212 protein-coding genes, 2 tRNA genes, 1 other RNA gene and 1 riboswitch (2 of these 216 cut by a window edge) are annotated in these 230686 nt (G+C 44.0%); of the genes, 113 read left to right on the top strand and 102 right to left on the bottom strand.

What is annotated here, in order from left to right; genetic code table 11:
- The 10 genes from ACFGVR_RS16545 to ACFGVR_RS16590 form a co-directional block, all read left to right on the top strand.
- Positions 1–311 carry the end of a Glu/Leu/Phe/Val dehydrogenase dimerization domain-containing protein gene (locus ACFGVR_RS16545; protein ID WP_448698447.1) on the top strand. The gene continues 778 nt to the left of window position 1, outside the view, so only the last 311 of its 1089 coding nucleotides appear in the window; its start codon lies beyond the left edge, outside the window; the stop codon is at positions 309–311.
- A gap of 52 nt (positions 312–363) precedes the next feature.
- Entirely contained in the window at positions 364–1311 is a 948-nt protein-coding gene (nusB, locus tag ACFGVR_RS16550; protein WP_448698449.1) for a transcription antitermination factor NusB, read from the top strand.
- Between the two features lie 7 nt (positions 1312–1318).
- On the top strand, positions 1319–1774 hold the full coding sequence (locus tag ACFGVR_RS16555) for a DUF1573 domain-containing protein (RefSeq protein ID WP_448698450.1): 456 nt from the start codon (positions 1319–1321) through the stop codon (positions 1772–1774).
- Positions 1775–1797: 23 nt separating this feature from the next.
- Positions 1798–2109, top strand: a complete 312-nt coding sequence (yajC, locus tag ACFGVR_RS16560; RefSeq protein WP_448698452.1) for a preprotein translocase subunit YajC — start codon at positions 1798–1800, stop codon at positions 2107–2109.
- A 388-nt stretch (positions 2110–2497) separates the two neighbouring features.
- Positions 2498–3445 (top strand): CdaR family protein, encoded by a 948-nt coding sequence (locus tag ACFGVR_RS16565; RefSeq protein ID WP_448698453.1) that lies wholly within the window; start codon positions 2498–2500, stop codon positions 3443–3445.
- Positions 3445–4044 (top strand): dephospho-CoA kinase, encoded by a 600-nt coding sequence (coaE, locus tag ACFGVR_RS16570; protein ID WP_448698455.1) that lies wholly within the window; start codon positions 3445–3447, stop codon positions 4042–4044. Before ACFGVR_RS16565 ends, coaE begins: the two co-directional genes overlap by 1 nt.
- Entirely contained in the window at positions 4041–4979 is a 939-nt protein-coding gene (locus ACFGVR_RS16575) for an exonuclease (RefSeq protein ID WP_448698456.1), read from the top strand. Before coaE ends, ACFGVR_RS16575 begins: the two co-directional genes overlap by 4 nt.
- Entirely contained in the window at positions 4979–5143 is a 165-nt protein-coding gene (locus tag ACFGVR_RS16580) for a DUF5522 domain-containing protein (RefSeq protein WP_448698457.1), read from the top strand. The genes ACFGVR_RS16575 and ACFGVR_RS16580 overlap by 1 nt, the downstream gene beginning before the upstream one ends.
- Positions 5144–5235: 92 nt before the next feature.
- A complete protein-coding gene (locus tag ACFGVR_RS16585; RefSeq protein ID WP_448698458.1) occupies positions 5236–5691 on the top strand; it encodes a MarR family winged helix-turn-helix transcriptional regulator in 456 nt (151 codons plus the stop codon).
- Positions 5692–5703: 12 nt separating this feature from the next.
- Complete coding sequence (locus ACFGVR_RS16590) at positions 5704–6084, top strand: hypothetical protein (protein ID WP_448698459.1); 381 nt, start codon at positions 5704–5706, stop codon at positions 6082–6084.
- Positions 6085–6098: 14 nt separating this feature from the next.
- Here ACFGVR_RS16590 and ACFGVR_RS16595 read toward each other — a convergent pair whose 3' ends face one another.
- Genes ACFGVR_RS16595 through ACFGVR_RS16605 form a run of 3 tightly spaced genes read right to left on the bottom strand, consistent with a single transcriptional unit; the run spans position 6099 to position 8113 of the window.
- Positions 6099–6821, bottom strand: a complete 723-nt coding sequence (locus ACFGVR_RS16595) for a ZIP family metal transporter (protein ID WP_448698460.1) — start codon at positions 6819–6821, stop codon at positions 6099–6101.
- Between the two features lies 1 nt (position 6822).
- The gene (locus tag ACFGVR_RS16600; protein ID WP_448698461.1) at positions 6823–7383 is read right to left on the bottom strand and encodes a phosphatase PAP2 family protein; all 561 of its coding nucleotides are present in this window, start codon (positions 7381–7383) and stop codon (positions 6823–6825) included.
- The gene (locus tag ACFGVR_RS16605; RefSeq protein ID WP_448698462.1) at positions 7376–8113 is read right to left on the bottom strand and encodes a class I SAM-dependent methyltransferase; all 738 of its coding nucleotides are present in this window, start codon (positions 8111–8113) and stop codon (positions 7376–7378) included. The genes ACFGVR_RS16600 and ACFGVR_RS16605 overlap by 8 nt, the downstream gene beginning before the upstream one ends.
- Before the next feature lie 110 nt (positions 8114–8223).
- Between ACFGVR_RS16605 and glmM the strand changes: the two genes are divergently transcribed.
- The 5 genes from glmM (at position 8224) to ACFGVR_RS16630 (ending at position 13837) form a co-directional block, all read left to right on the top strand.
- Positions 8224–9615: a phosphoglucosamine mutase gene (gene glmM / locus ACFGVR_RS16610; protein WP_448698464.1), complete on the top strand. Its 1392-nt coding sequence runs from the start codon at positions 8224–8226 to the stop codon at positions 9613–9615.
- A gap of 150 nt (positions 9616–9765) precedes the next feature.
- Complete coding sequence (locus tag ACFGVR_RS16615) at positions 9766–10902, top strand: cysteine desulfurase family protein (RefSeq protein ID WP_448698465.1); 1137 nt, start codon at positions 9766–9768, stop codon at positions 10900–10902.
- Positions 10902–11618, top strand: coding sequence for a hypothetical protein (locus ACFGVR_RS16620; protein ID WP_448698466.1), 717 nt, complete (start codon positions 10902–10904; stop codon positions 11616–11618). Before ACFGVR_RS16615 ends, ACFGVR_RS16620 begins: the two co-directional genes overlap by 1 nt.
- Positions 11619–11668: 50 nt before the next feature.
- Positions 11669–12973: an NCS2 family permease gene (locus tag ACFGVR_RS16625; protein ID WP_448698467.1), complete on the top strand. Its 1305-nt coding sequence runs from the start codon at positions 11669–11671 to the stop codon at positions 12971–12973.
- Between the two features lie 9 nt (positions 12974–12982).
- On the top strand, positions 12983–13837 hold the full coding sequence (locus tag ACFGVR_RS16630; RefSeq protein ID WP_448698468.1) for a 5'-methylthioadenosine/adenosylhomocysteine nucleosidase: 855 nt from the start codon (positions 12983–12985) through the stop codon (positions 13835–13837).
- On the opposite strand, the gene ACFGVR_RS16635 is transcribed toward ACFGVR_RS16630, so the two are convergent.
- A complete protein-coding gene (locus tag ACFGVR_RS16635) occupies positions 13838–14074 on the bottom strand; it encodes a hypothetical protein (RefSeq protein ID WP_448698469.1) in 237 nt (78 codons plus the stop codon).
- Positions 14075–14281: 207 nt separating this feature from the next.
- Between ACFGVR_RS16635 and ACFGVR_RS16640 the strand changes: the two genes are divergently transcribed.
- Positions 14282–15928 (top strand): FMN-binding glutamate synthase family protein, encoded by a 1647-nt coding sequence (locus tag ACFGVR_RS16640; RefSeq protein WP_448698470.1) that lies wholly within the window; start codon positions 14282–14284, stop codon positions 15926–15928.
- 3 nt (positions 15929–15931) lie between these two features.
- A complete protein-coding gene (locus tag ACFGVR_RS16645) occupies positions 15932–16453 on the top strand; it encodes a GNAT family N-acetyltransferase (protein ID WP_448698471.1) in 522 nt (173 codons plus the stop codon).
- Between the two features lie 51 nt (positions 16454–16504).
- Here ACFGVR_RS16645 and ACFGVR_RS16650 read toward each other — a convergent pair whose 3' ends face one another.
- From ACFGVR_RS16650 to ACFGVR_RS16675, 6 genes are all read right to left on the bottom strand, one after another.
- Positions 16505–17992: a POT family MFS transporter gene (locus ACFGVR_RS16650; RefSeq protein ID WP_448698472.1), complete on the bottom strand. Its 1488-nt coding sequence runs from the start codon at positions 17990–17992 to the stop codon at positions 16505–16507.
- Between the two features lie 126 nt (positions 17993–18118).
- The gene (locus tag ACFGVR_RS16655; RefSeq protein WP_448698473.1) at positions 18119–19036 is read right to left on the bottom strand and encodes a hypothetical protein; all 918 of its coding nucleotides are present in this window, start codon (positions 19034–19036) and stop codon (positions 18119–18121) included.
- Positions 19037–19055: 19 nt separating this feature from the next.
- A complete protein-coding gene (locus tag ACFGVR_RS16660; protein WP_448698474.1) occupies positions 19056–20234 on the bottom strand; it encodes an acetyl-CoA C-acyltransferase in 1179 nt (392 codons plus the stop codon).
- A gap of 135 nt (positions 20235–20369) precedes the next feature.
- On the bottom strand, positions 20370–20543 hold the full coding sequence (locus ACFGVR_RS16665) for a ribbon-helix-helix domain-containing protein (protein WP_448698475.1): 174 nt from the start codon (positions 20541–20543) through the stop codon (positions 20370–20372).
- A 4-nt stretch (positions 20544–20547) separates the two neighbouring features.
- Positions 20548–21060 (bottom strand): hypothetical protein, encoded by a 513-nt coding sequence (locus ACFGVR_RS16670; RefSeq protein WP_448698476.1) that lies wholly within the window; start codon positions 21058–21060, stop codon positions 20548–20550.
- 1 nt (position 21061) lies between these two features.
- Positions 21062–21919, bottom strand: a complete 858-nt coding sequence (locus ACFGVR_RS16675) for an SPFH domain-containing protein (RefSeq protein WP_448698478.1) — start codon at positions 21917–21919, stop codon at positions 21062–21064.
- A gap of 149 nt (positions 21920–22068) precedes the next feature.
- On the opposite strand from ACFGVR_RS16675, the gene ACFGVR_RS16680 reads away from it, so the two are divergent.
- Positions 22069–22971, top strand: a complete 903-nt coding sequence (locus tag ACFGVR_RS16680) for an SMP-30/gluconolactonase/LRE family protein (protein WP_448698480.1) — start codon at positions 22069–22071, stop codon at positions 22969–22971.
- Between the two features lie 110 nt (positions 22972–23081).
- On the opposite strand, the gene hscA is transcribed toward ACFGVR_RS16680, so the two are convergent.
- Positions 23082–24938, bottom strand: coding sequence for a Fe-S protein assembly chaperone HscA (hscA, locus tag ACFGVR_RS16685; RefSeq protein WP_448698481.1), 1857 nt, complete (start codon positions 24936–24938; stop codon positions 23082–23084).
- A 191-nt stretch (positions 24939–25129) separates the two neighbouring features.
- Here hscA and ACFGVR_RS16690 point away from each other — a divergent pair, with 191 nt between their 5' ends.
- Together ACFGVR_RS16690 and ACFGVR_RS16695 are read left to right on the top strand one after the other, a co-directional pair.
- Positions 25130–27985, top strand: coding sequence for a hypothetical protein (locus tag ACFGVR_RS16690; RefSeq protein ID WP_448698482.1), 2856 nt, complete (start codon positions 25130–25132; stop codon positions 27983–27985).
- A 188-nt stretch (positions 27986–28173) separates the two neighbouring features.
- The gene (locus ACFGVR_RS16695; protein ID WP_448698484.1) at positions 28174–28512 is read left to right on the top strand and encodes a helix-turn-helix domain-containing protein; all 339 of its coding nucleotides are present in this window, start codon (positions 28174–28176) and stop codon (positions 28510–28512) included.
- Here ACFGVR_RS16695 and ACFGVR_RS16700 read toward each other — a convergent pair whose 3' ends face one another.
- Positions 28513–29202 carry an arylesterase gene (locus ACFGVR_RS16700; protein ID WP_448698485.1) on the bottom strand — a complete coding sequence of 230 codons (690 nt, stop codon included), beginning with the start codon at positions 29200–29202 and terminating at the stop codon, positions 28513–28515. It abuts the gene before it with no gap.
- Between the two features lie 146 nt (positions 29203–29348).
- On the opposite strand from ACFGVR_RS16700, the gene ACFGVR_RS16705 reads away from it, so the two are divergent.
- The 5 genes from ACFGVR_RS16705 to ACFGVR_RS16725 all read left to right on the top strand — a co-directional run bounded on the left by ACFGVR_RS16705 (position 29349) and on the right by ACFGVR_RS16725 (position 34490).
- Positions 29349–30026 carry an ABC transporter ATP-binding protein gene (locus ACFGVR_RS16705; protein WP_448698486.1) on the top strand — a complete coding sequence of 226 codons (678 nt, stop codon included), beginning with the start codon at positions 29349–29351 and terminating at the stop codon, positions 30024–30026.
- 86 nt (positions 30027–30112) lie between these two features.
- Positions 30113–32677 (top strand): ABC transporter permease, encoded by a 2565-nt coding sequence (locus ACFGVR_RS16710; protein WP_448698487.1) that lies wholly within the window; start codon positions 30113–30115, stop codon positions 32675–32677.
- A gap of 495 nt (positions 32678–33172) precedes the next feature.
- The gene (locus ACFGVR_RS16715) at positions 33173–33325 is read left to right on the top strand and encodes a hypothetical protein (protein ID WP_448698488.1); all 153 of its coding nucleotides are present in this window, start codon (positions 33173–33175) and stop codon (positions 33323–33325) included.
- 38 nt (positions 33326–33363) lie between these two features.
- Complete coding sequence (locus ACFGVR_RS16720) at positions 33364–33540, top strand: hypothetical protein (RefSeq protein WP_448698489.1); 177 nt, start codon at positions 33364–33366, stop codon at positions 33538–33540.
- A gap of 170 nt (positions 33541–33710) precedes the next feature.
- The gene (locus tag ACFGVR_RS16725; protein ID WP_448698490.1) at positions 33711–34490 is read left to right on the top strand and encodes a ThuA domain-containing protein; all 780 of its coding nucleotides are present in this window, start codon (positions 33711–33713) and stop codon (positions 34488–34490) included.
- A 7-nt stretch (positions 34491–34497) separates the two neighbouring features.
- Here ACFGVR_RS16725 and ACFGVR_RS16730 read toward each other — a convergent pair whose 3' ends face one another.
- The 5 genes from ACFGVR_RS16730 to ACFGVR_RS16750 all read right to left on the bottom strand — a co-directional run bounded on the left by ACFGVR_RS16730 (position 34498) and on the right by ACFGVR_RS16750 (position 40139).
- Entirely contained in the window at positions 34498–34836 is a 339-nt protein-coding gene (locus tag ACFGVR_RS16730; RefSeq protein ID WP_448698491.1) for a hypothetical protein, read from the bottom strand.
- A gap of 61 nt (positions 34837–34897) precedes the next feature.
- Entirely contained in the window at positions 34898–37360 is a 2463-nt protein-coding gene (locus ACFGVR_RS16735; RefSeq protein WP_448698492.1) for a DUF5686 family protein, read from the bottom strand.
- A gap of 464 nt (positions 37361–37824) precedes the next feature.
- Positions 37825–38970 carry an AI-2E family transporter gene (locus tag ACFGVR_RS16740; RefSeq protein WP_448698493.1) on the bottom strand — a complete coding sequence of 382 codons (1146 nt, stop codon included), beginning with the start codon at positions 38968–38970 and terminating at the stop codon, positions 37825–37827.
- Positions 38971–39111: 141 nt separating this feature from the next.
- Positions 39112–39777, bottom strand: a complete 666-nt coding sequence (locus ACFGVR_RS16745; protein ID WP_448698494.1) for a cytochrome b/b6 domain-containing protein — start codon at positions 39775–39777, stop codon at positions 39112–39114.
- Between the two features lie 92 nt (positions 39778–39869).
- Complete coding sequence (locus ACFGVR_RS16750; RefSeq protein ID WP_448698495.1) at positions 39870–40139, bottom strand: YtxH domain-containing protein; 270 nt, start codon at positions 40137–40139, stop codon at positions 39870–39872.
- A 236-nt stretch (positions 40140–40375) separates the two neighbouring features.
- On the opposite strand from ACFGVR_RS16750, the gene ACFGVR_RS16755 reads away from it, so the two are divergent.
- Together ACFGVR_RS16755 and ACFGVR_RS16760 are read left to right on the top strand one after the other, a co-directional pair.
- Positions 40376–45832, top strand: a complete 5457-nt coding sequence (locus tag ACFGVR_RS16755; protein ID WP_448698496.1) for a PKD domain-containing protein — start codon at positions 40376–40378, stop codon at positions 45830–45832.
- 65 nt (positions 45833–45897) lie between these two features.
- Positions 45898–46794: a glycosyltransferase family 8 protein gene (locus tag ACFGVR_RS16760; RefSeq protein WP_448698497.1), complete on the top strand. Its 897-nt coding sequence runs from the start codon at positions 45898–45900 to the stop codon at positions 46792–46794.
- A gap of 59 nt (positions 46795–46853) precedes the next feature.
- Here the strand turns inward: ACFGVR_RS16760 and ACFGVR_RS16765 are convergent, their stop codons facing one another.
- The 13 genes from ACFGVR_RS16765 to ACFGVR_RS16825 all read right to left on the bottom strand — a co-directional run bounded on the left by ACFGVR_RS16765 (position 46854) and on the right by ACFGVR_RS16825 (position 55993).
- Positions 46854–47483 carry an HAD family hydrolase gene (locus tag ACFGVR_RS16765; RefSeq protein WP_448698498.1) on the bottom strand — a complete coding sequence of 210 codons (630 nt, stop codon included), beginning with the start codon at positions 47481–47483 and terminating at the stop codon, positions 46854–46856.
- Between the two features lie 141 nt (positions 47484–47624).
- Positions 47625–48647 (bottom strand): fatty acid desaturase, encoded by a 1023-nt coding sequence (locus tag ACFGVR_RS16770; protein WP_448698499.1) that lies wholly within the window; start codon positions 48645–48647, stop codon positions 47625–47627.
- Positions 48648–48999: 352 nt separating this feature from the next.
- Entirely contained in the window at positions 49000–49548 is a 549-nt protein-coding gene (locus ACFGVR_RS16775; RefSeq protein WP_448698500.1) for a phage tail protein, read from the bottom strand.
- A gap of 36 nt (positions 49549–49584) precedes the next feature.
- A complete protein-coding gene (locus ACFGVR_RS16780; protein WP_448698501.1) occupies positions 49585–50127 on the bottom strand; it encodes a phage tail protein in 543 nt (180 codons plus the stop codon).
- A gap of 31 nt (positions 50128–50158) precedes the next feature.
- Positions 50159–50749: a phage tail protein gene (locus ACFGVR_RS16785; RefSeq protein ID WP_448698503.1), complete on the bottom strand. Its 591-nt coding sequence runs from the start codon at positions 50747–50749 to the stop codon at positions 50159–50161.
- A gap of 287 nt (positions 50750–51036) precedes the next feature.
- Positions 51037–51951 carry a methionyl-tRNA formyltransferase gene (locus tag ACFGVR_RS16790; protein WP_448698504.1) on the bottom strand — a complete coding sequence of 305 codons (915 nt, stop codon included), beginning with the start codon at positions 51949–51951 and terminating at the stop codon, positions 51037–51039.
- Positions 51952–52052: 101 nt separating this feature from the next.
- Positions 52053–52283 (bottom strand): hypothetical protein, encoded by a 231-nt coding sequence (locus ACFGVR_RS16795; protein ID WP_448698505.1) that lies wholly within the window; start codon positions 52281–52283, stop codon positions 52053–52055.
- Positions 52284–52433: 150 nt separating this feature from the next.
- A complete protein-coding gene (locus tag ACFGVR_RS16800; protein WP_448698506.1) occupies positions 52434–52985 on the bottom strand; it encodes a phage tail protein in 552 nt (183 codons plus the stop codon).
- A gap of 36 nt (positions 52986–53021) precedes the next feature.
- The gene (locus ACFGVR_RS16805; RefSeq protein ID WP_448698507.1) at positions 53022–53561 is read right to left on the bottom strand and encodes a phage tail protein; all 540 of its coding nucleotides are present in this window, start codon (positions 53559–53561) and stop codon (positions 53022–53024) included.
- A gap of 46 nt (positions 53562–53607) precedes the next feature.
- Complete coding sequence (locus ACFGVR_RS16810; RefSeq protein WP_448698508.1) at positions 53608–54195, bottom strand: phage tail protein; 588 nt, start codon at positions 54193–54195, stop codon at positions 53608–53610.
- 295 nt (positions 54196–54490) lie between these two features.
- A complete protein-coding gene (locus ACFGVR_RS16815) occupies positions 54491–55195 on the bottom strand; it encodes a carbonic anhydrase (RefSeq protein ID WP_448698510.1) in 705 nt (234 codons plus the stop codon).
- 268 nt (positions 55196–55463) lie between these two features.
- Positions 55464–55537, bottom strand: a tRNA-Ile gene (locus tag ACFGVR_RS16820).
- 174 nt (positions 55538–55711) lie between these two features.
- On the bottom strand, positions 55712–55993 hold the full coding sequence (locus tag ACFGVR_RS16825) for an ArsR/SmtB family transcription factor (RefSeq protein WP_448698511.1): 282 nt from the start codon (positions 55991–55993) through the stop codon (positions 55712–55714).
- Positions 55994–56273: 280 nt separating this feature from the next.
- On the opposite strand from ACFGVR_RS16825, the gene ACFGVR_RS16830 reads away from it, so the two are divergent.
- The 3 genes from ACFGVR_RS16830 to ACFGVR_RS16840 all read left to right on the top strand — a co-directional run bounded on the left by ACFGVR_RS16830 (position 56274) and on the right by ACFGVR_RS16840 (position 57582).
- A complete protein-coding gene (locus tag ACFGVR_RS16830; protein WP_448698512.1) occupies positions 56274–56915 on the top strand; it encodes a redoxin domain-containing protein in 642 nt (213 codons plus the stop codon).
- 140 nt (positions 56916–57055) lie between these two features.
- Positions 57056–57126 (top strand) — tRNA-Cys (locus ACFGVR_RS16835).
- 9 nt (positions 57127–57135) lie between these two features.
- On the top strand, positions 57136–57582 hold the full coding sequence (locus tag ACFGVR_RS16840; RefSeq protein ID WP_448698513.1) for a DUF4395 domain-containing protein: 447 nt from the start codon (positions 57136–57138) through the stop codon (positions 57580–57582).
- 823 nt (positions 57583–58405) lie between these two features.
- Here ACFGVR_RS16840 and ACFGVR_RS16845 read toward each other — a convergent pair.
- Positions 58406–60274, bottom strand: coding sequence for a chloride channel protein (locus ACFGVR_RS16845; RefSeq protein ID WP_448698514.1), 1869 nt, complete (start codon positions 60272–60274; stop codon positions 58406–58408).
- 168 nt (positions 60275–60442) lie between these two features.
- On the opposite strand from ACFGVR_RS16845, the gene ACFGVR_RS16850 reads away from it, so the two are divergent.
- The gene (locus tag ACFGVR_RS16850; RefSeq protein ID WP_448698515.1) at positions 60443–61129 is read left to right on the top strand and encodes a Crp/Fnr family transcriptional regulator; all 687 of its coding nucleotides are present in this window, start codon (positions 60443–60445) and stop codon (positions 61127–61129) included.
- Positions 61130–61299: 170 nt separating this feature from the next.
- Here ACFGVR_RS16850 and ACFGVR_RS16855 read toward each other — a convergent pair whose 3' ends face one another.
- From ACFGVR_RS16855 to ACFGVR_RS16905, 11 genes are all read right to left on the bottom strand, one after another.
- Positions 61300–62913, bottom strand: a complete 1614-nt coding sequence (locus ACFGVR_RS16855; RefSeq protein WP_448698516.1) for a fucose isomerase — start codon at positions 62911–62913, stop codon at positions 61300–61302.
- A 109-nt stretch (positions 62914–63022) separates the two neighbouring features.
- Complete coding sequence (locus tag ACFGVR_RS16860; RefSeq protein ID WP_448698517.1) at positions 63023–63517, bottom strand: DinB family protein; 495 nt, start codon at positions 63515–63517, stop codon at positions 63023–63025.
- A 404-nt stretch (positions 63518–63921) separates the two neighbouring features.
- Positions 63922–65244, bottom strand: a complete 1323-nt coding sequence (locus ACFGVR_RS16865; RefSeq protein ID WP_448698518.1) for an amidohydrolase family protein — start codon at positions 65242–65244, stop codon at positions 63922–63924.
- 203 nt (positions 65245–65447) lie between these two features.
- A complete protein-coding gene (locus ACFGVR_RS16870; protein WP_448698519.1) occupies positions 65448–65939 on the bottom strand; it encodes an isoprenylcysteine carboxyl methyltransferase family protein in 492 nt (163 codons plus the stop codon).
- A 3-nt stretch (positions 65940–65942) separates the two neighbouring features.
- Positions 65943–66998 carry a type III polyketide synthase gene (locus ACFGVR_RS16875; protein ID WP_448698520.1) on the bottom strand — a complete coding sequence of 352 codons (1056 nt, stop codon included), beginning with the start codon at positions 66996–66998 and terminating at the stop codon, positions 65943–65945.
- A 142-nt stretch (positions 66999–67140) separates the two neighbouring features.
- Positions 67141–67713, bottom strand: coding sequence for a nucleotidyltransferase family protein (locus tag ACFGVR_RS16880; RefSeq protein WP_448698521.1), 573 nt, complete (start codon positions 67711–67713; stop codon positions 67141–67143).
- A 108-nt stretch (positions 67714–67821) separates the two neighbouring features.
- A complete protein-coding gene (locus tag ACFGVR_RS16885; RefSeq protein ID WP_448698522.1) occupies positions 67822–68961 on the bottom strand; it encodes an XdhC family protein in 1140 nt (379 codons plus the stop codon).
- Complete coding sequence (locus ACFGVR_RS16890; RefSeq protein WP_448698523.1) at positions 68961–71090, bottom strand: xanthine dehydrogenase family protein molybdopterin-binding subunit; 2130 nt, start codon at positions 71088–71090, stop codon at positions 68961–68963. The genes ACFGVR_RS16885 and ACFGVR_RS16890 overlap by 1 nt, the downstream gene beginning before the upstream one ends.
- A 13-nt stretch (positions 71091–71103) precedes the next feature.
- Positions 71104–72087 carry an FAD binding domain-containing protein gene (locus tag ACFGVR_RS16895; protein WP_448698524.1) on the bottom strand — a complete coding sequence of 328 codons (984 nt, stop codon included), beginning with the start codon at positions 72085–72087 and terminating at the stop codon, positions 71104–71106.
- Complete coding sequence (locus ACFGVR_RS16900; protein WP_448698525.1) at positions 72084–72725, bottom strand: (2Fe-2S)-binding protein; 642 nt, start codon at positions 72723–72725, stop codon at positions 72084–72086. The genes ACFGVR_RS16895 and ACFGVR_RS16900 overlap by 4 nt, the downstream gene beginning before the upstream one ends.
- A 186-nt stretch (positions 72726–72911) precedes the next feature.
- Positions 72912–74249 (bottom strand): dihydroorotase, encoded by a 1338-nt coding sequence (locus tag ACFGVR_RS16905; RefSeq protein ID WP_448698526.1) that lies wholly within the window; start codon positions 74247–74249, stop codon positions 72912–72914.
- Positions 74250–74383: 134 nt separating this feature from the next.
- On the opposite strand from ACFGVR_RS16905, the gene ACFGVR_RS16910 reads away from it, so the two are divergent.
- From ACFGVR_RS16910 to ACFGVR_RS16945, 8 genes are all read left to right on the top strand, one after another.
- Positions 74384–75745 carry a DEAD/DEAH box helicase gene (locus ACFGVR_RS16910; RefSeq protein ID WP_448703043.1) on the top strand — a complete coding sequence of 454 codons (1362 nt, stop codon included), beginning with the start codon at positions 74384–74386 and terminating at the stop codon, positions 75743–75745.
- Positions 75746–75755: 10 nt separating this feature from the next.
- A complete protein-coding gene (locus ACFGVR_RS16915; protein ID WP_448698527.1) occupies positions 75756–76034 on the top strand; it encodes a hypothetical protein in 279 nt (92 codons plus the stop codon).
- An 18-nt stretch (positions 76035–76052) separates the two neighbouring features.
- On the top strand, positions 76053–76382 hold the full coding sequence (gldC, locus tag ACFGVR_RS16920) for a gliding motility protein GldC (protein ID WP_448698528.1): 330 nt from the start codon (positions 76053–76055) through the stop codon (positions 76380–76382).
- 15 nt (positions 76383–76397) lie between these two features.
- Positions 76398–76817, top strand: coding sequence for a hypothetical protein (locus ACFGVR_RS16925; RefSeq protein WP_448698529.1), 420 nt, complete (start codon positions 76398–76400; stop codon positions 76815–76817).
- A gap of 140 nt (positions 76818–76957) precedes the next feature.
- Complete coding sequence (locus ACFGVR_RS16930) at positions 76958–80401, top strand: response regulator (RefSeq protein ID WP_448698530.1); 3444 nt, start codon at positions 76958–76960, stop codon at positions 80399–80401.
- Positions 80402–80403: 2 nt separating this feature from the next.
- Positions 80404–81231 (top strand): CheR family methyltransferase, encoded by an 828-nt coding sequence (locus ACFGVR_RS16935; protein ID WP_448698531.1) that lies wholly within the window; start codon positions 80404–80406, stop codon positions 81229–81231.
- The gene (locus tag ACFGVR_RS16940; protein WP_448698532.1) at positions 81224–81826 is read left to right on the top strand and encodes a chemotaxis protein CheB; all 603 of its coding nucleotides are present in this window, start codon (positions 81224–81226) and stop codon (positions 81824–81826) included. The genes ACFGVR_RS16935 and ACFGVR_RS16940 overlap by 8 nt, the downstream gene beginning before the upstream one ends.
- A 28-nt stretch (positions 81827–81854) precedes the next feature.
- The gene (locus tag ACFGVR_RS16945; RefSeq protein ID WP_448698533.1) at positions 81855–83798 is read left to right on the top strand and encodes a response regulator; all 1944 of its coding nucleotides are present in this window, start codon (positions 81855–81857) and stop codon (positions 83796–83798) included.
- On the opposite strand, the gene ACFGVR_RS16950 is transcribed toward ACFGVR_RS16945, so the two are convergent.
- Positions 83787–84272: a methylated-DNA--[protein]-cysteine S-methyltransferase gene (locus ACFGVR_RS16950; RefSeq protein ID WP_448698534.1), complete on the bottom strand. Its 486-nt coding sequence runs from the start codon at positions 84270–84272 to the stop codon at positions 83787–83789. The two genes, ACFGVR_RS16945 and ACFGVR_RS16950, sit on opposite strands and share 12 nt — an antisense overlap.
- A gap of 108 nt (positions 84273–84380) precedes the next feature.
- Between ACFGVR_RS16950 and ACFGVR_RS16955 the strand changes: the two genes are divergently transcribed.
- The gene (locus ACFGVR_RS16955) at positions 84381–86834 is read left to right on the top strand and encodes a TonB-dependent receptor (RefSeq protein WP_448698535.1); all 2454 of its coding nucleotides are present in this window, start codon (positions 84381–84383) and stop codon (positions 86832–86834) included.
- 10 nt (positions 86835–86844) lie between these two features.
- Here the strand turns inward: ACFGVR_RS16955 and ACFGVR_RS16960 are convergent, their stop codons facing one another.
- Positions 86845–87057 (bottom strand): hypothetical protein, encoded by a 213-nt coding sequence (locus ACFGVR_RS16960; protein ID WP_448698536.1) that lies wholly within the window; start codon positions 87055–87057, stop codon positions 86845–86847.
- Positions 87058–87198: 141 nt separating this feature from the next.
- On the opposite strand from ACFGVR_RS16960, the gene ACFGVR_RS16965 reads away from it, so the two are divergent.
- The 12 genes from ACFGVR_RS16965 to ACFGVR_RS17020 all read left to right on the top strand — a co-directional run bounded on the left by ACFGVR_RS16965 (position 87199) and on the right by ACFGVR_RS17020 (position 98328).
- Positions 87199–87882 (top strand): heme exporter protein CcmB, encoded by a 684-nt coding sequence (locus ACFGVR_RS16965; RefSeq protein ID WP_448698537.1) that lies wholly within the window; start codon positions 87199–87201, stop codon positions 87880–87882.
- 65 nt (positions 87883–87947) lie between these two features.
- The gene (locus ACFGVR_RS16970) at positions 87948–89132 is read left to right on the top strand and encodes a carboxypeptidase-like regulatory domain-containing protein (RefSeq protein ID WP_448698538.1); all 1185 of its coding nucleotides are present in this window, start codon (positions 87948–87950) and stop codon (positions 89130–89132) included.
- A gap of 123 nt (positions 89133–89255) precedes the next feature.
- The gene (locus ACFGVR_RS16975; RefSeq protein WP_448698539.1) at positions 89256–89948 is read left to right on the top strand and encodes a cytochrome c biogenesis protein; all 693 of its coding nucleotides are present in this window, start codon (positions 89256–89258) and stop codon (positions 89946–89948) included.
- Positions 89948–90151 carry a CcmD family protein gene (locus tag ACFGVR_RS16980; protein ID WP_448698540.1) on the top strand — a complete coding sequence of 68 codons (204 nt, stop codon included), beginning with the start codon at positions 89948–89950 and terminating at the stop codon, positions 90149–90151. Before ACFGVR_RS16975 ends, ACFGVR_RS16980 begins: the two co-directional genes overlap by 1 nt.
- A 244-nt stretch (positions 90152–90395) precedes the next feature.
- Positions 90396–91832, top strand: a complete 1437-nt coding sequence (locus tag ACFGVR_RS16985; protein ID WP_448698541.1) for a Glu/Leu/Phe/Val family dehydrogenase — start codon at positions 90396–90398, stop codon at positions 91830–91832.
- A 259-nt stretch (positions 91833–92091) separates the two neighbouring features.
- Positions 92092–92607, top strand: coding sequence for a hypothetical protein (locus ACFGVR_RS16990; protein WP_448698542.1), 516 nt, complete (start codon positions 92092–92094; stop codon positions 92605–92607).
- A gap of 221 nt (positions 92608–92828) precedes the next feature.
- The gene (locus ACFGVR_RS16995; protein ID WP_448698543.1) at positions 92829–93239 is read left to right on the top strand and encodes a cytochrome c maturation protein CcmE domain-containing protein; all 411 of its coding nucleotides are present in this window, start codon (positions 92829–92831) and stop codon (positions 93237–93239) included.
- A 5-nt stretch (positions 93240–93244) separates the two neighbouring features.
- The gene (ccsA, locus tag ACFGVR_RS17000) at positions 93245–95734 is read left to right on the top strand and encodes a cytochrome c biogenesis protein CcsA (protein WP_448698544.1); all 2490 of its coding nucleotides are present in this window, start codon (positions 93245–93247) and stop codon (positions 95732–95734) included.
- Between the two features lie 71 nt (positions 95735–95805).
- Positions 95806–96240, top strand: a complete 435-nt coding sequence (locus ACFGVR_RS17005) for an SPW repeat domain-containing protein (RefSeq protein ID WP_448698545.1) — start codon at positions 95806–95808, stop codon at positions 96238–96240.
- A 71-nt stretch (positions 96241–96311) separates the two neighbouring features.
- On the top strand, positions 96312–97202 hold the full coding sequence (locus ACFGVR_RS17010) for a helix-turn-helix domain-containing protein (RefSeq protein WP_448698547.1): 891 nt from the start codon (positions 96312–96314) through the stop codon (positions 97200–97202).
- 50 nt (positions 97203–97252) lie between these two features.
- Positions 97253–97975 (top strand): SDR family oxidoreductase, encoded by a 723-nt coding sequence (locus ACFGVR_RS17015; RefSeq protein ID WP_448698548.1) that lies wholly within the window; start codon positions 97253–97255, stop codon positions 97973–97975.
- Positions 97976–97983: 8 nt separating this feature from the next.
- Positions 97984–98328: a YciI family protein gene (locus ACFGVR_RS17020; RefSeq protein ID WP_448698549.1), complete on the top strand. Its 345-nt coding sequence runs from the start codon at positions 97984–97986 to the stop codon at positions 98326–98328.
- A gap of 27 nt (positions 98329–98355) precedes the next feature.
- Here the strand turns inward: ACFGVR_RS17020 and ACFGVR_RS17025 are convergent, their stop codons facing one another.
- Together ACFGVR_RS17025 and porN are read right to left on the bottom strand one after the other, a co-directional pair.
- Positions 98356–99498: a putative sensor domain DACNV-containing protein gene (locus ACFGVR_RS17025; protein WP_448698550.1), complete on the bottom strand. Its 1143-nt coding sequence runs from the start codon at positions 99496–99498 to the stop codon at positions 98356–98358.
- Between the two features lie 157 nt (positions 99499–99655).
- Positions 99656–100627 carry a type IX secretion system ring protein PorN/GldN gene (porN, locus tag ACFGVR_RS17030; RefSeq protein WP_448698551.1) on the bottom strand — a complete coding sequence of 324 codons (972 nt, stop codon included), beginning with the start codon at positions 100625–100627 and terminating at the stop codon, positions 99656–99658.
- A 401-nt stretch (positions 100628–101028) separates the two neighbouring features.
- On the opposite strand from porN, the gene ACFGVR_RS17035 reads away from it, so the two are divergent.
- The 3 genes from ACFGVR_RS17035 to ACFGVR_RS17045 are packed head-to-tail and all read left to right on the top strand — an operon-like array spanning position 101029 to position 103379.
- Complete coding sequence (locus ACFGVR_RS17035; protein WP_448698552.1) at positions 101029–101265, top strand: hypothetical protein; 237 nt, start codon at positions 101029–101031, stop codon at positions 101263–101265.
- A gap of 55 nt (positions 101266–101320) precedes the next feature.
- The gene (locus ACFGVR_RS17040; RefSeq protein ID WP_448698553.1) at positions 101321–102640 is read left to right on the top strand and encodes an MFS transporter; all 1320 of its coding nucleotides are present in this window, start codon (positions 101321–101323) and stop codon (positions 102638–102640) included.
- A 10-nt stretch (positions 102641–102650) separates the two neighbouring features.
- A complete protein-coding gene (locus ACFGVR_RS17045; RefSeq protein ID WP_448698554.1) occupies positions 102651–103379 on the top strand; it encodes a (Fe-S)-binding protein in 729 nt (242 codons plus the stop codon).
- 241 nt (positions 103380–103620) lie between these two features.
- On the opposite strand, the gene ACFGVR_RS17050 is transcribed toward ACFGVR_RS17045, so the two are convergent.
- A complete protein-coding gene (locus ACFGVR_RS17050; protein WP_448698555.1) occupies positions 103621–104088 on the bottom strand; it encodes a DinB family protein in 468 nt (155 codons plus the stop codon).
- Positions 104089–104567: 479 nt separating this feature from the next.
- On the opposite strand from ACFGVR_RS17050, the gene thrS reads away from it, so the two are divergent.
- The 4 genes from thrS (at position 104568) to rplT (ending at position 107774) form a co-directional block, all read left to right on the top strand.
- Positions 104568–106493: a threonine--tRNA ligase gene (thrS, locus tag ACFGVR_RS17055; RefSeq protein ID WP_448698556.1), complete on the top strand. Its 1926-nt coding sequence runs from the start codon at positions 104568–104570 to the stop codon at positions 106491–106493.
- Position 106494: 1 nt separating this feature from the next.
- Complete coding sequence (gene infC / locus ACFGVR_RS17060) at positions 106495–107064, top strand: translation initiation factor IF-3 (RefSeq protein ID WP_448698557.1); 570 nt, start codon at positions 106495–106497, stop codon at positions 107062–107064.
- 82 nt (positions 107065–107146) lie between these two features.
- Positions 107147–107347 (top strand): 50S ribosomal protein L35, encoded by a 201-nt coding sequence (rpmI, locus tag ACFGVR_RS17065; protein WP_302866404.1) that lies wholly within the window; start codon positions 107147–107149, stop codon positions 107345–107347.
- 82 nt (positions 107348–107429) lie between these two features.
- Complete coding sequence (gene rplT / locus ACFGVR_RS17070) at positions 107430–107774, top strand: 50S ribosomal protein L20 (protein WP_448698558.1); 345 nt, start codon at positions 107430–107432, stop codon at positions 107772–107774.
- 149 nt (positions 107775–107923) lie between these two features.
- On the opposite strand, the gene ACFGVR_RS17075 is transcribed toward rplT, so the two are convergent.
- Both ACFGVR_RS17075 and ACFGVR_RS17080 read right to left on the bottom strand, forming a co-directional pair.
- Positions 107924–110806, bottom strand: a complete 2883-nt coding sequence (locus ACFGVR_RS17075) for an outer membrane beta-barrel protein (RefSeq protein WP_448698559.1) — start codon at positions 110804–110806, stop codon at positions 107924–107926.
- A gap of 124 nt (positions 110807–110930) precedes the next feature.
- The gene (locus ACFGVR_RS17080; RefSeq protein ID WP_448698560.1) at positions 110931–111869 is read right to left on the bottom strand and encodes a hypothetical protein; all 939 of its coding nucleotides are present in this window, start codon (positions 111867–111869) and stop codon (positions 110931–110933) included.
- A 292-nt stretch (positions 111870–112161) separates the two neighbouring features.
- On the opposite strand from ACFGVR_RS17080, the gene ACFGVR_RS17085 reads away from it, so the two are divergent.
- The 3 genes from ACFGVR_RS17085 (at position 112162) to ACFGVR_RS17095 (ending at position 115192) form a co-directional block, all read left to right on the top strand.
- On the top strand, positions 112162–112536 hold the full coding sequence (locus ACFGVR_RS17085) for a VOC family protein (RefSeq protein ID WP_448698561.1): 375 nt from the start codon (positions 112162–112164) through the stop codon (positions 112534–112536).
- Between the two features lie 71 nt (positions 112537–112607).
- Entirely contained in the window at positions 112608–113195 is a 588-nt protein-coding gene (locus ACFGVR_RS17090; RefSeq protein ID WP_448698562.1) for an acyl-CoA thioesterase, read from the top strand.
- Between the two features lie 74 nt (positions 113196–113269).
- Positions 113270–115192 carry an ATP-binding protein gene (locus ACFGVR_RS17095; protein ID WP_448698563.1) on the top strand — a complete coding sequence of 641 codons (1923 nt, stop codon included), beginning with the start codon at positions 113270–113272 and terminating at the stop codon, positions 115190–115192.
- Here ACFGVR_RS17095 and ACFGVR_RS17100 read toward each other — a convergent pair.
- A complete protein-coding gene (locus ACFGVR_RS17100; protein WP_448698564.1) occupies positions 115187–116350 on the bottom strand; it encodes a DUF1624 domain-containing protein in 1164 nt (387 codons plus the stop codon). The genes ACFGVR_RS17095 and ACFGVR_RS17100 overlap by 6 nt on opposite strands.
- A gap of 420 nt (positions 116351–116770) precedes the next feature.
- Positions 116771–117178 carry a hypothetical protein gene (locus tag ACFGVR_RS17105; protein ID WP_448698565.1) on the bottom strand — a complete coding sequence of 136 codons (408 nt, stop codon included), beginning with the start codon at positions 117176–117178 and terminating at the stop codon, positions 116771–116773.
- A gap of 175 nt (positions 117179–117353) precedes the next feature.
- On the opposite strand from ACFGVR_RS17105, the gene ACFGVR_RS17110 reads away from it, so the two are divergent.
- The 7 genes from ACFGVR_RS17110 to ACFGVR_RS17140 all read left to right on the top strand — a co-directional run bounded on the left by ACFGVR_RS17110 (position 117354) and on the right by ACFGVR_RS17140 (position 123926).
- Positions 117354–118091, top strand: coding sequence for a (Fe-S)-binding protein (locus tag ACFGVR_RS17110; protein WP_448698566.1), 738 nt, complete (start codon positions 117354–117356; stop codon positions 118089–118091).
- 49 nt (positions 118092–118140) lie between these two features.
- Complete coding sequence (locus ACFGVR_RS17115) at positions 118141–119520, top strand: LutB/LldF family L-lactate oxidation iron-sulfur protein (RefSeq protein ID WP_448698567.1); 1380 nt, start codon at positions 118141–118143, stop codon at positions 119518–119520.
- Positions 119521–119613: 93 nt separating this feature from the next.
- A complete protein-coding gene (locus ACFGVR_RS17120) occupies positions 119614–120201 on the top strand; it encodes a LutC/YkgG family protein (protein WP_448698568.1) in 588 nt (195 codons plus the stop codon).
- A 2-nt stretch (positions 120202–120203) separates the two neighbouring features.
- Entirely contained in the window at positions 120204–120974 is a 771-nt protein-coding gene (locus ACFGVR_RS17125; RefSeq protein WP_448698569.1) for an enoyl-CoA hydratase/isomerase family protein, read from the top strand.
- 74 nt (positions 120975–121048) lie between these two features.
- Complete coding sequence (locus ACFGVR_RS17130; protein WP_448698570.1) at positions 121049–121465, top strand: BLUF domain-containing protein; 417 nt, start codon at positions 121049–121051, stop codon at positions 121463–121465.
- 75 nt (positions 121466–121540) lie between these two features.
- Positions 121541–122836, top strand: a complete 1296-nt coding sequence (locus ACFGVR_RS17135) for an MFS transporter (RefSeq protein ID WP_448698571.1) — start codon at positions 121541–121543, stop codon at positions 122834–122836.
- A 172-nt stretch (positions 122837–123008) separates the two neighbouring features.
- A complete protein-coding gene (locus ACFGVR_RS17140; RefSeq protein WP_448698572.1) occupies positions 123009–123926 on the top strand; it encodes a DUF72 domain-containing protein in 918 nt (305 codons plus the stop codon).
- A gap of 72 nt (positions 123927–123998) precedes the next feature.
- Here ACFGVR_RS17140 and ACFGVR_RS17145 read toward each other — a convergent pair whose 3' ends face one another.
- The 3 genes from ACFGVR_RS17145 to argH form a co-directional block, all read right to left on the bottom strand.
- Entirely contained in the window at positions 123999–124706 is a 708-nt protein-coding gene (locus ACFGVR_RS17145) for a DUF1345 domain-containing protein (RefSeq protein ID WP_448698574.1), read from the bottom strand.
- Positions 124706–124906, bottom strand: a complete 201-nt coding sequence (locus ACFGVR_RS17150) for a YwbE family protein (protein WP_448698575.1) — start codon at positions 124904–124906, stop codon at positions 124706–124708. The genes ACFGVR_RS17145 and ACFGVR_RS17150 overlap by 1 nt, the downstream gene beginning before the upstream one ends.
- 142 nt (positions 124907–125048) lie before the next feature.
- On the bottom strand, positions 125049–126383 hold the full coding sequence (gene argH, locus ACFGVR_RS17155; RefSeq protein ID WP_448698576.1) for an argininosuccinate lyase: 1335 nt from the start codon (positions 126381–126383) through the stop codon (positions 125049–125051).
- A 174-nt stretch (positions 126384–126557) separates the two neighbouring features.
- Here argH and ACFGVR_RS17160 point away from each other — a divergent pair, with 174 nt between their 5' ends.
- The 10 genes from ACFGVR_RS17160 (at position 126558) to pgl (ending at position 140552) form a co-directional block, all read left to right on the top strand.
- A complete protein-coding gene (locus ACFGVR_RS17160; RefSeq protein ID WP_448698577.1) occupies positions 126558–127844 on the top strand; it encodes a C10 family peptidase in 1287 nt (428 codons plus the stop codon).
- Between the two features lie 142 nt (positions 127845–127986).
- The gene (locus tag ACFGVR_RS17165) at positions 127987–130920 is read left to right on the top strand and encodes a M16 family metallopeptidase (protein WP_448698578.1); all 2934 of its coding nucleotides are present in this window, start codon (positions 127987–127989) and stop codon (positions 130918–130920) included.
- A 377-nt stretch (positions 130921–131297) separates the two neighbouring features.
- Positions 131298–132047: an ROK family protein gene (locus ACFGVR_RS17170; protein ID WP_448698580.1), complete on the top strand. Its 750-nt coding sequence runs from the start codon at positions 131298–131300 to the stop codon at positions 132045–132047.
- A gap of 18 nt (positions 132048–132065) precedes the next feature.
- Positions 132066–134069, top strand: a complete 2004-nt coding sequence (tkt, locus tag ACFGVR_RS17175) for a transketolase (protein ID WP_448698581.1) — start codon at positions 132066–132068, stop codon at positions 134067–134069.
- Positions 134070–134147: 78 nt separating this feature from the next.
- The gene (gene rpiA / locus ACFGVR_RS17180) at positions 134148–134852 is read left to right on the top strand and encodes a ribose 5-phosphate isomerase A (RefSeq protein WP_448698582.1); all 705 of its coding nucleotides are present in this window, start codon (positions 134148–134150) and stop codon (positions 134850–134852) included.
- A gap of 117 nt (positions 134853–134969) precedes the next feature.
- Positions 134970–136064, top strand: a complete 1095-nt coding sequence (gene tal / locus ACFGVR_RS17185; RefSeq protein ID WP_448698583.1) for a transaldolase — start codon at positions 134970–134972, stop codon at positions 136062–136064.
- 5 nt (positions 136065–136069) lie between these two features.
- Positions 136070–136693, top strand: a complete 624-nt coding sequence (locus ACFGVR_RS17190; RefSeq protein ID WP_448698584.1) for an HAD family hydrolase — start codon at positions 136070–136072, stop codon at positions 136691–136693.
- A 109-nt stretch (positions 136694–136802) separates the two neighbouring features.
- Positions 136803–138209, top strand: coding sequence for an NADP-dependent phosphogluconate dehydrogenase (gene gndA, locus ACFGVR_RS17195; protein ID WP_448698585.1), 1407 nt, complete (start codon positions 136803–136805; stop codon positions 138207–138209).
- A gap of 112 nt (positions 138210–138321) precedes the next feature.
- Positions 138322–139845 (top strand): glucose-6-phosphate dehydrogenase, encoded by a 1524-nt coding sequence (gene zwf, locus ACFGVR_RS17200; protein WP_448698586.1) that lies wholly within the window; start codon positions 138322–138324, stop codon positions 139843–139845.
- Positions 139845–140552, top strand: a complete 708-nt coding sequence (pgl, locus tag ACFGVR_RS17205; RefSeq protein ID WP_448698587.1) for a 6-phosphogluconolactonase — start codon at positions 139845–139847, stop codon at positions 140550–140552. Before zwf ends, pgl begins: the two co-directional genes overlap by 1 nt.
- Before the next feature lie 12 nt (positions 140553–140564).
- On the opposite strand, the gene ACFGVR_RS17210 is transcribed toward pgl, so the two are convergent.
- The 4 genes from ACFGVR_RS17210 to ACFGVR_RS17225 all read right to left on the bottom strand — a co-directional run bounded on the left by ACFGVR_RS17210 (position 140565) and on the right by ACFGVR_RS17225 (position 144052).
- Positions 140565–141020 carry a hypothetical protein gene (locus ACFGVR_RS17210; RefSeq protein ID WP_448698588.1) on the bottom strand — a complete coding sequence of 152 codons (456 nt, stop codon included), beginning with the start codon at positions 141018–141020 and terminating at the stop codon, positions 140565–140567.
- 37 nt (positions 141021–141057) lie between these two features.
- Positions 141058–141426 (bottom strand): response regulator, encoded by a 369-nt coding sequence (locus ACFGVR_RS17215; RefSeq protein ID WP_448698589.1) that lies wholly within the window; start codon positions 141424–141426, stop codon positions 141058–141060.
- A gap of 243 nt (positions 141427–141669) precedes the next feature.
- A complete protein-coding gene (locus tag ACFGVR_RS17220) occupies positions 141670–143409 on the bottom strand; it encodes a hypothetical protein (protein WP_448698590.1) in 1740 nt (579 codons plus the stop codon).
- 241 nt (positions 143410–143650) lie between these two features.
- Entirely contained in the window at positions 143651–144052 is a 402-nt protein-coding gene (locus ACFGVR_RS17225; RefSeq protein WP_448698591.1) for a hypothetical protein, read from the bottom strand.
- A 1813-nt stretch (positions 144053–145865) separates the two neighbouring features.
- Between ACFGVR_RS17225 and ACFGVR_RS17230 the strand changes: the two genes are divergently transcribed.
- The 5 genes from ACFGVR_RS17230 to ACFGVR_RS17250 all read left to right on the top strand — a co-directional run bounded on the left by ACFGVR_RS17230 (position 145866) and on the right by ACFGVR_RS17250 (position 152076).
- Positions 145866–146918, top strand: coding sequence for a terminase small subunit (locus ACFGVR_RS17230; protein WP_448698592.1), 1053 nt, complete (start codon positions 145866–145868; stop codon positions 146916–146918).
- 321 nt (positions 146919–147239) lie between these two features.
- Complete coding sequence (gene mutS, locus ACFGVR_RS17235; protein ID WP_448703044.1) at positions 147240–149849, top strand: DNA mismatch repair protein MutS; 2610 nt, start codon at positions 147240–147242, stop codon at positions 149847–149849.
- 157 nt (positions 149850–150006) lie between these two features.
- Entirely contained in the window at positions 150007–150558 is a 552-nt protein-coding gene (locus ACFGVR_RS17240; RefSeq protein ID WP_448698593.1) for a C40 family peptidase, read from the top strand.
- Positions 150559–150647: 89 nt separating this feature from the next.
- Entirely contained in the window at positions 150648–150770 is a 123-nt protein-coding gene (locus ACFGVR_RS17245; RefSeq protein WP_448698594.1) for a hypothetical protein, read from the top strand.
- 268 nt (positions 150771–151038) lie between these two features.
- Entirely contained in the window at positions 151039–152076 is a 1038-nt protein-coding gene (locus ACFGVR_RS17250) for an exonuclease domain-containing protein (protein ID WP_448698595.1), read from the top strand.
- A 41-nt stretch (positions 152077–152117) separates the two neighbouring features.
- Here the strand turns inward: ACFGVR_RS17250 and queG are convergent, their stop codons facing one another.
- From queG to ACFGVR_RS17265, 3 genes are all read right to left on the bottom strand, one after another.
- Positions 152118–153047, bottom strand: a complete 930-nt coding sequence (gene queG / locus ACFGVR_RS17255; RefSeq protein WP_448698596.1) for a tRNA epoxyqueuosine(34) reductase QueG — start codon at positions 153045–153047, stop codon at positions 152118–152120.
- Between the two features lie 36 nt (positions 153048–153083).
- Entirely contained in the window at positions 153084–153791 is a 708-nt protein-coding gene (locus ACFGVR_RS17260) for a hypothetical protein (protein ID WP_448698597.1), read from the bottom strand.
- 72 nt (positions 153792–153863) lie between these two features.
- Positions 153864–154295, bottom strand: coding sequence for a cupin domain-containing protein (locus ACFGVR_RS17265; protein WP_448698598.1), 432 nt, complete (start codon positions 154293–154295; stop codon positions 153864–153866).
- 99 nt (positions 154296–154394) lie between these two features.
- Here ACFGVR_RS17265 and ACFGVR_RS17270 point away from each other — a divergent pair, with 99 nt between their 5' ends.
- Positions 154395–155405, top strand: coding sequence for a threonine aldolase family protein (locus tag ACFGVR_RS17270; protein WP_448698599.1), 1011 nt, complete (start codon positions 154395–154397; stop codon positions 155403–155405).
- A gap of 86 nt (positions 155406–155491) precedes the next feature.
- On the opposite strand, the gene ACFGVR_RS17275 is transcribed toward ACFGVR_RS17270, so the two are convergent.
- Positions 155492–156511, bottom strand: coding sequence for an aldo/keto reductase (locus ACFGVR_RS17275; RefSeq protein ID WP_448698600.1), 1020 nt, complete (start codon positions 156509–156511; stop codon positions 155492–155494).
- Between the two features lie 190 nt (positions 156512–156701).
- Here ACFGVR_RS17275 and ACFGVR_RS17280 point away from each other — a divergent pair, with 190 nt between their 5' ends.
- Positions 156702–157583, top strand: a complete 882-nt coding sequence (locus ACFGVR_RS17280; RefSeq protein ID WP_448698601.1) for a helix-turn-helix domain-containing protein — start codon at positions 156702–156704, stop codon at positions 157581–157583.
- A complete protein-coding gene (locus ACFGVR_RS17285) occupies positions 157580–157984 on the top strand; it encodes a DUF983 domain-containing protein (RefSeq protein ID WP_448698602.1) in 405 nt (134 codons plus the stop codon). The genes ACFGVR_RS17280 and ACFGVR_RS17285 overlap by 4 nt, the downstream gene beginning before the upstream one ends.
- 66 nt (positions 157985–158050) lie before the next feature.
- Here ACFGVR_RS17285 and ACFGVR_RS17290 read toward each other — a convergent pair whose 3' ends face one another.
- The 3 genes from ACFGVR_RS17290 to ACFGVR_RS17300 form a co-directional block, all read right to left on the bottom strand.
- Positions 158051–159424 carry a sigma-54-dependent transcriptional regulator gene (locus tag ACFGVR_RS17290; protein WP_448698603.1) on the bottom strand — a complete coding sequence of 458 codons (1374 nt, stop codon included), beginning with the start codon at positions 159422–159424 and terminating at the stop codon, positions 158051–158053.
- A 174-nt stretch (positions 159425–159598) separates the two neighbouring features.
- An RNA gene (gene rnpB, locus ACFGVR_RS17295) (RNase P RNA component class A) lies at positions 159599–159981 on the bottom strand.
- Between the two features lie 95 nt (positions 159982–160076).
- Positions 160077–161225, bottom strand: a complete 1149-nt coding sequence (locus ACFGVR_RS17300; RefSeq protein WP_448698605.1) for a hypothetical protein — start codon at positions 161223–161225, stop codon at positions 160077–160079.
- 666 nt (positions 161226–161891) lie between these two features.
- Between ACFGVR_RS17300 and ACFGVR_RS17305 the strand changes: the two genes are divergently transcribed.
- Positions 161892–163325, top strand: coding sequence for an SEFIR domain-containing protein (locus ACFGVR_RS17305; RefSeq protein WP_448698606.1), 1434 nt, complete (start codon positions 161892–161894; stop codon positions 163323–163325).
- A gap of 290 nt (positions 163326–163615) precedes the next feature.
- On the opposite strand, the gene ACFGVR_RS17310 is transcribed toward ACFGVR_RS17305, so the two are convergent.
- The 11 genes from ACFGVR_RS17310 to ACFGVR_RS17360 all read right to left on the bottom strand — a co-directional run bounded on the left by ACFGVR_RS17310 (position 163616) and on the right by ACFGVR_RS17360 (position 175329).
- Positions 163616–165352 (bottom strand): phospho-sugar mutase, encoded by a 1737-nt coding sequence (locus ACFGVR_RS17310; RefSeq protein ID WP_448698607.1) that lies wholly within the window; start codon positions 165350–165352, stop codon positions 163616–163618.
- Positions 165353–165746: 394 nt separating this feature from the next.
- Positions 165747–166172 (bottom strand): c-type cytochrome, encoded by a 426-nt coding sequence (locus ACFGVR_RS17315; RefSeq protein ID WP_448698609.1) that lies wholly within the window; start codon positions 166170–166172, stop codon positions 165747–165749.
- A gap of 267 nt (positions 166173–166439) precedes the next feature.
- Positions 166440–167075, bottom strand: coding sequence for an SCO family protein (locus ACFGVR_RS17320; RefSeq protein WP_448698610.1), 636 nt, complete (start codon positions 167073–167075; stop codon positions 166440–166442).
- Positions 167072–167494, bottom strand: coding sequence for a hypothetical protein (locus ACFGVR_RS17325; RefSeq protein ID WP_448698611.1), 423 nt, complete (start codon positions 167492–167494; stop codon positions 167072–167074). The genes ACFGVR_RS17320 and ACFGVR_RS17325 overlap by 4 nt, the downstream gene beginning before the upstream one ends.
- Before the next feature lie 119 nt (positions 167495–167613).
- A complete protein-coding gene (locus ACFGVR_RS17330; protein ID WP_448698612.1) occupies positions 167614–169233 on the bottom strand; it encodes a PepSY domain-containing protein in 1620 nt (539 codons plus the stop codon).
- A 2-nt stretch (positions 169234–169235) separates the two neighbouring features.
- A complete protein-coding gene (locus ACFGVR_RS17335; RefSeq protein WP_448698614.1) occupies positions 169236–171587 on the bottom strand; it encodes a TonB-dependent receptor in 2352 nt (783 codons plus the stop codon).
- A gap of 124 nt (positions 171588–171711) precedes the next feature.
- Positions 171712–172083 carry a hypothetical protein gene (locus tag ACFGVR_RS17340; RefSeq protein WP_448698615.1) on the bottom strand — a complete coding sequence of 124 codons (372 nt, stop codon included), beginning with the start codon at positions 172081–172083 and terminating at the stop codon, positions 171712–171714.
- Between the two features lie 137 nt (positions 172084–172220).
- On the bottom strand, positions 172221–172679 hold the full coding sequence (locus ACFGVR_RS17345; RefSeq protein ID WP_448698616.1) for a DinB family protein: 459 nt from the start codon (positions 172677–172679) through the stop codon (positions 172221–172223).
- A 151-nt stretch (positions 172680–172830) separates the two neighbouring features.
- Positions 172831–173268, bottom strand: coding sequence for a helix-hairpin-helix domain-containing protein (locus ACFGVR_RS17350; protein WP_448698617.1), 438 nt, complete (start codon positions 173266–173268; stop codon positions 172831–172833).
- Between the two features lie 252 nt (positions 173269–173520).
- Complete coding sequence (locus ACFGVR_RS17355; protein ID WP_448698618.1) at positions 173521–174474, bottom strand: MlaD family protein; 954 nt, start codon at positions 174472–174474, stop codon at positions 173521–173523.
- A gap of 30 nt (positions 174475–174504) precedes the next feature.
- Positions 174505–175329: an N-acetylmuramoyl-L-alanine amidase family protein gene (locus tag ACFGVR_RS17360; protein ID WP_448698619.1), complete on the bottom strand. Its 825-nt coding sequence runs from the start codon at positions 175327–175329 to the stop codon at positions 174505–174507.
- Positions 175330–175397: 68 nt separating this feature from the next.
- On the opposite strand from ACFGVR_RS17360, the gene ACFGVR_RS17365 reads away from it, so the two are divergent.
- Genes ACFGVR_RS17365 through ACFGVR_RS17375 form a run of 3 tightly spaced genes read left to right on the top strand, consistent with a single transcriptional unit; the run spans position 175398 to position 181014 of the window.
- Positions 175398–178130 (top strand): putative LPS assembly protein LptD, encoded by a 2733-nt coding sequence (locus ACFGVR_RS17365; protein ID WP_448698620.1) that lies wholly within the window; start codon positions 175398–175400, stop codon positions 178128–178130.
- A gap of 2 nt (positions 178131–178132) precedes the next feature.
- A complete protein-coding gene (locus tag ACFGVR_RS17370) occupies positions 178133–179380 on the top strand; it encodes a competence/damage-inducible protein A (protein ID WP_448698621.1) in 1248 nt (415 codons plus the stop codon).
- 44 nt (positions 179381–179424) lie between these two features.
- Positions 179425–181014, top strand: coding sequence for a dihydrolipoamide acetyltransferase family protein (locus ACFGVR_RS17375; protein ID WP_448698622.1), 1590 nt, complete (start codon positions 179425–179427; stop codon positions 181012–181014).
- A 94-nt stretch (positions 181015–181108) separates the two neighbouring features.
- Here ACFGVR_RS17375 and ACFGVR_RS17380 read toward each other — a convergent pair whose 3' ends face one another.
- The 7 genes from ACFGVR_RS17380 to ACFGVR_RS17410 all read right to left on the bottom strand — a co-directional run bounded on the left by ACFGVR_RS17380 (position 181109) and on the right by ACFGVR_RS17410 (position 189389).
- A complete protein-coding gene (locus ACFGVR_RS17380) occupies positions 181109–181900 on the bottom strand; it encodes a polysaccharide deacetylase family protein (RefSeq protein ID WP_448698623.1) in 792 nt (263 codons plus the stop codon).
- On the bottom strand, positions 181900–182841 hold the full coding sequence (locus ACFGVR_RS17385) for a glycosyltransferase family 2 protein (RefSeq protein WP_448698624.1): 942 nt from the start codon (positions 182839–182841) through the stop codon (positions 181900–181902). Before ACFGVR_RS17385 ends, ACFGVR_RS17380 begins: the two co-directional genes overlap by 1 nt.
- Positions 182838–184013: a glycosyltransferase family 87 protein gene (locus tag ACFGVR_RS17390; protein ID WP_448698625.1), complete on the bottom strand. Its 1176-nt coding sequence runs from the start codon at positions 184011–184013 to the stop codon at positions 182838–182840. Before ACFGVR_RS17390 ends, ACFGVR_RS17385 begins: the two co-directional genes overlap by 4 nt.
- Positions 184014–184163: 150 nt before the next feature.
- Entirely contained in the window at positions 184164–185372 is a 1209-nt protein-coding gene (locus tag ACFGVR_RS17395) for a homoserine dehydrogenase (protein WP_448698627.1), read from the bottom strand.
- Positions 185373–185378: 6 nt separating this feature from the next.
- Complete coding sequence (locus ACFGVR_RS17400; protein ID WP_448698629.1) at positions 185379–186431, bottom strand: homoserine O-acetyltransferase family protein; 1053 nt, start codon at positions 186429–186431, stop codon at positions 185379–185381.
- A 48-nt stretch (positions 186432–186479) separates the two neighbouring features.
- Complete coding sequence (locus ACFGVR_RS17405; RefSeq protein ID WP_448698630.1) at positions 186480–187805, bottom strand: O-acetylhomoserine aminocarboxypropyltransferase/cysteine synthase family protein; 1326 nt, start codon at positions 187803–187805, stop codon at positions 186480–186482.
- A 250-nt stretch (positions 187806–188055) separates the two neighbouring features.
- A riboswitch (SAM riboswitch) is annotated at positions 188056–188167 on the bottom strand.
- 100 nt (positions 188168–188267) lie between these two features.
- On the bottom strand, positions 188268–189389 hold the full coding sequence (locus ACFGVR_RS17410; RefSeq protein ID WP_448698631.1) for a trans-sulfuration enzyme family protein: 1122 nt from the start codon (positions 189387–189389) through the stop codon (positions 188268–188270).
- A gap of 162 nt (positions 189390–189551) precedes the next feature.
- Between ACFGVR_RS17410 and mqnE the strand changes: the two genes are divergently transcribed.
- From mqnE to ACFGVR_RS17425, 3 genes are all read left to right on the top strand, one after another.
- Positions 189552–190745 carry an aminofutalosine synthase MqnE gene (gene mqnE, locus ACFGVR_RS17415; RefSeq protein ID WP_448698632.1) on the top strand — a complete coding sequence of 398 codons (1194 nt, stop codon included), beginning with the start codon at positions 189552–189554 and terminating at the stop codon, positions 190743–190745.
- A gap of 80 nt (positions 190746–190825) precedes the next feature.
- Positions 190826–191455: a histidine phosphatase family protein gene (locus ACFGVR_RS17420; RefSeq protein WP_448698633.1), complete on the top strand. Its 630-nt coding sequence runs from the start codon at positions 190826–190828 to the stop codon at positions 191453–191455.
- Positions 191452–192195: a menaquinone biosynthetic enzyme MqnA/MqnD family protein gene (locus ACFGVR_RS17425; protein WP_448698634.1), complete on the top strand. Its 744-nt coding sequence runs from the start codon at positions 191452–191454 to the stop codon at positions 192193–192195. The genes ACFGVR_RS17420 and ACFGVR_RS17425 overlap by 4 nt, the downstream gene beginning before the upstream one ends.
- Here the strand turns inward: ACFGVR_RS17425 and ACFGVR_RS17430 are convergent.
- A complete protein-coding gene (locus ACFGVR_RS17430) occupies positions 192192–192554 on the bottom strand; it encodes a response regulator transcription factor (protein WP_448698635.1) in 363 nt (120 codons plus the stop codon). The two genes, ACFGVR_RS17425 and ACFGVR_RS17430, sit on opposite strands and share 4 nt — an antisense overlap.
- A gap of 365 nt (positions 192555–192919) precedes the next feature.
- Between ACFGVR_RS17430 and ACFGVR_RS17435 the strand changes: the two genes are divergently transcribed.
- Entirely contained in the window at positions 192920–193429 is a 510-nt protein-coding gene (locus tag ACFGVR_RS17435) for a hypothetical protein (protein WP_448698636.1), read from the top strand.
- A gap of 59 nt (positions 193430–193488) precedes the next feature.
- On the opposite strand, the gene ACFGVR_RS17440 is transcribed toward ACFGVR_RS17435, so the two are convergent.
- From ACFGVR_RS17440 to ACFGVR_RS17460, 5 genes are all read right to left on the bottom strand, one after another.
- Complete coding sequence (locus tag ACFGVR_RS17440; RefSeq protein WP_448698637.1) at positions 193489–194106, bottom strand: ATP-binding cassette domain-containing protein; 618 nt, start codon at positions 194104–194106, stop codon at positions 193489–193491.
- Positions 194103–194774, bottom strand: coding sequence for a molybdate ABC transporter permease subunit (gene modB, locus ACFGVR_RS17445; protein WP_448698638.1), 672 nt, complete (start codon positions 194772–194774; stop codon positions 194103–194105). Before modB ends, ACFGVR_RS17440 begins: the two co-directional genes overlap by 4 nt.
- A 120-nt stretch (positions 194775–194894) precedes the next feature.
- On the bottom strand, positions 194895–195644 hold the full coding sequence (modA, locus tag ACFGVR_RS17450) for a molybdate ABC transporter substrate-binding protein (RefSeq protein WP_448698639.1): 750 nt from the start codon (positions 195642–195644) through the stop codon (positions 194895–194897).
- A gap of 60 nt (positions 195645–195704) precedes the next feature.
- Complete coding sequence (locus tag ACFGVR_RS17455) at positions 195705–196712, bottom strand: hypothetical protein (protein ID WP_448698640.1); 1008 nt, start codon at positions 196710–196712, stop codon at positions 195705–195707.
- A gap of 58 nt (positions 196713–196770) precedes the next feature.
- Positions 196771–197403 carry an NADPH-dependent F420 reductase gene (locus ACFGVR_RS17460; protein WP_448698641.1) on the bottom strand — a complete coding sequence of 211 codons (633 nt, stop codon included), beginning with the start codon at positions 197401–197403 and terminating at the stop codon, positions 196771–196773.
- A 279-nt stretch (positions 197404–197682) separates the two neighbouring features.
- On the opposite strand from ACFGVR_RS17460, the gene gltB reads away from it, so the two are divergent.
- The 3 genes from gltB to ACFGVR_RS17475 all read left to right on the top strand — a co-directional run bounded on the left by gltB (position 197683) and on the right by ACFGVR_RS17475 (position 204376).
- The gene (gene gltB / locus ACFGVR_RS17465; protein ID WP_448698642.1) at positions 197683–202209 is read left to right on the top strand and encodes a glutamate synthase large subunit; all 4527 of its coding nucleotides are present in this window, start codon (positions 197683–197685) and stop codon (positions 202207–202209) included.
- An 8-nt stretch (positions 202210–202217) separates the two neighbouring features.
- Complete coding sequence (locus ACFGVR_RS17470; protein ID WP_448698643.1) at positions 202218–203696, top strand: glutamate synthase subunit beta; 1479 nt, start codon at positions 202218–202220, stop codon at positions 203694–203696.
- Positions 203697–203797: 101 nt separating this feature from the next.
- Positions 203798–204376, top strand: a complete 579-nt coding sequence (locus ACFGVR_RS17475) for a redoxin domain-containing protein (protein WP_448698644.1) — start codon at positions 203798–203800, stop codon at positions 204374–204376.
- On the opposite strand, the gene ACFGVR_RS17480 is transcribed toward ACFGVR_RS17475, so the two are convergent.
- The 3 genes from ACFGVR_RS17480 to ACFGVR_RS17490 are packed head-to-tail and all read right to left on the bottom strand — an operon-like array spanning position 204371 to position 206777.
- Positions 204371–205330 carry a molybdopterin-dependent oxidoreductase gene (locus tag ACFGVR_RS17480; RefSeq protein WP_448698645.1) on the bottom strand — a complete coding sequence of 320 codons (960 nt, stop codon included), beginning with the start codon at positions 205328–205330 and terminating at the stop codon, positions 204371–204373. The two genes, ACFGVR_RS17475 and ACFGVR_RS17480, sit on opposite strands and share 6 nt — an antisense overlap.
- Positions 205314–206021 (bottom strand): cytochrome b/b6 domain-containing protein, encoded by a 708-nt coding sequence (locus tag ACFGVR_RS17485; RefSeq protein ID WP_448698646.1) that lies wholly within the window; start codon positions 206019–206021, stop codon positions 205314–205316. Before ACFGVR_RS17485 ends, ACFGVR_RS17480 begins: the two co-directional genes overlap by 17 nt.
- Before the next feature lie 6 nt (positions 206022–206027).
- A complete protein-coding gene (locus tag ACFGVR_RS17490; RefSeq protein ID WP_448698648.1) occupies positions 206028–206777 on the bottom strand; it encodes a DUF1223 domain-containing protein in 750 nt (249 codons plus the stop codon).
- A gap of 165 nt (positions 206778–206942) precedes the next feature.
- On the opposite strand from ACFGVR_RS17490, the gene ACFGVR_RS17495 reads away from it, so the two are divergent.
- Positions 206943–207458 carry an ester cyclase gene (locus tag ACFGVR_RS17495; protein WP_448698649.1) on the top strand — a complete coding sequence of 172 codons (516 nt, stop codon included), beginning with the start codon at positions 206943–206945 and terminating at the stop codon, positions 207456–207458.
- A 25-nt stretch (positions 207459–207483) separates the two neighbouring features.
- Here ACFGVR_RS17495 and ACFGVR_RS17500 read toward each other — a convergent pair whose 3' ends face one another.
- Positions 207484–207816: an ArsR/SmtB family transcription factor gene (locus ACFGVR_RS17500; RefSeq protein WP_448698650.1), complete on the bottom strand. Its 333-nt coding sequence runs from the start codon at positions 207814–207816 to the stop codon at positions 207484–207486.
- Complete coding sequence (locus tag ACFGVR_RS17505) at positions 207803–208246, bottom strand: SRPBCC family protein (RefSeq protein ID WP_448698652.1); 444 nt, start codon at positions 208244–208246, stop codon at positions 207803–207805. Before ACFGVR_RS17505 ends, ACFGVR_RS17500 begins: the two co-directional genes overlap by 14 nt.
- Before the next feature lie 246 nt (positions 208247–208492).
- Between ACFGVR_RS17505 and ACFGVR_RS17510 the strand changes: the two genes are divergently transcribed.
- Together ACFGVR_RS17510 and ACFGVR_RS17515 are read left to right on the top strand one after the other, a co-directional pair.
- Positions 208493–209104, top strand: coding sequence for a hypothetical protein (locus ACFGVR_RS17510; RefSeq protein ID WP_448698654.1), 612 nt, complete (start codon positions 208493–208495; stop codon positions 209102–209104).
- A gap of 123 nt (positions 209105–209227) precedes the next feature.
- On the top strand, positions 209228–209767 hold the full coding sequence (locus ACFGVR_RS17515; RefSeq protein WP_448698655.1) for an ester cyclase: 540 nt from the start codon (positions 209228–209230) through the stop codon (positions 209765–209767).
- A gap of 63 nt (positions 209768–209830) precedes the next feature.
- Here the strand turns inward: ACFGVR_RS17515 and ACFGVR_RS17520 are convergent, their stop codons facing one another.
- Together ACFGVR_RS17520 and ACFGVR_RS17525 are read right to left on the bottom strand one after the other, a co-directional pair.
- Positions 209831–210358, bottom strand: a complete 528-nt coding sequence (locus tag ACFGVR_RS17520; protein WP_448698656.1) for a collagen-like triple helix repeat-containing protein — start codon at positions 210356–210358, stop codon at positions 209831–209833.
- 76 nt (positions 210359–210434) lie between these two features.
- The gene (locus ACFGVR_RS17525) at positions 210435–210893 is read right to left on the bottom strand and encodes a hypothetical protein (RefSeq protein WP_448698657.1); all 459 of its coding nucleotides are present in this window, start codon (positions 210891–210893) and stop codon (positions 210435–210437) included.
- Between the two features lie 230 nt (positions 210894–211123).
- Between ACFGVR_RS17525 and ACFGVR_RS17530 the strand changes: the two genes are divergently transcribed.
- Positions 211124–211327 carry a hypothetical protein gene (locus ACFGVR_RS17530; RefSeq protein WP_448698658.1) on the top strand — a complete coding sequence of 68 codons (204 nt, stop codon included), beginning with the start codon at positions 211124–211126 and terminating at the stop codon, positions 211325–211327.
- Positions 211328–211487: 160 nt separating this feature from the next.
- A complete protein-coding gene (locus ACFGVR_RS17535; protein ID WP_448698660.1) occupies positions 211488–211820 on the top strand; it encodes a hypothetical protein in 333 nt (110 codons plus the stop codon).
- A gap of 287 nt (positions 211821–212107) precedes the next feature.
- Here the strand turns inward: ACFGVR_RS17535 and ACFGVR_RS17540 are convergent, their stop codons facing one another.
- Complete coding sequence (locus ACFGVR_RS17540) at positions 212108–212500, bottom strand: hypothetical protein (RefSeq protein WP_448698661.1); 393 nt, start codon at positions 212498–212500, stop codon at positions 212108–212110.
- Between the two features lie 339 nt (positions 212501–212839).
- Here ACFGVR_RS17540 and ACFGVR_RS17545 point away from each other — a divergent pair, with 339 nt between their 5' ends.
- The 8 genes from ACFGVR_RS17545 to ACFGVR_RS17580 all read left to right on the top strand — a co-directional run bounded on the left by ACFGVR_RS17545 (position 212840) and on the right by ACFGVR_RS17580 (position 221342).
- On the top strand, positions 212840–213889 hold the full coding sequence (locus ACFGVR_RS17545) for an AAA family ATPase (RefSeq protein ID WP_448698662.1): 1050 nt from the start codon (positions 212840–212842) through the stop codon (positions 213887–213889).
- Between the two features lie 215 nt (positions 213890–214104).
- A complete protein-coding gene (locus ACFGVR_RS17550; protein WP_448698664.1) occupies positions 214105–214986 on the top strand; it encodes a DUF58 domain-containing protein in 882 nt (293 codons plus the stop codon).
- 5 nt (positions 214987–214991) lie between these two features.
- Positions 214992–215969: a hypothetical protein gene (locus ACFGVR_RS17555; RefSeq protein ID WP_448698665.1), complete on the top strand. Its 978-nt coding sequence runs from the start codon at positions 214992–214994 to the stop codon at positions 215967–215969.
- Positions 215956–216960, top strand: coding sequence for a vWA domain-containing protein (locus tag ACFGVR_RS17560; protein ID WP_448698666.1), 1005 nt, complete (start codon positions 215956–215958; stop codon positions 216958–216960). Before ACFGVR_RS17555 ends, ACFGVR_RS17560 begins: the two co-directional genes overlap by 14 nt.
- The gene (locus ACFGVR_RS17565; RefSeq protein ID WP_448698668.1) at positions 216960–218000 is read left to right on the top strand and encodes a vWA domain-containing protein; all 1041 of its coding nucleotides are present in this window, start codon (positions 216960–216962) and stop codon (positions 217998–218000) included. The genes ACFGVR_RS17560 and ACFGVR_RS17565 overlap by 1 nt, the downstream gene beginning before the upstream one ends.
- Complete coding sequence (locus ACFGVR_RS17570; RefSeq protein ID WP_448698669.1) at positions 217997–218743, top strand: tetratricopeptide repeat protein; 747 nt, start codon at positions 217997–217999, stop codon at positions 218741–218743. Before ACFGVR_RS17565 ends, ACFGVR_RS17570 begins: the two co-directional genes overlap by 4 nt.
- A gap of 21 nt (positions 218744–218764) precedes the next feature.
- Positions 218765–220579, top strand: a complete 1815-nt coding sequence (locus ACFGVR_RS17575; RefSeq protein WP_448698670.1) for a BatD family protein — start codon at positions 218765–218767, stop codon at positions 220577–220579.
- Between the two features lies 1 nt (position 220580).
- The gene (locus ACFGVR_RS17580) at positions 220581–221342 is read left to right on the top strand and encodes a tetratricopeptide repeat protein (protein ID WP_448698671.1); all 762 of its coding nucleotides are present in this window, start codon (positions 220581–220583) and stop codon (positions 221340–221342) included.
- A 24-nt stretch (positions 221343–221366) separates the two neighbouring features.
- Here the strand turns inward: ACFGVR_RS17580 and ACFGVR_RS17585 are convergent, their stop codons facing one another.
- From ACFGVR_RS17585 to ACFGVR_RS17600, 4 genes are all read right to left on the bottom strand, one after another.
- The gene (locus ACFGVR_RS17585) at positions 221367–222092 is read right to left on the bottom strand and encodes a YoaK family protein (RefSeq protein WP_448698672.1); all 726 of its coding nucleotides are present in this window, start codon (positions 222090–222092) and stop codon (positions 221367–221369) included.
- A 65-nt stretch (positions 222093–222157) separates the two neighbouring features.
- Positions 222158–223624 (bottom strand): cardiolipin synthase, encoded by a 1467-nt coding sequence (gene cls / locus ACFGVR_RS17590; protein WP_448698673.1) that lies wholly within the window; start codon positions 223622–223624, stop codon positions 222158–222160.
- 115 nt (positions 223625–223739) lie between these two features.
- Positions 223740–225209 carry a tetratricopeptide repeat protein gene (locus tag ACFGVR_RS17595; protein ID WP_448698674.1) on the bottom strand — a complete coding sequence of 490 codons (1470 nt, stop codon included), beginning with the start codon at positions 225207–225209 and terminating at the stop codon, positions 223740–223742.
- Positions 225210–225424: 215 nt separating this feature from the next.
- Positions 225425–228541: an AsmA family protein gene (locus ACFGVR_RS17600; protein WP_448698675.1), complete on the bottom strand. Its 3117-nt coding sequence runs from the start codon at positions 228539–228541 to the stop codon at positions 225425–225427.
- Between the two features lie 236 nt (positions 228542–228777).
- Between ACFGVR_RS17600 and ACFGVR_RS17605 the strand changes: the two genes are divergently transcribed.
- On the top strand, positions 228778–229317 hold the full coding sequence (locus ACFGVR_RS17605) for a carboxymuconolactone decarboxylase family protein (RefSeq protein WP_448698676.1): 540 nt from the start codon (positions 228778–228780) through the stop codon (positions 229315–229317).
- A 12-nt stretch (positions 229318–229329) separates the two neighbouring features.
- A complete protein-coding gene (locus ACFGVR_RS17610) occupies positions 229330–229695 on the top strand; it encodes an iron chaperone (protein WP_448698677.1) in 366 nt (121 codons plus the stop codon).
- An 82-nt stretch (positions 229696–229777) separates the two neighbouring features.
- Here ACFGVR_RS17610 and ACFGVR_RS17615 read toward each other — a convergent pair whose 3' ends face one another.
- Positions 229778–230686, bottom strand: the 3' portion of a protein-coding gene (locus ACFGVR_RS17615; protein WP_448698678.1) for a polysaccharide lyase family protein. It continues 1242 nt past the right edge of the window; 909 of the gene's 2151 nt are visible here — the last part of the coding sequence; its start codon lies off the right edge, out of view; its stop codon occupies positions 229778–229780.

Below are 230686 nucleotides of genomic sequence, written 5' to 3' on the forward strand. Positions count from 1 at the left end.
AGTGTGCCATTATTGCCGGGTCGGCCAACAGCCAGTTGGAAGACGAAACCCTGCATGGCCAGATGCTGGTGGATAAGGGTATTTTATATGCGCCCGATTACCTGATCAACGCTGGCGGCGTGATCAATATGTACTCGGAGATAGCGGGTTTTAATAAAAAGCGTACCCTGCAGCTTACCGAAAATATTTACGATGCCGTGCGTAACGTATTAAAATTATCAAAAGCCGAAAGCATATCCACTATTGAGGCAGCTAATAAAATTGCCGAAAAAAGAATAGCCGATATCAAGAAAATAAAAACATCTTTCTAAACACAATTTTTAACCAGTACCGGTTTACCGGTGCAAAATCGTTCTTACAATTATGCTAAACAGAAGGCACCTCCGCGTAAAAGTATTACAGTCATTGTATGCTTACCACCAGTCCGAAAAAAAGGACATGAAGCAACACGAAAAAGGATTGATCCAAAGTGTTGAAAAAGTTCACGAAATGTACATCTGGATGCTATCGCTCATCAACGAGGTAGCGCAATACGCCGATGTAGATGCTACAACTCTGGCCAATAAATACCTGCCTACCGAGGATGACCTGAAACCCAATCTCAAGATCCTGGGCAATACTTTCATCACTTCGTTAAATAAGAACAAGGAGTACCTGGCAGCAGTAAAAAAATATAAAATAGCCTGGGATTTTGACCCCGAGTTAACCAAATCGCTGTTTGCTACCCTTAAGGTTTCCGCCGATTATAAAGAGTATCTCGAAAAAACCGACGATACCGTACATTCGGATAAAGATATCATTAAACACATCTTCAAAAAAGTAATTCTTAAATCGCTTTTAGCCGAACAGGTGTTTGAAGACAAGTTTATCTACTGGCCGGTTGACCGTGACGTTTTGCAGGCTATGATAGCCAAAACGTTTAAAAACTTTGCTTTTGACGAGCCCGAAAAAAATAAACTGGCCGAGGTAGTAGTGAACTGGGAAGACGACCAGGAGTTTATCACCAAATTGTTTCAGTACAGTATCCGTTACGATGATGATTTCCAGGTAATGATCAGTAACAAAACTCAAAACTGGGAACCCGAGCGTATTGCCATGATGGATACCTTGTTAATGAAAATGGCGCTTGCCGAGTTCATTTATTTCCCGTCCATCCCCGTAAAGGTAACCATTAACGAATACCTCGAAATATCAAAGGAATTTAGCACACCGAAGAGTAATTCATTTATAAACGGTATCTTAGACAAAATTTTAGCTGAACTGAAAGCAGAAGGAAAAATTAAAAAAACCGGCAGAGGGTTAATTGAATAACAACACAATGAAAAAGATTTTTTTTGGATTGGCAATAGCTGGCATGTTTGCAGCCTGCCATGGTAATGAAACTTATAAAGATCAAAGCACAGTAACTGCGCCAACAATGGCAACAGCCGCACCGGCTTCAAATGTCGACCCGGCAACTGCGCCCATCATGAAGTTTGATCTGGATAGCTACAACTTTGGTAAAATAATGCAGGGCGATTCGGTTGTTCACGAGTTTAAATTTACCAACATCGGTAAAACGCCCCTAATTATTACCGATGCCACAGCTACCTGCGGCTGTACCAAACCCGAGTGGCCAAAGGGCCCTATTCAGCCTAATGATAAAGGTGTGATCAAGGTTACCTTTCACAGCGCAGGTAAATCGGGCCTGCAGGATAAAATGATCACCATAAGTGGTAACACAGCGCCTGCCCAAACCATGGTACACCTGGTAGGCGAGGTGATAGTTAAGTAAATAACAATAATTTAAAAATAAAGATGACTACAGCTATTTTATTACAGGTTAGCGCGCAATACCAATCATATATTATGATGGGGTTATTAGCCCTGGTGTTTTACTTTTTTATGATCCGCCCGCAGATCAAAAAACAAAAAGACCAAAAGAAATTTGTTGAAGAGATGAAAAAGGGCGATAAGGTTGTTACAACTGCCGGTATACACGGTAAAGTTGTCGAAATTGCCGACACCACCATATTAGTTGAAGTTGATAACGGCGTTAAGATCCGTTTCGATAAATCAGCCATATCGCTTGACGCTTCAAAAGTGCTTAACGCTGAAAAAAAGGCTTAAGCAGCCAGCAGGAATACTAATAAAAGGAGCTTCACTTTGTGAGGCTTTTTTTATGAAGATAATTTTAAAGAATTGTCATCTCGACCCAAGGAGAGATCTTCTGCTTCATAAAGGTCTGCAGCATTTCTCATTCCGCACCTTGTCGGTGTTATCAGCACAGGTGTTGGGAAAATAAAAAAAGCAGAGGCTTGTGCGATTCCCCTCTTGAGAGGGGTGGAGGGGTGTGTCCTTTTATAACGCAAAATAACACATCCCCGCCACCACACTACCTTACGCACCCCTTCTCAAGAAGGGAGCTTTGATGGCAACCTGATCTTCCTAGCACCTGTGGTGTTATCACCAACAATAAAAGCCAAGCTTTTATTCCTATTTTTGGCGATCATTCATTATGGCAATAATTAAACTATCCAAAAACGAGCGCAGGCGGGCATCGGTATTTATTACCTGCCTTATTTTGGCCGTTGTTGCCTGGCTGCTCAGCAGCCTGTCCAGTCCACAGGAGTATAAAATCAAGATTGCCGTCAATTTTAGTAACCCGCCACAGCGCAGGTCATTCCGTTCATTACAGCCCGATACCATCGAAGCTAAAATAAAAGGCACCGGCTGGAATTTGCTGCTCTCGAGCATCAATGCAGATAATACCGCCATTACCGTAAGTCTTAAAGATCTCGATCAGCGTAATTATATCGTATTGAGCAACCAGTTGGCTGCTATCAACCAAAAACGCCCGGTCGACAGGGCCATCACCAAATTTAGCCCCGATACCTTGTATTTCGATTTTTCATCGCGTGCGGTAAAGCGTGTGCCGGTGCAGGTGCTCTATCGTATCGGCTTTAAAAAGCAGTTCGGCATTGCCGATCAGATCACCCTGCGGCCCAACTACGTAACGCTAAGCGGCCCTGCCGATGTATTGCAAAAAATAACCAGCTGGAAAACCGATTCGCTGGTGCTTAAAGATGTGGAAACACCCATAGATCAAACCGTACGGCTGCAGGGGGTGAGAGAGTCGAACATGACCATCTATCCTAAATCCGTACAGGTAAGGATACCCGTTGATGAGTTTACCGAAAAAACGGTTCAAATCCCTGTAAAACTCATCAACAATAAAAATTACTACAACGTAAAACTGTTTCCGCAAAAGGTAAAAGTAACTTTCCTCGTGTCGTTAGGTAAATATCCCGGTATCGATAACGGGTATTTTGAGGCTGTTGCCGATCTGGATCAGTGGCACGAAAAGGGTTACGAAGAGTTGCCGGTAAAACTCACATCCTTCCCTGATTATTGTAAAATAGTGAGCATTGAGCCACGAAACCTCGACTTTATCGTTAAAAAATAATGCTTAAAATTGGAATAACAGGCGGTATTGGCAGTGGTAAAAGTACCATCAGCAAAGTATTTGAGGTTTTGGGTATTCCGGTTTTTTATGCCGATGATGCCGCCAAACAAGTGATGACCACCGACCCGATCCTGATCGATGCACTTAAACAAACCTTTGGCAAGCAGGCTTATTTTGATGATGGCTCGTTAAACCGCAAGCACATAGCAGGTATTGTATTTAACAACACCGGCGAGTTAGCTAAACTGAACGCCATTACACACCCGGCCGTTTTCCGCGCTTTTGATCAATGGCTTACCGAAGTTAAAGATGTTCCATACGTAATGAAAGAGGCCGCCCTGATGTTCGAGAGCGGATCGGCTAAACTTTGCGATAAAAATATCCTGGTATATGCCCCGCTGCAAATGCGTATCGATAGGGTAGTTAAACGCGATGGCCTGAGCCGGGAAGAAGTAGAAAGCCGTAACGCCCGCCAGTTTACCGATGAGCAAAAACTTAAGCTCGCCGATTATGTCATCACCAACGACGACACTCAGTTGGTCATCCCGCAGGTACTTGCCTTGCACCGGCAGTTTTTAGAAATGGCGGTTACCAAATGATCCTATCCGATTTTATTGTTATCAACCAAAATGGCTTGTATTGCCGTTACGGCGATTTTTACCTCGATCCCAAATTGCCGGTAAAAAACGCGGTCATATCCCATGCTCACGGCGATCATGCTGTTAGCGGCAGCACTACGGTGTACTGCACCGAAGCCACAGCCGCTTTTATGGAAATGCGTTACGGTAAACTGGCCGCAAAACAATTTTGCCTGTTTGGCTTTCGCCGGATGTTTGCCATAGGCGAGGTGAGTATCACCCTGATATCGGCCGGCCACATGCTCGGTTCGGCACAGGTACTGATGGAATATCAGGGCATTAAATACCTGTACACCGGCGATTACAAAGTACAACCTGATGCTACCTGTGAGCCTATTGAATGGGTAAAAGCCGACGTACTCATAACCGAAACCACCTTTGCCGACCCTGCCCTGCAGCATCCCGACCCAATAGCCGAGATCAAAAAGCTCAACGATATTAAAAGCAATATCCTGTTAGGTGCGTATGCGTTGGGTAAAAGTCAGCGGCTCATTAATTTGATCAACACCTGGTGCCCGCAAAAAATAGTGCTGGTGCATCACCGTATTATGCCGGTTAATTTAATTTACGAGCGGTTTAATTTTTCGCCGGGCAAATACCAGTTGTATGGCCGCAAGCTGATGAAAGAGCAAAAAGAGTACGTTTACCTGGTGCCCCCTTTTACTTTCGACAGCTATTTTAAAGCTAAAGGCGTAAAGCGTTTATTTGCCTCAGGGTGGAAAAACCTGCAACCCAACGAGAACGACACCCTGTTTATATCCGATCACGTGGATTGGAACGATATACTTCAATGTGTTAACTTTGTCAATCCGCAACAGATATGGACATTACACGGCGACGGTAAACAACTCAAAGATCATTTTGCAGGTAACATCGAAGTTAAGCTATTAGACTAATGCTGATTGAAAACGTAGATTATTACATTAACGAGGATGGCAATTTTGTATTCACAAAAGAGTATCATTTAAAACGCGGTACCTGCTGTAAAAACAAATGCCTGCATTGCCCCTGGACCTACGGCCGGCCCAACCCTTCAGCTGAATCTGAGCCTGATAATTAGAATGTTACGGATGCAAAAGGATATATAAAAACAAGTTCCCCCCTTAGCGGGTTAGGGGGCTAAATAATTTTTACTGATATTTGCGCCACCGAATGAACATGCAAATAGACAAAGAAATACAAAGCGATAAGTTTGACGACAACTACCACAGGGCGGTGGTCAACATACTTTTCACCTACGGATGGCTTGGTAACGCTATGCGCGGCCAGTTCGAAAGGCATAATATTACCCAGCAGCAATTTAATGTGCTGCGTATTTTACGCGGGCAATACCCTAAGCCTGCAACAGTAAACCTGATCAAGGAGCGCATGCTTGATAAAATGTCCGATGCGTCGCGTATTGTTGACCGTTTGGTGCAAAAGCAACTGGTAACCCGCTGCACCAATGATAAAGACCGTCGCGCGGTTGATATCCGCATTAGCGACCAGGGCCTGGATATCCTGGCCAGGATCGATAAAGAATACAAAACCCGCGACCTGCTCCAAAATAATCTGACAGACAAAGAAGCAGGAGAACTAAGTGCCTTGCTGGATAAATTGAGGGGCTAATACCTTCCGATCATGAAATTGGAATATCTGCATTCTGGAAGTGATGATTGTCCATTAATAAGAATCTATCAAGGTACGACAGAAGAGCATCAGACCTTGCTCAACGCAATCGATCGATTACTAAATAAGGAAATAACCTCATTTTATCTTGATAAACTGCCGGATTTTGTACCAATTGATAATATTCAGTTAGAGTTTATTTTATCGATTTATCCCTTTGAAGAATATAACGTAGCAAATAAAAGTTTTTCGTACGGATTGACTAAAGAGGGGTTGCAAAAGATGAAGGAATTAATTATCCCATTTTTAACGGCATCTCCATATCAAGTATATCAATGGATATACGAAGATAGTGATATTGTTCTGTTATTGTCAGCGGACGGACAGTGGTAATAACCAATAACCAACTACATCTCCATCAAAAACCCGATCAGCGGTATACTGATACCCAATAGCACAACAATCATTTTACGCAGGTTAAATTTGTGTCCCTCGCTCGATTCGAACAGGATCGTGGTTGAAATATGCAGAAATATCCCGATCACCACGCCCATAATTCGGTTAAAATATTGTTGCAGGTTAAAGGTGGAAGCGTGGCTCAATCTATCGCTAAAAAAGTAACCGGCCGGAGCCATGATCGCGAAAAGCAGTAAAAAAAAGATCATCTTATTTTTCGGCACTTTGTTCACCATCATCACGCTGGCCAAAGCAAATGCCGCCGGGATATGGTGCAGCGCTATACCAAACACCAACTGATTTTGATATCCCTGCGCCAAAGGCATACCTTCCAAAAAAGCGTGGATACACAGGCTGATCAATATCGCGAACGGAAAAACCGGGCGATGGTCGTGCTCGTGGTGATGGATATGCCCATGTTCCACACCATCCGAAAATTGCTCCAGTATGATCTGGAATAAAAAGCCGCCCAGTATAAAAACGCCCACTAAATTATCATTGCCGTGGTAAGCATCGGGTATTAAATGCAATACTGTTATGGCAAATAAAAAGGCCCCGCTAAATGATAATACCAGTTTAAGCTTTTTGGTATGATCGCCCTTGTTGAAAAACAAAATGCTTATCCCGCCAAAAAAAGCGGCACCAAACAAAAGTAAAAGCTGCCAGATATGCATACTAAAAACGGGTGTTTAATTTTTTAAATATAAAGGCAAATAGCAAAGCTATTAAGGTGCCAAGCAGTGCCCCTGCAAAAACATCGGCAGGGTAGTGCAGGCCCACATAAACCTGCGCAAAGCAAATAGCCGCGGCCCATAGCGCGGCAGGTATCCAAAGCCATTTACGGCGTTTGTAAAATACTGCGCCTAAAAACACAGCAATGGCAAAATGGTCGCACGCGTGCGATGAGGTAAAGCTAAAGCCCGATCCGCAAGGCACGCGCGTAGTGATCAATGTGCTCATTTGCACACTATTACATGGCCGCAGCCGCTTAACCGAATGCTTAACAATGTTGCTGCTAAAATCGGCGGCGCCAACGGTAGCTATCAGCATCAGTATCAGGTACAGCCCGGTTTTTTTGTAACTGTAAATACAAAAACCAATAATGCAGATATATAGCGGTATCCAGGTTAACGGGTTACGCAGGCCAGGCATCAGCCAGTCAAAAAAGCTGTTGCCCATACCGTGGTTAACCAGGTAAAACAAATGATGGTCCAGTTGCTTCAGTTGCTCAATCATTGGTTTTTTTACAGATAAATATCAACCGGTCCGATGTTTCCAGGTCAAACTCTTCCAGCTTGTAATTGCCAAAGTTATGCACTATTTCAAAACCGCTTTTGGCAAAAAAACGTTTAAAATCAGCAACACCAAAAACCTTAACTTCTTCAACAAACGAGTATTGCTGCCCTTTATCTTCAAACTCAATATGCTTGGTTACTTTATCGCCCTCAATTTTTTTGTGAATGTTAAAGGTAATGCCATCCAACACTTTTTGCTCACTGTATTTTAACAGGTGTTTTATTTTATAGCAGTTAAAAAAATCCAACACCAGCAACCCGTTTGGCTTTAAAGCATTCCTAAAGGTTTTTAACGCTTTAATATGGTCATACTCGGTTTCAAAATAGCCAAAGCTGGTAAACAGGTTAAAGGCGATGTCAAAGTAGTTAATGTAAAACAGGTAACGCATATCGTGCACATAAAAGTGCAGATGGTGGTTTTCAAACTGTTTAGCGTATTGTATGTTGGCTATAGATAAGTCGATGCCCGTAACATCATAACCTTGTTTATTGAGGTAAATAGAGTGACGGCCTCGTCCGCAGGCAATATCCAACAGGCGCCAATTGTCATCCGGTTTTAAATATCCGCGAAGGTTATCAATAAAAAACTCGGCTTCGGCGTTGTTACGTTGCTGGTACAGAATGTGGTAATAGGGCGAGTTAAACCAGTTTTGAAACCACTTTTTGGGCATGTTGCATCAAATAAGAGGCGCAAATATAGCCATTTTGTACATGCTAAATAGCACATTTAACATTGGCTATCGGTCAAATATTGTTATTTTTGGACCTAAATATTTAAACATTGACTTTAATAAAATCTATTTCGGGGATACGGGGCACAATTGGTGGCGCCGCAGGCGATGGTTTAACGCCGGTTGACATTGTAAAATTTACTTCGGCATTTGGCACATGGGCGGTTGCAAAATCAGGTGTCCGCAAAATTGTAGTTGGCCGCGATGCCCGGTTATCCGGCAATATGGTGCTTAACCTGGTGGTGGGTACATTGCAGGGTTTGGGTATCGATGTTGTTGATCTGGGCCTTTCAACCACGCCAACTGTCGAAATAGCTGTTCCTTTAGAAAAAGCCGGTGGAGGTATCATATTAACTGCCAGCCATAACCCCAAACAATGGAATGCTTTAAAATTGCTTAACGCGAATGGTGAGTTCATCAGCGAAAGCGACGGCGCCCAGGTATTGGATATTGCCGAAAAAAGCGACTTTAAATATGCCGATGTAAACGATCTGGGTACGTTGCATGTAGACAATACCTATATGAAAAAACATATCGACCATATCCTGGCATTGCCGCTGGTTGATGTAAAAGCCATCGCGAAAGCGAACTTTAAAATAGTGATTGATTGCGTAAACTCTACAGGCGGCATATTTGTACCTGCTTTGCTGGAGGCCCTGGGTGTTAAAACCGTGCACAAATTGTTTTGCGAGCCCGATGGTAAATTTCCGCACAATCCGGAGCCGCTGCCCGAAAACCTGATCGAGCTAAGCAAAGAAGTTTTGGCTAAAAATGCCGATTTAGGTATTGCTGTCGACCCGGATGTTGACCGCCTGTGTTTTGTAAACGAAGACGGCAACATGTTTGGCGAAGAATATACTTTGGTGGCTATAGCCGATTACGTATTGAAAAATACCAAAGGTAATACGGTATCAAACCTGTCGTCAACCCGTGCTTTGCGCGATGTTACCGAAGATGCCGGTGGCGTATACAATGCTGCCGCGGTGGGCGAGGTTAACGTGGTCAATAAAATGAAAGAGACCAATGCTGTTATCGGCGGCGAAGGCAATGGCGGGGTGATCTATCCCGAATCGCATTACGGCCGTGATGCACTGGTTGGGATAGCGTTATTTTTAACTCACCTGGCTAAGTCGGGCAAAAGTATTTCGGTGCTGCGCCATGGCTACCCGTCTTACTTTATTTCAAAAAATAAGATCACTTTAACGCCCGAAATGGATATTGATGCCCTTTTGGCGAAAGTGAAAGAAAAATATAAAAAACAGCCACATTCAACCATCGACGGTTTAAAGATCGAGTTTGATAAGCAATGGGTACACCTGCGCCGCTCAAACACTGAGCCTATCATCCGTATTTACTCGGAAGGCGATTCTGAAACCGTTGCCGGGAATTTGGCCAACAAAATTATTGCGGATATTAAAGATATCCTGCAATTGAAGAATTAACATATTACCCACGTCATTGCGAGGTACGAAGCAATCTCTATGCTGTACAGAGAGAATATGCAAGTCCGCTCGTCTTACGTAGAGATTGCTTCGTGCCTCGCAATGACGTTTACAATAAAACTGACTTCTTAACAATAACAACTCACTGCTATGCGTGTTTATTTAGATAATGCTGCCACAACTCCCGTTGCCCCCGAAGTACTTAAGGCGATGTACGAAGTTATGGAAAACCACTACGGTAATCCATCATCTATCCATGCTCATGGGAGAGAAGTGCGCACATTGATCGAAAAGGCGCGTAAAACCATTGCTGCGTTGCTGCGTACGTCGCCTGCCGAGATATTCTTTACATCGGGTGGCACCGAAGCCGATAATACAGCCATCCGCTGTGGCATTATCGATCATGGTATCAAACACGCCATCACCAGCAAAACAGAGCACCATGCCGTAGTACATACCCTCGAGGCCATGCAAAAAGCCGGGATGATCGAACTTGATTTTGTTAAAACGGACAGCAAAGGCAATGCTGATCTTGAACATCTCGAAACTCTGTTGCAGCATCCCGAACGTAGTTTTGTATCCCTGATGCATGCCAATAACGAGATAGGCACCTTAACAGATATGGAACTGGTTGGTAACCTGTGCGAAAAATACAACGCCATCTATCATTGCGATACCGTGCAAACCATGGGGCATTACACGCACGATCTGAGCAAGCTAAAGGCCCACTTTATTGTTTGTGCTGCACATAAACTGCACGGGCCAAAAGGTGTTGGCTTTTTACACGTCAACCACCGCATCAAAATAAAACCAATGATCTATGGCGGTTCGCAGGAACGCAATATGCGCGGCGGTACCGAAAACGTTTACGGTATTGTTGGCATGGCCAAAGCGCTCGAAATGGCTTACGCCGAAATGCCCGAACACCAGGCCCATATACAGGAACTGAAAAGTTATATGATGGCGCAGCTGAAAGCCAGTATACCCGGTATTGAGTTTAACGGCGAAACCGATCCTGCTAAAAGCCTGTACACCGTTTTAAACGTGTCCTTCCCCGAAATGGAAATGGCCGATATGCTGTTGTTTAGTTTAGATATTGCCGGCATCTCTGCATCCGGCGGCAGCGCCTGCAGTTCGGGTACCGATATTGGCTCGCACGTGTTAACCGCCATTGGCGCTAACCCTAACCGCCCGGCCGTACGTTTCTCTTTCTCTAAATACACCACCAAAGACGAGATCGATTACGCGGTGAGTAAGGTTAAAGAAATTTGCTTGGTCAACGCCTGATGCAACAGTTTACACCAATTCCCGGTAGCTTCAAACAAATCAGGAAACAAACACTGATCAGGTCTGCTGTTGTTTTGCCGATCCTGTTAATTGCTTGTGCAATCATTTCGTTGCCTCACGATAAAACCGAGGTTAACGTAATGCCATACACAGTTGGGCTTTTGGCCGTTGTGTTGGTTTATAGTGTCTTTCGGGCTGTAAACAGGCAAAAGCTAATGTTCGAAAGCTATGTACTTAAGATTACTGATAACACGCTGATTCGGGAACAACTAAATATGCCGATCACCACTATCACTTATACCGATATCGATCAGATTTTAAAAAGTAAGAACGGAGCTATAGTTATTAAAGCTACGAGTTCAAAAAATAATATCTATATCCCAGCACAGATTGATAACTCTGCAGAACTGGAAGCCATTTTGACCCGGATTAAGGGATTTACCGTCAAAACAGGCAACACTGCTCTTAAATTGTACTTGAATTATGCCGCAGTATTAATGAGCCTGGTCGGTATGGTGTGCATTTATACGGTAGATAACAAAATTGTAGTTGGAATATCCGGCGCTATAACAATAGTGATGATGATACGGGGAATTTACGTCATTCGCACCAACAAAAATATTGATGAGAAGACCAGGCGTTCATTAGGATTGTTTATTATTGTTTTGTTATCAATTATTGCGACTGTATACTTCAAATTGTTTCCCATGAAGTAATATTTGCCACTGAACTCCTAAACTCCTATATTTAAGCTCATCCCATAAGCATGAGCGATTTTTTTCAACTGAAATCTAAGCAAACATCTGTCTCCACCGAAATCATAGCCGGTACATCATCCTTCCTGGCAACGGCTTATATTATTGTGGTTAACCCCGATGTTTTAAGTAAAACGGGCATGCCTTTTGCCGCTGTGCTTACCGCCACGGTATTGGTATCGTTCTTCAGCAGCTTAATGATGGGGCTATATGCCAGAAATCCTATCCTCGTAGCACCCGGAATGGGCCTCAATGCGTTTTTTACTTTTTCGGTAGTGTTGGGTATGCATGTGCCCTGGCAAACGGCCCTGGGCGCGGTATTTTGGTCGGGTATTGTGTTTTTGCTGCTTTCTGTTTTTAACATCCGTACCTACATTGTAAGGGCCATACCCAAACAACTACGCTATGCCATATCCGCCGGTATCGGACTGTTCATTACACTTATCGGTTTTGTTAATGCAGGGTTTTTAGTCGCCAACCGGGAAACTATCATTGGCATCGGCAAGCCTGACGTGGTAACCGTTACCTTTTTAGCCGGTTTGCTGTTGATGTCTGTCCTCATCATCAAAAAAGTTAAAGGCAGTATCCTTTTGGGGATCCTGTTTACCACGCTTGCGGCTTATCCCATTGGCCGCTGGTGGGGTATGGGGCACCCCAATATCATAACCTGGCATGGTGTATTTGCCGCACCCGATTTTTCCCTTGTCGGGAAGCTCGATTTGGTGCATTCGTTAAAATGGTCATTCGTGCCCGTTATTTTCGCTTTCGTGTTTACCGATATGTTCGATAGCCTTTCAACATTCATCGGCCTGTCCGAAGCAGCAAACCTGCTCGACGAAAACGGCGAACCCCGGCACATTAAAAAAGCCTTATTAACCGATGCCGTATCAACCACCATTGCCGGTTTGTTAGGCTCCAGTCCGGGTACGGCCTATATCGAGTCGGCAGTAGGTATCGAGTCAGGCGGGCGTACCGGTTTAACTGCCATAGTAGGCGGCTTGTGGTTCCTGCCGTTCCTTTTCCTGGCGCCGTTGTTATCCATTGTTCCATCCATTGCAACTGCACCTGCTTTGGTGCTGGTAGGGGTATTCATGATCCGCCCTATCACCAGGATCAACTGGCTGCAGCTGGATGATGCCATACCGGCTTTTTTGGCTATGGTGCTTATCCCGTTTACCTATTCTATAACCCAGGGCATTATTTGGGGTTTTTTAAGCTATACGGCTTTAAAATTGTTATCCGGCAAGGCAAAAGAGGTTAGCTTCGCGCTCATCATTATCGATGCTTTTGCCATTGCAGCCCTCATTTTAGCCTGATCCACAACGATGAAAAAACATATCCTGCTTACGCTGATCCTCATCTTAAACTTGTATACCGTATCCGCGCAAGCGCCGGTAAAGCCGGTTAATACGCCTGTAGTTAAAACCAGGGCTCAAAATATCACGGCTATCTTAGGCGCGTTCCCGCCCGAGGTAGCTTTGATCCGCGACCATATCCTGCAAAAAAAGGAATTTGTTTTTCAGAACATCCATTTTACTACCGGGCTGCTTAACGGCCGCCGTGTGGTATTGGCGCAAACAGGTATGGGTAAGGTTAATGCAGCTATTACCACCACGCTGGTATTAGAGCATTTTGCACCCCGCGAAGTATTGTTTACCGGCATTGCCGGTGGGGTTGACCCTGAGCTTTCCCCGGGCGACCTGGTTATCGGCAACCTGCTTGCCCATCACGATTATGGTACCATTACGCCCGATAGCATGCTGTTACGGCCCACACGTAACCCGGTAAATTTGCAGGATAATCCAATTTATTTCCCATCAGATGCCCGTTTGATCGGGCTGGCGCAAAGTGTGAGCCGTTTCGTGGTGTTGCAAAAGATCGGTACCCGCAATGGCAACCGCTCACCTAAAATTGTTACCGGCACCATCGTCACCGGTGATGTTTTTGTCGCTTCGCGAAAAGCAACCACGGCAATGTACCAAAAAATGCACGCCGAAGCTACCGAAATGGAAGGCGCAGCCATAGCACAAACCTGTTATCAGCAACAGGTTCCGTTCCTGGTTATCCGCAGCCTGAGCGACGATGCAGGCAGCAATGCATCCAGTGATGTGGCCAGCTTTTACAAAATAGCCGCCGAAAATTCGGCGGCCATGATTATAGCTATTGTTGCTAAGCTGTAATTATTCCTCGTCTTTAGGTGGTGCGTCCCTGTCAACATTTAAAGTATAGGCCGCTTCGCTCGCTTTGTCGGCAGCTTCTAAACCTTGCGTATCAGGTTCAATGTAAGTATCGTCGTCATCCTCATCGCTTCGTTCAATGCCATCGCTGTGGTAATCTTTCTGGCTTTCCTGGTCTTCGGCATCGTTCTCTGAGTTTTCGCCGGTCGGTATTATTTCGTCTTCGTCTGGAGTCATCATTGGCTTAAGTTTTATTTAAATATAACGCTTTCATGCCGATGTTGTTTGTATGTGCAAATAAAATAACCTTATCTTGTAACTAACAAAATTCGTAGCGCCTTTGCGCGAAAAAAATACGCGCAACGCTCCGGATAATGTTACATTGCATCCATAATCTCCCCGGGATTTTTTACCTACATTGCTTTTTTATTTCCTAAGTCGATACTCATGAGAAAGCTCTTTATTATCAGTTCCATCATCATCGTAGCCATGCTTGCTGCGTGGAGCTTAGTTTGGCCGCCTGCAGTGTTTTCGTTTGTGATAGTTGGCCCGTTTATCATTATCGGCGTATTCGATCTTTTTCAAAAGAAGCACAGTATTGTACGCAACTTCCCGGTATTTGGTCATTTACGCTTTGTGATGGAAGAGCTGCGCCCCAAAATATACCAGTATTTTGTTGAAAGTGATACCGATGGTACACCATTTAACCGCCAAAACCGCAGTGTAATTTACCAGCGTGCTAAAAAGGTTGATGATACCCGCCCCTTCGGTACCGAACTCGACGTTTACGAAACCGGCTACGAATGGCTCAATCACAGTATTTCCGCCATCGATCATAAACAACTTAATGAAGACCCGCGGGTACTGGTTGGCGGTCCGCAATGCAAGCTACCCTATAGCGCAAGCGTATTTAATATTTCGGCCATGAGTTTTGGCTCGCTCAGCGAGAACGCTATACTGGCTTTAAACGGTGGTGCCCAGTTGGGTAACTTTGCCCACAACACCGGCGAAGGCGGCCTGAGCGAGCACCATTTGCAGCCCGGCGGCGATATTTTCTGGCAGATCGGCACCGGCTATTTCAGCTGCCGCCACACCGACGGCACTTTTGATTATGATGCCTTTGCACAGCGCGCGGTATTGCCGCAGGTACGCATGATCGAGATCAAGCTATCGCAGGGCGCCAAACCTGGTCACGGCGGTATTTTGCCGGCTGCTAAGGTAACGCCCGAAATTGCGAAGATCCGTTTGGTTAACATGGGCGAAGATGTGATCTCCCCACCGGGTCACACCGCATTTACCACACCACTGGAAATGATGGCTTTCATTCAGAAACTGCGCGACCTTTCCGGCGGCAAGCCTATAGGTTTTAAATTATGCGTTGGACATAAAAGCGAGTTTTTAGCCATCTGTAAGGCAATGATCAAAACCGGTATCTACCCCGATTTTATTACCGTTGATGGGGGTGAGGGCGGTACAGGCGCCGCTCCTTTGGAGTTCTCTAACTCGGTAGGTATGCCTTTGCGCGAAGCACTGGCCTTTGTTTATGATGCCTTAACGGGATTCGATCTCAAAAAACACATCCGTATTATAGCTTCGGGTAAAGTAGCAACAGGGTTTGACCTGGTTAAAAACTTTGCTTTAGGCGCGGATATGTGCAACAGCGCCCGCGGAATGATGTTTGCCTTAGGCTGCATCCAGGCATTGGAATGTAATATGAATACCTGCCCCACAGGCGTAGCCACACAGGATAAAAGCCTGATGAGGGGCCTGGTGGTATCCGATAAAAAAGTACGTGTGGCCAGTTTCCATAAAGAAACTATCGGCAGCGCCATGCAAATGATCGGCGCGGCAGGACTACGTCACCCCGATGACTTGCACCGCTCATTTATTTACCGCCGCGTAAGCGCTAACCTTATTCAAACTTATTCGCAGTTGTTTCCTTATATTCCGAAAGGCAGCCTGCTGCAAACACCGCACCCGCTAACTTTTGAAGTGGATATGGCCATCAGTTCGGCCGAAACATTTGTACCCGATTATAGTAAAATATCACAGGTTGACCCTATAACAGGGTTAACCCTATCAATGGCTAATTGAAGTATGCTTAATCTTAATTTTAAACCATTCCCAAAAATTGAAACCGAAAGGCTAACCTTAAGGCAACTGGATATTGCCGATGCGGCCGACCTGTACCCGATCCGTACCCACCCGGTTGTATTGCGCTATACCAATATGGCGGTGCACCAAAACGTTGCGCAAACGGAAGCATTTATCAAGCTCATATTGGCAAACGAAGCCGCCGGTGAAGCGGTGCTGTGGGCCATTACGTTAAAAAATGAGCCTGCGCTTATTGGTACAATATGTTTCTGGAACATTGAACCGGAGAAAGACCGCGCCGAAATAGGTTATATTCTGCAACCCGACCTGCATGGCCGGGGCCTGATGGGAGAAGCCGTTTCCGCAGTAATAGATTATGGATTTGAGGTAATGAAATTACAGACCATCATTGCCGATCTGCACGAAGAAAATGAAACTTCGGTACGGCTATTAAAACGCCGGTATTTTGTAAAACAAAGTGATTCAGAGTACGGTACGGCGATATATATCTTGAATAGAAACTAAAAATGCCCCGGCTTTTATACCGGAGCATTTTTAGTTTAATATGATCAGATCTTATTTTTCAGGAGTTTCGCCGGCTATAGCCAACTCACCTTCTGGATTTTCTATATAATTACGTTCTTTTAAACGTGTTGATACAAACAGGAAAGCAATAATAAATACCACAACGATCGCGATAAAGAACCAGTAATAGTTAGCGCCCTGTAGGTAAGGCTCTAAAAAGCCGTGCGATGAAATATTACCATTGATCACCGCGGTAAAGGTATTACCCAAAGCAACCACCAGGAACCAGATGCCCGACATGGTACTTTTCATTGATTTTGGCGAGTTAGTGTAGGCATATTCCAAACCGGTAATCGAAACCAAAACCTCCGCTGCCGAAAGCACCACATAGGCAAATACCTGCCACCAGATTGACGGATGGCCGCCATGGTCGATGCTTTGTTGTATCATGGCAATAACTACAAATGATAAAGCAGTTAATATCAAACCAACACCTAATCTTCTTAGCGGTGTGGCTTTCAGGCCCATCCTGTCAAAGGCGGGATAAACCCAATAGTTAAATAACGGGATAAATATCAGCAGGAATACCGGGTTAAAGGTTTGTACCTGGCCCGCCAGTATTTCAAATTTGGTGAAGCCCAGGTTAATATGGCGGTCCATTTTAGCGGCCTGTATAACCCATTCCGACAGGTTTTGATCCCAAACCGCCCAAAATGCCAGTGCGAAAAAGAACACCGCCATTACACGATATACCGCTTTAATGCCCTCTACACGCTCAGGATCATATTGACCTTTGGCCACGTCCAGCCATGACTCGCCTTTTTTCTTTTTGCCGAGATTAAATAATGCGTAAAATGAGATAAAAACAAAGTTATTTCTGTTAACGCCTGATGGCGGTACACGAACGTACATTTTACGGCCCGAGAAGAAAATAATGGTAGCTAAAAGCATCAGTATCCCCGGGATACCAAACGCCCATTTAGCACCGTATTTATCATACACCCAGGGAATCAGTACGGTTGATATCATTGAGCCGGCATTGATACTGAAATAAAACCAGCCATAAACCTTATCCAATAAGCTTGCATTGGTTTTGTCAAACTGGTCGCCCACGTTAGCCGATACACACGATTTAATACCACCGGCGCCTATTGCTATCAATACCAAACCAAATGTAAACATGCTCAGGTTGGTGTCAAACAGGCCTAAACACAAATGTCCAAAACAATAAACTATCGATATGTAAAGAATGATCTTGTATTTTCCTGTAAACCAATCGGATACCACGCCACCCACAAATGGCAGGGCATAAGCTAAGGCTACAAAAAAGTGCGTGCTGGCATTAGCGTGAGCTTCTGCGGCCTGTACTACCGAAGGTACCTTGCTACCCGAAGGATTGTAAAACTGGGCAACTAAAAATGTTACCAGGATAGAGCGCATGCCATAAAAGCTGAAACGCTCGGCGGCTTCGTTGCCAATAATAAAGGGGATACTTCGCGGGTAGCGGGGTTTAACAGTTACCTCTGCAGATTCTTGCATATGTCAGTTTTTAATAAATTTTTGCTAAAATAAGATTATTCTGATAAATCAAAATTTAATCCTGAAAAGTAACCAATTAAAATTACTTTGTATGTGCTGATTGTACTAATTAAAAATCAAATTTCATCACTGGTGCGAAGCCCGTGCTGCGGCAGCGTCAATAGCGGCCTGCTTTTTAGGGTCAACATAAGGCATATTATCGCGCGCGTCGCCTAAATTTTTAAGATCCAGGTTATCTTCAAATATCCATACGCCTTGTTTTAGCCGGTAACCGCTATATGTCATATCGGGGCCGTAATTTTCGTACTTGCCTTTCAAAGTTGGTTGTGATGGGCTCAAATGGTCAAACACGATCAGGTCTGGCGACTCTGTTGCCTGCCGCAGCACCATTGACGCCTGGCTGGTGTATTCAAAAACAACACGGTCGCGGGTTTTGCCGTTGCCGGTAAATACCGGTAAGCCAAAGGCAGGCTGTCCGTTTTTAAACGATAGTACATCAATAACCTTTTTGGTTGATTTTGCCGAATTGCCTTTCCAGCCCAGCAGCACATAATAAGGGTTTGCAGCGGCCGTTACCGGGATTATCTTATAATAGCGCGCACCGTACCATTTGCGATTATCCAATACCGAATCTTCGGGGTTTTTTTGCAGTGGGGAGTAATCTTCGAGCGGGTAGAGTTTTAGCGGACCTGCGGTATTCAATTGTATGGCGCCATAAAAGCGATAGGTTCCGCCGTCTTCGGCCACGTGCCAGGTGATGAGCCTGAACTTCGAGTCGGGCGAGTTTAAAATGGTTACACTTTTAACCGAATCAAAACCATAATGAAATGAGTCATTGATCTTTAAAGCGCTTACCAGTGTCCTGATAAAGGTGTAATTGGCGTTCTTTCGTTCCTGCTCTTCAGGTTTGTTTACAACCTTATAGCCTAAGCTTTTCAGGCTGTCTTCGTATATTCTCAGTTGCTTTATGCGATCGCTGCCCACCTGGGCAAACGCTATGGCTGGCAAAACAAAAAATAGCAATAAAATTAACGGGTACTTCATGTTGTCGGCAAATCTACTATTAACGTAAATTTTCAATAACAATTGCGCTGGCGCCGCCGCCACCGTTACAAATGCCGGCAACGCCGTATTTTCCTTTATTTTGTTGTAAAACAGACAGTAAAGTTACCACAATGCGTGCGCCTGATGCACCCAGCGGGTGCCCTAAAGCAACCGCGCCGCCGTTTACGTTTACCCTGGCCGGATCAAGCTTCATCAACTGGTTATTGGCTATTGATACTACCGAAAATGCTTCATTGATCTCAAAATAATCAACATCTTCATTTTTCAAACCGGCACGGTGTATAGCTAACGGAACTGCTTTTGACGGGGCAGTAGTAAAACGCTCGGGTTCCTGCTGTGTATCCGCGTAAGCCACAACGCGCGCCAGCGGTTTAATGCCTAATTCTTCGGCTTTTTGTTTGCTCATTAATATCAAAGCAGCCGCACCGTCGTTCAATGCCGAAGCATTGGCGGCTGTAACGGTGCCTTCTTTTTTAAACACAGGTTTAAGGGTCGGGATCTTATCAAACTTAACCGCTTTAGGGTCCTCATCATCGGTAACTGTGGTTATGTTACCTTTTTTATCTTTTACCTCAACTGGGGTTATCTCATCGGCAAAGCGGTTTTCACTTTGCGCCTTTAATGCCCGGTTGTACGATTCTATGGCATAGGCATCCTGGTCTTCGCGGCTCACATGGCACTCAATGGCGCAAAGCTCGGCCGCCGACCCCATATGGAAATCATTGTAAACATCCCATAAACCGTCTTTTATTAAACCGTCTGTGATCTGCCCGTTACCCAGGCCATAACCTGTACGTGCCTTATCCAGGTAGTAGGGTACATTGCTCATGCTTTCCATACCACCGGCAATCACCACATCGTTTTGGCCTAAGGCAATGCTTTGTGCGGCCAGCATAATGGCCTTAGCGCCCGATGCGCAAACCTTGTTAATGGTGGTGGTAGGCATATCGGGTAAACCGGCAAACTTAGCAGCCTGTGTAGCCGGTGCCTGACCCAGATTGGCCGATAAGACGTTGCCCATATAAACCTCGTTGATCTGCCCGGGCTTTAGGCCCGATCTTTCAACTGCCGATTTAATGGCTATAGCACCTAATTGTGTTGCTGATAAAGAGGAAAGGCTGCCGCCAAAGCTACCGATAGGTGTCCGGGTAGCGGCAACAATATATACTTCGTTCATAAAGATGTAAATAATTTGGTCGACGCAAATTTAATTATTTGCTAACACCTTTAACGTATTTATATTACAGATGTGTTACGTACAACCCTAATTTTACACAGGTTTTATAAACCAAAAACAAAAGCGGTATTTGGCTTAGTCGTCAGTTTTACCGCTTTTTTTCTTGCTTTTTTTGCGGGCGTTTACCGCCTGTTGCAAAAGGTATTCAATTTGCCCGTTGGTGCTCCTAAACTCGTCGGCGGCCCATTGCTCCAGATCTTTTAAAATATCCGGGTTTATCCTCAACACAAATGCCTTCTTCTCTGCCATGGTTTTAACTTGCGGCTTGCCTTTGGTTTCTTCGTAATATAATTAAATGCGAACCCAAAAAGCAAAGCAGTGGAAACACGTCCAGGTTTACCGAGTTAGGATCGACAGTAATGGTCAACACCTTTTTATAAGAAAACAGCGCTTCCGTCAGCTTCATAATTTCGCCAAAACGGTTGGTGTTCCAAACGTAACCGCGTTTCCAAACCGAATCGCGCGAGAGCTCGGCTTCAAAACCATCATGCATCATTAAGCTGGCTTTACTAAACAGGCCTATTTTTAATTTACCGATCAATTCACCATTGCTGCTGATTATTAGCGTCCGCGAAAAAAAGCCTTCGTATGTAATCCGGTAATTGGTATTAGCCGTTTCAACCAGTGCGGTACGTCTAAAAAAGCCCTCGTAACTTAGTTTGCCATAAGCATACTGGCCATCGGTTAATTCGTACCACGGGCGCCAAAAGCCTTTACGCATCAGCGCAAGCTCGGTGGCTTTTAATAAGTTAAATGCTGTATACATCTTAGTGGTATAAAGTGCCTGTATTCACTACCGGCGTAACATTACGTTCGCCGCACAATACGACCAACAAATTGCTCACCATTGCCGCTTTGCGCTCTTCATCAAGGTCAACAACGTTGTTAACTGCAAGCCTTTTCAAAGCCATTTCAACTATGCCAACGGCACCTTCAACAATTAAACGGCGGGCAGCTATAATGGCCGATGCCTGTTGCCTTTGCAGCATGGCGCTTGCAATTTCGGGCGCGTAAGCCAGGTGTGATATACGTGCCTCAATAACGGTAATGCCTGCACGCTCCAAACGTTGGTTCAATTCGTTTTCCAGCATTTTGCTTACCTCGTCGGCGCCGTCACGTAAAGTAATGCGGGCTTCTTCATCCTCATAATTATCATACGGGAACGAGTTTGCCAAATGTCTTACGGCAGATTCACTTTGAATGTTGACATACTGGATATAATTTTCCACATCAAATAAAGCCTTGGCGGTATCCATTACCTGCCATACAATTACCGCGGCAATTTCGATAGGGTTACCGGCCTTGTCGTTCACTTTTAACTGCTGGCCGTTAACGTTGTAAGCTTTAAGCGACACTTTCTTTTTAACGGTGAATGGATTTACCCAAAAAAAGCCATCCTGCTTAACGGTACCCACATACTTACCAAAAAGGGTGAGTACTTTAGATTGACTGGGATTAACAATAATGATCCCCGGTAACACCAGTACCAGGTCAATAATCAATAATACTGCGCCTACGGGAATAAGCTCGACAACAAAGCTGCCTATAGATAACACCAACAATAATAAGGCAACACCAAAAGCGACAAAGCCGGATGGAGGGGTAATAATTTTTTCAGAGTTCATTGTTTTAATGATTTAAAATGATATCACAAAGATATCAGATTTAAAAAATATAAAACAAGTAAATTGCGTAAAATATTTTTTAACACTACTGATTTTCAGTGCGATTTTTAATTCGGATTCAATATCTTCGGCAACCAATTTAAATCGTCATGAAAAACTTTTTGCTTGTTTTTTTAACAGTATTTGCCGCTGTTCCGTTTATGGCCTTTGGTCAGCATAGCCAGGATGAAGATGTGGTAGACACCACCCTAAAACCCACTTTAATATCACATCAGTTTAGTTTTACCGAAGGCGCCTCTGTTGATAAGAAAGGCAATGTGTTTTTTACCGATCAGCCGAATGATAAAATTTGGGAATATAGTGCCAATGGTAAACTAACCCTTTTTATGGATAAAGCGGGCCGTTCAAATGGTACTTACTTTGATAAAAAAGGTAACCTGCTGGCTTGCGCCGATGAAAAGGATGAACTTTGGCTGATCGCTCCCGATAAAAAAGTAACCAAACTGCTCACCAATTACCAGGGCCACCGGCTCAACGGACCGAACGATGTTTGGATAGACAATAAAGGCGGTATTTACTTTACCGACCCCTATTACCAGCGCCCGTATTGGGACAGAACCGTATCAGATATGAAAGGCCAGTATGTGTTCTATCTGCCGAAAGGTAAAGCAGAACCCATTTTGGTAGCCGATGATCTGTTGCAGCCCAACGGCATAGTTGGCACGCCCGATGGTAATATTTTGTACGTTGCCGATATTAAGGCTAACAAAACTTATAAATATGTAATAGGTAAGGATGGCTTGTTAAGCGATAAGCAACTGGTTATCAAACAAGGCTCGGACGGGATGACGCTGGATGAAAAAGGAAACATTTATTTAACCGGCAACGGTGTTACAGTATATAATCCGGCAGGCAAAAAGATAGCCCACCTCGCCATCCCCGAAAAGTGGACCGCAAACCTGTGCTTCGGCGGAAAGAATAAGGATGAATTGTTTATTACAGCTTCTGAAGGGATCTATACGATTAAAATGAAGGTTAGGGGAGTAGAGTAGTAAGTGTTGTGTGTTGCGCGTTTAGTGTTGTGTGCTTTAAAATAACAACCCATAACTCAACCCGCAACTAATAGTGGTTAACCCGCAACCCGTAACACACAACCGGCAACTCACTCAACCGATTTTCCCTTCATCGCCGTACCAATGGCTTCATCCATCAGGCGCTCGGCAAACGGGCGGGTAAATTCGTTCAGTTCGTCAATGGCTTTATGTATGGTATCCTTATCGCCTTGGGTAAGCGCTTCTTTTAATTTGGCAATGTATTGGCGGGTGTCGGTTATTTCGCTTTCGTTTAAGTGCGTATGGTGTTTGGTGATAAAACCCTCTACGGTATAGATCATTTGCTCGCCCTCGGTACGTGCTTCAATCAGCATGCGTTGTGCAACATCATCCTTAGCGTGGGTAATACTGTCTAATAACATTTGTTCAACCAGGTCATCGGTAATGCCGTAAGCAGGTTTTACCTCAACCTCCTGCTTTACGCCGCTGCGCAATTCAATAGCCTGTATCTTTAAAATGCCATCCGCGTTAAGCAAAAAGTTGATATCCACTTTAGGGAAGCCTGCCGGCATTGCCGGTATGCCTTTCAAATCAAATTCGGCCAGTTTGCGATTTTCTTTGATCAGGTCGCGCTCTCCCTGGTAAACGGCTATCTTCATGTTCACCTGGCCATCTTTTGATGTAGTGTACTGTCTGCCCGCTTTGGTTGGTATTTTTGAGTTACGTGGAATGATCACGTCCATTAAACCGCCCATAGTTTCGATACCCAATGAAAGCGGTGTAACATCCAGTAATAATATATCGCTTCGGTTTCCAGCCAAAACATCAGCCTGTATGGCAGCGCCTAAAGCAACAACCTCGTCGGGATTTACCTCATCATGCAGTTTGCGCCCAAAAAACTCCGATACCATTTTTTTAACCAGCGCTGTCCGGGTTGAGCCGCCAACCATGATAACCTCATCAATCTGCTTAACATCCAGTTTGGCATCGTTCAGCGCATTGCGGCAGCTATCAATGGTCAGTTGCACTTTAGCTAATATCAGTTTTTCAAAGGTATCACGATCAATAGTGCACCATATATCGCCAACCTTCTCGTTAAATAAGCTCTGGTGACTGAATGATTTTTTAGCTTCTTCAGCCTTTAAACGCAACTCCTGCGCCAGTTCGCGGTTTTGCAATAAAGCCGCACGATCTAATTTATTATTCTCTATCCAATAATCTAAAATGGCACGGTCAAAATCATCGCCACCCAAAAAAGTATCGCCATTGGTAGCCAAAACTTCAAAAATGCCGTTTTGTATCTGCAGTATCGATACATCAAACGTGCCGCCGCCCAAATCGTAAACCGCAATGGTCTTGGTTTCTTCGGGGTTTAGGCCAATGCCGTAGGCCAGGCTTGCAGCGGTAGGCTCGTTCACAATACGTAGTACATCTAAACCGGCCAGCTTGCCCGCATCGCGTGTGGCCTGGCGCTGCGAATCGTTAAAATAAGCCGGTACGGTGATCACCGCACGGTTTACCGGAGTTTTCAGGGCGTGTTCGGCACGGTCTTTCAACTCTTTCAGTATCATGCCCGAAAGCTCAATGGGCGTGTAAAATTTATCGCCTACTTTAATCTTAACCAAGCTCTCGGTATTATCATCAATAACCTTATACGAAAAAAAATCCTGGTAATTCTCAATGTCGTGGTAGCTTCGGCCAAGCAAACGCTTAACCGAAAATATGGTGTTCTGCGGATCGGTCAACAAATAGTTTTTGGCTTCGTTACCCACGGTAACATCGCCAGCCGGGCCAAAATGCACAATAGAGGGTACTAAAACGCCTTTGCCGGTATCGTTAATTACTTTGGGTTGTTTATCAGGATCTATAAACGCCACCAGCGAATTGGTGGTGCCCAGGTCAATACCTACAATGATCTCTTCTTTTTGTAATGAACCTGTTGCCAGGTTAATGGAAATTTTAGCCATAACACAAATTAACGAGGTGCAAATGTATGGAGTTTTTGAACATGGCGTGTCATACCAGGTTCTGTTTTTAACATAGCGATAGGTTTCAAACCCATCGCTCTCTGGCTGCGTGCATATTCAGCACTGCATTTAGGGGCTTTCATGAAAATTTCACAATAATTCTCTTAAATTCACACCTAAATATCACATCAATGCGCCTAACCCTGAAAACATTTATACTTCTTGCATTAGTATCGGTTACTACTTTATCAAAAGCACAACAATTTGGCGGCAACCCGCCCGCAATCAAATGGAACCAGGTTAACACACCGGCAGCCAAAGTAATTTTTCCTTACGGGATGGATTCGGCAGCCGTCAGGGTATCCAATATCGTATCTTTCATGAATTCGCGGATACAACCTACCATCGGTTTTAAGCAACTGCAGGTAAGCGTGGTATTGCAAAACCAAACCACAATTTCAAATGCTTATGTGGGTTTGGCGCCTTTTCGCAGCGAATTTTATTTAACTCCCGAGCAAAACAGCTTTGAGTTAGGCAGCCTGCGCTGGACGGATCAACTGGCCGTGCACGAATTTCGCCACGTACAGCAATTTAATAATTTTAATGTGGGCATATCCAAAGCCCTGCATGTGCTTTTTGGCGAGGGCGGGCAGGCTGTTGGTAACGAGTTAACCGTACCCAACTGGTTTTTTGAGGGTGATGCCGTTTACAACGAAACTTATGTAACCAAGCAGGGCAGGGGGCGTTTACCTTATTTTTTTAATGGATACAGGGCATTATGGTCGGCCGGGAAAAATTATAGCTGGATGAAGCTGCGCAGCGGCTCATACCGCGACTATACGCCCGACTGGTATCCAACCGGCTATATGCTGGTAAGTTACGGCCGCGAAAAATATGGAGATGATTTCTGGAAAAAAGTAACGCATGATGCCGCTTCTTTTGATGGTTTGTTTTATCCTTTGCAAAAGGCCATAACCAAATATGCGGGGGTAGATTTTACGCAGTTTAGAACGGATGCTTTTAATCATTTTAAAAATGAATTTACGAATGATAAATATACTGGGGAACTCTTTGATCAAGATCCAACCAAACCGCTGCATATCTCAAATAAAAACCAACATTTTATTGCCGATGAAGAATACCCGGCTTATGTAAATCATAATACCTTAGTTTATGTAAAAACCACGTACAACCACGTGCCCGCCTTTGTGATCCGCACAGGTAAGGAGGAAAAAGTGATCCGCATACACGATTACTCGCTCGATAACTATTTTAACTATCATGATGGTAAGATAATTTACGCCTCATACCGTCCCGATCTGCGCTGGGGATACCGCGATTATTCAGAATTAAATATTCTGGATATCAACACCGGCGAACAAACCCGGATAACCGAAGGGAGCAAATATTTTGCACCAGCTTTCAGCGACGATGGTAAAAGCATTGTTGCCGTAAAAGTTACGCCGGATGGTAAAAGCAGGCTCAATATTTTAAACCTTGATGGTACGGTTAAAAACATTATCCCTAATAAGGATAACCTGTTTTACACCTACCCCAAGTTTTATGATGGTAAGATCCTGTCGGCTATCCGGATACCCGGCGGCGATATGACACTCGCTTTGATCAATATCACTACAGGCGAAACGGATTATCTGCTTACGCCGACCATTCAGCCCATCGTGTTCCCGGTAATACAAAACGGCAAGGTTTATTTTTCGGCTACAGCCGATAAAACGGACGGTTTATTTGCTTTAGATATAGCCGACAGAAAGCTTTACCGCCTGCAAAACGATTCGCTTAAAGCGAGTATTGGCAATTACCAGCCAACAATTGCAAGTGATAAAATTGCCTGGGTTGGTTTTACTGCTTACGGATGGCATATCAATCAATCGGCCAACAACACGGTAAAATGGGAGCCGCTTGCCAATAGCGCCGTTCCGGGTGATTTATCCGATATCGGCATCGCTGCCTTAAACAAAGGTGATGCTGCCGATCTGCTGGATAAGGTAAACAACCCGCATCCCGAAGTAACCAAATACAATAAAGCGTTCCATTTATTTAACTTCCATACCTTACAGCCATCGTTTAACGATCCTAACTATAGTATTGCTTTGGTTGGTCAAAATGTGCTCAATACTTTACAGTCGCAATTACTGTATAATTATAACCGTAACGAGGGCTACAACGAGTTTGGCTTTGGTACGGTATATGGCGCTTTATTTCCGTGGTTAACTGCAGGCGTTGACTATATTATTAACCGCGAAGCTTTCGACAATAATAATAGCCCGGTTTATTTTAACCAGCTGCAAACTTATGTGGGCTTCCAAATCCCGTTAAACTTAACGCAGGGACATCATTCAACCTCGCTCGCATTTGGTAGTAACTTGTTTTACAGCCGCAATTATTTCCCCGCTCCGTTTGATAATACTACCAATAACCGTTCGCTTTGGTACCTGGATAATTATTTAAATTTCAGTAGCCACGGCCGGCAGGCTAAAAAGAATATCTACCCCCATATAGGCGAAAATCTGAGTGTGGATTATAAAACCGCTATCAATGGTGTAGATGCCAATCAATTTTTGGCTACAGGGAATTTGTTTTTGCCAGGTATCGGTGTAAACCACAGCATTGTACTCGGCGGCGCCTACCAACAACGCGACAAAGCTAACGCGGGTCGGTTTTCTAATGATTTTCCGTTTTCGCGGGGGTATAGCTCGGTCAACTTTTACCAGGTATATAAGTTAGCGGCCAATTACCATTTGCCGCTGTTGTACCCGGATGCGGGCTTTGCCAATATCCTGTTTTTACAAAGGGTAAGGGCCAACTTATTTTATGATCACAGCCAGGCAACGTTGTTCCACAGCAATGGCAGTACGTTTGATGTTAAATTCCGTTCAACAGGTGCCGAAGTGTTTTTTGACAACCAGGTTTGGAACCAGCTGCCCTTTACTTTCGGCATAAGATACAGCCACTTGTTAGATGATGATATTTTTGGAGGAAGTGGCCATAATAGAATAGAATTAGTATTACCGTTAAGCGTATTTTAATGCTAAAAACATATCTTATCGCATAAATATTGGTCTATTTCTTAAAAATTGATTATGTTTACCGCAGTTTATACGAACACAATTTGTATGAAAGTTTTTTAATGGGCTACCTATGCTATCGGCCCGATGCTATTGACTACACCCTTTTATATCCGAAACACAATTTATTAATTAATTTATGACTAAAGATGCAAGATTTAGGAAAAAAAATTAAAATGCTGAGACAGCAGAATGGTTGGTCGCAAGGCGACGTAGCCAAAAAACTGGATATTTCGGTACCGGCTTTCTCTAAGATCGAAACAGGTGTTACCGATATCAACCTGTCGCGGTTAGAACAGATCGTTAGTATTTTTAATATCTCGGTTGTTGAACTATTAACTTCGCAAACGCCTGAGCAAAACATCGCACACATTGATGAGCTTAAACAGGCCAGGAGCAAGGTTGACGATTACGCGTCGCAAATATTAACTCTGCAGCAGCAAGTTATTTCGCTGCACGAAGAGTTACGCCGGGTAGCCAACGAGTAGTTACAATATCCCCTTTAATTTACTCCAAACATTCTGAGCCACTATTTTAGCCCCTTTAGCCGTGGGGTGTATACCATCTGCCTGATTTAACTGTTTAATTCCCGCCACATGATCAAGCAGGAAGGGTACCAGCGTCATGCTATTTTTTTGCGCTATTTGCGGGAATATAGTTTTGAATGACGCGCTGTAATCGGCACCCATATTTGGCGGCACCATCATACCTGCAAGCACAAGCTTAGCGTCGGGATATTTAGCTTTCACCTTATCAATAATTGTTTGCAGATTTTTAGCCGTTTCGGTTACCGGCAGCCCTCTCAACCCATCATTAGCGCCGAGCTCCAAAATAAACACATCAATTTTTTGTTTTAACAGCCAGTCTATACGGCTTTTTCCACCTGCCGATGTTTCGCCGCTCAAGCCACCATTGATGACTTTATAAGGCAATTTTGCCGAATCGATCTTGACCTGCAGTACCGATGGATATGAATCTGCCTGTGGATCATCCAAACCATAACCCGCTGTCAGGCTATCGCCAAAAACCAAAATGTTTTTGGTATTTGATTGCTGCGAGTTAGCTGCGTTTGCACTTGTTGTATCGCTTTTAGGCTGCTCGGTTTGCTTTTGCCCGTTACCGCAAGCAAATGACAATGTAATGATGAAGATAGTGGCTAATACCTGTAACTTTTGCATAAAATGTCTTTCTAAATTACAATAACGGTTTTAAAAAACATCACCTGGCTACTTTAGTTAAGCTATTGTGCTATTTTTAGAAATAATTAATAATTACCGGTCGGCAAAATAGAAAATGCCCGCTCATATTCCAAAATATATATTCTGTGGATAACATACTAAACATTCAAAACCTGGGCAAAACTTATCAAAGCGCAGGGCAGCCTTTAACAGTTTTAAATAACATTAACATCACCATCCCCGCAGGTTCAACAGCGGCGATAGTGGGCCCTTCGGGTAGCGGTAAAACAACCTTGTTGGGTTTGTGCGCCGGGCTTGACCGCTCCACAACCGGCTCGGTCGAACTGAACGGCATCAAACTCGATAACCTTACCGAAGACCAGCGTGCACAGGTGCGTAACCAGTACGTAGGTTTTATATTTCAAAACTTCCAGCTGTTGCCAACACTTACTGCTTTAGAGAATGTGATGGTGCCTTTGGAGCTGCGCGGCGAGAAGAACATCAAAGCCCGCTCGATGGAGCTTTTGGATAAGGTTGGCCTGGCTTCTCGCAGCCATCATTACCCAACTCAATTATCGGGCGGTGAGCAACAGCGGGTATCGCTGGCGCGGGCTTTTTCAAACCAGCCCAAAATATTATTTGCCGACGAACCCACCGGTAACCTGGATGCCGAAACCAGCGAAAAAGTAGTGAAACTGATATTCGACCTGAACCGCGAAGCAGGCACTACTTTAGTTTTGGTAACTCACGACCTTGAACTGGCATCAAAAACACAACGTATTATCCGTATTAAAGGCGGGCACATCGTATCGGATGAAGGCTAAAATTGGTGTTCATAGTAGATGGTTCACAGGTCATAGTTAAAATGATCTCTAAACGTCCACATACTATGAACCATGATCTATTAACCATGAACAATACAGAACTCAATCATAAAAAGAAACTCAACCTGCCCTGGCTATTTAAAATGGCCTGGCGCGATAGCCGCCGTAACCGGTCGCGGTTGTTTTTATTTATCTCCTCAATTATATTAGGTATAGCCGCGTTGGTAGCCATCTATTCGTTTGGTGCCAACCTGCGCCAAAATATCGACGATCAGGCTGCAACCCTGATCGGTGCCGACCTGGTGCTCAATACCAATAAGCCGGTATCGCAGCCCATGCAAAAACTCATCGATTCGCTTGGCGACAGACGGTCGCAGGAACGGAGCTTTGCATCCATGATCCTGTTCCCCAAAAGCAATAGTACACGGTTGGTACAGATCAAGGCCCTTGAGGGCGATTTTCCATACTATGGCGCTTTAGAAACCACACCCGAAGCCGCCGGTAAAGAGTTTCGCTCCGGCCCAATGGCACTTGTAGATAAAACCCTTATCCTACAGTTTAATGCTAAAGTTGGCGATTCGATCAAAGTAGGGAAGGTGAGTTTTAAAATTGCCGGGGTATTAAACAAAGCGCCAGGCCAAACCGGTATCCAATCCAGCATAGCGCCAATTGTTTATATCCCGTTTCAATATCTGCAGCAAACCGGCCTGATACAATTAGGCAGCCGTATACAATACAGTTATTATTTTAAATACGATAAGCAAGTTGATATGGAAAGCCTCACCAAGCGCATTGAACCCCGTTTGGAAAAAGAGGATATCGGTAATCAAACTATCCAATCGCAAAAAGAACAAACCGGTAAATCCTTTGAGGACCTTACGCGCTTTTTAGCGTTGGTAGGCTTTATTGCTTTGTTGCTGGGATGTGTGGGAGTGGCAAGTGCCATCAATATCTACATTCGCGAAAAAATAAGCACAGTAGCGGTATTACGCTGCCTGGGCGTAAACTCGTGGCAGGCATTTTTAATATACCTCATCCAGATAAGCGGCGTGGGCTTTATCGGTTCGGTAATCGGTGCTGTATTAGGTACTGTTATCCAGCATGTTTTGCCGTATGTGCTCAAAGATTTTTTACCTGTCGATATCGCTATCACAATCTCCTGGTACTCAATAGGGCAGGGTGTTGTTTTAGGCGTGATCATTTCTATTTTGTTTGCTTTGCTGCCACTTATTTCAGTACGTAACATATCACCGCTAAACACGCTGCGCATATCACTTGCCGATACCAGCCTAACCCGCGACCCTTTAAAATGGCTGGTATATGTACTCATCATATTATTTATAGCTTGTTTTACCTTTTTGCAGTTAAAAGAATGGCCGCAAACCATTGTATTTACTATTTGCATTTTAGTGGCCTTTTTGCTGCTTACCCTGGTGGCGCGCCTGCTCATGTGGATGGTACGTAAATTCTTTCCGTTTAGCTGGAGTTATTTATGGCGTCAGGGTTTCTCTAACCTGTACCGGCCCAATAACCAGTCGGTTATTTTAATTGTATCTATTGGTTTGGGTACAGCATTTATTTGCACTTTGTTTTTTATACAGGGTATATTGCTGCAGCGCATCACGTTGTCATCAAGCGGTAACCAGCCCAATATTATTTTATTTGATATCCAGGCCAGCCAGAAAGCCGGTATTGCCGCGCTAACAAAAAAACAAGGCTTGCCGGTAACATCGCAGGTACCCATAGTTACCATGAGCCTGCTGGAAGTAAATGGCAAAACCGAAGCACAGCTAAAGAAAGACAGTGGTAACCGCAACAATCCTCCCAAGCAGGTATTATCGCGCGAGTACCGCGTAACCTATCGGGATATCCTGATCAGCACCGAAAAAATAAGCCAGGGCGAATGGGTGGCCAAATCATCTCCCGATGGGGTTATCCCCATATCGATGGAAGAACGCTTTGCGCGTCACAACCGTTTAAAGATCGGCGATAAACTATTATTTAATGTACAGGGCGTCCAAATGCAAACGGTGATCAAAAGCCTGCGTACGGTGAACTATGCCCGTGTACAAACCAATTTCCTTGTGGTGTTCCCGGCAGGGGTGTTGGAGCAGGCACCGCAGTTTTTTGTGGAAATTACCCGCGTGCCCGATAGCAAGGCGTCGGCTAATTTTCAGCAATTAGTGGTACGTAGCTTTCCCAATGTCTCGGTGGTCGACTTAGGTCTAATCCTCAGTGTAATAGACGAGCTGTTAGGCAAAATCGGCTTTGTGATCAAATTTATGTCGGCATTCAGTATTGTTACCGGGCTGATCGTTTTGATCGCATCTGTGCGTATCAGCAAATATCAGCGGATACAGGAGAGCGTGCTGCTCCGTACCATGGGCGCCAGCCGTAGGCAGATATTAACCATTACCGCTTTAGAGTATTTCTTTTTAGGTGCCCTGGCAGCCGCAACAGGCATCGTTATTTCGTTGGCCGGAAGCTGGGCATTGGCCAGGTATACGTTTGAGGCCACGTTTTCACCCGATTGGCTGGCAATCTCGGGCATATTCGCATTGATCAGTACATTAACTATAGGCATCGGCTTATTAAACAGCCGTGGTGTTTTAAACAAACCACCATTGGAAGTTCTTCGCCGGGATGTCTGATTAAATCCCCAATATCATCCCCTGCATTAAATATGCAGGGGTTTTCCATCCGTTTACCGGACATTTCTTTTTCACCGACGATTTCTTAAACCGTTCATCGGAGTTTTACCCCGTTTTACCGAGAATTCTGCCTGCTCTACCTAATACAGATAGGCCTGCACGTTGTTTCACGATACTTTTACATCAACAAACAACAATAGTTATGATAGCTAAATTACTTATCGCATTAATTATCGCAGGCACGGTGCACCTTAAGCAGGTGGTTAACACTTTCCATAACGGCAGGCATTTAAAACCAACCACCTGTAATGTAAAATAAAACCCGGATTATATTAAAATGACCAAAATACTATACAGTTAGTACGCATTAAAAAACGGCCTTTAAACAATATAAACCATGATTATCCGCAAAATTCCAAATTTTAACACTTTTAATCACTTGGCATTATATTGGGTATAATCTTAACATAACAAAAATAATCAACCATGGAAAACATGAACGCAATACTCGAAAAACTAATGCTTAACCGCGCCGCCTTATTGATTAAAAAGTTTGATAGCGAACTGAAAGAAATTTTAGAAAATGATTTGCAGGCATACCGATCAAATAAGTTTCGCAAGGGTACTAAACGTCGCTTAGCCGCTTAATCTATTTACAACCTATAGCTACCTAAAACAAACCAACCATGGAAAATATGAACGCAATACTCGAAAAACTGATGCTTAACCGCGCCGCCTTATTGATTAAAAGGTTTGATAACGAACTGAAAGAAATTTTAGAGAACGATTTGCAGGCGTACAAATCAAATAAATTCCGCAACTCCAGCAGCAACAACAACAGCAAACGCCGTTTAGTTGCCTGATCTATCATATATCCTACATTCTACCTGTTAAACAAAAAAGAGTTTCGATTGGAAGCTCTTTTTTTGTTTATGATGATTTTTGAAACCACAATATTACCATGTTCATATTCGTTTAATGCAGAAGAAAACTATCTTTGACAAACGTTTTCTGCTTATTTATCTAAACCGGTATGACTATTAAATTAAACGCTGCTACTTTTAAATATCTCCTGTTTTCGTGCCTTATTATCGTGTTTTGTATTAATGGCGCTTTTGCAACCGCAAATCCCAAGGTGCTTATCTTTTTTAAAACTGCAGGTTTTCACCACGAATCCATCCCGGCAGGCATTAACGCTATTATTAAGTTAGGCGAAGAGAATAAATTTGATGTTGATACCACCACCAACGCCGAAAATTTTACCGATGAAAACCTCAAGCAATATGCCGCAGTGATCTTTTTAAATACGTCCGGGCATATTTTGGAAGACGAGCAGCAACTGATATTTAAAAATTACATTAACCATGGCGGGGGCTTTGTGGGTATACACTCGGCCACGGATACCGAATACGAATGGAACTGGTATGGCCGTTTAGTTGGCGCTTATTACAAAAGCCATCCGGATGTGCAGCCCGCTACCTTGAAAATAGTAAACCCTAATCACCTGGCTACCAAAGACCTGCCGCTAACCTGGAAACGCACCGACGAGTGGTTTAACTTTGGCTGGTATAATGATGATATCAAATTTTTGATCGTGGTAGAGGAAGGTAGCTATACAGGCGGCCGTAATGGCGGCGAGCACCCGCTAAGCTGGTATCATCCCTTTGATGGTGGCCGTTCTTTTTATACAGCTTTGGGTCATACTATCGAGTCGTATTCGGAGCCATTGTTTCTCAAGCATCTTTTAGGCGGCATTGAGTATGCCATGGGTAAAGACGCCAACAAACAATCGAACGCACGCGATAACCGCTGATCGGCAATTACCCTGATATTTCGCCCTCTATAGTTTCCAGATTATCCTGGCCGATATACTTTTCGATCAGGGTAAGCACAATATCTTCGAGGGCCAGATTATACACATCGTCAACGTAATGTTCTGATTTGATGAGCTGTATATCGCTGCCCTTAACGATCATCTTGTACAAAAATGATTCGTAGTATTTAGGGTGACCGATCTCAACAGTGCTGTAATCAGTTTGGGTAACCTGCATCGCCACATCCTTTTGTATTTTGGCTTCAAATAGCTCATTTAAGCGCTCGGCCATATACTGGTGTAGCGCCTGCGCGGACGGGTATATCCTGGTTTTAAATGTTTTCATGATATGATGTGCCTCTATAAGGCTTAACATCATAACAAATACAGTGCAGTTAGGTTTTTAACTACAACCTGAACTGCAAAGTAATCCTTGTGGCAAACCTGTTTGGTTTTTCACCCCTTAGGTTTAAATTATCCAAATGCGTTAAACGGTATAAAAAATCAACACGGATAATTTTCAGGATGTTTTCGAAACCATAGCCTGCTTCAACATAAGGCACGCTACCCAGACTTTTATTTACAGGGGTACGTCCGCGCCTGAAAGCCTCGTTGTTATTTGACGAAAGCGTACCGGTTAAAATATCGGCTACAGCCACTGTACGTATATTAAGCGCTTTTAACAAAGGGATACTGTTGGTTATCAAGCCCTCCATATGCTGGGTATACGAAAGGGATACATATTTATCGCTGGCAAACTCCAGGTAGCGCATGGTATTAAAACTAAAGCGGTGATTTTCAACCAGCGGGTACGGAACATCGCTCGGTATAAACCCGGCCGTTAACGAATAGTCGCCTTTGCCAAATATACCAAGATGCGGCTTTTGCTGGATGTTAACAAAGATCTTGTCATAATTAAAATCGCTTGCTATTCCTTTCTGGCCATGTATATATCTAAAGGTGATTATCGGGTTGTCATTACCATTGCCAATACTAACCCGCTTGTTTACTTTTGACGATTGTAACTGGCGTGCACCCGGGCGCCATTGTAATTCGGCGCCAATTTCTGCTGTTGCGTAATGGGTAAATACTATCTTGTCATACGGATCGTGATAAGCAAAATCAAACAACGGATCAAACGTGCTGTGTGATAAAGTAATCTTTCCGCGCAGGCTTGGTGTTAAATCAGTTTGTACATAAGTTTTAAATACATCTTGATAAAACGGGCCGCGTATGCTTATTTGGCCGTTAAGGATGGTTGCATTAAAAACATTGTTGCCGTTTATGGTAAAGCTTTCGTACTGATAGCCTGTTTGACCGATATCGTGTAAATAGGCAACCCCAACCTGCGACCACGGTTTACGCGAAAATATATAATCGATGGAGGCACTATATTTCAATTTTTCGTCGGCAAAGGCATAGGCTACATAGCCGCCTAACACAAATTTATTGCTAAAATGAGTATTGGTAATGGCGCCAATTCGTAAAACACTGCCTTCCAGGTCATTATGGCTAAAGGTGTAGGGGTAAGGGCCAAAACTAATATTGCCAACACGGTAATATCCTGTAATTAACGCTCCGGCTATATTAGCGTAGGTTTTAACAAGAGGTAAATTTTTAACCGTATCAATTACCTGGTATTCGCGTTTATCGGCTACTGTAAGCGAATCGTGGCGGTTTTTAACCCAGTAACTGTCATCCTTTTTATTCACATCGCCGGCCATAACTAAGCTTTCTTTAAACAACGTGTCGGGATAGTTTCTGTTGACCTCGAAGTTTTTGTTGGATAAATAAAATTTACCGATAAAGCCCGACGAGTTTTTAGAAAAGCTCAATATGTTTACTGTGATACGTGTTTTGGCGGGCAGCCATGCAGTAGTTTCGGCAGGTTGATACATTTCCTGTTGTATACGCACTTTATTGATAAAGTTCAGGTTGGCATCGGCCGATACACTGGCATCTACCTGGTAAAGGGCATAGCTGTCCTTAGTGATCCACATAATGCCTTCAAAAGCCAGGTCGTGCGAGCGTTTTGGTTTGAAGCTTATTTTATAATATTCCTTCCCGGCAATTTTATCGTGCTCGTCAAGCAGTTCGTAATTGTAAAACGTTTTCCAGCTATCGGTTAATGGCGATATAAAATCCTTACCGGCGAGTTTCATGTAATTGCTGTAAAAATCATACTGCAAAAATGTTGTGCCTACCAGTTGCGATATCAGCGTTTCATCTTCAATACCCACGCCGCTGGCCCTGGTGCGTTCAACATGTTCTGTTTTACGATTAGGGTCGTTTTGATAGTAATAATCTGATATCGTTTCGGACATGAAAATGGGCAGGGTAGGTACGCCATCATCACCGGCAGTCTTTTTCAGGCTATCCATTATCGGTAATATCTGCTGAATAACACGGCGACGTTTCATTTTTTCGCTGATGTTGGATAGCGACAATTCAATACGGTTATAGCTTTGGTATTGGTAAGTTTTTAGCTTTTGCAGATCGTTATCCGGTTTGTGGAGCACCATGTTGCTCATGATATCCCAGGCCGGGTTTACATACGCTTTGGGCGTGATGTTTACTGCATTAAGCAGTTTGGTGTTGGTTGATAATTGAAAGTTGACTTCGGTTGTTGCCGGCGTTAGTTTTTTTTGCGATGGGATAAAGCCGATATAGGTACAGTAAATTGAATCTTTAGCTATATTTTGCGGAACGGAAATATGATACAATCCGTCAAAATCGGTAACAGTACCACGCCTTGTACCATTATTCAGTTTTATCGAAATGGTAACGTAGGGTACGGGCTCGCCGGTTTGTGCATCGGTAACCTTCCCTGTAACCAGCCTGCCCTGGGCTTGCGCCGATACCATGAACATATTGCAGCAAACCAATAGGACAATGGCAGCAACAATGCGTAAGCAAATTAAAACTTTTTGAATAGGGGGTAGCATCTTATCAATAAAACAGCACTAAATATACTTTAATAATTAATTAGTTGTTGCTTTGTTAGGTTAGAGACAGGGCTACACCTTTTTACATAAACAGGATCGTTTATGTACAGACAAATGTCTGTTTTTTGGAAGGAATCAATCCGGGCTGAAAAGGCAATAGCTTTCTTCCCAGGCATACAATCCTTAGCTCAATTAAAAAGGGGCAGTTTTGCTCTTACGAAACAAATCTGTTACAAATGTAATGTTTTCATCCAGATTTTATTTATGTCTAAAACTTGGTCTATTAATTATTAGTAAACTTTTAAAAGTAACAAATAATTATTGAAAGATTATAGAAAAAAACAGAGTTTTTGTAATTAAAAATGCACCTAAATGGAACAATTTTTATTTTAGTCAGCTATCCTGTCGGCCACGGCAGTTTCCTGTTTACGCCGCCGCCATACGTCGCCTTTGTGTCGTGTGGGTACAATATCGCCCAATAATTTGGCCCAGGGTTTCAGGTCGTCTATCCTGTCGAATATGATCTTCAATATCGCTACGAAAGGGATAGACAAAAACATACCCGATACTCCCCATAAGGCGCCTCCCAGCAAAACCACTACAACGGTTATCAATGCATTGATCTGTACTTTTGAAGATACGACGCGTGGAATAATAATGTGGTTATCGATAAACTGAACTATAGAGAACGAAATAATAACACCGATCTGGGTACCAAATCCATCTTTGGTTACCGTGGCAATTAACAGGGGTATAGCTATGGCGATGATACCACCGATATAAGGCAGCATATTGAGTATGGCACCCATTACACCGATGAGTATGGCATAGTTCAAACCAATGATCAGCAAACCTGTAGAATTAAGTATAGCAACAATAAAAGCTTCCAGTAACAAGCCTATCATATAGTTTTGGATGGCGCTTTTGGTTTGGTTTAAAATTACCCGTACGTTTTGTGAGTTTTCTTCGGCAAAAGCCTCGAATAAAAAGTTAAGTAACAATGTTTTGTAAAACAAAAGCATAAATATATACACCGGTATAAGCACCAAAACGCTTAGTGTGGTTAATGCCGAACCCAATGTTGCGCCTATTAATGTTTTACTATTATTAAGCGCTTCGTTAATCATTTCTTTTTGTTTGGCCATGCTTAAGCCGCAACGCGCTTGTAACCACTGCTGCAAGTCGGCAAAATAGCGGGCAAATTTAAGCTGCAGGGCCGGAAAGCTATCGGTAAAATGGAGCATTTGTACCCACAGGAAATACACAATGCAACCCACAATAATATAAGCGATAAGGATAGTTAAAGTTATAGCAGCGATGCGGGGTATTTTAACCCGGTATTGCAACAGCACATACAAAGGGTTAAGCAAAATGGCGAAAATGAATGAAAATGCGAGCGGAACAATAATGCCTTGCAGCGTAAACAGGATGTAAGCAGCCAGGATCAAACCGAAAAGTATGACCGTACTTTTTAAATAAAAAGGGTATTGCTTAATCTGCATTTTTATTTTGGTAGATTGCTCTGATCTCATCATTTGCTTATTTCCGTAATTTGTATATAACGCCAACAATTAAAACCAGCACCGCTAATACAGAAAAAAAACCATAGCCCATATGTTAATTGTTATATAATAAGAGGTTAACAGGTTTATGATGACAATGTTTGGTTGACTGCTTCATCCGCCATTGATCATGTCCGATACTATGCCCCTACTGTCTTTTCGTTCAGCTAAAAACACCCCGGCAAAATGCACAACAATAAATGCTAAAATAAGGTACATGCAAAAACCGTGAAGCTCTTTAACATCGTGCCCTATCGTTTTCATAAAGGCCAGGTCATCGTTAAAAGCAAGGCAAAGGCCGGTAACTACCATAATAAGCAATAAAAGGTAAAACATGATATAGATGCTTTTTACAACCAAATCGTGTTTAACCAGCTGGCGTTGTTTTTTAATAACAAAAAATTGATGCCATGATGCTTTAAATCGGCGAATGAACTTTTGATCTGCTAACTGGAAAAATTCTGCCATTAGCCGAAACAACAAAAGCACCGCCAATCCAAAACCAAAATAAACATGAACTTCCCAAACCTTATCGCCCAGGGCGTGAACCGCTGTTTGTGCCTGTTTCAACGTAACTACGGCGCTGTCGTGCTGCATTGCCGCCAATGCAATGGGTGCGCTTTTACGCGACTTGAGTATTGTAGAATTGATCAGTACCGTAATTAAAGATCCTGATATAACAATTGCATTTAGCCAGTGCCACAGCCGTAATGATGCGCTATATTTTTTGCCTGCAGGTGGATTCCCGTGTTTTTTGTTAATGGGTTCAATTAATGCCATAGTCCGTTTTAAGAGTACGATTGAATAACGATAAAAAAATGGGCCTCCATTTTATTGAAGACCCATTTTTATGTCTTACCATGCGGTAACGTTTAGTTACCAGATATTGCGGCTTCGGTAGCTTTGTCAACTTTATTTTTGATGATCGAGCGTGCGTTTTTTACCGCATTGTCTCTGTAATCGCTCAGATCGTCGGCAGTTGATTGTACTTTGCTTTTTACCGATTTGATCAGATCTGCAAAATAATCAGATATATCTTCTTTGATCTCGTTGCCTTTTTCTGATTTTAATAAAATGCCAACTGCTGCAACAACCGCCGCACCTGCTAATAAGCCTACTATTATTTTTGTTTGATCTTTCATAATGGGTTGTGTTAAATGTTAATTATCTAATTCTTTGATTATATCAACATCGTAAACACGTTTCTGTTTAAATTAAAATCTTTTTTTTCTGACTGTGATTGCTATTATTTTCATTAAAGGCAATTAATGCATGGGTTTTTGCCAGTAAAGTAATCTGAATGTACTATTTGAACCTATTAGAAAATAATATTCCAATAATGAAACCACCTAAACTTTAACTCCGTATAACTGTCCACGTGAGAAAGGAGATGACTATGGTGGAGTACAGATATAACCCTAAATTAATTATAAAGCTATTATTTCTTTGTGTTGTTATTATCATAACAGCAGTAAGTTCCGGTAACGCACAAACTATAACCCTTCGTACAATTGACGCGGGCCCATATTCACCCGGCTCAAGCATTGCCGTACCGTTTAGCATTAACGATGCCAGCGGATGCATCAATCAGAATAATACCTTTAGCCTTTATATCTCTTCAACACCGGGCGGCGCACCCGATACTCAAATAGGCACCTTTAGTGGTTTTTACAACACATTTGTTAACGGTACATTGCCATCAACCTTAGCCGCAGGTAGTTATAATATCGAAGTAAGGGCAAGCAGTCCGGCAATTGTCACATCAAGGGCAAGTATCAATGTAATTGCAGGTACGGCACTATCAGCTAAAATAACTTCGCAAAGTATCAGCAGCAGTAGTCAGGATGTATTTGGTAATTGCAACGGCAGGGCCGGTAGCTTCGATTTTTTAAATCAATCCACACCGGGCAGCGTGGTAACCGCTGTCTTTTACAACGAATTAAGTCAGGCAACCGAAAATACCTTAACCTTAAACCCAAGCGCCAGTTTCCCAGCTGCAACATCACATTATACCATTTTAGTTAAGGCAACCAACAGCGGTATTACAGCTACCAAAGCTTACGCGCTTATCAACAACGTAGTGAACACCAGTTTTGGCGCTACCGGCAGCAACACCGTTTGTTTGATAAACGGTAAAGGTACGTTGGTTTATAATATGGATATTTCTTCGGCTAACGGTTTGCAAAAAAACTATCCGGGTAATATCTACTCTGTCGACTGGGGTGATGGCCGCAATACCAAGTATACTTATTGCCAGATCAATGCTTCGGGCGGACAGATCACTCATGATTACACAACCGCTTCGTGCGGTATTCAGAGTAACGGGCACATGAACGTGTTCCCGGTAAATATTTTAGTGACCAGCCCTTTTTGCGGCTCAGTTGGTACCCAGGTTACCAGTTATGCCAAAGTATTGCAACCGCCAACCAACAGTTTTACCGGCAACAGTGCTTATGCCTGTTTAAATGTGCCGGTAGCTTTTACTAATACCTCTTTCCCCGGCGATGATGCCACCAGTCTAACTTCTAATTGCCGTAACTCAAATGCCAAATACAGCTGGTATGTTGATGGCCAGTTGCAAGGTACCAACATGTCTTTGAGCGATAAGTTTGCTTATACTTTTACCACTACGGGTACGCATACCGTTTTACTTAAACTGCAGCAAAGCGGCGATGGCTGCGGTGCGGCCGATTATTCGGGGACGGTTTGTGTTGAGGCAGCACCAAAACCCAAGTTTAGCTTAAGCGACTCGGTTTTTTGCAGTTCGTCTGTCATCACACCAAACGATCTTTCGGTGGTTGACAACAGCTGCTCCGGCAGCATACATGGCTACACCTGGACGGTTACCGGCCCTGCACCGGTTGCTTATGCGGGTGGTACAAACGCTAACAGCAAGCAGCCTCAGTTTAAATTCAGCACAGCTGGTACTTACAAAGTGATGCTGAGCATTAACGCACCATGCGGCCCGGTTAACACGCCAACGCAAAACATCATCATCAATACCAACCCGGTTGCCAAATTAGCCGCCGATAATGAGTTTTGCGGCAAAATGCAGCTCTTTACCTTTGATGATAAGAGCCAGCTAACACAGGCAACCTTAACGGGGACAACCCTTGCACAGGCCGATACTTATACCTGGGCGGTTACAGGCGGAACTTATTCATTCCAGAACGGTACCGATGCCAACTCGAAATATCCACAAATACTATTTGCCGATTATGGTGCTTATACCGTAACCGTTACCCATAAAAATACCTGCGGGAGCGTTACTGCTACACAAAAGCTGAGCTTTAAGCAGTCGCCAACAGTAAACGCCGGGCCAAATCAAACCGGTATATGCCCGGGCAATACAGTTACCCTTGCGGGGACGATAACCGGCCCAGTGCCACAAAGCTACGGCTGGATAGGGGGTACGGGTACTTTTACACCAGACAGGAATACATTGAATGCGGTATATACCCCATCGGCAGCAGAAATAGCAGCGGGCCAGGTAAAATTGACCTTACAGGCATCAACCAATAACCCGAAACCTTGTGATGTAGTAACCAGCGACGTGCTGATCACCATCAACCCGACAAACAACATCACCAGCGCGGCCAGCAAAACCATTTGTACAGGTAACCCGGTTGCTTACCAGCCGGTGGCAACTATTGCCGGCAGTACCTTTACCTGGACGGCATCTGCCACAGCAAATGCCAGCGGCTTTATGGCAAGCGGTACAGATATGATCAATGATGTGATCACCAATACCGATGCAGTAAACAATGCCGTGGTAACTTATACCATTACGCCCGTAAGTAATGGCTGTAACGGTGTGCCTTTTACGTATAAGGTAACCGTAACACCTAATCCGGTAGTTACCGCCACGTTAACCAACGCTACCATCTGTAGCGGAATAAATGCAGGTATCGTACTAACTTCAAATTTACCCGGCACAACCTACACCTGGACGAGTACTGCAAGCACAGGTGTAACAGGCAATACCAATCAATCAACCCCGGTTTCAGTCGCTAAAATAGACGAGGTGCTCAATACAACGGCTACCACCACTGCATCAACAGTAACTTATATCATTACGCCTATAAGCGCCAACGGTTGCACAGGTACACCTGTAACAGTTACAGTAAACATTTTGCCTCCGCCGGTACAAGCTAATGCAGGCACTAACGATGTGATCTGTAATTCGCCGGTTTATGTTTTAAACGGTAATGCGCCCGCGCCGTCAACAGGTAAGTGGTCGCAGGTATCAGGCAGTTCGGCAGGGGTAACCTTTGCCGATGCCACTCAGCCCAATACTACCGTTAGCGGTTTGGTTGGCGGTCAGCAATATGTTTTCAGGTGGACAATAACCGGTGCTTCAACCTGTGCGCCAAGCACCAGCGACGTAACCATAACCGATCTGCCGGCCATTACCAGCAGCATCAGCTTTAACCAGCCCCAGGTTTGCCAGGGTCAAACTATTACTGTATTAGGTACTAACCCAACCGGTGGTAACAAAACCTATACTTACGCATGGCAAAGCAGTACCGATAACGTAAACTGGAACCCGGTTAGCGGCCAGAGCGGCATCAATCTCACCATCCTGGTAACCAATACCATCTGGTACAGGCAAATTGTAACATCGGGTCCGTGCAGCAGTATCAGCAACAACGTACAGATCAATGTACTGCCACCTATTGCCAGCAATACCATCACTGCCGACCAAACCATTTGTGCCAACAATCAACCGGCTTTGCTTACAGGCAGCCAGGCAACAGGTGGTGGCACTACCTACAGCTACCAATGGCAAAACAGCGTTGATAACGGCAAAACCTGGACAGATATACCCGGAGCCAACGCCATCAGCTATCAGCCGCCGGTGTTAGCGGTTAGCACACTTTACCGCCGTACTATCAGTACGCAGGTGTGTACCGGCCCGTTCCAAAACAGCAGTAACGCGGTTAGCATCACGGTAAATCCATCGGCTAAAGCCAATTATGTTTTCATTACCGATAAGTCATGTACCCCTTTCGTTATCGATAGCCATAACATTGCAGCTACCGATTATCCAGACAGAAACGCGCAATATACCTGGTATGCAAATAGTGTAGCTATCGGCACGGGTTTAGCCTTCCCGGGATATACGATCAATACCGATGGCCAAAGTGTAGATATTAAGCTGGTAGCCACCAATAAGTTTAACTGTGGCGATGATGTGTTTACGCACACCTTCAGCACAACTAAAGAGGTTACAGCCGCCATCACGCAAAGTGTAGCATCGGGTTGCGGACCGCTTACCGTAAACTTTACCAATGCCTCGAGCCCTATAAGCAACGCCAGTTTTGTGTGGGATTTTGGCAACGGCGCTAAATCAACAGTTATCAACCCGGGTAATGTGGTGTTCCAACCCGATCCAAGCGGAAAGGATATTACTTATACCGTTACATTAACAGCCAACACTGCCTGCGGTATCAAAACAACCACAACTAAAGTACTGGTGCACAATTCGCCAAAAACCATCATCACGCCTGATAACGTGGTGGGGTGTTCGCCATTCACTGTGAATATGATCAACCGCTCGGTAGGTGGTGGCGCAACCTATGTTTACGATTTTGGCGATGGCAGCCCGGTACAAACCGTGCCCGATACGCAAACTGTTCATCATACCTATACCAGTACTAAAAACCAAAACTTTACCATTAAGGCTACGGCACAAAGCGCGTGCGGTATCGGGATAACCCAGTCGTACACCGTTTCTGTTTCGCCAAACACAGTTGTACCGGCCCTGGTTGTTGATGCGCCGCAGTTAGCCGGATGCGCGCCATGGCAGGTTACTTTTCACAATAACACTACAGGTGCAACCAGTTACGAGTACGATTTTGGCGATGGAAGTCCGGTTATAGTAAGTAATGCTGTACCCGAGCTGATAAACCACACGTTTTTAAAGGGTGGCACTTATACCGTGCGCTTAAAGGCTACCAACAGCTGCTCAACCAACTATGCCACACAGGTTATTACGGTATATCCGCAGCCCGAACCCGAGTTTACTGCCAATATTACCCAGGCATGTACACGCGCTACAGTTACATTCACCAACAAAACGCCTGCTGCTAATACCTACATCTGGGATTTTGGCGATGGCACCACATCAACGGCGGTTAACCCAACCCATACCTTTGATTATACGCATTCGCCATATACGGTTACCTTAACGGCCATGGCAAACCTGGGCTGCCCGGGCAGTATCGTTAAAAAATCGTACATCACCATTGCGGCTCCGCCACTGGCCGAGTTTACCGCAAAGGATAGTGTGATCGCGTATCCTGATAAGAACTTTTTGTTTACCGACCGTACCAGCCGCAGCACGCCGGTAACCTGGATGTGGAGCTTTGGCGATGGGCAAACATCCAGCAAGCAAAACCCCGAACATACTTACGCCGATACCGGAGCTTACAAAGTGCGCCTGATAGTTTATAACATACATGGCTGTGCCGATACCGTTGTACACCATGTACGTATTACCGGTACCCCTGGCCAAATGTACCTGCCTAATGCCTTTATGCCAAACAGCAGTAACAGAGACCTGGCCACCTTTAAGGCAATAGGTTCGGGTATAAAAGAAATGCAGTTACGTATTTACAACACATTTGGTCAATTGGTTTGGCAAACCAATAAGTTAAATGCCCAGGGCCAGCCAACCGAAGGGTGGGATGGAACCATACGCGGCCAACTGGCGCAGCAGGGCGTTTACATTTGGGAAGCCAGCGCAACGTTTATGAACGGTTTAGAATGGCGGGGCATGAGTTATAATGGCTCGGCACCAAAACGCAGTGGTACATTAAACCTGGTGCGATGATCTGTACGGCAATTTATTACGTAATTGTCGGGTAAATATTTATTTTTGGTTCATACCACATTGTAATGAGTAGAAATCCACCGGCAAGTACCATTCCCATAGTTATTGTAACCGATGAGCATTACGTTATCCACCTGGCAGCATTGCTTAAATCCATCGAGGTAAATCATAAAAGCGGCGAGCACATTGCCGTGTATGTTATTGCCGATGGTGTAAAAAAGAGCAGCCAGAAAAAGATCCAGGCCTCGGTTGATGCAGATATGTTCAGCTTTAGCTGGATAAAAATGCAGGATACCATTCCGCCGGGAGTTAAACTTCCGCTCGATCGCACCTCATACCCGGTTACCATTTACCTGCGTCTGTTTATCCAGTACATTGTACCTGCCGATACACAGAAAGCCCTGTTTTTAGATGTGGACATGATCGTGCTTGATGATGTAAGCAACCTGTACAACCACAACCTGGGCGATAACGTGATTGCTGCCGTTCAGGATCCGCGGTTGTTGACGTTTGACAACAGTTGGGGTGGCATATTCAACTATAAGGAATTAGGCTTTGCGCCGGATACCAAATACTTCAATACCGGCCTCATTATCTTCGATATGCCTAAATGGATAGAAGGTAATTACGCGCAAAAGATCATCGATTGTATTGACGAGAATATCAAATTTGCCAATTACCCCGATCAATACGGCTTTAACGTGGTATTGGCTAACAAATGGCTCGAACTGGATACCCGCTGGAATTACTTTGCATCCGGCGATATTGAAAAACCCTTTTTGGTGCATTTTATATCGCGCAAGCCTTTTTACATATCCTATAATTATAACCCCAAATACCAGGAACTTTTTTACCAGTATTTAAAGCTAACCGAATGGCGCAACGCCAAACCAATAGGTGAGTTGAACCGTTATGCCAAAAAAATAAAGAACATCTGGATAAAGATCAGAAAGAAACTTTAGTAACTCCCTGTACAGAGGCTCTACCGAGTATAAGAATCAATTATGTTTACCGGTGCAAGCTATAATCCTTCACGTTCAATAAACGCCTGTATGGTATCGGGCGCGGTCATCAAAAAGGTTTGAATACCTAATTTCGAGGCCGTTTCCAGGTGTTGCGGACTGTCGTCAATAAACAACGTTTCTTCGGGTTTAAGGTTGCTGTCGGTTAAAATGTGTTCAAAGATCGCCGCATCGGGTTTGCGTTTGCCGATAAAATGGGAGTAGTAAACCTTCTCGAATAAATGATCATTACCCTCAAATCCGCATTCGCGTTGTAAATAATCCATCACCGCGTCATAATGGATAGCATTGATATTGCTCAATAAAAACGTACGATATTTGCCCTTCAGTCTGGCCAGTAATTCGTTATTGCCTTTGGCAATACCTAACAACATTTTGTTCCAGGCGTTATTGATCTGCTCATCGGTTAGATCAGGGTTATTTGCCTTTTCGCGGATCCTGGCCCTGAACTGATCTGCGGTTATCTCACCTTTTTCAAAAGCGTTAAAAATATCATCCTGTTTACGGTGCCCAAAAAACTCTGTAGCGTTACTGATGCCCAGATCGGCAAAAGCCTGTTGTGTTAAAGCAAAATCAATGGCAAATATAACGTTGCCATAATCGAAAATAATGTTCTTGATATTATTCATGCTGGTATTACTTCCGGAAATGGAAGCGGAATTGTTGTTGTCGATTTGATAATTTTACCTACATTCCCGTCTGTAAAACATCGGTATTTATCGGTATTTTTTAAATGATTTCTTTAAATTATTGCAAAATCAATAATGCTGCTATACAACCTCAGCTACTTCAACAGTGTCAAATTTTTTGATGTCGTCGGCAGTTGAGCCAATTTTTGCCTTGCCACCACGATTTGAACGTAGCGTACGCGAAAACAACGAAAGCTCCCTGTCAAACAAAAAACGGAACAACAAGCCCGTGTACGAAGTATGGTACCCCAGATTTTCGTAATGCTCGTTAGCCATCGTTTTTATCTTCGGCAGTTTGTTCCATGGTACCGACGGAAAATCGTGGTGCTCGTTGTGGAAACCTACATTCAGGTTAACAAAGTTTAAAACGCCGTAATAGCTTTTGGTTTCCTGCTCATCACCATGAGTAAGGTAATGCTCCTGCAGCCAGCGCGCGCCCAGCGGATGCAAACCAACCGAAAAGAAAAAGCTGAGCACCATAAATATAATTGCCTTAGCGCCAAAAAAATAAATAATACAACCCACAAAAGTAAACTCAACTATCCAGTTAACCGCCGTCCAGGCATCAAACAATTGTATCTCTTTCAAGCGAAACGGCCGCGCTGCCTGAAATATCGGAAAAAACAGCAGCCACAGTGCTTTACCATACCAGCGATTGGTTATCAGTTTGGCTTCCCAGCCAAAAGGCATATCAGCATCCAATTCGGCAACACCCTGGTAGCTATGGTGTTTAATGTGGTATTTTTGAAACGATACCGAACTTGGAAAAGTTTGTGGCAAATTAGCCAGTATCCCCGCAAGGGTATTAAGCGTACGATTTTTAAAAACCAGGTTGTGCGCGCACTCGTGAATACAAATAAACAGGGTATGGCTCGCAAAAGCGCCAATGCAATAAGCCGCTAAAACCACCAGCCACCATGGGCTGCTTTGCAAGGCCACAGCCATGCCAATTAACAAGGCAACGCAAAATAAAATCACTAAAAAGGTATACGGGTTACGACCTATCAATTCTCTGATCTCAGGATGTTGGGTGATGATCTTTTTTGTTCTTTTTTTGTGCGGCTCGCTCTCGTCAGACCAGTTAAACGTGTTAGTTTTAGACATACAGTAAAATTATGAATCTTAAAACAAGACTCTAATATCTTTCAAAAATATAAAATTGATTGGGCTTAAGGTATCAATAATTTACAATATTACAACGCTCCGGCCAATTATATATTGCCGCACCAGGTTTTGCAGTTGGCAACGGGTGGGTATTTGTGGGTGTTTTTAAATAGGTTTTCAGGCATAACCATTCTATTAGCCAACTATTTAAATTTGTTTATCGTTTACCAAACTTGTTTTAGCAATACTTTAAATATAGCTAAATTATATTTAAATGGCAAGTTTTTTTAAGCAAAAAGCACATATACCCGGCAATTGCCGCAGATATATGTGCTTTAATTAATTAATGTTGTTATTGTTGTTGAGGATATTCTCCCTGCAAAGCAATAATATAGGTGAGTGCCATAAAAGGCATTCTGTTTTCGTGTGCGTAGCCTGAGCCTACGGTACCTACAGATGAAGGATCTAAAGGTACAACGGTTTGATTTGCGGCCGTATTAGGCAGATACCATAATAGAGTGTTTGTATCATTGGTTAGGTCCACCGGTGCTGCCAGGTAATTGCCTGAGGCGGTTGCTGCATTTGCCGTGTTTGTAGCAACCGATACAGTATGCGTATGTGCAGGTAATTCGCTGGCAGCCAATGCCACACCTTCGCTGCCGCCTTTGCTGCCTAATACCCTGTTGGTTCTACCGGTGCCTTGTCCCTGGCTAATAATAAATTTGCCGCGCAGGTCGGGTATACCGAATGTAGTTACTCCATCGCCGCCATATGTGGTGCCAATAAGTGAAAATAGTGCCTGGTACGTGTTTACAGAAAGTAATGATCCGTCGCATATATGCCAGTTTACAGGGGCGTAGTTAAACGAAACTACTCTTACTTCTCCAAGTGCTGGTGTCATAGTAAATATTTTAAAATGTTATTTTTAAGTGATAAATTAATTTCGTGGAGGGAAATAGCCATTACTGCAAATACAAACATTTAATGTTTGGAAAGGCGGCATATTGTTATGTGGTTGTGATGCGCCGCCGGTAGCTAATGTACTGGGGTCCAATGTTACAAGGGTAGGAGTTGGCGTGGGAGTAACAAAAGCCTGTACAGTATCTGATCCGGATACCGGTTGCGTAATGATCTCAAAAGGCGGATTGTTATTTAAATTACCTACGGCAGTATCGGTTTGTGCGCCTATGTAATGATTGTGCGGTGGTATGGTAGCTGTTGTAAGTGCCACTGTTTCTGTTCCGGCAGCGTTACCAACCTGGTAGGTATTGCCTGCAAATGTGCCCATGTTTAACATTGCTGCGCCACGCAGATCGGGTAACATAAAGGTTGTGCTGCCATTACCTCCAAATTTGGTGCCCAATAAGGCATATAAGCCCGTGTATGCGGTAATATTTAATGTAGCTCCATTACATGCCAGCCAACCTACCGGTACAAAACCGCAGGTAAAAACTCTTAACTCTCCTAAATATGGTTCCATAATATTTTTTTTATTGGTATTAAAAACTTAATTAATCGCGGCTTGGCCATTCTCCGTCCATCACGGCTATACAATACTCGATGGTTACATAAGGGCCCATATTGTTATGTGCGCCACCGGTACCCACGGCGCTTACAGTGTTACCGGCTAATGCAACAGCCGCCGGGCTTGTATGGCTATAGCCAAATGTACCCGGCAGGCTTGCAGGTGGGACGTTGTTGTTGCGCCCGATAAAGCTCGAAAGAAATGAGCTTCCGTTAACCCCCGCTGTGTTTTTTTCGCTTACTATGGTCAATGCTGCGCCGCCACCGCTTACTGCATTAAAATTATGTGTATGTGCAGCCATTGTGCTACTTGTTATTGTAACGGTGGTTGCTCCGCCTGTTTGTCCCCATTGATAATTAGCTCCGCCCGTTAGTTGCCCTGTGCCTATCAACACCTGCCCCTGTATATTGGGTAATTGAAAGGTAGTTTTTCCGTCGCCGCCAAACCTCGTCCCAATTAATGCGGCCAATGCCTGGTATTGCGCAATATATAGCATTTGGCCGTTACACTGCATCCAACCGGCCGGGGGAAATCCAAAGGCGAAAGGCCTAATTTCTCCAATAAAAAAATCTGCCATGATTTTAAATGATTAAAAGATTAAAAAATATAGTTAATTAATAATTGATTTAATGCTGATAAAGGAGTGTATCATCACTTTTTGGCTAAAACGAATGCTTAAAAACCATAAAATAAGCGCTGATATCAGCATACTAATTTAGAATGAAATATGTATAAAGCAAGATAAAATACTTAATATCTTTTAAAGAAACTGACTATTTTTTTTTGAAAAAAAGATAATAAATAAAGAAAAAATGAGATGGAAATCAGGCGTGGAGCAGGGGACCTGATAATGCAATTGTGACGTTATGAGAATTTTTGACCTTTTACAAAACCAAAGATTTTGGCCTGGTAGCAAGGTAGATAAAAGCTTGCAAAAAATAACATGTTTACCATGATTAACTTTTCATCGCAGCATAGCACCTGCAGCCCTTGCTCATCATCTATTATAGTACCAGGTACGGCATCTTTTACAGGTACAATAGCATTAAGTATTTGCGCATCCATCAGTTTAACTTCCTGCCGGTTAAACTGGGTGGCCGCTCCCTTGTTCCAGGGGTTACAGGCGCGTATCAGGTTACAAATTTCGGCAGCGGGCATTTGCGGCCAGTTAATACTTATAGCATTAAGGTCGGGTCGTTTTTGGTATGCCTTTTTTCCTATCCCGGTTATAGCCGGGATAGGCGCTTTATTGAGTAGCAGGCTCAATAGGTAAAAAACGCCTTCTACACAGAGCTGTCCAAGCAATTGGTTAGCCAGTTCGTAATTAAAATGCGAAAGTACAGGGGTCTCTTTTAGCCAGTATATTGGTCCGTCATCAAATTTTTTGGATACTTCATGAATAGTTACGCCAATTTTATCGCCTTGTTTCAGTTGCCAAAAAACAGGTGTGGCCCCGCGGTATGCAGGTAAAGTGCCAAAATGAATATTATAGAGTTTGGTAGGGCAGGTGGTTAACTTATCTAAATTAATAAGTTGTGCATATCCCAGCATAAAACAAACCTCGTAGTTGCCTCTGTGCAGCCAGTTATAAAGGTCGGTTTCTAAATTCTTTTCTTCAACAAAGTTTAAGTTAAGCTGCTGTGCAAATGCACGTACTTTTTGATTGACAAATTCATCGCCGGATGGCGAAAAGAAAACACTTACAGGTATTTGCTGACCTGATAATGCGTAAACAAAGGGAATAAAAGTATCAGTATTGGTAATAATCCCTACGCGCATAATAATATACCCACAACCTAAAAATGATACCGGGGTGCCAAAGTAAACTAATTAAACAATATGCAGCTGAAACTGCCCTGGTTGTATTAATAAAAAGTAAACTACGAGACAAATGTATTAAGCACCTGAGATTTAGAAAAGCTGGCATGTCCACCTGGTGTTCTGTAACGATGACTACCAAAGGTGGGAGTAACGTATGGGTGTGGCAATAAAGTAGCTTCTTTATGTGCATTGTTAGTTTTATGCCCATTTACATCAGATGTGCTTATCAACATCATTGTAGGCCCTTCGCCCCATATTTTTTTTTCAGGTTTGTTATTTCCGGTTGTCATGCCTTGTTTTATTTCAATTAGGTTTTGATTGTAAAAATAATACTTTTTAATGATTTTGCAATATAATTAATAATTTCGTTAAATAATAGCAGTAATTAAAGGCATATGCCGCTTTTATACAGCAGCATATGCTTTAAACTATGATATTTCTTAATTTCCGGAAGGAAAAATTCCGAATAACGCAATAATATAACTTATTGCTACAACAGGCATAAGGTTTTGATGTGGTAAACTGCCGCCGGTTACAGTAACCGTAGTGGGGTCAAGAGGTATTATTGTTTTGGCCGTAAAACTATCAGGCAGGTAACGCAAGTCGGTATTTGTTGTTGTGGTGGTATCAACAGGTGCCGCAAAAAAGGCATTTGTAGGTGCCTGGGTATTGGCAACACTTGTACATGCCACTACCGGATGACTATGATTAGGTATGTTTTGCTGTGTAAGTGTTACAGTTTCTGTACCTGCGACCTGGCCCATTACATATCTGCTCCGGCCGAGGCCTTGTCCCTGGCTTATTACCATTCGTCCCCTAAGGTCTGGCAGGGCAAAGGTTGTTACACCATCTCCGCCGAATGTGGTTCCTAAAAGCGTATATAAAACTTCGTATTGTGATATAGGTAATAAGGTACCATCGCACAGGTGGTAATCGCGCGGGGCAAAGTTGCCCGCAAACGATCTGATTTCTCCAACATATGGTTGTGACATAATATAATGATTGTTAATTGATGATAAATGATCTGGTTAATTTCTCGACGGGAATATCCCTTGTAATGCTATACAAACATTTAATGTTAAATACGGCGGCATATTTGAATGTGGAAGATTTCCGCCGAGTGGTGAAAGTGTGGATGATATTAACGGCGTGCCATTAGCAACAGAGTTTGAATACGAAAGAACCGTATTAGTATCGGATGCAGGTTGCGCTATCAATTCATATGGCTGGGCTGCATTTAAACTAACGGTAGCTACAGCAGTTTGTGCGGCCACCATGTGGTTATGCGCCGGTAGTTGCGGGGTAAGTAAGGTAACGTTTTCAACGCCGCCAATTTCACCAAGTACATAAGTGGTACCCGATGGGGCCGTGCCCGCACCAACCATTGTGCTGCTTTGCAGATTTGGCAGTTGAAACGTGCTTACACCGTTACCGCCGTAAAAAGTGCCTAGTAATGAGAATAAAGCCTGGTTTTGAGCGATAGCTAATAGTTGACCATTGCAGGCGGCCCATCCCCTGGGGACTGTAGTGAAGCCAAACACCCTGATCTCTCCTAAATATTGTTGCATACTATTTTTTTTAATGATGAATGATGTGATGAGTTGTCTCTATAGTTTAATTCCTTACCGGAAACGTGCCTACCAGTGCTATACAATAATTGATGGTTATAAACGGAGCCCTGTTTTCATGTGGCTGGGTGCCGCCTGTAAGGCCCACCGTTTGCGCGTTTAATTGTGTATTTACCGGCGTGGTGTGCGTATAGCCAAATGTATTTGGTATATTTCCCGGCGGAACATTATTGTTATGTGCCACAAAGGCCGATAAGTGTGAAGTGCCATTTGTGGCAGGGGCATTGGTTTCGTTTGCAATTGCCACCGCTATCCCGCCGGCGCTTGCCGCATTAAACGTGTGGGTATGTCCCGGCATTTCGGTTTGTAGTACGGCTACAGTTTCCGAACCTGCTGTTTCGCCAACCACATATGGCGATAAACCCGGTCCCGTACCCTGGCTCACCAGTGTTGCACCTTGTATATTAGGTAGTGCAAAGTTGGTAGTGCCGTTGCCGCCGTACTGCGTGCCTAAAATAGCGAACAGCGAAGTGTATCGCTGTATTGGCAATATTTGCCCATTGCAAAGTGCCCAGCCGCTTGGTGCAAAAGTGCCTGCAAAAGGCCTGATCTCGCCTAATAACTGATCTGACATAATTTGGAAATTTAATAAATTGGTTAAAAAATATAGTTAATAAATAATAATTGAACCTGCTTTATAACCGGCCGCACAGAACAGTGCAATTACCTCAGGGGTAACGCGTAATGAAATTTGAAATATCCCAAAGTGGGGAAACTGTGAGTGATATTTCAGTATTCTAAATGTAAGTAAAAATATATGAGAAAAGCAAAAAATATACACTTATTTAATTAAGAAAGTAAATAAGGTTATAGTTAACAGTATGCCTGTGTCACTACATTTCAAGATTTTAATAAGAAGCCTGCAATGGCTAAAAAAACTCCACCTGCCCGTTGTTTAAGTGATACACCGCGCCGATGATCGTGATCTTTCTTTTTTGATAGGTCTCTTTTAATATCGGTTCAGAATCCTGTAGCTGCTTAACATCATGCTGTATATTGGCCTTTACAGCACGCGCAAGTAAGTCAGATCTTGTTTTTAAGGCTTCTGTTTCTTCCGGCTCGTTTTTTATTGCCTGCACAATATCCTTAATGTGGCCCGGAACATTGCTGTCATTTTCATGGTCCAGAAAAGCTTTTACAGCGCCGCATTCGTCATGCCCCAATACAATGATCAGCGTTGTACCTAAATGCTCCACGGCATATTCAATGCTTCCAAGTTCGAAATCAGAGATAACGTTACCTGCAGTGCGGATGGAAAAAACATCACCCAGCCCCTGGTCAAACACTTCCTCAGGCGGCACCCGCGAGTCCGAACAGCTAACAATAACGGCAAAAGGCTTTTGCCCGGTAACTAATTGTTTCAGATGGGTGCTGTCCTGGCGTAAGTGAACAGCTTGCCCGGTATAAAAACGTTTATTGCCTGTTTTGAGTTTGGATAGCGGGTCCAAATGTGAGTCATCAACAGTCTGGCTTTGTTTTTCTTTGTTTTCGTTTGCCGGATTTTGCTCGTTACAGGCAAACGGAATGATGGCCCACAGCGCCATCATCATAGTTAATACAACTTTCTTCTTCATTTGATTATGGTTATTAATCCGTGAACAATAGGGCTGTATAAACACTTAAACAACAGGCGTTATATAAAGGTAGCAATAGTTTTGCTTTTTGATCATAAATTGATAGCAGCATTTCTGCCCGGTTAGGCACAGAAATGGGTTTACTAAGGGATAATTAGTAAATCGGTGGTTTAAAGGATTTTTAAAGGTAGGGGTGGCCCCGTTGTGTGCTTCTCGAACCATTAAAATAAAAAAGCAGCTACATTTTAAATGTAACTGCTTTTTCCAGTGCGCCCACCTGGGCTCGAACCAGGGACCAAAAGATTATGAGTCTTCTACTCTAACCAACTGAGCTATAGGCGCGGCTGTTGGTGTTTTTATTGAGGCTGCAATTTTACGCAAAAACACCTTAATTTCAAAAACTCATTTTAATTTATTTCGAAATCGCTAAAAAGCAATCAATTAGCTTTGGCTAGGTATTCTTAAATCGTAACGTCTGGTAAAAAAAATGTCAAAGCAGGAGTAAGGCAACCGCGGCTAACCTTCAAACCGATTGAGATACCTGATATATGCACCAAAGGTTTCTTTATTGATCTGGTATTTAAAGTTGCGGCCTTCTTTTTCTGTAAGTAATAAACTGGTATCGGTTAGCTGTTTAATATGATGGGATATGGTTGACTGAGCCAGGGTAAACATATTGAGTATCACGCTATGGGCCAGCCAGTCGCCTTCGTTGTGTATGGCCTCTATTATTCGCAAGCGGTAAGGGTCGCCTAAAGCCTTTGATATTTTTTCGGCCTTCTTTAAATCCATCTTCATATCCATTAATGCAAATATATCGATTAATCAGAATAATTTTAATTGGCATATAATCAGCTATTTATGATCTTAATTAATTAAATATATTAAGTCTATAGAATTTATAGAATTTATTTGTATGTTTGTCCTAACAAAACAAGTACTCAATACCGTGAACGCGAAAAATCAATACTCACCGGCAATATTTACCTGCACCTGCGGCGGGATGGAACGAATGTGTTGTTGTTAATTAATCAAAAACAACATGCAACATATTTAATAACCATAAAATTTAATCAAAATGTCTTTCCCGATCAATCAATATCCCGACTTCGAACTTGTTGAAATACAGCCCGAACTTTTACTGCAGTTTAAAAAATACCGTAAGCTTAGTCCGCTACGTGCAGGGGCCATAGTGCCCGAGTTCACCTTTGCCAATAATTTTAACACCTGGCAGCAGTTTTTTAACGGTGCCGAAACTTATAACCATCTTGCCATACGCCAGTTGTTAAACAAACCGCTGGTCATCAGCTTTTATTCGCACCATTGGCAGCACGAGGGCTTGGATTTTATTAAAGAGCTAAACCGCATTAATACCGAAATAAGGGCAAATGGGGGCAATATGGTGGTGATTGCCGAAGGCAGAAACGCCGAATTGCAAAAGCTGGCCTGGGACAATAATCTTACGCTTAATTTTTATTTTGATACCGATCGTAAACTGGCCGAAAAATTTGGTGTGTACCATAAAAGCAGCCCGGTTTGGGAGCGCTTTTCTGGTATTGATGCCCATGTGCCATTGTTAGCTGCCTTTGTGGTGAACCCATACCGCCAGGTGCTGTTTAGCCATAGTAACTGGAATGCCGAAAGTAAACTGGATACCGATAAGCTTTTAGAAGAAGTTTACCAGGCCGGTTTGTATTTAAATACCCGCCGCTCGGCATAACTATAATTGATAACAATAAAGAGTAAATAATCGACTGACCTCATTATTTATCAGTAAGAGCAGTTACTTAAAGTAACGAGCGTTTAATTAGCAATTAAATATATCCGGATGCCTTGCATCTGGATATAAATTGCTAATATGGCCAGGTGGTCGAGTGGTTAGGCGGAGGTCTGCAAAACCTTTCACAGCGGTTCAAATCCGCTTCTGGCCTCATTTAATTATGGATAATACTCATTTAATATGCCCGGCAGACCGGGTGACGGTTGACGAGAACAGAGTACGGTTAACCGCATTTTTTGTATTGCTGTTTGCCATCGGGTTTTTGCTTACCAATTGGTGCCTGCCGGTAATTTTTTTGCTTGCCGATTTTGCGTTAAGGGTATTTAACCTCAACGCTTATAGCCCCCTGGCTTTGGCAAGCGGCTTTATAGTGAAAAGGGCTGGAGTAAAAGGTAAACCAACCGACCGTGCTCCAAAAAGATTTGCTGCCATTATCGGTTTGGTTTTCGTGGCCGGGATATTGATCGCCTGGACTTTTCAGTTATTACACACATCGCAGGTGTTGACAGGCGTGTTGATCATATTTGCTTCACTGGAATCATTTGCCGGTTTTTGTGCCGGGTGTTATGTGTACACTTTATTAAAGCGCATCAAGGTAATCAGCTAAAGCCTAACTGTTTTAAGTTTGGCATACCCTATAATTACGACCTGTTTGGTATTTTTTATCAATTATCTGATGCTTGTCAGGGTTTTGGCGGAAAAAAATCTGAATTTTTGTCAGTTAAATGCGCGTTGTCATGATTTATGACAAATTGACAAAAAAATATTTTTAGGCTTAGCAGGTGTAATCAAAAATGATTTATGAGGATTTTTTTTTGGGAAACAAGCTAATCACACCTATTTTCCGTGTCGAAAAAGACTAATTCGTCACTTTTTAAGGAGAATTTGCCTGTAAAATTGAGTTTTGCTCTGAATTTGATTTTTTTTTACCCGTTTTTAACCTATTTTTTTAAAACAGGTATTAATATTTTTTTAAAAAAGATTTTTTGACATCGCAAACTAAAAACACCGGTAATTTTTACGTGTCGAAAATATTTACAGGTAATTGTTTTAATTGAACAGATTTTAAAACCTTGCTTTTATTTGACAAACAGGGCGGCATTTATCATGGCACATTATTAGCGGCTACCCTGGCAGACAGGATAATATCTTATTCTACCATACTGCGCCGATTGAGGCATGTCTGACAGAATGAGGGTTATTCTTTAAAAGATTAAAGTTCAAATAATTAAACACAAAAAATTAAAACCATGATCACTGTATTAGAAGTTGCTGCCGTTATTGCTTGTATTTTATTACCATTGGTTCCTGCAAAAAAAGTAGCAAACCACTAAATAGCATTCAGCTGAAAAAGAATTTAAGGGATAGCATTTTGCTATCCCTTTTTTTGTTTTTGGCTGTGAATCAAATAAGTTGATTTGTTGGTGTTTTTAACTGATGAACTTTTTGCCGCGTATCAGTATTTTGATACGACGCCTGTTTAACGATATTTTAACGTGCTTGCGCCCGGTTTTATCAATATGCAGTTGATAAGCCTTGATAATATCTTTATAAGAAAGTATGCCGATCACTTTACGGTCGGGTGTTGAAGAGAATACAGGGAGTACCTCGGCTGCTGTAGCTGACATGATCTCCACCGCATGACGCAAATTGTGATCTGAATTAACAAAGCCATCTTTCCCATCCGAAACCAGATCCTGTAATAACAGATCGCCGGCTAAGCCGTTTTGATAAATGTCGGTTAGCTTTAATGTGCCCAGATAGGCGCCTTCAATATCCACAACGATCACATAATTATCTGCCGCTTTATTTTCTGCCAGCCAGGTTTTAAGTTCCTGGCAGGTAGTTTGCCCGCTAATGGCAATGGCATCATCAGTAAGCACATCGGCAACGCTCATTTTCTGAAGCACATCTGGTTCAAACGAATCGGGTGTGAATACACCACGGCGGGCTATTTTTTCGGTCATGATGGTATTTTCCATCAAAAAGAACGAGATCATATACGCAGCAGTACACGCACCAAGTAGGGGCAGCAAAGCGTGCGATTGCATAGTGGCCTCTAAAGCGAAAACAATACTGGTTAAATAAGCACGCGAAGCACCCGCAAACATAGATGCCATACCTATCAGCGCAGCCATTGGCAGCGTAATACCGGCATCAGGGAAAAATTGCAGAATAACAGTACCAATAATGGCGCCTGCAGCACCTCCGATGGTAAGTAATGGGGCCAGTGTTCCGCCGGATGTACCGCTGCCTAAAGCGATGGCCCACGAAAGAAACTTAAAGAAACACAAAGTACAGATGAGTTTTAACGACCAGGTTCCCGATAAAACACCGATAATATTATCATATCCCACACCCAAAGTATGCGGCGCAAAAAAGCCTATCGCGCCCACAACTAATCCGCCGATGGCTGGCCACCAGATCCAATGAATGGGCAGTTTCTCAAAAGCGTCCTCAATAAGGTATACAATTTTAGTAATGCCTAATGATAAAAAACCAATCACCACGCCAATAAGGCTGTATAACCCCAAAGCGATATTGTTGGGTATCGCAAGCTCCGGCATGGGAAATACCGGGCCCGACTCGAACAATAAATGATGCCCGGCAGCGCCGGTGATACACGCCAACGCTACGGGCAATATAGAACGGGGGGAAAACTCAAAAAGCAATAATTCGATAGCTAAAAATACAGCGGCGATAGGTGTGCCGAATATAGCCGACATACCCGCCGTTGCACCAGATGCCAGTATAATTTTACGCTCGTTGGCGGTAATTTTAAATATTTGTCCCAGGGTTGATCCCAGGGCGCCGCCTGTTGCAATGATAGGGCCCTCGGCGCCGAACGGGCCGCCTGTGCCTATCGCTATTGCCGACGAAATAGGTTTTAAAAAAGTAATGGATGGTTTGATATTGCTTTCGTTAACCAATATCTGTTCCATAGCCTCAGGGATGCCATGGCCACGAATGGCTTTTGAACCATACAGGGCCATTAAACCAACTAAAATACCACCTATTGCCGGTATTACAATTACCCATAATCCCAGGGTATTATTGGCCGGACTGTGAAAGGCAACGCTAAATGTACCGAAAAAGGAAAGATTGGTTACTACATTGATCAGAGATACCAGGAAACGGGCGATGAAACTAATAGCTATAGCCACTAAAATGGCATATGATGAGATGAGGAGGAGCCGGCTTTTAACCAGAAATACTTTGCGGGCCGGTTTTTCACTTGCTTCCAGGTTGTTGAGTAATGGGGAAACCGGGATACCCTCAGTGTACATAGTCTTTTTCATTTAATTGTTGTGGCAATGTATTTTAGGCAAAAATATAGATATAAATCAATAAAACATTGTTTAAGCAATATAATTTATAATTTTGTGGTGATAAACATTTAAAAATGCTGTATAACATTAAAGCGATATGGCTGATTAATGCTATTATTGTCTGACGATCGATCCTGAATGAAGAAACACGAATGTGACCTTGCCACCTGTTTAATGTGCTCTTGCTGCATAGCCGACTGGCTTCCGGCTATAGCCGCTCAAAAAAACAATATCCAGATAAAAAAGGGGCAGCAAATTTTTACCGAAGGTGAAAAGGTTAACCATATTTATTTTGTTTATTCGGGCAAGGTGAAGGTGCACAAACGCTGGGATCATGAAAAAGAGATCATTATACGTTTTGCCAAACCTGGCGATATACTGGGCCACATGGGCCTGGGTAACGATTCTGTTTACCCTGTATCAACTACAGCTATCGAGCCAACTGTAATTTGCGCCATCAGCCTCACGTTTTTTGAATCGACGCTGAATGTGAACCCCAAATTCACTTACGCTTTAATGAAACTTTTTGCCAACGAATTGCAGGAGTCGGAAAAGCGGATGCGCAACCTGGTGCACATGCCTGTAAAAGAGCGTATTGCTTTGGCTATGCTGAACCTGAAAAAACAATTCGGTACTGATGATAGCGGGGCAATTAATATTGAATTAACACGGCAGGATCTGTCATCCTTTGCTGCGGTATCCTATGAAACCTTGTTTAAAGTAACCAATGAGTTTTTAGCGGGCGGTTTGATCGCAACGATGGGAAAGAGCTTTAAATTATTGGATGAAGCTGCACTAACGGCCCTCACGATAAACACAAACTGATTTTATTTTGTAACCCTTTTTTAACAGGTTCTGTCTATGACTGTTACCGCCGAAGTGAGTTACTATTGCAGTATACACACGGTAATGAAAGGTAAAATAGAATTAGAATAGCTGACCTTTAATAAGTTATACCCGATTCCGGTTTGTCGGAGCGGGTATTTTTATTGTGATCAGATATCGCCGCAAAAATGCACCCGGATACCTAACTCATCAAAAGCGGCGGCTTTAATGCGGCAGGCTTTTGCGGCCGTAGCTACATCATCGCAATAAACTACATGGATGTGATTAGATTGATGACGTGCCATCAGCTGATCGCGCGAAACGCCTTTGAGTATACCGTGCATGATGGGCCAGGGTGGTGTGGTTTCGTTCCAGCGGCGCTGGGTTTCCGCATCAGGCAATTGGGCTACTTCGCCAACCCCTAAATCACAATGCAGGGCATCGTTCATTACATAAACCCGGCTCCAAACAATTTGCCCGGGTTTACTAACGCCTTTTAACGTACCGCCACCTTTCGGGAAGAACATAGGGGGCTGGCGCTCGCTCGATGCCCCGGCATAACCATCTTTAAAATGCGAAGCAGGTACCGCGCCCGAAATGAGGAACACCCAAACAAAATCGTCGATACCGTCGCCTTTATAATGTTCGCCCCAGCGGATATCGTGCAGCGTGTTTTCGCCGCTCATGCCCAATTGCTGCCAAAGCTTATAGGTCAGTAAGGCGTCGATGCCGGCACATTCGTCCACTTCGTTAAAGTGAGGGATAGCATGGCCTGCAAAAACTTCTTTACCGTTTTCATTATAAATAGGAGGGCGTTCAATGTTATTAAACAAACCTTCGGCCAGGTCGCTGGTGGCGGTAACATCCTTCATGCCCTGCTGGTATTGTATGCCAATGGTATCACAACCAAAATAATCGGCCATGCGGCCGGCGGCAATATACATTTTGCATTGTTCGAGCGTTTGGCTGCGGGTCAGCTCATTCTTCTCGTCGGTGCCCCAGTTAAAGTGCATACCGCGGTCAAGCATCCATTGCAGTGCGGCTTCCGCTTCTTCGTCTTTTACCAGTTGCATGGCGGCAAATAGCGCCGATTGGCTTAAACGTTCCTTAAATATCCCGGTAGGATGCAGTAAGTGATCGGGCACAATGGCATTGTACATACCCATACAACCTTCGTCGAACACACCCATAATGGCTTTGTTGGTACGGAAATTTTGCGCGAAAGTGCGGCCGGTTTGCTCTTCGCTGAACGGGATCTTAACCAGGTTATAATCTTTTACATGTGAGGTGTCATGTTTGATCCTGCCGGTAGATAACCATTCTCCCAGGGTATCTAAAAAAAACTGATCATCAAAATTTTCGCTCCAAACAGTACTGTAAATTACCCCTGCCTTGGTTAACGATCCGTTGAGGTTAAGCATCCCAACCAAACCCGGCCACATACCGCTCCAATTGGCAACCGTTAAAATAGGGCCTTTGTGCGTAGTTAGCCCCGCTAAAACGTGATGGCTATATTGCCAAACGCTTTCGGCAACAATAAGCGGCGCATCCGGGTCGATGGTTTTGAAAACTTCGATCCCCATTTTTTGCGAATCGATAAAGCCGTGCTTTTTATCTGCGTTATAAACGTGGGCGCGTTTAACGGTGTAACCTGCCTGCTCAATGGCTTTGGTTAGTAAAGCCTCCATTTCGGCTTGTGCCTGCCAGCAGTTTTGGTTGGCAGCAATGCGCGAATCGCCGCTGGCAACGAGCGTTATTTGTTTGGTGTTGTTTTTATTGGTCACGATAGGATATATTAAAATTGAAGATTTATTGACCCTCCTAATTTCAATCACAAAACCCTGCCTTTTCTGTGCTTATTTAGCAGGATTATGTACTTTCCTATCCTAATAGTTAGGGTTCCATCAGTTTGCTTTCATCCGCTGTAGCTATAACCGCGCGTTTAAGCGCCATAATGTAGCCAAAATGCAAACCTTCGTGAAACGGTAAAAAGTTAATGGCCTCGTCAAGGTTACCTATCTGTACGCCATAGCGGGTTGTCCACGGGGTATGGGTGCCAAATATTTGATGCTGATAATCAACCTCCAGCTGATCGATGGTAGAGAACATCAGCGTTTTGATCTGGTCTATCTCTTCCTGTGTAATAAAGCGCTCCGGTTTGCTTTCGGGCTTAAAGCGCATAAAAAACTCATCGGTAATATGCATCGGTGTATTGCCCGATCGCTTATAGCATACGCCTTGCTGTGCCGCCACCATGTGTCCGAGGTTCCAGGCTATGTTGTTGTTAAATCCGTCGGGGATATGGTTTAACTGTTCGATGGTCAGATCTTTAACATAATCCAGTGTAGCTTTCCTGGTTTGGCGGATGGTTTCTAAGGCTTTATTCATACCCAAATGTACGCCCGGCTAATAAATTTTCCTAATGTGAGCGTAATTATCCTGCTTTATAAATATACCCAAAACAGCGAAATAGTAAAGAACTCAACATTTACACACGCCTGAACAATTGCCTCTACCGCCTTTTTATCGGTAGGGAAGTGCTTGGGATCGCGGTCAAAAAGGTCTTTTTAGTCTGCCTGGGTTTTCATTTTTTTTGAGAGGGTAGGTTTATAAATAAATAGAAACAGAACGTATGCCGCAGCGGTAAAAACACTGCAATTAATTGGTTAATAAACTGATGGGGAATCATACCAAGCCTACATAAATATTTATAAAAACACCAGGTATTTAATAAAAAGATTAGGTTAAAAAACAGGCAAAGATCGGCCATGCTTAGCATGGCCGATCCGTTTTTACGGTTTGTCTATATTTTTGTAGATCGTGCCGTTCTTCATCACAAAGCGAACGTTCAGTATCGCATTAATATCCTTATCAATACTGTTATCAACAGCGATAATATCGGGCAGGTAATCTTTTTTCAAAATGCCAAGATATTTGCCCCAGCCCAGCACCTGCGCCGAGTTGCGTGTACCGATCTGCAGCACTTGTGTAATGGGCAAACCCGCCTCATAATATCCGATGAGCGTGTGTTTTGACGGCTCGCCGAAAGGCCTGTCAGAAGCGCCATAATCGTCGGAGCCATAGGCTATCGTTACACCATATTTAATTGCCCGTTGCAACCGCTCGATAGATCTTTTCCGGCTATTATTTACATTGATGTTCATACGGGTGGTATCTTTCATCCTGGTTTTCAGTAAATCTACCAGGCCGGCACGGTCGCCATCCGTTGGTACCAGTACTACGTGCTTTTGAGCCATCAATATTAAGGTAGAATCGGCTATATTATAACCGTGTTCAATAACATCCACGCCTGCCAGTACCGCGTTATGTGTCGATTCGAACGTAGTGGCGTGAGCAACAACGGGTATTTTATAACGATGCGCCTCATCAACCGCGGCCCGCATCTCTTCAATAGTGAGCTTGGTTCGGTTTGGGCGATTGTCACTATAGAGCTTGATAACGTTTACACCCTGGTTAATGTGCTCGCGCACAGCCTGTACCGCATCGGCCGGGCCCGATATCACCCGGTATTCGCCATCAACAAGTGACTGGTTAGCAAACAGCAGGCCGGGCAGTTGCGCTCCGGCGGCAGCCAATCCGGGCCCGGCACAGCTTATGTTGGGCCCGGGTACCAGGTTTTGGGCAATGGCCCTGCGCAAAGCTATATCGCCATACATACCCGAATTGCCCAGATCCTGTACCGACGTAATGCCGCTTTCCAGGTAGCCTTTGGCCCGGGCCGCGCCATAAAGCGCACGCCAGGCATCGCCATCCATCGTGAGGTGTTTTTCGAGCGCAAGCGTGCTGGCATTTTCAACAGCGCCAAGGTTATCCTCTTTGTATAATAAATGGGTATGTGCGTCGATCAGGCCGGGCAGCACCGTATAGGCCGAAAGATCGATCAGGGTATATTTTTTTCTTTCTTCATCAGTAACCGCGGCATCGGGTTTTACATCCTCAATATGCCCGCGGGCGATAAGGATATCCATTCCGGATTTAAATTGTGCCGACTCGCTGTCGAACAGTTTCCCGGTTTTGATCAGATAGGCTTTGTTGGGTTGTGCAAATAAAATTGCAGGCATAACACAAAGCAGGAAGAATGCTACTTTTTTCATGATTATGATATGTGAATTGATGGTTTATAAATTGAAGATAAGAATAGTTTCTTATCTTCAAAACAAACAAGTGCCAATTGATTATAACAATCTGATAATGAGTAATAAAATTATAAGAAAATTTTCTTATCTTTAATGATTTTTGTCATTTTGTTAGCAGGAAAGGAAGAATGATGTTTAATAAAAGCTTGAGTTGAAGATCGTCACATTGCCAAAACCTCGTTCTCTTTACTGATACGCACCGTAAGCATAATAGCATTAAGAATGGTGAAGATTGCGGCGGTATAATACAAGTGAAAGGTGAGCGGGATAATGGCAATTTCGCAGACTACAATAATATAATTGGGGTGCTTAACATATTTGTAAATGCCGGTGGCCACTGGCCTGCTGCCGGGTATTTTGTAAATGCGGGTGTTCCAGTAATATCCTAAAGTAGATATCACGATGATTTTAATACCGATCAGTATAAAAAATAAAATTAACAGGTAATAATTGATATCGTCAATGCCGCGCCAGATATATTCGGCGATAAGTGATGCGATAAAAAGGGTATGCATTGCTACTATAAACGGATAATGCTCGTTGCCATATTCAACGGCGCCGTTTTTGATGAGCCAGGCAGCATTGCGGCTTGATATAAATAATTCAAAAAGGCGCTGTGCTATTAAAAAGCAGATAAAAAGGGTAAATATCATGGCTTAATTTTTCATATTTAACAAAACCATCTCGCTCGAAAAGCCCGGCCCCATGGCCAGCATCAATCCGTAACCATCGGTAAAACCTTTGCGCATAAATTTTTCAAGCACATATAAAACCGTAACGCTCGACATATTGCCGTAGCTATTCATCACCTCGCGGGTATTTTTCAGGAAGTCGCCTTCAACGTCCAGTGCATCGGTATAGGCATCCAAAACCTTTTTGCCGCCGGGGTGAAAAATAAAGTTTTTGATATCGGATAGCTGAAGACCGTGTTTTGATAAGAACGCGGTAATATCGTGCAAAATATTTTCGTGAATAAAGGTTGGGATATCCTTAGAGAAAACCACCTTAAACCCTTTGTCCTGAAAGTCCCAGCCCATTACCTCGAGCGAATCGTAATACAATTTGCTGCTTGCTGCCACAAAATTTATCTGCTGTTGGGTTTTGTGGTTATCGCCTTTAATGATGCAAGCCGCAATACCATCCGAAAATAAGCTCGATCCGATAAAATTGCTTTTGCTGTAATCGCTTTTGATCAATGTTAGCGAGCATAATTCAATCGCAACCAATAGCACAACGGCATCCGGATTGGCTTTGGCTAAAGTGTTTGCCTTGGCCATGCCCGATACACCGCCTGCACAACCTAATCCCCAAATGGGCATCCGGTTAATATGTTGGTTCAGGCGTAACTGGTTAATGATCAGTGCATCAAGGCTGGGTGTAGAGAGCCCTGTAGTAGATACGAACAGGATATCGGTAATGTCGTTTTTATCTATCCCGGCATTTATTACAGCCGATTGGATCGCCTCGACAGCGTATTGTAAAGCAAGCCTTACATACTCGTTATTTCGTTCTTCAAAGGTAGTTGACTGGGTGTACCAGGGCAGCGGTTTGGCAAAATTACGCTCCACAATTTCGGTATTGTCAAAGGCATGTATCAGCCGGTCGACCTGTGGAAAATCGACAGCGAACATTTCGCGGGCCTGTTGTTTAACGCTTTGCTGATCAACTTTATAAGGCAGATCAATTTTTGATACCGTTGCTATAAAAGGCATAAAGGGATGTAAGTTACAGTTAAGTTATATAACAAATAATACCGGTAATGTTTTACGGTTTTACGCCTGCACCGATATGATTTAATTATGACAACGGTATATTATGTTATACGATTATAATAAAAATACGTTGCCCTACAAATTATAGTTTTTCATAATCCTGGGGCGTATCAATATCGACCGCACCTAATGGAAACGGAACGGTTTCAATATCAGCAGCATGAATAGCCAAAAGCTTTTTTGCGCCCTCGTGGCCGGTGAGTGTAAGTAATTCGGAAAAATATTTTTGACCGAACAATACAGGTACACCTATGGTATTGTTGTAGGCACAGGCTATGATACCTTTGTGGCTTTTGTTTTTCTTTCGCAGGATATCATTAAGCAGTTTTGAACTTACGTGCGGCTGATCGCAAAGCATAATAAGTGCGTTGCTGGTACCCGGCGTATTTTGAAGATGATCGATACCGGCGCGGATGGACGATGCCATGCCTTCTTCCCATTTGGTGTTGATAATGACCTCGATAGGTTTGGGCGCGATGCCAGGCAGGATATCATCCGCAAAAGCACCTAACACAACCACAACAGGTCGGTATGGCGATTGAAGCGCAATGTTGATACTGTGCTGTAAAAGGCTGTTGCCCTGGTACTGCAGTTGCTGCTTGGGTTTGCCCATACGGGTGGACTGGCCCGCGGCCAGGATGATGAGGCCGGTCATGGAGCGAATATATAATGTGGTGTCATCCTGAGCTTGTCGAAGGATGGTGTATAGGCCAGCCCGCTGTGGTTCGACAAGCTCACCATGACACCCTTGCTTTTAAGAAGATCAGGATATTTTTGTTGCATCTGCATGAATAGAAACCGGTTTATATTTCAGCGAATAACCTTCCCGGCCTGATAGCACGGATTTTATTTCGGCGATGATGGATAAAGCGATCTCTTCGGACCCTTCGGAGCCGATATCGAGCCCAACCGGGCCGTAAAGCTTTTCTAACTGTTTGCCGGTAATTTTAAGCCCGGTATCTTCCAGCTCGCCTAACATCCGTTCGAGCTTCTTTTTAGGGCCAAGCATACCGATATAAGAAATGTCAAGCGGTAAAACTTCACGTAATAGCGCCATTTCGTAATTGTAGTTATGTGTCATTAATACGATTACGCTACGCTCATCTAAAGTAATTTGCGATAAAACCTGCTCGGGTTTGGCACAGATCACTTGTTTTGCCGATGGGAACCTGTCTGCCTTAGCATAATTGTTACGGCCATCAACTATGGTTACATCCCAGCCTAAAATGGCTGCCATCTGCGTAAGTGGGATGGCATCGTTACCTGCGCCTATAACGATAACTGATATTGCAGGTTTAATATGCTCTACAAAACCGGTGTATTCCAACCCATCGACATAAATTTTAGTTGCCGATATACCTGTGCGCAATACATCAAGGGCATCGTTGATCAATGTGTCTTTAAGATCCGGATTTGCCAAAGAATGTTTTACAAAACCATCTTCGGTTACCATTAAACAGGTACCGGGTTGTGCGGCTTTCCTGTCCTGTAAAGAAAACAGCGTAACCAGTACCGCGTTTTGGCGTTTGTTATTGATGTTTTGCAATAGCCGGATAGGGTTATTGCTGTTTTCGGGATGGATGATAGGTTCGATCAAAATATGGATAATGCCATTGCAGCCTAAGCCAACACCAAGCCTGGCATCATCGTCATCGGTAGTATCATAAGTAACCAGCATAGGTTGCTGCTGAGCCATAGCCAGGCGGGCCTTGCGCAAAGCATCGCCTTCGAGACACCCGCCGCTGATAGCGCCGGTAAGCTCGCCGTCTTCGGTAACCAGCATACGCGCACCTGCACGTCTATAAGCCGAACCCTCTACGAGCACTACGGTTGCCAATGCAGTTTGCTTGCCCTGTTTTGCGGCGACCTGGTAAGCCCTGATGATATCTTTGATCTCCTTCATCAGATGAGTTTATCGGGAGTAATAGGCATTTCGCGCACACGCTTGCCTGTTGCATTGTAAACCGCGTTGGCAATAGCCGGGGCAAAGCCGATGATGGATATTTCGCCGATGCCCTTGGTGCCCATCGGGTTAAGCACCGGGTCGGGCTTATCAATAAATACAACCTCAATTTGTGGTACATCGGCATGTACGGGTACATGGTAATCGGCAAAGTTGCCGTTGATATAACGGCCGTAACGGTCATCAAACAAAGCTTCTTCGGTTAGTGCCATGCCGATACCGCCAACCACACCGCCGATCATCTGGCTGCCGGCTGTTTTATGATTGATGATGGTGCCCGCGTCAACAGCGGCCACCGCCTTTACCACTTTAACCTGCCCGGTTATGGGGTGTACGCGTACTTCGCAAAAATGCGCCGAAAACGAATACATGGAATATTTTGAACCTTCATCGCCTCCCTGCGACCCTTGTGTGATCTCGATATAGGGCAGGTTTTGCTGTTTTAATATATCGGTGTACTGGCCAGGCGAAAGATCGTTCTCGGTTTTGCCGGATAGCTCCATCAGTTTCTTTTTCAATGCAAGGCTGACATCGTGCACGGCTGAGCCCACCGAAGAAACGGTTGACGAACCGCCCTGCTGCCCGGCTTGCGGGAAGGAAGAGTTACCCAACTCAAAAGTGATCTTTTCGGGCGGCAAACCTAAGGCATCGGCAGCGATCAATGTCATAGACGTTGCTGTACCCGGGCCAATATCGGCGGTAGCGCATTGGATATTTACGGTGCCATCGGCCGAGATACGAATTTTAGCGGTAGCCTTGCCACGGTGCGCTCCAAATACACCGCAACCAATGCCAAAGCCCACCAGCCAGTCGCCATCCATAACCGAGCCGGGTATTTGGCTGCGTTTGCTCCAACCGATCTTTTCGGCGCCTATGCTGTAACATTCCTTTAGATACTTACTGGAGTAGGGCAGGTTCCTTTCAGGATCATTCTCTGCATAATTTTTTAAACGCAGGGCAATCGGGTCCATATTCAGCTTGTAAGATAATTCATCCAATGCCGACTCGATCGCGTAAGCGCCGGTAGCTTCGCCCGGGCCGCGCATAGGGGCGGGGACACCTACGTTAAGCGGAATTATTTTGTATCGTGTGGTTACATTCGGACTGGCATATAAAAAGCGCGATACGTTATTTGAACCTTCGGTAAACTCTTCGTACACGGCGGTTTGCGAATAAGATTCGTGAGTAATACCTATCAGCTGACCATCTGCTGCAGCGCCCAAACCTATTTTTTGAACGGTTTTTGGCCGGTAGCCAACCGATGTAAACATCTGTTCGCGCGTAAGCATCAATTTAACCGGGCGGCCTACTTTTTTTGCGGCCATTACCGTGGCAATTTCGTGCGGCCAGGTACGCAGCGACGAGCCGAAAGCCCCACCCACAAAGCGCGAATTGACCTGTACTTGTGCGTCGGTCAGTTTAAAGGTATTCATGATGCTTTGCTGGGTTGCCTTTACGCCCTGCGATTTGGTGAACACGGTAACCTTGTCACCCTCCCAAAAGGCGGTAGTGTTGTGCAGTTCCATAGGGCTGTGCACCTCGGTAGGCAGCGTATAGGTTTGCTCTATGATAACCGGTGCGGTTTTATAGGCATCAACTATACCGCGTTGATAATCTCTACCGCGGCCGGGAGCCACGGCATTAGCCATGTTATCTTCCAGGTTGGTTTTATGTTCGTCTTTTTGATAGGTAGCTTTAACCAGCGATGCCGCGTGAGTAGCGCGTTCAAAGGTATCGGCAACTATCAGCGCAATAGGCTGGCCGTTAAAAAATAGCCTATCGCTGCCAAAAACACGGTAAGTTGGTTTGCCGTTGGTATTGGTGCCGCTGGGTTGAAAACCTTGTAACTGTGGTGCATTTAAATGACTGATCACCGTTAACACACCAGGTGCAGCCTCGGCTGCTTTGGTATCCAGTGATGTAATAGTTCCGCTGGCAATGGTGCCCGGTACCAGTACCCCATATACCAGGTTGGGTATTTTGTGCTCGGCCGAGTAAGTGGCAGCGCCCGTAACTTTTAGCCTGCCATCAACGCGATCCATGGGTTCGCCGATGACGCTTTTTTTCATTCGCTCTTCCATATTATGCTATTGATGCTGCTGTTTTTAACGCCTGGACAATTGTGTTGGGGCCAAGTTTTAATTTAAACTGGTTGTATTTGTACGCTTTGGCTCCCTGCATGGCAATTTGCGATGCCTGCTTAAAGCTGTCAACATTGGCAGGTTTACCGATCAATGATCTTTCGGCATCGTGCAGGCGCCATGGTTTATGCGCCACGCCGCCCATAGCCAGTTTTGCATTTTTGATGATGCCGCCTTCTATGTTCAATACGGCTGCTACAGATATCAGTGCAAAGGCGTAAGATGTTCTGTCGCGAACCTTTAAATAGGCTACGTTTTTAGTTGGATGCGCATCCGGGATGTCGATACCTAAGATCAGTTCGCCTTTTTGCAGCGTGTTATCATGCTCCGGATGATCTCCCGGCAAACGGTGAAAATCGGCAAACGGAATATGGCGCTGACCTTTTAAACCCACTACGGTAACGGTGGCATCCAAAGCTACCAAAGCAACACACATATCGCTTGGGTGCACAGCTATACAGCTTGGGCTTGCGCCGAAGATGGCATGCATACGGTTAATACCGCCGATAGCGCCGCAGCCTGTGCCCGGCTCGCGTTTGTTGCAGGGCATGCTGGTGTCAAAAAAATAACCGCAGCGGGTGCGCTGCAACATATTACCGCCAACGGTTGCCATGTTGCGCAATTGCGGCGAAGCACCGGCATTTAACGCCAGGGCCAATACCGGATGATGTTGTAATATCAAGCTATTTTCGGCAACCTGGCTGTTAAGGGCCAGCGCGCCGATATGGATACCGGTGGGTGTTTTTTTAATGTCTTTAAGCGGGAGGCGGTTGATATCCACCAGGCGGTCGGGTTTTACCACGCCCATTTTCATCAGGTCGATGAGGTTGGTGCCGCCGGCTATAAACTGGGTATTGGCATCTTTAACAAAGGCTTTGATGGCTGCTGCTTGCTCGGCAGGGCGTACATACTGAAACTGGTTCATACTTTTTGCCCTCCTTTGCTTACTTCGAGTATGGCGTTAACGATATTGGGATAGGCACCGCAGCGGCAAATGTTACCGCTCATGTATTCACGGATATCATGTTCGTTATTGGCATGGCCCTCGCGGATGCAGGCTACGCCCGACATGATCTGCCCCGGCGTACAATAGCCGCACTGAAAGCCATCGTGTTTAATAAATGCTTCCTGTAAGGGGTGAAGATCATTGCCGTTTGCCAGGCCCTCAATGGTGGTTATTTTGTGCCCATCGTGCATGAGGGCTAAACTGAGGCACGAGTTTACCCGTTTGCCATCCACATGTACGGTGCATGCGCCGCATTGGCCACGATCGCAACCTTTTTTGGTGCCGGTAAGATGCAACTGTTCGCGCAGCAGATCAAGCAGGGTAACCCGCGGTTCAACCGAAACCTCGTGTTTTACACCATTTACAGTAATGCTGAGGGGGACTTTTTCAAAAACGGAAGCTATCTTTTCGTCGAGACCGCTTTCGGCTGCTTTAACGAGGGTTGCCGGTGTTAACGCAACGGCGGTAAGCAAAGACGACTGTTTAATAAAATCGCGCCTGGTACCGTTAAGCAAATCTTCGCTTTCGGGCAATATATCGGGCTTTTTTGAGGCCATAAGGTTAGTTTATAATATCGTGAAATTACAAAAATATTTGGCAGTAAATGGGGATGTAACTACAATATTATACAACGGTTTTGGCTATTTGTTTAGCTATTTTGGCAGGAAGGGGCTTTGATGTGCAAATGTGCAAATGTATTTAGATGTGCAAATGAATTAATAATTTCGGGTTGTTACATGCCTTTATTGAGCGTTAAATGCAAGTCGCTGTCCCATTACGTTATCAATCAACTTACCATCGGCGTAAGCTAAATTGCCCGATACGATAGTGTGTGTAATTTTTGACCGGAAGGTTTGTCCTTCGAATGGGCTCCAGCCACATTTATACAGGATGTTTTGCTTGCTCACCTGCCATGGCGAATTGAGATCAACCAGCGTTAAGTCGGCCCAGTAACCTTCGCGGATAAAACCACGTTTCTCTATTTTAAAACAAATGGCAGGGGAGTGGGCAGCTTTATCAACAATCTGCTCCAAAGTTATTTTACCCTGGTGGTGCATCTCTAAAAGCGCGGGCATAGCATGTTGCACTAATGGCCCGCCCGATGGTGCCTGCAGGTAGGGTTTATCCTTCTCTTCAATGGTATGCGGGGCATGATCGGTAGCGATGATATCGATGTGGTTATCGAGCACAGCCTTTAAAACACCGTCACGATCGGCCGCGGTTTTAACGGCCGGGTTCCATTTAATGAGATTGCCTTTGCTTGCATAATCGACATCGCTAAACCATAAATGATGTATGCAGGCTTCGGCGGTGATCTTTTTATCCTTTAGCGGGATGGTGTTATCAAACAAATGCGTTTCCCTTTCGGTGGATATATGCAGAATGTGTAAACGCGTGCTGTGTTTTTTGGCAAGCTCAACCGCCATGCTTGATGACAGATAGCAAGCCTCGGCACTGCGAATTTTAGGATGCAGCTTTACCGGGATGTTTTCGCCCAGCAGTTGCTTAAAATGTTCCAGGTTATCTTTGATGGTCTGCTCATCCTCGCAATGTGTAGCGATAAGCATGGGGCATTCGGCAAAAAGCTTCTCTAATGTGGTGGGATTGTCTACCAGCATATTACCGGTTGATGAACCCATAAATACCTTAACACCGCAAACGCTGGCTGCATCGGTACGCAAAACCTCGTCCAAATTATCGTTACTGGCGCCGATAAAAAACGAGTAGTTAGCCAACGATGTTTTGGCAGCGATATCGTATTTATCCTGCAATAGTTGTTGGGTTAACGTGTTGGGTACTGTATTGGGCATCTCCATAAAACTGGTAATACCACCGGCTACAGCGGCGCGGCTTTCGGTATGGATATTGGCCTTGTAGGTTAATCCCGGCTCACGGAAATGCACCTGGTCGTCTATCATCCCTGGCAACAGGTACAAACCTTCGGCGTTGATCACCTGATCGGCATGCTGGTCGATGTGGCTGTCGATACGTTCGATGATACCCTTTTTGATCAGTACATCGGCGATGAATTGCCGGCCTTCGTTAACTATGGTGGCTTGTTTGATGAGGATGGTGGACATAGGTGCAAATATATGCAGAGCAAGGAACAAAGAACAAAGATAAAAGAGCCATTTCGACAAATCAGTACAAAATGAAATCCTTAATCTTTGCTCCTTGCTCTTTACTCTATAATGTAAACGCTATCTTTGCCGCCATGTCTGTAACTTTTGATGATTTTGGCTTTAACCGGCAAATACTGAACGCTATTGCCGATGCCGGTTATACCGAAGCTACGCCTATACAGCAAAAAGCTATCCCGCCGATAATGAACGGGCAGGATGTGATGGGTATAGCGCAAACAGGCACCGGTAAAACGGCTGCTTATATGCTGCCCATCATTATGAAGCTTAAATACGCCCAGGGTAATGATGTACGCGCCTTAATTGTAGCGCCGACGCGTGAACTGGCCCTGCAGATAGAAGAAAACTCGCGCGAATTTTCGAAATATACCGACCTGCGTATTGTTTGCCTTTACGGCGGATTGGGCCCCAAAACGCAAAAGGAACTGATCGACAAAGGCGTGGATATCATTGTGGCAACACCCGGCCGTTTTATGGATGTTTACCTTGCTGGACATATTGTAACCAAGCTGTTGCAGGTTTTGGTGCTTGACGAGGCCGATAAAATGATGGACATGGGCTTTATGCCCCAGATAAACCGGATACTGGAAGTTGTCCCGCGGAAGAGGCAAAACCTGTTGTTTTCGGCTACCATGTCGGATAAGATCAATGAGCTGTCTTCAAACTTTTTAGAGTTCCCGACCACCATTGAAGTTACACCACAAGCTACACCGGCACAAACCGTGCAGCAGAACCTGTACTATGTGCCCAATGTAAAAACCAAAATACACCTGCTCAAATACCTGCTTGACCAGCCGGAGGATATTAAAAAACTGATCATCTTTTGTAAAACCCGTTATGCTGCCGAGGATGTATACAAGTTTTTGCTACGCAAATTTGGCGAAAAGGAGGTGAGGGTATTACATGCCAACAAAGGGCAGAACACCCGGATCAACTCCATCAACGCGTTTAAAAACGATGAGGTGAAGATACTGGTTGCTACTGATGTAGCCGCACGGGGTATTGATGTGAGCGATGTGAGCCATGTGATCAATTTTGATGTGCCGATAGTTTACGAAGATTATGTGCACCGCATCGGTCGTACGGGCAGGGCATTTCAATCGGGTACGGCGATAACTTTTTGCACCCCGGCCGAAGAATATTACATAAAAAAGATAGAAAAGCTTATTCGCCAACAAATTACTGTGATACCTTTGCCCGCCGAAGTTTTTGTGGAAGAAACACCATACCAGGAACGGCAGGAGCAGGCCATGGAAGTGGATATGCAGAAACGTAAAGAAGACCCTGAATTTAAAGGAGCCTTCCACGAAAAGAAGACGCTTAACCAGCGTAAAAAGTTTGATGCTGCCAAAGGTAAAACAAGCAAACCTGCGGCACGCAACAACAGGCCGGGTAAAAAGGCCGCGGCACAAAAAGAAAACAGGAAAAGACGATAACAAATATTAAATGAAGCTCAGAATTACACCGCTTAACTTTGCTACCGCGTTCTTTTTTGTAATGGCCGGCCTTATTTTTATAAAGGGCGCGCATGTGCTTAATATCGCTTATGCCTTGCCTCAGCAGCATTTAAAGGTTACGCTGAGCATTATATTTTTCTTTTTTGGACTGGTTGTGGCCTTTTTAGACCTGATGCTGCGCAACTTTTTCCCGGAGATCAAAAAGTTATGGATAGTTGAATCGAGCTTTATCGTTTTAACTGCCGTAATATTTCTAATAGTAAAATAACACATTCTATATATTTCGATGAAGAAAGCTGAGATCAAATTAACGATTGAACTGGACGATAATAATGTTCCTGAAAACATAACCTGGGAATCAACCGATTCAAAAACCAAAGAGGCGCTTGCGGTAAGCTCGTTTATGCTGGCCCTTTGGGATCATAACTATAAAAACACCCTGCGCATTGACCTGTGGACAAAAGAAATGCCCGTTGACGAAATGAAACGTTTTTTTTACGAAAGTCTGCAAACTATGGGCGATAGCTTTTTACGTGCCACCGGCGAAAAAAACATTATTGAAGATCTTCGTGATTATTGCGCGCACTTTGCCGATAAAATGGAATTGAAACAATAATTGTATATTTAAGCCATGCGCATCAGTTCACTCATCTCGTTTGTGGGTTTTGTATTGGTTATAGCTGGCGCCTATTGCCCTTTGCTGCGTCCGTTCCATTTGTTTAATTACAACCTGTTCGGTCTGAATAAACCTTATGGAATAGTGGTGTTGCTGATAGCCGCCGTTGGTATACTGGCCGCAGTGCTGGATAGGCGGCCGTTACTAAAAATTGCGGCCTATGTTACGCTGGCCCTGGTTGTGCTGATTTATATAGCCGCGGTTTTACAGGTAAAAAGTACGTTTAACTTTATCCCGTTTAAAGGCATGGCATCTGGCCTGTCGCGCATGATCAGATTTAAATGGGGCTGGTATCTGCTATTTGCTGGTGCCATATTAAGTGTAGGCGGTACATTCGGCGCCAAGCCAAAACCAATAAAACAGCCCGCTAATTAAATTGGCTTTTTGTACTAATTTAATTATTTTCTTGTTATAGCTATGCGGAATGAAAAACATCTTTTTATTTCGCATTTTCGTATTTATATTGTGGTCCATATATTCAACCCATAATAGCGCAATAGTATAAACTCTACCACATGTTAAAACTTTCTTTCCGGCAACAGGTACTTACCGGCTTTTTGGTATCGATCCTGTTAGTTTTCGTTGTCGCCTTTTTATCCTACAACAGCATACAAAAACTTGAAGAAGATAATAAATGGGTGAACCATACCCAAAGGGTTATCCACAGTTCGACGGATCTGCTGCAGTATATGATAGATGCCGAAACAGGTATGCGTGGTTTTGGCGCTACCAACAAACCTGTTTTCCTGGATCCTTATAAGGAAGCTTTACCGGCAATTAAATCCAGTCTTGATTCGCTTGGCAATTTGATCAGCGATAATCCGATTGAGGTAAGGCGTGTAGATTCATTAAAAAAACTGGTTTCTCATCAGCTTGAAATTTTAAAGACCAATATCGAGATACGCCCTGTGCGCGGCCTTGATTTTATGGTGCAGAACAATATGTTTTTGCGTGGTAAAGCCAATATGGATTCCATCAGGCAGATCACAGGCAATGTGATAAACGAAGAGAACCGCTTGTTGGCTGTGCGTAAAGAAAATTCGCATCAGGCAGCTACCACAGCTATTATCATTATCATAGCAGGGTCGTCGATATTTCTGATCATCGTTATCTTCCTGTTCTTTTTTATACAGCGCAGTTTTGACGATGTGGGCCGGGCAAACGCTTCTCTGGCTATCGTTTTAAAAGAAAACGAAGCTAAAAACTGGCTATTAACCGGTACCGGCAGACTCAGCGAACTGGTACAGGGAGAGCAAAGTGAAAAAGAAATGGCCCAAAAAGTTATCGCCGAAGCCTGTGAATATGCAGGCGCGCAAACCGGCACTTTCTATTTATTTAATCCCGAAGAGAACAGGCTCGAATTTACTGCGGCATACGCTTTCCACAATACCGATGCGATCAAAAAACAGGTGAGGATGGGCGAAGGCTGGCTGGGCCAGGCTGCCGAAAACGGGCGTACACAGATCATTAAAGGTAAGCTGAATGATAAGCTGGGCCTGGAATCGTCGTTATTAAGGCAAGAGGTTTACAACGCGGTTGTAGTGCCTTTCTTTTTTGATAAAAAACTGAAAGGTGCGATAGAGTTTGGTTTTGCCGGTGAATTGACATCGGGCGAGGAAGATTATCTGAAACTAACTTCGGATATTATTGGCATAGCCATTAACACTGCGCAGGCTCGCACCATAATGCACGATCTGTTCGAAGAGGTACAACAACAGGCCGAAGAACTGGAAGCGCAACAGGAAGAATTGCGCACCACTAACGAAGAGCTGTTGCGGAAAACCGAAATGCTGCAGGCATCAGAAGAAGAGTTGCGCGTACAGCAGGAAGAGCTGCGAACCACCAATGCCGAATTGGAAGAAAAAGCCAGTTTACTGGAAGAAAAGAACCAGGCTATTGAAGAGGCCCGGCGCTCAATAACCCAGCAAATGCACCAGCTGGAAACAACGGGTAAATACAAATCGGAGTTTTTGGCCAATATGAGCCACGAATTGCGCACCCCGTTAAACAGTATTTTGGTGCTTGCGCGGATATTGAAGGATAATAAACCGGCCAATTTAAGCGAAGACCAGATCAAGTATGCCAGTGTGATATTTAACGCCGGTAATGACCTGCTGACACTGATCAATGATATTCTCGATCTGTCGAAAATAGAATCGGGCAAGCTGGACCTGGTGAACGAGAAAGTGAAAGTAAGCGAAATATTGAAAGATATGGAGATGCTTTTTGCTGAGGTAGCAACAGGTAAAAAAATAAAATTTACAACACATCTGGATGCCAACGTGCCCGAATATGTGTTGACGGATAATACCCGCACACAGCAGGTGATCAAAAACCTGCTTTCGAACGCGTTTAAATTTACGCCCGAAAACGGTTCGGTAAGCATTATAGCTACTGCCGATCCGGCGCGTAAAAACTTATCGTTAACGATTAAAGATACCGGCATAGGTATACCTTATGATAAGCAAAAACTGATATTTGAAGCTTTCCAGCAGGCCGATGGTTCAACCAGTCGTAAATATGGCGGCACCGGTTTGGGTTTATCAATAAGCCGTGAGCTGGCCAGTTTATTGGGCGGGGTTATTAGCGTAAAAAGTACCCCGGGCGAAGGCAGCGAGTTTACCTTTACATTGCCTGTTGAAGGTATTGTATTTAAAACCGAAAATGAGGACCTGCCTGAAATTGGCGACTTAATAGTACATGCCGACGAAGCCGCGCCGTTTAAACTGCAAAGTCCGTTGAAAATTGACACCATCAGGAAGGGGCGTACCGAGCCGCTGGTGGTGATTGTGGAAGACGATAAAAACTTTGCCAACATATTGCAGGATTACTCGAAGGAGCATGGTTACAAATCTATCCTGGTGCATGATGGCGACCAGGCATTTATAACCATCAAAGAAAACCTGCCCGATGCCGTAATACTGGATATTATGTTGCCAGGTAAAGATGGCTGGGAAATATTAAAGGAAATCAAGGCTGATAACGAAACAGAAACTATCCCCGTGCATTTAATGTCGGCGGGGGATGCCGCTGCAAACAAGGTGCGTAAATCGGGAGCTATCAGTTTCCTTAAAAAACCGATCAATACAGATATTTTAGATAACCTGTTTAAAGATATGGCTGCCAAAAGCGGGAGTGCGTTTAAACAGATACTATTGATCGAAGATCACCAGGTGCAGAGCCATGCTCTGAAAGAGCTGATGGAAAAACAGGGCATTACCGTTGACCAGGCTTTTGATGGAGAAACCGCATTTAACATGATATTGGATAACGAGTACCAGTGCGTGATACTTGATCTGAACCTGCCCGATATTTCGGGACTTGATCTGCTGGATAAGATCAAAGAGATCGACCGTTTTGCCGAGCTGCCGGTTATCGTCAATACCGCCATGGAACTGGATAAAACTTCGGTTAACAGGCTAATGCAATATGCCAATGCAATGGTTGTTAAAAACAACAAGTCGAGTGAACGGTTAATAGACGAGGTAAATCTATTTTTAAATAAAATTAACAGTATGGCCGATCATCCTTACCAGGGTAAGGCCGCTATTAAAGTAAAATCTTATTCGGGCGACAGACAAATGTTAAAGAACAAAAAAATACTGGTAGTTGACGATGACATGCGCAACATATTCGCGTTAAGCAGCGCTTTAGAGAATTATGATATGCTGGTTGAAATAGCCAACGACGGGCAGGAAGCATTAAACAAGCTTGATGAAATAGCCGACATTGACCTGGTGCTGATGGATATTATGATGCCTGTGATGGATGGCTACGAATCAATGCGCCAGATACGTAAACAGGCTAAATACAACAAGTTGCCCGTAATTGCGCTTACCGCGAAGGCAATGAAAGAAGACAGGGAAAAATGTATTGAGGCCGGTGCAAACGATTATATAACCAAGCCTGTTGATATAGACAGATTGCTGGCATTAATGCAGGTCTGGCTTGAGCAATAAAGATGGGTAATCTTCCGGAAGAATTAGATTCGACACAGCTAAACGAACTGATAAGTCTTGTAAAGAACCTTTACGGGTTTGATTTTATGCATTATTCAAAAGCTTCGTTAAAACGAAGAGTTATGCGGATAATGCAGATGAAAAAATTTGACTTTTGGGAGCTGCGGTATGCACTGATCAACAATACTGCCTTTTTTCAGGAGTTTTTGGAAGAGATCACGGTAAACGTTACCGAAATGTTTCGCGATCCATCGTTTTACCGGGCGCTTAAAACGGAGGTAATGCCTTATCTCTCAACGTTTCAGCGGATAAAGATATGGAGTGCGGGTTGCTCATCGGGCGAAGAGCCCTACTCGCTCGCTATACTGATGCAGGAACTGGGGTACATAGACAAATCGTTTATTTACGGTACAGATATCAATACAGAGGTACTTAAGAGCGCTAAAAAAGGTATTTACAGCCTGCGGAACATTAAAGGGTATGCCGAAAACTATAACCAGGCAGGTTTACCGGGCACCCTTACCGATCATTTTACTATTATGTACGATGCGGCTACGGTACATTCGGAACTAAAAAAAAATACTTTGTTCTCTGTACACAACCTTATTTCGGATGGCGCGTTTAATGAGTTCCAGATGATATGCTGCCGCAATGTGTTTATTTATTTTGAAAGCGAGCTGCAGGATAAGGTGCTGGATGTGTTTTACAACAGCTTATGCAATTTAGGGTTTTTGTGCTTAGGGTCAAAGGAAACGATACGATCAGATTATTATAAAAAGAGATTAAAAGTTATAAATTCACGGGAGAATATCTACCAAAAAATTGGATAGCCTGCCAGATGCCATATTGCACCGTTTGCACAGCGCCGAAGTTATTTTTATTGGCGGCTCTGCGGGTTCGTTTACGCCTATTTTTGATATCATCAAATCGTTACCAGGTGATTTTAAACAAACTGTTGTGATCATTATCCACAGGGGTAAAAATAATTTTAGTGATATTGAAAATCTTTTTAACGATAATTGCCGTATATCCGTCAGCGAGATTGCGGACAAGGATAAAATAGCCGTCGGTAAGGTTTATATAGCGCCGGCAAATTACCATACCCTGATTGAAAAGAACAAGATTTTTGCGTTAGATGTATCAGAGTCTGTATGGTATTCAAAGCCTTCAATTGATGTGACTTTTGACAGCGCTGCACGCGTTTATGGTGCAAAATGCGCTGCCATGTTATTTTCGGGAGCAAACCAGGATGGGGCCGAGGGTTTGCTTAAACTGCGTAGCAATGGAGCGTTAACCATTGTGCAGGATCCGGAAGAAGCCGAAATAAGTACTATGCCGCAAGCGGCAATAGATATGAATGCCGGTGAATATATTTTAAAAACAAACCAAATATTAAACCTAATGCGAAGTAATAGTCAAACTTAAAAGCCGCTTACCTTATATATAACTACGAATGATCCCAGTCAATATACTTATAGTTGACGATAAACCAGAAAACATTATTGCACTTGAGGCCTTAATTGCGCAAAAAGGTGTTAACTTATTATCAACAACTTCGCCAAATGATGCACTGAAAATTGCCTGGGAGAACGAAATAAGCATTGCGCTTGTGGATGTGCAAATGCCCGAGATGGATGGCTTTGAATTTGCCAGCATGCTCAAATCCAATCCGCGCACCAAAGATATCCTCATCATTTTTGTAACCGCTATTTCAACCGAATCGAAATACGCGGTACAGGGTTTTGGCGCAGGTGGTATAGATTATTTGTACAAGCCGCTCGATCCGTATATTACTTCGGCCAAGGTTGATTCGTTTATCCGGATGTCGCGTAACCAGCTCGAGATCAGAAAGAAAAACGAAGAGCTGGAGAATTATGCTTTAGTGGTGAGTAATTCGGCCGATATTATCTGCTCGGTTGATGCACATACCTTTCGCATTAAGAGCATTAACCCGGCTATTGAAAAAATAATGCAGTACAAGCCTGAAGAAATTAAAGGCAAAAGCATTTTTGACCTGGCAGTTGATACTGACCAGCCGGCATTCAGAAAAAAACTCGAAGAGATCATTAAAGATAACCTGGGTTTTGCCGTTTTTGAATTTAAGTTTGAAACATTTGATAAACGGATAATATGGGTTGAATGCCGCGCCTCATATCGCAATAAGGTGATCTTTATGAACATCAGCGATATATCCCCGCAAAAAAGCTACCTGGAGCAACTCATCAAATCAAAAGAGCTGGCCGAATACGGCCGTAAGGTAAAAGAAACCTTTTTGGCTAACATGAGCCATGAGCTGCGTACGCCGGTTAACGGGATCATCGGTTTGGCCGGCTTGCTTAAAAACACCCAGCTTGACAGTCAGCAACAGGGTATGATCGAATTGCTCAACGTATCATCACAATCGTTATTAGGGGTAATAAATGATGTACTGGATATCTCAAAAATTGAAGCGGGTAAATTCAGCATTGTACGCACGGTATGCAACATTCGTGATATCGTAAACTCGGCCATGGACCTGTTGAAATACAAGGCCGATGAAAAAAATATTGAACTGATGCTCGAGGTAGCACCTACTGTACCTGAGTGTATTATGGTTGATTCGCTGCGGCTTAACCAGATTATGATGAATTTAATTGGCAACGCCATTAAGTTTACGGATAAGGGTTATGTTAAGCTTTCGGTAGGTGTGGAAAAAAGCCATAATGACAAGGTTAAGCTTAAATTTAGTGTGGAAGATACCGGCATAGGTATACCCGCCAGCAGATTGAATAAAATATTCGACTCGTTTGAGCAGGCCGAAGACGATACCACCAGCAAATATGGCGGAACCGGGTTAGGCTTAGCCATTGTTAAAAGGTTAATTGAGCTTAAGGGCGGCGACCTGACCGTAAGCAGCCAGATGGATAAAGGCAGCGTATTTACCTTTACCAATTGGTATACAATAGCCCAGGCACCCAAAGTGCAAACAGTTAAAACCATTAACATGAAGGATTTGCCACCATTTACCGATGTGAAAATATTACTGGCAGAAGATAACGTGGTAAACCAGTTTATGATGAATAAAATGCTCAAAAGCTGGGACATTGATATTGTGATGGTGGACAATGGCCGTAAGGCGATAGAGACATTGAGGGAAAAAGATTTTGACCTGATACTGCTGGATACGCACATGCCCGAAATGAACGGCTACCAAACGGCTAAAAGCATCAGGGTTGATTTTGATGAACCCAAGCGGAGCGTGCCTATTATTTCACTATCGGCAGCTACGTTTGATCATGAACAGCAACAGGCTTTGGCTGCGGGTATGAATGATGTGCTGGGTAAGCCATTCCACCCTTACGAATTGCATCAAAAAATTGCCCAACTGCTAAACGTGTCTAAACTATCAAAAGTTTAAAGCGGTTTGACCAACGCCGGCCACCTTCGCTTCGTGAGCCAATAGCCATTTTTTGCGCCACAGGCCGCCGCCATAACCGGTAAGGCTGCCATCGGCGCCGATAACCCGGTGGCAGGGCACAACCAGCCATAAATGGTTTTGGCCGTTAGCTGCAGCAATAGCGCGGATAGCCAGCGGGTTATTCATCATTTGTGATTGCTGTTTGTATGATATTGTTTTGGCGTAATCTATCTTCAGCAGCGTATCCCAAACCTGCTGCTGAAAAGCAGAGCCTTCCTGTTTCATCGGAAAATCAAAAATTGTGCGCGTACCTGCAAAATACTCGTCCAATTGTTTTACGGCAAGCTCAATTACTTCGGATGATTGCTGTTCCATTTCGGGTACATCATCTAAAATACTCACACTGCTTATAAAGCCGCCGGTATCGGTGATACGGGCGGTGCCTACAGGTGTTTGATAATAGAGTTGAGGCATACACTAAGATAAAGAAATATAGCTATGATTGAAAGATAATGGTAAATTTATGCTGTATTAATAATCACGATAAAGCTGTTGTTTATATTTGCGTCCCGGCTTAAATCAATGATCAGATCACTCTGCTTAACTCTTGTTTTTTTATTTGTTTCGATAACTTCCCGGGCACAAACTATTTCAATAAATGGCGCAGTTATCGATAAAACTACCAATCAGCCTTTAGAATATACCAATGTTGTTTTGTACAATTCTGTCGATTCATCGTTGGTAAACGGTGTAGTTACCAATAATACCGGTGCATTTGCTTTTAGCAATTTAAAAGCGGGGAACTACTATCTTAAAATTCGCTTTATAGGCTACATTACCCGGATCGTTCCGAATTTAAACCTTACCAAAAACCAGGCGGTAAAGCTGGGCAATATCGGCATAAGTCCTGATCCCAAACTGCTAAACGAGATCAATGTTACCGGGCAAAAGGCATCGGTATATAATAAAATTGATAAACAAGTTTATAAAGCCGATCAGTTTCAGGCGGCGAAAGGCAGCAACGCGATCGATGTGATCAAAAACATGCCGTCGGTTTCGGTAAACTCGCAGGGCGAGATCAGCATGCGGGGCTCTGCCGGGTTACTCGTTTTACTCAATGGTAAGCCTGTGCAGGCCGATGCCACAACTATACTGAGCCAGTTACCGGCAAACAGCATCGAAAATATTGAACTGATCACCTCGCCATCGGCTAAGTACGATGCGGATGGTAAAGCCGGCATTATTAACATTACCACAAAAAAAGGAGCGAACAATGGCTTCTCAGTAACAACTAATGTACAGGGTGGTTTACCAAGTACTTACGATTTTAATAACGTGTACGCCCCGGTACGCTTTGGCGCCGATGCCACCATAAACTACCGTGTGGATAAATGGGATATTACGGCAGGTGCAAATTATCTGCGTAATGATATTGCGGGCAGGCGCGAAGGCAATGTAAACACAACTATAGCTGATCGTTATACCACTTTTCCGTCGTTAGGCGAACGCAGCTTCAGGCGGGATAATTATTCGGTTAGGGCAAACGTGAGTTTTACTCCTGATAAAAATAATGTGTTGACCGCCGGGTTTTATCATGGCGAACGTACCCAGTACCGTATTGCCGATCTGATCTATAACAATACAAAAACCGATATTAACACAGGCAAAACCATCGGTAAAACAACCTATTATAACTCAAACCTGGTTAAACGGCAGGGCCGGTTTACTTTAAGCAACCTTGATTATAATCACACCTTCAGTAATAAATCTACACTGGCCTTATCCGGATTGGTGGAGTACGATGAATTAGATGGTTATACTAAAAATCGCAACCTTAATTACCCGGATACCAATACTTTACAGCAATATACTTTTAATAACAATACCAACCCGTTACATGGCTATCGCCTGCAGGCAGATTACGGCATTACTGTCGGCCCCGGAAAATTAGAAAGCGGGTACCTGTTTAAGTATCAGAAACAAAACGGCGATTTTACCACCCAACAGCAAACATTAAGCAGCGGCCCGCTTATTACGTTATCAGATAATGTAACCGATGTTAAAAACCTGATACAAGGTGTTTATACCCAGTATTCGGGCAAGGCGGGGCGGTTGCAGTATACCGGCGGGCTGCGGTATGAATATTCATCGCGTAATTTTTCGGCTAACCAGGCAGTTAATTTATATAGCTTGTACTTGTCAAACCTGTTTCCATCGGCCAGCATACTTTACAGCGTTAAACCCGATCTGAAACTTAAAGCAGGCTACAGCAGGCGTATACAGCGCACTAACTTTAACGAGCTTAATCCTTATCCCGAAAGGGAACACTCTGAAACGGCAGAACTGGGCGATCCTAACCTGTTGCCCGAATTTGTGGATCTGACCGAGCTGGGACTGATCAAAGATTTTAGTAAAGGGTCGGTTTTTATAACCGGATATCATCAGCAAATAAAAAATGCCATTAACCGGGTAAACCAGCCTTTAACCGACACCATATTACTACGTATCTACACTAACGCAGGCGCTGCAAGTTTATGGGGTGCCGAGTTTGGCAGCGATATTAAAATAACCGGAGTATGGCAATTTTACCTTGGTGCAAACCTGTATCATTATCAAATTAACGGTAACCTGTTTAACAACACTATACCTGTTACTAATGCAAGCTGGAATTATTTGGTTAATGTTAATACCACTGTTAAGTTTACAGCAAGCAGCAGTTTTAATTTTAACCTCAATTATTTATCAGAAAGAGTAACTGCCCAGGGTAAAGATTCGAGATTTGTAACACCTAATTCATCGTTCAAAAAAACCTTTTTTAAAGGGCGTATGGATATTATGCTATTGTGGCAAAACATGAGTTTAGGCATTATACCCACCAATCAACAGCGCATAACAACGTGGGGTACTAATTTTTATACGACCACAAACTATGTGCAGGAAACCGATATGCTGCTGCTTAACCTGAGCTTTAATTTTAACCGGTTGAATAAAAAGGCCAGGCTGCCCGTAAGCGAGTTTGGCGATAAAGAATTTTAACCGGTCAACGTTAATACGCGCTCGTTAGCACCTCGCGGATCTGGTCCTCAATATCCAGATCGATCTTTGATTTAAGCGTGCTGCCACACTTTGAACATCGCACGTTGGTGGTCATGGCCCTTTCGAGCGGCAGGTAGATTATAGCCGTTGATTTATATTTATATATGGAGTTTGTACATTGCGGGTTAAAGCAGTAACAAGCTATGGTTTCGTCGGTATTCATATCCCTTATCATTAATATTGAACGTGCTGCAACAACTATACCATTATCTGTTTTGACCACTCGCATATTAAAATAACATGCCAATGCAGGGAGACATTTACCGCTTTACCCGCCCTTTTATAAAATGTATATTTGCGCCCGATGAATTTGCTCAATCAAACTATACACCTGTTAAAAAAAGAGATACTGCTGGAGTGGAGATCTAAATACGCTTTTAATGGCGTTCTATTATACGTGGTATCAACGGTGTTTGTTTGCTATATGGCATTTAATTTAAACCAGGGTTTTATCGGCAGCCAGGGTTACCCTTTGGTGTGGAATATTTTATTCTGGATAATTATACTTTTTGCCTCGGTTAACGCCATAGCCAAGAGCTTTTTGCAGGAAAGTAAAGGTAGATTATTGTATTATTATTCTATTGCCGGGCCACACGCAATTATTTTATCTAAAATTATTTATAACGTATTATTAATGGCCCTGCTAAGCATACTGGCTTTAATAATATACAGTGTGTTCTTTAAAAACCCTACAATTGATAGTCTGTATTATTTTTTAACCGTATTGCTGGGCAGTATCAGTTTCTCAACGGTGTTTACCATGATATCGGCCATAGCCTCAAAAGCAGGCAACAACGGTACGCTGATGGCCATCCTGAGCTTCCCGGTTATTATACCGGTTATCTTACTGCTTATCCGCATGAGCAAAAGAGCTATGGACGGGCTTGACCGGGGTTTGAGCACACAGGATATTGTAACCCTGCTGGCAATAAATGTCATCGTTATTGCAACATCACTCATCCTGTTTCCGTTTTTATGGCGTGATTAACCGGTCTATTTAAATTGTTACACCTGTTTTAAGGCCGGTTTATCTTTTTACAAGTACTTTTAGCCATGCGTTTTCTGTTTTATTTACTATTGGGTGTGCTGCTGCCCGTGTTTGCGCTGGCGCAGGATGGCTCTATCACCGGTAAGGTAACCAGTGCCGACCTGCAAATGCCCCTGGCTAAGGCCAGCGTGTTTTTAAGCAACGCCACCTATGGCACCTCGACTGAAAGCGACGGTACTTTTGCTTTACGCGGATTAAAGCCCGGCCAGTATGAATTGGTGGTAAGCTATGTAGGTTACGATAGTTACCATAAAACCTTAATGGTTGGCGCCAGTCCGATCAAGCTCGATATTGAAATGCACCTGAAAAGCATCGGATTAACCGAGGTATCGGTATCGGCCCACAAATTTTCGAAAGAGAATTACGCCATGTTTTTGAAATATTTTTTAGGAACATCAAGCAATGCCAGGCAGTGTAAAATACTAAACCCCAAGGTTATCGATCTGAACTACCGCAAAAATGATAAGATACTGGAAGGCCATAGCGACGACTTTATCATTATCGAAAACCGGGCACTGGGTTACCGGCTCAAATACCTGCTGGATAAATTTAAGTTTGATGGGGTGGAGGGTATCATCTCTATCGGCGGGCAGCCTTTGTACGAAAATTTGCCGGGCAGCAAATCACAACTGGCTAAATGGAAAGCCAAACGTGAGGATACGTATTATGGTTCGAGTATGCATTTTTACCGGTCGTTGATCAGGAATGACCTTGATCAGCAGGGTTTTGTAATGTACAGGCTGCTGCGCAGGCCAAACCCCGACCGCCCACCGCAGGCGGTTATTGTTAACCGGTTAGATCATTTTGAAGCCATTCATCAATATGATTCATTACTTCGCTGGCAGCATCTGTACAACATGAAAAAGTATGATGAAAAGCTGATAGAAACGCCTATCCCGTTGAATGAAGTGTTGCACACTACCGATAGCACCGGCGTATTTGCCATAACATTTAGCAACAACCTGTACGTGGTTTACAAACGCAAGCACGATACGGTTATTGACAATCAACTGTACCGCGCGCTGGATATGGATGATTCCATGGTGAGCATTGTTACGTTTTACAAAGGTTATGCATTTTTTGATCATAATGGTATTGTACTGGGCGGTGATAATGTACTGAACGAGGGCGCCTGGGCCCGCGATAAGATCCCCGAGCTTTTGCCGGTTAACTATGAACCGGGGAATTAGTGCGTACGCCGTTGTTCATGGATCATAGTTAATAGATCATGGTTGTTTTGATGTTGATAAAAAGCTGGTTTGCCATTAACCATGAACCATCAACTATGAACTGAAAGCATTACCTTTGCGGGATTGTTATCAACACAACGCATGAAGTTTATTTATCAAACATGGTGGAAGGTATTGGCGGTAGCATTAGTGTTTTATACCCTGATAGCCGGCCTGCTTTTCCATGTACCCACCCTGCCTATCCTGCACGAAACTATACGTAACCTGTACTTTCACGTACCAATGTGGATGGCGATGTTTTCGGTGTTCAGCATATCTGTGGTTTACAGCATTATGTATTTAAACACCGGGAAGGAAGAGTACGACCTGGCATCGGTTGAATGTGTAAATGTAGGCATGTTCTTTTTTGTGCTGGGGTTAATAACCGGCATGATGTGGGCCAAATATACCTGGGGCGAGTATTGGAGCAACGATCCCAAACAAAACAGCGCGGCTATTGCCTTTTTACTGTATTGCGCCTATATGGTTTTACGCAACTCGATCGACGAGGAACAAAAGCGCGGCAAAATATCATCCATTTATAACATATTCGCCTTCCCGATAATGGTGGTACTCATCATGGTACTGCCGCGGATGACCGACTCGCTGCATCCCGGTAACGGCGGTAACCCTGCCTTTGGTAAAATGGACCTTGATAACCGTATGCGCGTAGTGCTGTACCCGGCATTTATTGGCTGGAGCCTGATAGGGGTGTGGGTAGCATCCATCCGTTACCGTATCCGTTTAATTGAATACAAAAAGAACACGATAAATTAATGAAAAAGATACCTTTTGTACTCCTGTTCCTGCTTACTTTTACTACAGCTTTTGCACAGCAAACCGCCGATGTTGAAATGGCCGATACCTTACGCAGTTCGGGTAAGATATACGTGGTAATAACCACCATCGCCATCGTGTTCATCGGCCTGGCCATCTACCTGTTTTCGATAGATCGCCGTTTGAGAAAGCTCGAAAAGTAAAACTTTATTACGAATAATGTAATTTTACTGTCGTTTTTTACTGGTTTTTTACGAATGTTGAAAAAAAATACACTTTTTCAAATCGGTTCAAAAAATAGCGCTATTTAAACTAAACATTGATTTGTTGTTGTTGTTAAAGAGTTAAGGTTTTTGCGGCAAAGTTTTCACTTGCACAATTAATAAATTTTGCTGCACATTTGTCAACTTTTTTAGAGAAACCAATTAGTTAAACAATTCTGAATTTATGTCTAACAGTATAATTATTGCTGACCAGGATACGCATTTTTTTGGTGACGTATGCCAAAACTTCGATCACGCCGCTTCATTTACCAAACACGATGCCGGCCTGCTTGACCAAATCAAATCATGTAACAGTGTGTACCGTTTCCGCTTCCCTATCCGCCGCGGTAATGGCTTCGAGGTGATAGATGCCTGGCGCGTTGAGCACTCGCAGCACCAATCGCCAACCAAGGGCGGTATCCGCTACAGCGAAATGGTTAATGAAGACGAAGTAATGGCCCTTGCCGCGCTGATGACCTACAAATGCGCCATTGTTAACGTGCCGTTTGGCGGCGCCAAAGGAGGGATAAAGCTTAACCCCAAAAACTATACCGTAACCGAGCTTGAAAATATTACCCGCCGCTATACGGTTGAGCTGATCAAAAAGAATTTTATAGGCCCCAGCATTGACGTACCCGCACCGGATTACGGAAGCGGTGAGCGCGAAATGAGCTGGATTGCTGATACCTATGCCACCATGAACCCAGGGCAGCTGGATGCCATGGGTTGTGTTACCGGTAAACCAATTGCTTTACATGGTATTGCAGGGCGCCGCGAGGCTACCGGCCGTGGCGTAGCCATTGCTGCCCGCGAGTGTGTAAGCGTTGGCGAGGACATGCAAAAGCTGGGCTTAACGCCAGGGCTTTCGGGTAAAAGGGTTATTGTACAGGGCCTGGGTAACGTGGGTTACCATTCGGCTAAGTTCCTGTCGGAGTTTGGGGCCATCATAGTTGGCCTTTGCGAATACGAAGGCGCTATTTATAATGCCGATGGTTTGGATGTGGAAACCGTATTTTTACACCGCAAAACAACCGGTTCGATATTAGGCTACCCGGGTGCTAAAAAAGAGTTTAAAAACCCGATGGAAGGTTTGGAGCAGCCCTGCGACATTTTAGTACCGGCTGCTTTAGAGAACCAGATCACCATCGAAAATATCAGCAATATACAGGCTAAAATTATTGTGGAAGGTGCTAACGGCCCTACCTCGCCAGAGGCTGAGGCTATATTTTACAAACACGGAGGTATCATTATCCCAGATATGTATGCCAATGCGGGCGGTGTAACCGTATCATATTTCGAATGGTTGAAAAACCTGTCGCACGTAGCATTTGGCCGTATGAACCGCAGGTTTGAAGAAAACTCGAACCTGAACCTGGTTAACATGGTTGAAGGCATAACCGGTGTGGCCCTGTCGCCGATGCAGCGCTCGAGCATCATTAAAGGCGCTTCGGAACTGGAACTGGTAAACTCGGGACTGGAAGATACGATGATCCGCTCGTATCACGAGATCCGCGAAACATTATTGAACAATCCTAAAGTTGGTACGCAGCGTACAGCAGCGTTTGTTGGCGCTATCAATAAAATAGCGGTATCGTACCAAAACCTGGGTGTTTGGCCGTAAGCCCCCCAGCCCCCTAAAGGGGGAGTAATAGAATCAAGAGGCAAGAATCAAGATTCAAGAAAGAAATAACGTCATTGTCTGGGATATCAAGCAACCTCTGTTACAGGAGATAACTTAGTTCCCAGGTAATGGCGTTTACCATTTTATATTGATGTAAGATTGATGAGGTAAGAAAGAATGTAAAATGGATGAGGTAAGATGGAAGATGTAGGTTTCCTGCCAGCGTAGTTTATCTGATTGATTTTTCTATTTTTAGCTGATGAATAAAATAGAAGCGCGTAAGGCAGCTGCCAGGGCTTTGGAAAGAAAAAGGGGCTGGAAGAAATATCGCCTATATGCGCTTTACGCTGTAGGGCTGGTAGGCGCAGGTTATGCCACGAGGCAATACCACGATATTTTTATCAATATGTGGCTGCTGGTATTTATCGATATCATAGCGGGCTTTTTATTGGCGATCCTCATCGAAAAAAATTATAAAAACTGGGGCTGGGCAACGGTTTGTTTTGGGGGCCTGATAGTAGGCCCGTTAGTATTGATCAACGATATTACCCATGAACCTTTGCACAACATGAAAGTTTCAGTGAAAACAGTACATACACGCAGCAGTAAGAAATATTCGCCTTATGCAGTAGTTCATTGTTTTGATATGGATAAAAACGTGCTCTTCTATGATAATGAAAGGGATCAGCTGGACACAGCAAGATATATCCGGCTGACCGTTCAAAAAGGCAATTTGGGGTATTATATTATCAGGGAGAGTAAGCTGGATAAATGAAATCTTTCGATCTGCAAAGTGTATCTGTAAGTTGGGGATTGCCACGCTATCGCTCGCAATGACGCGCGGAGATTTTTTTCTTGCTTCTTGCTTCCTGATTCTTGCTTCTTGATTCTATTTCATCAATAATAATTCTAAATAAGATATATATCTTGTAATAAACATTATTAGCTGCACGTTTTGTATTTTTGCATTTCTGAATTGAAGAAGTAAATACGCGCATGAAAAAAGGTTCAATCTTAGGTATTGTTGTTATTGCCATCGCGATAGCTGTAATTATAAGTACATATTCAAAATCAAGCACTTACGGGTCGTTCAAAGAGGCTGCGGCTACTAATGCTACCCTGCAGATAGTTGGCCACCTGGATAAGGATAAAGAATTGTATTACGATGCCACCAAAGATGCCAACTACTTTTCGTTTTATATGAAAGATAATAAGGGCGACGAACGCAAAGTGGTGTTTACAGGTACCAAACCGCAGGATTTTGAACGCTCGGAGCAGGTTGTTTTAACCGGTCAAATGAATGGTAACGAATTCCACGCATCAAAAATATTAATGAAGTGCCCATCTAAATACACCCAGGATAAGGTTGAGGTTACCGAGTACAAGGCTAAAACAGCCACTATTTAATTTTAATGAATACAGCTTTTAAGGGCGAGCACCTTCTTCCGGGCCAATTGGGCCAATTCTTTATCGTATTGGCATTCGGTTCGGCGTTGTTATCGGTAATTGGTTACTACTTCGCAACCGTCAATAAAAACCCGCTTGATCAATCGTGGCACAAAATTGCCCGTTTGGGCTTTCGCATCAACAGCCTTTCGGTAGTTGGTATCGGCGTGTGCCTTTTCTATATTATTTACAATCACTTTTTTGAGTACCATTATGCCTGGGCGCATTCGTCAAAAACGCTGCCGGTTTACTATATCATTTCGAGTTATTGGGAAGGCCAGGAGGGCAGTTTTTGGCTGTGGGCATTCTGGCAGGCCGTATTGGGTAACGTACTGATATGGAAGGCAAAATCGTGGGAAAACCCGGTAATGACTACAGTAGCCTTATCTCAAACGCTGTTATCTTCAATGCTCATCGGTGTGGAGCTGTTTGGCACACGTGTAGGCAGCTCGCCGTTTATTTTGCTCCGCGATGCTATCCAGGCGCCGATATTCAGCAGTCCCGATTATTTAGGGTATATTAAAGATGGTAATGGTTTAAACCCTTTGCTGCAAAACTACTGGATGGTGATCCACCCGCCAACCCTATTTTTGGGCTTTGCCTCCATGGTGGTGCCTTTTGCTTACGCGATAGCAGGTTTATGGCAAAAAAGATACAAAGAATGGGTTCAGCCGGCCATATCCTATGCGCTGTTTTCGGTAATGGTATTGGGTACGGGCATTATTATGGGTTCATTCTGGGCTTACGAATCACTCAACTTTAACGGTTATTGGGCCTGGGACCCGGTAGAGAATGCTTCGGTTATCCCATGGTTAACGCTTATAGCCGCCGTGCACGTATTGATCGTTTATAAAAACACCGGTCAATCGTACTTTATGGCTACTTTTTTAGTGCTGGTTAGCTTTGTGTTGGTGCTATATGCGTCGTTTTTAACCCGCAGCGGTATACTGGGCGATACATCTGTACATGCCTTTACCGATGCCGGGATGTTTTGGCATTTGGTTGCCGATGTGATCATCTTCCTGGCTATTTCGGTGGTAATGGTAGCAATACGGTGGAAAGACCTGCCGTTTAGTAAAACAGAAGAAGAAACCTACTCGCGCGAATTCTGGATGTTTGTAGGAGCCTGTTTCCTGGGCCTGTCATGTCTGCAACTGGTAGCGGTAACCTCTATCCCCGTATTTAATGCCATATTTGGCACACATGCCGCACCGCCGACTGAGCCGGTTAACTTTTATAACGTATTCCAAAGCGGGTTTGCCGTAGTTGTTACCCTGCTGGCTGGTTTTACCCAGTTTTTAAAATATAAAAACACCGATAGTACCAAATTCCTGATCACCACAGGTTTATATTTTGTGGTGTCGTTACTGATAGGCGGCGTGATCATTTATTACACCGGTATTTACCACAACCACTGGATATATAGTGTGCTGATGATTGGCGCAGTATATTCGGTAATGGCTAATGCCAAGGTATTGGGTGAAGCGTTTAAGGGTAAGATCAAACTGGCCGGGTCGGCAGTGGCGCATATTGGTTTTGGCTTATTGCTGGTTGGCGCGGTTATATCGGCCAGTACCAGCTCGGTAATATCCATTAACGACACGCAAACCTATGGCGCCGAGTTTGCCAAACAAGGCAATAACCCGCGCGAAAACATCATGCTTTATAAAAACGAACCGATACAAATGGGGCCTTACCTGGTTACCTATTTGGCTGATTCGATATCGTTGCCTAACCACTACTTTAAGGTGGATTACAAACGCATGGGCGCTGATGGTAAGGTAAAGGAAGAATTTGTTTTAAAGCCTAATGTACAGGCTAACCGCAAGATGGGTTTGGTGCCTTCGCCGGATACCAGGCATTACCTGTTTCATGACTTATATACCCACGTAAGTATGGCCAACATTAAGTTTGACGACGAGATGACCGGCGCAGAAAACACCGGCCACGATGAGGCCAGCGACGATAAGAACTATGACCCACCTATACTGCACGAAGTAGCCATAGGCGATACCATACCTTACCGCGATGGGGTGATCATTTTAAAAGCGATCAATAAAAACGCAAAGGTGCAGGATATTAAACTGGCCGATAACGATGTTTCGGTAGGGGCGCAGCTGGAGATACAAAGCCACGGGAACGTTTATAAAAGCGAGCCGGTGTATATGATCAAGGATGGCAGCAGCTTTGATTTTGCCCGCAAGGTGGTAGATGCCGGGTTAAAGCTGCGCTTTACCAAGATCATTCCGGGTAAAACGCCTGCCGACTTTAAGTTCGAGATATCAGTTTACCAACAGCCCGAAAGCAAGAAGCCTTATATTGTGATGAAGGCTATTGAGTTTCAGTATATCAACTTTTTTTGGAGCGGTACCATTATTATGGTGATCGGGTTTTTACTATCTATCTTCCGGAGGAATAAAGAGCTGAAAAACACGAAGGAACCTAAATCGGCATAACTTTCACTTTTTTTTAAAACAAACAAGCACAATCATTACTTTTGTTTCAATAATCAAACTATAAAAAATAAATGAAGCCTTTTATTTCAACTACAACCTACGGAGTTATAAATTATATCTGCGGCCTTTTATTGTTATCGTCACTCTACACGTTCGACCTGATCCATGTTGGCGGCGCAGCGATGTTTATTCCGATCTTAATGGGTGCATTTTTAACCTACATTGCTATCTTTAGTGATAATGGCGTTGGTTTTATTAAAGTATTCCCAATGCAAATGAGTTTAGTATTGGCCGCGTTTGCCTCATTTGCATTAATTGCCGGTCCGTTTTTCTATGGTTTTGCATTTGACAAAGGCGTATTTTGGCCACATGTAATTATTGGCGCGGTGCTTTTATTCTGCGCGTTGTTTACCAAAAAATCTCCGCTTACTACAAGGCCACATCAGCAACTATCAGAAGGTGGCTTAGATTCGATAGATACCATCCAAGGTCGTTTGACACACTAATTATTATATACTAACAATATTGTAAAGGCTTCCTGTTATCCGGGGAGCCTTTTTTGTTTAAACTTGTATTAATGTATCCTGAAATTGCTGAAAATATTATCCCAACTTATACCCTTAACCAGGGCGGTACCGGCAGTTCGCTGTTTGATATGGTGGAGGCTAAGGGGAAGTTCAGGCAGCAAAAGGCTAACTTTTTAACCCCGCATCGTAAAGATTATTATTTACTGGTGATGGTAAAGCAGGGCAACAGCAGGCACTGGGTGGATATTAAGCCTTATACGCTGCAACCCGATACCTTTTATTTTTCGACACCGGCACAGATCCATTTAAAAGAGCAAACCGAACCATTGATAGGTACCCTGCTATGCTTTACCGATGAGTTTTTAAACCTGGAGGATAACCACTCGCTAAAAGCATTACCCATTATTCAAAATCCGCATAACGGGCACGAACTGAAATTGACGCCACCCGATGTGTTGTTTATTGAAGATATCCTGCAAAAGATGCTGACCGAGCACAGGCAAAAAAATGGCTGGAAGGGCGGGATGCTGCAGGCATATCTACGCGTGCTGCTTATTTACCTGAGCAGGTTATATGCCGGGCAATTTGAGCACCGGGAAACATCCGCCGAAAGGCAACTGCTTGATAAATATTGTAAACTGATAGAAGAGGAACATTGCCGCTTGCACGATGTTGCCGCTTACGCTGGATTGCTGCATATAACGCCGGGGCATTTAAACGAGGTAATTAAACAGCAAAGCGGTAAAACTGCCATCATCCATATTCATGAAAGGCTGATGCTTGAAGCCAAACGCCTGCTTTTTCATACCGAGCAATCGGTAAAGGAAATAGCCTTTGGTTTGGGGTTTGAGGATGCTGCTTATTTCAACCGTTTTTTTAAGCGGTTGAGCAGGCAAACCCCACTTGCTTATCGCACCCAAATCCGCGAAATGTACCATTAATGCCTTTGTTTGTTTAACGCTATTGTTACTGGTTGTGTGTACCTTTGTGCATGAGAAAAATACTGATAACCGGAGCCAACAAAAGCATTGGTTTTGAAACCGCGCGCCAGCTGGCAAAGCTTGGCCATTTTGTTTATTTGGGCAGCCGCGATATAGTTAAGGGCCGCCAGGCTGTTGAGCAGCTTCATGCGGAAGGGTTGATAAATGTTGAAGTATTGGAGATCGATATCAGCAAGACTGAGTCGGTAACTAAAGCTGCTGCTGAACTGGCTGTTAAAACTGATGTTTTGGATACCCTGATCAATAACGCAGGCATATTGGGCGCTGTGCCGCAAATACCAACCCAGGTTAGCGTTGATGCTGTTAAAGAGGTTTTTGAAACCAATTTATTTGGCACCATCCGCACCACGCAGGCGTTTATGGGCTTGTTGAAAAAGTCGGCGCAGCCGGTAATTGTAAATGTTACTTCGGACCTGGCATCGCTTACCCAGCATAATAACCCGGCCTGGCCTTATTATAATTTTAAGGGTGCAGCTTACGGCCCATCAAAAACTGCGCTTAACGCTTATACCGTAGCCCTGGCCTTTGAGTTGAGAGATACCGCTTTTAAGGTAAATGCGGTGAATCCCGGCTATACCGCTACCGATTTTAACCAGCACCGGGGCGACAAAGCAGTAGAAGTGTCGGCAAGTTTAATTGTTGAATATGCTTTGCTTAACGCAGATGCCCCTACAGGCAAGTTTATAAGTGATGATGGTGAAACGCCCTGGTAAATTAATACATGAAGACCTATTTAGTATTGTTCCGTGAGCCGGATGGCAGACTGGACCCGCACGCACCCGAAGAAATAAAAGATCACCGCACAAAATGGGCACTTTGGCAGGGTGACCTGGTGGCTAAAGGGCTGCTGATGGGTGGTAACGCTTTAACATTGAACGGCGTGGTTATTGGCCCGCAGGCCGAGGGACTACCTGTGAGCAGCGGCCCGTATTATGTTAACCAAACCGAAATAGTGGGCGGCTACCTGATTATAAAAGCTGCAAATATTGCCGATGCTACAGTCCTAATTAAAACCTGCCCGGTGTTTGATTTTGGCGCTTTGGCCGAGATACGGGAGATGATGTGATTGATATTTGTACAAGCAGATCAGTTACTACAATAGTAAACTATCAACCCGGTGCGCGTGTACCATATCTCCGCAGGGTGACCAGGAGAAGATAGTGAAGCGGCCATCCTGCGAAGCTACCATGGCAATGGCGTCGCGCTGATCGAATACGAATTGCGCGGCGGATAAATGCCTTGTACCGCCTTCGGCGCCGGGGTGTATAATGCGGGGTTCAACGCCGAGTACAGGTTCGGTTACCAGCATACGCTCTACACGTTTTCCTTTGGCCGACCGGGTTATTTTTGCGCCAAAAGCCAGTAGTTCATGCCTGTCGTTGATCAGTGTAGCGCCATCAACGGCGGTTAATCCGGCAACGCTTTCAACGGCTTTGCTCAGTTCTTCCTGCCAAAGGATCGTGTCCTGCCTGCTTATATCTTCTTTTAACAGATCGGCAAGGCCGCAAAACAATGGGGTGAGCTGGTAATTGATAGGATGGATGATCGAATCGTTCCAGTTATTGTGTGCTGCGGGTACAACCAATAAAATGCCGCCGCGTTTATGCGCCCGCATAGATACCGCCAGTTGTACATGGATGTTGATAGAATGGCTCCATGATGCAGGGTTGTTAAAACCCAATAGCGACGAGATCATTTCGGGGCAATCGGGTATTTCGTCGCTGCGTTCGTCGATTATTTTGATCTGATCGCCTTTAAGTACGGCTACGTTTACAAACTTACCGAAACCGCTTATGCGGCGGTGTTTAATAACCAGCAGGCCGGGTTCGCTCACATCGAGCACAAAACAAAATGCAGGGATAACCCGGGTTGTACCCCAGATGTAGATGTTGTCGCCATCGTTCCAAACACCGAGATAGATGCCCGCACCTTCAATAGCGGGGGCCAGTTTGATAATGGTATCGGGTGTAAATTTTAACTTTTTTGTAAAGATGAGCGGCTGCCCGGCCTTTTCGGGCGGCAGGTAGGCTATAGATACTTTTGGTGAATGGCCTTCCTCTTTGCGCAGGCTGGTCCAGAAGGCAACATCAATAATGGCTTCAATTAGATAGGCCGGTGGCTGCGGCGCCAGTTCTTTCTCCAAGCGGCTATTGGCTGCCTGTAATTGCCGGTTAAAATGCGATTCGATGGTTTCGGCAACAATACGGGCGGCGCTGTAGGTAGGTTCGGAGATCATATTTTGTAATGGTGTATTAGCCGGTTACGGCTGCTTGATAGCTAAATTAAGCCAAAATTAATTTGGAGCAAGGGTTTGCCGAAAATATGGCGCAATAATGTTATAAACGCGGGTTGAAAACTACGGCAGGGGCTGAAACAAAGGGCCGGGAATGGATTTATGGGTTAACTGCCTGAGTGGTAGGCTTGGCTTTTTTTGCCGGTGCGTTATCGGGCACTACATCAGTCTCGCTTAAGGTATAAACAAATATGCTTTTTTTGTATGCGGCCAGTTTATCTTCAATACGTGCAGCTTCCTTGTTCTGGCTCTCGGGTGTAGCCTCGTAATCTTTAATGCGGGCGCCCAGTGGGTTTGACTCCTGAACTATAGTTGAACTAAACCTGCGCTGCAAAAATATATCATCGAGTGTTAAGCCTATTTTTTTGTTGGGATTATCGGCATCAACGGTAACCAGTACCTTGCGGCAATCTTTAAATCTTATCCAGCATAAGGGCTGGGTGCCTAAGCTATCGCCGCTGCTGAGGGTAAGTTTTTGTAAAGGCGCTATACCGATGATGCGGGTAACTACCTTGGCCCGTTGCTTATCGTAATAAACATCCTCTTTAATACGGTAACCGGATATTTTATCTGGTGTAAACGGATTGGTTTTTTGTACGCTGCCTATTTTATTTCCGTCCTTGTCAAACTGATCAACAGTAGATGTCTCGCTCAGGTGCGACATGAGCTGCTCGTAGGTCATGGGCGTAATAAAGGCATCTCCGGCAGGGCTTTCGGGCGTACCACCCATGGGATCATAGGCTGTTATTTTTCCATCTTTAATGCCTTTTACAAGTGCATCTATCATGGTGGCTCCGGGCCTGATGAGTATTTTGTTTTGAGGGTCGGTCAGGTTAATGTCGCGCCAGTAGCGGTGGTAAAATTTTATTTCTTTAATGTTAGGTTCGGGCAGGGGATATGGCCTGGCGTTGAGCAGGTACTCGCTTTTTTTGATACTATCGGCCAGCAAGGCTTCTTTGGTTGGCGCTTTCACAGTTGCCGTACTATCCGGATCAAAAATATTCTTATTCTGCGCTGATACCGCCAAGCAGCTAAAAAATATTATCACAATAACAAGGAATTGCTTTTTCATATTAAAGCTACCGCCGGCACTTTTTTTAATGATAAAAAATGTTCAATACAATAATTATTAAAAGGGGGTTACAAACTATAAAATTAGCAACAGGTATATTTTACCATATTAAGTTTAATACAATAGCTTGTTTAAGGGTAAATGTATAAAAAATTTATTTGATTAATAGAAAAAGATAGAATTATATGCAAATAATTTAAAAAAAAGCGCAAAGTGTTCGTTTTTGTTAAATTTTGAAAACATATATTAATTTTTTTTGTATTAAATTAATAAAACCAGTTGTGTACTTTGTTGTTGTTTTTTTAAATCTTAGTTGCTTAAGTATCAATAATTTATTATTTTTAGGATAAGGTTGTTTTTTGCACATAAAACTACTGCTCCTAATCCCTAATTTAACCGACATGAAAAGAATTTTATGGTTGTGCCTGCTTTTTGCATCATGTTCAACACCTCAAAAAGCGGTTGTTAATAATGATGAGATATTAAACTCGTACTCCAAACCATTTAAAATATTTAGCGTTGGCTATTGGACAGATGGTTATATGGTACTCACCCTTACCGATGCACACAATCAATACTTCACGATCAAAACATTAACAGATACTACTTTGAAAGCAGGGTTGGTTTACAATCATTAAATATTGATACAATTTATTTGCGAATGTTATTTTTTACCTACTTTTAAATCAAAGTATGGAAATTAAAAATAACAAAAAAACAATCAGGGCATGGGCCATGTTCGATTGGGCCAACTCCGCCTATAACCTCGTTATCACCTCTACTATTTTCCCGGCGTATTATGTAGCTGTTACGGCTAACCCTAAAAATGGCGACAGGGTAACTTTTTTTGGTAAAAGTTTTGTAAATACCGCTTTAAGCGATTATGCTTTGGCAACCGCCTATATGCTGATGGCGATATTATTGCCCGTCCTTTCGTCAATAGCCGATTACCGCGGAAACAAGAAGATATTTATGATGTTTTTTACGGCGCTTGGTTCAATAGCCTGTTGCGGATTGTTCTTTTTTAGTGCCGATACACTGGAGTTAAGTATTATACTTTTTGCTCTTGCTGCGATAGGCTACGCGGGTGGTTTTGTGTTTTATAACAGCTATCTGCCCGAAATAGCGACCATTGATATGCAGGATAGCGTAAGTGCCAAGGGTTTTACTTTCGGATACATCGGCAGTGTGCTGCTGCAACTCATTTGTTTTGCGTTTGTATTGTTCCCGCAAACATTCCATCTTACCAAAGCATCGGCTGCACAATTGTCATTTTTACTGGTAGGGCTGTGGTGGATGGGCTTTGCATGCATCCCTTTTACTGTTTTGCCTAAAGGTAGCCCAAATGCGGTAAGTCATACTAAAAATATCATCAAAGGTGGTTTTATTGAATTGGCCAACGTGTGGCGCCAGGTAAAGCAAATGCCTTTATTGCGACGCTTTTTACCAGCTTTCTTTTTTTACTCGATGGGGGTGCAAACCATTATGCTGGTAGCTACAGGGTTTGCCGCTAAAGAGCTGCATATGGAAACACCGGCGCTAATTTCCATTATTTTAATTATACAGTTGGTGGCTATAGCCGGTGCTACGCTGATGTCGAAACTGTCGGATAAAATAGGGAACGTAAAAGTGCTGATCATTACCGTTGTTATCTGGGTAGGGGTTTGTATCGCTGCTTATTTTACCACCACAGCTACCCAGTTTTATATTATTGCCGTTGTTGTTGGTTTGGTAATGGGGGGCATACAATCCATGTCGCGCTCAACATACTCAAAATACCTGCCGCAGGATATACCAGACACAGCATCGTTTTTTAGTTTTTATGATGTTACCGAAAAGCTGGCCATTGTAGGCGGCATGTTTAGCTTTGGGGCAATTGAAGAATTAACCGGGAGCATGCGCAATTCGGCCCTGGCATTAGGCGGTTATTTTATAATCGGATTGATCTTGTTGTTTTCTTTACTATCGGTACATAAAAAAAGCAGTAATTTTTCTGAATTTAGCGCCGCTTAACTTTGTGCTGATGAAGATCGAATTGTTTATACCGTGTTTTATCGATCAGTTGTTTCCGGATACTGCTTTTAATACCGTTAAGGTTTTAGAAAAAGCCGGGTGCGCTGTTGCCTATAACCCCAACCAAACCTGCTGTGGGCAGCCCGCCTTTAACGCCGGTTTTTGGGATGAGGCCAAAGAAATAGGGAGTAAATTTTTAAGCGATTTTAGCGAAGAGAACTTTATCGTATCGCCATCGGCATCGTGCACGGGGATGGTAAAAAATTATTATAACGATTTGTTTACCAATACGGTGGTGCACAATAAGTGCCGCGCAATACAAAGCAATATACACGAGCTTTCGGACTTTTTGGTGAACATTATTGAGTTTGACTATTTTGGCGCCGAACTGGAGGGCCGTGCTGTTTACCACGATAGCTGTGCCGGCCTGCGCGAATGCAAAATTAAAGCCGAACCAAGACAGTTGCTTAGTAAAGTATTGGGTTTAGAACTGGTTGAAATGGCCCATGGCGAAACCTGCTGCGGTTTTGGTGGTACTTTTGCCGTTAAATTTGACGCCATAAGCAGCGCCATGGCCCAACAAAAAGTAGAGAATGCCCTGGCTGTTGAAGCCGATTATATCATCAGCACCGATGCAAGCTGCCTGCTACACCTGCAGAGCTATATCGATAAAAACAACATTCCCATTAAAACCATGCACCTGGCCGATGTTTTGGCGAGCGGGTGGGGGAATGTGTGAGGAATTTCGGATTTCGGATTTCGGATTTTCGATTTCGGATTTTTTTTTGCCTGTGCTGCTTACTGGTTTCCGCTTACTGGCTTCAGTTGCGAACTGAAGCCAGTAACGTGACTATCATGAATTTTATATTTGGATGGCATTTTGGAAGTTACGAAGAAAGTTGTAAACTTTCGGTATCTGTAGGCTTCAGTTGCAAACTGAAGCCGGTAAAGGGAAAGTTTGCAACTTCAAGCTAATTAAACTAATCTACATTATTTATCAATTGAAATATCGTAAACAGATGGTGTGCTTCGTGCAAAACAAAAAACTCGGTCCATTTTAAAATATTGAGGTTGCCATATTTAAGATGGATGCCTACCCGCGATAATTCTTCTTCGGACAGACCGGTTATCAATTTAATAATTGCCTGGCGGTCGGTTTCTATCCGATCAACCAGATCATTTACCGGTAGTTTTCTCCATGTTTCAAATTCGGGATCATCATCGGCGTTATAGCGGCCGAAAGAGGGGCGGTTTGACGAAAGTATTTTGTTGATCCTTTCAATAAATACAGGTTGGTACTTTGCTAAATGTGTTATATTATCATGCACGTTCCATTTGTCCGGTGCCGGTCTTTTTAATAAACGTTCTTTATCGATCCCCGAAATAAGGGCGGCTATAGTTTGATGTTGAGATGTTAGCCTTGCTGAAAGTGAATTATACAGTTGCATTGAAGTATCTTAAACTATAATGAATTTGTTGAAACAAAGCTATAAGATTTATTTTTTACTTGTTTCGGTTGTAAGTTAAAAGAGTGTAGTTTAACCTGTTGCAAGTGGTTGAAAATTGAAACTGCTGATGAAAATACCACTAAATTTATGCTGTTAATTTGCTGATAATTTAGTATATTTATAATAGCGCGAAGCTAACGCCGGAAGCGAATGATGGAAGTTCTTACGATCTCTTCTCTTTAATACATTTTGAAATTTGTAATAGGTGTTGAAAACCTGATCAAAAAATACCGACAAATACCCCCCTTCGCTGATTTTTCGTTACGAAATTTGCAATTGAAAACCTGTCCATTTATCGGTATAATCAAATCAATAATCGGTGAAATCCTGAAAAATAATCGTAAATTTGCAGCCGAAAGATCACTCTTGTACGTGATCGTATTAACGTACTATTCAAAAACTTTAAATCATACTCGTAGATGATCAACATTACACTCCCCGATGGCTCCGTGCGTCAGTACGACAGCGGCGTAACTGCAATGCAAATTGCGTTGTCAATTTCGGAGGGCCTGGCCCGTAACGTTTTAGCCGCCGAAGTAAACGGCGAGGTTTGGGATGCCGGCCGCGCTATCGAAAAAGACTCAGCCGTAAAATTATTAACCTGGAACGATCTGCAAGGCAAAGCCACTTACTGGCACTCGAGCGCACACTTGATGGCCGAGGCTTTGGAAGCATTGTACCCGGGTACAAAGTTCGGTATCGGTCCGGCTATCGAGACCGGTTTTTATTATGATGTAGATTTTGGCGACCGCGAATTTTCTTCGGACGAGTTCAAAAAGATCGAAGATAAAATGATCGAGCTGGCTAAAACCAAAGAAGAATTTGTGCGCAAACCCGTTAGCAAAGCCGACGCTATAGCTTACTTTACCGAAAAGGGCGACGAATATAAACTCGACCTGATCAAAGATCTTCCGGATGGCGCGATCACTTTTTATACACAAGGTAACTTTACCGACCTGTGCCGCGGGCCGCATATCCCCAATACGGGTTTTATCAAAGCAGTTAAACTGATGAGCGTTGCCGGTGCTTACTGGCGCGGCGATGAAAGCCGGAAGCAGTTAACCCGGATATACGCGGTTACTTTCCCGAAAGCAAGTGAGCTGACCGAATACCTGCACGTGCTGGAAGAAGCCAAAAAACGCGATCACCGCAAGTTGGGTAAAGAACTGGAGCTGTTTGCTTTTAGCGAAAAGGTGGGTATGGGCTTACCGTTGTGGTTGCCAAAAGGTACCGCTTTGCGCGAACGCCTGGTTCAGTTTTTGACCAAAGCACAGGTTAAAGCGGGTTATGAGCAGGTAATTACCCCGCACATCGGTCATAAAAACCTGTATGTAACATCAGGACACTATGAAAAATATGGTGCTGATTCGTTTCAGCCGATCAAAACACCGCAGGAGGGAGAGGAGTTCTTTTTAAAACCAATGAACTGCCCGCACCACTGCGAGATCTATAAAACCAAACCACGTAGTTATAAAGACCTGCCGGTGCGTTTTGCCGAGTTTGGTACTGTTTACCGTTACGAGCAAAGCGGCGAGTTGCACGGCTTAACCCGTGTGCGCGGCTTTACCCAGGATGATGCGCACTTATTTTGCCGCCCCGACCAGGTGAAGGAAGAATTTAAAAAGGTGATCGACCTGGTATTGTACGTGTTTAAAGCTTTAGGTTTTGAAGATTATACTGCACAGGTATCATTACGTGATCCTAATAACAAGGCTAAATACATAGGAAGCGACGAAAACTGGGCAATATCCGAAGCGGCTATTATTGAGGCTGCTGCGGAAAAAGGGCTTCGCACTATAGAAGTTGAAGGTGAGGCCGCATTTTACGGGCCTAAATTGGACTTTATGGTGAAGGACGCCCTTGGCCGTAAATGGCAATTGGGTACCATACAGGTTGACTACAACCTGCCCGAGCGTTTTGAGCTTGAATATACCGGCAGCGATAATTTAAAGCACCGCCCTGTGATGATACACCGCGCACCTTTTGGCTCGATGGAACGCTTTGTGGCTGTGTTAATTGAGCATTGTGCAGGTAATTTTCCGCTTTGGCTTTCGCCGGAACAGTTCATTGTTTTGCCGATATCAGAGAAATATGAAGATTATGCAAAAAAACTTTCAGATTCGCTAAAAGATCACGATATTTGCGGGCTTATTGATTTCAGGGACGAGAAGATTGGTCGGAAGATCAGGGACGCGGAAGTCAAAAAAATACCATACATGCTTATTGTAGGTGAAAAAGAGGAAGCAGAAGGCATGGTTTCTGTACGGAAACATGGCGAGGGCGACTTAGGCAGTATGACAATTGAGGATTTTACACAAAAAATAAAAAAAGAAATAACAGTATAACTTGGCATTAAATAAACCCAATTTTAACAGAGGTCCGAGGCTACCTTTCAAAAAGAAAGAAGCCGAACATAATATCAATCAGTTTATCAGGGCGCAGGAAGTGCGTTTGGTAGGCGATAACGTTGAGACAGGTGTTTACTCATTAAGAGATGCTTTGGCTATTGCCGAAGAACAGGAACTCGATCTGGTTGAAATATCTCCAAACGCGGTACCTCCGGTTTGTAAAGTAGTTGACTATAACAAATTCATCTACGAGCAAAAGAAGAAGCTGAAAGAGATAAAAAGTAATGCCAAACAAACCGTTATTAAGGAGATCCGTTTCGGACCGAACACTGATGACCATGACTTTGAATTTAAATTGAAGCATGCCATTAAGTTTTTAGAAGCGGGCGAAAAGGTAAGAGCCTACGTACACTTTAAGGGCCGTGCCATTGTGTACAAAGAGCAGGGCGAAATATTGCTGCTGCGTTTTGCACAGGCTTTAGAAGAGGTGGGCAAGGTTGAGCAATTGCCAAAACTGGAAGGTAAACGTATGTTTTTAACGGTTACGCCAAAAGGGGCAAAAAAGTAGAATTTTCGAATTAATATAAATATACAACCAGTTTGCACATTTGCTGAGAAGCACGTTTGCAGATTAAAACAAAAACAGAGTTATGCCAAAAATGAAAACCAATTCCAGCGCTAAAAAACGTTTTAGCATCACTGGAACCGGTAAAATTACCAGAAAAAACGCATACAAAAGCCACATCTTAACCAAGATGTCGACCAAACGTAAGCGTAACCTGACCCACACCAGCTTAGTGTCTGATGCGGATATGGGTAACGTAAAACGTATGCTTTGTATCGGAAAGTAATTAATTAATTTTTTAACCAGGTATTAGAGTACACAAGTTCTTCTGAAACAGCGAAGGCACTCACTACCAAAAGCACAAAAAAATGCCACGTTCAGTTAACGCAGTAGCGTCGAGAAGACGCCGGAAAAAGATCATGAACCTTGCAAAAGGTTACTGGGGATCACGCAGCAAGGTTTATACCGTTGCCAAAAACACAGTTGAAAAAGGTTTGCAATATGCTTACCGCGACCGTAAAACCAAAAAACGCGAATTCCGCGGTCTTTGGATCCAACGTATCAATGCTGGTGCACGCCAGTACGGTATCTCTTACTCACAATTAATGGGTAAATTAAATGCAAAAGAAGTAGGTTTAAACCGTAAGGTATTAGCCGATTTAGCAATGAATCACCCTGATGCTTTTAAAGCAGTTGTTGATTCAGTAAAATAAAACACTTTTAAAGCACGAAAGCCTTACCCTAACCGGTGAGGCTTTTTTGTTGGCTTAGACGTCCGACAGGAAACAACCTGAGGACACACAAACAAAAAGAGCCCCGCGATTTATCGCGGGGCTCTTTTTGTTATATGGTGGTTGAGCGTTTAGTTGTAGATAAAGCTGCCATCGCCGCGGCGCATCATTTGCTTGCCGTTACGGGTAGGGGTGCCGCTCCACTTTTGCAGGTTAAGACGCAGGCCCACCAGAAAATAACGGCTCAGCGCGTTTGATTGCGTATTGATGATGGAGTTGGCGGTTACTGTTTGTTCAACAAAGTTGTTTTGGTGCAGTAAGTCGAAAATATCGAAGGTTAACACCAGGTTCTTCTTTTCGAAAAATTCTTTTTGGAAACCGGCGTTGATTACCGTTGGATTGGTTGACAGGCTGCCTAGACCCGCTACGTAGCTTTTAGTAATGCTGTAATTAACCTGCCATGTTTTGAGGAAATACATTTTACCGTCAACTGCTAAGGATGTCCTTTTAACCTCGCTGCTCGACGCGCCGTTTTGTGTAAAGAATGAACGGGTGAGATCATAACCAATGTATGGGTTGATCTCGATATTGTCATTCGGGTTAATACGCGGGCCAAAACGCTCGTCAAACCTCCAGGTAGTACTGCTGTATTTAATGTTGTTACTCATGCTCACGTTATAGCCATAAGTAATATTACCGTTTAACGACAGGTTATATTTACGGTCATCCAATTGCTTGGCTATGTTGTAACGGCCAACCACGGAGTGAGAACCATCGAGGTTTACATAATGTGTTTCGTTGATGTAAGTACCGGCCTTTGCATACGATGAATTGAGTATCTGCAGGTTGTTTGTAGTAATGGCGTTATCAATAATGGTGGTGTTAAGTCCAAACGAAAGATTCACTTTTGAGTTAGCAATGTAATTATTGTACTGCGCATTGATAGAGTGGGTAAAGGCCGGTTTTAGATCGGGATTACCAACTATGGGATTTTGCGGGTTTGACAGATCGGTAAAAGGCTGGATCTGGGTAAATGTAGGCTCGCTGTTTTGGCCCGAGTATGCCAGGCTAAAACGTTGGGTGCGGGTCCACGAATAAGAGAAACGGAACACCGGGATCACCCTGAAATCAGAACGCTCGGTTGCTACATTGCTGCTTGTTGTGCTGTTTAATTTAGTGCCTTTAAGTACTGATGGGATAAATGTAGTACCTACCGATAAGTTGTATTTAACACCATTGAACCTGTAATTGATCGTTCCGCGTGTTTCGGTAAACGAATAGTCGGAAAGGTTACTGCGGCTGGGTAAAGGTATCTCTGAATTATCGTATAATACACTATCGGTCAACGCGGAGTTGTCGTACTGACTGCTTCTTACCTGGGCGTTAAACTCAAGTTGTGAGGTGAGGTTTAAGGGCTCAACATAGGTAGCGCTTGCGCGATAGGTTTTGTTATCACTGGTACGTTTAACACGATAATGCAGCCTTAGTGAGTCGATTTGCGTGCCGCGAACTACATCGCTGTAGTATAACGTTTGGTTGTTCGATTCGCTGTTGGCCTCGTTGTTGGTGTTGTTATAACTTAACTGTAACGATACATTGCGGTGCGGTTTTTTAAATAAGTGCTGGTAAAAAGCTACAATGCCGTAATTAGGTACGCTGTTATCACTGCCCGACAAACCATTTTTGTTATAAAACTTATAATCCGGCTGCATTTCGTTGGTTATCGGATTAAGCTTGTTATAATAGTCATCGTATACGTTTTGCGAAGTGTTCACATTGTCCGAGTTTGAGTAGCTAAAGTTTGGCGTTATTTGTAAAAAGTTAGCGCTGTCAATAGTATACTCCATCTGGAAGTTTACGTTGTGGCTTTTGGCATTGTTTTGGGCCGTGCTGCTCCTGATGTAATTTTCTGTACCTAACGAGCTGAAGTTTGAGCCAAAGCTGTTGTTGATAGAATTTACATCCCTGAAACTATATGCGTAGCTGGCGGTAACCTGTATTTTTTTACCCCATTGATCGCGATAGTTAAATGATGGCGCACCCGATCTGGTTGTACCACCAGTACCACCACCGCCGCCGCCGTTACCACCACCGCCGCCATTAGTAGCGCCACCCTGTACACCGGTAGAGGCAACACCATTAACCGTGTTGCGTATGTTGGCTATTACACCTAATTGCTGGTTAGCATTGATGCGCTGAACAAACAGATTTGCACTATACCGGTCGTCACTACCGTACTGACCGGCTATACGGCCTGTAGTACCAACTGAGCGGTCGGCACGGGTGGTAATGTTCAACACCTTTTGCGGATCACCGTCTTTAATGCCGGTACGGGCAGCCTGGTCGCCATAATCATCAACTATCTGGATCTTCTCGACAATGTCCGCGGGCAGGTTTTGTATAGCCTGGGCCACATTCCCGCCGGCATAATCTTTGCCGTTCAGGCGGGCTTTTACTACTTGCTGGCCCTGGTGCGTTAGTGATCCGTCTGATCCGACTTCCATGCCCTCCATCTTTTTCAGCAACTCGTCAACCGTAGCGTTAGCGTGTACTTTATAGTCGCTGGCGCGATATTCAACGGTATCTACCTTATAAGTTATGCTGGGTACGCCATTAATTTTTACTTCGCCCATCATATGCGATGCCGAGTGCATGATAATAGGTTCTAAAACCACGCGTTTGATGGCATCGTTGTTTAAATATTTACGAACTATGGGCAGGTACCCCAATTCTCTGACCTCTAAAGTAAAAACGGCCTGTTTTACATTTTTTATAACAAAAATACCATCCGCATTGGTTGACGCACGCAAAGTATCGCTTTTAGACGTTAGTGTAATAGTGGCGCCGATGATGGTATTATCGGCAGTATCCTTTACTACGCCGCTTACCTCTCTGAATGGCAGGGCCAGTACCTGTGGCTGCTGCGGCCTGTTGCGCGCCCCGTTATTGCCTCCCTGCGCAAACAGGTCGCCTGAAAGCGTGATCACAAAAAGGATAAGTAGAATTTGTTTCATTAGGATTTGTTTTGGTCTGTGATTTAAAAATAGTATTCCAATGGTACCACAATAAGCGGCACTTTTATATGTCAATCAGGGGATTGTTAGTAAGGTCTTTCGGTCAGTTACAACCTGTACGTTATTATTTTGCCGATCTGGCCAGGGTGTATTTGCCCCAAAAATCGGTTGCTGTGGTTAACTCTTCCATGGCTGTGATGCCACTGTTGTTACCACCGCCAAAGTTACCGCCGCCTCCGCCACGGCCAGCCCGGCCTCCTCCGCCGCCGCCTCCACCAAAGTTACCACCGCCACCTGCACCGCCGCCATTACGGCCGCCACCGTTGTTGCCTCCAAAGCCGCCGTCGCCACCGTTGTCACGGTTTCTGTTGCCGGCATTAACACCATTCATTTTAAAATTGTAGGCAAATTCTTTTGGATCGTCGGCATTAAGTGCAAGTAATTTTAATGGTATGGCCAGTTCGGTAACAAAACTGTCTTCCTCATCAAAACCTGCAGCTGCTTTTATTCCGTATTCGTTATAAATAGATATGGTGCTATCGGTAATATCTTTAAAACCCAGTACGCCTATTTCTCTTATTAATCCAAGAGCGGTTTTATGGGCAACCCTGCTGGCCGAATCGATCTGGGCTGGGGTTTGAGTTTGGTTTCCGCCGCCAAAACCGCCGCGTGCACCACGCAAGGCACTACGGCCCGCGCCTCTTGGCGGCGGCATAGGGAAGGTGATCACAAAGGCATCTTTATCTTTTTTCTTATCGGCGGTGTTAATAGTAAGGCTTATGCCGCCACCCAAAGTTTTAACTATGTTTAACTTATCTTTAACTTTTACAACCAGGTATAAATTTTTATCGTCATTGGCCATGGTGTAATATGCCTTGGTAGTTTTGTTATACGCCTGGAAATCATAACCCCACTCGTTAAGTTTACCATCAATTTTTATGCCTTCGGGAGCTTTAAGGTTGGCAGCCTGGATATCTTTTTGTGCCTGTACATGCCCGCACAACGTCGTTACAAACAGTGCTATCAGTATTAGTTTAAATGAAGATGTAACCTTCGTTTTCATGTTTAATTAGTTGTATTAATTGGTTTTATCTATACCTGTTAAATTATTCCGAGGCCTATTATTTACTCAGGTTATATTGACTGTGAATTTACGGCTAAGTTTAATAGATATTTCAATGTCATATAATTGTTGCGTAAATGTCATACAATTGTTGCATAGACACTTAAAATTGCCCGGTTTGTACAAAAATAAGCCGCTTTTTTTAATTGTGAGATTAAAAAAGTATTTTTAGTATTGGTGTACGGCACTAAAGCACACTAATTAGATGTAAATTATAGATAAATGTTGCATCATGACTTATAAACTAACTGCCTTAACGCCCATGCTCGAAACTCCGGACATAGAAACTACCCTCGATTTTTATACCCGGGTGCTTGGTTTTACAATTGAAAACTATGTACCCGATATGGGTTGGGCCTCGCTTAAATGGGGCGATATCAATATCATGTTCACTTTACCTAATCAGCATCGTCATATCCCTAAACCGATCATGAGCGGATCGCTTTATTTTACTGCCGAAAATGTTGATGAGGTTTGGGAAGACGTAAAAGAGCAAAGCCCGGTTTGTTATCCAATTGAAAGTTTTGATTACGGCATGCGCGAATTTGCCATTTATGATAATAATGGTTATTTATTGCAATTTGGGCAGGAGATAGTAACCGGGTAATACGGAAATAAAAAATAACTAAGTACCCTTTATATTTACCGGAAGCTGGCCTTCCGACAAAAAATAAGATCATGACACAACCTATACCTATCGATGCTGACGATCATTTACATTATAAACCTGTGCGTTTATCCGAAACTACCATTACCGAGCTGATGATCCCATCGTACTCAAACTTTGGCGGCAAGATACATGGCGGTATTTTGCTTTCGCTGATGGATAAGGTGGCTTATGTATGCGCTGCAAAGCATGCAGGCAATTATTGTGTTACTGCTTCTATTGATACGGTGGATTTTTTAGCGCCGATAGAGGTGGGCGAACTGGTATCGCTAATGGGCTCGGTAAACTATGTGGGTAAAACATCGCTGGTAGTGGGGATACGGGTAGTATCCGAAAACGTAAAAACAAACTCGGTTAAACACACCAATACCAGTTATTTTACCATGGTTGCTAAGGATGAGCAAAACACGCCAACTGCTGTGCCGGGACTGATATTGGAAAACCCTACAGAGGTGAGGCGCTTTGTAGAAGCGATACGGCGCAAAGAGCTGAGGCAAAACTATAAACAGGAGGTTGAACAGATAAAGGCCCCGGTTAACTATGAAAAGTGCGAAGAGCTATTGATAGGACAGCGTTGCATGTTTGCCGAAAAAGTGTAATTATCTGGTATGTAAAAATGGTTTTAAAGCACAACGTTGCATTGTATGCAATTGTATAACTAATTGATTAACGCATGAGATTTTGGTGGCTGTTGTTTATTGTTGTTTTTTCTCAAAAAACATTTTCAGCCGTATCATCACCAGCCGATCTATTTTATGAAACAGGGCACCCGGATAGTATTGCAAGAGCCGACCAGTTAAATGCCAAAGCTTACGCTATATTTCTGGCAAGCCCTGCAGCCGCACGCAAGCTATCAGAAAGCGCGTTGATCTTATCGAAAGTAAACAATTATAAAAAAGGCATCGGCGAAAGCTTTTTAAATATCGGGTTAACTTACTGGGCGCAATCATACTACCAGGTAAGCTTGTTATATCTTGATACCGCCGTACATTATTTTGATAAGAATAACCATTTACGCTTGTCTGATTGCTACCGCAACATGGGGCGCAATTATGCCGACCTGAAAAACTATAAAGCGGCATTTGAATATCTGAAAAAAGCCCAATACGAGGCGGATACCAGTAAATATATGCAGGAGGAGGTGATTACCGAGCGTTCGCTGATCTATGCGCGATCGCACCAGTTTAAAAAAGCTGTTACCGCCGTTCATGAAGCTTTAAAACTATGCCGGCAAATACACAATACCGGCACCGAAGCTATTTTGTACGGGCGGCTCACCAGTATTTACAGCGAATACGACGGCAATATCAACTACAAATTAGCAGATGGATATGCCGATACGGCTATCAGCATGAGTTTTTTGAATAATAATAAGCGACTGAGAACAAGCTGTTTTGTATCAAAAGCCGAGATACTGCTTAATTTGGGTAAACCCGATGAAGCACTTAAATATGCACAGAAGGCAAACTTAATGGCCGACAGCTTAGGAATAATGGATTTTATTACTGCATCCTACCAGGCGCTTATTGATGTTTACCAACGCCAGGGTAATACCAAACAAGTACTTTATTACCAGGATAAATATAACAGCTTTTTACTGTGGCTAAACACCATCGATAAACAAAACAGCGCACAACTGATGCGGGATTACTTTTACCTGCATAACCGCCTGCAAAAAATTGACAGCGCGCAACATAACAACCAGATCAACCGGATGCTGGTTAGATCGCAGCAAAGGATCATCATTGTACTGGTTATTTCGTTAGGGCTTTTAATTGCCGGTTTATATGTTGTTTACAGGTTGTATCGCGAAAAAAAGAAGTTAGCGGTAACGCTTACCAGCCAAAATTCAGCCATCAGGCAGCAGTCGGAATTAATCCAGGCACAATCGACACACCTTAATAGTTTAAATAATTTAAAAAATAAGCTTTTGATGGTGATAGGGCATGACCTGCGCGGGCCCATAGGTAATCTGCGCAATGTAACCGACCTGTTTGAGCAGAGGGCGCTTACCGATGATGAGATACACCAGGTGATGAAAAATATGAACCCTGTTGTAAGGGGCGCAGAATTAACGCTGACCAACCTGTTGCAATGGGCAAATAACCAGATACAAGGGAGTAATGTGGCTACTACCGATGTACGGCTGATGCTGGTTGTTGACGAAATGCGCGAAACCTTTGCTTACCTGCTTTCGCAAAAAGACATTACGCTGCAAAATAATGTGGTACCGAAAGTGTTTTTATTTGTTGACGAAAACCATCTGAAAGTGATCTTCAGGAATATGATAAGCAATGCCATCAAATTTACACCTAACGGTGGCTGTATAACCGTTGATGCTGGACCTGATGCCGATAAGATTTTGATCAGTATCAGGGATACGGGGACAGGGATAAAACCGGAAGATATTGATAATTTGTGGGCCAGCCGGCCACCATTATCCAAGGTTGGCACTATGGGCGAAATAGGCACAGGTATTGGCCTGCAACTATGCCGCGAACTGATCGAGCTGAACCAGGGAGAGATCTCGGTTAGATCGACACCGGGCGAGGGCACAACGTTTTATATTAAACTGCCGGGCAGTATCCGGTTATAAATAGCTTAGCCACCATTGTTTATGCGACATTTTATAGCGCATAAACCATTTGCTCGGGAAGTACAGGATTATTACCGCCAGCAGCCAGAAAGCATACACCACAGGTAAACTAAAACCGTAACTGATATGCATAGCCGTACTGATATGGAACGTGATGAAGGCCAGTAACTGTAACAGGTAAATGTGGCACAGGTAATAAAAAAGCGGCACCCTGCCAAACACCAAAAAGATATCGGTTACCTTGTTTTTTACCTTTTCGAGATAAGCTAAAACGATGAGTACCGGGCCCAGGGTAATGAGCAGATAATCGAGTGATGGCGGGTATTTTTGAGCGTTGATAAACGAGAGCACGGTGCGGTACCAAACAGTTTGTTTGGTCCAGTTATCAGGATCGCCGTAAAGGTTAACTGAGCGGATGATGATAAATAGTGCAATAGCCGCAATGCCGATGGTGAGCAATATTTTCTTACGGCGGGCTCCATCAAGTTTATACAGGGTGCCAAAGCTGTACCCGGCCGCCATTACGCCAGCCCATGGGATGATGGGATACAGTACAAATATATGCCTTGTGCTGTTCGCGTAGTTTATCATGTTTTGTACGTGGAACAGGTCCCAGATATCGGTTTCGGCTGCGTTGAAGGATTTGGTATTGATATGATCGAACGCATTGTGGCCGAAGATCAGTATCAGCCCGATTATTGCTATCGCCTCAACCGGCAGGTAGATGAGCCCGGCTAAAATGATCATACAAATGCCGATGACCCATATCACCTGTAGAAACACAAAGCTATAGTCCATTGCAAAACGCCACTCGCCATGCTCCATCGAAAACCCCCAGTTAACCAATGTTAGTTCTAAGATAATGAGCCAGATACCCCTGCTGATCAAAAAGCGGGCAGCTTCGCCTTTGGTCTTTCCACGCGTAAGCGATAAAAAGGCACCTGTACCGGCAAGGAAAACAAAGGTAGCAGCACAAAAATGGGTTATAAACCGGGTGATGAACAACGCAGTTGATGCCTGTGTCAGATCGGTTGGGTTAAAACGGATGATGGTGAAAAAATCGCGCGTATGGTCGAGCGCCATAATTACCATAACAATTCCGCGCATGATGTCGATCGATTCGATACGTTTTTTGGGTGTGGCGAGGGTATCGTTCATTGCAATAAAGGTTTGGCAGCAACCAACTTACAAAAAAAAGTGTTAAACACCAAACCTGCTATTATCGAACAACGAATGTTTTGATTTCGGAATTCGGATTTTCGATTTCGGATTTTTTTTATTTCGAATTTTGAATTTTCAATTAGTCGTGTTCGAAAGATTAGATTTTCATCAAAACTCCTTCCTTGGGGAAGGGTGCGGATGTCTGTGAAGTGGCGGGAAGGGGTCATTTTGCGGGTGTGCATATTCGATAAACCCCTCCCTCCACCCTCCCTGGGGAGGGAATCGCGCGATGCCACTGCTTTTTAATCTTTCGAACACTCGCCATTCAGGATTCATTATTCGACATTTATAGAGGAGCCTCCTGGTAGCAGATAGATCTGAAAAGTGATTTGCCTGCTCACTAATGAATAACTTTAATTAGCTTTTTGATACATCTTTTTTGCATTTGGCTTCTTCAATTTCGGCTATTTCGGCCTCCGAACGGGTCTTTTTCAGGTCGATCCGGATCAGCGCGAAGAGGCTCATATACACATTTGCAACAAATACCAGGGCAAAGCCGCTGATGAGATAGCCCCGCCAATCGTCAAATAATAGCTTGTATCCGGTAATGATCAGCATCGCGATAGTGACATAATGACTAAAGCAATACTCGCAGGTAAACAGGTAGAAAAACTTTCGTTTAACGATGGTTTTGGCTGTTTTAGAGTGTTTTATGCAAACCTCGCGCGGCTCACGGAAAACCTCTTCGTGGGTAACTGTCCACGCAATGCAGGCTATGGGGATAGCCAGTAAAAAAAGCCAGATGATCTGTGCGCTCAAAGCCATATGATACAAATAATTAAAACGCACAAATTGTTTGCTGCTGTTTTAATACAAAATTTTAACATTAAAAGTGTTATGCAGACGGTTTTTATGTTTTGATGTTGCTTTTAGCTATTAAATTTTAATTTTGCTGAATCAGTTTTACACCTCGCCTCAAAGCGCTTTAAATAGAATATCTATGACAGTCGGACTGTTCATTCCTTGTTATGTTGATCAATTTTATCCCGGTGCCGCAATTGCCTGCCTCGAACTTTTGGAAAAGTTAGGTGTTACGGTAACTTATCCTAAAAATCAAACCTGCTGCGGCCAGCCAATGGCTAACTCGGGCTTCGAGCATTTAACGCATGGCTGTAACGAGTTGTTTATTAAAAACTTTGCCGAGTTTGATTATATCGTAGCGCCATCGGGCAGCTGTGTACTGCATATCCGCGATCATTTGCATGATGATGCCCAACCCGAAAAGGCTAAACACATCAGCGAAAAGATATATGAGTTTACTTCGTTTTTAACCGACGTACTGAAAGTGACCAGCCTGCCCGCGAAGTTTCCGCACAAGGTTGGCATGCACCAGAGCTGCCACGGGCAGCGGGGGCTGCACCTGTCATCAATGACGGAACTGGTAGCGCCCGAATTTTCGAAACCGGGAAGCCTGCTCGATATGGTTGAGGGATTGGAAATAGTGGAGCTGAGCCGTAAGGACGAATGCTGCGGTTTTGGCGGTACCTTTTGCGTTGCCGAAGAAGCGGTTTCGGTAAAGATGGGTAAAGACAGGGTGGCCGACCATTTAGCGCATGGTGCCGAATATATTACTGGTGTGGATATGAGCTGCCTGATGCACATGGAAGGTATTTTAAACCGTCAGGGCAGTAAGGTTAAGGTGCTGCATATTGCGGAGATACTGAACTCACAGATGTGAGAATTGAGATATTAGATTTGAGATATGCAATTGCATAACTAATGAACCAATGAACGAATCAACGAAAGACCACGCGGCTTTAGCCGATATATTTAATGCAGACGAAGCCCGTGTAAACTGGCACGATGAAACCTTGTGGTGGATCCGCGCCAAGCGGGATAAGGCTGTGCACCAGTTGCCTGAGTGGGAAGATTTGCGCGAAACGGCATCGCAGATCAAGCACAACGTGCTATCGAACATGAGCGCTTATTTGCAACAGTTTGAGGCTAATGCCAAAGCCAACGGCGTTACCGTGCACTGGGCGGCCGACGCCAAAGAGCATAACGAAATAGTGCTGAGCATTTTGCAAAGGCACAACGTTACCCGCATGGTAAAAAGTAAATCGATGCTGACGGAAGAATGCCATTTGAACGAGTATTTAGGTGAGCACGGCGTTGATGTGATCGATTCGGACTTAGGCGAACGTATTGTACAATTGGCGCATGAACCGCCGAGCCATATTGTGTTGCCTTGTATCCACAAAAAGAAGGAAGAAATAGGCGAGCTTTTTCACCAATACTTAGGTACACCGGCAGGTAACGCAGACCCGCAGTTTTTAACCGAAACGGCACGCCATCACTTGCGTGAGACTTTTTTAACCCGTAAAGCCGCCTTAACGGGCGTAAACTTTGCCATTGCCGAAACCGGTGAATTTGTTGTATGTACCAACGAGGGTAATGCCGATATGGGCGCGCATTTAGCCGATGTGCACATTGCCAGTATGGGTTTTGAGAAGATCATCCCCGAAAGGAAACATCTGAGCGTATTTTTACGCCTGCTTACGCGGAGCGCTACCGGGCAGCCTATTACCACTTACTCGAGCCATTTTAGCAAGCCGCGTAATGGCGAAGAGATGCACATTGTGATAGTGGATAATGGAAGGAGTATACAATTGGGGCGCGAAGAGTTTAGGAACTCGTTAAAGTGTATCCGTTGTGGTGCCTGTATGAATACCTGCCCGGTTTATCGCCGTAGCGGGGGACATAGCTATCATAACGCGATATCAGGCCCGATAGGGGCTATTTTGGCACCTAACCTGGATATGGAAAAATATGCCGACCTGCCGTTTGCGTCAACGCTCTGCGGATCGTGCTCGAACGTTTGCCCGGTTAAAATTGATATACACGATCAGTTATACAAATGGAGGCAGGTAATTGTGAAGAACGGTTATGCTACCAAAACCAAGAAAGCCGGCATGCAGGTAATGACGTTAACGCTGTCATCGCCAACTATTTACCATGTTGGAGGTAAAGCGGGCAGGTGGTTTATGAAACACGTGCCATTTGCTGTGAACAATAAACTGAACCCCTGGTACAAACAACGCGATATGCCGGAGCCGCCAAAAGAATCGTTTGGGGAATGGTACGGGAAGAATAGAGCCAAGAAGTAATAGTAAAGAAGTAAGAATCAAGAATCAAGAATCAAGATAAGAGTGTCGGTTGGCGAGATTCCAATAACCAATAACTCAATAACTCAATAACCAATGTCGAGTAGAGAGAAAATATTAGCGGCCATCGGTCAAAATCAACCGGCCTTGCTGCCTTTGCCGGATATCGGCTTTTTAAAAGGTGGTAGTGAGGACCCGGAAGAAAAATTTACCACGGTATTGACCACCATTGGCGGTAAGGTGTTGAAGGTTAAAAACTTTGACGAGATCAAAAAACTATTGCCTGAGCATTTTGATACTACCAAACGGGTTGTGACCACGCTTATCGAATTGAGTGATGCTGCCGAATTGAATACCGGCGGAGAAATGGACCCCCATACGCTGGAAGATATTGAACTGACCATTACCGGCGCGCATTTTGCCGTTGCCGAAAACGGGGCCGTTTGGGTTACCGAGGATATCATAGGCCAGCGGGTGCTGCCTTTTATTTGCCAGCATTTAGCTGTTGTGGTTGATGTAAAAAACATAGTGCCCACAATGCACGAAGCTTATCAAAAAATTGGTAACGGTGTTTACGGATTTGGTACCTTTATTGCCGGCCCGTCTAAAACTGCCGATATTGAGCAGTCGCTGGTGCTGGGCGCACATGGCCCGCGCAGCATGACGGTTTTTTTATTAGGATAACAATGGAAGTAAGCAAAGGCTATGTGAATGTTACTACGGACGAAAAGGGGATAAGTACCATCGCCTTTTTTCACCCGGCACAAAACTCGTTACCCACAGCTTTGCTTGATGAACTGGCATCGGCCATACAAAAAACCGGGAGCGACCCACAAACCCGCGTTATTATCATAAAAAGCAATGGCGACCGCACCTTTTGCGCAGGCGCTAATTTTGACGAGTTGCTGCAGATCACCAACCTTGAACAGGGTATGAAATTTTTTTCGGGCTTTGCCAAGGTGATCAATGCCTGCCGCACCTCGCAAAAAATGATCATCGGCAGGGTGCATGGCAAGGCCATTGGCGGTGGGATAGGCATTGCCTCGGCGTGCGACCATTGTTTTGCTACCGCGAATGCGTCCATTAAATTAAGTGAATTAAGTATTGGCATCGGTCCGTTTGTTATTGAGCCCGCGGTTACCCGTAAAATGGGATTAAGCGCTTTTTCGCAACTTGCCTTAACAGCAGGTGAGTTTTATACTGCACAGTGGGGAAAAGAACAAGGCCTGTTTGCCGAAGTTTTTGATACTACTGAAGAAATGGATGCTGCTATCGCGGCATCGGCTCATAAAATGGCTGGCTGGAACCCCAACGCTTTAACTGCGCTGCGCAAAACGCTGTGGCACAATACCGATAGCTGGGATACTTTGCTTATCGAACGCGCCGCTATCAGCGGCGAGCTGGTGCTTTCAAACGATGCACAAACTGCCATCAAAAACTTAAAGCCTTCCAGATAAGCGTATTTGTTACAATTGTAACTTTTAAAGCCATCCAGGCGTATAAAAACCCCGTATATTACTACATGGGGGATATGAATTATCTGATTTATGTGAGCTCGTCGTCGCGGGTGCTGGATGCAGAAGATCTGAAACAGTTGCTTGTAAATATTAAATATCAGTACACTAAAAGCGGTATAACCGGGATGATGCTGTACAGCAAGGGCACTTTTTTCCAGGCGTTGGAAGGAGAGGAAGAACAGCTTGAAAGCGCTTTTGAAAAACTGCAGTTTGACGAGATCCAGAAAGGGGTGATCCGGCTAAAAAGCGGCAGAGAAGAGAGCCGCACATTTACCGACTGGTCGATGGGTTTTAAGCCGATGTCGGAAGATGTGACCCGGATCAATGGCTTTGTAAACCCGCTGCGGTACGATTTTTTAACCGACCATGATCAGCGCCATCCGGTTATCAACCTGCTGAAAACATTTGCACAGCATAATTTACAGTACTAATTATTGCCCTCGCTTTTGTTGCAAACCACGCTCAGCATATCAAATTAAAATCCTATTTTCGGTTGTATTATTCCTATGGCCGACAACGATTCACTAACCGACGAAAAAGCAGCTTACAGGCTCAAATCCATATTTGGCGGCTCGATAGGTAATTTAGTTGAATGGTACGACTGGTATATCTATTCGGCTTTCTCACTCTATTTTGCAGGGGCTTTTTTCCCCGAAACGAACGAAGTAGCACAATTGGTTAATACCGCCGGTATTTTTGCCATCGGTTTTTTAATGCGGCCCATCGGGGGCTGGGTTATGGGCGCTTACGCGGATAAAAAAGGACGTAAAGCGGCGCTTACCTTATCGGTATTGTTAATGAGCGCAGGTTCGTTACTAATTGCCCTGGTACCAGGTTACCAAACCATTGGTGTGGCTGCCCCGGTAATATTAACGCTTGCGCGGATATTGCAGGGCCTGAGTGTTGGCGGCGAATACGGCACCAGTGCAACCTACCTGAGCGAGATGGCCACTAAAAAACACAGGGGGTATTATTCAAGTTTTCAGTATGTAACGCTAATTATGGGGCAGTTGCTGGCACTGGGTGTTTTGGTGTTATTGCAACGATGCTTTTTAACACAGGGGCAACTGCATGCCTGGGGCTGGCGCATCCCGTTTGGGATAGGGGCAGTTTTGGCTATATCGGCAATGTATTTGAGGCGAAACCTTACCGAAACTGATAACTTTAAAAAAGAAAAGGCCAATGCCGGTCGCGGAAGCATCAAAACCTTATTGCAGCATCCTAAAGCAGTGTTGCTGGTTGTGGGGCTTACCATGGGCGGTACGGTGGCTTTTTATACGTTCAGTACTTATATCCCCAAGTTTTTGGTAACGACATCGAGGTTTAGTAAAAACGAAGCGACATTGATATCGGCATTAACGCTGTTTGTGTTTATGTTGTTGCAGCCGGTATTTGGTTTGCTGTCGGATAAGATCGGGCGGAAGCCGCTGTTAATTGGTTTTGGGATATTGGGCTCGCTGGCTACTATCCCCATCATGACAACGCTTGGTAAAACGCATGATTTTTGGCTGGCGTTTGCGCTGATCATGGTGGCGCTGGTTATTACCACGTTATATACTTCCATCAACGCGGTTGTTAAGGCCGAGTTGTTCCCGGTAAATGTACGGGCACTGGGCGTGGGGTTTCCGTATGCTGTTGCGGTATCGATATTTGGCGGCAGCGCCGAGTGGCTGGCCCTGACCTTTAAACAAAACGGCCACGCTGACTGGTTTTACTGGTATGCAACAGGCTGTATTTTGATATCGCTTGTGGTATATGCATTGATGAACGATACGAAGAAGTACTCGAAGATGGAAGATTAGATGAGATGTGAGTATTGAGATATGAGTATTGAGACAGGGTAATTATTTTTGCGGTTAGCCGAATTGTATTTATCTCAAATCTAATATCTCACATCTCATATCTAAATTATACTTTCGAACTTCGGCAATAAAATTATCTCAAATCTAATATCTCACATCTCATATCTGAAAAATGGAATTTGGACGCGTTACTACCGAAGAACTGGCGATGGTTGATTTTACCTTGCCGGCTGATCCTGAACTGACTGTTGATACTTTAAAAGCAGCAGGCTTTAAAAAGCAGCTTGATGTGCATGTAGGCTGCGCCAAGTGGGGGCGTAAAGAATGGCTGGGCAAGATCTATCCTGAGAAAACCAAAGAGGCTAACTTTTTGGATGAGTATGTGAAGCATTTTGACAGCATTGAACTGAATGCCACCTTTTACAATGTGTACCCGGAAACGACCATTGAGAAGTGGAAAGAGAAGGCTTTAACCAATCCACACTTTAAGTTTTGCCCTAAGTTTTCGCAAAGCATTAGCCATATTAAGCGGTTAAAGAACGCGGAGGAGGTGACTACCCAGTTTTATAAGGGTATTATGGCCTTTGGCGAAATGCTTGGCCCGCTGTTTTTACAGCTGAGCGATAATTATACGCCTAAAAGCTTACCCGACCTGAAACTTTACCTGCAAGAGCTGCCCAGGGATGTGCCTGTTTTTGTTGAGGTGCGCCATAAAGAATGGTATGCTAACCCGGCTATACGTGATGAGCTTTTTGGCATGCTGAAAGAACTGGGCATCGGCGCGGTAATTACCGATGCTTCGGGCAGGCGGGATTGCGTGCATATGGAGCTGCCTACGCCGCATGCCTTTATCCGTTTTGTGGGTAACAGTTTGCACCCCACTGATTACGCGCGCTGTGATGAGTGGGTGCAGCGGATCAAACAATGGCATAAGCAGGGTCTGCAATCCGTGTGGTTTTTTATGCACCAGCATGATGAGCGTTACTCGCCCGAATTGGCTGATTACGTGGTTAAGGAATTAAACAGAGAGCTTGATCTGAATATTATGCGGCCGAACTTTTTGTCTAAAGATAAAGGGTTGTTTGATTGAAGAATCGCACCCGGCCTATAGCAGACTTTTATGATGGGATGCTGAAACAAGTTCAGCATGACATTTATTGTTTTACCCGATCAATCCCGAAATCACATTAATACTTAATGCCACAATAGCGGTATTAAAAGCGAATGAAATTAACGCGTGCAATAGTGCCAGCCGGCGGATGGAGCGGGAGGAGATCTCCACGTCTGATACCTGGAAGGTCATGCCGATAACGAAGGAGAAGTAAACAAAGTCGAGGTAGTCAGGATTTTTTTCATCTCCGGGGAATTGCAGGCCGCCTATCACGGTATCTTTAGGATCGTTGGTTTGGGGCGTGCTGGTATAATACATGTGCGCATAGCTCATGGTAAACACGGTATGCAGCATCCACCACGAAACCACTACCGAGCCGATAGACATCAATACATGTTTGGTTACATGTGCGTGCTGTGCGGCATCCTTACCGTGGTTGAGCAGCAAAAATATAATGGCGAATAAGCTTACGCATGAGGCGGCGATTACGAAAAGGAGAACAATAAAGCGGCTCGAATCTTTTAACCTGGCTATGCGGCGCATTTCGCGCGGGTGGGCGCTGGTGATGATCAACCAGTCTAATATAATGATGGTTAGTGCGCAACTACCCCACGACAACATAATGAGTGCCGGTACCGAAACTTTGCTCCATAATAAAGCCAGCACTACGGCTGTAACGCCTAATGATATCATTAACCGGTGATGCGCGTCTAAGCGCATCAATACGGTAGGAGCTTTGATTTGGTTTGCTTTAGCCATTAGTCTTCTTCAATAATTTCGATAACGCGGCCTACCTGCCCGTCTTCCAATCGTACCTTTATGCCACGCGAGTGGAAAGATGAACTGGTAAGCAAGTCTTTAACTATACCGCGGGTACGTTTGCCGCTTCGCTGATCTTTTTTTAAGATGATATCAACTTCCAGTCCCGGGAATATGTCGCTGCGGTTTTGTCCGTTCATCGGTTTATTATATTATTCCGTCATTGCGAGAGTATTTACTCTGGTACAGCCGCTCTGCTCCGTGCGATTGCCACGCTATCGCTCGCAATGACATTGATTTTTGGTTAATTGCTTCGTCCCTCGCAATGACGCTTGGAGTATTTTATTTAACTAATTGATCTATTGCCTGTTCAACTTTAGCAAAATTAAACTGACTTACAATTTGCTGCATTGCGGCGGTAATATGTTTGTTGCCTAAATTACCGATACTGCCTTCGTGGGTGTGGTTAATGTTATGATCAGGCTTAAACTCGCCTTTTTCTATAGCCAAACCAACCTGTTTGTATGCATCACGGAAAGGTGTGCCACTTAATACCAGGCGGTTAACTTCTTCCACACTAAACAGATACGCGTATTTAGGATCGTCTAATATATTGTTTTTTACCTCAACATGTTCCAACATAAAAGCTGCCATGTGCAGGCAGTTTTTGATATCAGCGAAAGCCGGGAAAAGCAACTCTTTTAACAACTGCAGCTCGCGGTGATAGCCCGATGGCAGGTTGGTGGTCATCATGGCTACATCGTTTGGCAAAGCCTGCAGGCGGTTGCAGCGGCCGCGCATAATCTCCCAAACATCGGGGTTCTTTTTATGCGGCATAATGCTCGAGCCTGTAGTCAGGTTTTCGGGGTAACTTACAAAAGCAAAGTTTTGGCTCAGGTACAGGCATTGGTCCATAGCCATTTTGCCCAGCGTTGCCGCGATGGATGATAATGCCTGCGCAATGATGCGCTCGGTTTTGCCGCGCCCCATTTGCGCGTACACTACGTTATAGTTGAGATGTTCAAAACCTAACAGCTTAGTGGTGAGGGTACGATCGAGCGGGAAGGAAGAACCGTAACCGGCCGCCGAGCCCAGCGGGTTTTTATTGGTGATGTGATAAGCAGCCAGTATCATTTCGAGGTCGTCAACCAAACTTTCGGCGTAAGCACCAAACCATAAACCGAATGAGGAAGGCATGGCGATCTGCAGGTGCGTGTAGCCCGGCAGTAATACGTTTTTATGTTTTTCGCTCAGGCTGATGAGCAGATCAAACAGGGTTTGCACCGATGATACCACCTCCTGCAATTGGTGGCGGAAGAACAGTTTAAGGTCGACCAGTACCTGATCGTTACGGCTGCGGCCGCTATGGATCTTTTTACCCGCTTCGCCAATGCGTCGCGTAAGCAGCAACTCCACCTGCGAGTGGATATCTTCGACCTCGGGCTCTATTTTAAAATCGCCTTTGGCTATATCGGCATAAATGTTTTTTAACTCTTTTTGTACAATATCCAGGTCGGCCTGATCCAACAGGCCAACGTGCTGCAGCATGCGGGTATGTGCCAGTGATCCCAATACATCAAACGCGGCCATTTGCTCATCAAACTCACGATCGCGGCCTACGGTAAAGCTTTCTACCAGTTGATCGACACTGGTAGTTTTTTGCCATAATTTGCTCATGTTGCAAAGATGCTATAAATAATTTATTTGGGTAAATGTTAAAGGCGTTATTAAAATGAACAACCGTGTTTGTGTTTTATAAATATGAGAAATTAGGATATTTTTTTATCTATAAGTTATATATATTAATAATTTATATTATATATATTTACATCAATCAAAACCTATTAGCTTATGAAAACTATTAACCTGTTCCGCCTATTGGTGTGTATTGTTTTATTGTTTGTGTTTTCGTGCAAAAAGCAGGGAGCAATGATAAACGACAACCCTGCATCATCCGGGGTTTCTGCGGCGTTATTGAACGATCCGAATTTTGTACCATTAGCGACGGCTTCTAAGGCGGCTGAACAAGCGCCACTTAGTCCGCTTACCTCAAAGTTAAGCAAGCAAAATACCGCTCCTTCGCCCAAAACTATCTTAAACTATATTACTGTGCCTGATAATGTGACACCATCATACTATATTTTTAATTATACGGGAGGCGGTTATGTAATTATACCTGCCGACAGCAGGGTACAACCCATTTTGGCTTATAGTGATAAAGGCAGTATCGCAAAGTCGGGAAGAATTTCATTAGGACTTGGAAACTGGTTAGAAGTTAATCATAAAAATATGGTATTACTGAGAACCAAGCCTGCATTAAAGCAGCCATCGGACATAGGAAAGTTATGGAGCGGCCTGGTAGGTACAAGTGCTGCCGGCGGTAACCAGGTAAACAGGGTGCCGATACAAGTTTGCCAGGATAGCTATACCACTACAGTTACAGGGCCATTACTGCCTACAGAATGGGGGCAGGGTTTTCCGTATAATCAAACATGCCCCGGTGGTAATTACTCATTCGGGCACGTACCAACAGGTTGTGTTGCAACTGCTATGGCGCAGGTTATGTATTACTGGAAAGCACCTTACTATTTTAACTGGCCCGGCATGCCTTTAACCACCTCATACCAGAGTAATTTCGATGTGGCTTTCCTGATGGCATCGATAGGTGTATCGGTTGAGATGGATTATAACGATTCGGGCTCAGCACCGCATACAGATATTTTCAGCCCGTCGGGTATTTCGTGTACAGATGCACTTAAAAACTCGTTTGGGTACGGATCGGCCGCAGAAGGCGATTTTAATATCAGTACCGCTGAAAATAACTTATACTCAGGCATGCCGGTATTATTATCGGGTACCACGGATGATCATAGTTTTCTTTTCTGGGAATGGGGATATGATGGGCATGAATGGGTTACCGATGGCGCCGAAGATTGTACCTCAATTGTGTGTTTATCAGAAGATACTTCTATAGGCGAAACCTTTACTTATTTGCATATGAACTGGGGATGGAACGAGACATGGACCACCAGTAATGTAAATGGCTGGTATGGATTTGGCGTTTGGCAGGTATTAAACGGCAGTACGGTAGAAAACTATCAATACAACAAGAAGATGACTTATAATATTCATCCTTAAATATTATTATTATCAAAAATGGCATGATCTTTATAAAAGGATCATGCCATTTTATTTATAGCAGTTAACAGGCAACTAATTTGTAACTACGTTTTTAGTGTATCCTGCTTATTTGTATATTAGAACCCTAAACTCCCTCATTATGAAAATTAAATACTTACTAACGGCATTATTGCTAAGCCTGTGCGTTACTGCGATGGCCCAGAACACGGGCTATGTATGGAAGACGGCTACTTCGGGCGGTTACACTTACAAATATGTAAGCGGCGATCCAACCCACTCACGATTTTATGTTTTGAAGAACGGATTAACCGTAATGCTGAGCCCTACGGCAAAAGAGCCGCGGATACAATCGTTTATCGCGGTAAAGGCCGGCAGCAAAACCGATCCATCTAACCATACCGGTTTGGCGCATTACCTGGAACACATGATGTTTAAAGGAACCGATAAATATGGTACGCTTGACTGGGCCAAAGAAAAACCACTATTGGACCAGATAGATGGTTTATACGAACAATATAACTCAACCACCGATAGTGCCAAGCGTGTGGAAATCTATCACCAGATAGATGTGACCTCGGGACAGGCTTCGAAATTTGCTATCGCCAACGAGTATGATAAGATGATGGCATCAATGGGCGGGAAAGGTACAAACGCTTTTACCTCGTTCGAACAAACTGTTTATACGGATGATATCCCGTCATCGGCAGTGGATAAATACCTGACCTTGCAGGCGGAGCGTTTCCGCGCACCGGTGCTGCGTATCTTCCACACTGAGTTAGAGGCAGTGTACGAAGAAAAGAACCGCGGCTTGGATAACGACGGCAATAAGGTTTTTGAGGCCTTGTTTTCGGCTTTGTTCCCAAACAATAATTATGGTAAACAAACCACCATCGGTACCATCGAACACCTGAAAAACCCCTCGTTAAAAGAGATCCGCAAGTATTACTATACTTATTACGTACCTAATAACATGGGGGTAATTATGTCGGGCGATTTTAACCCTGATGTGATGATCAAAAAGATAGATGAGCATTTTGCTTATATGAAAGCGAAACCGGTGCCGCCGTATAAATTTGACCCGGAAACGCCGATAGCGGCTCCTATCAAAAGAGATGTTTATGGGCCGAACCCTGAAAATTTAACTATTGCATTCCGTTTTCCGGGAGCTAATACGCATGATGCGCAAATGCTTGACCTGGTAGGCGATATGCTGACCAATGGCAAGGCCGGTTTGTTTGACCTTGACCTGACCAAAAAACAAAAGTTATTAAGCGCTTCGGCTTTTGATTATACCTTAAAAGATTACAGCGCTTTGCTGTTGCAGGGTAACCCGATAAAAGGGCAATCACTTGACGATGTAAAAGCTTTGATGCTTGGTGAGATAGAGAAACTGAAGAAAGGCGAGTTTGCCGATGATCTGATCCCGTCGATCATCAACAACGTTAAAAAATCGAAAACCGAACAAAACGAAGGTTACTACAGCAGGGCCAATAATTTGATGGATGCCTTTACATCGGGTGTTGACTGGCGCACACAGGTTGCTACGGTTGCCGACCTATCCAAAATAACCAAAGCACAAATTGTGGCATTTGCCAATAAATATTTAGGCGAAAGCAATTATGTAATTGTTTACAAACACCAGGGCGAAGACAAAAACATCAAAAAAGTAGATAAACCGCATATTACACCGGTTGAGGTTAACCGGGAGTCGGCATCACCGTTTCTGAAACAAGTTGACGCGATACCGGCCAACGCAGTGAAACCGGTGTGGCTGGATTACAGTAAGGATATCCAAAAAGCAAAAGTTGGCGCGGCCGAACTGTTAACCGTTCAGAATAAAGAGAACAACCTGTTCAGGCTGTATTACCGTTATAATATGGGCAGTTATAACAATAAACTGTTTTCGCTTGCGGCTACTTATATGCAGTATTTAGGTACCGATAAAATGAGCGCCGACGATATCAGCAAAGAGTTTTACAAACTGGCGGGAACATTTAATATATCAACCAGCGGCGAGATCACTACGGTAAGCATTAGCGGCCTGCAGGAAAACTTTGCCAAAACCGTGGCTTTGTATGAAAACGTAATAGCCAATTGTAAACCCGATGAAAATGCATTGGCCGGTTTAAAACAACGTTTGAAAAAATCGCGTGACAACGCCAAACTAAATAAAGGCGCTATTATGCAGGGCCTGGTTAGCTATGCCATGTATGGCGAAAACAACCCATTTAATAACGTATTGACTGATGATGAGCTGAATAATGTAAAAGCCAATGACCTGGTAGCTATTTTACATAGCCTGGCCGATTACAAGCACACCGTATTATACTACGGCCCGTTAACCGCGCCGCTTGCTGCCGTTGAGCTGAAAAAGCTGCACTACATGCCGGCATCGTTTAAACCATACCCGGAAGCCAAGGTGTTTGCCAAGGTAAACCAGGATAAAAGCAAGGTGCTGTTTGCTCACTTTGATATGGTACAGGCCGAAATTGACTGGATACGCAACTCGGATACCTACGCAACCTCGCAAACGCCAACTGTTGAGCTATTTAATAATTACTTTGGCGGTGGCATGAGCGGTATTGTTTTCCAAACCATTCGCGAATCGAAAGCTTTGGCGTACTCAACTTATGCTTTTTACAGCGCGCCTGCTAAAAAGGATGATCGTAACATTATACAAGCTTACGTGGGCACGCAAGCCGATAAACTGAATGAGGCGATAAAAGGGATGAATGAGTTACTGACCGATCTGCCACAATCGGAAAAAGTAATTGCATCGGCGAAGGATAATATCCGTAAATCGCTGGAGACAGAACGGATAACCGAGGATGGTATTTTGTTTAGCTACCTTAACGCGCAGCGCAGGGGAGTAGATTACGATATCCGTAAAACCACGTTTGAAAATGTTGACAAGTTGAAGTTTGACGACATTAAAGCTTTCCATGATAAAGAGTTTAAAGACAAGCCTTATACTTATTGCATTGTGGCTTCGGAAAAACGGGTGAGCGATGATGACCTGAAAAAGTATGGAGAGTTAACTAAATTGAGCTTGAAGCAGATATTTGGTTATTAAAATTGCATAAAATCATGTAAATTATTAAAACCCCGATAATTTTCGGGGTTTTTTTATGATATAAATAATAAAAAATGATTTAGTTGCTGTATATTAGCCTACTGATTTGGTAGATAATTGAATATAGCGTAAAATTGATTGTGAAAAAGCTGAAAATGAACATTATTTTCGGCATTTTGAGATTAAGTAATAGCTTTGAGACCTGATCGGCGGAATTTATTTAATTGACACGCTATTTTGCAACCGATTGCATAATTGTAAATAAAATTATAATTTAGGAGCACAATTTGCGGACAGTCTTTTTCGTCAGAAACAGAAAAAGTTCTGGTTTGTAATTTATAATATTGATTGCCCGTGTGGGAGAATTAAAGACATTTATGAAAGAAGAATCTTCGGGCGATAAGATATTATCCATTGACATAGGCGGATCGCATGTAAAGGCCACGATCCTGGATCATGAGGGGAGTTTGCTGATGGATTACGAAAAAATAGAAACACCACTGTTGCCGAAGCCAAAGCAGCTGATCGAAGTTATTGAGCAATTGATCAAGGCGTTTCCGGCTTATGATAAAGTGTCGGTGGGTTTTCCGGGATATGTTAAAAACGGAGTGATCAGGACGGCGCCAAATTTAGGCACTGATCTGTGGGCCGGGTTTGATCTGGCGAAAGCCTTACAAAAAAACCTGGGCAAACCAACCCGTGTAGTTAACGATGCCGATATGCAGGGGCTGGGCGTGGTTGATGGTAAAGGTTTTGAAATGGTGGTTACGCTGGGTACAGGTTTTGGTACCGCATTATTATCCGACGGGTATTTACTGCCGCACCTGGAGATAGCGCATCATCCCATTACCCAGACTAAGACTTACGACCAATATATAGGCGAAAAGGCCCTGGAGAAAAAAGGAGAGGCCAAATGGAACGAACGGGTAAAACACGTGATAGACATTTTAAAAACGGTATTTAATTACGATACCTTATATATAGGCGGGGGCAACGCCCGCAAGATCAATTTTAAATTAGACGATAACATTAAACTGATCTCAAACCGCGACGGGATCAAAGGCGGGGCGCGCCTTTGGAAAGACGAAATCCGCGAACATTTAATTACTTCAGTAAAAAAGGACTAACAACCATAACATTAAGCAATGAGTACAACAACAAAAAGCATCGAAGAACAGGGTATTGATACCATCAGGATATTATCGGCAGATGCAGTTCAGAAAGCTAACTCGGGCCACCCGGGTACGGCAATGGCATTGGCGCCAATGGCACACGTGCTGTGGACGCAGTTTTTGAATTACAACCCTAAAAATACGCATTGGGCAAACCGCGACAGGTTTATCCTATCGGCAGGGCACGCCTGTATGCTGCAATACAGCATTTTGTATTTAACCGGATATGATGTGAGCCTGGATGATATCAAAAACTTCCGCCAGATGAACAGCAAAACCGCCGGCCACCCCGAGTACGGCCTGTGCCCCGGTGTTGATGTTACTACCGGACCGCTGGGTGCAGGTGTATCAAACGGTGTTGGTTTTGCCATTGCTCAGAAATATCTGGCCGCTACTTATAACAAACCAGGTTTTGATCTTTTTGATTACCATGTTTATGCTATTTGCAGCGATGGTGATATGATGGAAGGTGTAGCATCGGAAGCTGCTTCGTTAGCCGGGCACCTGGAATTGGGTAACCTGATCTATCTATATGACGATAACAAAATTTCGATTGAAGGCAGCACCGACCTTGCCTTTAACGAAGATGTAAATAAACGTTTTGAAGCTTATGGCTGGCATGTGCAAACCGTTGAGGATGTTAACGATGTACACGCTTTGCACCAGGCATTGGTTAACGCCAGGGCCGAAAAGCAAAAGCCATCGTTTATCCGTGTACGTTCGCTGATTGCTTACGGAAGCCCTAATAAGGCAGGTACTGCAGGTTCGCACGGTTCGCCGCTTGGAGCTGACGAAATTAAGCTGGTTAAGAAATTCTTCGGTTTCGACCCGGATAAATCATTTGATGTTGACCCTGAAGTATTAAAATATTACCACGAAGCGGGCGCTAAAGGCGGAGACAAAGAAGCAAAATGGAACCAGCTATTTGCTGATTATAAAGCTAAATTCCCTGAACTGGCTGCCGAGTATGAATTAGCTGCCAGCGGCGACCTGCCAAAAGGCTGGGCAGATGCGTTACCAACATTTAAGGCTGATGCCGGTAAAATGGCAACCCGCCAGGCATCAGGCAAAGTGTTGAACGCAATTGCCGGTAAAATTCCGGGGTTAATTGGTGGTGCGGCCGATCTGGCTCCATCAACAGAAACACATTTAAAAGAATTTGCTTCATTTAACCAGGAAAACCGTGGTGGCCGTAACTTCCACTTCGGCATACGTGAGCATGCGATGGGCGGTGCTGTAAACGGTATGGCTTTAACGCCGGGTATTATTCCGTTTGGTGCTACCTTCCTGATGTTCTCTGAATATATGCGTCCGCCGATCCGTTTGGCAGCTATTATGAAAATACGTCCGATATTTGTATACACACACGATAGTATCGGTTTAGGCGAAGACGGAACTACTCACCAACCGGTTGAACAACTGATCTCGTTACGATCAATCCCGAATAACCTGGTTATCCGTCCGGCTGACGCTAATGAAACGGCACAAGCATGGAAAGTAGCTTTGGAGCATAAAACGGGCCCGGTTTGTTTGGTACTTACACGTCAGGGATTGCCAATTTTAGATCAGGATAAATATGGTAAAGCTACCGATCTTGTTAAAGGTGCTTATGTATTATCTGACGATAAAGATGCTCAATTGATTTTGATCGCTACCGGTTCTGAAGTTGCTTTGGCCATATCGGCGCAAGCTAAATTAAAAGAAGAAGGTATTGCAAGCCGCGTGGTAAGTATGCCATCGTGGGAGTTATTCGAACAGCAAAGCCCTGCTTACAAAGAAAGCGTACTGCCTAAAAAACTGAAAAAACGGTTGGCTATAGAAGCCGGATCGGCATTAGGCTGGCATAAATACATTACCGACGAAGGTGATACCGTAACCATGCCAGGCTTTGGCGAATCGGCACCGGCTGAAGAATTGTATAAACACTTCGGCTTTACGGTTGATAACGTGGTAAGCAAAGCGAAAACTTTGTTGTAGGAACAAGGATTTAAGGAGCAAGGAATAAGGATTGAAAAATCTTTGCTCCTTGTTCTTTACATCTTTCATCTAAACAAAATGGATTGGAATAACAGTTTGATCAGTAACCTGGAGTGGAACGCCGAGATCATTAATATGAGCGGCAAGCAAAAAGTAGCTGCACAGATTGTTGATAAGGTAAAGGACGGCGATGTGATCGGCATTGGGTCGGGATCAACGGTGTATGTTGCGCTTTTGGCTATCGCCGATAAGATCAGGACTGAAAAGCTGAATGTAAAGGGGATACCGACATCGTTAGAAATATCGATGTTTTGCAGCAAGCTGGGCATACCTTTAACTACGCTGTTTGAACATAAGCCCGATTGGCTATTTGACGGCGCCGACGAGGTTGACCCGGATAAGAGCCTGATAAAAGGCAGGGGCGGAGCAATGTTTAAAGAGAAGCTGCTGATGTGCTCGAGTGCGAAGAACTACATTATTGTGGATGAATCGAAGATCGTTAAAAAGCTGAATACGAACTTCCCGATACCGATAGAGGTTTTTCCGCAGGCGTTGTTGCATGTTGAGCAGGAATTAAAACAATTGGGCGCCAATAGTATTGTATTAAGACCAGCTAAAGGCAAGGATGGACCGATCATTACCGAGAATAATAACCTGATACTGGATTGTTATTTTGACGAGATTGGCAAGAGCATGGAAAACGATATTAAAAGCATTACGGGAGTTATTGAAAGCGGGCTGTTTATTGGCTACGATCCGGAAATTATTATGGCCAGCAATTAAATTACGCTAACCTAACACAACAATTAAACTACCATTACAATAAATAAAATATTAATCAGGAACTTTAACAAATGATCGGGCGAAAGCCTGACCTGCAAAAAATAAAAACCTACAACAATGGCAACTAATAATGTAAAGCAAATACACAGTTTTGGTCAGAGCATCTGGCTTGATTTTATCGATCGGCAGATCATGACCTCGGGAAAGCTAAAAAGCTTAATTGACGATGATGGTGTGCGCGGTGTAACCTCGAACCCGGCAATTTTTGAAAAAGCGATAACCAGCAGTTCAGACTATGATGCTGATATCAGGGCTTTGGCCGATAGCGGTAAAACCAACGAAGAACTGTTTTTTGCATTGGCTATTAAAGATATCCAGAAAGCTACGGACCTGTTTAAAGGTGTGTACGATGAATCGAAAGGCGAGGATGGTTATGTAAGTTTAGAGGTATCGCCGTTTTTGGCTTTGGATACTGAAGGTACTACCAAACAAGCGCTTGAATTATGGAAAGCTGTTGATCGCCACAACGTGATGATCAAAATACCGGGTACACAACCGGGTTTGGCCGCTATCCGCAAAACCATCAGCGAAGGCTTAAACATTAACGTTACTTTATTATTCGGTTTACCTCGTTATGAGGAAGTTGCAGAAGCTTACATCAGCGGTTTGGAAGATCGCGTGGCAGCAGGTAAATCTGTAGAAGGCATATCATCAGTAGCCAGCTTCTTTTTAAGCCGTATTGACGTTTTGGTTGACCCGATGCTGGATGAAAAAGGCCTTGGCGACCTGAAAGGTGAAGTTGCTATCGCATCAGCTAAAAAAGCATACGAAATTTACAAACGCGTGTTTAGCAGCGACAGGTGGAAAAAACTGGCCGAAAAAGGCGCTAAACCACAGCGCTTATTGTGGGCAAGTACCAGCAGCAAAAACCCTGCATTTAAAGATACCAAATATGTTGAGGCGCTTATCGGCGCGGATACAGTGGATACCGTTCCGTTGGAAACTATTGAAGCGTTCCGCGATCATGGTATTGCAGCCAATGTTTTGGAAGATGGTTTAGACAAAGCTACCGAGGCTTTAGACAGGCTGAAAAAAGCAGGTATCGATATTGATAAAATTACGCAACAATTAGAGGATGAGGGTATTGATAAATTTAACAAGCCCTTTGAAAAACTGCTGCAATCAATTGAAGATCAAAAGGCTAAAGTTTAATTAGCGTGGAAGCATCGCAGATAAAAGTTTTGTTTTTTGATGTGGGCGGCGTGCTGCTAACCAATGGCTGGGGCCACGAGTCGCGCCATAAGGCGGCAAAGCAATTTGGGCTCGATTACGAAGAAATGTCGGGCCTGCACACCTTTATATTCAACGTGTATGAAACCGGCACCATAACGCTTGACGAGTACCTGGATACGGTAGTATTTAACCACCCGCGCGAGTTTACCCGCGAAGACTTTAAGATGTTTATGTATGAACAGTCGGTTGAGTTGGAGGGTACGCTTGCCTGGTTAAAAAAATGGAAAAAGACCTGTGGTTTCCGCATTTTTTCCATCAACAACGAGGGTAAGGAGCTTAACGACTATCGCATTAAAAAATTTAAACTGCATGATGCTTTTGATGGTTTTATATCATCGTGCGAGGTTGGCATGCGTAAGCCTGATCCTAATATATTTAAGCTGGCTTTGGGTATAGCGCAGGTATCGGCCGAAGAAAGCGTGTATTTTGATGACCGGATCATGTTTGCCAATTATGCAAAAAGGCTGGGCATTGAGGCGCATCAGCATACGAGCTTTGAAGAGACGAAGAAGATTTTGGAAGGACTGAAAAAGAACAGCCCCCTCTAAATCTCCCCCGGAAGGGGAGACTTTTAATATAGGAGGGCTAATATTATTAACCAAAGAGCCCTCCCTACCGGGGAGGGTTGGGAGGGGCTTAAATAACCAATAACCACATATGAAATACGATTTTGGTATGATAGGCCTGGGTACCATGGGCCGCAACTTGCTGTTGAACATGGCCGATCATGGTGTTAATGGCGCAGGCTTTGATAAGGACGCTTCAAAAGGCGTACAGTTAGAGGCTGAAGCAAAAAAAGGCAATGTAAAAGGTTTTAGCGAAGTGAAGCCGTTTATTGAGAGCCTGAACAAGCCACGAGCCATTATGATGCTGGTGCCTGCAGGCAAAATTGTAGATGAAGTGATTGAAGAGCTGATACCGTTTTTGGATAAAGGCGATATACTGATAGATGGCGGTAACTCGCACTTTACCGATACCAACCGCCGTGTTGATTACCTGGAGAGCAAAGGATACCACTTTTTTGGTATGGGTGTATCGGGTGGTGAAGAAGGTGCGCGTAAGGGCCCAAGCATGATGCCGGGCGGTGATAAGCAGGCTTATAATGTGATGAAGCCTATACTGGAGTCGATAGCGGCGAAGGTTGACGGCGCGCCTTGCGTGACTTATATTGGTCCGGGAGCATCGGGGCACTTTGTTAAGATGGTGCACAATGGTATTGAGTATGCATTAATGCAACTGATAGCCGAAACTTATGAGCTACTGCGTAATGGTTTAAGCTTAAGCGATACCGAAATACATGGTGTATTTGAAAAATGGAACGCCGGCCGCTTATCATCATTTTTGATCGAGATAACCCGTGATATTTTTACGTATAAAGAACCCGGTGCCAATCACCTGCTGGTAAACGATATTAAAGATGAGGCCCGTGCCAAAGGTACCGGTAAATGGACATCGCAGGAAGCGATGAACCTGGAAGCACCGATCCCATCGGTGGATTCGGCGGTATCGATGCGCGACCTGTCTAAATACAAAGCGATGCGTACACAGGCATCCAAACTATACGGAAAAAGTGAGCCTATCAAAACAGATAAAGACAGCTTTTTAAAATCATTGGAAGATGCTTACTTTTTCAGCATGATCATTACCTATGCGCAGGGTATGCATATGTTGTCGCGCGCTTCGGCTGAATATAAATATGAGTTAAAGCTGGATGAGATAGCCAAAATATGGCGCGGCGGCTGTATTATTCGCTCTAAATTTTTAGAGAACATTTACGGCGCTTACGGAAAAGATAAAGATCTGCAGCATTTACTGTTGGATGCCGACGTGCAAAAACTTGTACAGCAAAATCTGGCGGGTACGCGCGCGGTTATCAGTGCCGCCGTTACAGCGGGCATTGCTACACCTGCCTATTCGGCTTCTTTAAGCTATTTTGACAACTTCCGTACGGAGAGCATGCCATCAAACCTGACACAGGCGCAACGCGATTATTTTGGGGCACATACTTATGCATTAATTGGTAAGGAAGGCGTGTTCCATACGCAATGGATGCCGAAGTCTTAGTTCATAGTTCATAGATCATAGTTGATAGTTCATGGATATGGTTCATATATTAAATAGTGAGGTTTTCTATGAACTATCAGCCATGAATCATGAACATTTTTAAAAAGAAAAAATGAAATCGATAATCAGATCACAGCCTACCATATTTGTTATTTTTGGTGGCACCGGCGACCTGAGCCAACGCAAAATTGGCCCGGCGCTTTATAATTTATATTTAGATGGCTGGATGCCCGAGCAATTCGCCATCATCGGTACCGGCCGTACCAAACTCAGTAATGAGGATTTTAGCGACAGGGTATTAGAGGGCATCAACCAGTTCTCGCGCAGCGGGAAAGCAAAAAAAGATAAATGGGACCCATTTGCGAAACACCTGGCTTACCAGGTATCGGATGTTAACGATCACGACACCTATAAAGAGTTCGGCAAGCGGATCGAAGAATATAAAGCAGAATGGGGGCAAGATCCATATGTGATCTACTACCTTGCGGTATCGCCAAATTTCTTCCCGATCATCGCTTCTAACCTTTCTAAGGCACACCTGGCAGATGATGCCGAAAGGACGCGCATCGTGATAGAAAAGCCCTTTGGGCATGATCTGGAAACGGCTAAAGAACTCAACCACTTGCTGAGCCGTATCTTTGATGAAAAACAGATATACCGTATAGATCATTATCTGGGTAAAGAGACTGTGCAGAACATTATGGCCTTCCGTTTTGCCAACTCGATACTGGAGCCGATATGGAACCGTGATAATATACAGCACGTACAGATATCGGTAACGGAGCAATTGGGCATGGGCGAACGGGGCGACTATTACGATGGCGCGGGCGCTTTGCGTGATATGGTGCAGAACCACCTTTTGCAATTGCTTTGCCTGGTAGCGATGGAGCCGCCTATCAACTTTAACTCGGATGAACTGCGTAACCGCAAGGTGGAAGTATTGCGCGCTATGCGTCGCTTTTCGGCTGATGATGTGCGGATGAGTACCGTGCGTGGTCAATACGGCAAGGGTTGGATAGAAGGTAAAGAAGTGCCCGGATATCGCGAGGAATCGAAAGTTAACCCTGAATCGAACACCGAGACCTTTGCCGCCATTAAGTTCTTTATCGATAACTGGCGCTGGCAGGGCGTGCCGTTCTACCTCCGTACAGGTAAAAGGTTGCACCAATCATCATCGGTGATCAGCATACAGTTCAAGGATGTGCCGCACCGCGTTTTCCCGGCCGAGGCTACCGAAAGCTGGCAGCAGAACAGGCTCATCATCAGCATACAGCCCGAAATGAGCATCCGTTTGCAGGTGCAAGCCAAGCGTCCGGGTCTGGATATGATATTGAATACTGTTGATATGGTGTTTGACTACAGCGGTACCTACACCAGCGACGCTCCCGAAGCTTACGAAACGTTATTGCTGGATACGATGCTGGGCGACCAGACCTTATTTATGCGCGGCGACCAGGTTGAAGAAGCCTGGGAACTGATCATGCCGATATTGAAAACATGGGAATCGCGAAAGAGCATTAACTTCCCGAATTATTCGGCGGACTCGTGGGGGCCCGAAACCGCGGAAGCATTAATTGCCCGCGATGGTTTCCATTGGTTTACCTTGCCGTTAAATAACAATAAAAAGAAGAAATAATGCTGCATGTATTTGATACCACCGATGAGGTACTAACCGCGCTTGCTGACTATTTTGTTCGGGCTGCTAATGATGCTATGCTGGAAAAGAGAAGTTTCACCGTGGTGTTATCGGGCGGAAGCTCGCCAAAAAAACTTTACGAACTGCTGGCTTCAGCTCAATACAAACAGAAGGTTGACTGGACGAAGATCTATTTCTTTTTTGGAGATGAACGCGATGTACCTGATACGGATAAGGACAGCAATGCTTTGATGGCAACAAAGGCTTTGTTTGAGCCGTTAAAGATCCGGTCGTCGCAAATACATAAGGTAAATACATCATTACCGCCGGCAGATGCTGCGCAGGCCTATACCGATACCATTAACCGGTTTTTTGGTTTTAGGGCTACATTTGACCTGATACTGCTTGGGCTTGGTGATAACTCGCATACGGCATCACTGTTTCCGCATACACCGATATTGCATGATGATACACCAAGCGTAAAATCTGTTTGGGTGGGAGAGAATGTGAATGCATATCGCATCAGCTTTACGGCACCGCTGATAAACCATGCGCATAAAATTGCTTTTTTGGTGTATGGCGAAGGCAAGGCAGAAGCTGTGCATCATGTGCTGAAAGATGCTACAGATATTGATCAATACCCGGCACAGCTGATCCGCAAGAATGTGGATTGGTTTTTAGATAAAGCTGCGGCTACTAAACTTTAACCAAGATCTCTTTCAGGACGCGATAGGCTGTTCTGAGAGAGATTTTTCGGCCTTGTTTTTAATTTTAGGCATAATAAACTTCCACCAGTTTAACGCAGACAGGTAACGTTCTTCGCCGTGTGATACAGGTGCAAAATCTTTTTGAATGATAGTTAACATGGTACTGCCATTAAAAGGACATACGATATACTGCGTGGTAAGATAGTTTTCCGGTACATCAGCAATATTCCATAAATTAGAAAATACCTTCTGCTCCAGGTAATAGGGGGCAACTGCTTCGGTAACTTTGCCTTTCCAGATTCTTAACCTGCTTTGATCTACGTTTAAATAATAATCATTGGCGCTGCCGCGGTTCCAATCGGATACGGAGGTCAGATCGTCTACCAGCACACTTTCATTTGTTATCATGTCCCATATCACATTTGGCGAAGCGTTGATCAGAATACTGTTGGTTATTTGCTGGTTCATATCGTTCTTTTTAATAAACGGTTAACAAATAATATACCTATGTGTTTGGTATGGTAGCTATGGCATTTAAGAGTACCATTTTATTTACCGGTTTTACCAGATAAGCCAAAGGGCCTGTTTTTAAAGCATCGTTAATAATCTCCGGATCGCTAACCGAAGACTGGTATATAAATGGAATTTTTAAATTTTCATTTATATATTTTGCCAGATCAACACCGGTTTTGGTGCCCTCGAGCATAATATCTGTTACCACGAGATGCACGTTGCTTTTTTGCAGATCGTGTATGGCCTGGTCATACGAAGCAGCGATGCCAATGATTTTATGGCCCGCACCCAAAATTATATGTTTTAACGAAGCTGAAATTAGGGGTTCATCTTCAACAATATAGATGTTAAGATTTGACATTTTATATTTATCGGCTAATACAATTATTTAAATAAACCGGGGGATGTTTACCAGATAACCTTAACCCTGTTTTTCGTAGATGTAAATATTGTTTCTAATATATTAGAATTATGGCGTTAGAGCTAATTTGGCGGGTGGACAAAAGGTGGACAAATGTTTAACTATTAATTGAAATATATTAAACAAACGTAAATGACTGATATTTAGGAATGAAAATAGTCGTTAAAAGAAAACAAGACGAGATTAAAAATTTAATATCGCAGCTTCAATGTTTTCATTAGGCCCAAGATCCATTTTTTTACGGAGGCGCTGTTTTGCTTTTTTGATTCCTTCGACGGTAATGCCGAGCATATTTGCCATTTCGCGGTTGTTTAATCCTAATTTGATGAGTGATAACAGGCGGATATCGGCTACAGATATTTTAGGATAATGAGCAGACAGGTTTGAAAAGAAACTGCCATGTACCTTACTGAATAATTTTTTGAATTCGTTCCAGGTCTCATCTGTCATGATGTGGGTTTGAACCAGGTTATTGAGTTTTTCGATCTCCATCTCTTCATGCACGTGAGATTGTAACTGATCGACCTTTTTTCTGAACTGCTCAATTATTTCGTTCTTATTTTTTAAGCTCTTAGTATAAATAGCCAATGCTGCCGTGGCATTTTTCAGGTCTTCATCAACATTGGATTTTTGAGAAAACAACACGTCCTTGTCTTTTTTAACCTGTGTTATGCGGCGCCGGTACATCACCACAAAAGCGATCAATATAACAAGCAACAAAGCAATTATAAAAGCCATTTGTGTTGTAGCTATGCGCGAGTTGGCCTTAAGCTTGTCAAGCTGGATGAGGTGTTTATCTTTTTCCCACTGCAGGCTCACGCGGTCTACGGCGGCAATGTTATCCTGTTTTATCAGGCTGTCTTTCGCGTTTTCATATTGCTGCCTGAAGAGCAGAGCCTGCCTTAAATTACCGGTTTTTTCATAATACTCTGCACTTAGCTTATAAAGCTCGGTTTGATATTTTAATACATTGGTTTTGTCCTGCCGGAGCAAAGGCTCGATAGTAGCAAGTTGCGCGTTCATTTTATCGAGTTGACCGGTTTCCAGGCTTATCCGCGCCAGCCTAAGTTGTGCAATTGCCGCATTGAGGTTTTGTTGATGTTTTAACGACACCCGGTAATCGGTTTCGATGTAGGGTAGGGCTTTGAGGTATTGTTTTTGCATAAAATATACCGAGCCAATATTGCCGTTAGCTATTCCCACCCAGGCTGTATCATTACCGGCTGCTGCCATGCTAAGTACTTTGTTGAATACAGACAGTGCTTGCGGATACTGCTCGTAATTTCGATAGATCAAACCAAGGGTATTGGTCATGCTTATCCTGTTGCGTAGTTTGGGGATATCGTACTGAAGTGCCTGGGTTAGATATGTCCGGCATTCATCATAATCGCCTATGCTGTAATAAAATATGGCAAAGTCCTGAAGGTATAGTGCAATGTCGGGCACGTTGTTTGGGCCAATGGTAGTAAATATTTCCTGGGCGTCTAAAAAATACCGGCAGGCGATGGTGTTGCGTTTAAACAATGCATAGTAAAGCGCTTTTTTATGGATATAAATTCCTTCCTCGAGTTTTAAGCCGTGCTGCTGCGCAAAGCTTACGGCCTGGTTATAATAATAGATGCCGGTGGCGGTAAAACCGGAGTTTACAGAGTAATAGTCGGCGCGCATTTCGTACACGGCGCATTCGAGCGGCAGATCGCCTAAGGTACGGGCAAGGGTAGTTAAGCCGTCGAGCTTTTGCATGGCTTTAGCCACCGGTAGTTTACGGCAGTTAACCTTGTATACTGTACGCGCTGTATCAACTCTTTGCGATGCGGGTAAAGAAGTGAGGAACTGAAAGATATTGCCCGCATTTGTTTGAGGCACCGTTTGCGCCTTAGCAGGAATGATCAATAACGAAACCAGGATGATTTGACACAGCAAGAGGTAAATTGGCTTTAAAAAAAGCCGATCCTTATCATAATTACCTGGGGGAAAAGGAATATGATGCTCCATGTTACAATACCTGGCAAGTTGTAGTTATGCTGCAACGCCAAAAAACAGTTACTTTTATACGCAGAGTATAAAAGATGGTTTGGGTAAATTACAGGCAGAACGGGTTAGCAACGTATATCAACAACACAGGTAGTGGTAACAAAAATAACCAATTAATTGTATGGTTTAGCTATTGGTTTTTAATGGCATCGTCTAATTCGTCGGAACTGAGCTGCAGGAAATTAATCAGTTGTGACAGATCGGCATCCGGATGTTCTTTAATATAGGCGTGTATCAGCCGGGTGATGCCTAATATATTAGCTAACGGACGGCGTACCATATGGCTTTGGTGGTATGACATTTTTTTGAGCAATGTTTCTTTTTCAACCAGCTCGCGTTTTAAATGCTCTAACTCGAAAGTTTTAAGCTGCAGTTCTTTGATCAGTAAAAACTGCTCTTTTTTTTGCAGGTAATCTTTATCAGCAAACAGATCGGCAAAAAAATCTTTGATTGATTTTAGTATCCCCGACTGGTTATTTTCCCATTTATTCCAGGTAAATTGAGATTGGCTTGTAGATGGAGTTAAGTTCATGGTTTGCTGTCTAAATTCGGCTATGATCGTTTTTTCTTGGTCTTTTTTGCTTAGTGGTTTAGGTTGAATGTTTAGAAATGCTGCCCTGGGGTGGCTGAGTTCTATGTTGTGCTTACCTGATAAGAACATCTTTTTTTACTTTTCCTGCCCCTGTGTGCACCAGGCAAATTAGATTTGCCATGGTGCCCAGGTAACAGATCCCCTTTAATTAACTGATGTAAAGGTACAGCGGTTACCGATGCCGGCATACCGTGAAAACACCGTATTTGTATCGTGATTTAACCGGAAAATTTTTTTTGGGGTGTTGGAAGGTTGGAATGTTTGAATGTTGTAAGGTTCAGTCGCAGACTGAAATTTATCTGTAGGCTTCAGTTGCAAACTGAAGCCAGTGCAGGGTTGCTTTTACCGGCGCAAGTTTAAGGGCTGGTAGTGTGGTGGGTTAACTTGTGACGATCCGTATAGCTATCGGGTACTATTCGTTTCGAACTGTATTCTTCTTCCGCTCATAGCCGCGGGGGCCTAGTTACTTTTCCTTGATGAAAAGTAACCAAAAATCAAGACAGAACGATCCTTCTGCCCGCCCTGCCGGTTTTTAGCTTTCCCATTCCGCTGCGCTCCACTCAGAAAAGCTAAACCGGCATTCACCCCTGCGCCGGCCCGGCGTTCTGTCTGCCCAGCGCGCCATTAAATAATATTCAGCCTAAGGTCGGTGTTATCACCGCACCTTTGCGCTCATAGTGTGGTGCGGTGATAACACCGACCACATGCTGAACTTGTGACGATCCGTATAGCTTAGGGTACTATTCGTTTCGAACTGTATTCTTCTTCCGCTCGCCGCCGCGGAAGGGCTCTTACTTTTTTCTTGATAAAAAAGTAACAAAAAATCAAGACAGAACGATCCTTCCGCCCGCTCTGCCGGTTTTTAGCTTTCCCATTCCGCTGCGCTCCACTTAGAAAAGCTAAACCGGCATTCACCCCTGCGCCGGCCCGGCGTTCTGTCTGCCCAGCGCGCCATTAAATAATATTCAGCCTAAGGTCGGTGTTATCACCGCACCTTTGCGCTCATAGTGTGGTGCGGTGATAACACCGACCACATGCTGAACTTGTGACGATCCGTATAGCTTAGGGTACTATTCGTTTCGAACTGTATTCTTCTTCCGCTCATAGCCGCGGGGGCCTAGTTACTTTTCCTTGATGAAAAGTAACCAAAAATCAAGACAGAACGATCCTTCTGCCCGCCCTGCCGGTTTTTAGCTTTCCCATTCCGCTGCGCTCCACTTAGAAAAGCTAAACCGGCATTCACCCCTGCGCCGGCCCGGCGTTCTGTCTGCCCAGCGCCATTTAATAATATTTAAGTATTGCAACGTGAGCAGGCCCTTGCGCTCATAGTGTGGTGCGGTGATAACACCGACCACATGCTGAATTAAAATAGTGAATAAATCAAGACAGCACGATCCTTCTGCCCGCCCTGCCGGTTTTTAGCTTTCCCATTCCGCTGCGCTCCACTCAGAAAAGCTAAACCGGCATTCACCCCTGCGCTGGCCCAGCGTTCTGTCTGCCCGGCGCGCCATTAAATAATATTTTAGGTATGTAATGTAAGCAGGCTTTTTTACTGGCGCAAGTTTAAGGGCTGGTAGTCTTAAAACTGTGAGACTACTTTGCGGTGGGTAATGCTTATTTTTATGGTGAGTCCATAGTCGATGGACCATAGACCATAGTTTTCTACAGGTCTCTTTTTTGAACATTCTTCCTGCTATTGACCATGAACCCATGTGCCAATTCCTTTCCTGTAAATCTTAACCCCACTTATAAAATGGAACTTATTTTAACTCCTAAACAACAAAAATTTTGCGATGAATATTTGATCGACCTGAATGCGACCAAAGCGGCTTTGCGGGCCGGGTATAGCGGTAGCACGGCCCTGAGCGGCGCGCTGATGCGGATACCAAAGATTGCTTATTATTTGCAGCAGCGCACGGAAGAGGTATCGCGCAAAGCAAAAATAAACCACGAGATGCTGCTAACCGAACTGAGCAAAATTGCTTTTGGCAATATGCGCAACTATTACCACAGCGATGGTACAATGAAAGGTGTGCACGAGCTGACCGATGACGAAGCCGCGGCGCTGTGGTGCATGAAGATTACTGATGGTAAGGACGGGCAGACCTCGTTTATCCGATTAAATAATAAACTATCAGCACTGGAAAAGATAGCCAGACACCTGCGGTTTTACGATATGGAGGAAGAAGAGCCTGAAAAGGAGTATGTGTTTCTTGACTCTGCTAAGCTGGACGACGATGATACTTTTGATGATGAGCTGTTTGAGGATGAAGAGAACGAGGACGACGATGATTATTACGATGAGGATGCTGATGAATATTACCCCTGGGATACGGAATGTAAAGTAGCTGTGGCGCAGGCAAGGGCGGCTTGTAAGGCACGAAGGGGGGATAGTCCGGAAGTCGGGAGTTCTGAGTCGGAAGAGTTTGGGGAGAGTCTGGAGTCTGAAGACGACGACGAATGGGCGGATCCGGCGCCGGTTAAGTATCACCCGTTGCCTGCGCCGCAATATCTAACTAATGAAACATCGGCCATCTTGCTGAAGCCAAACTGCCCGCCGCTTGGCGAAGGCTGGCAGACGGTTAGAAAAATACCTGAAGGAATGGACCCCACTGAATGCAACAAAGCCTGGAAGGTGACGCTGAAACAATGGAAGCAGGGGGTGGATTTTGAGGAGAGCGCGGAATCAGGAGATCAGGAACCTGCAACACCGCAGCCTGCTTTTGTTTCGGGCGGTTTAACGGGGAGGTTGGTGGATGAAGCAACAAGGAAGGAACGGAAGGAGCAGGCGAAGTGCTGGAGATAATGTGTGGATGTTGTAAGGTTCAGTCGCAGACTGAAATGATCTGTGGGCTTCAGCTGCAAACTGAAGCCAGTGCCGGGAAACTTTTTGTGAAAATACCCACATTTACCCACCCTGTGTTTTGGGAGCTGAAAGCACGAAGTCGGAAGCGAAATGCGCAGAGATTGTCCTGAGGGGTGCTGAAACAAGTTCAGCATGACGCGTTTTTAATTTGCACATCTGCACATTATCTATAGGGTAATCCACAATGGGCGATTTTTCAACATCGTAGTCAAAGCCGTGGCATTAATTTAACTTTACGGATTATATCAATTGGAACATACTTTGGCTAAAGAAGCTGTTAAAGAAACACCGTTAATGCAGCAGTATAACGCCATCAAGGTGAAATACCCTGGTGCCTTGCTGCTTTTTCGCGTGGGCGATTTTTACGAAACCTTTGGCGAAGACGCCGTGAAGGCCGCTGGTATTTTGGGCATTGTGCTTACCCGCAGGGCCAACGGCGCGGCTACACATATCGAACTGGCGGGCTTTCCGCACCATTCGCTGGATACTTATTTGCCTAAACTGGTGCGTGCCGGGCAGCGGGTGGCCATTTGCGACCAGCTGGAGGACCCGAAAACCACCAAAACCATTGTAAAACGCGGCGTTACCGAACTGGTTACACCAGGCGTTGCTTACAGCGATAACATTGTTCAGCAAAAAAGTAACAACTACCTGGCCTCGCTGTATTTTGAAAAGAACAGTGTGGGTATTGCCCTGCTGGATATATCAACCGGTGAGTTTTTGACCGCCCAGGGCAACAGCGACTATATTGACAAGCTGCTGCAAAGCTTTAACCCGAGCGAGGTAATTATGCCTAAAACACGCAGCGCCGAGTTTAAGGAGGTTTTTGGCGATAGGTTTTATACCTATTACCTGGATGAATGGCCGTACAGCGGCGATTACGCTACAGAAACGCTGCTGAAACATTTCGAGGTAAAATCGCTGAAAGGTTTTGGGGTTGAGAAACTGAATTTGGGTATTATAGCCGCTGGTGTGGCGCTGCATTATCTGAACGAGACAGAACACCGTAACCTGCAGCATATATCGGCGATAAGCCGGATTGAAGAGGACCGGTATTTATGGCTCGACAGGTATAGTATCCGCAACCTGGAACTGATCGGTTCGGCAAACGAGAACGCGGTTACCCTGGTTGATGTGCTTGACCACACTTGCTCGCCAATGGGTGCGCGGATGCTGCGCCGCTGGATAGTGATGCCGCTGAAAGAACGCAAGCCCATTGAGGACAGGCTGAATGTGGTGGAATACCTGGTTGGGCACGAAGAATTGCGCGAAGAACTGAAACAGCATATCCGCCAGATAGGCGACCTGGAAAGACTGATATCGAAAATCGGCCTGCAAAAGGCGAATCCACGCGAGGTTTGGCAGTTAAAAAAAGCACTGGGCAGCATTGAGCTGATCAAGAATATTTGCGGGGCCAGCGAAAGCAAGGCTTTGAAGACAATAGGCGAGCAGTTGAACCCCTGTACGCTGATCCGCGAGAAGATAGAAAGCGAGATACAGGCCGATCCGCCGGTAATGGTGATCAAAGGCGGTGTGATTGCCGAAGGAATTGATGCGGAGCTTGACCGTTTGCGTAAGATCGCTTTTGGCGGCAAGGGTTATTTACTGGAGATACAAAAGCGCGAAGCTGAACTGACCAAAATACCATCGCTAAAAGTAGCTTTTAATAACGTGTTTGGTTATTACCTGGAAGTGAGCAATGCGCACAAGGATAAGGTGCCAACGGAGTGGATCCGTAAACAAACGCTGGTAAACGCCGAGCGTTACATTACGCCCGAACTGAAGGAATACGAAGAGCAGATATTAGGCGCCGAAGAAAAGATACTTGCACTGGAAACACGCCTGTATAACGAGTTACTTTATGCGTTAACCGAATACATCAAACCGATACAACTGAATGCCCATTTGGTGGCGCAGCTGGATGTATTGCTCAACTTTGCCACTATCGCCATCAAATTTTACTATGTAAAGCCGGAAATTGACGACAGCAAAGTGATCGAGATCAAAGGGGGCCGCCATCCGGTTATTGAACAGCGTTTGCCGATAGGCGAGGAGTATATTACCAATGATGTGTTCCTGGATTCGGAAACGCAGCAGATCATCATCATTACCGGTCCGAATATGGCGGGTAAATCGGCGCTGCTGCGGCAAACGGGCCTTATTGTGCTGATGGCGCAGATGGGCAGCTTTGTACCGGCCAAACAAGCCAATATTGGTTTGGTGGACAAGATATTTACTCGGGTTGGCGCATCGGATAACCTGTCGTCGGGCGAATCGACGTTTATGGTGGAGATGAACGAAACGGCCAGTATTTTGAATAATCTGAGCGACAGAAGCTTAATACTGCTGGATGAAATTGGCCGCGGAACATCGACCTATGACGGTATATCCATTGCCTGGGCCATTGCCGAATACCTGCACAACCATCCTTCGGCGAAAGCCAAAACGTTATTTGCCACGCATTACCACGAGTTGAACGAACTGAGTAATTCGTTTAACCGGATCAAAAATTATAACGTGACCGTTAAGGAAATAGGGCATAAGATCATCTTTTTACGCAAGCTTGTTCCGGGCGGCAGTGAGCACAGCTTTGGGATACACGTAGCCAAGCTGGCGGGGATGCCTCCAAAGGTTTTGAGCCGCGCCAACGAGATACTCAAAAAACTCGAGGCCGAACGTACAGGTGGCGAGAGCATAAAAGAGAGCATCAAAAAAGTACAAAAACAAGCGGTGCAGATGCAGATGTTTAGCATTGACGACCCGGTGCTGGTGAAGATACGCGATGTATTGAACAACCTGGATGTAAACACCCTGACACCGGTTGAGGCCATGATGAAGCTGGACGAGATACAAAGGATGATCAAGAGTTGAAATGAGAATCAAGAATCAAGAATCAAGAGCCAAGAATCAAGACGGGCATAAAATTTTCCTTTGTCTTGGATCTTGATTCTTACATCTTGACTCTGCTCTGTGGATATGTTAGTAATATCTGTTACGGGCCAACGTTATTAGCTTCTATTTTTAGGGTATGAAATTTAGCCGCTTCTATCTTATCGCCTTTGTTGTGCTTGTTGTATTGTCGGGTTGTCATTCGCGTAAAGCAGCTATGAAGGGTAAGCCGGGCGAGATAGTGAAAGCATCGGGTTCGGTAGCCTCAAAATATGCGGACCTGATGGGCGTTGAAAAAAGCGACATTACCAACGGCCGGTTATATGCCTTTATTGAAGACTGGTACGGCACGCCTTACCATTTTGGCGGGCAGGATAAAAGCGGTATTGACTGCTCGGGCTTTGTGCAGCTGCTGCAGCAACAGGTTTATGGCGTTACGCTGCCAAGGGTTACCAGTCAGCAGGTAACGGTTATCAAACGCAAATACGAAGAGGAGCTGCAGGAGGGCGACCTGGTGTTTTGGGATTACGACGGCAAGAAATTCAGCCACGTAGGGGTGTATCTGCAAAACGGTTTTGTGGTGCACGCCAGCACCAGCAAGGGCGTTATCATTGTAAGATTGCATGATCCGTATACTTACAAGTACTTTTCGCGCTGCGGCTCGGTTATCGCATCGGTAGCGGGTGAGTAGCAACCCCACTTAAATCCTCGCCGGAAAGGAGAAATTAGCATTGTTTTATCCAGGTACTTCAGCGGTATTTTTTGTAAATTTGCGGTATCATGGCCGACAAAAAAACAGACTACTCCTTTTGGACCAAATACAAAAAATTTGCGAGTAACGAGATACTGCTTTACGTAATTATGGTGGCAGGCATTGTGTTGGGCATCATTATCTTTAGCTAAGAACACTACTTCTTCTCCATCGTCAGCGTATAGTTATCGGCATCGTATTGACCATAGTCAAAATCCTGTGCAGCAGCTTGTTTGTAATAGAGCAGAATAGAAATGAGGAGTAAAAATTTCGTCCTATTTAATATCAAAAAGCACCCGAAACATACTCATATTTTTTTAAAATCAGCATGAGCGTTATAAAATTTAGTTTGCACACTTTTTTTAAATTATAAGTTATTTTTTGTAGATTTTACCACCTTTGCACTTTGAAGAAATACAAATGAAATTAAATTTAAAACGCCCCCTTGCTTTTTTTGACCTGGAAACTACCGGTACCAATATTGGCGTTGACCGCATAGTAGAAATATCTGTTATCAAACTAAACCCTGATGGAAGCGAAGAGGTGAAAACCTGGAGAATAAACCCCGAAATGCCTATCGCGCTCGAATCATCCCTCATACACGGCATCTATGAAGAACATTTGGTTGATGCCCCTACCTTTAAAAATGCAGCAAGCGAAATAGCTGATTTTATTGCCGATAGCGACCTTGCCGGATATAACTCAAACCGGTTTGATATACCCATGCTGATGGAGGAGTTTTTACGCGTGGAGCATCCTTTTGATATTGAGGAGCGCCATTTTGTTGATGTACAAAACATATTCCACCAAATGGAACAACGCACCTTACGCGCTGCTTACCAGTTTTATTGTGGTAAGGATATTGTTAACGCACACAGTGCCGAGGCAGATACCCGTGCTACCATGGAGGTATTATTAGCGCAGGTTGAACGCTATGCTGATGTGGAATTTGAGGATAAAAAAGGCGTAAAAACCAAGCCCGTTGTTAACGATGTGGAAGGTTTACACCACTTTACCAATATGAATAAACCGGTTGATTTTGCCGGACGTATGGTATACAGCGAAGCCGGCGAAGAACTGTTTAACTTTGGCAAACATAAAGGCAAAAAGGTAGAGGACGTATTTAAGGCCGAGCCAAGCTACTACGCCTGGATGATGCAGGGCGATTTTCCGTTATACACCAAACGCAAGCTCGAGCAGATCTATAAGCGTTACACCGCCAAAAGAGAGCAGGCTAAGCCCGAGCAAAAACCTGTTGCCCCCAAACCCGTAACCGAAACACTTCCGGAAAAGAAACAGGCAACTGCTCAGCCACAGCCTGTGCAACCTGCAAAAAAACCTTTTGTATCGCGGCCAAACCCGGCGTTTGTTCCCCGTAAGGATAGAAAAGACGAACCTGCCAAGCCTATTGATAACGATATGCTGAAACAGCTGGCCGATAAGTTTAAAAAGGGATAATAAAACATAGGGGTGCTCTTACAGGAGCACCTTTTTGATGTTCATTTGATAAAATCGATATTTCTTTTCAACCCGGCAAATTTGGTGCGCTTTACAGCCGATCCTTTAAATAGCTTTTTAAAGGTATCTTCGGTAATTTCTTCCCAGTCGCGTTTGGTCATGCCCAGCAAATCGGGGTGGGGTTGAAAAGCAGGTTCCTGGTTCAAAACTGAAAACCGGTTCCAGGGGCAAACATCCTGGCAAACATCACAGCCAAACATCCAGCCATCCATTTTATCCTTAAAACCTGAAGGTATTTCGTTCTTTAGTTCGATGGTGAGATAGGAAATGCATTTACTGCCGTCAACCAGGTAAGGCCCTACAATAGCATCGGTAGGGCAGGCATCAATGCAGCGGGTGCAGGTACCGCAGTGGTCGGCGGTAGGCTGTACGTCATATTCCAGCTCCAGATCAACAATCAGTTCAGCTAAAAAGAAGAAGGAACCCGCATTTTTGCTGATCAGGTTGGCGTTTTTACCTACCCAACCCAGGCCAGCCTTTTTTGCCCAGGCTTTATCCAGCACAGGTGCCGAATCAACAAACGCACGGCCGTTTACCTCGCCAATGTTTTCGGTAATGAGTTGTAGCAATTGCTTTAGCTTGTCTTTGATCACATCGTGATAATCAGCCCCGTAAGCGTATTTGGATATCCGGGGCGCATCAGCGGTAAGCTGCTGCTCGGTTGTATAGTAGTTTAAGCTTAAGCTGATAACTGATTTTGCGCCGTCGACCAGCAATCGCGGATCGAGCCGTTTGTCAAAATAGTTTTCCATGTACTGCATTTCGCCATGAAAACCTTTGTTCAGCCAGCTTTCTAAGCGCGGTGCTTCTTCTTCCAGGAAACCGGCCTGTACTATACCGCAATCCATAAAACCAAGCTCGCGGGCCCAGTTTTTGATCATTTTGGTATAGTTGGCTTTATTTTGCAGCATTGTGCAAAGATAAGTATTTAAAGCCTTTACGCTTTATTACTGATTACTATGCTCTTCGCGCAGCTTGTGATAATATTTGAGCAGGTCATCCATATCGCCAAGCTTGTATTTTTTGTCCATAACTTTTTTAACTGCTTCGGGCTCGGCTGCTAAAACCTCGCTCATAGCAGCCACAAAATTCTGCTTGTTGATCTCAACCATATCGCCAACACCCGATCCGTAATAGTAAACAGGGTGCGAACTACCGCCACCGCCGCCAAACAAGCCGCTGCCTAGCGACAGACCCATACCAAGGCCGCCGCCATAGCCGCCGCCTATCCCTAAACCGGTTGATATTGCAGGCCTCGAACCACTGCGACCTTCCTTACCACGGTCGCTGCCGGTAATGGTATATAATCTTGTCGAATCATTGATCACTACACGTAAAAAATCGAGCTCATATTTTGACCATGCGCCCAAACGAGGTGCGTGGGCTACTATAAAGCTATCCGCTCCAACTACAAAACCGCGTATCATGCTTGCACTTAAGTTTTGCTTTTCGGCTTTATCGTTCTCTTTAAAAATAATATAACCCTCGTTTGGCAAAGGCCCTTTGCCGGATGTGTTTTCGTTGATCAGTCCTTCAACTTTCTGACCGTTGATGTCATAGTAATAACCTTGCTCAAATTTGCCGCCAAACATCTGGGCATTTGCACTTACAACCAGCAATAAACTAAATACAAAAGATAAGATCCCAATTTTCATAATAACAATAATCGTATGCACTGTAAACATTAAAACTGCCGATTTATTGTTTGGGTAACGGGTAATTTACATTTATACGACAGGGATTAAACCATGGCGCAACATAATTTCAGCCGATTTTTGGGGATCAGGCGGCGTGCCCGGAATAAGGATAGCTTTAAGCTCTCTAAAATACGCCGGACCTATTGATGCGGGTGTTAGCACGCAAAGCACTTTTGTATCCTTGTCGCTCAAATTATCATGATAATGTGTTTGCCCCCGGGTGATGAACAGGCGGTCGCCAGGCCCGGTTTCAATACTTTGCCCGTCAACAATAGAAGTAAGCGTGCCTTCTAAACCGTATAGCGCCTCGTCAACCTCAATATGGTAATGTGGTACCGGTACTTTTGCGCCGGCTTTAATGGTGAGTTCAAACATCACCATTTGGTTATTAGTGTCTTCGCCGTCGAGCAAAAAATCAAGTTGTAAACCGCCCAGGGTGATAGTTTCTTTAGGAGCTTTCATTGTAACAGATTTGAAATAAGGCGAAGTAAAATTATAAAAACGGCTGTAAATACAAATTAATTGGCTAAAATTGAATGATCGATATAAAGCTATATTCCTATGATTGTTGATTTAAGAAGCGATACTGTTACCCGGCCTACAGCTGCAATGCTCGAAGCCATGATGAACGCCAAAGTTGGCGACGATGTTTTTGGTGAAGACGAAACCATTAACGCCCTCGAAACTAAACTGGCCACCATGTTCAATATGGAAGCCGGCCTGTTTTGCCCGTCGGGAACGATGACCAACCAGATCGCCATTAAATGCTTTACCCAACCGCTTGACGAACTGATAGCCGATCAAACCGCACATGTTTACCGTTACGAAGGTGGAGGTATAGCTTTCAACTCTGGCGTTTCTACACGTTTGTTATATGGCGACCGCGGTATCCTGACACCCGAAATGATCGAACCGGAGATCAATGCCGAGAATATCCATTTCCCCAATACCAGTTTGGTAGTGCTCGAAAATACTGTAAACAAAGGTGGCGGCAGTTGTTATACGCTTGCGCAGATAGCACCTATAGCTAAATTGTGTAAAGAACGCGGACTGAAACTTCACCTTGATGGCGCCCGAATTTTTAACGCATTGGTTCATACAGGCGATAAGCCGGAAGATTACGGCCAGTATTTTGATGGCATTTCGGTTTGCTTATCCAAAGGTTTAGGCGCACCCGTTGGTTCTGTGCTGCTTGCCGATAAGCAGACGATCAAATATGCCCGCCGTATCCGCAAAGTAATGGGCGGTGGTATGCGCCAGGCAGGTTTTTTAGCTGCCGCCGGAATTTATGCGCTCGATCACCACGTTGAACGCCTGAAAATAGACCATGCCCACGCCGCCTTATTAGGTACCGAATTGGCCAAACTACCGTGGGTAAGCAATGTTTTACCCGCCGAAACCAATATCCTGTTGTTCGATACGGTGGAGGCTGCCGATGTTATCACAAAAAAACTGGCTGCCAAAGGCATCAAAGCCAACAGTACCGATAAACACCGCATCCGTTTTGTACTGCACCTTGATGTGCATCCTGAACAGGTAGAATATACGATAGAAAGTCTGAAGTCCCTGTAGCTTATAGATCATAGTTGATGGTTCATGGCGAAACTTGTTAGCTGCCTTACCATGAACCATGATCTATCAACCATGAACTTTTTTGATTAAATCTCCCTGTCTGCCGATTGTCGTTCAACCATCCATCCGGGGTATTCCTTAGGCAATGCGCTTATTTCGTCGATGCGTTTCAATTCGTCCGCGCTGAGTATGATCTCTGTCGATTTGATATTGTCCAATAGCTGCTCTGCATTTTTAGCACCTATAATGGTGCTGGTAATGCCTTGCTGCTGGCGCACCCATGCCAGGGCTATCTGTGCCGCCGATACACTGTGCTGTTTACCTATCTCCAGTATCACATCAATAATATCGTAAGCTTTATCCTTATTTACCGGTGGAAAGTCGAAATTATCGCGGCGGTTAGCACCTGTTTTCTCCGAATTTCGGGTATACTTCCCCGAAAGGAAACCACCTGCCAGTGGGCTCCATGGCATCACGGCAAGTTTTTGATCATCCGCCATAGGCAATATTTCACGTTCAATATCACGACCGGCAAGGCTATAATAATATTGCAAGCCTTCAAATTTGCTCCAGCCGTTAAGCGCGGCAATGCCTTGGGCCTTCATCACCATCCAGGCCGGCCAGTTACAAACAGCAATGTAACGCACTTTGCCAGTTAGCACAATATCATTAAGCGCGCGCATGGTTTCCTCAACCGGGGTTTTAGGATCAACACCATGTACATACAAAACGTCCACATGGTCGAGCTGCAAACGCTGCAGGCTTTCGTCAACCGACTGAAAGATGTGGTATCGCGATAGGCCCACATTGTTTTTGCCTTCGCCCATCCGGCCGCGTACCTTAGTGGCTATCACCAGGTCGTGGCGGTTAAAGCCATTGTCGATGATGGATTGCCCCAGTAATTTCTCCGAATCGCCGTATGAGTAAATATTGGCTGTGTCGATAAAGTTGATGCCCGAGTCGACCACCGTTTTCATTAGTTGGTTCACTTCGGCCTGTTGAACCTTGCCGATGGCTTCCCACATACCCGTGCCGCCAAAGGTCATGGTACCAAAACATATTTCGGAAACTACCATTCCCGTGTGCCCAAAAAAGTTGTATTTCATAACTGCAGATTTTAGTTTGTGATACTAAGTTAGCGCGTTTATTATACTTATATTAAGCTATTTGCTAAAATGAGATAGTGATGATGATGCAAATTTTAGTTGGTTATCAAAATTCAGCAATCGTTGAATAATACCACAAAACATAAAATTACTACCACAATTATGGTATTATCGTATTTAAATTTGTGCCATGCTACAAAGCTATCCCATATACGATATTTGTTCACTGTCGCCCACCGGGCATGATGACCTTTTGGTAAGCCGTTTGGCGCCCTATCTGGAAGCGCATAAAAATATGATCTTCCCGCACCGGCACTCGTTTTACCATGTTGTACTTTTTACAAAAGGAGACGGTCAGCATACTATCGACTTTGAAAACTTTACCGTAAAGCCATTTCAAATCTACTTTATGGTACCGGGGCAAGTGCACCGCTGGGATTTTGAAGGCGTTACCGATGGCTATATCATCAACTTTTCAACATCATTTTTCCAGTCGTTTTTGCTTCGCCCCGAATACCTGGACAGCTTTCCGTTTTTAAGTGGTGATCTAAAAAATGCCGTGATCGATCTGCCTACAGAGATTCACCAAAAAGTGATCAATGTTTTCGAACAGATCGTCACCGAGTCTGCCACTGCAAAACCATTTGGTAATGATATGGTACGGGTTCTAATGTTACAGTTGTTTATCGCTATCGGTCAGCTACAGCAGGTTGCCGAAACTAAGGGCGCTTCATCGTACAATCAAACCCTGCTCAAAAGCTTTCAGAAACTGATAGAACAGCATTATACCGAAGTAAAGCACCCAAAAGATTATGCAGAATTGCTCTACATTACACCTAACCACCTAAACGCTTTGTGTAAAGATCTGTTAGGCATGCAGGCAGGCGAGGTGATTCGAAACCGCATATTGTTGGAAGCCAAACGTTTGCTTACCAATCCAAAATTGAGCATTACCGGTATTGCACTCGACCTCAATTTTAACGATAACTCTTATTTTACCAAATTTTTCAAGAAATCGACAGGTACAACGCCTGAAGAATTCAGAAATAACACTTTAAAATCAATATCATGAATACTGCTACAGATAAACCACAAATTAAATTAGCTGCCTGGCCGGCAATCGTACATGCTAAATGCCCCCGTTGCCGCAAAGGCGATATGTTTGCCAACAGCATGTATGGTTTCCATTCGCAAAAAATGCATAAAACCTGCTCGCACTGTAACCTTACTTATGAGCGCGAGCCCGGCTATTTTTACGTGGCCATGTTTGTAAGCTATGCCTTAAACGTTGCCGAAATGGTTACCATTTGTGTGGCTACATCAGTACTTACCGGCAGTATGAATCCCTGGCTATACATCACGTTAGCACTATCAGCCTCCGTTTTATTATCGCCATTCAATTTCAGGTATTCGCGCGTGGCGCTGTTACATTGGCTTACACCGGGTTTGCATTATCACCCGGATTTGAGTTGAGCCCCCTAACCCCTAAAGGGGGAATTGAAATTAAAGCCCTCCCTTTTAGGGGAGGGTTGGGTGGGGTTATTCCCCCCGCTTCAACGCGTACTTCTCTATCTTACTGTACAAATGGCTGCGTTGAATATCAATATCATCGGCAGTTTTTGATACGTTCCAGTTATTTTTCTCCAGCTTGAATTTGATATATTCCCGCTCAGCGAAATCCTTGTATTCCTGGAAGTTTTTAAACTGGTCAAAGTCTGGCTGCGCTGCTGCCGTTGCGCTTATTGTTATCGGTGCAGATGGGTTGGCAAATGATTTGACATCCGTATCGGTAATTACCTTGTCGCTCAAAATGATTAAGCGTTCTATCATATTACGCAGTTCGCGGATGTTACCTGTCCATGGCAAAGCTTTCAATGCTTCCAGGCCGGGCTCTGATATCCGCTTAACCGGTATACCGTAGTCGTTGCAAATTTCTTCCAAAAAGCTTTGAGCCAGCAAACCAATATCATCACGGCGTTCGGTCAATGGTGGTACATGGATCAGTATCACGCTCAGGCGGTGGTACAAGTCCATCCTGAAATTACCGGCCTCAATCTCTTTCAGCAGGTCCTTGTTTGTTGCCGCAACTACACGTACATCAACATCTATTTCTTTTTCGCCGCCTACACGGGTTATTTTGTTTTCCTGCAGGGCGCGTAATACCTTAGCTTGCGCCGATTGACTCATGTCGCCAATCTCATCCAAAAATAAAGTGCCTCCGCTTGCCGATTCAAACTTGCCTATCCGTTGTTTGATGGCCGATGTAAACGAACCCTTTTCGTGACCGAAGAGCTCACTCTCGATCAACTCCGACGGGATGGCCGCGCAGTTAACCTCAATAAGCGGTGCATTATTACGGTGCGATTTTTCGTGCAGCCAGCGTGCAACCAATTCTTTACCGCTGCCATTGGCGCCGGTTATCAGCACGCGGGCATCGGTAGGAGCAACCCGGTCAATGGTCTCTTTTATTTTTGATATGGCTTGCGATTCACCTAATATTTCGCGGGTTTTTGATACCCTGCGCTTTAAAACCTTGGTTTCGGTCACCAGTGATCCGCGGTCGAGCGCGTTGCGTACCGTAATCAGTAAGCGGTTCAGATCAGGTGGTTTGGATATAAAATCAAAAGCGCCTTTTTTGCTGGCTTCAACAGCGGTTTCAACCGTGCCGTGGCCCGATATCATAATGAACGGCAGATCGGGTTTTATAGCCAAACCTTCCGATAGCACTTCCATGCCATCCATCCGGTTCATTTTAATGTCGCATAAAACCAGGTCGTAATCTGTCTTCTGGATCAGTTCCAGGCCATCAATACCATTATCTATGTCGTCAATCTGGTAATCTTCATATTCCAAAATTTCGCGTAAAGTGTTACGGATAGCACGCTCATCATCAATTATCAGAATTTTAGCCATAAGGTTGGTATATGTAAATAGCTGCTGTTAATCAGCCTGCTAAGTTAAATAAATGTATAGTAAATTAAACACTTTTGGGTATTTTATCCATTAAACACTGTTTTTGGGTTAATGTTTGAGCGACTGGTGAAAAATAAAGCCCTTTCCCACAAAAGTGGAAAAGGTGCTTCAAATTCCAGTAGCAAACCTGTAAGCCGGGTTCTGTTTTCGCTTGCGCGAATCTCTATCATTGATCTGGCCCCGGCATCACTACCGGGTTCTAACAACCTACCCATTACAAACGTTAGTGCAAGCACTAAGCGGGAGCGGGCAGCCCCACTTTTGTAACCTATTTGGTTTTTCAACTCCTGAGGTTTACCGCAATGTATGTTGCCATACAAGGCCGTGAGCTCTTACCTCACGTTTTCACCCTTACCACGATAAATCGTGGCGGTATATTCTCTGTGGCACTTGCTGTCGCCCAACTGGTGGCGCCTTCCCGTTAGGAAGCAGGATGCCCTGTGTTGCCCGGACTTTCCTCCGCCCCGCGAAAGGGCAGCGATAGAGCGGTTTGCTTTGTTGCAAAGATACTATTTTAAGTCGGGAAGTCTTTAGTCCGAAAGTCTGCAAGTAAGAAGTAATTGTAACGCGAACATCTTTCGGACTTTCCAACTTACGGTCTTTCGGACTCAAAAAGCTTCTCCACCTCAACATTGAAATTAGCTTTGCTGATCCCCGCTATCTTCTCCAGAGCTGTAAAAAAGTTGACGTTATCCGCCTGCTTTTTACCGCAACTTAGCAGCCCGATCACCGCCTGAAAACCTTTTTCCTTCTCCAGTTTCTGAACTATCAGCGCGATGATCACGTAATCGGTATACAGCGGTGTTTTGGCATCGGCAAATTTTTTATGTGAGTTAAATATCGTTAACCAATCGTGGTCGCTGCCGGTTTCGGTTTTAAATCTGGTAAAAATATCTTTCCAGGTATAAATTCCCCAGCTGCCGCCGTATAAATAGGCACAAGCTTCGTCAACGGGCCGGTTGATCACATCGGTTGATACCACATGGTGCAGGCGGCTGTGCCACAGGTCGTGCGGATCAAAAGCAGTAACATCAGTAGCGTTTGCACCGATGATATACAAGCTCCGGCCGCCTTCCCAGGTGGATATATTACCGTGGCTCTGGCTATTATATTCGGCTTTATAATCCACACCCAATATTTGCATGGCCTGCACAAAGTTATTGCAGCAATAAACCTGGGTGGGATAATCAGGAGCTTTTAGTCTTTTGTCATATTCAATGGCCTTTTTTATATAGTGGATAATTTGCGGGTCGTACAATGCGGTAGTAAAGTGTATCGTAAAGTTGCCTATCTTTTTTTCGAATAATTCTTGGGTATTCAGCTTTAGCGGACTGTCAAAATAATACCGCTCACCCTGCCTTTGCGCTATCAGCTTAAAGCTTGCCCTTAAAATCGGCACAGTCCCATCTGTACCCAAATAACTCAGCTGAATAATATAGCCGGTGCTATCCAGGGTTGAAACATTGGTCAAATAGCATTTGTAAAAATCCTTCTTAGCGGTACCAGCATCCGTCATACCTTTCATCTCATCCATCAAAGCGGCGGCGGTGAGCAGGTTTTCTTTCAATACCATGCTGTTTTCCTTGTCGGGCTTAGGTAACTGGATCAAAAAGTTATTCAGACTATTGATCAACCGCATCGAATCCGCCGGAAGCTTTAAGTTTTTCGGCAAGTATGCCTGCCCGTAACCGGTAAAACAAAACAATATCCCGAGCAGGGTATAAGCAGATTTTCTGAGCATAACGTGATAAGTAAGGTAAACGAACTTACAAAATATTGGTTGATGTGCAAATGAGTTGAGGTGCAAATGAAAAAACGCGTCATGCTGGACTTGTTTCAGCACCCTTCAGGACAACCTCTGCACCTTATCTCAGTTACAAGGGTGGGTATTTGTCGGTATTTTCATAATCTCTCACGCGCGTCCTTGCGAGGAACGAAGCAATCCCCGACTTACAGAGCGGCTACGCTTGTGTCGCCTTGCATCTTGATTCCTGACTCTTGATTCTATTTTCAGGGGACATAGGTATTTATCGGTATTTTTACTGAATTCTCTACCAAAACCTTCATTTAAAGCCGAATTAGGCTATTTTTCTATTTTTTATACCCATAAAACACATGGGTATGTGATGGGTATTCATCGGTATCACATAGGTATACCCATGTGTGTTGATCTTTGGTGTTTGATAACTCTAAAACGCATTGCGCTTTTATATAAAAATACGAAAAATAGCTGGATTTACTGTTAAAAAGATTATGGAATTTTCCATGCAGCTGATTTATATCCAAAACAAATTAATACAAGTGTGTGACTAAAAAAAATAGTTTTAAACAATATTGTGCAAAAAAAATTAGTATGTTTTATGGAGATATTTTTAATTTAGAGCTTAATTAAATAAGTTTATTTAATATGCAACCTAAAGTTTTTATTTCTTACAGCTGGTCAAGCCCAGACCATGAAGATTGGGTTATAACTCTCGCCCAAAGATTAGTGAATGATGGAGTCGACGTTTCAATAGATAAATGGGATTTAAAAGAGGGACAAGACAAATACCGTTTTATGGAATCCATGGTCAGCTCAGTTGATATTCATAAGGTTTTATTGATTCTCGATAAAAAGTATGCTTCTAAAGCAAATGATAGAGATGGAGGAGTGGGAACTGAAACTCAAATTATTAGTCCTCAGATTTATGAAAATACGTCTCAAGAGAAATTCATACCTATAGTGGCAGAATTAGATGAAGAGGGTAAACCATATATACCTACTTATTTGAATGGCCGAATATATTTGGACATGTCGTCATCTGAACATTCCGAGTCCAATTATGAAAAACTGTTAAGAAATATATTAAATAGACCATTGTTGGCCAAGCCGAAACTTGGTAAAGTTCCAAGCTATATATTTGAAGATACACCAATTAATTTTAAGACGACAGCCCTTGTAAGGGGATTTGACTCGCAGTTGGATCGTTTTCCAAACAGAGGAAATTCAATATCAAGAGATTTCTTTGATGCTTTTTTTGATAATTTGAAAGATTTTAGAATTTCCTCTATATCAAATTTACGGATTGATGCAGGAAAGCAGATTCTTGAAAATTTACATCAATATACACCACTACGCGATGATTTTATTGACTTTATTGTAAAAATCTCAAATGGAAATTTTGAATTTGACACAGATATTCTCATACGTTTTTTTGAGCAGTTACCTTCATTATTTTATCCAGAAGAATCTGTTGGAAGTTGGTCAAATCATCAGTTTGATAATTTTCGCTTTATTGTACATGAGTTACTCATATATACTGTGGCTATTTTTCTCAAAAATGAAAATTACAAATTCCTTGAAGATATTTTCTATAATGGCTATTTTATCAAGGACAGATACTCATCAAAAAACGAACCATCAAACTATACCACTTTTTATAAAAATGTCGATACATTCAGCGAGTATTATAATCAATTAAAAGGACAAAATTTTTATAGTGCCCAGGCTGATTTTATGATTAGTAGGATTTCTAATAAATTGGATAGGACGACCTTTACTAATGGCGATTTATTGTGCTTTTACATTGGACTGTTCCAAAAGAATCATTGGTTCCCCTTAACATATGTCTATCGTGAAGAGGATAATAGGATTTTTCCCTTTTTTAATAAGTTAATTTCGAAACGACATTTCGAAAAAGTAAAAGGGTTATTTGATGTTAACACTCCAATAGAATTGATAGAAAAGCTAAATCTATTTCAATCCGAAGAAAGCAATAATATGCGTTATTCCGGCAGTTGGTCATCCGTACCTAACATAAGCCGTTTAATCGACGCTGAAAAAGTGGCCACTTTGCGATAGTGTACATGTAATTTTTAACCACATGTACAAACAAAAAATGCCCAACCTTCCGATTGAGCATTCACATCAAATATTATAAATCGAATAAATCCGAAATCGAAATTCCGAAATCAAGCTACACTCCCTACAATAGCGCAAGTCTTGAGCGGTTGATTGTGGGCTGATGACTTGTGATCTTAACGGAATAATTCCGAAATCCGAAACAAAAAAATGCCCAACCTTCCGATTGAGCATTCAAATCAAATATTATAAATCGAATAAATCCGAAATCGAAAATCCGAATTCCGAAATTACACCCCGAGATCCTTCATTATCCCATCAATCTTCTCATCCAAAGCCTTATTAGTCGCCTCATAAGCACCTTTATCAGCCAGCTTAGTATTTACACTGCAATAAAACTTGATCTTAGGTTCCGTGCCCGATGGCCTTGCTGAGATCACGCTGCCGTCGTCGGTAATGAATTGCAGCACATCGCTTTTCGGCAGATCGATAGGTGAGGTTTTGCCAGCGGCAAGGTCGGTCTCCACACGGTTTTCGTAATCTTTTAAAGCAACCACTTTAGCACCACCCAAAGTTTTAGGCGGGTTTTCGCGGTATTGCTGCATCATGGCTTTGATCTCTTCGGCGCCGGTTTTACCTTTTTTGGTGATGGATACCAGCGTTTCTTTGTAAAAACCGTACTCCAGGTACATATCCACCAAAGCTTCAAACAGGCTGCTGCCTTTGTCTTTATAAAAGGCCGTCATCTCGGCAATAAACGCGCCCGAAACAATGGCGTCCTTATCGCGTACAAACTCGCCGATGAGGTAGCCGTAGCTTTCCTCGCCGCCACCGATGAAAGTTTCCTTGCCCGATAGCTGGGTCATCAGTTCGCCAATGTATTTAAATCCCGTAAGGGTGTTAAAGTATTTTACGTTTTTGGCTTTGGCAATATCTTCTATCAGGTTGCTGGTTACAATGGTTTTAACAATGTATTCCTTGCCGGTTAGCTTACCTTTTTGTTGCCAGGCAGTTAACAGGTAATTGATCAGTAAGCTGCCGGTTTGATTACCGTTCAGCAATATCCATTCGCCGCTGCTGTCTTTTACCGCAATGCCTACACGGTCGGCATCAGGGTCGGTAGCTAAAACCAGGTCGGCATCAACTTCCCTAGCTTTTTTCATCGCCAGGGTGAGTGCCTCTTTTTCTTCGGGGTTAGGATAAACCACGGTAGGGAAATTGCCATCCGGTGTAGCCTGCTCTTCTACAATGATCACGTTCTCAAAACCAAACTGCGCCAGAGCTTTTGGCATCAGGGTAATGCCTGTGCCATGTATCGACGAATAAACAATTTTCAGGTCTTTCTGACGCTTGATAGCCTCCGGAGAGATCGATAAGGAAGCGATCGCATCCAGGTATTTTTGGTCGATATCTTCGCCGATCAGTTCAATATTTGCCGCAACACGCTCAAATTGAATATCATCCACACTGCTCACTTTAGCAACCTCGGCCATTACCGCCTTATCCTCGGGCGACACAAACTGACCGCCGTCGGCACCGTAAGCCTTATAACCGTTATATTCCTTCGGGTTGTGCGATGCAGTGAGCATCACGCCGCTTTTGCAGCCCAGTTCGCGTATGGCGAATGATAGCTCCGGAGTAGGGCGCAAGGCCTTAAAAAAGTAAACATGGATGCCGTTAGCCGAAAACACATCGGCAACAATCCCCGCAAACACATCCGAATTATTACGGCTATCATGCGCTATAGCAACCTTGATCTTTTGGCCCGGGTAAGTTTTCTTTAAATGATTAGCCAAACCCTGCGTAGCCGCGCCAATGGTGTATTTATTCACCCGGTTCGATCCCGGCCCCATGGTGCCGCGTAAACCGCCTGTACCAAACTCCAGGTCGCGGTAAAACGCGTCGGTTAAATCGGTATAGGCCCGGTCGTCAAGCTGCTTTTGTATTTGCTGTTTCACATCGGCATCGTAGTTGCCGTTAAGCCATGTATTTACTTTTTCCTGTACAGATGCATCTAATTCCTGCATAGTTATATCAATGTTTAGTATGGTTGATTTGTATGTAACAAATATGTAAATAAATTTCAGGTGTTATAATGTCCTAAGATTAAATATTGAAAAAGGTTTTGCGAAAAAGTATTTAGTTAGTAAGTGCGGATGGAATAAATTAAATCAAAGCGTCATTGCGAGGAACGAAGCAATCCCCGACTTACAGAGCAACAATACAGATCCTTTTTCCTTTTGAATTAAGTGGGCGTTGCCTTCGGCCCGGGCTTTACGCTCATACTACACAGGGCATTAGCCACGGGGCCGGTATCCGCTTCTATCCCTAACGCAGTTTTAAGAAAGTAGCAGTAACCACAGGCAGTGGCAGTTATGCTAAGTTAAAAAGACTGCAACTGCCAGTGCCGCTGCTACTAAACTATTTACAATTACTCAAACCCTTCTCCACCGTCTGCGCATCAATCAAACCCATTTTGTTCCCAAACGAGTTGCCGACATAAGTAAGCACTTCCGCTATTTCAATGGGCGACAGGCTTCCTTGCGCAGGCATTATCCCGCTAAATTTTTTCGCAGCAACAGTAATAGTATCTTTAAGGCCATTCCTTACAAAACAAGGCAGGTTATCCAGGTTTTTACGCAGGTAAGCCGAATCGGTAAATGGCGGTATCAGGTTACTCAGTCCTTCGCCATTGGTACCATGGCAATTTTGGCATTTGCTGCTGTAAATGGTACTGCCAACAGAGTAATAACGCGCGTACGTCATTTCGCTTTCGCTCTGACAGGAGGCTAAGAAAGTGGCAGTAGCAGTTAATAGTAGCAGTATGTAAATGTATTTTACCTTCATATTTAGTAATCCATATTAGTTGTGTTCGAAAGATTTAAAAAAGCAGTGGCATCGCGCGATTCCCTCCCCGGGGAGGGTGGAGGGAGGGGTTTATCGAATATGCACACCCGCAAAAATGACCCCTTCCCGCCATTTCACAGACATCCGCACCCTTCCCCAAGGAAGGAGTTTTGATGAAAATCTAATCTTTCGAACACGACCAAATCCATATCTTAGACTTTATTCCTCTTTCGTCTCAAAACTGCAACTGCTGCTGCCACTTCTTCCTTATTTCGTATCTTCCTTCTCCAGCGTATGCATATCCGCAACCAACTGCGTTACCTGTTTCACATCGGTGCCATCGTAACTCCCGCGGATGCGTTTTTGCTTATCCACTAAAATAAAGTACCCGTCGTGCACGTAGCCCTGGGCGCTGTCATCCTTGGCCGATACCAGGTAATTTTTTTCGGCTATCTGGTAGATCTCTTCCTTTTTGCCATACAGCAGCCACCACATATCGCCGGTAATGCCCAGCTTGTCGGCGTATTGCTTTAAAACCGGAATAGTATCATGTTTTGGATCAATGGTGTGCGACAGGATCTTCACGTTCGGGTCGTTTTTAAACTCGTTGTACACCTTCAGCATATTGCGCTGCATAATAGGGCAGATGGAAGGGCAACTGGTGAAAAAAAAGTCGGCCACATAGATTTTACCGGCCAGGTCTTTATCCGTAATGGTTTTGCCATACTGGTTAACAAAGCTAAACGCCGGGATGGTGGCATAAATGGTATCCACCTCAGTTTTGCCATCTACTGTTTTGGTAACCGGCTGGCGGTTGCCAAAAATGGGCAGTTTTTTATCATCGACGGTATGACAGGCGCTCAGCAAAGTAATACCTGCTATTAAATAGATCAGTTTTTTCATTTCTTTTTAACAGTTTGCAGGTAATTTTGTGCTTGTTGGGTGGCTTCTATCAGCATCGAATCAACCGATTTTACTTTAGTTTGCTGTTCTGCGAGGTATTTCATCACATCTTCATGACTTTTGCCGGTGTAATCGGGTTCAAACTTTTGCATCCAGTTGCCCATGGCGTCATCGGCTGCCATTAGCGCCGCACTGTATTTGTGCGCTTCAGTTGTATCAGCGTTGGCCGCTTTAGCCTGCATAATTACCGTGTCCAGTTTCATTTTACTCATCATCGCTTTTTCATCGTCGGCCATTACCTTTTCATGAAAATCGATCACCTGCTTTTGCAGATCCTTTTCCAGTTTCTTGTTATTCTGACCGTTACACGCAGTCAGCACTGCTGTTATTGCAAAAATGGTGTAAAGTAGTTTGTTCATATCTCTAAAATTAGGTTGTATCCAAAACAAATTCCCGGCAAATTTACATTGCCGAAGGTATCAAAAGTTAATAGTAAAAAAAGATGCAGGCATTCAATTTTACAAACGGTAAACCCTGTTTAGGTGTTGCCGGCCACTGTTTTCTTTTTTCTGCGTTTAAAATAAAATATCAGGCCAATGGTTACCATCACTATCTGTAAAAAAGCGCCGGTCATGGTGCTGATGTCGCGCATGGTTTTACCGCCAAAATCCATAAAGTGATGTTTGTGAAACAGCGCAAAACTATAACCTTCATTCAATTCCACATCGTTGGTGTTCTTGGCTAAAACCCCGGTCGCTGTTTCAATATACAGGCGCTGGTTATGGTTAAACGCATAGTTCACCTTCCAAACCGGCAGGCGTTTATCGGTAAAGTTATATTCGTCGGTAAACTTGGTAATCAACTGTACCGATGCAATGTCCTGATCTTTTTTCCCAATCAGTTGCGATGCGATATCCTTCGCGTAAAGCTCGTCGCCATCTTTCAAAACGCTGTTATCGCTTGCGCTGATATAAGTTACCGGGGCGGCATCAGCACTCATATCCTTCATCAGATCCTTATTGCGGGTTGCTTTCTCACCCGGCTGCGTATACACCTGCCAATAAGGTTTCCCATTTAACTGCGCCAGGCCGATGTTGGTAACTGGTTTTTGTACGATGCCCCGCAGCCTATTCAGATCAAAGTGAACAGCCTTTGCCGCAAAAGCATGCTGCACCGAAATCACTTCCTTTTCCTTCAGTCCAAACTTCGAAAAAGCATGGTAACAACCGCTAAACGTAAACATCAGCGTAAATAGCGAGGCTACAATGGCCGTGTACCGGTGATTGCGCCTTGCCCTAACCACCGGGCTACCGGGCACTTTTTTACTTTTGGTACTAAAAAACAGGTAGATCCCCATCAGGGACGTAAAAAAGCCAAGCGCCGCAAAAAATACTTCGATAACCAACCGGCCCTTACCCAAAAAATTGATCCAGCCCCAGGTGTGTACCAGGTCGAAAAACGTGGTGAAGGCCGCCCGGTTCTTATCCACGGCAACGCCAAAGCGGTCCTGCCCGGTTTCCACATAGAGCCTGATATGATCATCCCGTTTAAACGAAACCTCGTAAACCGGCAGCAGGCAATAAATGCTTTTATATTCCTCATTAAATGATTTAACGAGCGATACATTGGCCACCGGTGCACCGGTTTTATTATTGAGCACGGTATTGGCCGCTTCACCGCAGCAATCAGCCATATTACCTGCCGGCATCGGCATCCCCGAAGGCATATTCATTTCAACCTTTTCTTTTTTCGGCCAACCTTCCAAAAACAGCCGCGCCAGGTATTGGGCGTACAGCCAGTCGCCTTTGGCCAATACATTACCGTTTTTAGTGCTGATGTATTGCAGTTCGCCGCCACTACGGGTTTTTAGCTGGTAAAACCAATTGGTATCAATGTGCACCAACCGCACACTATAAACCGAATCGATCTTGTTTTGCAGCAATACTTTCTCAAGCGGCAGCAGTATCTTTTTGCTGTCTAAGGTATCAACCCGTATGCCCTGGGTTTTAACTGCCGGGCGCATATTGGTCATAATGGGGTGCATAAACCCACTACAGGCCCAAAGCAAAACAGGAAACGCAATAATAAGCGAGCACGTGCGATGCCATTTGTAAAGCCGGCGTTTAAATGCGCCGCTGGTGTTTTTATCTGCTGCCATCCTTAGTATTTTGAGATAGAGTAACTGATGCCTAAATTATAAATGCGCGGCGGCGCAGCGTTGTACGTATCGCCGTATTGGTTGCTGGTTACCGTAGTGGCATACAGCTTATTCGTCACATTAAGCACATTCAACCATATGCCGGCGCCCTTCAGCACACTCTTTTTAAAGTTATAGCCTAAGCGCAGGTTGTAAATATCGTATCCCGGGTAAACCTTGGTATTTGCCGGGTTGGTAAAATAACGGTTCACATGCTGCCATTCGGCACCTATCCTAAAACCTGCAAAGTATTTTGGCTTATAGGTCAGTTCCGAATTGGCTATCCACGTAGGTGCATTGTTCATCCGGTTGCCGTTGTAAATAAGGTTATAACTTTTACCGGTTACATAATTGGTACCTACTTCGTTATAGTCAATATAAGTATGCCGTGCATTCGTCCCGCTAAAGCGGAAGGCTAACGCACTAACAGGGATATAATTTACAGCATACTCGATCCCCTGGTGCCGTGTTGCTCCTGCATTCTGGTTCTGCGTGGTGTTATCGGGTAATAGTTGATTGATGATCTCATTGCGCCCTTCCAGGTCGTACAAACTGACCTCCACAAACATTTTCTTGTTCAGCGCCGAAAACCATCCGCCCAACTCGTAATTATAAAAGGTAGCCTGCTTTAACTGATTGGTTTGCCTTGCGTTATACAGGTCACCCGTTTCAGGTGGCTGAAAACCCACACTGAAATTACCATAAAAGCCTTTATTGCTTCCCAGGTCATAAGTAAAACCGAGTTTAGGGGCTACAATATTAAAGTTATCGGTTTCCTGTTGTTTGTATTTTGTTGAACCAGCAGGCAACTCATTTGCAAAGCTATAATGTACCCTGTCGTACCTTAAACCTGCAACTATGCGTAACGAATCCATCGGCTTCATCTCATATTGCGCATAAGCAGCCGTGTTAAACAACTTAATGGTATAATGATCGATATAAGTGCCTGTATTGGTAAAGCCGGTATAGTAGTTATTAGCTACATCTTTCTGGATATTCAAAAACTGCGCGTAGTACGAGCTCGGACTATTATCCAGGTAAGCACCAACGATCAGCCGCGAATGTAAAAAGCCAAAGTCACTGCGGTGCTGTGTTAAAAATCCATAGCTTTTAAAACTCTGGTCGTTAACCTGCCCGTTCGAACTTTCGTATTGCCCAAGGCTGTTCCGCACATCGGATATAAAATAGCTTGGCAGCTGCGCGGTAGAGTTGTCCCTGAAAAATACAGTAAAAAAAGTATTGTTACGTTCGTTCCAGGCATGTTCAATACGCGCATTGGCCCTAAACGAGTTTACTTTGCGGTAAGTAAAACGCTGGTTGCTGCCATAACTGCGGCTGTAAAAATGCGCGCTGTCTAAACTGCCCGGCGTTTGCGTGTTGAGGTAATTGTAGCTTGCGGCAGCGGTTAGTTTGGTGCGGGCATCAAAGTCATACGTGGTTTTGATGTTACCCGAGTACTTGTCAAAGTCCGAATAATCCTGCCAGCCATCTTTTTGATGAGCCACATAACCACCGGCATAAAGCCCGAATTTACCGGTACTGTACCCTGCATCCGCGTCAACGCGGTAGTAATGATAGTTATCACCCTGCACAGATACATCGCCTGAATAACCGGTAGGAGGGTTCTGCGTAACAAAATTGACAGCGCCCCCAATGGCATTGCTGCCATATAACGATGACGCGGGCCCCTTGATCACCTCGATATCCCGCACGCCCGACATATTGATCTCGTACAGCGAATTATGGTTAAATATCCCGGTAGGGCGTATCGGCAAGCCATCTTCCATATACAGGTACAGCGCGTTGTAGGTAATAGGTTGGCGTATGGCCATGGTGTGTTGCTCGTTGCCCAGGTCTATCATATTTACCCCGGCAACCTTGTTTAAAAGCTGGTAAAGTGCGGTGGCTTTGGTGTCTTTTATTTGTGTGGATGTGATCTTGCTTATCGCGATGGGAGCATCCTTACGTTCCTGCTTTTCGCGACTTGCCGAAACAACCACTGGCTGCAGGTCAATAGCCGATGGTTCTAAAGCGATCTGTAAACTGCGTATATCAGCGGCAACGCTTACCGGTTTACTTTGATAACCTATCATCGAAATCTGGATATTTCCCAGCATGTTAAGTGTATAGGTGCCTTTGCCATCGGTTGTTCCCAAAAGCTTTAGCGTTGTGCCTTGTACCGCACTAACGGCAGCATTAGCTAAAGGTTCGTGTGTAATGGCATCGGTTACCGTAATTTGTACAATGCTTTGCGCCGACGCCGTGATGGAAAATATAACGAATAATAAAACGATATATAACGATTTGAAATACATGTTTTGATGTATTAAATAAGATAATAAATTGAAGGAAGCTTTGGTATCAATCTTTACATCCTGCAAGCGTCAAAGCACTTAATAGTCCTGATTACGCTGCCCTCGATCAATACACAGAAAAGTATTATCCTATTTTGGGCGGTTGGAAAATTACACTTGCACGTTGTGGCAGCGCAAACCGCGGATAGGGGGTATCCATCACCCCGAGCAGTTGTGTATTAAAGGTTATGGTTAGGCCCTTGTCAAAAAAAGCCTCCTGAAACAAGCTTTTACCCATTTGACGCTCATCGTTCTTCTCTTTTTGCTCGGCTTGTTTGATCTTTTTTAACAGGTAGCATTTACCGTTACAGTGCATCCATGGCCTGCTGCGGTTCTCGCACAGCGTGCTGGCAATGGCAGTTTTGTTTATTTCAAAGCCTGCAAAAACAAACAGCGTCGAAAAATTGGCCGACAAGGTAAACACGATCAGTAATATAGCTGTAAACCTGTTTAACATTGCTGCAAAGGTAAGTTTAATGGTTTGATGTGCAAATCGAACCCTTAAAAAATAATACTGCTAAATACGCCAATTGGTTGCCAGTGATATTCGTCATTGATTCAATTCCGCTTCCTGAAAGAGAAATTAGAGTAGACTTACTGCTTGAGTCTCACATAATAGATCAGGTCGAGCGTAGGCGCAACAAAACCTTCTTCCTTCATCAAAATGATCAAATTACCGCGGTGGTGCGTGCCGTGGTTGATCACATGCGCCATAATATCAAGCAAACGGTCGTTATACGGCTGTCCGTTGGGATGGATATAGCTAATTACCCTGTCGAAATCCTCCGGCTGCAGTTGGTCAATAAAGTCCATCCACTCGGTATGATAATTTTCCAGGTCTTGTTTGATTTCCTCAGGCAGTCTGTCCTGGAAACGCTCAACACTCTGCGGTATCCCCAAAATACGGTCGAGCCAAATGCGCTGTGTGGATAACAGGTGCGAGAACAGCTCGTATATCCTTGAGTTTTGCGGGAACTGTTTTTCAAACTTATCAAACAGTTCATGACTGGCCCAATGGTCGTATTCAAATAATTGCTTAAAATAGGCTTTCATGTAGTTATTGGTTATTAGGTTATTGGTGTATTAAGTTATTAAGTGCGTGGTATTTCAAGCTAAGCCTTATTTTTGCTTGTTGCGACAATCACCGTATATCAAAAACGCTTGTAACTCCAATAACTTATTAACCCGATAACTCAATAACTAATTATGCAGGTCTGCTATCGGGATACCCAAATTTAGCCCTGAAAGTTTTCCGTTCAGGTGTAAAATCCCACCATTGCCTGCTGCTGCCGGGGTTATTGGCATGATGTACGATCAGCCTGAACTGATCCTCTACACAAGGGTCGGTTTGGTAGCCAATAAAACGCTCGTGCTCGTTCAGTAATTCGGCGCCGTCTTTGTGTTTAAGCTGCTCCAGGTTAAAGTACCCCATGTCGATCAGATCCTGCGCAAACCTTGGTCCAATGGACGCCAAACGCTGAAATATCAAATGTGCATTAAGCGCTTTCGCGCGATGTTCGCTCACATCCAGCAGTGTGCCCAACTCATCTATCGCATAATCATCCAACCGGTTGATCTTCACACCGGCTTTTTTTAACCGGGCCTTCTCGGCAATGCTCAGGTCAAGCTTGATGCTCTTCATTGACTTTGTGAATTTGACAATCAAAAAACCCCAAAGGTGGGTATTTGTCGGTATTTTTACTTGTTTTTCGGCGGTTTTTTGTCTCGAAATTATGAATTTCATAATCTCTAAACATAGCGCTCAATCTTACAATATCGCAAAAAAGCAGCACAAATGCAACACGAATGCCGGATATACCGGTATACTAAGGTCTTGATTCCCGGCTCTTGACTCTTAATTCTTGACTCTTGCTTCTTGACTCTTGATTCTACCTTAATTATCTTTCTTCCCGCCGCCGCCAAACACCGAGAAGTGTACATAACGTTTCGGATTGGCTTTCAGGTCTATCAGCAATTTATCCAGGTTGGCAGATGCGTCACGCAAATGATTGTACATTTCATCGTCGGTTAGTAATTTCCCTAATGATCCCTGCCCTTTATTGATATTACCGATGGTGGTTTGCAGGTCCACAATGGCCTGGTTGGCATTGTTTATAGTTTGTTTAATGTTCGCCGAGGCAACGTCATCGCTCACCTTATTAAAGTTAGACATTGTTTTGGTGAGGTAAACGCTGTTGGTTTTTAAGTTAGCCGATATCGATTCTACATTGGTGAGTATATTATTGATGCGCACACTTTGTACGCCAACCAGGTTGTCAACTTTTTTACTCATCCCCTCAAGCGATTGCAGCGTGTTGGCTATGCTGTTAAAGCTCCGGTCAACATTTTTTTGAAAACGCGGGTTCATAATATTGTTTACCGACGATAGGATAGAGTCCATCTTGGCAATGATCATTTCAACCTTTTTTTGCACAGGTTGTAACGATTCTGCAAGCCCGCCCTTAATATCCGCGCGCAAAGTATCCTTATCTTCAGCCATCACTTTGCTGTCGCCCAGCTCAAATATAATGGCTTTGCTGCCTAACAGGTCGGTGCCCTCCAGCTTAGCTAAAGTATTTTTAGGGATATCGTATTTGGGTTCAACCTTCAGTTCAACCAGTGTGCGGCCATCAGCCAGTAAGGTCATGCGCGATACGCGCCCTATCGGGAAACCGTTAACCAGCACCGGTTTTGATACCGAAAGGCCGTCAACAGTATTGTAGGTTGCGTAAAATCTGTTTTCGCTGGTAAAAATGTCATTGCCTTTTAAAAAGCTATATCCTAATATCAATATAGCTACCGATACTACTGTTAATGCGCCTATTTTTGTTTCGTTTGATATTTTCAAAATACTCTGGTTTAATTGTGTTATGGTTGATCAGGATTGTTCTAACGTTGTTTTATATTTCTGTATGGCCCGTATTATCGAACTTACTATCTCGTTCTGTCCGTCTTCCGAGTTTAAATAATCCTCATCTTTAGGGTTGTTAATAAAACCTGTCTCAATCAGTACAGCCGGCATGGCGCTGTGGCACAATACCAATATACCCTGCTCTTTCACCCCATCGCTGTGGCGGCCGTCAACCTGGGTAAACTCATCGTTCAGTAAACCTCCAAACAGTATGCTGCTCTTTCGGTACTTTCTCTTAAACTCATTTAACAGGATTAAGTTTTCCGGATCGAGCGCTGTTTTTGCAGTTGCATCGCTGCTTTCCTCAAACATGTTCTCACGGATGGCAGCTGCTTCTTCATTATCGCGCCCGTAGCGGTATACCAAAAACAGTACCCCGCGCCCCGACTGATCGGGCACACGCTTCTTTTTGCCCTTTACAGTAATTACTCTGTCCGATAGTGAGTTACAATGCAATGAGATGAACAGATCTCCCTTTGCTGCATTCGCAATATCCGATCGTTTTTGCCAGGCTACGTTATCCGTTGTGGTGCGTGTCATCACCACCTTTACGCCGGGTACATCTTTTTCAATGGCCTTTTGCAATTTAAGGGCAAGGGCAAGCGTTACTTGTTCTTCCGTACTGTATGAGCCTCTTGCGCCGGTATGGCCGCCGTGGCCAGCATCAACCACAATGGTTTTCATCCGGTAACGGTTAACAGTGGTATCTTGTTTGGGGCTTCCGTCTATGCTGAATGAGGGCAGTACGAATAAACAAACAATAAATGTTAAACTATAAATCAATCTTTTCAATGCCCTATTTTTCATTATTTTTGACCGCGAATAAACTTTGTCTGCAAAAATACTATTCATAATCAATTTTGAAATTTATAACGCTTTTTTTTCTTTTAACGTTCATTTCACTCACACAAGTTTATTCTGCATCCAATCATTATGCGGGCCGCCGTTATTTTACTGTTGCCGATACCAACAGGCACATTATCAAACTCGATACTGTTAAAGATAAGAATTTATTGCGAAGAAACGGCAGGAAGCGCACAGGGAAAGACACCGTTAAATTAAATAAAGTTAATATTACCGATACAACAAAAAAGAATAAAGAAGGCCTTGAAGACGAGATCAAATCAGTTGCGCACGATTCAAGTACCGTGGATAAAGGCAGCGGCGTAGCCTATCTTTGGGGCGCTGCCCGGGTAACTTATGTCGATTTTGCACTGGATGCCGATTATATTCGCGTTGATCAGAAAAGTCACCTGGTTTTTGCCAGCGGCCGCATCAACCCCAAAACACACCAATACGAGGGGCGGCCAAATTTTGTGCAGAAAGGCGAAAACGCTATCAGCGCCGATTCGATGGTATACAATTACGTCACTAAAAAAGCTAAAATTTACAATGTGGTTACCAATCAGGATGGCGATTACCTGAGCGGCGGCAAGGCCCGTATCTTAAACAGCAGCGAAACCGCGTTCAGCAACGTATTGTTCAGTACCTGTGATCTGCCTTACCCCGATACGCATTTTGGTATCGTTATTAAAAAAGGGATAGCCGAAAAACACCAGATCATTTCGGGCCCTGCGTACCTCGAAATTGAAGGTGTACCGTTACCCATATTCCTGCCATTCGGTTTTTTCCCAAAGCCCGATCAAAAAACATCAGGCTTTATTTTGCCAACCTTTGGCGAAGACCAGCAACTGGGCTTTTATTTAAAGGGTTTTGGTTATTATTTTGCTTTTAGCGATTATGTTGATCTCACCACCCTTGGTACCTATTATACCAAAGGCTCGTACGAACTCAATTCAACGGCCCATTACTTTAAAAAGTACAAATATCAGGGTACCCTTATACTGGGTTATGGTTCGCATAAGTATGGTTTGGAAACCGACCCGCCAAGCCGTGATTTTAATGTCACCTGGACACACTCGCAGGATCCCGCGTCTAATCCCGGCACCACCTTCAGCGCGTCTGTAAACGCAGGTACATCAAGTTATTACCAAAATTCGCCAGCGCAGTCAAATTATAACCTGCAGTCGTTAACACAAAATAACCTGCGGTCCAGTATATCATACGGCAAAACATGGCCAGGTTCGCCGTTTAACTTTACCGCCAACCTGGGCCACAGCCAGGATATAACCCGCAAAACCATAACGCTCGAGTTGCCAACCTTTAGTTTAAACATGACTACCCTAAGCCCTTTTGAAAAAAAGGATCAGGTTGGCGATAAAAAGTGGTATCAAAACTTAACCATCGGCTATAGCCTGCAGGGTACCAATAAATTAAACTCCATTCCCGAGTCTCAACTGTTTACAGCCAACACCTTTTCAAAAAAGTTTCAAAACGGCTTTCAACAACAAATACCGATAGCTTTAAACCTTACAATTCTTCGCTATTTCCAGTTTAACTCAAGCGTAAGCTATAACGAACGTGATTATTTTCAAACCATCCGTAAACATTACGCGCGCGGTAGTATTTCGGGTTTGGATTCGCTGGTTACCGATACTGTACAGGGATTTAAACGAGGCGGCGATTATTCCATATCCAGTGGTTTCTCAACCAAAGTATATGGCATGCTGCAGTTTAAAGGCAAAATTAAAGCTATACGCGATGTAATAACCCCATCGGTTAGTTTCCAGTACCGCCCCGATTTTTCCGATCCTAAATATGGCTATTACAATACCATTGTAAGTAACGCTACCGTTCCGTATCCATACACCTCGCAAACCTATTCTATATTTGAGCAAAGCGTTTACGGTGGGCCCGGAGGTGGCAAATCTGCCGGTTTAGCTATCAGCGTTAATAATGATATCGAGGCTAAGGTACGGGCAGGCAGTTCTGATACGTCCGGAAAAGACAGAAATATCCCTTTGATCCAGGGCTTGTCATTCTCCACTTTCTATAACTTTGTGGCCGACTCGCTTAAATTGTCCCCCATCAGTTTTTCAGGGCATACAGCATTATTTAACCAAAAATTAGGGATCAGTTTTGGCGGTGTTTTAAACCCCTATGTTACCCAGATCCGCGATTCAATAGCAGGCGGGCGATTGATCCGCTATGCGCATGTGATCAACCAGTACACCTGGCAGCAGGGGCGTTTTCCTATGATCACCTCGTTTAACGTATCGGCAAGCATGAGTTTTAGCTCAAAATCAATCAAAAGCAACCCCGCGGGCCCGCAGCAAAATGTCAATACCATGCAGGGCATTAACTCCGAACAGGCACGTAAACTGGCGCTCATTAATCCCAACGCCAATGCCTTTGTTGATTTTAAAATCCCCTGGAGCATTAATGCCAGCTACAGTTTTTTCTACAGCAATACAGGGGTGTCAACAACCGTGGGCAATACCATCCAGATCAGCGGCGATTTAAGTGTTACCCCCAAATGGAAGGTAACCTATAACAGCGGTATCGATTTACGGGCAATGCAGGTGAGCACGTCTTCCATCGGTATCTACCGCGATCTCCATTGCTGGGATATGTCGTTCCAGTGGATCCCATTTGGATATTATAAATATTATAGCGTTGACTTACGGGTAAAAGCATCTATATTACAGGATCTTAAACTCAGTAAACGCAAAGACTACTACAATAACAATTAATAATGCTGGCAGAAATTATTACCATAGGCGACGAGATATTGATCGGGCAGATCATCGACAGCAATTCGGCCTGGATAGCCCAGCAGCTTAACGTCATCGGTATCCGCGTAAAGCAGATCAGTTCCGTGTCTGATGATCGCCTGCACATCCTCACAGCTTTAGCCGAAGCCGCTAAACGCGCAGATATTATTTTGATAACCGGTGGCCTTGGCCCCACTAAAGACGATATTACCAAAACAACCCTGGCCGAATATTTTAATGTATCGCTGGTGCGCAACCAGGAGGCCCTGGATAACGTTGGCCGGATCTTCGCCAAATACAACCGCCCGCTGCTCGATGTTAACATCAGGCAAGCCGATGTACTTGAAAATTGTGAGGTTATCCTCAACAACAACGGCACTGCGCCGGGTATGTGGTTTAACGAGCAAGGTAAAATATACATCTCCATGCCTGGCGTACCGCACGAAATGATGTATATGATGGAGGAGTTTGTGATACCCAGGCTAAAAAATACTTTAGATCTGCCGGTCATCATCCACAAAACCATCTTAACAGTAGGCGAGGGAGAATCCTTCCTGGCCGAAAAGATTGCCGATATCGAAAGTTCATTACCAGCACATATCAAATTGGCTTACCTGCCTAAATTAGGCTCGGTACGTTTGCGTTTAAGCGCTTTTGGCGATGATGAAACAGCTTTACAGGCAGAGGTGGAGATCTATGCTAAACAGTTTATCGAACGTATTGGCAAGGCCGTGGTAACCGATGCTGATGTGCCGATAGAAAAAGCTATACTTGACGAGATGGAAGCCAGGGGCTTAACCCTTTCAGTAGCCGAAAGCTGTACCGGTGGTTTTATTTCACATTTATTTACCCAGCATCCCGGTTCGTCAAAAGTGTTTTATGGTGGCGCTATTTCTTACTCATACGATCTGAAAGAAAGTATGCTGGGTGTTAAAAACGAAACCCTTTGGCACCACGGCGCTGTAAGTAAAGAAACTGTTGTTGAGATGGTGGAGGGGGCGCTGATTAATTTCAAGTCGGATTATGCCATAGCCGTAACCGGTGTGGCGGGTCCCGGCGGCGGTACCGACGATAAACCGGTAGGCACGGTATGGATAGCTGTGGCAAATGCAAAAAAAACTTTTGCACATAAGTACACTTTTGGCAAAAAGCGTATGCAAAACATTGAACGCACGGCTATTACCGCTTTGGGCATGTTGGTAAATTTATTGCGCCAGTCTGGTCAATAAGGCCCAAAATCGTTAATTTTACGGATAATATTCTAAGCGTATTTATGGCTAAATATAAGTTGTTACTGCCCAAAATGGGCGAAAGTGTTGCCGAAGCTACCATCATCAAATGGAACAAGAACATTGGCGACAAGGTGGACATGGACGAAGCCATATTGGACATCGCCACCGATAAAGTCGACTCTGAAGTACCTTCTCCCGTTAAGGGTGTTCTCACGCTTAAACTTTGCGATGTTGATGAAGTTGTGCAGGTAGGCGCAGTAATAGCTATTATTGAAACCGAAGAGGCCGAAGGCGAAACCGAACCGGAAGCGCCACAGCAATCAGAAACACCTGCACCTGTTGCTGCAGAATCGGTGCAATTGCCACCAACCGTAATACCGGTAATGGAGGAAGAAGAGTTTCACGAAGAAGAATTTTTATCGGCAGCGCCTTCGCCAACACAACAAATACCAGGTATTGAACAATTACCCCAGCCCGAAAAACCGGCCCAGGTTGTGCAAAACGAATCATCAAGATTTTATTCGCCGTTGGTAAAAAACATTGCCCAACAGGAAAAAGTAAGCCAGCAGGAACTTGACTCCATACCAGGAAGCGGAATAGATGGCCGTTTAACCAAAGACGACCTGATCAAATATATACAAGACCGTGTGCGGGGAGTACTGCCGCCACTTAAACCGGTTATCAGCGAGCAACCTCAAACGGCTTCAAGACCATCGGACAGTTTAACACAACCTGCATTTGTTACAGGCACCGTATCCGGTAACAAACCCGAACAATCGGCTCCTGCAGCAGTTGAAGCGCCAAAGCCGGCTGCCGAAGCGCCTAAGCCCCAGCCGGAAGCGCCAAAATCACCTGTTACCGCGGAAGCTAAACCAACGCAACCCGCGGCAGTACCGCAGCCAAAAGTGGTGTCAACCAGTGGTGGCGACGAGATCATCGAAATGGACAGGATGCGCCGCCTGATAGCCGAGCACATGGTGAAAAGTGTACACACTTCACCTCACGTAACTTCGTTTATCGAGGTAGATGTAACCAACATCGTACTATGGCGCGAAAAAAATAAAAACGCTTTCGAAAAACGCGAAGGCACCAAGATAACCTATACACCAATATTTATTGAAGCTGTGGCCCGCGCTATCCGCGATATGCCGATGATCAACGTATCAGTTAACGGTACGCAGATCATCAAAAAGAAAGACATCAACATCGGTATGGCAACCGCCTTACCAAGCGGCAACCTGATCGTTCCGGTGATCCGCAAAGCTGATGAGCTGAACGTAGTAGGCCTAACCAAAGCCGTAAACGATCTGGCAAACCGCGCCCGTACAGGCAAACTACAACCCGATGATGTGAAAGACGGTACCTTTACCGTAACCAACGTAGGTACGTTTGGCAACGTAATGGGCACACCTATCATTAACCAGCCGCAGGTGGCTATATTGGCTTTAGGCGCGATCAAAAAGAAACCGGCCGTTATCGAAACCGAAAGCGGAGATGTAATAGCCATTCGTCATCTGATGTTCCTGTCGTTATCTTACGATCACCGTGTGGTTGATGGTTCGTTAGGAGGGTCTTTCATTCGCCGTGTAGCCGATTATCTGGAGGGTTGGGATATTAACAGAGAGGTGTAATCGCTTAACCCGTTAAAGAGGGAATAAAATAAAAGGACATCTGACTCTAATCAAATCAGATGTCCTTTTTAGTTTAAATCGACGTCTATTATTACTACCCTTTAGGGGCTGCGATGCACTTCTCCGCAAACTCATCCGTCCTGCCAAAAGCATACCCTTGCTTCTGCACCCAACCGATAAAATCGTCCAGACGCTTCTCAAAATCAACACCGGTATTTTTAGCTACATAACCCGGAAAACCGAAGCGCTCAGGTTGTTTCAGATCGGTAAACTCCCAGGGGTGGAAGTACAGGTTAAGGTAACCATCTTTATGATGGGTGCTTTTACATAACCATTTCAGCAAACCCATCGGCAGGTTATGGAACGATAACCAGAACAACGGAAAACGCACAACCGGCGATACCGACGAGGGCAACTGCAATACCCCATCCTGGTAAAACCAGGTGCGCGGTTTGCCGAAGTTGTTATACCTGCCCGGCAAATAAGTAGGGTTGATGGACGAATTATATTGATAGCCTGCGTTATAGATCTCTTTTTCATCAACCGGCATCATCCGCGCCATGCGGTAACCTTTTACCGGGTGCCCGGTTAGTTTTTCTAATGCATCTTTGGATTGTTTGAGGTGCTCAACCTTAAAATCCGAATGGTAAAACCCATGCGAAGCTACTTCATGCCCTTCGTTAATGAGCTGTAGAATAACTTCCGGCTTATGCTGCGCGTAATTGGCCGTGCAGTAAAAAGTGGCCTTAACCTTATGCTTTTTCAGGATAGCCAGTATCTTCAACGTACCCTCGGTTGAAATACTTAACTGGTCTTCAAACGATATTTCTTTGCCGTACTCAAACGGCATATCAAACTCTTCGATATCAAAACTTAACAGTACCATTATTTAATATCCATGTTTGTAGACCGGATGATGTAGTTAGGGCGCTGTTTGCTTTGCATAAACATTTTACCCAAATAAAGCCCAATGATACCTAATACCATTAAGTTCATTCCACCAAAAAACACCACAGTAGCCAATAATGATGCCCAGCCCGCCGCTTCATATTGCGGGCGAAAAAAGTAGCTGTACAAAATATAGGGTATATATAACAACGAAGCGAACGAAAAGAACGCACCAATGCCAATGGCAATGTTTAACGGGCGAACGCTAAAGGCAGTAATACCTTCAACCGCGAAGCGTACCATCTTCCTGATGGTGTATTTGCTCTTGCCCGAAAAACGCGCATCGGCAGTATAATGGATAGCATATTGCTTAAACCCAAGCCATTTGATGAGCCCGCGCATAAACAAACCGTTCTCGTTCAGTTGCACTAACACATTGGCCACCTTGCGGTCTATCAGCCTGAAATCAGCCGTGCCTTTCTCGAGCTTGGTGTCTGATAGCGAGTTGATCATCTTATAAAAAATGTCGCTCGTTTTGGTTTTCAGTATGGTAGCATCGTCGGTATATTCGCGGCAGGAGTAAACCACATCAAAGCCTTCTTCCCATTTTTCAACAAACTGGCCGATCATTTCGGGCGGGTGCTGCATATCGCCATCCATGCTGATGATACAATCGCCGGTAGCAAAATCATAACCCGCTTTTAAAGCATTCTGATGGCCGAAATTCCGCGAAAGCTCCAGATAAAATATACGGCTGTCAATCGTAGTGAGGTATTTCAGCTTATCCAGTGTACCGTCCGAGCTGCCGTCGTCAATAAAAATGATCTCGTAATCGTAATTGCCGAGCGCCTGTATAGCAGCCAGCAAGCGGTTTGCCAGGTGCTCAATGTTCCCTTCTTCATTAAACGAGGGTATAACTACCGATATCTTCTTTTTCATGATCGTACTAATGAATCGGTTGGTTCTTCATCAAACTTCCGCGTGAGGGTTTCATAAACTATTTTGAGCCATATCACCACGCAAGGTAAAGCTTTTAAGGCATAACGCTTGGTGTAATGATCGCTCAAATAATGCGGAAACAGGTCGGTAGGCGAAAAGCTTGTTAATATCAGCGCAAAAACCAATAAAAATATATCCCAGCCACTTACCGGCCGCGGCGCGTTTACGTACCATATAGCTACTCCGGCAAAAGCGATAATATAGGTTGGAGACTCGGAGCTGCTGCTGAAAATGATGGGGAATATTAAGGTTGAAGCCAGTATCAATAACTGAAACCCTGTGTATTTGTAATTTTTGATTTTAAGATATGATGAAAAGAACAGCACAACACCCGGTATCAAAAACCAGATATTCGACAGGTTGGGCACATCAAAAATGCGCCTTGCCATACCTTTAACCGAAATATCCTGCATGGTCGATCCGCTGTTTTGGATATCCTTGTCGGATAAGCTGTGGTACCAGTCTTTGTAACACTGCACCACAAAATGCGGCGACGAAAACAGCATCGGTAAACAAAACAACACCACAAACCAAAACACCATGCTTAAGGTAAACTTTAATTTGTTTTGCGAAAAAAAGAAGAAGGCCAGCCCCACAATACCGTACAATTTGATAAACGTGCCCAGGGCTATTACCAGGGCCGCCCAAAAATCCTTCTCATTACGGATAAATACATAGCTCAGGATGATCAAACTGGTGATAAAAGGGTTAACCTGTACGCTTAGCGATGCCGTTACCAATTCATTTACACAGATCAGCAGTATGGCAATTTGTTTTTTATTGCCGATGGGCAGCATGGTAACTGCCTTGTACAACATAAACGTGTTGAACAGGCTCCATAACATCACTGCAATACTATCCGGCAAAAAATAAAAAGGAGCTATCACTACCGCGAAAACAGGCCCGTAATGATTCTTATCTTCAAAATACTGGGGGTATTGTAAAAACAGGTTTTGCTGGTGGATAAGATCATAAAAAGTGTATTTATAGATCTTGTAATTGTTGTAAACATGCAACAGATCCTGCTTTAACGCGAAGAACAGGCTCAGACCAAAAAAAAGCACCAACACAAAGGTTTGATTTGTAAAAAGCTTTTTGATGGATGCTATCAAGAGATATTGGGGTGTAAGTTTATAGTTACAAAAGTAGGAAAATTATTGAAAATACAGTGTGCAGACGCTTAAACGCAAAAATGCCCCGATAAACCGGGGCACTTTTGTCAGAGAAATCTACAATAAAAAACTCTGTTTCTCTTTTATTGATCACGCAATCAAATTCACATCTTTTATTTGACCGGCAAAGGCAATAAAAGCCTTGTCCTGTGATATACGTAACTGGTTTTCGATCAGATTGTTCAATTTGATCTTTCCGGTTACAAAATGGAAGGTATCCGAATAAAAGCGCTCGTGGATATGTTCAAATTTTAAAGCTTCAATTAAGCTTTCGTCATTATAACGCAGATACACATTGATCTCAATGTCGTTGGTAAACTTCAGATCCATTTTCTTATGCGCTTTTTTGTATTCGTACTGGTAATCGTAACGTAAAGCCGCAATGTCCGACAGTACTGCCGAACCTGTTGGGTGGCCGCCCGCACCTTTACCAAAAAAGAACTGCTGATCGGCGAAAGCTGCCTGTACAACCACACCGTTATATTCGTTCTCTACATTGTATAAAAACTCGGTATCGTTAACAAATTTGGGTAACACAAACATGGCTACGTGTCTGTCGTCGAGCTCTTTGGCTACAGGTACCAGCTTTATTTTCAAACGCTTTTCGCGGGCATACTGTATATCGGCAGCAGCTAAATTTTGTATCCCAATGTTCAATACTTCTTCTGGCTTTACCACCACACCATAAGCGTGCGATGCTGCGATAACCAATTTGTACTTCGCATCAAAGCCTCCAACATCCAGGGTAGGGTCGGTTTCAGCAAAACCCAGATCCTGCGCTTGCTTTAATGCGGTGGCATAGTCCATCCCTTCGCTGCATACTTTGGTGAGGATATAGTTTGATGAACCATTGAATATCCCGCTGATAGAGTGCAGCAATTCATTATCATAATATTCTTCCAGGTTGCGGATGATCGGGATACTGCCGCATACCGAGCCTTCATACAGTAACGAAGTACCGTATTTATGCTGCAGTGCTATCAGTTCTTCCAGATTATCAGCTATCATTTTTTTGTTGGCCGATACCACGTTTTTACCCGTGCTCAATGCCTTTTTAACGATCTCGAAGGCAGCTACAGCATCGTTGGTCAGTTCAACAATGGTGTTAATGTCGGGGTTGTCCAGTATGGTGTCTCGGTCGGTAGTGAATAATTCGGCAGGTAGGGTACGTTGCTTGTGCGAATCTTTGATGGCAATTTTAACTATTTCGAGGTTTAGTTGTTTGGTGATGATGATATCGTGTAACCCTTGTCCAACTACGCCAAAACCAAATAGTCCTATTTTTAACTTTTTACTCATTATATATTATGCTGTTTGCAGCTTGATTACTTTTCCATTAATATCCGAACCTAAAAACGTACCGATAATGCGGGTAAGCGTTTCGGTTTCTATTAAAAAACTATCGTGCCCGTAAATCGATTCGAACTCCGAAAAGGAGGCGTTCGTGATATGTTTTGCCAGGTATTGCTGTTCTTCTAACGGGAATAAAATATCCGATTTAATACCTATTACCAATGTTTTCGCTTTAACCAGGCTCAATGCTTTTTCAACACCATTGCGGTTACGACCCACATTATGCGAGTCCATGGTTTTACTTAAATACCAGTAGCTATAGGCGTTAAAACGTTTTACCAGTTTTTCGCCCTGGTAGTTTTGGTACGATGCCGCTTTGTAATTTTCAAGTTTTTCGTGCTCATCGTGTTGTTGCGTAGTATCGTAAGTTGCGTACCCGCGATAGGAGAGCAGGGCAATACTGCGTGCCGCTTTCAAACCTTTGCTGCCGCCATCGGGTGTGTTGGCATAAAAGGTACGGTCGGCACTAATGGCCAGGCGCTGCGACTCGTTAAAGGCAATGCCCCATGGCGAATGCTTGGCATTGGTAGCGATAAGGATCAGGTTGTTTATTTTGGCGGGGTCGATGATGGCCCATTCCAAAGCCTGCTGCCCGCCTAAAGAACCGCCAATCAGCACATTGATCTGGTCGATGCCTAAATGATCGGCCAGTAACTGGTGCGCTTTTACCATATCACGTATCGTGACCATCGGGAACGACAGGTAATAAGGCTGACCGGTTGTTTCGTCAGTATTCAAAGGGTTTGTTGTGCCGTAAGGCGATCCCAGCACATTGGCACATACAATGTAATGGTCGGCAGGGTTAAATAAATTGTTATCGCCAAAAAGGCCGGCCCACCAGTCTAACACGTCCGAGTTCGCCGTTAAGGCATGACACACCCAGATCACATTATTGCGGTGTTTATTTAATTTACCAAAGGTATGGTACCCAATCTCGAGCCCGTGCAATTGCTTACCCGATTCGAGCGTAAAGTTTTTTGAATACTTAAATGTTTCTGTGCTCATTATTCTGTAAACCCTCTCCGTACAGGCCGGAGAGGGTTGTTTTATTTATTATACTAATTCGGGCGTTTGCTGTTTAATTTTTGCGAACGCGTTTGCCAAATCGGCTTTAATATCATCAATATGTTCAATACCAACAGCAATACGCAACTGGTTTGGCGTTACCCCGGCCGATAATTGCTCTTCGTCCGATAATTGCTGGTGCGTAGTTGCCGATGGCTGAATGATCAGTGTTTTGGCGTCGCCAACATTGGCTAAATGGCTTATCAGCTGCAGGCTATCAATAAATTTGCCTGCATTTTCTTTATCGCCCTTAACCTCAAAGGTTAATACGGCGCCAAAGCCATTTTTTAAATATTTTTTTGCCAGTTTATGCTGTGGCGATGATTCCAGACCCGGGTAATTAACTTTGGCAACCTGCGGATGATTTTCTAACCATTTAGCCAGTTCGAGCGCGTTATCCACATGGCGTTGTACACGCAGCGATAAGGTTTCAATACCCTGGATAAACAGGAACGAGTTAAATGGCGATTGTGATGGTCCAAAATCACGCAAACCCTCTACACGGGCGCGGATAATGTATTGGATATTACCAAACGGGCCGCCAATACCAAACACATCCGAAAATACCAGGCCATGGTAACCTTCGGCAGGCTCGGTAAATTGAGGGTATTTTCCATTGCCCCAGTTGTAGGTACCGCCGTCAACAATAACACCACCAATGCTGGTGCCATGTCCGCCTATCCATTTCGTGGCCGATTCAACCACCACGTGGGCGCCATGCTCTAACGGGCGGAATAAATAACCGGCCGCACCAAAAGTGTTATCTACAATAACCGGCAGGTTGTATTTAGTGGCTAAAGCCGATATCTGGTCAAAATCAGCAATATTAAAACCCGGGTTACCAATGCTTTCTAAATAAAGTGCCTTGGTGTTATCGTCAATTAAGGCCTCAAAGCTTTCTGCCGTATCATCTTTGGCAAAACGCACATCAATACCCAGGCGCTTAAAGGCTACTTTAAACTGGTTGTAAGTACCCCCGTATAAATATGGCGCGGTTACAAAGTTATCGCCGGCCTGCAAAATGTTATTTAGGGCCAAAAATTGTGCTGCCTGGCCCGAGGCTGTTGCCAGCGCCGCTACACCACCCTCTAAAGCAGCAATGCGTTTTTCAAACACATCGGTAGTAGGGTTCATAATGCGGCTGTAAATATTACCAAACTCTTTTAAGGCAAACAGGTTTGCGCCGTGTTCGGCATTTTTAAATACGTACGATGTGGTTTGATACAAAGGTACTGCGCGTGAACCGGTGGTTGGATCGGCTTCCTGGCCGGCATGTAACTGTAATGTTTCGAATTTGAAATTTGTTGTTGACATAGATTTATGGTTTTTAGAGTTTTAATTGTATTCTGATTAGAGAATAGCATCCGGGCGTTTAGCCCCGACGTTTTACACAAATTACATTTCAGTAAAAAAACTGAATAAGTTGAGTTAATAGCGTTTTAACAACAGCAACAACACATACAAATACAACCGGCGGGAATGGGCGTAAATGCAAATTTGTTACGGAAAGTGTTCCGTGAATTAAAGGGATCTAAAAATTGAAACAACGTTTTCATGGTTATTTAACTTATATTCCCCGGTGATCCATTCACCGGGCCAGGATTTGGCACCTTCTCCTATTTGGAGGGTTGCCAGTGGGTTAATGAGCCTGATCTCTCGCCACTTCTTTATAAATCAAAACCTTTTTGAGGGGTATTGACCTTGGTATTTTTACCAAATTATGTTTCAAATATATACTTTAGCAAGGCGTTATGCAAAACATAATTTTGTAATATTTTATAACTTGCTGAAAGCTAAGTTGATATCTTCAATCAAATCGTCGATATTTTCCAAACCAACCGATACCCGCAGCAGGTTTTTAGGCGTTTTGGTATCCGGTCCTTCAACACTGGCCCGATGCTCAATGAGGCTTTCAACCCCCCCCAAACTGGTGGCTTGTGTAAATACTTTCAGGCTGTTCACTATCTTGCGGGCGGCATCTTCACCATCTTTTACCGTAAACGACAGCATACCGCCAAAGCTTAACATCTGGCTTTTAGCGATCTGGTGTTGCGGGTGCGATGCCAGGCCAGGATACATCACACTTTCAACTTTGGGATGCTTCTCTAAAAATTCGGCCAGCTTCGCGGCATTGCTCACATGGCCCTTCATGCGGTAAGGTAAGGTTTTAATACTGCGCACCAGCATATAGCAATCGTGCGGCGAGGGCACAGCGCCGCCGTACTCATGCACCTGTTTGATTTTTTGCCACCATTCATCATCCTTGGCCGCAATTAAAGCGCCGCCCATCAGGTCGCTATGCCCACCAAAGTATTTGGTGGTCGAGTGCATAACCAGGTCGGCGCCCAAAGCCAAAGGCTGCTGGCAAATGGGGGTTGCAAAGGTATTATCACAAACTACTTTAACATTGTTTGCTTTCGCGATACCGATCACCATTTTAATATCTGTTACCTTTAATAACGGGTTGGATGGTGTTTCGAGCCAAATGAGCCTGGTGTTGGGTTTGATATGTTTTTTAAGCACCGCTTCATCATTCACATCAATAAAATCAAACTCCAAAATATCGGCAAACAAATTTTTAAGCTGATTGCGCAAACCGTGGTACATATCATCAGGAGCGATGATGTGACTGCCCGGTTTTAAGCTTTGAAAAACACTCATGCCTGCCGCGTTGCCCGATGAAAATGCTGCGGCTGCAACGCCGCCCTCTAACTTAGCCAATACGTTTTCCAGGGCGGTACGGTTTGGGTTACTGCTGCGGCTGTAGATATAGCCCCCGGGGAAACCGCCATCTTCGCCGCGTTTAAAGGTTGTAGCCATGGTAATAGGTTGTATTACCGCACCCGACGGATCGTTAGCAAGGTTTCCGGCATGGATAGCTATGGTTTCTATTTTCATAAGGTAAGAGTGTTGAGCCGTAAAAATACGGATTGAATCGGATTTGCAAATTAATAGCTTTAATAGATAGTTTCTAAATAAACCATAACTATTGTTTGTTACACCAAAATGATGATGTAATTACCCTCATTATTGTACTTTTGTAACCAAAGTTTATAATCTATGGACGCCGAGCAAGCTTTAACTGTACTCTTAAACAATCCACGTTTATCTCCTGAACTTAAAAGCATAGCCGAAAAAGTTTACCAAAACGAACGCATCACTTTTGATGAATGCGTTTTACTTTACGAAAAGGCCGAACTATCCTACTTAGGCGCCTTGGCCAACTACATCCGCGAAAAGCGCCATGGCAATAAAACCTACTTCAACCGTAATTTTCATATCGAGCCTACTAACCTTTGTGTTTACGATTGCAAGTTTTGCTCGTATTCGCGCCTGATCAAAGAACGCTCACAAGGGTGGGAGTATACCATGGACGAAATGCTCGACATCGTAAAAAAATACGATAACGAGCCTGTAACCGAGGTACACATTGTAGGCGGGGTATTACCGCAGTACGATGTTGAGTTTTATAGTACGCTGTTCACTAAAATAAAACAACACCGCCCGGACTTGCACGTAAAAGCGTTAACCCCGGTTGAATATCATTATATTTTTAAGAAGGCGAAGATAGATTATGCCACCGGCATGAAACTGATGAAAGACTCCGGTCTGGAATCTATCCCGGGTGGCGGCGCCGAAATTTTTCACCCTGAAATTCGCGAGCAGATAGCCAAAGATAAATGTACCGGTGAGCAATGGCTGGCCATCCACGAAGAGTGGCATAAATTAGGCATGCGCAGTAACGCAACCATGCTTTATGGCCACATTGAGCAATACTGGCACAGGGTTGACCATATGGATAAGCTGCGTACTTTACAGGATAAAACAGGTGGTTTCCAAACTTTTATTCCGTTAAAGTTCCGCAATGGGGATAATCAGATGTCAAACGTGCCCGAGTCTACCGTGGTAGAAGATCTGCGTAATTATGCGATATCACGTATCTACCTGGATAACTTTGATCATATCAAAGCCTATTGGGCCATGATCAGCCGTACCACTGCACAGCTTTCGCTAAATTTTGGCGTTGATGATATCGACGGTACCCTGGATGACACCACCAAGATCTATTCAATGGCCGGCGCCGAAGAACAACACCCGGCTATGAGCACCAAACAACTGGTCGAACTGATCAAACAGGTTGGCCGTTATCCCATTGAACGGGATACCTTATATAATGTGATGACCGACTACAACGATTATGAATTTCCGGAAGAGGTAAAACCTCAGTTTTATAAATTACCGGTAATAAATTGAGTTGCGTGTTGCGGGTTTTGAGTTGTGAGGATATGTTCAACAACCCGAAACTCGTAACTCACAACACACAACAATATTAAATGATAAAAACACTCTATATCATCCGCCACGGGCAAACCGAACTGAATAAAAAAGGAATTATACAAGGCCGCGGTATTGATGCCGATCTTAATGATACGGGCCGTTTACAGGCAGCCGCTTTTTTTAAAGCTTACCGCGATATTGCTTTTGACAAGATCTACGTATCCGAATTAAAACGCACACAACAAACCGTGCAAAAGTTTATTGATCTGGGTATACCTTTCGAAAAATTGGCTGGTTTGGATGAATTGGCCTGGGGCATACACGAAGGTGAAGCCAGCACTCCCGAAAACCGGGCAGCGTTTTTAACCATCATGCGCGATTGGCTCGAAGGCCGCCTGGATGAAAAATTTGACGGCGGCGAAAGCCCCAACGAAGTACAGGCAAGACAAAAGGAAGCGCTCAGCGTGATCATGAGCCATCCCGAAGAAAAAACGGTACTTATCGCCATGCACGGCCGCGCTATGCGCCTGTTCTTATGTCTTTTAACTAATGTGCCTCTAACTCAAATGGATGATTTTCCGCACCAGAACGTTGTACTCTACAAAGTGAATTATGACGGCGAAAAGTTTGAGATCGCCAGTTTTAATAATTCCGACCATCTAAAACATATTGCTACCGATCTGTGAAAAAAATTAGAATATCTGCCGTAAGTTACACCAACACCAAACCTTTTATATACGGCCTGCAGCACGCTGATATACTCGATAAAATTGACCTGAGCCTGGATACACCATCTGATTGCGCTCAAAAACTGATCGACGACAGGGCTGATATTGGCCTGATACCCGTTGCCGCTGTTTTAAATATCCCGCAATGGAACATCGTATCCGATTATTGTATCGGCGCCGTAGGAGCAGTTAACTCGGTTTTTATCTTCAGTAACTGTGATATAAAGGATGTTAAATGCCTGCAGCTGGATCCGCAGTCGCGCTCATCAAATAACCTGGCCAGGGTACTGCTCAAAAACTATTGGAAATTAAATCCCGAATTAGTGGTTAACGCTGCTGATTATTCGCACTCAACCGACGAAAGTACAGCCTTTGTACAAATTGGCGATCGCACTTTTGGTAAAAAGGATCAGTATAAATATGTATATGACCTGGCCGAAGAGTGGCAAAACTTTACCGGCTTGCCTTTTATTTTCGCCGGCTGGATAGCTAACAAGCCAATTGACCCGGCCTTTATTGCCGAGTTTAACAAAGCCTTAAAATTGGGCCTGGATAACCGCAGCGAGTTATTTAAAGTGTTGCCAAAAGTAGACAACTTTGATCTGGAAGATTACCTGATGCACAAGATAGATTTTATGGTAACCGAAGAGAAGAGGCAAGCTATGAACCTGTTTCTAAGCTACATCAAAACACTTTAAGAAGCTAACTGCTGCTCAATTTTATTGATTAATTGGAAAATATCAAAAGGTTTCGCAACAAAATCATTTGCGCCGAAATCTTTCACTGTATGATTTACGGCAGGAGTGGCCGAAACCATAATAACGGGGATATTTTTGGTTTTATCATTGGTTTTTATTTTTTTGCAGATTTCCCTGCCGTCTAAACCGGCCAGCATTACATCCAATAGTATCAAATCTGGTGCATACTCGTCTATTTTTTTGAACACTTCTTCTCCATTGGGTGTAGATTCTACATCGTACCCCGAATATTTAAGGAGCTCAGTTAACGCATCCAGTATAAAAAGGTCATCATCAACTGCAAGTATTTTTTTGGACATGGGCTAATTAATTAACAAGCATAAAGTGTAAATAACTTTATACCAGTGTTTAAATATGACAGATAAAAGTTTACCGGTCTCCGTCACCTAATGCCTTTGTAACCAAACTCAGCAAAGATTTTAATTTTTTCAGGGGGGACTAATAACCTTATAATCAATAATTGGTTGTCAATTGCTATGCCGCGTTTTATGTTGTTGCCATTTTTTCAAAATGGCAGCCTGTAAAGCTGACTTAATTGATAGTTTTAACAAAAATCTTGTTTTGTTATTAAATTGTCATAAAAATTCAAACAATGTTGATAATATTATAATTAAATCTCACCTTTGTTGTGTAATTAACATTTACGCATTAAAAAAACAAGATCATGAAAAAAGTATTTATCACAGCCATATTAGTATCAGGTTTATCATTTGGTGTATTTGCCGACGGTGGCAAAAAAGCTGATAACACCAATTCAAGTGCAGCTACATACACTGCATTAAACCAATTCAGCATCGACTATAAAGACGCGGCAAACGTTGTTTGGAAAGTTGATGGTAACTGCCAGAAAGCAGAGTTTGTTTTAGAAGGTAAAAAAGTAACAGCTTTCTACAATTTAGCCGGTGATTTTTTAGGATTAACACAAGCTGTTGATTACAAAAAAGTTCCTGCCGAAGCTCAAAAAGACATTGCAACAAACTACAAAGATTACACCGTAGGCGAAGTTATCCAGTTAGAGCCGAAACAAGAAAGAGAGTCTGCCGACATTTACGCAGGTTCAAGCTTTAAAAATGACGCAGTAGTTTACTTTGTCGATCTAAAAAACGCTAAAGAAGAAATATTGGTGAGAGTGACTGCTGATGCTAATGTTTATTTCTTCAAACAAGTAAAATAATCAGTCAACAACATCTCAATATATAATCAAGGCTCTCCGGATATTCCTGGGAGCCTTTTTTATTTGATGCTGATCGAATCAGTTGCAATCTCATCCAACTCCTGCGGGTTATGCGTAACGATCAGGCAGGTTGTGTTTGTTTTTTTAAGCAAAGCTTTAAGCTGCGGTATCATTTCCTGCTTCATATCCATATCCAGCGCCGAAAACGGCTCATCCATTAGCATCACCCCGGGCTTAATAGCCAACGCACGTATAATAGCCAGGCGCTGTTGCTGCCCACCCGAAAGAAACTCGGGTTTATGCTGGGTCAACGTTTCCAATTTTGCAAAATGCAGCAGGTCAGTGATCCACTCAACATCAGTTGTGGCATATTCCAGGTGTTGTTTAACCGTCATGTTTGGGAAAAGCGCATAGCCCTGAAACACAAAACCGCATTTTCTTTTCTGTGGCGATAGACTTGTTTTGCTATCTGTATCCAGCCAGGTTTGGTTATCCACGGTAATTTTACCCTTTTCGGCATCAGTTAAACCGGCAATAATTTTTAGCAGCGTGGTTTTACCCGAACCGGATGGACCCGTAACGCTGGTAATACTACCTTGCGTTACTTCGGCCTGTACTTTTAACAAGCGATACCCTTCGTACGCCCGCATCTTTTTTTCAATATCGATTCTGATCATTCCAGCGGGATTTTGGCACTGCGTTTATTGAAAATAAAAACCGCTATCACAATAACAAAAGTAATGGCGAACAGTATTAACGAGTAGGCATTGGCAGTTGCATAATCCATATTCTCAACCGAATCATAAATAGCTATTGATGCTACCCGGGTTACGTTGGGGATATTTCCGCCTATCATCAGCACCACGCCAAATTCACCCAGCGTATGGGCAAAGGTTAATACAACGGCTGTTAACAGCGATGCCCGCATATTGGGCAACAGTACTTTAACAAAGGTCTGCAATTCTGTTTTACCCAAAGTGTATGATGCCTGCGATAGTGAAACAGGCAGTTGCTGTAGTGCCGATTTGATAGGGCCTATCATAAATGGCATGCTGTAAATAACTGATGCCAGCACCAGGCCCTGGAAAGAAAACACGAATTGGATATTGAAATGCTGCTGCAGCCAAAGCCCAAGCCCGTGCTGCGGACTGAAAGCGATCAGCAAATAAAACCCTAAAACCGATGGCGGCAACACCAGCGGCATAGTGATAATTGCCTCGATGATTATTTTGATGATGGAACGTCCTTTAGATAGCCAGTAAGCTATCGGCAAACCAATAACGAGTAAAATACCGGTGGTAATTACGGCCAGTTTGAGCGTTAACCATATAGGCGCCCAATCCATCAGCAGATAAGCAGTTTATTGTAATTAAAAAGCAGGGGCAGTGCGATTCCCCTCTTGAGAGGGGTGTAGGGCTGTGTTAGGCGGCATCCACAACCTTCATTTATACCAATTGTTTTTGTTTTATTGTACGTGATAGCCATATTCGGTAAATATAGCTTTTGCCGGTGGAGATAAAATATATTTATAAAACTTTTGGGCACGGTCAAAATTACTGTCCTTACCGTGTTTTAAAATAACCATGCCTTGTTGTATGGCAGTATACATACTGGCATCAACAGGCTCCCAGTAAAGTTTGGCGCTCTTGTCGGCATCTTTAATAAACGATTGGCTGGTAAAACCAACGTTTACCACGCCGGTAGTAATGTAGGTGTTTACCTGGGCAATACTTTCGCCGTAAACCAGTTTATGCTTCACACTATTCATAATACCGGTTTTGATCAGTGCCTGTTCGGCGGCTTTACCGTATGGCGCAATGGCAGGATTAGCGATGGCTATCTTTTTTGCTTTGTGTTTGAGTAATAAAGTCTGCCAGTTTTTAAGATCGTTTTTTTGCGTGCTGCAGATGATCAGGTTCCCCCAGGCATAAACCACCGGCTCATCCATACTAAAACCGGCCTTGTACAAGTTTTCGGGGAAATTGATATCTGCCGACAAAAAAACATCAAACGGCGCACCGTTTTTTATTTGACTAACTAAATTGCCCGATGAGCCGATGATAGGTTGTATCTCAATACCCGTTTGCTTTTTAAAATCCGCCTGCAACACTTTAATTACCGATTGTAAATTAGCTGCAACGGCTACCTGTAGGGTTTGGGCATGAATATAAAATGTACAAAATAATAACGCAACAACCGATAAGAGCTTTTTCATTCGGGAAATTTAATAGCTTGTTTGTTATATAACAATTAAATCGGAATTTGGTTTAGGCCGTTAGCGCCAGGCTGTGTTGCCAATTTGACTAAAGCCTTTGTTGGTTACTCTGTTTGCTATAGTACCATCTGCATTTACAATGTATAAATCACCATTTGGATTATCTTTAAAACTGCCTGACACAATTTGTGTCCCATTTGGCGAATAACTGGAGGAACCAATTAGTGTGGAGCCAGGCTTGTATGTAGGAAGATTAGAAAATAGGAGTTTTAAATTTGTCCCATTATTCGAACTCATTGTATAGGCGCCGTAAGTACTCGAAGACGTTGTTCCAAAATTTTGAAACATCAAAGAATATCCATCAGGTGAATATTTAAGACAAAGAGGTGAGTAAGTATTGAAACTGACTACTGGTGTTACTATTGTACCTGTAATATCAACAGTGGAGATCTGGCTAAAATTGAGATTTTGACTTGTGCCTATAAAAGAAAGTTTGGTGCCGTCGGGCGACCAAGTACAAAAATTAACATCAAGATAATTATAAGTTGAGGTGTGCAAGTTGATAATCTGTGTTTTGTTGGCACCTGTAGCAGCATCCATTACCGTTATTTGTGTAGTAAAAATGTTAGGCGCACCAGGAGACGGCATATTAATTTGAGTCAGGTATGCTATTTTTTTTCCATCAGGTGAAAATTCGCCATAAAGCGATATTGTAGTATCATCCGTTAGTTTCACTACATTATTGCCATCTGCGTCCATCACATAAATTTTATACTCTTTGTTATAAGTGATTTTACTATGATCGGGTGACCAAGCCACACTTAATACCTGGTTATCTGCAGTGATTTTCCCTGTAAAATTGGTCAATTGAGTAAGCGCACTACCATCCGGATTTACTACGAATATTTGAAGGTTATTAGTGTTGTTAAATTGACCATTGTCAACTTGAGCGATAAATAAAATTTTATTTGAATTAGTGTCTTTGTCAACAGTAGCATTGTCGCTTTTTTTACAAGCTGACAAAAACACAATACAAGCTAAAAATAACAGCAATATTTTAATGCGCACTTGATTCTAGTTTATACCCCAAATATACTATTCAGATTTGTATTAATCTATTTATGAGCTATTTATTTATTTTTTTCAATATCTCCCGTGCCTCTGCACAACTGATATCCTTATTATAAACAACGCTGTCGGGTTCCTGCAGTTTTCCGCCATCATGTAAATTGCCTGTGTCTATCGCTGCAAAGCCAATCTCTTCTATCAAACGCGATATTTTGGCTTTGGCCTCAATACTATCACCGGCCATAAAAATTGCCTTACGTTCCTGCAAAGGCAGGTCATTGCGTCCGCCTTGCTCCAGGTGTTTAAAGTTTTTGGTGTTAAACGCTTTAACTATAATTGCCCCGGGCAGTTTTTTAGCCGTTTCTTCGCTGCTGGTCGAACCGTTAAGTTCGTATAAACCGCCGTCGGGTTTGTAGGGGTTCATGGCATCTATCACAATTTTATCTTTAACAACTTCAGGGTTGGGCAGGGCTTCGGTTTTGCTCCAGGGGGCAGCCAAAACTACAACATCGCCAAAAGCTGCAGCGTCGTTTTTGCTTAACGCGATGGCATTGTCACCAAGTTTTGATACCAATTCTATTAATGATTCTGGTCCGCGCGAATTACTGATAGCTACGGAATGCCCGGCTTTGATAAATAGCTGAGCCGCTGTGGCTCCGATTTTCCCTGCGCCTATAATTCCGATCTTCATAAATTATACTGTTAAGTTTCTGCTAAAGGGTAATTTTCGCTTATTTGGTATAAATTCTATTGATATTATAGGCTTTATATTGAGTTAACAAAAAAGCTTAAACAAAGTTTTTTTTTGATAATGTTAACAGATGTTTAAATTAATTATCAATTTTTCAATTTTTATAATAAATATCAGTCTAAAATTTGAGTATGTGAAAAAAATGTTAAACATTTTATAATTTTCATCATATTCCCTAACTTCGTTATTACACCTTTTAATAATGTTTTTTGTACAAACATGGAACAAACTGATTCTAACCAACAGGGTTTATACAGGCCCGAATTTGAGCACGACTCCTGCGGTACCGGCTTTATAACCCATATCAACGGGCAAAAATCGAACCAGATCATTTTAGATGCTTTAACTATTTTAGAAAATATGGAGCATCGCGGGGCTTGCGGCTGCGATCCGTTAACGGGCGATGGCGCGGGTATTTTGATCCAGCTGCCGCACGAGTTTTTTATGGACGAATGTGCCGCTCTCGAAATCAGCCTGCCCGAACCGGGTGAGTATGGCGTCGGCATGATCTTCTTCCCTAAAGATCCTACAGTTAAAAAAGCTTGCCGCAATATGATCAAAAGCGCTGTTGAAAAACTTGGGCTGATCAATTTGGGCTATCGTAAGGTGCCTGTAAATAACTCAGGAATCGGCGAAACCGCCAAAGCTGCCGAACCGGATGTTGAGCAATTGTTTATTGCCCGCCCGCACCACATTACCAATGCCGACGACTTTGAACGCAAACTATATGTATTGCGCCGTTATATCACTAAAACCATTCACGAAACGATAAAGGATGCCGATGCTGATTTTTATTTCACATCCTTTTCGTGCAAAACCATTGTTTTTAAAGGCCAGCTAACCACGTACCAGGTTCGCCAGTACTTTAACGATCTTTCTGATCCGCGTATGGAATCGGCCTTTGGCATGATCCACTCGCGTTTCTCAACCAACACCTTCCCATCATGGCGGTTGGCCCAGCCATTCCGCATGATCGCCCATAACGGCGAGATCAATACCCTTACGGGAAATTTAAACTGGTTTTACTCTGGTTTAAAATCATACGTTTCTACCTACTTTACCCAGGAAGAAATGGAGATGCTGTTGCCGGTTATTGATAACAATCAATCCGACTCGGCATGCCTGGATAACATCATCGAGATTTTGCTGCATTCGGGCCGCTCATTACCACACGTAATGATGATGCTGATCCCCGAAGCATGGGATGGCAACGAAGCGATGGATCCGATCAAAAAAGCATTTTACGAATATCATGCCACCTTAATGGAACCATGGGATGGCCCGGCAGCTATTTCGTTTACCGATGGCAAACTAATAGGCGCTTTGCTCGATAGGAATGGTTTGCGCCCGTTACGTTACGTGATCACTAAAGATAACCGTGTTATCGCCGCATCAGAAGCAGGCGTATTGGCTACTTTAGGCGAAGGCGACGTAGTACGTAAAGGTCGTTTACAGCCCGGTAAAATGTTTTTGATCGATACCGAACAAGGTAAGATCATCTCTGACGATGAGATCAAAAGAAAGATCAGCTCGCGCCAGCCTTATGGCCGCTGGCTGGAAAACTATAAGATCAGGTTAGAAGAACTGGCCGAACCGCGTTTGTCGTTCTCGAGCCTTTCGGCCGATTCGGTGTTCCGTTACCAGCAGGTATTCGGTTACTCGCGCGAGGATATCGAAACCATTATTATGCCGATGGCGCTTGATGGTAAAGAGCCGGTTGGTTCGATGGGTACCGATGTGCCTTTGGCTATCTTATCCGACAAGCCGCAACACTTATCAAGCTACTTTAAACAGTTTTTTGCCCAGGTTACCAACCCGCCGATAGATCCTATCCGCGAGCGTTTGGTAATGAGTTTGGCTACTTTTATAGGTAACAACGGCAATTTATTGGATGAGGATAAAATGCATTGCCATTGCGTAACCTTAAAACAACCGATATTAACCAACTACGAATTAGAAAAACTGCGTAGTATTGATACCGGCCTGTTCCACGCTAAAACACTGCAAACATACTTTAAGGCCGATGGCCAGCCGGGCTCGCTTGCTAAAGGCATAGCCAGGCTTTGCCGCTACGCCGAAGATGCTGTTGAAGACGGTTTTGAAGTATTGATCCTCCAGGATCGCGCGGTTGACTCTGAGCACGCGCCAATACCATCGTTAATGGCCGTTTCTGCCGTACATCACCACCTCATCAAAAAAGGCCTGCGTGGTTCGGTAGGTTTGGTTGTTGAAGCCGGCGACATTTGGGAAGTACATCATTTTGCCTGCTTGCTGGCATTTGGTGCAACCGCTATCAACCCATACCTGGCATTAGCTACTATCGATACCCTGAAAGCCGAAGGTAAATTAGATGCCAGCCTGGATCAAAAAGCCTTACAGAAAAACTATGTTAAAGCTGTTAGCGATGGCTTGTTAAAGATCTTCAGTAAAATGGGTATCTCAACCCTGCAATCGTACCATGGCTCGCAGGTATTTGAAATACTGGGTTTAAACAGCGATGTTGTTGACCATTGCTTTACCGGAGCCGTTACCCGCATAGGTGGTTTAGGTATGGATGAGATTGCCCGCGAAGCTTTATGCAAACACCGCATAGGTTTCGGCGAAAACAAAAACAGCAATCATTTACTGCCCGAAGGTGGTATTTATCAATGGAAACGCAGGGGAGAAGTTCACTTGTTCAATCCGCAAACCATCCATTTGCTGCAACATGCAACACGCACCAACGATTACAATATTTATAAAAACTACGCTAAACTGATCAACGATCAGACTGATAAGCACTTCACCATTCGTGGCATGCTTGATTTTGCCCATCACCGCGAAGCTATCTCGATAGATGAGGTTGAACCGGCAGAAGCTATCATGAAACGTTTTGCTACAGGTGCCATGTCTTTCGGCTCTATCTCGCACGAAGCGCACAGTACTTTAGCTATCGCCATGAACCGCATTGGTGCAAAAAGTAATACCGGTGAAGGTGGTGAAGACGAAATGCGTTATATCCCGTTAGAAAACGGCGATTCAATGCGTTCGGCTATCAAACAGATCGCTTCGGCAAGGTTCGGTGTAACATCAAACTATCTCACTAACGCCGATGAGTTACAGATCAAAATGGCGCAAGGTGCTAAACCGGGCGAAGGCGGGCAGTTACCCGGCCATAAGGTTGACGACTGGATCGCTAAAACGCGTCACGCTACACCGGGCGTAGGCTTAATTTCGCCGCCGCCGCACCATGATATTTATTCTATTGAGGATTTGGCGCAATTGATATTCGATTTAAAGAATGCTAACCGCGCCGCACGTATCAACGTTAAGCTGGTATCAAAAGCCGGTGTAGGAACTATTGCCGCAGGTGTTGCCAAGGCTCACGCTGATGTGATCCTGATAGCTGGTTATGATGGTGGTACTGGTGCATCGCCGATAAGCTCGGTTAAACACGCCGGCTTACCATGGGAGTTAGGTTTAGCCGAAGCCCACCAGACACTGGTACGCAATAAATTACGCAGCCGTGTGGTATTACAGGCCGACGGACAAATGAAAACCGGCCGCGATTTGGCAATTGCCTGTTTAATGGGTGCCGAAGAGTGGGGCGTAGCTACAGCAGCCCTGGTTGCAGGTGGCTGTATCATGATGCGTAAATGCCATTTAAATACCTGCCCTGTAGGTGTTGCTACCCAGGACGAAGAACTGCGCAAGCTGTTTAGCGGCAAGCCTGAGCACATTGTTAACCTGTTCCGCTTTTTGGCAGAAGAGATGCGCGAGATCATGGCTGAGTTAGGCTTCCGCACCATCAACGAAATGGTGGGCCGCGTTCAATTCCTGAAAGTAAAAGAAGGTATCAAACACTGGAAAGTTAAAAAGATCGACCTGTCGAGCATATTACACCCGGTATACAATGCTAAAGGTTTAACGCTGTACAACAGCGAAAAGCAGGATCATGGTATGGACGAGATATTGGACTGGAAGCTTTTAGAACAGGCAAAACCTGCGTTGGAAGATCAAAGCCCGGTATTCGGCGCATTCGATGTGAAGAACACCGATCGTACCATCGGCACCCTGTTATCAAACGAGATATCGAAAAAATACGGCTCAGCCGGACTACCTGAAAATACCATCAACTACAAGTTTACCGGTTCGGCCGGTCAAAGCTTCGGCGCTTTCTCAACCAAAGGTTTATCTTTTGAGCTGGAAGGCGAAGCGAATGACTACGTAGGTAAAGGCTTATCGGGTGCGCAACTGGCCATTTATCCTTCAAAGGATGCTACTTTTACGCCTGAGGAGAATATCATCATCGGTAACGTGGCTCTTTACGGCGCTACATCGGGCGAGGTATTTATCCGCGGTATGGCCGGCGAGCGTTTTGCCGTGCGTAACTCGGGTGCTACCGCCGTTGTTGAAGGTGTTGGCGACCATGGTTGCGAGTACATGACCGGAGGCCGTGCGCTGATATTAGGTGCTACGGGCCGCAACTTTGCTGCAGGTATGAGTGGTGGTATTGCCTGGGTTTATGATCCGGAAGATAAATTTACCGAAAACTGCAACACCGAGATGGTAGATCTTGATCCGCTATCAGCAAAAGATAAAGAACAGATAGTTACATTGCTGCGCAAGCATATTCAAATTACAGGCAGTACAGTTGCCAAATCCCTGTTAGAAAACTGGGAAGAAGCACTGCTTAAATTTGTTAAAGTATTCCCACGCGAATACAAAAAAGTTTTGCAACAGGCACAATATCAAACAATCAGCTAAGTATAATAATGGGCAAACCAACTGGATTTAAAGAGTTTGGAAGAGAGCTTCCGTCCAAAATATCGCCAAAAGAGCGTGTTAGTAATTATAAGGAATTTGTTAACCCGTATTCGGAAGAAAAGCTGAACGAGCAATCGGCCCGCTGCATGAACTGCGGTGTTCCGTTTTGTCATTCGGGCTGTCCGCTGGGTAACATCATTCCCGAGTTTAACGATGCTGTGTATCGTAAAGATTGGGAAGAGGCGTATACCATTTTGTCATCAACCAATAACTTCCCTGAGTTTACAGGTCGTATCTGCCCCGCACCATGCGAATCGGCATGCGTATTAGGTATCAATAAACCGCCGGTAGCTATCGAAGAGATCGAGAAACACATTATCGAAATAGCGTACTCAAAAAACCTGGTAAAGAAAACCGCTCCGTTAATTAAAAGCGGTAAAACAGTTGCTGTTGTAGGCTCTGGCCCGGCAGGTTTAGCTGCTGCCGCCCAATTGGCTAAAGCCGGACATACCGTAACCGTTTACGAGCGCGACGATATGCCGGGTGGGTTATTACGTTACGGCATCCCCGACTTTAAACTAGAGAAATGGGTTGTTGAGCGCCGCGTTAAGGTAATGGAAGATGACGGTGTAGTATTTAAATGCAATACCGAAGTAGGTAAAGATATCAACCCTGAAGATTTGATTCGTAATAACGATGCCGTAGTTTTAGCCGGTGGATCAACCATCCCGCGTAATTTGCCTATCCCCGGAAGGGAGCTGAAAGGCATTTACTTTGCCATGGACTTTTTGAAACAGCAAAATAAACGCGTAAGCAACATCGAGGTTAAAGCCGAAGATATTTTAGCTACTGGCAAAGATGTGGTGGTTATTGGTGGTGGTGATACCGGCAGTGACTGTGTAGGCACATCAAACCGCCAGGGCGCAAAATCTGTTACACAGTTTGAGGTAATGGGCAAACCGCCTGAGCAACGTACCCAGCATATGCCTTGGCCAACTTACCCTATGCTGTTAAAAGTTACCAGCAGTCACGAGGAAGGTGCCGACCGCCATTGGGGAGTAAGCACCAAAGAGTTTTTAGGTGATGCTGATGGCAACCTGCGTGCCTTAAAGGTAGTTGATGTTACCTGGGAACTGGACGTAATGAACCGCCCGATAAAACCTGTTGAGGTTGAAGGATCGGAGCGCGAAATACCTTGTCAGGCTGTGTTTTTAGCTATGGGTTTTTTAAACCCGCAGTTTAATGGCATGCTGGAGCAATTGGGTGTCGACCTTGATGAGCGCAAAAACGTAAAGGCCCGCGAAGGCGTTTACCGCACCAATGTAGGCAAGGTGTTTACAGCAGGTGATATGCGCCGCGGCCAGTCGCTGGTGGTATGGGCAATATCCGAAGGACGCGAATGCGCACGCAAAGTAGATGAGTTTTTAACAGGGCATTCGGCTTTGGAAAGCAAGGATGCCATTAATATGTTTGAGCAGGTGTTTTAAACTAAACCAAGCCTTATATAATTAAACGGGGTAACAATTATTTTTGTTATCCCGTTTTGTTTTTAAAACTTTATGCACCCAATTTTCGTTAAACTTAACTAATGAGAAAGTGCATCTTTACGCTGCTGGCGATTTCTGTTTTCTATAACGTATGGTCGCAAACGCCGTTAAAAGCAGGGGATAAAGCCCCGCAATTTTCGGGTGTGGATAATAACGATAAAAAGCTGAACCTTAAATCGTTGTTAAAGGACCATAACACACTGGTTGTGTTCTTTTATCGCGGGCAGTGGGATACATATTGCATTAAGCAAGTTAAAAACATACAAGATTCGTTAAACCTGATAACAGGCAAAGGAGCGAGGGTTATAGCCGTTACACCCGAAACTGATCTGGGTGTTATTACCACCATCTCAAAAACAGGCGCTTCGTTCTCCATCATTCACGATATCCAATACAAAATTATGAAGGCTTTTGGCGTTAACCTTACGGTTGATGATGCAACTTTGGCCCTGATGAAAAAATACAGGATAGACATGGACGTTAACAACGGCAATAATGATCATGTTTTGCCTGTGCCGGCTACATTTATCATCGATAAAAAGCTCAAGATCAAAAACGTATTCTTCGATCCCAACTACAAGCATCGCGCAAGTGTGCAGCAGATCGTCGCCGCTTTATAAACCCGAATAATAATCGTAACCCAATTCGGCCCAGTAATCACGAGGGCGCTGATCACTAAAGGATATGGTGCCTATGCGTTTCAAATTTTTAATGCCATACTTCACCGGGATGATCAACCTTAACGGTGCACCGTGATTTAGCGGAAGCAACTGATCGTTAACCTCGTAAGCTAATAAAGTTTGCGGATGCATTACGCTGGGCATATCCAGGCCAACGTAGTATTGTTTGTCGGGTGTTTCCATGCCACAGTATTGTAGCTTAGCTTCGTCGTGCAGGTTAAAATGCTCCACAAAATCGCTAAATTTTAAGCCCCCCCAATGCGATATCTGGTCCCAGCCTTCCACACATTTAAAATCAAACACAATTTCGGTCTTAGGTAAGGCGCGTATCTCGTCCAGTGTGATCTTTAAAACCTCGCCCGATCTTTTGGTTACCTGCAATACCCATGCTGCCGGGTCGAACCTGGTTTTTAGGCCCTCATCGCTGTTTACCCGCACATTTTTGGCAGCCATTTCTTTAGGGTAGGTGCGTACCAGGTGCTTTTCGTTGTAAAATACCTTCCTAAAAAATAACTCATTTTTGTTGAGCGCCCTGCGCAAAGGGGCATGCGCGCCTGCCGTCAATCCTTTGGTCTCTAACGGCGATTTCAATAACCATCGCCACCCGCCATAAGCCGCAATGCCCAATACCGTAAAAGTACCAAAGGCAATAAAGCTGCGCCGTTTAATTTGCTTATCAAGTAATGCATCATACTCTAACTCCCTGATAGTTTTACCTACCGGTTTAGCTTGTTCAGCAGTTTCTTCCACTTTTGTGGGCTGTTCTGCAACCGGTTCAACGGCCGGCTGTTCTGCAACCGGATCAATTATCTTTTCAGGTTCAATTGGCGCAGAAGCAGGCTTCACCACCTTCTGTGCCTTTGTTTGCTTTTTAGGTTTATTTGGCTTGTCCATCTTCTGTTTTAATATCTGTGGCGGGTGCTATTTGTTTATCTTCCGTTACTACTTCAAATCCGGTAACAACCGACTGGAAATTGCGCCAGCCAGCCAGTATTACCTGCAAAATATGGATCAGGAAAAAGAATACATAACCCAGCGTAAGTATAAAGTGGATGATGCGGGCTGCATGATAGCCGCCGCACAGCAAGCATAACCAGTTAAACTGCACAGGCTTATAAATAGCAAGCCCGGTAGCTATCGAACCAAAACCCATCACAATGATGGACGAGTAGGCTATACGTTGCGCGGCGTTGTATTTGCCTTGCGGAGGTGCACTTTTGCGGATATGCAGATCGTGCAACAACACCAGCCAGGCTTCTTTAAATGATTTTTTTTCGGGTACCAGGTCGCGCCATTCGCCGGAGATCAAGGTGTAGATCACATACAGAAAACCGTTCAAAAAAAAGAACCACATCATAAAAAAGTGGAAGGCCATACCTTCGGCTAACCGGCTTTTAAAATGAAAGAACTTATAAAATCCCTCGGGGAAGAATTTAAACAACACATGCCCGCCAATGCTCAGCGTATACACATCATTACCCCAGTAAATGAGCATGCCGCTCCATATCATAATGGTTAACACCGGGAAATTTACCCAGTGAAACCAGCGCATGGCCAGCGAATGTTTTTCAATTATCTTTTTCATGGATGTTTAAACGCCAGGTATGGTTATTCGTTGTGCTGATACTACTTCGCCGGTACGGGTGTTTTGCGTAAAGGCGATAATATCCCAGGTTTGCTGGCTGTAACCTTCGGGCAGGCGTACAGCAGCGTTGCCGTTTGGCTGATGTAAAGCAATGGTATTTAAAGCCTTTACGATATTGATGTGCGATAACGTTTTGCCGCCGTTTTCGCCGTGTTTTACTTGCGTTGTGGCTGTTTTTTGTACAAAGGCTATCATTAAGATGTTGCCGCCTTTGGTTTGGTACTGCAGGTTTAGCTGCTCGTGCTCAATATGTGTATTGCTTAAGGTTAAGCCGCTGTTATCCGTTTTTTGCAAACCACTTTGGATAGCATTGCGCAGCGTGCCTTCTTCCGAGCCTACAAATTCTTTTTTGCCATTTACCACAATTTGCGGGGTATATACTTCGGCCGGGAGCCATTGCGCATACTGACGCTGGCGTGCCGAATATGCCGCGCTGCTAAACGGGTCTTTCCAGCCCAGGTGGTTCCAGTAATCCACATGGTAGGCTAAAATGTAAACCGGTTTGTCTTTGTCTTCCTTTTGGATATTAGCCACCAGTTCATCGGCCGGAGGGCAGCTTGAGCAACCTTCGCTGGTAAACAGCTCTATCAGCACAAAGCCATTATTAAAGGCTGGTTTATTGCTTTTAAAAGCGAATGCAGCAAATGTCATCGCGATAAGCAACAGCGCGGGTATAATTATTTTGTTGATCTTCATTACGGTATGGATAAGTTAAAAGTTTTATAATTAACTATTTGTCGATATATACGTAATTACCTTACAATAAAATTAGAGATAATTTTATGAATGTGCAGATATGTAAATTAGCGATCGGAAATGAGTCATAATATTGATTACATTCGCTACAATAAACATTGATACATGAAAAAACTTGTTTTATATGTCGCTTCAGCTGCGGTGTTTTTAGCTGCGTGTAATGGTAAAAGTGGCAAAATAACCTTACCTGCCGGTAAAGACAGTACCCAAAACAACACAGAGCTTAACAGACTAACAGCATTACAGGTGGTAAACAGCTTAAGCAATAAAAATCTGGACAGTATGTTTGTTGCCCTGGCGCCCGATTTTGTTGATTACGGCTCAGGTACCGAAGAGCCCAAAAACAACATCGACAGCATTAAAGCCGATATTAAAGAATATGTGGCTACATTCCCCGATCTCAAGGCCGAAAACATCAATGCCTTTGCCCATGGCGATAGCGTTGTGGTAACTGCTACCTGGGGCGGCACCTTCAAAAATGCACAGCGCACCCGCTTATTCAGGTTTGATGATGCCGATATTTTTATCTTCAACGGTTCGGGCAAAATAAAGGCACACCGCAGTATGCAGGATAAAGCGCTGTTTTTCGCCCAGCTGAATATGGAATCGGATGTGAGATAGTTGTTGCTTTCCGCGAAAGCAACAACTATCCGTTTTTACTATCCGTTTCCGCGTCGAGCAGCTGCTCCAAACGGCCAACCTTTTGTTTCCAAAAGCTGTCAAAGTGGTTTATCCATTGCTGTACACCAATAAAGCCTTCCTGGTTAAGCTGGCAATACCGCTCCCGGCCAATATCCTCAATGGTAATAAAGCCGGCCAGCTGCAGCATCTTTACATGCTTGGATACTGCCGGCCTGCTCATGTCAAAATTTTGAGCAAGGGCATTAATGCTCAGGCTTTCGCCCGAAAGCAGCGTCAGCATCTGGCGCCGGTTAGGGTCGCCCAGCGCATGGAAGGCGTCTGTATTAAGCTGTTGCATGGCTATTATCGTTTAACATTGCCTCCAGTCTCTTCCTGATCTTGCTGTTCCAGCCCATATTCATGGCCATGTACGCCATTAGGTTTTTAAAGCCGTCAAAACCGTTATGCTCCAGTACCAGTTGGGTGCCATCGCCTTGCGGGGTAAGCGTCCATATCACTACCGAGTCTAACGATATCTCGCCCGGTTTTGGTCCGCCTTTCCAGCTGTAACTTAGCCGCTGCTGCGGGATAACCTCGAGCACCTTACAGTAAACGTTGCCATCAAAACCGGGCATGGGCCTGGTTTTAAACTGGAAATCATGACCAACCTCCGGCTTAAAGTTATTCTCCATCAGCCATTGCGCAATCAGTTCGCTGGTGCTGATGTAGTGCCAAACCCGTTCGGTAGGGTGGGCCAGGTACCAGGTGTGTTTGATGTTTCTTTTCATAAATGCGTAACTTTTTAATTACGCAAATGTAATGAGTAACTTTTTAATTACGCGTTATTTTTAAAAATATTTTTTTCTCATTCAATCACTCAAAATTCAATCCTTCAATCACTGGTGTGCCAGTGGGGGAAATTGTAAGAAATTTTTCGATGCTTTAATCAAAAACCCACTTATGAGAATTGACAATGGTAGCCATTTTTTACCATCATCATAAATCACTACCTTGTAGTGTAAAACCTAACCGCCTTGATCAAAAAACATTTCGTTTTAACCGGTGTACTTGTCGGGCTATTGCTGCTGGCTATCGCTATGCTCAATTACCCTGGCGGTTCGCAAGCCGATCCGCATTCGGTAGGGTATAGCTTTTGGCACAATTTCCTGAGCAACCTGTTCAGTCCGAAAGCTATCAATGGTGCCGATAACCTGGCGCGGCCCTGGGCTTCGGCAGGCATGCTTTTCCTTGCGCTAAGCTTCGGTTATTTCTTTATCAAATTCTCCAAAAATATTGAAAACAGAGGCGCATCAACAGTGATCAGGTATTGCGGTGTAGCGTCCGTTATTTGTGCTTTTTTTACTGTTACCCCGCTGCACGATACCCTGATCCCCATCCTGAGTACGCTGGCCCTCATCGCTTGTTTTTATATCACCGTATTTATCTTCAAGGCCCGGCTGCACTTGTTTAAAGTATTTTCGGTTGTCCTGTTAGTGCTTTTTTATGGCAGTGTTTATATGTATTTTACACGCACCCGTTTGGATATATTGCCCATCATTCAAAAGCTAAGTGCAATTAGCGATATCGCCTGGGTTTTGTGCCTGGAGTATTTTACAGCGAAGAAAGATTTTGAGGGAATTAGTTGAGTATGGCCTGATTTCTTTCTTGATTCTTACATCCTTCTTATACAATTTACTCATAAATAGCCATTTATGCAAATAATAATATAATAATTCAATACCTTAGTATAAACCAAAAAACCAAATAACATGAAAAAAATCATCATTGGACTCGCTGTGGTCACCGGCTTTTTAGCAGCCTGTAACAGCAAAGCAACATTAACTGTAGGCGGCGATAGCACCGCGATTAAAGCAGAAAAAAACCGCGTTACCGCCCTTAAGTCCGTACAGGATTTTGGCGACAAAAAGATCGACTCGCTATTTGCAGTCTGCGCTGCCGATTTTACAGATTACGGCAACGGCGAAGATAAGCCGATGAAAAACCGCGATTCTATCAAAACTATGCTTAATATGTTTTTTGCCGCCTTTCCCGACTACAAAATAAGCAACCTCACAGCCTTTGCCCATGGCGACAGCGCAATCGTAACCAGCACAGTTACCGGCACCTTTAAAAACGCGATGATGGGTATGAAACCCACCGGCAAAAGCTTTAAATACGACGATGCCGATATCTTTACTTTTGATAAAGACGGTAAAATGACCTCGCACCGCAGCATACAATCAACCGCCACCTTCTTTTCGCAGTTAGGCGTAGCACCACCTCCGCCACCTGCTCCGCCTAAAAAATAGGGTATTTATAAACTCGGTTAAATAAGGATACTGCATTTTAATATTAATACTAATTGAGAGTTATTAAGGGGAAATTAAAACCACTTTAAAATAAATTGCAGCTGTGCTTGAGGGGTTTACCGTTAAGTAAGGACCTAATTTTGAAACAGTGATTTGTATTGCCCCGGTTGTACTGGGAACACCGCTGTTTGCCGGTGTTAGTACCCCACTTATATAATGAAAATCTACTCCACTCAAGGTAAATGGGAGTAATGTTTCAATACTACTGCTTGGCGTATATAAATAGACGAGTATTATACCATTGCTGAGTATTGATGTAGTCAATGCCGGAATTTGAATGCTGTAAAGCCATGCGGCACTGCTGGTTGAAGTTGCCGATAAGGAATACCAATCGTTTAAAGTGGCAGTATAAATAAAAGATTGAGTATTTAATGTACCGGGTGCGCCTTGAGCTCCGGTAGCCCCTTGGGCTCCGGTAGCGCCAGTTGGGCCTGGTTCGCCCTTTTGACAGGACGTGAAACCTACTGTGACAAATAGCAATAACAATATCAACCTACAGTTTATACTTTGGGCAATTTTTGTTGGCTGCATAATTTGAAGTTTTTTAATTTAACGGTTTGTTAATAGTGTTTAATTTAATATAGGTAATGTTTAAAACATTTAAACATTACCTATATGTTATATTGGTTAGTTGAATAACAGTTGTACCAATATTAAGTCTTTGCACGTTTGAATTAATCACACCTACATCTATTGTGCTGTTAGGTGACACTGTTGCAGCATCCTGATATTGCCAGCTCACAATACCGATTGTTGCGGTTACGCGATAACTGAATGATACAGTCTTAGATATCGTATTGGTGATTTTTAAACTCGTAGCCCCATAGGTATTTACGCTGCAATTGTTTGGATATAATTGCGAGACTTGCGAAAATTTAAAATTTGCGATTGCCGAGCCGTAATACATCGAACCAATAGTGCCATCAAAAACATTAATAGATGTTAGCTCTGATGATGCCTGGGCAGTACAGCTTGGAGTTGGGTTAGATGAGGTATCCCACCAACAACCAACCAACGACACGATCAATATAATGCATACTGATACGGCTAAAATTTGTGTTTTCATGTTGTTTTTTTTTGTAAAACTACAGCACAATAATGCTGGCTGAGCAGTTGTTTTTACGGTGTTTTACAAGGTGTTTTTACGGTATATGTAAAAAACACCGATCGTTTCTGATACCATCGCTGTTCGAAACCGGCGACTTTGGATAATGTAATACTGTTGAAATATCAACACTGGTCTAATTTAAGGTAGTAAAACAGAAATACTTATCTTGTATCTAAATCCAAAATCTAATGTTCAGGCGGAACATAATTTTATTGGGGATAGTAACCGGCGTTTTACTGCTGGGAATAGCCATGCTGCGCTATCCGGGCGGCTCGCAGGCCGATGCGCATTCGGTAGGGTATAGCTTTTGGCACAATTACCTCGCACCTCAGCATACAATCAACCGCCACCTTCTTTTCGCAGTTAGGCGTACCGCCACCGGTTGCGCCTAAAAAGAAAAAGTAATCAGGCTTTATATAAGCTAAAGCGGGTGGCACATAGCCATACGCTTTTTTGTGGCAAGGTAAACCTTCACCATGCTATTCTTCCCGCGTTATTGCGGGCGATTTCTGATAGATAACAGTTTACACATATTAAAGCGTAGATTGCATCATGAAGACAGACGACTTTTTAGCAGCCATTACCGGCAAAACCATCGATAGTGCGATACTAAACAGTGATAACGAAATTTGTATTTACACAACCGGTGGCGAAGTGATCAATTTCAAAAGGCTGATGGTGTTCAAATCAGAAGACGAAAGGCAAGTTGACGACCTATGGAGTAAAATGATGAACACGGTTAACAGGAAACCAACTTACATTACCTGCGATTGGAGTATAGATAAGATCAATCGAATTGCAGCGGAGGTTTTACAATACGACAATACCCGCAGGATCATGGTAACCGAGATAAGCGAAAATTATTATATGCTCAGCAGGCTGTAAGGTTAAAATGATTTGGGAGGATAGTAGTCTGCAATTCAGAGCTACAATTCTCTGCTGTTCGAAGTCTCCTGACTTCGAACCATTATGTTTGTAGTCTTAGACTACATGCATAGTCATCCGAAGTCGGAGACTTCGGATAGCGGGGAAACCCTCCATCCCCACCAATAACGTAAAAACACATGCCAGTAAAGCAACCAGTAAAGATACTTTACAAAGCCCTTAACTCTATCTGGTGTAATTAGATATGTTAGTGCCAGAAATCTCTCCAATGAAAAGCAGATGGATAGCTAAAATTCTCTCCAAAAGATTGGTATTGAGTTCCATGCTCCAGCCAAAGACATGTTTACTGGTTTCCCATCCCAATTAATCACACCAAAATCTGGCCCATCGTGTTGAAAAAAGTAATTATGCGACTCCTCAATCCAAATACAGTTGTGTAAACATAAGTCACCATTGCCATTCATTGTTATATAAAATAGCCATCTGCTACCATCCATATTCAAATATTCAACTACATCACTAATTGCTTTCTTAGTTCCAGTATTATCTATAAATTCAAACCAAAACGATGTGCGTCCTGAATACTCGTAATATCCTTTTGAATAAGCGGTATACTTAACTCGATCAGGATCTAAGTACTGAAAATTGTCTGTTTGATAATTAGGTGCTTTATGTTCCATGTTTGAATAGTGTAGTTTTCTGCAATTTAATGAAAAAATAAGTAAAAAGTTGAACCATAATGTATTATAAAAAGAATTACCCCCCGCTACCGCAAGCGTCCCGCTTGTGGTCCGTAACTAAAAATCTCACCCTACGCTCTGCCCTCCGCGCTAAGCGCTCTGCTCATTTAACATTATTTAACAAATTACTTTAACATATCGCTTGTGTAAAAATTACGGTACCTTAAATTTGCCCACCGAAATAAATTGAAGAGACAAAGGAGCAAAGATCAAGGAGCAAAGACATAGACGTCCTTATTCCTTGATCCTTGTTCTTTTCATCCAAACAAACTAAAAGATATGGAAGAAAATAGCAACAGTACATACGCTCAGCAGGCTGCCCCGGCGCCGGTTTCGTATTCAACGGATATCCGCGCGCTTAACGAGATGATCCAGCGCGAAAGCGAGTTTATCGATCTGCTTAAAATGGAGATGGATAAGGTGATCGTCGGTCAGAAATATATGGTTGAACGCCTTTTAATTGGTTTACTGGCCGACGGCCACATTTTGCTCGAAGGTGTACCCGGCCTGGCAAAAACCTTAGCCATCAATACCCTCGCCAAATGCATCCAGGCCGATTTTAGCCGCATCCAGTTCACACCCGACCTGCTGCCCGCCGATTTACTGGGTACCATGATCTATAATCAAAAGAAAGAAGAATTCATCGTTCGCAAGGGACCGTTGTTCAGCAACTTTATCCTGGCCGATGAGATCAACCGTGCGCCCGCCAAAGTGCAAAGCGCGCTGTTAGAGGCCATGCAGGAGCGCCAGGTAACCATCGGCGATAACACCTTCCCGCTGCCATCGCCGTTTTTGGTACTGGCCACGCAAAACCCCATCGAGCAGGAGGGAACCTACCCGCTGCCCGAAGCACAGGTAGACAGGTTTATGCTCAAAGTAGTGATCGGCTACCCAAGCAAAGAGGACGAAAAGCGCATTATCCGTTCCAATATATCGCCGGCAGGCATGTTAAAACCCAACGCGGTTATCAAACCCGAGGATATCATTAAGGCCCGCAAAGTGGTTCGCGAGGTATACATGGACGAAAAGATTGAGCAATACATTATCGATATCGTTTTCGCCACCCGTTTCCCGGAGCAGTATAAACTGGCCGATTATAAAAACCTCATCAGCTACGGCGCTTCGCCACGGGCAAGTATTAACCTGGCGCTGGCTGCAAAGGCCTACGCATTCATCAAACGCCGTGGCTATGTAATCCCCGAAGATGTACGTGCCGTTTGCCACGATGTATTGCGCCACCGCATCGGCCTGAGCTACGAAGCCGAAGCCGAGAATATTACACAAGAGGATATTGTAACCGGGATACTAAATGCTGTTGAAGTCCCGTAAAAAATAAAAGTTGTCATTTCGAGCGAGCGACAGCGACGAGAAATCTTTACCAGGCGGACAGTCTGCGATAGAAAGGTGCCGCATTGTCCGAAATGACAACGAAAACAATAAAGCGCAGGGTGTCATCCTGAGCTTGTCGAAGGAAGGTGCGCGGAGGCCTGCCCGCTATGGTTCGACAAGCTCACCATGACAACCCATATAGAGAAAACTAACAAATGGCCAAAGACACCAAAGAGCTGTTAAAAAAAGTACGAAAGATTGAGATCAAAACCCGCGGGTTGAGCAATCACATTTTTTCGGGCGAATACCATTCGGCATTTAAGGGCCGTGGTATGGCTTTTAGCGAGGTGCGCGAGTACCAGCTTGGCGATGAGATCCGCACGATCGACTGGAACGTTACCGCCCGTTTTAACCATCCATACGTAAAGGTTTTTGATGAAGAGCGTGAGCTAACGGTAATGCTCATCATGGATGTGAGCGGGTCCGAAAATTTTGGCACCATCAATCAGCAAAAGCAGGACCTTGCTGCCGAACTATGCGCGGTTTTGGCCTTTTCGGCGATCCAGAACAACGACAAGGTAGGCGTTATCTTTTTCAGCGATAAGATCGAAAAGTTTATCCCACCCAAAAAGGGCAGGAGCCATATCCTGATGATCATCCGCGAGCTGATCGACTTCAAACCCGAAAACAAGGGCACCAACGTCGCCGAAGCGTTAAAATACTTTACCCGCGTTATTAAAAAACGCAGCACGGCATTTATCATTTCCGATTTTATCAGTCCCGCGTTTAGCGATGAGCTGAAGATAGCCAACAAAAAGCACGATATCATCGCCCTGCGCCTGTACGATAAGCACGAAGAAGAATTTCCCGATCTGGGCCTCATCCCCGTAAGGGACGAAGAAACCGGCTTGCTGCAATGGGTAAACACCAGTGATAAGGAGGTGCGCCTGGCATTCAAAACCGAAGCGATCAAAAGGAACGCTTTGTTGCAGGATGCCTTCCGCCGCAGCGGCGTTGATATGGCCGATGTAGGCACACACGAATCGTATGTTAAACCTTTAATGACACTATTTAAAAAGAGGGAAGGCAGGCGTTGATAACCATGAAATTTAAGTTGAGATATTTATACATAACCATTTTATTGTTAATTACTTGTGCAGGTGTAAGTAATGCGCAGGTATCGGTGTCGGCTAAGATAGATAAACCCACCATGCTCATTGGCGAGCAAACCAAACTGCACCTGAGCATTACCTTTCCGGCGAAGGATACCGTGGGTTTCCCGCATTTGGCCGATAGCTTGGTAGCCAAAGTGCAGGTGCTGAGTGCAAGTAAACTGGATACGACCTTTGACAAGAACGACCTGAATAAAGAAACCATTCACAGATCGTATATCATCACTTCGTTTGATACCGGTCAGTACGTTATCCCGCAGTATGCTTTCCACACCAAAACCGGCGATATCAAAACCAACGAAGTGGTGCTCACCATTAAATCGGTAGCGGTTGATACCACTAAAGGCATTTATGATATCAAACAACCTTTTAAAGTTGATTACGGTATTGTTGATTGGCTGCGCGATAACTGGAAAATGATTTTGGGCAACGCGATAACCTTATTGGCCATTTGCATTACTATTTATTACCTGAAAAACCGGCGGAAAAAAATAGAAGAAGTTAAACCCGAAGTAAAGTCGCTTATCCCTGCTGATGTTGAAGCCATTAACCAGTTAAACGCTTTGCGCGAACAAAAACTGTGGCAGGCCGACCGCGTAAAAGAATATCATAGCGAGCTGACGGAAGTTATCCGCCAGTACCTGGAACGCCGTTACGGGATTAAGGCCCACGAGCAAACCAGCGACGAGATATTTACCAGTTTGCGCTACATGGATATGGACGATGACAGCCGCAATAAGCTAAGGCAGATCTTACTATTGGCTGATCTGGCCAAATTTGCCAAGCAAAAACCATTACCTGCCGAAAACGAGCAGAGCATGGAAAATGCCATTGCCTTTGTGCTAAAAACCAAACAACAAATTCAGTTAAACCAGGATAAGGGAGAAGGTAACAATGAGTTGGTTTAAAGGAATTGAATTTGCGCACCCCATATTTTTGTGGATGCTTATTATTGTGCCGTTAATGATAGCCTGGTACGTGTGGAAAGAGCGCGAAATGCACGGCGCATTAAACATGTCGGCAACCAAAGGGTTTACAACGCGCAAAAAAAGCTATATCGGCGTTTTAAGGCATTATGGTATCGTGTTACGGAGTTTGGCCGTTTTGTTCATCATCGTAGCACTCGCCCGTCCGCAAACATCGTTAAGCTGGCAAAACAGTACCACGGAGGGTATCGATATTATGATCGCTTCGGATATCTCGGGCAGTATGCTGGCCGAAGACTTTAAACCTAACCGTTTAGAGGCTGGTAAACAGATCGCTATCGATTTTATCAAGGCCCGCCCCGATGACCGTATCGGCCTGGTGATCTTTAGTGGCGAAAGCTTTACCCAATGCCCGCTTACTATCGACCATAGCGTATTGATCAATCTTTACCAGGATATCCACAACGGAATGATCGAGGATGGTACCGCCATTGGGATGGGATTAGCCACAGCAGTTAACCGCTTAAAAGATAGCGAGGCCAAAAGCAAAGTGATCATTTTGCTCACTGACGGATCAAACAATTTAGGTTCCATCGCACCGGCTACCGCTGCCGAGATAGCTAAACAATTCGGTATCCGGGTATACACGGTGGGTATCGGTACGCATGGTTTTGCGCCCTATCCCGTGCAAACGCCCTTCGGTATCCAATACCAAAAAATGCAGGTTGATGTCGACGAGCCTACTTTAACCAAAATAGCATCCATAACCGGTGGCAAATACTTCAGGGCAACCAATAACGAGGCGCTCAAAAATATTTATACCCAGATAGATCAGCTGGAAAAGGCCAAGATCGACGTAACCCAGTACCGTAAAAAAACCGAACTTTTTTTTCCGTTTGCTTTGATCGCATTAGTGCTGCTTTCGCTGGAGTTTATATTACGAAATACCAAATTTAAAGGAGCTTTAAGCTGATGATCCGTTTTGCACATATTCAATTTTTATGGGCGCTGGCCCTGGTGCCGGCAGCGGTATTGTTGTACCTGTATGTGGCCCGCTGGAAACGCAGGGCCATTACCTCCCTGGGTGATAAGCATGTAGTAAAATTGATGATGCCCGAGGTATCATTTTCGCGCCCCCTGCTCAAATTTATCCTGTTCATCATCGCCTATGCATCGCTGGTTTTTGCTTTGGCCGACCCGCAGATAGGCTCGAAGATGGAAGACGTTAAGCGCAAAGGTTCCGACCTGATGATCCTGCTGGATGTGTCAAACAGTATGCTTTCGCATGATCTGTCGCCAAGCCGGTTGGAGAGCGCTAAACGCGCCATAGCGCAGATGATCGATAACCTGCACGACGATCGTATCGGCATCATCGTATTTGCTGGTCAGGCTTATGTGCAGTTGCCCGTAACTACCGATTACTCTGCCGCCAAGCTGCTTTTAAATACCATTAACACCAATATGGTGCCTGTACAGGGTACGGCCATCGGTTCAGCAATAGACCTGGGTATGCAGTCGTTTGATTTTAAGGATGGTACCAGCAAAGCCATGATCATTATTACCGATGGCGAAAACCACGAAGATGATGCCGTAGCCGCAACTAAAGCCGCCCGCGATAAAGACGTGGTGGTAAGTGTAATAGGCGAGGGATCGGAAGAAGGTTCGCCTATCCCGATCCTGGTGAATGGTAAAGAGAGCGGCTTCCACACCGATAGCCTGGGCAAAACGGTGATCAGTAAACTGGATGAGAACATGTGTAAGGAGATAGCCCAGGCAGGCGACGGCGTTTACGTACGCGCCACCAATGCCAACAGTGGGCTGAGTATTGTGCTCGACCAGGTAGGCAAAATGCAGAAAAAGCAATACGAAAGCAAAACCTTTAAAGATTTTGAAGATCGGTTCCAGATCTTTTTGGCACTTGCGCTGATACTGCTGCTGGTAGAGTTCTTTTTATCGAACCGGAAAAACCTGAGCCTGAGTAAACTTAAACTATTTGAGGTAAACAAAAAATGAAGCGACTGATTTTAACGATAGCCTTGTTAAGCCCCGCTTGCCTGTTGTTTGCTCAGCAGGAAAAAAGCGATATCAACAAAGGTAACAAGCTTTACGAGCAACAAAAATACAAAGAGGCCGAAGAGGCCTACCGCAAATCGGTAGCTAAAAAAACCGAAACGGTTGAGGGTAATTTTAACCTGGGCGACGCCTTGTACAAGCAAAAACAATACGATAAGGCGCAGGAGCAATTTAACAAATTAGGCGCCTCATCAAATAAAATGGTAGCATCACAGGCTTATCACAACTTAGGCAATTCATTGTTAGAATCGAAAAAGTTGGAAGAAAGCATTGAAGCCTATAAAAAAGCGCTCATCAACAACCCAACCGACGACCAGACGCGCTATAACCTGGCCTATGCGCAGGAAAAACTGAAAAAGCAAAATCAGGATAAAAAGAATAACAAAAACAAAGACAATAAGAATAATCAGGACAAGAAGGACCAGAATAAGCAGAACCAGGATAAAAAGGACCAGGACAAGAAAGATCAGGATAAGAAAAACCAGGACCCGAATAAAAACGACCAGAACAAGCAGGATCAGGATAAAAAGGATCAGCAGAACGGCCAGCAACCCAACAAAATAAGCAAAGAAGATGCACAGCATATGCTGGATGCTTTGAATAACCAGGAAAAAGAAACCCAGGATAAACTGAAAAATAAAAAACTAAAAGGAGTTAAGGGACATATCACTAAAGACTGGTAAATCTTATATTCGTAGCCGTAAATGAGCCTTAAGTACTACATATTATCGTTTTTACTATTCTGCACCGGTATTGCCTTTGCGCAGGACCTTAAACTTACCGCATCCGTTAACCGCAACACGGTAGGTACAGGCGAGGCCTTTGAGGTAACCTTTTCCATCAGCGGTAATATCGAGCGCTTTGCACCGCCCGATATGAGTGGATTCCAGGTAGTGGGCGGCCCTAACCAGTCGTCCAGCATGTCCATGATCAATGGTACCACTACCTCGAGCATGTCGTTAAGCTACGATCTGGTAGCTACCAGAGAGGGCACCTTTACTATCGGCCCGGCAACGGTGGTAGTTAACGGTAAGCAGTACCGCTCAAACCCCATCAGCGTTAAGGTAGTTAAGGGCCAGGCACAGCCGCAACAGCAACAAGCACAGCAGGGCGGCGGCCAGCAGCAGGACGTTAGTGTGGGCCGTTCGGGCGATATCGCAAAAAACCTGTTTATCCGTGCCATTCCCGATAAGGTTAACGTATACCAGGGCGAGCAACTTACGGTAAGTTATAAATTATATTCGCGTGTAATGATAGCTGGTAACCAAGGCGATAAGCAGCCCGAGTTTAACGGTTTCTGGAGCCAGGATATCAAAAATATGAACCAGCAGGTAAGCTGGACGGTTGAAACCTACAAGGGAGTACGTTACCAGGTAGCCGTGTTGCGCCAAACCATTTTGTTCCCCGAGCATTCGGGTAATTTGGTGTTGGACCCATTGGGCATGACCTTTATTGTGCGCCAGGAAGCTCCGCCAAAGGATGTAATGGAGCAGTTTTTTGGTGGAGGTTATAAAGATGTGAAATATAAGGTTGAGAGCCCTCCGGTTACCATTCATGTTAAACCATTGCCCGAAGCAGGTAAGCCCGAAGGCTTTACAGGTGCGGTAGGTAACTTTAGCTTTGATGCATCGGTTGATAAGAAGGAGCTGAAAGCGAACGAGGCTTTGAACTATCGCCTGAAGATCACCGGTTCGGGCAATATCAAGCTGTTGAATACCCTGAATACCAACTTTCCGGCCGATTTTGAAAAGTATGATCCTAAAATAACCGATACAGTTACCGAAAAGCTTACCGGTGTTTCGGGCAGCCGGATCTACAATTACCTGGTTATTCCACGCCACGAGGGTACCTACACTATCGATCCTGTTAAGTTTTCGTACTTTAACCCGGCTACCGAAAGATATGTAACCCTGCCCGCAAAGCCATTCCAGATCAAGGTTAATAAAGGCGATGCTGCGGCTACCAATGTATCGTCGTACACCTCGGCTAATAAAGAGGATGTGAAAGTTTTGGGTAAAGATATCCGCTATATTAAAGATAGCCTCGACCTGCATAAAGAGAACGAAGAGTTTTACGGCTCCGCTTTATATTACCTGTTGTTATTGCTTGGTCCGCTGGTATTTATTGGGGCTTTTGCTTACCGCAGATGGGACGAACAAAACAACAGCGATGTGATTAAAGTAAAAAGCCGCAAGGCGAGTAAAATAGCAGCTAAACATCTGGCTAACGCACAACTGCAATTAACAGCGCGCAATACCAACGCCTTTTACGAAGCTATATCAAAGGGCCTGTACGGTTACATCAGCGATAAGCTGAACATACCGGCGGCCGATCTGAGTAAAGAAACCATTGCCGACCAGTTGAAAACACGCGGCGTTGACAATATGCTGATCACCCAGCTGACCGATACCCTCGAACTTTGCGAAATGGCGCGTTTTGCGCCTGTTACAGGTATATCAGAGCAGGAGGTTTTTGATAAGACGAAGAACATTATTAACGATATTGAGGAGAAAATATAAAATGCTGAAAAGAATTATATACCTCGCCTTATTATTTGCTTTGCCGCTTTTAGGTTTTGGTAAGGATAATGAACAAGCCTTATTTGAGCAGGGTAATACACAATACGCCAAAGCTAATTACAAGGCTGCTGCCGAATCGTATCAAAAGATATTGAACGATGGTTATCAGTCAAAAGCGGTTTATTTTAACCTGGGTAATGCGTATTACAAATTGGGCGATATCCCGTCGGCATTGCTGTATTATGAAAAAGCCCGTAAGCTGGCTCCCGGCGATGATGATATTAACTTTAATATCCAGTTTGCCAATTTAAAAACAACCGATAAGATAGACGATGCACCGCAATTGTTCCTGGTTAACTGGTGGCACAGCATTATCCTGGTAGCTTCGGTCAATACCTTATCAACATTCAGCATCCTGTTTTTGTTAGCAGGTTTTGGCTTGCTGGCTTATTACCTGTTTGCGCGATCGATATCGCGGAAAAAGGCATCTTTTTATTCAGGTATCGTAATTATCATCTTTGGTTTGCTATCCATTTTTATCGCCTCAAGGCAGTCGGCTTATTTTGAATCGCACCACGAAGCGATTGTATTCAGCCCATCGGTAACAGCTAAAAGCGGTCCGGATAATAACGCCAAAAACCTGTTTGTGATACACGATGGCACCAAGGTAACTATTGTGGAAAACAACAGCGGCTGGATCAAGATCAGGTTGCTCAATGGGAGCGAGGGCTGGATAAACCTAAGTGATGCTAAAGAAATATAAGCCGTATTTCTTTTTTGCCGGGATTTAATTATGTCTTAGCCGTATGATCATCTTCCGGGTCCGCAAACGAACAGCATCGTAAATCATGATGATAAACAAAATCCCCGCAGGGATAAAAAATGTATGATACCTTAACTGTCTGAATAAAAAGCCTCCCAATATCCCGCCTAAAAAGAAGAAGGAGATAATTACAAACTTTAGTAAAATTTTTCGCTTAAGGTTTGACCTTACCAACCTTTCAGAACCGAATAATGCCGACAGATCTATCGCCAGATCGGTAAATATTCCCGTTAAATGTGTTGTGCGCACCACTGCGCCTGATATCATGCTCACCAGGGCATTTTGTAAGCCCATGGCAAAAAGCAGGCTTCCGGCTAACAACGGAGCGCCATATGATACTTGATGGCTCTGATTGCCCCAGTACCCTACAGATAGCAATATGGTCATTTCAAATAAAATTGGCGTGGTATAGGCAAAGCGTTTGTTATGGCCGGAAAACTTCAGCCAAAGGCTCGAAACAAATGCTCCTGAAAAAAACATCAGCATCCAAAACCCAACGCGCCATGCCAAAGCAAAATTTGTTTGCGACAAATTATCTGCAAAGAGAGCCACATGGCCGGTTATATTGGTAGTAAGCACACCGAAACCAATAAAACCCGCAACATTTACAAAGCCGGCAGTAAGGCACAACAAAGCTGCTAACCTAATGTTATGTTTAAATGTTCTTTTTTGGCCGGTATGGTATAGCACGAAGTGTGATTTTTAATACTGTAAAGTTACAAGTTATAGCTACAATTGCCATTTGAAGTAGAATCTTACAGCAGCGGCGACATTAACCTGGCCACTTTTTCGGGTAATTGTTTGTACGCGGGCCGGTTTTCCCACCTGGCGGAGTTTAACTTAACCGAATGTTTCAGATCATCGTAAAAAGCATCACGCAGTTTGCCGGCAGTTTTGTCATCGTAAATCATACTGTTCACCTCAAAGTTGAGCTCAAAGCTACGGTGATCCATATTGGCCGTGCCGATAATGGAAAGCTGACCGTCGGACACAATGGTTTTGGCGTGCACAAAGCCTTTTTGATACAGGTATATTTCCACACCAACAGCTAACAGATCGCCATAGTAAGAGCGGGCCGCATAATCAACAAAGGCCGAATCTGATTTGCCCGGAACCAGTATCTTCACCTTAACACCGCTTATGGCTGCTATCTGTAACGCATCCAATATGTTTTCGCCTGGGATAAAGTAAGGTGTGGTGATCAGTATTTCTTCTTCGGCCAGGCCAAATACCTGCAAAAGCGAAAACATAATGGTAGGCTGATCCGAATCTGGCCCGCTGGCGGCTATTTGTACTATTGATTTACCTTTGGGGTCGGGTTTGGTTGGAAAGAAATCGGGTTCGGGTTTTAGGTGCGAGTCCGAACAAAAATTCCAGTCGCATATAAACAGGTATTGCAAATAATAAGCTCCCGGCCCGGTTATTTTAACGTGGGTATCGCGCCAGTAAAGCTCACCTTTTTTATTATTGATGTAACGATCGGCTACATTAATGCCGCCTACAAAACCTACGTATCCATCAATCACAATTATTTTGCGGTGATTGCGGTAATTCAACCTGTTAGCTAATGCTATAAAATAGATCTTGTAAAATGGAAAGGCCTGCACACCTGCTTCTATCATTTCGGGAACGAGCTTTTTGCGGATAGAGCGGCTGCCAAAATCATCGTATATAAAACGCACTTCAACGCCTTCACGGGCCTTTTCAATTAAAACATCCTTGATCTGGTTGCCGATCACATCATCCTGAAAAATATAATACTCGATATGGATATGGTGCTTAGCCTTTTTCATTTCGGCAATCACCTCCGGAAACTTTTCTTCACCATTAAACAGAAGCTTTACCTCGTTATTTCCTGATAAGGGGCTCATGCTGTCGTTCAATAAAAAACGGGCCAGTCTTTGATGCTTTTGTATCTCAGGTTCGCCGCTGTTCCATGCTTTTTCCGATTCGACGGTTATCCGTTTCCGGATATCGCTCAGCATCCGGGTATCAGTTATTATCTTTTTGCTGTACAGTTTGTTTTTACGGTAATTGGCGCCAAACATAAAGTAAGTGCCGACGCCTATTAATGGCAAAAATATAACACCGAGTATATAGGCAAGCGTTTTTGTGTTAGAAGGCGTATTGTAAATAACGTGCAGGCAGGTGATGAAAATAAGGATACCATATGTGATTTCGCCTATTAATAATAAATCTACACCGGTAGTTGATTGGTCCATGGTTTGTGACGATTGAGGATCACGACGAGATAACGCAAAATAGTGAATTAAGTTCGATAAATTATGGTTATTTATTATTCCCGCTAAATCTGCATGGATTTGATACCCGTTATTTTTAATGAGGCTTATCCAGTTTTTCCGAAATATTTCTGATAGACTCATCCAGGCTTTGGGCTGCGTTTTGCAGATGATCTTCTACCTGTTCATAATCTTCACATTTGTTTTCACTGTGTTTCAGGATATCCACTATGCCCAATATATTAGAGAGGTGTTTGCGTACTTCGTGCGAGTTGATGAAGGCCAGCTCTTCCTTATGTGATGTAAATAAAAGCCGTTCATAATATCTTTTTTGCCTGATGTTACGGTAAAACATAAATACGGTTACAGTAACAAACAAACCAATAATGCTCATAAAAATGAGCAATAGCCGTTGCCGCTGATAAACTTCTTCTTTATGCAGATAAGCGCCCTGCATCTCGTCAACTTTGATCTGGGCAGTGATATTGCCAACCTGTGTCAGCCTGTTGATCTGGTCTTCCGACTGTTGGAGTGCCATTTTGAAGTTGTATTTCGCCTCTTTATAATCATTTTTTCTTTCGGCTACCTGCCCTAAAACCTGGTACAGGTGCAACTTTATTTCCGGGTGATTATTTTGCGCCGGATCGGCAAGCATTTGCTGAATGATCTTTTTGGCCGAATCCGGTTTCCCGGCATTGTAGTAAGCATCGGCCAGATTTTGCCGGTCGATATTATCAAATACGTATAAAGGATCCGTTTTTAAGGCGATGATGCTTTTAATAGCGCTATCGTAATTGTGCTGAAGCAGGGTTAAATAATAGTCGGTTCTTTTTCTGTAAATGTATAATCGGTAGGTTCCTATCCTGGTATCGTGCAGCGTAGCATTGTATTTTTTAACCGAGTCAATATTACCCAGTCTGAAATAATTGTCTGCCAGGTTATTGTTTATCGCGTTTTTAAGGCGCTGTTCGGGCAGATGGGCGCGATCAAATAGCGATGATGCTTGGGTTAAATAATATAACGACTGGTTATAAAGGTTGTTCCTGTAATAGATATCGGAGATATTGATATCGACCAATACTTGTGAATAGGGGTCCTTAAGCGTTATTGCTTCTTTTTTTGCCGCCCTGAAACTTGATACCGCATCTATAGTATGGCCCTTGTAGGTTTGCAGAAACCCTAATTGGGTAAAAAACATATACAAAAAATAATGATCATCATTTTCATTGGCCAGCTCAATGCCTTTTAGTATTGCATTTTCAGTCGCACCGATATGCGGTAACCGGCTTTGGTATATGGTTTCGGTAAAATAATCGTACAATGCTTTATTTTCTATACTGTAAGCAATAAGCAGGCTATCGAGTTGCTTTTTTGCCGTAGAAAGTTCGCTCAGAGGCCTGTCCTGCCAAAAATTACGCACATAGTTAACAAGCCTTCTTTCCCGGGTAACAGTATTGGTTAGTTTAAGAACGTTGATCAGACTATCTGTTTTAAGAGGTAGAGGTTTTGCGTTGGAAAAAAGGGCAAAGCAAAGTAAAAATACGGTGAAGCAGTATATCTTTAGCATAAAAACGAATTTAGCAGGTGCACTTACAGGAAATAAACAACTGATGATTATATAAGTTTAAGATAATTGGGGATGCCAGGCCTATCGGATTGACTTAGCCGGCATTTGCCTGGTTGTCATTAATCGAAAGTTTAATCTACGAATCTTTCTACGTTCCTTTTCTAGACCAGGGCTATAATATTTTTTAAGATCGTCGGGTATCTGTCTGAAGGAGATCAATTCGCGTCCGTATCCGCTTCTTCTTTCAGCTCGTCTTCTTTTTTGCCATGTCCCAGGCTGATCTTCGGTTTATCCTGGGTGCCGGTAATATGCATCGGGATACCAAAGATGCCAAAGGGCGGCAAACCCAAACGAAAATCGAGATTGAGTTTATTATCAAAGCTAACCTGACCGCCAAATTTAAGCCGGAAACCGGCCATTCGCATTTTAGTTTGTTTAATGGTGATGATGTTGTTGGCTATAGCAGTTTCGATGTTTACTTTGGTTGCATCGCCGGTATCAATTTTATGGTTAGTAGTTTTACTAACCGAACCAAATAGTTTATAGCCCTTCATTTTAACCTTTTGTGCCGATAGTACGCCTCCGCCCTTAAGCGATGAGTAAACCGGCATCATATTGCTGTTAAGCTTGCCTGCTATTTTATAGTCGAGCGATATTAAACCTTCGGCATGTGCCGCCGAACTGGCCAGATCGTGAAATAGCTTGATCTGGTTGTAGGCCTTTTTAACGTCGAAATCTTTGGCATTGATGTGGTAATCAAATGCCGCCCTTTGCGGATTGATAGCAGTATAACTGCCATCCATACTAACCGGGGTACCAATAATATTAAATCCGGTTTGTTTTAAAGTAATACGCCCATCGGCAACATTTAACTGCCCTTTAAGGTCCTGAATATTCAGGCCGTTATAATGCAGTTTTTTTACATCAGCCGAAAGGTTAAGATCAACCGTTTTGGGTACCATGATCACACCGGTAGCTGCGGTGGTTTTGGTACCGGCCGGCGCCGTTCCGGCGAAAGCCATAAAATCATCGGCAATAATACCGCTGCTGCCAAAGTTCAGGTCGCCTTTTAGCACAGCCCCCGGCCGGACGGTGTAATCTATCACATTGCTTAGCGAACCATTTAAGTAAATAACAGATCTGCCGTAAGTAGCCTTAAACGCATCAAACAGCATTTTATCCTGGTTAAAGCTAAAGCTACCCTCGTTTATAAAAAACGGCAGCGGGAACAGCTGCGATGTTATGGCTATGTTTTTAACCTTTAACGTTCCCGAATTATTAAGCTGGCTGTAGTTGCCAGCCACGGCATCTTGTTGATTGCCCTTTAACGATACATTGGCCTGGATGGTACCTTTCACATCATATCCCTTCACAGCAAATACCTGGTAAATCTTGCCGATATCTAAAATGCCGTGCGATACAATATGGTAATTTACATTGCTGAAATCTTTCAGATCGGCTTTAAAGAAAAAAGGTTTACCCTCAAACGTAAACGAAATAGGTTTGATATCAACCCGCATCCCTTTTAACGAACCTGTACTATTGGTGATATTGGTGCTCACCTGTATATTTTGAATAGGGTGCGGGTAGTATTTGGTTTGGATGGACCCGTTTTGCAGCGCGATACTGGCCTTAACAACCGGGAATACATGTTTGGCCGCAATATATTTTCCCTTGGTTTGTACATCGGCCAGTAACATTCCCGCAACGGACATGCTATCCAGAGGGTAGAACTTTTTAATATCGGCCAGGTCAAAACTGGCTTTCAGATCAGACACCATGGGATAACCCGGTGCGGCGCTTGCTTTAAAATAACCCTTAAGGTAATTGTTGATCACATTGGCTTTGATGTTCTGTATCTCGAATGTGGCGTGTTGATAGTTGTTGTCGGGGCATGCGGCGTTGATATCAAAACTGATGTTTTTAACTGCTTCGGGCAAATTTGCATATTTAAAAAAGCCGTTACTGAAAGATGATTTAAGGCTAAATTTAGGTATGCTGGTAATCGTAGTATCTGCTTTTTTGCCCTTACGGATGATACTGGCGGCATACCTGCCCTGCGCCAATAAATGTAACGAGTATTTTCCTTTCAGTTCAACCGGTTTTACATCAAAGGCCTTGTTCCATTTTTCAACATCGATATCGGCGTTCAAACGGGTGTAAATATCCGGCTGTTTCATGCCTTTTACTTTTACAATGGCACTCAGGTAATCCTTACCGATGTTCATGTACAACGAGTCGAGGTTTACATTCAAACTGTCGGGATCAAGGCCGGGTAGTTTGGTGCTAAAGTTGAGATACAGGTTGCGGATTGGCTGCGGCGCGTGCGGGTTTTTAACATAGCCGTTGCGGATCTGTACGTTCAAACTCAGATCGGGCGCAATGCTATCAGCAGCGATATATTTACCGGCTACGCGCAGGCTTATATTACCTATGCCGCCAACCTGGGTATGCTCAAGCATTTTTAAATACTCGGCAGGCAGGGCGGTAAGCATGTCATTCAAGGCACTTTCGTGCGAGTTGATGTTGAGGTCCATATCGTACCCGTTTTTAATGAACCCGAACCGGCCGATAAATTGTACCGGCAGTTTGTTGATCAGCAGGTTGTTTTGCTGAAACAGAAATTCGAGCGATTTGGTGTTGATCTTGGTGATCAGGTCGGCATGCAGTTTTTTAGAAAGCAGGTATTGCTTATTGTCATACGAAAAATCAACCGAGGCCATTTCGGTATGCGTATGCAGGTCGAACACGTCTTTACTCAGATCGCCTCTGCCGGTATAGTTAAGGCCACGGGCCACAAACTGCACGGGTATGGAGCGATCGTTGTAAACCAGGCGGCTGTTTTCGATCAGGATCTGATCGATACCTAACGATACGCTGCCGGTATCAGCTGGTGTACTTGTTTTTTGTTCAGGTTTAGATCTGTATACATTGTAGTTGGCGTGCCCGGCGGTATCGGTTTGTATATTGATAAACGCCTGGGTAAAGTATACCTTGTTAATGGTTAAATTATCCCTAAATAAGGTGCTCAGGTTGATGCCCAGCGAAACCTCTTTGGCGGCAAGCAAAGTGTCGTTTTGAAAAGGCGCACTGCCCTTCAGCAAAAAATCGTTAAGGGTGAGCGTTAGATTGGGGAAGTGCCTGAAGAAAGACAAACGCGTACCCGAAAACTCTATCTTACCGTTAATGCTGCCATTGGCCCATTGCTTTATTTTATTATTTACTGTTTGCGGGAAAAGGTAGGGAAGCGAAAACAACAGGATCAATAAGCCAGCAACGGTTATCGCAACGATCTTAAAGGTTTTAAATATTTTTTTTCTGATGGTGCTCATACCAATGGTGATCTGCAAAAACGAAAAGACGACGCACGTATTTTTTTCTGTATTAACACAAAAATAAGTAATAGTTATACAAAGAGGGGTGTATTTGTTAATATTTAACTCAGGGAATTAATTAATAGTTATAGTTTTGTTTTTTAATTAAATAGTCGGTTTTTAAAGCGGTTTTTCCCGGTTGAATTTGATAGAATTTTAAGATAAGTAGTAACTTTATCATAACTAAATAATAGATGTCCGCACTACTTAAAGTACCAGCAAAAAACGAGGTTGCGCCCGAAGCACAAACCACATTTGATAATTTAACCAAAGCCATGGGTAAGGTGCCTAACCTGTATGCAACCATAGGTTACTCTGCCAATGCGCTCAACTCGTATATGGCTTACGTGCAGGCGCAGGCCAAAGGTTCTTTCCACGCCAAAGAGCGTGAGGCAATTTACCTCATCGTATCCCAGCTAAACGGCTGCGAGTATTGCCTGGCATCGCACACGGCAAGTGCTATGCGCTTTGGCTGGACGGAAGAGGAGACGCTGGCATTGCGGGCAGGTACCTATCAAAAGGGCTACTGGCAATTGCTTTACAAAGTCATCCGGTCGGTTATCGAAAACAAAGGTGATGTTGCAAAAGAACTCCTGGACGAATTTTTCGAATCCGGCTATACCGAAAAAGAACTGATGGACCTGATGGTGCTGATCAATGTAATGACTTTTACCAATTATACTTACCGGTTAACAAAGATCCCGATAGATTTTCCGTTGGCTAAACCAATATAATTATCATACAATATGAATAAACCAGCCAACACCGATGCCTACATAGCCAGTTTCCCGGCTGATGTACAAACCAGGTTACAACAACTCAGGACGTTAGTTAAAACAGTTGCACCTGATGCTGCCGAAGTGATCAGCTATGGTTTGCCTGCTTTTAAGCAAAAAAGCGGCATGCTGGTTTGGTACGGCGCGCATACCAGTCATATCGGTTTGTACCCGCGGGCCTCGGCTATTGAAGCTTTCGCCGATAAACTGAAAGCCTACAAATTTGCCAAAGGCTCTATCCAGTTCCCGTTTAACGAACCACTGCCGGTTGACCTCATTACCGAGATCGTCAAATTCCGGGTGGCCGAGAATATGCAGAAGGCGAAGAAAAAGTAAATGGCAATGAATTTTGAATGGCCAATATAGAAGTGGTTTGGTAATGGGCCATTCAAAATTCATCATTCGATATTCAGCAATACTACTTCGCTACTTCCAACCTCACTACATCATAGCAAATACCGCTGCCCACAGCTCCGGCCGGAATAGTGAGCACAATTTTGTTTTCGCCGGGTTTCAGCAATGCCGCGTCGAAGTTAAAATCCCGCTCCACCCAGGTACCTTCAATACCATCGCGCATCATGCTTGCGCCGCCGCCGCCAATATCGGTATCGGGGCCAACTTCTGTACCGTTAACAGATATACCCAGTGAGCGTGCCGCCGAACCCGAAATGCCGAACCGCAAAGTTGCTTTGCCCGTTGTTGGCGCATCTTTGGGCATGGTAAAATTGATGGTCCATGGCGTGGCCCGGCCCTGGTCGCGGCCATCAGGTTTATTATCAATATCATGCGGAACATGATAAATGTACCAGTCTTTGGCCGGATCAGACTTACCCACCGTAAAGTTCACGTCATTAGGGAAATATTTGGCATATTCAATGTACATACCCCAGTGCCAGTGGTCGTCGCCTTTATAAAACTCTTTGGCGCTGCGGTTTGGCGTACCTATCTGGAAGATCTGCTGGCCAAAATGTACCGGTTTCCATTCAATGGTTCCCAGGTCGAGCTTTTGCCCCGGCGTAATGGTTACGTTCGCTGTAGCATCATAAGCCCCAAGCACACCATCGGCAACGGCATGCAACTGGTAAATACCGGGGCGAACATTCGGAATAGTGAATGTGCCATCAGGCGCGCCCTCCGTCCAAAACTCGTAGTGCTTGGCATCGTTTTGCCAGGTTAAGGGCTGTGGCTGAAAGTTAAAGTTACGCTGCCCTGCAGGCCGCGGCGTTACATAAGTGCCACGATTGGCACGTTTGCCATTAGGTAATAACCTGGGTTGGTTAGCCGTATCCGCAGTGCTTTTAGCAGGCGGCGGCGGTATATCAACCTT

The organism is Mucilaginibacter aureus (assembly GCF_053514885.1).

What these genes read in the sequence shown, in the direction of transcription:
- ACFGVR_RS16925 (WP_448698529.1), top strand. Translation starts at nt 76,398, where the DNA reads ATGCGCATCAGTTCACTCATCTCGTTTGTGGGTTTTGTATTGGTTATA.
- ACFGVR_RS17575 (WP_448698670.1), top strand. Translation starts at nt 218,765, where the DNA reads ATGAGCCTTAAGTACTACATATTATCGTTTTTACTATTCTGCACCGGT.
- thrS (WP_448698556.1), top strand. Translation starts at nt 104,568, where the DNA reads ATGATCAACATTACACTCCCCGATGGCTCCGTGCGTCAGTACGACAGC.
- ACFGVR_RS16955 (WP_448698535.1), top strand. Translation starts at nt 84,381, where the DNA reads ATGATCAGATCACTCTGCTTAACTCTTGTTTTTTTATTTGTTTCGATA.
- ACFGVR_RS16795 (WP_448698505.1), bottom strand. Translation starts at nt 52,283, where the DNA reads ATGACAACCGGAAATAACAAACCTGAAAAAAAAATATGGGGCGAAGGG.
- ACFGVR_RS16740 (WP_448698493.1), bottom strand. Translation starts at nt 38,970, where the DNA reads ATGATGAGATCAGAGCAATCTACCAAAATAAAAATGCAGATTAAGCAA.
- rpmI (WP_302866404.1), top strand. Translation starts at nt 107,147, where the DNA reads ATGCCAAAAATGAAAACCAATTCCAGCGCTAAAAAACGTTTTAGCATC.
- zwf (WP_448698586.1), top strand. Translation starts at nt 138,322, where the DNA reads ATGAAATCGATAATCAGATCACAGCCTACCATATTTGTTATTTTTGGT.
- ACFGVR_RS17140 (WP_448698572.1), top strand. Translation starts at nt 123,009, where the DNA reads ATGGAATTTGGACGCGTTACTACCGAAGAACTGGCGATGGTTGATTTT.
- ACFGVR_RS16750 (WP_448698495.1), bottom strand. Translation starts at nt 40,139, where the DNA reads ATGAAAGATCAAACAAAAATAATAGTAGGCTTATTAGCAGGTGCGGCG.
- ACFGVR_RS16655 (WP_448698473.1), bottom strand. Translation starts at nt 19,036, where the DNA reads ATGAAGTACCCGTTAATTTTATTGCTATTTTTTGTTTTGCCAGCCATA.
- ACFGVR_RS17330 (WP_448698612.1), bottom strand. Translation starts at nt 169,233, where the DNA reads ATGGCAGCAGATAAAAACACCAGCGGCGCATTTAAACGCCGGCTTTAC.
- ACFGVR_RS17120 (WP_448698568.1), top strand. Translation starts at nt 119,614, where the DNA reads ATGTCGAGTAGAGAGAAAATATTAGCGGCCATCGGTCAAAATCAACCG.
- gndA (WP_448698585.1), top strand. Translation starts at nt 136,803, where the DNA reads ATGAAATACGATTTTGGTATGATAGGCCTGGGTACCATGGGCCGCAAC.
- tkt (WP_448698581.1), top strand. Translation starts at nt 132,066, where the DNA reads ATGAGTACAACAACAAAAAGCATCGAAGAACAGGGTATTGATACCATC.
- ACFGVR_RS17230 (WP_448698592.1), top strand. Translation starts at nt 145,866, where the DNA reads ATGGAACTTATTTTAACTCCTAAACAACAAAAATTTTGCGATGAATAT.
- ACFGVR_RS17240 (WP_448698593.1), top strand. Translation starts at nt 150,007, where the DNA reads ATGAAATTTAGCCGCTTCTATCTTATCGCCTTTGTTGTGCTTGTTGTA.
- ACFGVR_RS17420 (WP_448698633.1), top strand. Translation starts at nt 190,826, where the DNA reads ATGATAAAAACACTCTATATCATCCGCCACGGGCAAACCGAACTGAAT.
- ACFGVR_RS17555 (WP_448698665.1), top strand. Translation starts at nt 214,992, where the DNA reads ATGAAATTTAAGTTGAGATATTTATACATAACCATTTTATTGTTAATT.
- ACFGVR_RS17570 (WP_448698669.1), top strand. Translation starts at nt 217,997, where the DNA reads ATGAAGCGACTGATTTTAACGATAGCCTTGTTAAGCCCCGCTTGCCTG.
- ACFGVR_RS17285 (WP_448698602.1), top strand. Translation starts at nt 157,580, where the DNA reads ATGAATACTGCTACAGATAAACCACAAATTAAATTAGCTGCCTGGCCG.
- ACFGVR_RS17580 (WP_448698671.1), top strand. Translation starts at nt 220,581, where the DNA reads ATGCTGAAAAGAATTATATACCTCGCCTTATTATTTGCTTTGCCGCTT.
- mqnE (WP_448698632.1), top strand. Translation starts at nt 189,552, where the DNA reads ATGGACGCCGAGCAAGCTTTAACTGTACTCTTAAACAATCCACGTTTA.
- ACFGVR_RS16555 (WP_448698450.1), top strand. Translation starts at nt 1,319, where the DNA reads ATGAAAAAGATTTTTTTTGGATTGGCAATAGCTGGCATGTTTGCAGCC.
- ACFGVR_RS16905 (WP_448698526.1), bottom strand. Translation starts at nt 74,249, where the DNA reads ATGTCCACCATCCTCATCAAACAAGCCACCATAGTTAACGAAGGCCGG.
- ACFGVR_RS17290 (WP_448698603.1), bottom strand. Translation starts at nt 159,424, where the DNA reads ATGGCTAAAATTCTGATAATTGATGATGAGCGTGCTATCCGTAACACT.
- ACFGVR_RS16965 (WP_448698537.1), top strand. Translation starts at nt 87,199, where the DNA reads ATGAATTTGCTCAATCAAACTATACACCTGTTAAAAAAAGAGATACTG.
- ACFGVR_RS17300 (WP_448698605.1), bottom strand. Translation starts at nt 161,225, where the DNA reads ATGCTCAGAAAATCTGCTTATACCCTGCTCGGGATATTGTTTTGTTTT.
- ACFGVR_RS17080 (WP_448698560.1), bottom strand. Translation starts at nt 111,869, where the DNA reads ATGAAAACGAAGGTTACATCTTCATTTAAACTAATACTGATAGCACTG.
- hscA (WP_448698481.1), bottom strand. Translation starts at nt 24,938, where the DNA reads ATGGCTAAAATTTCCATTAACCTGGCAACAGGTTCATTACAAAAAGAA.
- ACFGVR_RS16875 (WP_448698520.1), bottom strand. Translation starts at nt 66,998, where the DNA reads ATGCCTTTTATAGCAACGGTATCAAAAATTGATCTGCCTTATAAAGTT.
- ACFGVR_RS16945 (WP_448698533.1), top strand. Translation starts at nt 81,855, where the DNA reads ATGATCCCAGTCAATATACTTATAGTTGACGATAAACCAGAAAACATT.
- ACFGVR_RS17385 (WP_448698624.1), bottom strand. Translation starts at nt 182,841, where the DNA reads ATGAAAAAGAAGATATCGGTAGTTATACCCTCGTTTAATGAAGAAGGG.
- coaE (WP_448698455.1), top strand. Translation starts at nt 3,445, where the DNA reads ATGCTTAAAATTGGAATAACAGGCGGTATTGGCAGTGGTAAAAGTACC.
- gldC (WP_448698528.1), top strand. Translation starts at nt 76,053, where the DNA reads ATGAAGAAAGCTGAGATCAAATTAACGATTGAACTGGACGATAATAAT.
- ACFGVR_RS16730 (WP_448698491.1), bottom strand. Translation starts at nt 34,836, where the DNA reads ATGAAAACATTTAAAACCAGGATATACCCGTCCGCGCAGGCGCTACAC.
- ACFGVR_RS17090 (WP_448698562.1), top strand. Translation starts at nt 112,608, where the DNA reads ATGACACAACCTATACCTATCGATGCTGACGATCATTTACATTATAAA.
- ACFGVR_RS16785 (WP_448698503.1), bottom strand. Translation starts at nt 50,749, where the DNA reads ATGGCAGATTTTTTTATTGGAGAAATTAGGCCTTTCGCCTTTGGATTT.
- ACFGVR_RS17320 (WP_448698610.1), bottom strand. Translation starts at nt 167,075, where the DNA reads ATGAAAAAACTGATCTATTTAATAGCAGGTATTACTTTGCTGAGCGCC.
- ACFGVR_RS17340 (WP_448698615.1), bottom strand. Translation starts at nt 172,083, where the DNA reads ATGTTAAACAGGTTTACAGCTATATTACTGATCGTGTTTACCTTGTCG.
- ACFGVR_RS16890 (WP_448698523.1), bottom strand. Translation starts at nt 71,090, where the DNA reads ATGAAAAAAAGCGTCATCGGCGAACCCATGGATCGCGTTGATGGCAGG.
- ACFGVR_RS16790 (WP_448698504.1), bottom strand. Translation starts at nt 51,951, where the DNA reads ATGCGCGTAGGGATTATTACCAATACTGATACTTTTATTCCCTTTGTT.
- ACFGVR_RS16780 (WP_448698501.1), bottom strand. Translation starts at nt 50,127, where the DNA reads ATGGAACCATATTTAGGAGAGTTAAGAGTTTTTACCTGCGGTTTTGTA.
- ACFGVR_RS17145 (WP_448698574.1), bottom strand. Translation starts at nt 124,706, where the DNA reads ATGGCTAAAGCAAACCAAATCAAAGCTCCTACCGTATTGATGCGCTTA.
- ACFGVR_RS16700 (WP_448698485.1), bottom strand. Translation starts at nt 29,202, where the DNA reads ATGCAAAAGTTACAGGTATTAGCCACTATCTTCATCATTACATTGTCA.
- ACFGVR_RS17605 (WP_448698676.1), top strand. Translation starts at nt 228,778, where the DNA reads ATGTCCGCACTACTTAAAGTACCAGCAAAAAACGAGGTTGCGCCCGAA.
- ACFGVR_RS16950 (WP_448698534.1), bottom strand. Translation starts at nt 84,272, where the DNA reads ATGCCTCAACTCTATTATCAAACACCTGTAGGCACCGCCCGTATCACC.
- ACFGVR_RS16900 (WP_448698525.1), bottom strand. Translation starts at nt 72,725, where the DNA reads ATGGCCTCAAAAAAGCCCGATATATTGCCCGAAAGCGAAGATTTGCTT.
- rpiA (WP_448698582.1), top strand. Translation starts at nt 134,148, where the DNA reads ATGGATTGGAATAACAGTTTGATCAGTAACCTGGAGTGGAACGCCGAG.
- ACFGVR_RS16865 (WP_448698518.1), bottom strand. Translation starts at nt 65,244, where the DNA reads ATGAAAAAAGTAGCATTCTTCCTGCTTTGTGTTATGCCTGCAATTTTA.
- ACFGVR_RS17270 (WP_448698599.1), top strand. Translation starts at nt 154,395, where the DNA reads ATGATTGTTGATTTAAGAAGCGATACTGTTACCCGGCCTACAGCTGCA.
- ACFGVR_RS17165 (WP_448698578.1), top strand. Translation starts at nt 127,987, where the DNA reads ATGAAAATTAAATACTTACTAACGGCATTATTGCTAAGCCTGTGCGTT.
- modA (WP_448698639.1), bottom strand. Translation starts at nt 195,644, where the DNA reads ATGAAAAAGCTCTTATCGGTTGTTGCGTTATTATTTTGTACATTTTAT.
- ACFGVR_RS17305 (WP_448698606.1), top strand. Translation starts at nt 161,892, where the DNA reads ATGCAACCTAAAGTTTTTATTTCTTACAGCTGGTCAAGCCCAGACCAT.
- ACFGVR_RS16565 (WP_448698453.1), top strand. Translation starts at nt 2,498, where the DNA reads ATGGCAATAATTAAACTATCCAAAAACGAGCGCAGGCGGGCATCGGTA.
- ACFGVR_RS16980 (WP_448698540.1), top strand. Translation starts at nt 89,948, where the DNA reads ATGAAAAAGATACCTTTTGTACTCCTGTTCCTGCTTACTTTTACTACA.
- ACFGVR_RS17515 (WP_448698655.1), top strand. Translation starts at nt 209,228, where the DNA reads ATGAAAAAAATCATCATTGGACTCGCTGTGGTCACCGGCTTTTTAGCA.
- ACFGVR_RS17160 (WP_448698577.1), top strand. Translation starts at nt 126,558, where the DNA reads ATGAAAACTATTAACCTGTTCCGCCTATTGGTGTGTATTGTTTTATTG.
- ACFGVR_RS16860 (WP_448698517.1), bottom strand. Translation starts at nt 63,517, where the DNA reads ATGAATAAAGCCTTAGAAACCATCCGCCAAACCAGGAAAGCTACACTG.
- ACFGVR_RS16720 (WP_448698489.1), top strand. Translation starts at nt 33,364, where the DNA reads ATGGAAAATATGAACGCAATACTCGAAAAACTGATGCTTAACCGCGCC.
- ACFGVR_RS17345 (WP_448698616.1), bottom strand. Translation starts at nt 172,679, where the DNA reads ATGAAAGCCTATTTTAAGCAATTATTTGAATACGACCATTGGGCCAGT.
- ACFGVR_RS16910 (WP_448703043.1), top strand. Translation starts at nt 74,384, where the DNA reads ATGTCTGTAACTTTTGATGATTTTGGCTTTAACCGGCAAATACTGAAC.
- queG (WP_448698596.1), bottom strand. Translation starts at nt 153,047, where the DNA reads ATGCTGCAAAATAAAGCCAACTATACCAAAATGATCAAAAACTGGGCC.
- ACFGVR_RS16960 (WP_448698536.1), bottom strand. Translation starts at nt 87,057, where the DNA reads ATGAATACCGACGAAACCATAGCTTGTTACTGCTTTAACCCGCAATGT.
- ACFGVR_RS16770 (WP_448698499.1), bottom strand. Translation starts at nt 48,647, where the DNA reads ATGTCTAAAACTAACACGTTTAACTGGTCTGACGAGAGCGAGCCGCAC.
- ACFGVR_RS17040 (WP_448698553.1), top strand. Translation starts at nt 101,321, where the DNA reads ATGGAAATTAAAAATAACAAAAAAACAATCAGGGCATGGGCCATGTTC.
- ACFGVR_RS16880 (WP_448698521.1), bottom strand. Translation starts at nt 67,713, where the DNA reads ATGACCGGCCTCATCATCCTGGCCGCGGGCCAGTCCACCCGTATGGGC.
- ACFGVR_RS17015 (WP_448698548.1), top strand. Translation starts at nt 97,253, where the DNA reads ATGAGAAAAATACTGATAACCGGAGCCAACAAAAGCATTGGTTTTGAA.
- ACFGVR_RS17470 (WP_448698643.1), top strand. Translation starts at nt 202,218, where the DNA reads ATGGGCAAACCAACTGGATTTAAAGAGTTTGGAAGAGAGCTTCCGTCC.
- ACFGVR_RS17170 (WP_448698580.1), top strand. Translation starts at nt 131,298, where the DNA reads ATGAAAGAAGAATCTTCGGGCGATAAGATATTATCCATTGACATAGGC.
- ACFGVR_RS17535 (WP_448698660.1), top strand. Translation starts at nt 211,488, where the DNA reads ATGAAGACAGACGACTTTTTAGCAGCCATTACCGGCAAAACCATCGAT.
- ACFGVR_RS17130 (WP_448698570.1), top strand. Translation starts at nt 121,049, where the DNA reads ATGAATTATCTGATTTATGTGAGCTCGTCGTCGCGGGTGCTGGATGCA.
- ACFGVR_RS17225 (WP_448698591.1), bottom strand. Translation starts at nt 144,052, where the DNA reads ATGAACTTAACTCCATCTACAAGCCAATCTCAATTTACCTGGAATAAA.
- ACFGVR_RS16760 (WP_448698497.1), top strand. Translation starts at nt 45,898, where the DNA reads ATGAGTAGAAATCCACCGGCAAGTACCATTCCCATAGTTATTGTAACC.
- ACFGVR_RS16915 (WP_448698527.1), top strand. Translation starts at nt 75,756, where the DNA reads ATGAAGCTCAGAATTACACCGCTTAACTTTGCTACCGCGTTCTTTTTT.
- ACFGVR_RS16710 (WP_448698487.1), top strand. Translation starts at nt 30,113, where the DNA reads ATGAACAATACAGAACTCAATCATAAAAAGAAACTCAACCTGCCCTGG.
- rplT (WP_448698558.1), top strand. Translation starts at nt 107,430, where the DNA reads ATGCCACGTTCAGTTAACGCAGTAGCGTCGAGAAGACGCCGGAAAAAG.
- ACFGVR_RS17115 (WP_448698567.1), top strand. Translation starts at nt 118,141, where the DNA reads ATGAACGAATCAACGAAAGACCACGCGGCTTTAGCCGATATATTTAAT.
- ACFGVR_RS17400 (WP_448698629.1), bottom strand. Translation starts at nt 186,431, where the DNA reads ATGAGCACAGAAACATTTAAGTATTCAAAAAACTTTACGCTCGAATCG.
- ACFGVR_RS17475 (WP_448698644.1), top strand. Translation starts at nt 203,798, where the DNA reads ATGAGAAAGTGCATCTTTACGCTGCTGGCGATTTCTGTTTTCTATAAC.
- ACFGVR_RS16815 (WP_448698510.1), bottom strand. Translation starts at nt 55,195, where the DNA reads ATGAAGAAGAAAGTTGTATTAACTATGATGATGGCGCTGTGGGCCATC.
- ACFGVR_RS17110 (WP_448698566.1), top strand. Translation starts at nt 117,354, where the DNA reads ATGACAGTCGGACTGTTCATTCCTTGTTATGTTGATCAATTTTATCCC.
- ACFGVR_RS17540 (WP_448698661.1), bottom strand. Translation starts at nt 212,500, where the DNA reads ATGGAACATAAAGCACCTAATTATCAAACAGACAATTTTCAGTACTTA.
- ACFGVR_RS17025 (WP_448698550.1), bottom strand. Translation starts at nt 99,498, where the DNA reads ATGATCTCCGAACCTACCTACAGCGCCGCCCGTATTGTTGCCGAAACC.
- ACFGVR_RS16695 (WP_448698484.1), top strand. Translation starts at nt 28,174, where the DNA reads ATGCAAGATTTAGGAAAAAAAATTAAAATGCTGAGACAGCAGAATGGT.
- ACFGVR_RS17520 (WP_448698656.1), bottom strand. Translation starts at nt 210,358, where the DNA reads ATGCAGCCAACAAAAATTGCCCAAAGTATAAACTGTAGGTTGATATTG.
- ACFGVR_RS16595 (WP_448698460.1), bottom strand. Translation starts at nt 6,821, where the DNA reads ATGCATATCTGGCAGCTTTTACTTTTGTTTGGTGCCGCTTTTTTTGGC.
- ACFGVR_RS16800 (WP_448698506.1), bottom strand. Translation starts at nt 52,985, where the DNA reads ATGTCACAACCATATGTTGGAGAAATCAGATCGTTTGCGGGCAACTTT.
- ACFGVR_RS17495 (WP_448698649.1), top strand. Translation starts at nt 206,943, where the DNA reads ATGAAAAAACTTGTTTTATATGTCGCTTCAGCTGCGGTGTTTTTAGCT.
- porN (WP_448698551.1), bottom strand. Translation starts at nt 100,627, where the DNA reads ATGAAAAAGCAATTCCTTGTTATTGTGATAATATTTTTTAGCTGCTTG.
- ACFGVR_RS16635 (WP_448698469.1), bottom strand. Translation starts at nt 14,074, where the DNA reads ATGATGACTCCAGACGAAGACGAAATAATACCGACCGGCGAAAACTCA.
- ACFGVR_RS17375 (WP_448698622.1), top strand. Translation starts at nt 179,425, where the DNA reads ATGGCTAAATATAAGTTGTTACTGCCCAAAATGGGCGAAAGTGTTGCC.
- ACFGVR_RS17125 (WP_448698569.1), top strand. Translation starts at nt 120,204, where the DNA reads ATGGAAGTAAGCAAAGGCTATGTGAATGTTACTACGGACGAAAAGGGG.
- ACFGVR_RS17105 (WP_448698565.1), bottom strand. Translation starts at nt 117,178, where the DNA reads ATGGCTTTGAGCGCACAGATCATCTGGCTTTTTTTACTGGCTATCCCC.
- ACFGVR_RS16850 (WP_448698515.1), top strand. Translation starts at nt 60,443, where the DNA reads ATGAAGAAACACGAATGTGACCTTGCCACCTGTTTAATGTGCTCTTGC.
- ACFGVR_RS17500 (WP_448698650.1), bottom strand. Translation starts at nt 207,816, where the DNA reads ATGCAACAGCTTAATACAGACGCCTTCCATGCGCTGGGCGACCCTAAC.
- ACFGVR_RS16665 (WP_448698475.1), bottom strand. Translation starts at nt 20,543, where the DNA reads ATGGCAGAGAAGAAGGCATTTGTGTTGAGGATAAACCCGGATATTTTA.
- ACFGVR_RS16660 (WP_448698474.1), bottom strand. Translation starts at nt 20,234, where the DNA reads ATGAACGAAGTATATATTGTTGCCGCTACCCGGACACCTATCGGTAGC.
- ACFGVR_RS17150 (WP_448698575.1), bottom strand. Translation starts at nt 124,906, where the DNA reads ATGAACGGACAAAACCGCAGCGACATATTCCCGGGACTGGAAGTTGAT.
- ACFGVR_RS17430 (WP_448698635.1), bottom strand. Translation starts at nt 192,554, where the DNA reads ATGTCCAAAAAAATACTTGCAGTTGATGATGACCTTTTTATACTGGAT.
- ACFGVR_RS17210 (WP_448698588.1), bottom strand. Translation starts at nt 141,020, where the DNA reads ATGAACCAGCAAATAACCAACAGTATTCTGATCAACGCTTCGCCAAAT.
- ACFGVR_RS17435 (WP_448698636.1), top strand. Translation starts at nt 192,920, where the DNA reads ATGAAAAAAGTATTTATCACAGCCATATTAGTATCAGGTTTATCATTT.
- ACFGVR_RS17600 (WP_448698675.1), bottom strand. Translation starts at nt 228,541, where the DNA reads ATGAGCACCATCAGAAAAAAAATATTTAAAACCTTTAAGATCGTTGCG.
- ACFGVR_RS16585 (WP_448698458.1), top strand. Translation starts at nt 5,236, where the DNA reads ATGAACATGCAAATAGACAAAGAAATACAAAGCGATAAGTTTGACGAC.
- ACFGVR_RS16670 (WP_448698476.1), bottom strand. Translation starts at nt 21,060, where the DNA reads ATGTATACAGCATTTAACTTATTAAAAGCCACCGAGCTTGCGCTGATG.
- nusB (WP_448698449.1), top strand. Translation starts at nt 364, where the DNA reads ATGCTAAACAGAAGGCACCTCCGCGTAAAAGTATTACAGTCATTGTAT.
- ACFGVR_RS17525 (WP_448698657.1), bottom strand. Translation starts at nt 210,893, where the DNA reads ATGAAAACACAAATTTTAGCCGTATCAGTATGCATTATATTGATCGTG.
- ACFGVR_RS16725 (WP_448698490.1), top strand. Translation starts at nt 33,711, where the DNA reads ATGACTATTAAATTAAACGCTGCTACTTTTAAATATCTCCTGTTTTCG.
- ACFGVR_RS17350 (WP_448698617.1), bottom strand. Translation starts at nt 173,268, where the DNA reads ATGAAGAGCATCAAGCTTGACCTGAGCATTGCCGAGAAGGCCCGGTTA.
- ACFGVR_RS17490 (WP_448698648.1), bottom strand. Translation starts at nt 206,777, where the DNA reads ATGAAGATCAACAAAATAATTATACCCGCGCTGTTGCTTATCGCGATG.
- ACFGVR_RS16895 (WP_448698524.1), bottom strand. Translation starts at nt 72,087, where the DNA reads ATGAACCAGTTTCAGTATGTACGCCCTGCCGAGCAAGCAGCAGCCATC.
- ACFGVR_RS17265 (WP_448698598.1), bottom strand. Translation starts at nt 154,295, where the DNA reads ATGAAAGCTCCTAAAGAAACTATCACCCTGGGCGGTTTACAACTTGAT.
- ACFGVR_RS17050 (WP_448698555.1), bottom strand. Translation starts at nt 104,088, where the DNA reads ATGCAACTGTATAATTCACTTTCAGCAAGGCTAACATCTCAACATCAA.
- ACFGVR_RS17310 (WP_448698607.1), bottom strand. Translation starts at nt 165,352, where the DNA reads ATGCAGGAATTAGATGCATCTGTACAGGAAAAAGTAAATACATGGCTT.
- ACFGVR_RS16765 (WP_448698498.1), bottom strand. Translation starts at nt 47,483, where the DNA reads ATGAATAATATCAAGAACATTATTTTCGATTATGGCAACGTTATATTT.
- ACFGVR_RS17005 (WP_448698545.1), top strand. Translation starts at nt 95,806, where the DNA reads ATGAAGCCTTTTATTTCAACTACAACCTACGGAGTTATAAATTATATC.
- ACFGVR_RS17565 (WP_448698668.1), top strand. Translation starts at nt 216,960, where the DNA reads ATGATCCGTTTTGCACATATTCAATTTTTATGGGCGCTGGCCCTGGTG.
- ACFGVR_RS17595 (WP_448698674.1), bottom strand. Translation starts at nt 225,209, where the DNA reads ATGCTAAAGATATACTGCTTCACCGTATTTTTACTTTGCTTTGCCCTT.
- ACFGVR_RS16745 (WP_448698494.1), bottom strand. Translation starts at nt 39,777, where the DNA reads ATGGCATTAATTGAACCCATTAACAAAAAACACGGGAATCCACCTGCA.
- ACFGVR_RS16615 (WP_448698465.1), top strand. Translation starts at nt 9,766, where the DNA reads ATGCGTGTTTATTTAGATAATGCTGCCACAACTCCCGTTGCCCCCGAA.
- ACFGVR_RS17480 (WP_448698645.1), bottom strand. Translation starts at nt 205,330, where the DNA reads ATGGACAAGCCAAATAAACCTAAAAAGCAAACAAAGGCACAGAAGGTG.
- ACFGVR_RS16715 (WP_448698488.1), top strand. Translation starts at nt 33,173, where the DNA reads ATGAACGCAATACTCGAAAAACTAATGCTTAACCGCGCCGCCTTATTG.
- ACFGVR_RS16930 (WP_448698530.1), top strand. Translation starts at nt 76,958, where the DNA reads ATGTTAAAACTTTCTTTCCGGCAACAGGTACTTACCGGCTTTTTGGTA.
- ACFGVR_RS17560 (WP_448698666.1), top strand. Translation starts at nt 215,956, where the DNA reads ATGAGTTGGTTTAAAGGAATTGAATTTGCGCACCCCATATTTTTGTGG.
- ACFGVR_RS17215 (WP_448698589.1), bottom strand. Translation starts at nt 141,426, where the DNA reads ATGTCAAATCTTAACATCTATATTGTTGAAGATGAACCCCTAATTTCA.
- modB (WP_448698638.1), bottom strand. Translation starts at nt 194,774, where the DNA reads ATGGATTGGGCGCCTATATGGTTAACGCTCAAACTGGCCGTAATTACC.
- ACFGVR_RS16810 (WP_448698508.1), bottom strand. Translation starts at nt 54,195, where the DNA reads ATGTCAGATCAGTTATTAGGCGAGATCAGGCCTTTTGCAGGCACTTTT.
- ACFGVR_RS17135 (WP_448698571.1), top strand. Translation starts at nt 121,541, where the DNA reads ATGGCCGACAACGATTCACTAACCGACGAAAAAGCAGCTTACAGGCTC.
- ACFGVR_RS16640 (WP_448698470.1), top strand. Translation starts at nt 14,282, where the DNA reads ATGAGAAAGCTCTTTATTATCAGTTCCATCATCATCGTAGCCATGCTT.
- ACFGVR_RS16605 (WP_448698462.1), bottom strand. Translation starts at nt 8,113, where the DNA reads ATGCCCAAAAAGTGGTTTCAAAACTGGTTTAACTCGCCCTATTACCAC.
- ACFGVR_RS17550 (WP_448698664.1), top strand. Translation starts at nt 214,105, where the DNA reads ATGGCCAAAGACACCAAAGAGCTGTTAAAAAAAGTACGAAAGATTGAG.
- ACFGVR_RS17335 (WP_448698614.1), bottom strand. Translation starts at nt 171,587, where the DNA reads ATGTATTTCAAATCGTTATATATCGTTTTATTATTCGTTATATTTTCC.
- ACFGVR_RS16625 (WP_448698467.1), top strand. Translation starts at nt 11,669, where the DNA reads ATGAGCGATTTTTTTCAACTGAAATCTAAGCAAACATCTGTCTCCACC.
- ACFGVR_RS16620 (WP_448698466.1), top strand. Translation starts at nt 10,902, where the DNA reads ATGCAACAGTTTACACCAATTCCCGGTAGCTTCAAACAAATCAGGAAA.
- ACFGVR_RS17315 (WP_448698609.1), bottom strand. Translation starts at nt 166,172, where the DNA reads ATGAAGGTAAAATACATTTACATACTGCTACTATTAACTGCTACTGCC.
- ACFGVR_RS16645 (WP_448698471.1), top strand. Translation starts at nt 15,932, where the DNA reads ATGCTTAATCTTAATTTTAAACCATTCCCAAAAATTGAAACCGAAAGG.
- ACFGVR_RS16970 (WP_448698538.1), top strand. Translation starts at nt 87,948, where the DNA reads ATGCGTTTTCTGTTTTATTTACTATTGGGTGTGCTGCTGCCCGTGTTT.
- yajC (WP_448698452.1), top strand. Translation starts at nt 1,798, where the DNA reads ATGACTACAGCTATTTTATTACAGGTTAGCGCGCAATACCAATCATAT.
- ACFGVR_RS17075 (WP_448698559.1), bottom strand. Translation starts at nt 110,806, where the DNA reads ATGAAACAAATTCTACTTATCCTTTTTGTGATCACGCTTTCAGGCGAC.
- ACFGVR_RS17410 (WP_448698631.1), bottom strand. Translation starts at nt 189,389, where the DNA reads ATGAAAATAGAAACCATAGCTATCCATGCCGGAAACCTTGCTAACGAT.
- cls (WP_448698673.1), bottom strand. Translation starts at nt 223,624, where the DNA reads ATGGACCAATCAACTACCGGTGTAGATTTATTATTAATAGGCGAAATC.
- ACFGVR_RS16575 (WP_448698456.1), top strand. Translation starts at nt 4,041, where the DNA reads ATGATCCTATCCGATTTTATTGTTATCAACCAAAATGGCTTGTATTGC.
- ACFGVR_RS16775 (WP_448698500.1), bottom strand. Translation starts at nt 49,548, where the DNA reads ATGACACCAGCACTTGGAGAAGTAAGAGTAGTTTCGTTTAACTACGCC.
- ACFGVR_RS16590 (WP_448698459.1), top strand. Translation starts at nt 5,704, where the DNA reads ATGAAATTGGAATATCTGCATTCTGGAAGTGATGATTGTCCATTAATA.
- ACFGVR_RS17010 (WP_448698547.1), top strand. Translation starts at nt 96,312, where the DNA reads ATGTATCCTGAAATTGCTGAAAATATTATCCCAACTTATACCCTTAAC.
- ACFGVR_RS17395 (WP_448698627.1), bottom strand. Translation starts at nt 185,372, where the DNA reads ATGAGTAAAAAGTTAAAAATAGGACTATTTGGTTTTGGCGTAGTTGGA.
- ccsA (WP_448698544.1), top strand. Translation starts at nt 93,245, where the DNA reads ATGAATACAGCTTTTAAGGGCGAGCACCTTCTTCCGGGCCAATTGGGC.
- ACFGVR_RS17100 (WP_448698564.1), bottom strand. Translation starts at nt 116,350, where the DNA reads ATGAACGATACCCTCGCCACACCCAAAAAACGTATCGAATCGATCGAC.
- ACFGVR_RS17045 (WP_448698554.1), top strand. Translation starts at nt 102,651, where the DNA reads ATGAAGATCGAATTGTTTATACCGTGTTTTATCGATCAGTTGTTTCCG.
- ACFGVR_RS16805 (WP_448698507.1), bottom strand. Translation starts at nt 53,561, where the DNA reads ATGCAACAATATTTAGGAGAGATCAGGGTGTTTGGCTTCACTACAGTC.
- ACFGVR_RS17275 (WP_448698600.1), bottom strand. Translation starts at nt 156,511, where the DNA reads ATGAAATACAACTTTTTTGGGCACACGGGAATGGTAGTTTCCGAAATA.
- ACFGVR_RS16600 (WP_448698461.1), bottom strand. Translation starts at nt 7,383, where the DNA reads ATGATTGAGCAACTGAAGCAACTGGACCATCATTTGTTTTACCTGGTT.
- ACFGVR_RS17095 (WP_448698563.1), top strand. Translation starts at nt 113,270, where the DNA reads ATGAGATTTTGGTGGCTGTTGTTTATTGTTGTTTTTTCTCAAAAAACA.
- argH (WP_448698576.1), bottom strand. Translation starts at nt 126,383, where the DNA reads ATGAGCAAATTATGGCAAAAAACTACCAGTGTCGATCAACTGGTAGAA.
- ACFGVR_RS16840 (WP_448698513.1), top strand. Translation starts at nt 57,136, where the DNA reads ATGGATAATACTCATTTAATATGCCCGGCAGACCGGGTGACGGTTGAC.
- ACFGVR_RS16580 (WP_448698457.1), top strand. Translation starts at nt 4,979, where the DNA reads ATGCTGATTGAAAACGTAGATTATTACATTAACGAGGATGGCAATTTT.
- pgl (WP_448698587.1), top strand. Translation starts at nt 139,845, where the DNA reads ATGCTGCATGTATTTGATACCACCGATGAGGTACTAACCGCGCTTGCT.
- ACFGVR_RS16935 (WP_448698531.1), top strand. Translation starts at nt 80,404, where the DNA reads ATGGGTAATCTTCCGGAAGAATTAGATTCGACACAGCTAAACGAACTG.
- ACFGVR_RS17505 (WP_448698652.1), bottom strand. Translation starts at nt 208,246, where the DNA reads ATGAAAAGAAACATCAAACACACCTGGTACCTGGCCCACCCTACCGAA.
- gltB (WP_448698642.1), top strand. Translation starts at nt 197,683, where the DNA reads ATGGAACAAACTGATTCTAACCAACAGGGTTTATACAGGCCCGAATTT.
- ACFGVR_RS17530 (WP_448698658.1), top strand. Translation starts at nt 211,124, where the DNA reads ATGTTCAGGCGGAACATAATTTTATTGGGGATAGTAACCGGCGTTTTA.
- ACFGVR_RS16690 (WP_448698482.1), top strand. Translation starts at nt 25,130, where the DNA reads ATGCGCCTAACCCTGAAAACATTTATACTTCTTGCATTAGTATCGGTT.
- ACFGVR_RS16830 (WP_448698512.1), top strand. Translation starts at nt 56,274, where the DNA reads ATGTCTTTCCCGATCAATCAATATCCCGACTTCGAACTTGTTGAAATA.
- ACFGVR_RS16825 (WP_448698511.1), bottom strand. Translation starts at nt 55,993, where the DNA reads ATGAAGATGGATTTAAAGAAGGCCGAAAAAATATCAAAGGCTTTAGGC.
- ACFGVR_RS16995 (WP_448698543.1), top strand. Translation starts at nt 92,829, where the DNA reads ATGAAAAAAGGTTCAATCTTAGGTATTGTTGTTATTGCCATCGCGATA.
- ACFGVR_RS17380 (WP_448698623.1), bottom strand. Translation starts at nt 181,900, where the DNA reads ATGGTACTGTTAAGTTTTGATATCGAAGAGTTTGATATGCCGTTTGAG.
- ACFGVR_RS17250 (WP_448698595.1), top strand. Translation starts at nt 151,039, where the DNA reads ATGAAATTAAATTTAAAACGCCCCCTTGCTTTTTTTGACCTGGAAACT.
- tal (WP_448698583.1), top strand. Translation starts at nt 134,970, where the DNA reads ATGGCAACTAATAATGTAAAGCAAATACACAGTTTTGGTCAGAGCATC.
- ACFGVR_RS16650 (WP_448698472.1), bottom strand. Translation starts at nt 17,992, where the DNA reads ATGCAAGAATCTGCAGAGGTAACTGTTAAACCCCGCTACCCGCGAAGT.
- ACFGVR_RS17325 (WP_448698611.1), bottom strand. Translation starts at nt 167,494, where the DNA reads ATGAACAAACTACTTTACACCATTTTTGCAATAACAGCAGTGCTGACT.
- ACFGVR_RS17370 (WP_448698621.1), top strand. Translation starts at nt 178,133, where the DNA reads ATGCTGGCAGAAATTATTACCATAGGCGACGAGATATTGATCGGGCAG.
- ACFGVR_RS17035 (WP_448698552.1), top strand. Translation starts at nt 101,029, where the DNA reads ATGAAAAGAATTTTATGGTTGTGCCTGCTTTTTGCATCATGTTCAACA.
- ACFGVR_RS16680 (WP_448698480.1), top strand. Translation starts at nt 22,069, where the DNA reads ATGAAAAACTTTTTGCTTGTTTTTTTAACAGTATTTGCCGCTGTTCCG.
- ACFGVR_RS17610 (WP_448698677.1), top strand. Translation starts at nt 229,330, where the DNA reads ATGAATAAACCAGCCAACACCGATGCCTACATAGCCAGTTTCCCGGCT.
- ACFGVR_RS17405 (WP_448698630.1), bottom strand. Translation starts at nt 187,805, where the DNA reads ATGTCAACAACAAATTTCAAATTCGAAACATTACAGTTACATGCCGGC.
- ACFGVR_RS16985 (WP_448698541.1), top strand. Translation starts at nt 90,396, where the DNA reads ATGTCTAACAGTATAATTATTGCTGACCAGGATACGCATTTTTTTGGT.
- ACFGVR_RS16885 (WP_448698522.1), bottom strand. Translation starts at nt 68,961, where the DNA reads ATGAAGGAGATCAAAGATATCATCAGGGCTTACCAGGTCGCCGCAAAA.
- ACFGVR_RS17440 (WP_448698637.1), bottom strand. Translation starts at nt 194,106, where the DNA reads ATGATCAGAATCGATATTGAAAAAAAGATGCGGGCGTACGAAGGGTAT.
- ACFGVR_RS16845 (WP_448698514.1), bottom strand. Translation starts at nt 60,274, where the DNA reads ATGAAAAAGACTATGTACACTGAGGGTATCCCGGTTTCCCCATTACTC.
- ACFGVR_RS17085 (WP_448698561.1), top strand. Translation starts at nt 112,162, where the DNA reads ATGACTTATAAACTAACTGCCTTAACGCCCATGCTCGAAACTCCGGAC.
- ACFGVR_RS17245 (WP_448698594.1), top strand. Translation starts at nt 150,648, where the DNA reads ATGGCCGACAAAAAAACAGACTACTCCTTTTGGACCAAATACAAAAAA.
- ACFGVR_RS16675 (WP_448698478.1), bottom strand. Translation starts at nt 21,919, where the DNA reads ATGAACTCTGAAAAAATTATTACCCCTCCATCCGGCTTTGTCGCTTTT.
- ACFGVR_RS16870 (WP_448698519.1), bottom strand. Translation starts at nt 65,939, where the DNA reads ATGATATTTACCCTTTTTATCTGCTTTTTAATAGCACAGCGCCTTTTT.
- ACFGVR_RS17485 (WP_448698646.1), bottom strand. Translation starts at nt 206,021, where the DNA reads ATGAAAAAGATAATTGAAAAACATTCGCTGGCCATGCGCTGGTTTCAC.
- ACFGVR_RS16735 (WP_448698492.1), bottom strand. Translation starts at nt 37,360, where the DNA reads ATGTTCATGGTATCGGCGCAAGCCCAGGGCAGGCTGGTTACAGGGAAG.
- ACFGVR_RS17260 (WP_448698597.1), bottom strand. Translation starts at nt 153,791, where the DNA reads ATGAAAATTGGGATCTTATCTTTTGTATTTAGTTTATTGCTGGTTGTA.
- ACFGVR_RS17545 (WP_448698662.1), top strand. Translation starts at nt 212,840, where the DNA reads ATGGAAGAAAATAGCAACAGTACATACGCTCAGCAGGCTGCCCCGGCG.
- ACFGVR_RS16630 (WP_448698468.1), top strand. Translation starts at nt 12,983, where the DNA reads ATGAAAAAACATATCCTGCTTACGCTGATCCTCATCTTAAACTTGTAT.
- ACFGVR_RS17460 (WP_448698641.1), bottom strand. Translation starts at nt 197,403, where the DNA reads ATGAAGATCGGAATTATAGGCGCAGGGAAAATCGGAGCCACAGCGGCT.
- ACFGVR_RS17280 (WP_448698601.1), top strand. Translation starts at nt 156,702, where the DNA reads ATGCTACAAAGCTATCCCATATACGATATTTGTTCACTGTCGCCCACC.
- ACFGVR_RS17020 (WP_448698549.1), top strand. Translation starts at nt 97,984, where the DNA reads ATGAAGACCTATTTAGTATTGTTCCGTGAGCCGGATGGCAGACTGGAC.
- ACFGVR_RS16990 (WP_448698542.1), top strand. Translation starts at nt 92,092, where the DNA reads ATGAATAAAATAGAAGCGCGTAAGGCAGCTGCCAGGGCTTTGGAAAGA.